This window comes from Billgrantia tianxiuensis (genome assembly GCF_009834345.1).
Lineage (GTDB): Bacteria > Pseudomonadota > Gammaproteobacteria > Pseudomonadales > Halomonadaceae > Halomonas > Halomonas tianxiuensis.
The window spans coordinates 1,353,890-1,584,575 of record NZ_CP035042.1 but is presented as its reverse complement, the minus strand read 5'-3'; the positions used below and the strand labels follow the sequence as shown (position 1 = coordinate 1,584,575).

The following is a 230,686-nucleotide window of genomic DNA, read 5'->3' as shown; positions in this document are numbered from 1 at the left end:
GCGCTGGAGGCGAGCCGCGAGCAACCCGGAGCGACACGGGTGGAGGTCCACGCACACCAGAGCGGCCCCCGCGAGGTCACCTTCAGCGTCAGCGACCAGGGCCCTGGTGTCACGGACGACGAAGCCCAGGCCATCTTCTCTCCTTTCCATTCCAGCCGCCCGGAGGGGCTGGGCATGGGGCTCGCCATCAGTCGCTCGCTGATGGAGGCCATGGGCGGCAGCCTGGAACTGGCCGACGGTTCCGGGGGCGCCATCTTTACCGGTACACTGCTGAGCGAAGCGAACCCCATCCATCGCAGCGTATCACCCCGGAGCCAGCCGTGACCGAGCCTACCCGCGCCCCCTGTATCGCCGTGGTCGACGACGACGAGGCGCTGCGCGACTCACTGGCCTGGCTGCTCGATTCCGTGGGGCTGACCACCCTCGCCTTCGCCGACGGCGAGGCATTTCTTGCCGCTGCGCCCGAGAGTTTCGATGCCGTACTGCTGGACGTACGCATGCCGGGGCTCTCCGGCCTGCAGGTACAGCAGCGGCTAAACGAGCGCGGCGACACCGCACCGGTGATCTTCATGACCGGTCACGGCGACGTGCCCATGGCCGTCGCCGCGCTCAAGTCCGGTGCCTTCGACTTCATCGAGAAGCCATTCAATCACCAGCAGCTGATCGATGCCGTACAGCAGGCGCTCGCCGAGCACCAGCGGCTGCGCTCGCTGCGCCAGCGTCTCGATGCCCTGCAGCAGCGCTTCGATGCCCTGCGCCCCAAGGAGCGACAGATTCTCGTGCATGTGGCCGAGGGCATGACCAGCCGCGAGATCGCCGAGCATCTCGATGTCAGCGCCAAGACGGTGGAGGTCTACCGGCTGCGGGGCATGAAGGCGCTGGGCGCCGGTAACCTGGCCGAGCTGGTACGCATCTGCGTGGCACTGGGCCTGGTCGAGCCATTGCCGGAATGATGCAAGCCGCTCTCCGAGGAGAGCGGCCGCCAGCCCGCTTTCAAGGAAGCGACCCGATCTCAATCGATGATCTCGATAGAGACGATTTCGTAATCGGTCTCGCCGATCTGGCGCAGGACGAAGCTGACACGGTCTTCAGCATCGACAAGCTCGGCCAGTGCAGGGTCTGCCAGCGACATCTCCATGGTCATGGCCGGCCAACGAAGCTCAGCGATCGGCTCGTGAGCCAGTACTACACTACTGCCATCATCAGCCACCGACCGCACGATACCGACGCCCTCCGCCGTGCGCATTTCCTGTTGTGCATGGCCAGCCATGGCACCATGGCCCGCATGCTTGCCATGGCCATGATCGCTACTCGCCATTACAGGAGCTGTCACCATCAGGCCCATTACGACTGCCAGCTGAAGCACACTACTTTTCATATAAAAGGTTTCCTTCGGTTTTGGAGATACTGAGCTCAGCCTCTGATGAGACGGACTCGGGGAAGTTGCGCCGCTGCCATAACCAGTAGAGAACGGGAATGAGCAGCAGCGATACCAGGGGGGCAGAAATCATGCCGCCAACGACAGGAGTAGCAATGCGCTGCATCGCCTCGGAGCCGGGACCGGAATCCAGCAGCAGCGGACTAAGCCCCAGGACTACCGTGAGCGAGGTCATGGCCTTGGGCCGTACGCGCATGACGGCTCCCTCGATGATCGCTTCGCGGAGCTCACCACGAGTGCGGGGCTGGCGCTGTTCCACCGCTCCGCGAACGTACATCAGCATCACCACGGCGAACTCCGCCGCCAGGCCGATCAACAGGATGAAACCCGCCGCCACGGCCACCGAGACGTCGTAGGCCAGCCAATGGAGCAGCCACACGCCACCGACGGCGGCGAAAGGCAGCGATCCCATCAGCATGAAAGTCTCGGCGGCGTTACGGAAGCACAGGTAGAGCAGCAGGAAAATCAGCACGATGGTCACCGGCACCACCCACTGCAGGCGCTCCTTGGCCCGCTCCATGTATTCGTACTGGCCTGACCAGGTCACCGAATACCCGGCCGGCAACGTGACCTGTTCCATCACCCTTTGGCGCGCCTCGGCCACGTAGGTGCCGATATCGCGCCCGCGGATATCGACCACGACCCAGCCGTTGAGGCGTGCATTCTCGGTACGGATCATGGCCGGTCCGTCGACGATGTCGACCTGCGCCAGCGCCTGTAGTGGAAGGAAGGCACCGGTCGACGTGATGACCGGCAGATCCCGCAGGCTCTCCAGCGAGTCGCGCCAATCCTGGGGGTAGCGCAAATTGATGGGATAGCGCTCGAGACCCTCGACGGTTTCGCTGACGTTCATCCCCCGACTGCGGTTTGAATGATGGCCTGCAGGTCACTGACACTGACGCCATGACGCGCTGCGGCACGTCGGTCAATATCCACCTCGACGTAGCGCCCAGCTGCGGTGCGATCGGCATAAGCCGAGGCCGTGCCTGGAACATCATGGAGCACGCGCTCGATCTCACGGCCAATTCGCTCGATTTCTTCCAGGTCGGAGCCGGCCACCTTGATACCTACCGGCGAGCGAATTCCGGTCGAGAGCATGTCGATGCGCGTCTTGATCGGCGGTACCCAAACGTTCGCTACTCCCGGAAAGCTGACCGTCTCGTCCAGTTCGCGGATGATGTCATCCTTGGTCATCCCCTCGCGCCATTGGTCACGCGGTTTGAAACTGATGACGGTTTCCAGCATGCCTATCGGCGCCGGATCGGTAGCGGTATCGGCACGCCCCGCCTTGCCAAATACCCGCTCCACCTCCGGCACCGACATGATCAGACGATTGGTCTGCTGAACGAATTCACGCACCTTGCCAATGGAGACGCCGGGCTCCAGCGACGGCATGTACATCAGATCGCCTTCATCCAGTTGAGGCATGAATTCGCTGCCCAACTTGCCGGCCGGATAAATCACACTGGCAGCCAGCAGCACCGCGGCCACGACGGTCACCCAGGGGTAGCGAAGCAGGGCATCCAGACCGGGACGGTAAATGGCAATCAGCATGCGGCTAAGCGGGTGTGAAGCCTCGGGGCGTATGCGTCCGCGCACCAAGTAGCCCATCAAGACCGGCACCAGAGTGATGCCTAGCCCGGCCGCCGCCGCCATGGCATAGGTACCGGTGAAGGCAAGGGGCTGGAACATGCGTCCTTCCTGCCCCTGAAGCGTGAACAGCGGCAGGAAGCTGACCACGATGATCAATAACGCAAAGAAGATCGGCCGGCCCGTCTCCTTGGCCGCCTCCGCCACGGTATGCCAGCGGTCCTCACCCGGTGGCGCCTTCTCCAGCCGCTTGTGCAGGTTCTCCACCATGACGATGGCGGCATCCACCATGGCGCCAATCGTCACGGCAATACCACCCAGCGACATGATATTGGCGTTGATACCCTTGGCCTGCATGATCATCAGCGCCGCCAGAATACCGATCGGCAGTGCGATGATGGCCACCAGGGCGGAGCGGAAGTGAAGCAGGAAGACGACACATACCAGCGCGATGATGAGGAATTCCTGCAACAGCTTGGCCGTCAGGTTGTCCACCGACTCCTGGATCAGTACCGAACGATCGTAGGTCTCCAGGATCTCGACGCCTTCCGGCAGGCTCGGGCGCAATTCGTCGAGGCGCGCTTTGACACGCTCGATGGTGGCCAGTGCATTCTCACCATGGCGCATGACCACCAAGGCACCCACGACTTCACCTTCGCCATTCAGCTCGGCGATACCACGCCGAGCTGCGGGGCCGATACGGATGTCGGCTACATCTTCGAGCAGCACTGGCGTGCCGTCATTGCCCAGGCCAACGGGCACCAGACGGAGTTCCTCAATGCCGGTCAGATATCCCCGCGAGCGCACCATGTATTCCGCCTCGCTCATCTCGATCACGGAACCGCCCGCTTCACGGTTCGCCCCCGAGATGGCGGAGCGAATCCCCGCCAGGGTCAGGCCGTAGGCTCGCGCCCGATTGGGATCCAGCACCACCTGGTACTGTTTGATCATGCCTCCCAGCGTGGCGACCTCGGAGACACCTGCTACCGACTGCAACTCGTACTTGAGGAACCAATCCTGCAGCGAACGCAGGTCAGCCAGGTCGAGTTCACCACTGCGATCTACCAAGGCGTACTGGTAGACCCAACCGACGCCGGTGGCATCGGGCCCCAAGGCAGGCTGCGCCCCTTCCGGCATGCTGGGTGCCACCTGGCTCAGGTACTCCAGCACTCGAGAGCGCGCCCAGTAGGGATCGGTACCGTCTTCAAACAGCACGTAGACGTAGGAGTCGCCAAACATGGAGAAACCGCGTACGTCCCTCGCCTTGGGCACGGCCAGCATGGCCGTCGATAAAGGGTAAGTGACCTGATCCTCGATGACCTGGGGAGCCTGGCCGGGATAGCTGGTCTTGATGATCACCTGTACGTCGGACAGATCGGGGATCGCATCCAGAGGCATCTGCCGTCCGGAGAAGATCCCCCAGGCGACAAAGATAGCCGTCATGAGAAGCACCAACAGACGATTATGCAATGACCACGCGATGATCCTTTCGATCATGGATCGACTCCTCAGTGGTCGTGAGCCATCGGCTCAATAGCGGTGATTTCGTAGACGAACTCTTCCCGCTCACGCATGCGGAAGCGCATCGCCATATCGTCGTGCAGCCCATCGAGCCCGAGGTCATCGGCTACGGCAAAGTCCATCATCATCGCTGGCCAGCCCAGCAGCGGAATCGGTTCATGATCGACATTCAGCACGCGGGCGTCGTAATCGATGCCAAGCAGGCGTCCCTCGGCCCAAACTTCGTCACCGATCTCTTGCTCTGCTTCTCGCATGCGGTTGAGTTCCGCACTGGCGGACGCCTCGGAGTCGAGCAGAAAGTGGCCGGAGAGAACGACACGTTCTCCTTCCTTGAGGCCTTCGATGATCTCCAGATCGCCGTTGGCACGACGCCCTACCTGTACTTCGCGTGCCTGGAAGCGCCCTTCACCCAGCGCCAGGATGACGCGATCCTGCCGGCCGGTGCGGATCACTGCCTCGGCCGGAAGGTACAGCACGCCCTGAAGCGGGCGGGTGGTCAACTGGACATCGGCGTACATGCCCGGCTTGAGCCGCTCACCGAGATTGTCGAAGGCAAGGCGTACCTGAACGGTTCGAGTCGGGCTGTTCAGGCTCGGATAGATATAATCGATCTTGCCCTCAAGACGCTCGCCGGGACGAAAAGGCAACTTCACGTGAGCGGCGTCGCCTCTCGCCACGGCATCCACCTGATGCTCGAACAGGTCGGCAATCACCCATACCTGCGAGAGGTCCGCAATCGTCATGACCTCTGTGCCCGGCGTGACATACATCCCTTCACGCACGTTGAGCGACTCCACGACACCTCCCTGCCCAGCCCTGACCGAGATCAGTCGGCGCGGCTGTCCGGCCCGCTCGATCTCCGCAATCTCGGCGGCACTGACCCCCAGCGCCCTGAGGCGCTCACGGGCTGGAGCAGCACTGCCACCGCGACGCACAACGTGCAGCAACTCTTCCTGGGCGTTGACCAGTTCCGGCGAGTAGAGGCGGAACAGCAGTTGCCCCTCCTCAACTCGCTCTCCGGTTGTCCTCACGCTGAGATCCTCGATCCACCCCTGGGTACGCAGATGGATGTGGCTAAGTCTCGATTCGTCGTAGTCGACAAAGCCGACCGTTTCGACCAGGCGTACCAGATCGCCGCGAGCCACGGAACCGATACGCACATTGATGTTCTGCTGCACGATGGGACTGATGCTCACCGTACCGGGCAACGCATCGCCGCCACCCACATAGATCGGAATGAAATCCATGCCCATCTCGTCCTTGCGCGGCTCAGGAGAGGTTACGGAGGGGTTATGCGGATGCCGGTAGTAAAGAATCTCTCTCTCCCCATTGGCCGTGCCCCCCGCCACGGCAACATGCCCATGCGAGTCCGGCCAAAAGGTCACGGCAGCGACTCCCGCTGCCGCGCCCATACCAAGCAGGACGATAACCGCCAATGTCTTCATGCGTTTTCTCCCAACACATAGAGCAGATCCACCTGCTCGAGGCGACGCTGTGTGCCGATGCGCACTGCCTCGATGCGCGTTTCCAACTCAGTGAGGCGAGCGCGTACGAGCGAATTGAAATCCGTCGTGCGGTTGCGATACCCATGTTCGGCGGCTTCGGCGTTCTCACGGGCCTGCGGAAGAAGATGCTCCGCATAACGACGCTCACGTTCGTTCAGTTGCTGCCATCTGGCTTGGGTCTCCCCCAGTTGGCGCTGCAACTCGCGGGCCTGCTCATCCCAGGCATACTGGGCGGCTTCACGTCGATGCACGCTGGCCGATAGATCACGATCCTGGCGCTGACGTGTAAAGAGCGGGAGGTCGACCATGACCATCGCCGACATGCGGTCCGGCATGCCCATGCCCCGCTCTGTTGGTGTGCCGTAGGTCAGCTCGACCGTCCACTGCGGCTTGTAGCCTTGACGCGCCAGCTCGACGCCATGGTTGCCGGCATTGATAACGGCCTGTTCGGCACTCAGCAGTGGATGTGCCAGCAACGTCCCCGTCGGCTCGGCCAGCTCGGGCAGCTCGAGGGGCAAGGGGCGCAAGATGGCTTCCTGGCCAACCCAGCGAGCAAGCTGAGCCAGGGCTGCCGCTTCCTGCGCCTGGACGCTCAACACGCGGTCATGCAGTCGGCTCAGCTCCAGCTCGGCGCGCAACAGGTCCTGCTGGTCGGCAAAACCGGAGGCGAATTCGCGTTCGGTTATCTCACGCAAGTCCTCGAACAAGGGTTGGCTCTTCTCCAACACGTCGAGGATGGCGCGCTGTTCGAAGAGCATCAGATACGCACGACGCACGGCACGGACGGCAACCAATTCCGCATTGCTGCTACGCGCCGCTTCTGCCTGAGCCATGGCCGATTCCCGCTCACTGGCCAGTCGGCGGCTGTCCCCTCGTGGAAACGTCTGACGCACTCCAAGGCGAAGTTGGGTCATGGTGTCGTCTTCGAGGGAAAAACCATCCCGGGCCACGTCCATGACTTCCATGATCAGCGCCGGGTCGGGGAGTTGCCTGGCTGAGATGGCTGCCTCGCGGCGAGCCTCAGCCAACTCCTGATAGCGCAGCGTGGCAGGATCATCGCTACGGGCAAGTCGCTCCGCTTCACTGAGCGACAGTATCGGCCCCGACAACGCCGGGAGAGGTAACAAAAACGCTGTGCCCAGCATCACTGCGAGCACCATTGGTAATCGAATTCCCATGAGCTACCCCGCGCTCGCCAGAGCGCTGCTGCAAGAACAGCGCTCCACCATATTTTGAGCCAAGCGTTAATTAAATCACTTGGCATTATTTACAAACTGGCCGACTCACGCCGGCCAGCCATAAACTTCAAAACTCTGACATCAGATTATTGAAAGGCGACATGCAAGCTATAGCGATGAACGTCCCAACTATCCCCGCCGGGAGCTGAATTTCCTGACACTACTAAACGATACTTGCCAGCCTGCAAAGCTTCTCGAATTTCAAAGTCGCCACCGGAAGAGCTCACCTCTTTCACAGTGTTATCCTGAGCATCGATCAACTTGGCTTTCATCGGCAGTATGGAATGCGTTCCCGGAAAGTGGCTGCTTGCAATTCTGACCGTCGCAGGCTGGTCCAGATCTATCTGATAAGTATGAGGCTGCCCAGCGTTAATGATAGTGCTGGGTGTACTGCCCTTTTGGAGGATATTCCCATTCGTCCCGCTGCCGAAATTGGCAAAGGCTGGCACAGAGAACATGCTGACAACGGCAGCGGCAAGAGCAATCTTCTTAATCATGACACACCTCATTTTAACGGAGAATTTTTCTACACCACGTCCCAACCCTCAGGGCTATTGATACAAGCTGCGGGCGTGATAGAGTAACGACTCTGCCTACTCACCTCCCTTGTTGTTTATTCATGTAGGTATAGTACGTGGCAGTAGAGGACAGGAAACTGACTCGAAAATGACATTTTTGTCATTTTCGATCAGAGCAAGACGGAGGCTTTATGAAGATATTGATCGTTGAGGATGAGCCAAAAACCGGTGACTATCTGGCGCAAGGGCTGCGAGAAGCCGGTTTCGTTGTCGATCTGGTCCGCGATGGTCTGGATGGCTTGCACCTGGCTCAGAACGAAGGTTATGACCTACTGCTTCTCGACGTGATGCTGCCGGGTCTGGATGGCTGGAGCATTTTGCAGATGGTGCGCCGATCCGGACAGGACGTACCTGTGCTCTTTCTGACGGCACGAGACGACGTCGACGACCGGGTGCGCGGGCTTGAGCTTGGGGCCGACGACTATTTGGTCAAGCCGTTCGCCTTCTCTGAGCTACTGGCGCGGATCCGCTCGTTATTGCGCCGCGGAAAGGTACGTGAGCCGGAAGTGTTCCGCGCCGCCGATCTTGAGCTCGACCTCTTACGACGGCGAGTCACCCGGGCCGGCGAACGTATCGAGCTCACCGCCAAGGAGTTCGCACTCCTCGAGCTCTTGATTCGCCGACAGGGAGAGGTCTTGCCCCGCTCGCTGATCGCCTCTCAGGTGTGGGACATGAACTTCGACAGCGATACCAATGTCATCGACGTTGCCGTCAGGCGGCTGCGCGCCAAGATTGACGGCCCCTACTCCGACAAGCTGATCCGAACCGTCCGAGGCATGGGTTACGTACTGGAGTCAGGGAATAGCCAATGACCTTTTACCCCCATTCCTTGACTGCACGCCTGGCCACACTCTTTTCATTGCTGGTAGCAGGCCTGCTGCTGCTGCTTGGGCTCTCGCTCGAGCATCTGATTCGGGGCCACTTCGATGACATCGATCAGATGGAATTGACAGCAAAACTGAGCATGATTGAAAACCTGCTTGCCCGAGCCGACAGCCCCACCGCACTGGATACACTGCCCAGGTACCTCGATGACGTGCTAACGAGTCATGCCAACCTTTCCGTGTCCATTCGCGATGAAGCGGGACGGATACTCTACGCCCACCAACCGGAATTTCTCGCACCGATAAAAAATGGGGACGTTAGCTCACCTAGCGCCCGCTGGAGCGTGGCGAGCTATGAATTCATTGGCCGTGAGGTTCAGCAACACCTTCCCCTACCCGCACCTGCTCCCGTACAAGTCCTGCTGGGGCTGGATATCACGCACCACGCGCACTTTCTCGAGGACATCCGTCGATACCTCTGGACAGGCATTGCGATGGCCGCCCTGCTGACGGCGCTACTCGGCTGGTTGGTCGCGCGTCAAGGCCTGGCCCCCCTCAAGCGAATTACCGAAACAGCCAGGCGGTTATCAGCCGAACGCTTGGGGGAAAGGTTGGATCTACAAGCCACTCCGCCGGAAATGCTCGAGCTGGCCAACGCGTTCAATGGAATGCTGAACAGGCTCGAGGCTGACTTCCAACGCCTAAGTGACTTCTCCGCGGATATTGCTCATGAGTTGCGCACTCCAGTGTCAAACCTGCTCACCGAGACCCAGGTGGCCCTGTCTCGGCCACGCAACTCAGAGGAATATCAAGACACCCTTCATTCCAACCTGGAAGAACTGGAGCGCTTGGCCCGGATGATCGCCGATATGCTGTTCCTGGCCAAGGCAGACCATGGGCTTCTGCCCAATCCAGCCGAGTCGGTTCATTTAGAGCAGGAAGTAGCCGCCCTGCTGGAGTTCTACGACGCTCTTGCCGAAGAGAAACAGGTCACGATGCAGGCCACCGGTTCAGCCACCGTCATCGGCGACCACCTGATGTTACGCCGGGCTGTCGCCAACCTTCTTTCCAATGCTCTTCGCCACACCCCAGCCGGTGGCAACATCGTAGTCGAGATCGAGCCGCATGCCGATGAGGCACGCCTCTCGGTACGCAACACAGGTGACCCCATCCCTCCCGACCAACTCGCGCGCCTGTTCGAGCGCTTCCATCGCGTCGACAACGTTCGCAGCCACCATGGAGAGGGTGCTGGGCTCGGCCTCGCCATCACCCGCTCAATCCTCAAGGCTCACGGTGGTGAGATCGTGGTTTCCTCCAGCAACGGCGTGACCACCTTCAGCCTCACTCTGCCACGTTCCAACACTCAGGTTCAGCCCGGTTGAACCTGAGTCCAAATGACGAGGGCAGTCATTAATCGGTACCGCACTGGCGATCTGCACTAACATCGAATTCAGGAACGGGTCTTGCCTCAGCTTCCTCTGAGTTGCTGGCAGGTCCGTTTTCCCTTATGTCTTCTATTAGCCATTCCATCTCCAATATCTCACGCCGTTGTGCTTCACTGATCTCAACTGCCAAGTTGCACACCCGAAAATCCGTTATTTCAGCACGTTCTGATCGTAAGATAGCCATGGAGTGATGAGGGATCATTGCGCTCATAAACGAGTTATCCTGAACGGTAGCCTGGCTCCGATCAAGGAAAACAGCCACTGCGAGGAAAATTGTGCTGATCGCAATGATGGCTATGTTCATTTTTACATCTCGATACATATTGAGCATCCAGCCCAACATGACCAAAGCCATGGTCCCGCCCATAGACAGCGCCATGAAAAACCGACTTTCGCTCCATCGCACATGACTCCATTCCCATGCACTTACGAACATCATGCCATACATGACCACCATCGCCGTGAGGATCATCGCCCCAAAGCGCAAGTACATGGAGTGCATATGAGAGTTATCTGAGTGCTTGTCTCCTTGTTTCATAACGTGACTCCTTTCCGTCACCAAAAGCTGGCGTTTCGTCCTATCTGAATCACACCTTGGTTCGTGAAGGCTCACGTAAGGCTAGGCAAAGTCGAAGGGGATAACAAGCGTCATCGGGAGAGGAATGGTGGGCGTCCAAGCATGTCATCCAGCAAGAGAGCGCGGGTTAGCAACGACAGCCGCTCCTCTGCCCAGCAGGCGCCCTGCGTCCATCCCCCAATGAAAAGCAAATCTCTTGATGTCGATCAAGCAGGATGCGATACCAGTGGGCTATGGTAAGTAGCAAGACGGCTGATGGCCGGGCTACTTGCGCTGGTGCTCAGTGGGGCTCTAGCCCAGGCTTCTGGCATCGAGGCTAGGGGGCCCAGGCATCGTGAAGTAGAAGAACTCGCTTCAAGCTCTATAACGGCTGGAGCATAACATGAAAGTGCCACCTCGCCGACATGATCATGATGAACTCTTGATTAAGCATGATGCTTGGGTCGTTATAGGAAACTTGCTCGAGGTCGGGTATGGCCACACAAAAGTATAGTGAGTGATTGCCATGAACATTCAGACATTTCGTGATGTGATCGAGTGGACGCGTGCACTGCATGAACACCTTGCCCGGTGCCTGAAGCACTGCTCAACGCAGCAGGAAGAACAGCGAGCCAAGTGGCTGCTGGCGTATCTAGCGGATCACGAGGCGGCCCTGCAAGAGGTCGTGGCAGGTTTCGAGAAGCAAACCGATCCCAAGGCATTGAATACTTGGCTATACGATTATATTTCCTATGCCCCTATCAAGCCTCACCTATCGTGTAGCGCGCCCTATGCGGAAATGAGCTTCGACGAGATCTGTCAGGAAATTTTCGACCTTCACAATCAGGTCATCGATTTCTATCGCTACCTTGAGGGGCGCACCGAGATTCCCGAGACGCGCGAGTTGATCGATAAGTTGCTGCAGTTGGAGCAGCATGAGGCGATGCGCCTTTTTCACCAGACCAACCGCTCCAGAGATCTCTAAAAGGTGCCCATGAACTTGTCATTCCGGCAACGGCTACGGACTGGCCGTGGGAGCGTTCTCCAGCCGACACCTCACCCGAGATGAAGGAGGATGAGGTGTAGAAACAATGAGAGCGGCAATGCGACACTCGCTGTGGACGATCGTGGCGGTCATGCTGCTCGCCGTTGGCGGCTATCTAGGCTTCCTGGCGCTGCGACCGGCGGAACTCCCGCCCGGCCTGCTCTACGGCAGCGGCCGTATCGAAGCCACCGAGATTCGCCTGGCCGCCGAGATCCCCGGGCGTGTGGTGGCAAACCATCTGACCGAGGGCCGACCCGTCGGCGAGGGGGCTGAGCTGCTGCGCCTGGACGATCGCCTCCTTCGTCTGCAACAGGCCGAACTCGAGGCGCGCCGGGTCGCCGGTGAACAAGCGGTGGTGCGGTTCGAGCGCCTGCTCGACACGGCGCGCCATCATCTCGGCAATGCCGAGACCGAGCTGGAACGCGCGCGAACCCTGCGTCGCACCGGCGCGATTCCCGCGCAGCAACTGGAGCGCAGCGAGGATCGCCGGCGCGAGGCGGCCGGCGAGGTCGAGGTGCTGGCGGCACAGCTTGCGGAGGCGGCCGCCAACCTGCAGGCGCTCGAGCAGCAGCAGGCGCAGCTCGCGTTCCAGCTCGACAAGACCGTGCTGACCAGTCCCATCGACGCCACCGTGCTGGTCAAGGCAGTAGAGGTTGGTGAGGTAGTGGCGCCCGGACAGCCGCTCGGCATCCTGGTCGATCTGGACCGGCCCCGACTGAAGCTCTACGTCGCCGAACAGGCGCTGGGGCAGATCCGCCTCGGTGCCCCGGCCCGGGTACGAGTCAACGCCTTCCCGGACCGCTACTTCGAGGCCGAGGTCAGCGCGGTCGACGACCGCGCCCAGTTCACCCCCCGCGATGTCCATCTTCCCGACGAGCGGGCGCGCACCGTCTTCGGGTGACCCTGCGGCTCGCCAACCCCGACGGCACTCTCAAGCCGGGCATGCCGGCCGATGCCTGGATCCGCTGGCAGGACGAGGCGCCGTGGCCCGACACCCTGGTCGTGCCACCATGACCGCGGCGATCCGCACCACCGGGCTGGGGCGGCGCTTCGCCGGCCGGCAGGTGCTCACGGGGGTCGAGCTGGAGGTCCGGCAGGGCGAAATCTTCGGGCTGCTGGGCCCGGACGGCGCCGGCAAGACCACCCTCATGCAACTGCTGGCGGCGATCCTGGATCCCAGCGAGGGGCAAGCGGAGGTGCTTGGCTTTGACACGGTGCGCCAGGCGGCCGAGGTGAATGCCCGGGTCGGCTACATGTCGCAGGGGTTCACGCTCTATGACCGGCTCAGCGTCCTCGAGAACCTGCAGTTCGCCGCCCGTATCCGCGACGTCGCCCCGGAGGGTTTCCTCCGTCGCAGCCGGGAGCTGCTCGCCATGGCCGGGCTGCAGGACGTTCTCGACCGGCCGGCCGGCAAGCTCTCCGGCGGCATGCGCAAGAAGCTGTCGCTGTGCGCCAACCTGATCCATGCCCCGCCCCTGCTGCTGCTCGACGAGCTCAGCCTCGGCGTCGACCCGGTATCGCGCCGCGATCTGTGGCGACTGCTGCGGCGTTACCGGGAGGACGGCAGTACCGTCGTCGTGAGTACCCCTACATGGACGAAGCGGAATACTGTGATCGACTCGCCTTCCTCGACCAGGGCCGGGTGCTGGCGGTGGACAGCCCGGCGCAGTTGCGTGCCCGGGTCCAGGGGCGGATCTACGACGTGCGGACCGCCATGGCCGCCGCCGTGCAGGCCATCCTGCGCGACGTCCCCGAGGTGCTGAATCTGCAATGGTTGGCGGATAGGTTGCGCATCCAGCTGCATGCCGGTGCCGACCTGCCACCGGCCACCCTGGCGCGGCTGCGCGGGCTCGCCACCCTGGCTTCCGCCGCGCCGGGGCTGGAAGAGGCCTTCATCGCACTGAGCACGGCACAGGCGCCGGCAGCGCCGCCGCCGGTGACACCGGCCGTCACGGAGACGCAGGGTGGCGAGGTGCAAGCGGAGCAACTCAGCGTGCGGTTCGGCGACTTCACCGCCGTCGACCGGGTCTCGGTCAGTGTGTCGCCGGGCGAGGTGATCGGCTGGCTGGGCCCCAACGGTGCCGGCAAGACCACCCTGATCCGGGTCTTCTGCGGTCTGCTGATGCCCAGCGACGGCGAGGCCTTCGTCGCCGGCCTCTCGGTGACCGCCCAGGCACAGGCCCTGCGCGGCCGCATCGGCTACATGTCGCAGCGCTTCTCGCTCTACCCGGATCTCACGGTGGCCGAGAACCTGCGCTTCTTCGCCGGGGCCTACGGCCTTGGCGGCATGCGCCGACGCCAGGCGATCGAATGGGCCAGCGGCATGACGGCCCTGACCGGGATGGAGACGCGCCGCGTCAGCGAGCTGTCGGCGGCGGTACGCCAGCGCCTGGCGCTGGCCTGCAGCATCCTGCACGGCCCGGCGGTGCTGTTTCTGGACGAGCCCACCTCCGGCGTCGATCCGCTCAACCGCCAGCGCTTCTGGCAGCTGATCCAGACCCTGGCCAGCGGCGGCATGACGGTGTTCGTTACCACCCACTATCTGGAAGAGGCGAGCTATTGCCACCGCCTGGGGCTGATGCACCAGGGGCGCCTGGTCGCCCTTGGCACCCTCGAGCAACTGCGCCAGGCGCTGCGGCTGCCCGCCGATGCCGGCATGGAAGCGGTCTTCCTCGGCCATCTTGAGCGCACGCAGCGGGAGCTGGCCTCATGAACCCGAAGCGCATCGCCGCCGTGGCGACCAAGGAGGCGAAAGAGGTGCTGCGCGACCCGATCACCGTCGGCGTCGCGCTGATCATGCCGCTGGTCATGCTGCTGCTGTTCGGCTATGCGATCACGCTCGATGTCGACGACATCCCGATGGGGTTGCTGGATCAGGACCGTACGCCCACCAGCCGCCAGCTCAGCGAGGCGTTCACGGCGAGCGAGACCTTCCGGTTGGAGCGCGAACTGAGTGACCCGCAGGCGATGGAGCGCGCCTTGCAGCGCGGCGAGATCCGCTTGGCGCTGATCATCCCGCCCGGTTTCGAACGCGCCCTCGCCCGCCACGAGCCGAGCCCGGTCCAACTGCTGGTGGACGGCACCTATTCCGCCACGGCGACGCTGGTCGGCGGTCATGCGCTGGCCATCGCCAGCGGCTTTGGCCATGCAGCGCCATCGTCGGCCCTGCACCTGGAAACCCGCGTCCGGTACAACCCCTCGCTCAGCAGCGTGCACACCGTGGTGCCCGGCCTCTATGCGGTGATCCTGATGGCCTTCCCGCCTCTGCTCACCGCGCTCGCCCTGGTGCGGGAGAAGGAGACCGGCACCATCGCGCAGATCTACGCCTCGCCGCTCTCCTCCGTCGAGTTTCTCGCCGGCAAGCTGATGCCCTACGCGATCATCGCCTTCGTGCAGATGGCGATGGTGATCGGCGTCGGCTTTCTCTGGTTCGGCGTGCCGTTCCGGGGCAGCGTCGCGTTCCTGTTGGCGATATCGCTGCTGTACGTGCTCTGTACCCTGGGGATCGGCCTGCTGGTGTCGGCCGTGACCCGTACCCAACTGGTCGCCCTGCTGGCCGTGCTGATCGTGACCCTGATGCCCTCCATCCTGTTCTCGGGCATGCTGTTTCCGATCTTCACCATGCCCTATGTGGTGCAGCTCTACACCCTGGCCTTTCCGGGTCGCTATTTCGTCGACATCTCCCGTGGCGTGGTGCTCAAGGGCGTCGGACTCGAGGTCCTGTGGCCGAGCATCGCCATCGTCGCCGTCTACACCCTGCTGGTCTTCGCCCTGGCGGCCTGGCGGCTGAAGAAGAAGGTGGCCTGATGCGACTGCGCAGCCTGTTGCACAAGGAGCTGATCCAGTTCTTCCGCGATCCCGTGGTGCTGTTCCTGATCTTCTGGCTCTACACCATCGAAGTGGTGATCTGCGCCTACGCCCTGGGCATGGAGATGCGCGACCTGCCGCTGGCGGTGGTCGATGCCGACGAGAGCCCGGCCAGCCGCCACCTGGTCGATGACTTCGTCGCAGGAGGCAACTTCCGCCTGGCGGCGCACCTGCGCGATGTTGCGGCGGCCGAACCGTACCTGGAACGGGGCGAAGCACAGGCGGTACTGGTCATCCCCGTCGATTTCGAGCGCGAACTCTACCGCGGCGGTGGTCAGGCACTGCAGTTCCTGGTCGATGGCGGCAACGCCAATACGGCAGCCGTCGCCCGGGGCTATGCGCTGCAGACGGTGGAGGCCTTCCGGATGCGCCAGGGGATACTCGACGAGCGACCGCTCGCGACGGTAACCGCGCAGTTGCGCACCTGGTACAACCCGAACCAGACCAACGTCAACTTCACGGTGCTGGCGATGATCGCCCTGGCGGGGTTGATGATCGGTGTCGTGCATCCCGCCGCCTCCATCGTTCGCGAGAAGGAGGTCGGTACCATCGAGCAGCTCATGGTCACCCCCATTCGCCGTGGCGAACTGTTCATCGCCAAGACCATGCCCACCCTGTTGATCGGCCTGGTTGCCGTACTCCCCAGCCTGGCGCTGGTCGGCTGGTTCGGCGTGCCGGTCAGAGGCAGCCTGCCGCTGTTCTTCGCCCTGACCGCGCTGTTTCTGCTCAGCGCCATCGGCCTCGGTGTCCTGGTGGCGGCGGTTTCGCGAACCCTGCAGCAGGCCCTGCTGCTTGGCTTCTTCGGCCTCTTCCCGCTGATGTTCCTGTCCGGCACCATGGTGCCGGTGGAGAGCATGCCGAACCTGCTCCAGCAGCTGTCGCTGGCCAGCCCCTTGCGCCACTATCTGGAGATCACCCTGGGCATCTTCCTCAAGGGTGTGGGCATGGAGATCCTGTGGCCGCATGCACTCGCTCTCGTGGCAATAGGCATGCCATTGTACCTGGGTGCCTGGCTGATTTTTCGGCGCCTGTCATGAGGCCCCCACCAGTCACTTCAAGCGCTGCAAGCCCTGCGACGCAGCGGCAACAAACCGAGGTCAGGGTGAACATCATGCACGATCACCGCGTAACGCCTGGTCTGAATCCGCAATGGGTGATCGCACTTGTCCTCATCGTAGCCTCGCTGTACTGGCTGCGGGTTCTCGCCGTACCGTTGGCATTCTCGCTGTTGCTGATGGCGCTGGTGTGGCCCATCTACCAACACAGAGCGTTCAAGAGAAGGGTCCTGCACGGATTGTCGCTTGTCGCTTCCGTTTTGTTCGTGCTGATTGCCGTCGCCGCCATTCTCTCCCTCATCGGCTACGGGATCCGCCTCGTGGCGGACGGCCTTTCGCTCTACGGTGCTCAAATGCAGGAGACTTACCGCTCCATCGGCTTATGGTTCGCAGCGAGAGACATTTCCCTTGAGCCCACCATGGCGGAGCAACTCAGTCCCAGCGGGCTACTTCATCTCGTCCATGAGACCGCCGCCCGCATCAACGCCATTATCGGTTTCCTGGCGCTGACCCTGATCTTTCTGATCATGGGGCTGTTGGAAGCCGGCACCTTCCAGCGGCGACTCCCCCATGCGCTGGGAGCTGATGCCGCCGAGCGGCTATTGACGGCATTTGAGGAGCTCGGGTGGAAATTCCGTCGCTATATGCTCATCAGGTCGGCCGTGAGCGTCCTCACAGGCATACTCACATGGCTGTTTGCGCTGTCAGTCGGCCTGGATCTCGCCGTTGTCTGGGGCTTGCTGGCCTTCTCGCTAAACTACATTCCTTTCGTCGGCTCTATCCTGGCCGTGTTCCCTCCGACGATCTTTGCCGTCGTTCAGTTCGCGTCATGGCAAACACCGGTAGTGGTGCTTGCCGGCATGGCCCTCATCCAGTTTTCGATAGGTAACTTTCTCGACCCCAGGCTCGAGGGGCGGGCCTTGGCCATATCGCCCTTCGCCGTCATCTTCTCCATCTTCTTCTGGAGCATCGTCTGGGGCATTCCTGGCGCCTTCATTGGCGTCCCCCTGACGATCGCCCTGATCACTATCTGTGGCCACTTCCACGAAACCTGCTGGATAAAACGACTTCTATCTCCGCCACCCATGCCTGAAGGCATTAAGCACGAGAAGTAGTGCGCAAAGTGCTATCAGAGCCGACTCTGCCTTGCTATTTTTTCTTCCCACTGCCGGGCGGGGATTGATGGCAGCTCCAGGGTTCATGATTAGCATTATCTTTCACATTCTGATCGACAAACCGGTAATGCTCTTCCTTGAAACGCGTCCACCAGTCATGGCTGATCTCGACAGCATGTTTCATTAGAATATCCTCTACGCAATCGAGGCAAACTCTCGATGCGTCATAGGCCAGATCCAGCCTCCACTTTTTCTCGTCAAAAGTTACGCTGTCCAGCCCATAGAGCTGATCAATGTCGGCGACAGCTGCTCGGATCGACACCTCATCGTTAGGTTCCAGCTTCAGGTGACGAGTCACCAAGTTTATTTCGGACACACCAAGGCGATGTTCTTTATTACTCATGACAAATTCACCTCTTCTACTTAGTTTTATTCTCACTCAGACTTGATCGGTCTGTCGTGATGGATAGTGTGCAAATCACCCTCCTCGGAAATGGGTAGTGAGTTTGGAAGATAGCCGGGGGATAAACCTTGGAGTTCGCTCCATATAAGCTCGATATACCTCACCAAATTCCATCAGGGCCATGTGTTCTTCACGACGAGCGAGGCGCACATAGACCACGACCAGAACCGGGAACATCATGAGGGTCAACAGCGTGGGCCATTGCAACAGGAACCCGAACATGATCAGGACAAGGGCGGCATACTGAGGGTGACGACAGCGCGCATACCAGCCGGTCATGGCGACTTCGCCGCTCTGTTGCGCTCGATAGAGAACACGCCAGGCCGATGCCAGCATGAAGAAGCCCACGACGATTATGACGTTGCTGGCAATATGCAGGACATTGAAATGAGGGTCGCCCTCCACTCCCAGCAAGGTCTGCAGCAGATGACCGCTGTCGTGGGAGAAGGGGTCGAGATCCGGATAGCGGCTGACCAGCCAGCCGGCGAGGAAGTAAATGGTCAAGGGAAAGCCATACATCTCCACGAACAGCGCTACCACGAAGGCCGAGAAGGCGCCCAGGCTTCGCCAGTCCGCCTTGCTGCGGGGCTTGATGAAACTGAAGGCAAAGAATATAAAGACCGCCGAGTTCAGGATGACCAGCATCCATAGCCCATAGGCGCTTTCTCCGGCGTTCATGTCTTGTCCCCTCCCTTGCCATGCCGGCCATGTCCACCATGCATGAACAGATGCATCAGCGGGCAGGCCAGCAGGATGAGAAACGGCAGAAACTGCACGAAGTGAACTCTGTGCTCGGCCCACAGCAGGTACACCACGAAGGCGAGAAAGAGTCCCAGCGGCAGCCAGAAGCGCATGGGCTGCAGGCCACCGGGATCGGATAGGGGCTTGTCGTGATCCATGGTTCACCTCGCATGCTGGAGTGCGGCCATCTCAAGGGCCGAACTCGCGGATGGTGCGTAATCCTTGAGACGTCGTGGCGGACGGCCGATCTCAGATACGCATCCGAGCCGTGGCGAGATAAATGGGGCTAGGCGAGTGCGGCGAGGGGTCTGACAGCATCAGATTCCCACCCACTACGACAGGCAAGAGGAACAGGGAGAGCAAGCCGGGGAACAAGCTCGCGGCGGTCAGGTTGCGCGGGTCATCTGCCGGCACCTTGCCGAGACTGGCCGTGATGCCGGGGGAGTGATCATCGCAGTTCTCCGGATGCTGGGACGATGACTCATCGGCCGCGGCAAGCATTGCTTGGCTCACCGGCTCGCCCACTTCCGCCTGGGACGAACAGGCGTAGGCCGACCCTACCGACCCGGTCAGCAGCCAGAGCAGCAGGATGCCCGGCCATCGGGTAAACAGCGATCTGCGCAGTCCGTACAGGCTCATCGGGATGTGCCTTCCATTCCAGGGTCCGGAATAAGCCGACAGGGCATGCCGACGAACTCAGTATGACAATGGAAGGCGCCAACTTCGTTGATGCAGATCAAGTATCGGTTTGTTCTGGCTAGTCCATGCCACCCTGGTAAAGCCGGTGCAACAGCGCACGACTGCTGCACCAGTCGTCTCAGAACAACACACGAATACCGGCCACGAAACCAGTGTCTTCAGTAGGCTCGCCATGGGCACGTGCCATATCGGCGGTATTGCCGTAGCTCTTTTCCCAGTAAGCCCCGACATAGGGAGCAAATTTACGAGTGATTTCGTAGCGAAGCCGCAAGCCTGTATTCAACGAGCTCAGGCCACTTCCCATGTGAAACTCCTCGACGTCACTAGCTGAAGCCACCAACTCCGCACGCGGTTGAAGATAGAGACGCTGCGTCAGGCGCATATCGTGTTCGGCTTCCAACTGAACCCAGGCGTCACCATCTTCGCTGATACGCAGGGCCAGGTCGGTTTCAATGTAGAAGGGCGCCAGCCCCTGCAGAGCAATCGCCGCATAGGTACGCTCGGGATGGTCATTGTTGCCGAACCCTCCCTGGTAACCGATGCCCCCTTGTAGCTCCCAGAAATCCGAGATTAGCCGACTGTAGAGCAGGTCTAGATGTTCGATTTCGGCGCCCGCCCCATCCCCTTGGGCATTCTCGCCTTCGGTCTTGAGGTAAATACGATTGATGTCACCGCCATACCAGGCTTGGAAATCCCAGGCGAAACTTTGCTCCTCCCCTTGTCGGGCCATGCGTACTCCAATCGATCGAAGCCCGCTGCCCAGATATGGTGTTCTGCCATCGGCGAGGGCCAGTCATTCGGAGCGTCGTAGCCATCCTCGGCATGGGCCGCTGCCATCGCCAGCACGGTGAAAGCGGCGCAGGTAGCCATCGGTACGATTCTGGTTTTCATGCGAACTCCTTACGAAACCCTGACGACACGGAACATGCCGGCGTCCATGTGATAGAGCAGGTGGCAATGGAACGCCCAGCTACCCTCGGCATCGGCAGTAATCAGTGCAGAGACCCGCTCACCCGGCTTGACGTTGATGGTGTGCTTGCGTGGAATGAGTTCCCCCGCCCCGTTCTCCAACTCCATCCACATGCCGTGAAGGTGAATGGGGTGCTCCATCATGGTGTCGTTGATCAGGATCAGGCGCAGGCGCTCGTCCTTGCGGAAGTGGATGGGGCCGGTGACCTCGCTGAACTTCTTGCCGTCGAACGACCACATGTAACGCTCCATGTTGCCGGTCAGGTGGATTTCCATCTCACGTTCCGGCTCGCGGCGGTCCGGCCAGGGGCGAAACGCCTTGAGGTCGCGATAGACCAGGATGCGCCGCTCGTCAGGATCGATGCCGATTCCCGCCTGGTCATACTGCGAGCCGGGCTGGGCGGTTCCCGCCGGCAACAGGTCACCTTCCGAGGCACCAGGCGATGTGTCGTGCTGCATGCCGGAATGGTCCATGCCCGCCATGTTGGAGTGGTCCATGCCCGCCATGTTGGAATGGTCCATGCCCGCCATGTTGGAATGGTCCATGTCCGCCATGTTGGAATGGTCCATGCCCGCCATGTTGGAATGGTCCATGCCCGCCATGTTGGAGTGGTCCATGCCCGCCATGTTGGAGTGGTCCATGCCCGCCATGTTGGAGTGGTCCATGCCCGCCATGTTGGAGTGGTCCATGCCCGCCATGTTGGAGTGGTCCATGCCCGCCATGTTGGAGTGGTCCATGCCCGCCATGTTGGAGTGGTCCATGCCCGCCATGTTGGAGTGGTCCATGCCACCATGTGCGCCCATCGCCTCCATGCCCCGGTCGGCGATCCTGCGCCGCTCGGGAACCGCGGCTTCCATTCCCAGGCGCGGTGCCAGGGTCGCACGGGCGAAGCCACTGCGGTCCATGGATTCGGCGAATACCGTATATGCCGTATCCGCCTCGGGAGTGACGATGACGTCATAGGTCTCGGCAACGGCGATGCGGAATTCGTCGACCGGTACGGGCTGTACGGGCTGGCCGTCGGCCGCAACCACCGTCATCTTCAATCCCGGAATGCGCACGTCGAAGTAGGTCATCGCCGAGCCGTTGATGAATCTCAGGCGCAGCCGCTCGCCTGGCTTGAACAGCGCCGTCCAGTTCTGCTCCGGCGCCTGGCCGTTCACCAGGTAGGTGTAGGTGCTGCCGGTAACGTCGGCGATGTCGCGCGAACTCATGCGCATGCGTGCCCACATCGCACGCGTGCGGGCCGTTTCCCTGAAGCCATTCTCGCGCATGTCGGCCAGGAAGTCGGTGATGGTGCGTTCCTGGAGGTTGTAATAGCCCTCGGCGGTCTTCAGGTTGCGAAAGACCGTGGCCGGATCTTCGTAGGTCCAGTCGGTCAGCAGCACCACATGCTCGCGATCGAAACGGAACGGCTCGCGCTCGGCGGCATCGATGATGATCGGTCCCGCGTGACCCAACTGCTCCTGCAGGCCGGAGTGGCTGTGATACCAGTAGGTACCGTTCTGCACCACGGGGAAGCGATAGGTGAAGGTTTCCCCCGGACCGATGCCGGCGAAGCTGATACCCGGCGCACCATCGACCTCGGGCGGCAGAATCAAGCCGTGCCAGTGAATCGAGGTCGGTTCGTCCATCAGGTTGGTGACCCGCAAGGTGGCATCCTGCCCTTCCCGCAGTCGAATCAGTGGCCCGGGGCTCGTTCCGTTGATGGTGATGGGGCGCGTACTGCGGCCATTGATCGCCAGCGTTTCCCGGCGAATGGCCAGGGCGATGTCGTTGCCTTCCACCGCCCCCTGCGGGTAGGCATTACTTTGTCCCCAGGGGTCGGCCCAGGCCGGCGCAAGCCCCAGGGCCGCCGCTCCAAAACCGAAAGCGGCCCCGCCCTTGAGCAGTTGTCGGCGGGAAAGGGAAATACCGGTGGTGTTCTTGGTCGTCATGCATGGCTCCTGTCAGGGGAACTCCAGGCGCCATGATGCGGTGGATTGCTGAAAGCACGCTGAATGGTCAGCCCACCTCATTCAGCGGCAGCATGATCTCGACCCGTAGCCCTCCCTCGGGAGAAGGCTCGAAACTCACCTGGCCAGCATAGCGTTCGACGATCTGACGCAGGATGGACAGGCCCAGCCCGTGGCCAGGCTTGCCTTCGTCAAGTCGCGTGCCACGCCGCCCCAGGCGGCCCAAGTCACCCGACGCGACGCCGGAACCGTCATCCTCGACCAGAATTGACAGAGAGGTATCTCGCCGCACTCGGCAACGAATCTCATAAGTCGCCCACTTGCCGGCATTATCCAGCAGGATACCCAGCATCTCGGCAAAATCCTGTCGCTCTACATTGACACTGACGGGTACCGAGGCGTCGATACCGAGCCGGAAATTCCTACCGGGATAGAGGTTCGAGAACATCTCGATGAGTTGCTCGGCTTCATGCCGGATGTTTGCACGCTGCCCTGCATTGGGACCGGCAATACGGGAACGTTTCAGCTCGGTGTCCAACTGAGCATGCATGTCCTCCAGGCGGCGCTGCATCTTCTCCCTGCGCCCCGGGTCGATGGGGCGTGAGCCGCGCAACACCTGAATGACCGCCGTCAGCGGCGTCTTGAGCGCATGGGACAGGTTGGCCAGGGATTCACGCGAACGCTGAAGCCGTCGCGCGTGTTCATCCATGAGGCGATTGAGCTGCGCCACCAGGCCATCGAGTTCGGAAGGCGTGTCGAGTTGCAGCCGTTCACGCGTACCCGAGCGCAGTTCGTCGAGCTGTCTGCGTAGCCGGGAGAGTGGGTACAGCGCACGGTTGACCGCCATCATGTTGAGACCGATGAGCAGGATCAGCAGCAGGCCGGCAATGCCACCCACCCACCAGTGGAGCGCTTCCAGCCCATCCTCTACCTGGCCGAAGTCCTCGCCGATGAGCAGTACGCCCGAGCGACCGTCGAATTCGAAGCGTGTGCGATATACCAGCAGGTGACGTTCGCCAGAGGAAACGATATCCAACGCTTCATCCTCGCCCTCCAGGTAAGGCGCCAACGTTTCGAGCCAGCTTGGATGCGACGTGGTGATCTCACCGTCCAGCTCCAGCACATAGAGGTGATGGAAGACCTGCAAGGCAGGACTCTCCGCCTGCCATAATTGCGTCGAGAGTTGCCCCTGGCGGAACTGGAGCAGCGTATGCTCCGCCTCCTGGCGCAATCGCTCACCAAGAAAGCTTCGTGCCAGATCGTGCAACAGGATGCCATGCAACAGCCAGGTCACGCCTACCACGATGAGCGCTACTCCCCCAAGCCAGACCAGCAGGCGGAAGCGCAGGCTGCGACGCTCAATGCGACGCAAGGAAATAGCCCTGTCCGCGCCGGGTCTGAATGGCGTTCTTGCCCAGGCGACGTCGTAGCTTGGCGATATACACCTCCACCAGGTTCGGGGCGGGAGCGTCCTGTTCCAGGGAGTAGAGTTGGTCGAGCAGCTGTGCCTTGGACAAGACGCGGTCGGGATGATGCATCAGGTAGCGCAGCAGCCGAAATTCCGTGGCCGTCAGCGGCTGCCAATGACACCCGTCAGTGCTGACCTGGCGTCTCTCCTCGTCGAGCTGTATGCCATTGACGCTGAGCATGGCATTCAAATGACCTGTTTGCCGCCTCAAGAGAGCATGCAGGCGCGCCAGCAGTTCTGCTTCATGAAACGGCTTGGTCAGGTAATCGTCGGCTCCTCGGCGCAGGCCAGCGACCTTGTCTTCCCAGGTATCCCGCGCAGTAAGAGCCAGTATTGGCAAGCGACGCTCCTGGCCACGCCAGCGCGCGATCAAGTCGAGCCCTGAACCGTCCGGCAGCCCCAGGTCGAGAATCGCCAAGGCATAGTCCTCGGTCGCCATCAGGGACTCGGCCGCGTACACCGTGGCAGCCGAGTCGACACGATAGCCGTTGTCTTCCAGAGTTTCCGACAAGCTCTCTGCCAGCAGGTCATCGTCCTCGAGAAGTAACAGCTTCATCGTGTTTACCCCTGAAAGTCGATGTTTCCCATCATCCCAGCTTCGTAGTGACCGGGAATGTTGCAGGCATATTCAAGTTGACTTACCCCCTCGGGCGCCGTCCAAACGAGTGTCGCGGTCTCGCCAGGGGCAATGGTCACGGCAGGCATATGCCCGCCATGCTCGCCCTCGGCCATGTCATGGCCACCATGGCTACCATGGCCGCCATGACCACCGTGCCCCCCCATCTCCTGCATCATGCGGCGGTGTTCTTCCTGCGCCGCGCGGTCACCAATGACGAACTCGTGTTCCAGCACGCCGCTGTTGTGGATTTCGAACTTTACCGTCTCACCAGGTGCGACGGCCAAGGCCTCGGGACCGAACATCATCTCGCCCGCTTGAACCTGGATGACGCGATCCACCTTCACCTCGTCAGGCTGTTGCGTACCACCCGCTTGGTGTCCGGGAGCTGCCAGGGAGCCAGCAGACCAGAGGGTGAACAGGGCTGCCAAAATCGACTTGTGCATGGTTGTGTCTCGATTCGCCTAAGGGAAGCACGAGAATAAGGCATCACCCTGAATGCAAGCTGAAACGGCAACGTGGCTAGACGGACAACTCCTCCCAGAGCAGGCTTTCCTCTTCGCCAGCGTCCTCCTCGGGTTCCGGCTCGGGTTCCGGGGCCGGCGTCAGCGCAACGACATCGCCGCTGGGGTTCTCGAGCAACTCACGCAACAGTTCGTAGTTCAGTGGCGTGGCGGGCGCATCGCCATTGCGCTCGAGCATCGCCAGGGTCTCCATCAATGCGGCCATGCCGGCCTCCTGCTCCTCCAGCGCCTGGTAGACTTGCACGTAGGGCGTATCGCCATCCCAGCCGGCCTTGATCGGCTGGTTGATGAGATGAACCTGCATGCCGACCGGCACGCGGTCGAAGATCGACTCGATGTCTTCCGGGTACATGCGAATGCAGCCGCGGCTGGCGCGCATGCCGATGCCATCGGGCAGATTGGTGCCATGGATGAGGTAGCCGGGAATGTCGAGCAGGATGGCATGCCGCCCAAGCGGGTTGTCCGGCCCCGGCGGTACCACGGCGGGCGCCGTCTCACCACGCGCGGCGGCCTCCTCGCGCACCGAGCGCGGCGGGTACCAAGCCGGGTCCTTGAGCCGCATGGTGGTCTTGGTCTTGCCCAGCGGTGTATCGAAGCCCTCCCGCCCGATGCCGATCGGGTAGGTCTCCACCCGCGGTATCTCGCCTTCGCCTGCCGGCGGGTAATAGTACAGCCTGAGCTCGGCGACGTTGATGACGATGCCCTCGCGCTCCACCGGCGGCAGGATGAAACGGCCGGGAATGACGACCTCGGTGCCCTCACCCGGCAACCAGACGCTGACATCGGGATTGGCCCGGCGGATCTCCTCATAGCCCACGTTATGTTCGCGAGCGATGTCGAGCAGGGTCTCCTCGTCGCGCGCCTTGACGATATAATCCTCGCCAATGACATCGCCCTGTTCGGGCAGCGGATAGTGCCCCTTGGGCCACTCATTGGCAGCCTCGTCGCTCTCCCCGGCTTGCGCCTCTTCTTCGGCCCAGGCCGTACCAGCCGACAGAACGGTGACCAGCATGCCGACGATCAGCGGTAGCCATGTCAGGCGCTGCAACGGCCAACAGTATTCACGTACCGTGCCGTGATGCTTCATAGCGATTGCCTCTAGTCTTCCCATCTTTAGGGGGCTAATGAACGAAGCCACCATACTAACGATCCTCCAGAGATTCGACAGCAGCAGAACTCTGGTTTCACTCCTTGGCGACATTACAGCACCGGGGCAAACAGGTAGGCGCCTCGTGCAGCGACCCGATGCCACAGCGGGTTATCGTAAATTTCTTCTCGTGTCATCCGGCGCGACCGGGCGAAGTCCCGCTCGAACATCGCCTCGACATCGCCAGCGAAGTCCGGATCCATCACCAGCGCCGTGACCTCGAAGTTGAGACGGAAGGAGCGGTTATCGAGGTTCACCGTGCCCACCGCGGCCCCCACGTCGTCGACCAGGAATGCCTTGCCATGCAGAAAACCCTCCTGATAGCGGTGAATCTCGACCCCCGCATCGAGCAACGGGCCGAGAAACGCGTAAGCGGCATAGAAGGTCAGGAGATTGTCCGGTCGCTCAGGGATCAGAATCCTTACATCCACACCATTCAAGGCCGCCAGCTTGAGCATCGACTGCACGCCCTCATCGGGAACGAAGTAGGGGCTCGAGATCCAGATACGCTCGCGCGCCGCATGGATTGCCTGCTGGACCATCAGGCTTGCCGTTTCGAAACGATCGGCAGGACCCGAAGGCAGGATGAGCGCAGGTACGCCATTGGCGGAAGGCACCGACGGCTCCCAGGGAAGCTCGGGAACCTCCTCGGTGGCCCAGTGCCAGTCCTCGAGGAAGACCAGTTGCAAGGCCAGCGCGGCAGGCCCCTCGAGCTTGAGGTGCGTATCCCGCCAGGGGCCGAGGCTCTCGTGTCCCTCCAGGTATTCGTCGCCGACGTTGAAGCCCCCGATCCACGCCTGCGCGCCATCGACCACCATGATCTTGCGGTGATTGCGGAAGTTGAGCTGGAAGCGGTTGCCTGGCCCGCGCGTGGAGTGGAACCGGTGAACGTTCACCCCGGCGTCACGCAGCTCCTGCAGGTAGGTGCTCGGCAGCTTGTAGCTGCCAATCTCGTCATACAGGAAATAGACGTCGACGCCCTCGTTGGCCTTCGCGATGAGCCGCTGCTGGAACGCTTGGCCGAGATCGTCATCGCGCACGATATAGAACTGCACCAGCAGGTAGCGCTCGGCGGCATCGATTCCCGCGAACAGGCTGGCGAAGGTCTCCTCACCATCCACCAGCAGTGTGGCCGCGTTCCCACCCAGATAGGGCAGCTTGGCAAGCTGCTCCACACCTGCCAGTTGGCGATCGTCGTTGGTCCACTCCACCCGATGGGCACGCAGCTCGTCGAGCTTCGACGACAAGGCTCGGGTCAACTCGGTATCTTCATCGCGCCGCGAAAGCACATAGCCTTCGAACTTGTTGCGTCCGAAGACCCAGTAAGCCGGGACCGCCACGTAGGGAATCGTGTTGAGCGAGACGATCCAGGCAACCGCCGCCTGAGACGTCCGGCTCGACATCAACGCCTCTACCGATGACACCAACCCCAGGACATGCGCCAGGGTCACGAAGATAGCCAGCTTGCCCCAAGCACGCTGGCGGCCCTTGGCGGGTTTGCGCGCAAACCACGCTAGCATCAGCCCACTCCCTGAGCAGGAGCCGCTGCGGCAGGCACATCCCGGGCCTGGCGGCGCGACCACAGAATGAGGGCAGCCCCGGCGGCGATCATCGGCAGCGTCAACAGCATGCCCATGGTCACCCAACCGAAGGCGATGAAACCGATATGCGCATCGGGTAGACGCACGAACTCCACCGCGAAGCGGAAGACACCGTAGAGCAGCAGGAACAGTCCCGAGACGAAGCCTCGCCGCTGCGGCCGGCTCGCGACCCACCACAGCACGACGAACAGCACCACGCCCTCGAGAGCGAACTCATAGAGCGCCGAGGGATGGCGCGGCTCCGGCCCCATGTGCGGAAACGGCATGGCCCAGGGCAGGTCGCTGACGCGCCCCGGCAGTTCGTGGTTGATGAAGTTGCCTATACGCCCGGCCCCCAGGCCGATAGGCACCATGGGGGCGATGAAGTCGGTCAGTTGAAAGAAGCCGAGTTTCTTCTTGCGGGCAAACAGCAATGCTGCCAACAGTACCCCCCAGCCCGCCGTGGAAGCTCATGCCCCCTTCCCAGACACTGAACAGCCACAGCGGGTTGGCCAGGAACCGCTCCATGCCATAAAACAGCACGTAACCCAGGCGGCCACCAGCCACCACGCCGATAGCGGCATAGAACAGCAGGTCGCCAATGTCGTCATGGCTCAGGCCCAGGCGGTGCGCCCAACGACGCCCCAGCCACCAGGCAGCGACGAAGCCCACCACGTACATCAGGCCATACCAGTGGACTTGCAGAGGTCCGATGGAGATGGCCACCGGGTCGATTTGTGGATACTCGATCATGGCGCTTTCCTTGATTTGGCAGCGTTGCCCATGGCAATGACGGCCTTACAGCGCCGACCAGTGCTGGCCGGCATCTTCACTCAGCCACAGATACCCCTGGTCATCTGCCGCGATCAATCGGTCGGGATCACTGGGGTCCACCGCGAGATGCATCAGGTAGTTCTCGCCCCAGTTCTCGTTGACCAACGTCCACTCCCGCGCGGCTTCTTCGGCACGTAGCAGCCCAACGCCAAGCATGAAGGCATAGAGCTCTCCTCCGCTGCTCAGGACAACGCTCACCGGATCGCGTTGAGGATGTACGAGACGCCAGCGCAGGCCACCATCAGGGCTCATGAGCAGGCCATTTTGTGTGGCGGCGTAGAGATGCTCCGGCTCACGGCTGGAAGCCGCCAACGCAATCAGGCCAGGAGGCGCATCGGCCTGTACCTGCCATGCGTGGCCTCCATCGCGGCTCACCTGCAGCTTGCCGGCATAGGCACCGTAAAGCACGTCCGGATTCGCTTCGCTGATGGTCATCTGATGGAAATCCACCGGTCCATCGGCACCAGGGGAACGTTGCTCCCAGCGCTCTCCGCCATCCGCGGAGACCATGACACCCAGATTGCCGCCACGTGCGGGATGACCGCTGGCGAAGAGCAGCCCGGCCTCTTCGGGATGCGGGGAGAAGCCCATGAAATCATGGCTCTCGCTGGAGATCTGGCGTACTCGACGATTGCTGTCGACCACATGCAGGCCATGATGAGTCGCCACTAGCAGCCGGTCGCTATCGGCCCGATCGAAAGCCAACCCGTGGATATGTGTCTTCTGACGCAGTTCGTCCAAGGAAATATCCGCGGTCTCATTGGAGCAGCCGACCAACAACGCCAGCGGCACCAGCAGAGCAAGGATGAGGCACTTCTTGTACATCACAGTTCCCTCCCTTCGAAGGAGTAGCCCCGGTGCCACGTCACTGCCAAGCACCGGCCATATCAGACTCAACGGACCCGGATCGCCGCCATCATGCCCATCTCCTCATGCTCGATGATGTGGCAGTGGAACAGCCAATCCCCGGGGGAATGGAACGCCAGGCGGATCCTGATCCGCTCATCGGGCGCCAAGTTGACGGTATCCTTCCAGGCGAGCCAGGCTGCCGACTGCCACTCGTCATTGCCCTGGCGCCTGGCCACCACTTGGAAATGCGTGCCGTGGACATGAAAGGGATGGTCCATGTGGGAGTCGTTGAATATTTCCCACTCCTCCACTTCGCCGACCCTGCCTTCGAACATCACCTCGCCCATGGCGAAGCTGCGACCATTGATCAAGAAGTCCACCGGCGGGCGACCGTTGCCGGCCGCCATGCCCTTCCCGCTTTCACCATGGCCGCCACCATGATCCATCGCACCGCCAGCAGTGCCGCCGTGGCCACCACGCTCCATCGCACCACCGGCATCATGCTCCATACCGGGCATCACTTCCGTCAGGACGACCGTGCGACGCACGGCGGGCTCGCCAAGGGGTTCGATGCGAGCCAGCCGCACCGGCAGGGTCACGGCGGGAACCACGTCTGCCTCACGGGTCTGGATCGTCAGCAGCGGGGCCACCGCGTCCAGATGGGAAGGTCGAGCGCCCATCCAGCCTCGCTCGTAGGGATGGCTGGCCAATATGAAGCGCTCGCCCCCCTGCTCACTGATACGCACCAGCAGGTCGGCGCGCTCACCCGGTGTCAGCAGCAGTTCCTCCAGCGGCCGGGGCTGCTCGAGCAGCCCACCATCGGTACCGATCAAGGAGAGCTCGTGCCCTTCCAGACGCAAGCGCAGGTAGCGACCGGCACAGGCATTGACCAGCCGCAGCCTCAGGGTGGTGCCCGGCGCCACCTCCAGGCGCGGCCGTCGCTGGCCGTTGACCAGCAGCAATTCGCCCTCGCGGCCGTTCATCCAATCCTCGTCGGTATGAGGCATCACCTCGCCGGCATCGCTCAGGCGCAGGTCGTTGACCACCAACAGGTGCTCTTCCACTTCGGCTGGCACCACCTCCTGCCGCGGCCGCACCAGCAGCACGCCGGCCAAGCCGTGCGCGATCTGCCCGGCCAGCACCCCGTGAGGATGAGGATGGAACCAGTTCAGGGCCGCGCTGCCGTCGGCGAAGGTGTGCCGATAACGACGCGACTCGCCCGGCGCCACGGCATCGCCGGGTCCACCATCGTGCGTATTGGCCACGGCCACGCCATGCCAGTGCAGGGTGGTCTCCTGCTCCAGCTCGTTGACCAGGGTGACATCGAACTCGTCGCCTTCGGAGACCTCGATCAGCGGCGCCACCTTGCGGTTGTAGAGCCACAGGCGGGCTTGATGATCATCGCCGAGGGCGACCGCGTGCGGTGCCGGGGTGAGCACGCTGCGAAACAGGCCCGGCTGATCGGCAAGATTGGTGATTCGCGGCAGCAGCTGCAGGGGTTGTCCCTCGGGCAGGGTCGTGGCGTCCAGCAGGGAAGCGGGGGCATGGTCGGCATGCCGACCGGCAATGGCATAGGCCAGTAGCCCGGAAGCGGAGAGCGCCACCCCACCCAAGGCGGAATAGCGAAGAAAATCGCGGCGTTGCATAACGGATTCCTCGAGGAATGACTGTCCGACGCCACTCGCATAGCCGAGCGGCGACAAATCTGAGCAGCAGCATTCAGGCGCGAGGAGGGCGTTCCGGGCGATCAGGGGGGCTTGGGAAGGCATCTCATCGGTGCCCCAGCGAGGCTCCAGCGCATGCGGGGCTACGGAGAGAAGCGCCAAGGAGGTACCAAAACAGGCGGGACAAGGGGCGCTACAAGCTAGCTTCTCGGCAGACTGCGCTTGAACCTGATCCATATCGGGCGGAGAGGCGTGGTCGAGTACCGAGTAGGCCTCCACCAGACAGCCCTCGTTGCCGTGCTTCCAGTCGCTCATGGCCACCTGCGGCAACGCCAGCGCGATACCGAACAGAAGACAAAGCAGCCAGGAGAGTGAGCGAGGGAGCATCAGCGATCGAAGCCGTCCAGAAAGCCCAAGTGAGCCTAGTCTTCCATGGCCTTCGAAAAGCCGCAAGCGACATCGCGTCCTCCTCATCGAAAAAATCGACAAATCAAAAATCTATGAGCTAGACATAGCTTGAGAAGAGAGATTTTTGGTTGATACAGGTCAAACGATGGCACAGCGGGATCGACTATTCTGAACTTGCCTGTCACGTCGGAGCGATATGCCATGCAACAGTGGGCAATCCTGACCTCAGTTCGATCGTTCACCCCTTTTGGGTGGCGTAGAGGCTGGCTCGCTGTTTCCCTGGTATTGGCGCTGACCATGGCGCTAACCCTACCGGCCCTTGCGCATCCATCCCCACCCTCCAGCCACCCTGTCGCCATCGAAAGCGGGACCGAAAACTTCCGGCTTCCTCCCCCCCATTGCGAACACGGTCATGGCTGGGAGCGTGCCAACGAGGCATTGCTGCGGGCGGATCGCCCGGACGTCGATACCGGCACGCCTCACGATTTCGCTGTAGGACCACAACCCCCGCGTGTCGAAACCACTATCGGCCAACCCAGCCGTCAGCCGCTCCTGGCGTCGCTGCCGCTCTATTTATTGACCCAGCGCCTGCGTCCCTGACACACCCATCCGACGCCATTCCCTCGTTTCAGCAACAAAAGTGCCTGGCTTGCCGCGCCTGGCGCGGCCAAGCGCCATTCCCCAAGTCGGGCGACCGCACCTGACCCTTGGCCGGTACCACTGGCCATAACGACGAAGGGCCATGCGCCCCAGAGGATACGATCATGAAGACAAATATCGCTTACGCCTTGGGCTTCGCCCTGGCGATGGGTGTCGCCAGTCATGCACTGGCTCAGGGTGAAATGGAAATGCTCTCGGGCACGACAAATGGCGGCATGGGCTCCGGCATGATGAGCGGTGGCATGGGCCCCAGCATGATGAGCGGTGGCATGGGCCCCGGCATGATGAGCGGTGGCATGGGGCCCGGCATGATGAGCGGTGGCATGGGCTCCGGCATGATGGGCGGTGGCATGGGGCCCGGCATGATGGGCGGCGGCATGGGGCCCGGCATGATGGGCGGCGGCATGGGGCCCGGCATGATGGGCGGCGACATGATGCCTTGCCCGATGATGGGCGGCGAGAAAACCACGATGCCTATGCTGGATGCCGAGCAACGCAGTGAGATGCGCGAGCTGATGCAGGAGTACCGCCCCGCGCAGTTCGAACGCATGGGGCAGTTGATGAACCTGCGCGACGACCTGATGGCTGCCATGCATGCCGAGCGTCCCGATCCCGAAGAGGTCCAGGCCATTCATGCCCAGATGGCGGAACTCCACGGTGAAATGATGGCGGAGATGGTGCGCATGCGTAACGCCATGCATGACCTGCTCACCGATGAGCAGCGCGAGCAATGGCAGCAGCAGGCCGCACCGGAAGCCGTCGAACCGGATGACCACGCGGCCCACCACTGATCGTCGATAAAGCAGCCTGGAATCGGGCGGTCGCCCACGGCCGTCCGAGGAACGCAGCGCGAGGGAGCATGCGATGACTACGACGACGAAACGGATCACCCTGACAGTGCCCGGCATGGGCAGCGACCACTGTGCCGGCATCGTACGCACGACGCTCCAGCGCCTCGGCGGCGTGGCGGAGATTCAAACCAACATCGCCAGCCACCGGGTCAGCATCGGTGTCGAGCAGGGCGGCCCCGATGCCGACGTATTGAAGCAGGCAGTAGAGGGCGCCGGCTACGACGTCGCCTCGGTCAGCAGCGATACCGAAGCGGATGGCGAGGCCGATGCCGCCATCGAGGAAGGCTACCTGCGCCAGGCGCGCAAGCGGTTGTGGATCGCCGGCGTACCCACCACGCTGATCATGATCCTGATGATGCCGCACATGTTCTGGCAACCGATTCCCGGTTACCTGGCCATCGTCGCCCTGCTCGCCTTCCCGGTGGTGTTTCTGCATGGTGGTGCGGCCACCCATCGGTCGAGCTGGCGCTCGCTGAAGAACGGCACCTTCAACATGGACGTGCTGATCTCCATGGGTAGCCTGCCCCCCTACCTGATCGGCCTGATCGGCTTCGTCTACCCGATGACCTCGTTCATCGAGATGGCCGCCACCATCATGACGTTTCATCTGCTGGGTCGCTATCTCGAGGCACTGGCCAAGGGCCGCGCCTCCCAGGCCATTCGCCGCCTGCTGACCCTCGGCGCCAAGACGGCCCGGGTCGAGCGCGATGGAGAAGAGGTGGAGGTGCCGGTGAAGGAACTCGAGCCGGGCGACATCATGATCGTGCGCCCCGGCGACAAGATCCCCACCGACGGCGAAGTGGTCGATGGCGAGAGTCATCTCGACGAATCCATCGCCACCGGGGAATCGATACCGGTCTACAAGGGCCCCGGCGACAGCGTCATCGGTGCCACCATCAACAAGGAGGGGCGGCTGCGTGTCAAGGCCACGCGGGTCGGCGGCGATACCTTCCTGTCCCAGGTAGTACGCCTGATCGATCAGGCCCAGGGCTCGCGGGTGCCGATCCAGGAGTTCGCCGATCGCATGACCGGGCGCTTCGTGCCGGCGGTGCTATTGATCTCGCTGGCCAGCCTGGTGGCCTGGCTGCTGTTTCCCGACGCCTTGCGCCCGATCCTCGACTGGGGCGCGAACTTCCTGCCTTGGGTCAACCCGCAGGCCAGTACACCGGTGCTAGCACTGATCGCGGCCATTGCCGTGCTGGTTATCGCCTGCCCCTGTGCACTCGGGCTCGCCACGCCAACCGCCTTGATGGTCGGCTCCGGCATCGGCGCCGAGCGCGGCATCCTGATCCGCTCCGGCGAGGCGATCCAGACCTTCAAGGACATCAAGGTCATGGTGCTCGACAAGACCGGCACCATCACCCGCGGCGAGCCGAAGCTGACCGAGGTGGTCGCCGCCGAGGGCATCAATGAGAACGAGCTGCTCACGCTGGCCGCCAGCGTCGAGAACGCCTCGGAGCACCCCATCGCCCGGGCCATCGTCGATGGTGCCTCGGAGCGCGGCGTGAAGCCCGGCGAGGTGAGCGAGTTTCGCTCCACCGGTGCCCGGGGCGTTTCCGGCAAGGTCGATGAGAGGCACGTACTGATCGGCAATCGCATGCTGCTCGAGGAAGCAGGCACCCAGGGGCTGGAGGCGCTGGATGAGACCCTACGGGTCCTCGAAGGCAAGGGGCGAACCGCCGTCATCGTCGCCGCCGATGGCCAGGCCATGGGCATCGTGGCGGTGGCTGACACCCTCAAGGAGGAGTCGATCGAAGCCATTCGCGGCATGCACGCGCTCGGCCTGCACGTGGTGATGATCACCGGCGACAATGAACGCGCTGCACGCGCCGTAGCCGAGGAGGTCGGAATCGACGAGGTCCAGGCCGGCGTGCTGCCGGAAGGCAAGGTCGATGCCATTCGCAAGCTGCAGGAGAGGCATGGCAACCACGTGGCCATGGTGGGCGATGGTATCAATGACGCGGCGGCCCTCAAGCAGGCCAATGTCGGCATCGCCATCGGCGCCGGTGCCGATGTCGCCATCGAGGCTGCCGACGTCACCCTGGTGCGCGGCGAACTCACCGGCGTGGTGGAGGCCATGCACCTCTCCCGCGCCACCTTCGGCAAGATCGTACAGAACCTGCTGTGGGCCAGCGGCTACAACGTGGCCGCGATTCCCATGGCCGCCGCAGGCCTGCTCCACCCCATGATCGGCGTCATCGCCATGACTGCCAGCTCGCTGTCGGTCATCGGCAATTCGCTGCTGCTCAAGCGCCGCTATGCTCGCCTACAACCGCGAGGAGAAGACTCATGAATGCCCTTCCCGACCCCCGGCCGCAGGAATCCCACGAGGACCATGGCTCGACCGATGAAACCCGCGGCTCGTCTGCAGGTGGCTGGCATGCCTGGATGATGCCGCTCTGCCTGATCCTGATGGGCGGCGCCTTCGTCCTGGTCATGTGGCGCGGGCAAACCGCCGGCAGCGCCTGGCTGCTGCTGCCCATGCTGCTGTGCCTGAGCCTGCATTTACTGATGCACCGCCACGGCCATCATCACCGCGACGAGTGACGTCCCCTTGACCACACAGGAGTTATCGCCATGATGACCGACTGTCTGGCCCTGATGGGCCACATGAGCTGGCTGGGCTGGCTGGTGCCCCTGGCCGTACTAGCCCTGCTGGGCCTCGGCATCGCCGCCCTGCTCAAGTATCTCTTCACCTCGACCAAGCCCTCTACCGGAGCACGCCCATGAACCGACGCACCTCTTCCCTGCTGCTTACCGCCAGCCTGCTGCTGGGCACCGCCAGTGCCGTTCATGCCGCCCTGCCCGATGAAGCCACCCTGTACAAGAACCCGCAGTGCGGCTGCTGCGATGAATACGCCCGCCAGCTCGAGGAACTGGGCGTGACGGTGCATATCGTCGACGACGTGGAGGTTGGCAAGATCAAGCAGCAGGTCGGCCTGCCCTATGGCCTGGGCTCCTGCCACACCACGCTGATGGGAGGTTATGCCATCGAGGGTCACGTCCCCTTCGAGGCCGTACAGCGGCTGTTCGAGGAACGGCCCAGGATCGGTGGCATCGGCCTGGCCGGCATGCCCATCGGCACCCCCGGGATGCCGGGCCGAAGCGTGGCGACTGGGATGTCTACCAGTTCACCGACCAGGAGCCCATGCCGTTCATGACGCTGTGATTGGTGATGCCCCAACCCCAGGCGGCAATGGGAAGGAGGGTCATCATGAAGGACTCTCCGCCTTGCCCCCCGGATCAACAGCGTCATCGGGCTCGACCAGCAAGCGGTAACCTACGCCGGCTTCGGTCTGTAACAGGTAGGGCGATTGAGTGTCGTCTCCCAGCTTCTGCCTGAGCCGGCTGACGACGATACGCAGGTAGTGAGTATCCTCGACATGAGTCGGTCCCCAGATTTCACGCAGCAACTGGGTCTGGGTCACGACCCGGCCGGCATGTCGGCACAGGCGCTCAAGCACGGCGTACTCCTTGGGGGTGAGATGCACTTCGTCATGCTCCAGTACCACACGCCTCGTTGTCAGATCGATCTCGAGCCCGGCACGCCGAAAATGCAACAGCTCCCGGGCCAGGTCTGCTGCACTCTGGCGCCGCAATAACGAGCGAATTCGTGCCAGCAGCTCCTGGATACCGAAGGGCTTGGTGACGTAATCGTTAGCGCCCGAATCCAATGCACGCACCTTCTCTGTCTCCTGCTCACGGACCGAGACCACGATCACCGGTACCTGACTCAACGCGCGCACCTCGTCAAGCACATGCTGACCATCCATGTCCGGCAGCCCCAGGTCCAGCAACACCAGGTCGGGCATCTGGGAGGCGACGAGTTCGATCCCTTCCCTGCCACTGGCGGCTTCGCTCACGGCAAACCCCTGCGACAGCAGACTGATACGCAGGAAACGACGAATCTGGGGTTCATCATCGACGATCAGCACCCGCACCCGCCTCCGCTCAGTCACTCTCTCGCTCCTCCGGCCTCGCCAAGGGTAGGCGCATGACGATGGTGGTGCCCTGTCCACCGGGACCGGGCTCCGCTTCGACGCTGCCGCCATGGGCACCGAGCATGCCGCGACAGATGGCCAGACCCAGGCCGCTTCCATGACGCCCACGATCTCCTTCGCCACCGGTGAAGAACATGTCGAACACAGCCTCGCGCTGTCCCGGCGGGATGCCCGGCCCCTCGTCGGTGACACGAATCTCCAAACGTTCACTGGCCGCGTCGAGGTTGGCTTGAATCCCCACCCGGCCAGAAGGGGGAGAAAATCGCACGGCATTGTCGAGCACGTTCACCAGCGCCTGCTCGATCAATGCCGGATGAACGTAGAGCAGCGGCAGCCCCTCGGCGCCCTCGCGCTCTACGTACACCGCCTCCAGCGAGACGCCCAGTCGCTTCAGGGCTGCCGTGATCAAGTCGTCGAGCGAGACCCAGTCACGCTCGATCTTGAGGTCTCCATGGCCAAGCCGGGTCATGTCGAGCAGATTCTGGATATAACGGTTGAGCCGTTCGCTCTCGGCCAATATCCCGTCGAGGAGTTCATGCCGGTCAGCCGGGCTGAGCTGCGGCTCGAGGTCCCTCAGGGAGCTGGCCGAACCGATGATCGAGGCGAGCGGCGTACGCAGGTCGTGCGACACCGACGACAGCAGCGCCGAGCGCAACCGCTCGTTCTCTTCCGACAACCGCACCGCGCCTAGCTCTGTTACCAACCGCGTACGCTCCAACGCCATGGCGAGCTGACGGGTCAGGGTGGTAACCAGCGTCTCCTGGTCGGGGTCGAGCGGCCGCTCGCGCACGGCGAGTTCCAGCCCGACGATACCCAGCATGCGCTCCTGCTCGACCAGCGGAATGAAACGCCAGCGCAGCGACGTCTGGGTCGAAGTGTCGGCACCGCTAGGCTTGCGATGCTGCCAGCTCCATGTCGCGGCGGCCTCTTCCGTGACATCAAGTCTGGCATTCGCCGGTATTGCACTGCGCACCGTCAAGCCGCCGCCCTCACCTTCCTCATCGAGAAAGACGACCGGCACACCTAACCAGCGCTCCAGGGTGGCGAGGCCGACATCACGCACCTGTTCCCGATCGGTAGCCACCGAGAGCGCACGAGAGAAGGTCAGCAACCGATGGGTTTGCTCGCGGCTGCCGCGTAGCGCCACCAGGCGTTGCCGACCGCTGCCGGCCAGTTGCCCCACGACCACGGCCACCAGCAAAAAGAAAATGACGGTCAGCAGTTGCTCGCGCTCGACCATCGCTAGGGAGAAGCGTGGTCGGGTGAAGAAGAAGTTGAAGGCAATGAAGCCCAGTGCAGCGGTAATCATGGCGGCACGAGTCCCTGCCAGGGTGGCGCTGATCAGAACCGCAGCGAGGAATACTAATGACAAGTTGGCCAGTTCCAGCCAGAACTCGAGCCCCCAGGCCACGCCAAGGGCTACGCCAAAACACACCGCTACGACCCCGGCTTCACGCCAGTTCAACGGATGACGCTGCCGGACCGGACGGAATCGAGATCGCTGCCGCGCCTCGGCGACCACTATCAGGTCATAGGCTCCGCCACAGCGCAGCAGCTGTTCCGCCAGCGGGCGACGCCAGAAGCGCCAACCCGAAGGGCGTGTGCGCCCCACCATCAGGGTAGCGATCCTCTGCTCCGTGGCGTATTCGTGAAGTTCACGTGCTCTACCAGCGCCCTGGAGGACACGTACCTCACCGCCCAGCCGCCCCGCTAGCGCCAAGACCTGATCGAGCGCCAGTCGCCGCCTGGGCCCGTCACGGCCATTGTCGACATGCACCGCGCGCCAACGCAGCCCCTCGCGCTGGGCATGGCGATGAGCCGCCCGCACCAGGGCAGTATCTTCCTCGCTACGTCCCCCAAGGCGACCAGCAACTGCGGTCGCGAGGAGAAAGAGACGTCGGGGCCGACCTGCAGCGGTATCGACGGGCCTTTCATCGACACGTCTCCCCATCATTTGCGCCAGAACATCGGCGTCAGCAGCACCAGCACGGTCAGAATCTCGAGTCGCCCCAACAGCATGCCCACACACAGCAGCCACTTGGCGGCATCAGGCAGCGGAGCGAAGTTGCCGGCGGGCCCTATGATGTCGCCAAGCCCTGGGCCCACGTTGGCCACTGCCGTGGCAGCCCCCGAGAGCGCCGTGGTGAAGTCCAGCCCCATCAACGCGAGCCCCAGCGCCAGCCCGGCAATGGTCAGGAAGAAGAAGAACGAGAATGCCACCACGCCCCGGGTAATGTCGTCGGTGAGCGGCTGGCCGTTGTAGCGCGAAGCGAAGACGCCATGCGAGTGAACCAGAAAGCGCAGCTGATTGCGCAACAGAATGGTGGCTACCTGGAAGCGGAAGATCTTCATGCCGCCACTGGTGGAGCCGCTGCAACCACCGACGAAGGTCAGGTAAAAGAACGCCACGTAGGCCAACGGCCCCCACAGGCTGTAGTCATCGGACGCATAGCCGGTAGTGGTCACCACGGAAATGACGTTGAAGGTGACATGAGTCAGCGCCTGGAACGGTGCGGTGCCGTGCCAGATCCGCCACAGCGTCAGCCCCAGGATCACCAGCGCCAGCAGGAACAATAGGCCCTGCACCTGCTGATCTCGCCATAACGCCATGCGTGAGCCGCGCAGCATCCGGATATAGAGCACGAACGGTAGCGCCCCAAGCAGCATGAATAGTGACCCCATCCACAGCAGATGAGGCTGCTCGGCGTAGGCGCCGAAGGAAGCATCGGAGTTGGCGAAACCGCCGGTCGCCAGCGAGGTCATGGCATGTACTACCGCATCCAGCGGTGTCATTCCGCCCAGCCAATAGGCCAGCATGGCAACCAGGGTGAAGCCACAGTAGATGCCGAGCGTCGCCTTGGCGATACCGCCCGTGCGAGGCATGACCTTGTCGGACCAGTCGGACGATTCAGTGTGGAACAGCCGCATCCCCCGACCTTGAGGAAGGGCAGAATGGCGATGCCCATGACGATGATGCCGATTCCACCCAGCCATTGCATGATGCCCCGCCACAGCTTCAGTCCGTCGGAAAGCGTATCGATACCCGCCAGTACGGTGGAGCCGGTGGTGGTAATGGCCGAGACCGATTCGAACACGGCATTGGTAAAGGACAACTGGGGGGCACCCAGCACCAGCGGCAGGCTGGCAAAACCGCTGACGGTGACCCAACTCAAGGTAGTCAGCACGAACATCTGCCAAGGCTTGAGTTCGATATTGGTGCGCAGCGTGGATAGCCAGACCAGCCCGACGGCCGCCAGGACGATGAGCATCGACAGGCCGAAGGCATGTGCGTCGGGATCCCGTTCGACGACCAGGACGAGCCAGGGGATAGCCATGAAAATGGCGAGCACCATCCACAGGACGGAGATCACCCTCAACACCGGCGTCCAGTTGCGCCAGTGGTATTTGAGACGCAAGCCTAATCCATTCGCACCCTGCGCGGCGATACGCATTGACCGATCCATTACCCATCTATCGAACGTCACGGTATGAAACCACAGCCCAGCCTAAAAAAGCCGTAAAAATCCTAGTGCATCCCGGTCTGCTGCAGCAGCTCCACGCATTGGCTTACATACGCTATGGTCAATTTCCTACAAGAGAGAAGGGGAAATGATGACATTCTTCCTGCAGGAAAGGGTCTACCTTGAACCTACTCACGCCGGTTCTTGCACAGCAGTCGTGAGTCCCTTGCTTATGCCCGCCGCCAGGCGGGCTTCTTTTTTTCTGCCAGTCCGTCAACTCACCAGGAGTTCATCTCCCACTCCAATGGTCTGCGCCGCCCCCTCGAGCAGCGTGGCATTCTGTCCGAAATAGGCGCCTGGACGCAGCGGCTGTGTCTTCATCTGGATCAGTGTCTGTAGCGGTTCGCCGGGAACGTCGATGGCACCGCTGGACTGATCGATGGTGATGATCTTGCAACGCTGGCACGGTTTGCGCAGACCGAAGCGGTAGTGCCCTTCCCGCGCCGCTACCTCGCTCCAGCCATCCTCGGCGAAGGCCAGGCTTCCCTCGATGACGACATTGGGCCGGAAGCGGTTCATGGGCAGCGGTACGAGTCCCTTCTGCTGCAGTTCGCGGTTGAGGGCTTCCAACGAGGCGGTGGACGCAACCAGGAAGGGGAAGCCGTCAGCAAAGGCGGTATACGCCTCTTCTTCCTTGAGATAACGCGAATCCACGGGACGCCGATGTTCGTCATCGAAGCGCACCAGGCGTAGCGCGCTGCCGCGCAGGTCGCCGAGCACGGCGGTCAGCCAGCGGCTCGCCTCCTCCCCTTCATCCAGCGCCTGGCAGGTATCGTCCCACACATAGGCGGTCAGCCGGGGTTGGTCGCGACGTTCCAGCGCGATGACGAGAGGCTGCGCCTCGGGGTGCTCGAGCACCAGGGCGTCACGCTCGAGCCGGACCGTGACCCTGGCCATGCCCGGCATCTGCCGCTGGGTGATGAAGCGTCCGACCTGATCGACCACCATCCAGTGGCGGTCATACGCCAGGCCACGCACCCCCAGGGTCGCGCGCTCGAGCGTAATCCCACTCAGCGACTTGACCGGATAGATATTGAGTTCGGCTATTCTCACCAGTGCTTCCTCTGCATTTCGTCACAGTTTCGGACTCGCTTTTGCGAGTCAGGCTTCCTAGGATGAATCTTGCTCATTCAGCTCACCAAGGAGATGGCACCATGCTGAAACGTATCGCCTGCGTCGCTTCCTCTCTCACGCTGACCTTTGCCGCGGCTGCCCATGCCGACGACATCGAGGGTGAGATCGAAGCGGTTGACGGAGACAACCAGACTCTGACCGTACAGGGCATCACCTTTCATACCGATGACAGTACCGATTATGACGATGGTCTGAGCAGCTTCGACGACCTGGAGGTCGGCCAGCGGGTCGAGATCGACTTCGACTACGACGGCGAGCGCCACATGGCCACCGAGATCGAGCTGGACGACTGACCAGCTCTCATCTCGCTTCACCAGCGCTGACAAGCGGGCCGACATTGGCGACAATGGCGGCCCGCAATCGGTGACAGGACAGACGGCATGACCCAGGCATGGCAGCAATATCGTAGCGCACCGGCGCTTGGCACGCGCCTTGTCCGGTTCGATGACATTGCTCCTGGCGCAACCCTCAGCCTGACACTGCAAAGCGAGCAAGGCAGTTTTCCGCTGCTGCTGGTTCACCTGGACGATGCCCTGCTCGGCTATGTCAACGCCTGCCCTCACCAGTACCTGCCTCTCGACCAACGCGGCAAGCGGGTGCTCAGCCAGGATGGCGAACAACTTCGTTGCACCAACCATGACGCCACTTTCTCGGCCCGCAGCGGTGAGGGTACCGGCGGCCTGGGCCTCGGCTGCACGCTCGATCCGGTGCCGGTAAGCGTCGATAGCGAAGGCTGGATCGTCGTTGGCACGTCTCTTGAGCAGCACGATCGCTGATATTTCACATCAGCATTATTGATAAAAAACAGGCTATTCATAGCCTGACGACATGGTTTAGGCTTTTCATTCTCTCCACTTGCCTGCCAAGGACGTCGCATGTCGCCGGCCGATTCCCTACGCCTGATCCTGCTCTCGACGCTATGGGGCATGTCGTTCATCTTCATGCGCGTGGCGGTTCCCGAATTCGGCCCGGTACCGCTGATTCTGGTGCGCATGGGTATCGGCTCACTGCTGTTATTGCCGCTGCTGTTCAGCCTGCGATATCTCACGCTGGTGTGGGAGAACAAGGGCGGCCTGCTGCTGCTGGGGCTGGTCAACCACGTGTTGCCCTTTAGTCTGTTGGCGCTGGCCACGGTGCGGCTCGAGGCGGGCTTCACCTCGTTGATCAACGCCACCACGCCGATCTTCACCGCCCTGCTCGGGGCACTGTTCTTCACCACCCCGGTGCAGCGCCAGCAGTATCTGGGCCTGGCGCTGGCTTTCTTCGGGGTCTATGTGCTCTCGGCAAACCGGCTGGACTTCTCCTTGGGCGGCGACGGGTGGTTCATCCTGGCCGCCGTGGGCGCCACCTTCTGCTACGGCGTGGCGACCAACTACTCCAAGACCTACCTGTCGCACCTGCCGGTGCGGGTGCTGGCGGCGGGTAGCACCGCCATGTCGGCGCTGATCCTGCTGATCCCCGGCCTGTGGCTGTGGCCCAGCGAGCCGATCAGCGGCCTGGCCTGGGCCAATGGCCTGGGGTTGGCTATCTTCAGCACCACGCTGGCCTTCCTGCTCTACTTCGGCCTGATCTCGAGCGCCGGCGCCACTGCTACCTCGACGGTCACCTTCCTGGTGCCGGTCAGCGCCCTACTTTGGGGTTACCTGTTGCTGGGCGAACGGCTCAGCCTGCAGGTGCTGGTCGGCATGGCCATCACCCTGGCGGGCACCGCCATCGCCACCGGGATGATTCGTTGGCGACGGCACGAAACGGCCTGAGCCCCCACCCTATCAGCGCATTAGACGAACCAGCCGTGCCAGGCGAATGCCGCTTGCTATGCTCCGAAAGCGGGCCAGACGTGCCCGTTCGACGCGAGGATCTGATCCATGAAAGCGAGATGGGAGGGAACTCTCCTGGCGAGCATGCTGCTCGGCGGGAGCCTGGTCATGCCGGTTGAGGCCCCGGCCTACACGCCAGGCGAGACAGGCGACACAGCAGTGGAAACAACGGCATTGTTGGAAGCGATACGCACGGCCACCCGACGCTTCGAAAACGTCGAGGTCGCCTTGGCGGAGGGCTACGTGCCGGACCCTACGGGCCGGTGCGTGAGCGCGGCATCGGAAGGACTGCCCGGCGAACTGGGAGGCATGGGTATCCACTACCTGCGCCCCGACCTGCTCGGCCTCTCGGCGAGCGAACCTCGGGTCGACGGTACCGGCACCCATACCGATTTCCTTAACCCCGCCATCCTGCTCTACGAACCCCAGGAGGATGGAACGCTGAAGCTGGCGGGGGTCGAGAACCTGGTATTCCAGAAGGCCTGGCACGCCGCCGGTCACAGCGATCTCCCCACGTTCGCCGGACGCTCGTGGGATGCCATGGCCGACGACCCCGCCACGGCAATCGACGAAGCCCACGGCTTTGAACCGCACTACGACCAGCATGTCTGGTTCAGCGACGATGGCACGCAGCATCTCGAGCCGTTCAACCCCCGGGTGAGTTGCATCCATCATCACAGCTGAAGTAGACCTGCCCTGTGCAACACGGCGGCAGCGAGGCTAACTCGCTGCCGCCGTCATCACTCGCACCGCCTTCCGGCGAGCGATGATCGGGCGGGCGGAACGCGGCACGACGGCGAAGACCAGAATCGGCACCACCCACCCCAGGGACTCCCCGGCGAACAGTCTTGCGCAACGCCCCGCGGCCGGGCGTCACCTCCGCGCTCGGCTAGACTGGCCCTAGGAAGTGAAACGCGAGAATCTTGGCCATGCTCCCTGCTGCTCCTCAGCCATGCTCCGGTGGCGTGACCCTCATGCTGGCAGGCGACGTGATGCTGGGCCGCGGCATCGACCAGGTGTTGCCCCAGTCCTGCCGCCCCGAGCTTTACGAGCCTTGGGTGCGCGATGCACGCAGCTATGTGCGCCTGGCCGAACGCGTCAACGGCCCCATCCCGGCCCCCATCGACTTCTCCTACCCCTGGGGCGCCGCTCTTGCTGAGTTCGCCAGCGCCAGCCTGCGCCTGGTCAACCTCGAGACGGCCATCACCACCAGCGCGACGCCCTGGCCGGATAAGATCATTCACTACCGCATGCACCCTAAGAACGTGACTTGCCTGTCCGCGGCAGGCATCGACCTCTGCGTTCTGGCCAACAATCACGTGCTGGACTGGGGCCGGCCGGGGTTGGTCGATACCCTCGACACGCTGGATGCCGCGGGAATCGCCCATGCCGGTGCCGGCCTCGACGCTGAACGGGCAAACGAGCCCGCTGTCCTGCCTCTATTCGACGGCAGGAGCCTGCTGGTATGGGCGCTGGGGCTGGCTGACAGCGGCATCCCGTTAGCCTGGCAGGCCAGTGCGGGCCAGTCGGGGGTCAACCTGATCGACGATTCCAGCGAGATCACTGCAGGCGACATCGCCGCTCGCAAACGCCACGGTGATATTGTCATCGTCTCGATCCACTGGGGTGGCAACTGGGGGTATACGGTGCCGCAAGCGCATCGCCAGCTGGCACGACGCCTCATCGATGCGGGCGCTGACCTGATCCACGGACACTCTTCGCATCACCCCATCGGATTCGAGCGCTATCGTGATCGGCCGATACTCTACGGCTGCGGGGATCTGATTAACGACTACGAGGGCATCGGCGGTCATGAGGCCTATCGACCTGACATCACCATGCTGGTCGGGTGTCGCTGGGCTCCAGGCCGATCCGCTCCGGAGGCGCTGTGGCTGACGCCACTGCGGCGGCGACGCTTCACGCTCGAGTTCGCTTCACCCAAGGAGGCCGACTGGCTCGTCCGCAAGCTGTTGGACAACGCCCCGGGAGCGTGCCCTTCGCTCGAGCGTGACGCAGATGGACGCCTGCACTGGCGGTGACGCTGCGTCTGGCAGCGCCATGCCCAAACGAACGCACAGCGGCCGTGACGTAGCGCCACGGCCGCTGGGTAGCAGCGAGGGTTGATCGTTCAGAAGTTCGGTTTGCGCTTCTCGACGAAGGCGCTCATGCCCTCCCTCTGCTCCTCGCCGGCGAAGCAGAACGCGAACAGCGCGGTCTCCAGCGCCAGGGCGCTGTCGAGGTCCTGGTCCATGCCGTCATGCACGGCCTGCTTGGCGGCACGTACCGCCAGGGGGCCGTTGCCGGCCAGTTGCTGGGTCAGTTCCTCGGCGTAGGCCTCGAGTTCGGCCTGAGGCATCACACGGTTGACCAGGCCGATGCGCAGGGCCTCCTGGGCATCGATCTTGCGCCCGGTGGTGACCAGGTCGATCGCCATGGCCGGTCCTACTCGACGCGGCAGACGCTGGGTGCCGCCGAAACCGGGGATCACTCCAAGCAGCACTTCGGGCTGGCCGAAGATGGCGTTGTCGCTGGCTACGGCCCAGTCGCAGGCCAGCGCCAGTTCGCAGCCGCCGCCAAGACAAAACCCGTTGACCAGGGCGACCACCGGCACCGGGAGGGTCTCCAGTCGCTTGATGGTGCGCAGGGCCTGGCTGGCGAAGGCGCGCGCTTCTTCCGGGGTCTTCTCGCGCATCTCGGTGATGTCGGCGCCGGCCACGAAGGATTTCTCCCCGCCCCGGTGATCAGCACCGCGCGCAGGTCATTGCGCTGTTCGAGTTCGGTGAGTACCGCTTCCAGCTCGGTGAGCACCGCGCTGTTGAGGGCGTTCAGCGCCTTGGGGCGGTTGATGGTCAGGCGCACGACGCCGGCATTGTCGACCACCTCGATCAGCTTTTCGCTCATGTGGGGCTCCTTGCTTGTTGTCTGGACGATACCGACCAACCCTAGCGAACGCTTGGTTGGTCGGCAATCCTTTCTTGGTCGAGCGCAGTAGTGAATCGTCGCTTACTGGTAGATGTGGAAGCCGCGTCCTGACTTCCGCCCCAGATAGCCGGCCGCGACCATGCGTCGGAGCAGCGGGCAGGGGCGATACTTGGGATCGCCGAAGCCCTCCTGCAGCACCTCCATGATCGCCAGGCAAACGTCCAGGCCGATCAGGTCGGCAAGCTGTAGCGGGCCCATGGGGTGGGCGGCACCGAGTTTCATCGACTGATCGATGTCCTCGGCGCTGGCGGCGCCCTCTTGGAGCAGAAAGGCCGCTTCGTTGATCATCGGGATCAGCAGGCGGTTGACGGCGAATCCGGGTGAGTCGGCGATAGCTACCGGCGTCTTGCCGAGCTGCCGGGTCAGTTCCTCGATGCGGGCCACGGTGGCATCAGAGGTCTGTTCGGCGCGGATCACCTCGACCAGCTTGAGCACCGGCACCGGGTTGAAGAAGTGCATGCCCACGACGCGCTCCGGGCGTTCGCACACCGCGGCGAGCCGGGTCAGCGACAGCGAAGAGGTATTGGAGGCGAGTATCGCATCGTGGCTCAGGCGGCTCAGGTCGCGGAACAGCTTTTCCTTCAACGCCGGCTGCTCGGGAGCGGCCTCGACGATCACTTCACAGCCGCGCAGGGCCTCGAGCGAGGTGGTCAGCTCGAGACGCGCCATGGCCTCGCCCTTCTCCGCTTCGCCGAGCTTCTCCTTGGCGACGAGCTTGCCCAGCCCCTTGTCGATGGCGGCCTGGGCCCGGCCGAGCTGCTCGTCGGCCACGTCGTAGAGCTGCACGGGGAAACCGCCGGTGATCAGGACCTGGGCGATGCCCTGCCCCATGGTGCCGGCACCGACCACGCCGATGGTTCGTTGGCTCATCGTGTCTCTCCCTTCAGTGCTTGCGCGCTTCTTCGCGCAGGACGAATTTCTGGATCTTGCCGGTGGAGGTCTTGGGCAGCTCGGTGAAGATCACCGTCTTGGGCACCTTGAAGCGCGCCAGATGTTGGCGGCAGTGCTCGATGATGTCGGCTTCGGTCACCTCGCCGTAGCCCACCTTGAGCTTGACGAAGGCGCAGGGCGTTTCGCCCCACTTTTCGTCGGGCTTGGCCACCACCGCGGCCTCCTCCACCGCGGGATGCGAATAGATGGCATCCTCCACCTCGATGGTGGAGATGTTCTCGCCGCCGGAGATGATGATGTCCTTGGAACGATCCTTGATCTCGATGTAGCCGTCCGGATGCCATACGGCGAGGTCGCCGGTGTGATACCAGCCGCCCTCCAGCGCCTGCTCGGTAGCGGCCTCGTTCTTCAGATAGCCCTTCATCACGTTGTTGCCGCGCATCAGGATCTCGCCGATGGTCTCCCCATCCTTGGGTACCGGCTCCAGGGTGTTGGGGTCGGCCACGCAGAGTGCCTCGAGCATGTGGTAGCGCACGCCCTGGCGCGCCTTGATCCTGGCCCGCTGCTCCAGCGGCAGTTCGTCCCACGCCTCGCGCCAGGCGCACACGGTCACCGGACCGTAGACTTCGGTGAGACCGTAGACATGGGTCACCTCGATGCCGAGCGTCTCGACTCCGGCGATCACCGAGGCGGGTGGCGCGGCGCCGGCGGTGGTGACCTTCACCGGGTGGTCGAACTCGCGCTTGTGCTCCGCCGGCAGGTTGACCAGGCCGTTGAGCACGATCGGCGCGCCGCTGAAGTGGGTGACCTTTTCATCGGCGATCAGGTCCATGATCCGCTTGGGATCGACCTTGCGCAGGCACACGCTGGTCCCGGCATTGGCGGCGATGGTCCAGGGAAAGCACCAGCCGTTGCAGTGGAACATCGGCAGGGTCCAGAGATAGACCGGGTGATGCGGCATGGCCCACTCGAGGATGTTGCTCACCGCGTTGAGATAGGCGCCGCGATGGTGGTAGACCACCCCCTTGGGCTTGCCGGTGGTGCCCGAGGTGTAGTTGAGCGAGATCGCCTGCCACTCGTCCTCGGGGAGCTGGTAGGCGTAGTCCGGATCGCCCTCGGCCAGCAGGGCCTCGTATTCCAGCTCACCGATATGGCGCGACTCACCCTCGTACAGAGCGTCGTCCACGTCGATCACCAGCGGCTTGATGGCCAGCCGCGAGACGGCATCCTCGATTACCCCGGCGAATTCCGGGTCGACCAGCACCGCCTGGGCTTCGCCGTGCTCGAGCATGTAGGCAATGGCCTCGGCGTCGAGGCGAATGTTGAGCGTGTTGAGCACGCAGCCGGCCAGCGGCACGCCGAAGTGCGCCTCGAACATGGCCGGTACGTTGGGCAGCATCACGGCCACCGTCTCGCCGGGCTTGATGCCGCGCTTCTCGAGCGCCGACGCGAGCCGGCGACAACGCGCCCAGGTCTCGCTCCAGCTACGGCGAATGTCGCCATGCACCACTGCCGGGTAGTCGGGATAGACGGACGCGCTACGCTCGATGAAGGTCAGCGGGGATAGCGGGACGAAGTTGGCCGGCGTCTTGGGCAGGTCCTGTTCGAAGATGCTGTCGTTCATGGTAGGCTCCGGGTGTAGTGTCGTTATTGTGCAGTACTGGACGCGAGAGCACCGATCGGCGAGTCGATCGATCGGTGCCCGCTGCCTCAGGAGGCGGTGACCGGGAAGTCGATCAAGCTCTGCATGCCGGCCTCGATTACGCTACGGTTGGCACGGCCGAGCGGCAGCCACTGGCGCAGGGCAAAGTCGGCGGCGGCCAGCTTGGCCCGATAGAACGGGTCGCTGCTGCCCCCTGCCAGGGCATGACTGGCCTTGAGCGCCGCGCGCCCCATCTGCCAGGCGCACAGTACGTGGCCGGCCAGCGCCAGGAACGGCGTGGCGTAGGCTTGAATGGCCTCCGGGCCGCTATCCGGTTCGCGGCTCGCCTCGAGCACCAAGGCCATGGCGGCACGCAGGTCGGCGGCACCGGCGGCCAGGCTTTCGCCCAATGCGGCAAGCTCGCCGCTGTCACGCAGCTCACCGGCAGTAACCTCGACCTCCTCGATCAGCCCGCTCAGCGCCGCACCGCCATCGCGGGAGAGCTTGCGCCCGGCCAGGTCGAGGGCCTGGATGCCATTGGTGCCCTCGTAGATCGGGGCGATACGGGCGTCGCGCAGCAGTTGGGCGGCGCCGGTCTCTTCGATATAGCCCATGCCGCCATGCACCTGCACGCCCAGCGAAGCGATTTCCACAGCCTGGTCGGTGGAGAACGCCTTGACCACCGGGATCAGCACGTCGACCCGCGCCTGGGCGGCCTCGCGCTCGGCGGCGTCGGCCGCATGGCGCGCCACGTCGAGCTGGGCGGCGCAGGTGAGCGCCAGTGCCCGCAGGGCATCGGTGCGGGCACGCATGGAGAGCAGCATCCGGCGTACGTCGAGGTGTTCGCTGATGGTGGCTTCGGTACCGCGCGCCTTGCCCTGAACGCGATCCAGTGCGTAGGCGAAGGCGTGCTGGCAGGCACGCTCGGCCACGCCGATGCCCTGCACGCCGACCTTGTGGCGCGCCTCGTTCATCATGGTGAACATATGATTGAGGCCGCGCCCCTCCTCGCCTATCAGGTAGCCGATGGCGCCGTCGTTTTCGCCGAAGCTCAGGGTACAGGTGGGCGAGCCGTGGATGCCCAGCTTGTGCTCGATGGAAGCGCAGGTGACGTCGTTGCGCTCGCCAGCGAACCGTCGTCGTTGACCAGGAATTTCGGCACCAGGAACAGCGAGATGCCCTTGTTGCCCTCGGGGCGTCGGGCTTGCGCGCCAGCACCAGGTGGATGATGTTCTCGCTGGCGTCGTGCTCGCCCCAAGTGATGAAGATTTTCTGCCCGAACAGGCGGTAATGATCGTCTTCAGGCACGGCGCGAGTACGCACCTTGGAAAGGTCGGAGCCGGCCTGGGGCTCGGTGAGGTTCATGGTGCCGGTCCAGCTGCCCTCGACCAGCCTGGGCAGATAGGTTGCCTTGAGGGCCTCGCTGCCGTGGTGGGCCAGTGCCTCGATGGCACCGGCGGTGAGCATCGGGCACAGCCCCAGCGCCATGTTGGCGCCATGCAGCATCTCCTGCACGCTGCTCGCCACCACCTCGGGAAGCCCCTGGCCACCCAGTGCCTGGGACACGCCGATGCCGTTCCAGCCGCCTTCCACATAGGCTCGGTAGGCCTCGGCGAAACCATCCGGCAGGGTCACGCCGCCATCTTCATGGCGCACGCAGCCCTGGCGGTCGCCGCTGGCGTTGAGCGGTGCCCACACCTCGCCGGCCAGCTTGGCGGCTTCCTCCAGCACCGCCTCGACCAGGTCGGGGCTGGCCTCGTCGAAGCCAGGTAGCTCGAGCGAGCGATACTCGAGCAGTTCCTCGAGCACGAAGCGAAGGTCACGAACGGAGCGGCAAAGGGAGACATGGCACTACCTCAGGAAAATGATAACAGCGATAGTAGATTCACTACTTTTCGTTAACCATTATCCCTAGGTCGCACCCCTACGGCTATGCCCTGTCGTCTTCCTTCCATAGCAAAACGCCCGGGGCCATCGTGGCACCGGGCGCTTCCGGGTATCGCTCGCGGAGTCAGCGGCGGGTATCGCCGTCCAGCGGCGCCTCCGTTCGCTCGTCTTCGTCCTCCTGAGGGAGATCGTCTTCGTCGTGATAGAAAACGATACGCGGCTCGTCCGGCGGCGGCGGGCCGACCACGGGCTCGGCCACCTCCACTTCGGGCACGAGGTTGGAGAGATCCTCCACGTGCTCGTGCTCGATGGCACCCTGCACCAGTTCCTCGGTCACGGCCAGTTCGGCGCCCACCGAAGACATTGGTGTCGTAGGAGCAAAGGGCGCCACCGGCACCGGTGCTGGACGCACGTTACGCCGCCAGGCAAAGAAGCCAACCAGGAACAACCCCAGCCCGCCAAAGGCCCAGAACAGCCCGGCGTCGCCAATCCAGGCCATGGCCGGCGAGATCAACGGAGGGCTCACCGTCGAGCCGATGGCATTGATCAGCAGCAGGCCCTGACTCATGCGCACCAGGGCACCGGCCGGAGCGCGGTCGGCGGCATGGCTGACCGCCACCGGATAAAGGGCAAAGACACCGCCCCCCAGCAGGAACAGCAGCGCGGCCAGCACCCAGGGGTTGAGTGGCAGCAGCAGCATGCCGGCGGAGATCAGGGTGCAGAAGGCCCCGATCATGATCAGCACGATCTGGCGATCGTGGCGGTCGGACCAGCGCCCGATGGGATACTGCAGCAGCATGGCGCCGAGCACGACCACTGCCATCATCTGACCGACCTGCGCCACCGTAAGACCGATGCGCTGGAGATAGAGCGGCAGCAGCGTATAGACGGCGGCGACTGCCAGACCGGAGCCGAAACTGCCCATCACCCCGGTGGGCGTGAGCGTGATCAGGCGCATTGGCGACAGCGGCTCGGCATGATCGATGAGCGGCGACACACGGGGGATCATCGCCATCGGCAACACCGACAGCGACGCCAACATGCCGATCACCATGAACGGCGCGGCCTCGCCCATGGCATCGGTGACACCGAGCAACAATTGACCGATCACCCCAGCCGCATACAGCGAGATCATGTAGAGCGCGAGCAGCCTGCCGCGTACCTTCTGGTCACCGGAGGTGAGCAGCCAGCTCTCGATGACCAGATAGACCCCCACGGTGGCCCAGCCACCGATCAGGCGCAGGCCGAACCAGGCCCAGGGATCGAAGATCAGCGCCTGCAGCAACACCGTGACCGCGACCAGCGAAGCGAAGCTGCCATAGGCACGGATGTGGCCGATACGCAGCAACAGCCGGTCGTTGAACATCGCCCCCAGTGCCAGGCCGATGAAGTACGCCGAGGAGACCCAGCCAATGACCACCGGCGATTCGCCGGCCGCATCCAGCCGCAGGGTAATCAGCGTGGCCAGGAAGCCGTTGCCGATCCCCAGGATGAAGAGCCCCAGCAGGGGAGCCAGGGCCATGGCCAGCAGTTGCCGCGACATGAGCGTGCCTCTCGACAGCAAATGGAAATAAGGAAAGATGACAGAAAACGTCGTGGAACGCTGCCCACAGACCTTGCACGGCATTGAAGAATAGCCAACGCTCGATCGGGGCGGCGCGAATCATACGACCATCACGCACCAAGTCAATCGCTTTGTTGGAACCAGCAAAGACAACCCGAGTATTATCTCGACGATCGGCTACAACTCGACAAATTCTTCTTTCGAACACCCAGCCCGGCTAGCGATAGGTGACCCCGGCAGCCGCAACGCTGATCCGGGTGCCCCCATGGCCACGTACGATTGCCTCGATGTCGGCCAATGTGCCGATCATCGCCTCGTTGCCGGTACGCCTGGCAAAACCACAAGCAGCTTCGACTTTGGGCCCCATCGAACCGGCAGCGAACTCAATCGCCTCCAAGGCGTCCGGATGTGCATTGGCGATGGCCTTGCGGTTCGGATCGCTCCAATTGACGTATGCCGCGTCGACATCGGTGGCGATGACCAGCAGGTCGGCTTGCAGTTGCTCAGCCAGCAGCGCAGAGCAAAGATCCTTGTCGATCACCGCCTCGACTCCGTGCAGCTTGCGGTTCTCATCGTAGACGGCAGGAATGCCTCCCCCGCCAGCGCAGATGACGATAGTGCCCTTCTCCAGCAGCCACCTTATCGGCCTGAGTTCAAAGATCCGCTTGGGACGTGGGCTCGGCACGACCCGACGGAACCTATCGCCATCCGGCGCGATACTCCACCCTTTTTCCCTAGCCAAGCGTTCGGCTTCGTCCGCCGAGTAGACAGGGCCAATCGGCTTGCTGGGATGCTGAAAGGCAGGATCGTCGGGCTCGACCTCCACTTGCGTCAGCAGGGTGGCGAAAGGTACCTCGGCGGGCAGGCGGTTCCCGAGTTCCTGCTCGATCAGGTAGCCGATCATGCCTTCCGTTTCCGCACCCAACACATCCAGTGGATAGGGAGTGACAGCGGTATAAGCCGCTCCTTGCAATGCCAACAGTCCTACCTGTGGCCCGTTCCCATGGGCGATGACCAGCTCATTGCCCGAGGCCACCTTGGCGATCTGCTCGCAGGCGACACCGATATTGGCGCGCTGGGCATCAGCAGTCATGGGTTCGCCTCGGCGCAGCAGCGCATTGCCCCCAAGGGCAATCACGATACGCATGCCATTGTCCTCCTTGACCTTCGGTTAGTAGTCGATCGGATCACGCACAATAGGGCAGGTCATGCAATGACCGCCGCCGCGCCCACGGCCCAGTTCGCTCGCGTCGATGGTGATCACCTCCACCCCGGCCTTGCGCAGCAGGGTATTGGTGTAGGTATTGCGGTCATAGCCGATCACTACACCGGGTTCGATCGCCACGACGTTGTTGCCGTCGTCCCACTGCTCACGCTCCGACTCGAACCAGTCGCCCCCGGTCTCGACGACACGCAGCGCCTTCAGGCCAAGCGCTTCGGCAACGACGTCCAGGAACGGCAAGGTTTCGCGGCGCAGGTCGATGCCGCCGGGCTTGCTCTCGTCGGGGCGCAAGCTGAATGCCACGATTCCCTGCACGACATCAGGAAATACCGTGGCCAGGTCGCGATCGCAGAAGCTGAATACGGTATCCAGATGCATGGCGGCACGGGATCTTGGCAGCCCGGCGACGATGATTCGCTCCGCGGCCTCGGCTTCGAAGAGAGACTGGGCCAGTTGACCGATGGCTTGTCGCGACGTGCGCTCGCCCATGCCGATCAGGACGATGCCCTTGCCAAGCGGCATCACGTCGCCACCCTCCAGCGTGGCCAGCCCATGATAGCGCTCAGGGTCGCCATACCAGGTTCGGAACTCCGCGTCGGTAAAGGAGGGATGGAAGCGATAGATGGCCGTGGTCAGCAGCGTTTCCTGCCGTCTGGCCTCCCAGTACATAGGGTTCAGCGTGACCCCGCCATAGATCCAGCAAGTCGTATCGCGGGTAAAGACGGTATTTGGTAGAGGCGGTAGGAGGAAGCTCGAGTGCCCCAGGTAATCACGAAACATCTTCAACACTTCCGCCCCTTCCATCTCGGGAAGATCGGCACCCGAGATGCCACCGATGAGATAGGTCGCCAGCTGCCTTGATTCCATTTCATCCAGCCACGCGCGAACTTCGTCCGCGAGCCCGACCCCGACGAGATCGGGTGTAATCTTGCGATCCAGCACCCACTTCCTTGCGTCAGCGCTTTTCAAAATGTCGGTCAGCAGGTTGTGCATCTCCAGCACTTCCACCCCACGCTCACGCATCTTGGTCACGAAATCGAAGTGGTCGCGCTTGGCCTGGCTGACCCACAGCACGTCGTCGAACAATAGCTCGTGGCAATTGCCCGGCGTCAGGCGCTGGTGGGCGAGCCCCGGCGAACAGACCAACACCCTGCGCAATTTGCCGACTTCCGAATGAACGCCTAGCTGGATCGGCATGGGACGTCTCCTTTCGCATGTCTCGCCAACGATTCCGTTAGCGGCTAACTGCCTCGTTACGCCTCGAACTGGCAGGCGGCCGTGCGCGCCTGATTCGATACCTTGCAGTGACTCACCCCAGCATTGCCGCGAGGCTCAGACAGCCGAGGATGACCAGAGTAAGAATCACCAGCAGCGGCCACATGAAGCGCAGCCAGCGTTCATAGGGCACACGCCCTATCGCCAACGCTCCCATGACCACGGCAAAGGTCGGATTGATCAGATTGACCAGGCCATTCGCGGATTGGTAGGCCGTCACGACCAGGTCTCGCCCTACTCCCGCAAAGTCGGCCATCGGCGCCAGCACCGGCATGCTCATTACGGCCAGCCCCGAGGAGGAGGGAACGAAGAACGACATCATGATTTGAAGCCAGTACATGACGTTGATGAAGGCAACGCTGGAGAGGCCGCTCACCCGCTCCTCGGACCAATGCAGAATGGTATCGGTGATGAGACCAGCATCCATGATGACCACGATACCGCGCGCCAGACCGATGATCAGCGCCACGCCCAGTAGCTCCTTGGCACCGCCAACGAAGGATTCCACGAAACGCGCCTCTCCCAGGCGGGCCGTCACGCCGATGACCAGACTGGACGCCAGGAACAGCGCCGTCATCTCGCCCATCCACCAGCCGGCCATCAGCACTCCCCACACCATGATCAGGAAAGTGGCGGCAAACAGGGCGAGCACCAGCTTGCGAGTACGAGTGAAAGGAAGTTCTTCCGCGCTCCGCTGGCTCAGGAAATATTCTCGGTCCGCTTCGCGCTGGTCGCCGACGATGGAAACCTCGGGGTTTCGTTTGACCTTGGCCGCGTAGCGCATCACATAGAGTACGGTGACGACGAAGCACAGCACCAGGATCACAAGCCTGAGGGTCAGGCCGTCGGTGAAGGGTATGCCGGCAGCATCGGAGGCGATGACAGTGGCGAAGGCGTTGACCGTCGAGCCCAGCACCCCGACTCCCGCACCCAACAGTATGATCGCCACTGCCGTCACCGAGTCGTATCCCGCGGCAATGATGATGGGGATCAACAGCATGTAGAAGGCCAGTGTCTCCTCGGCCATTCCATACGTCGTGCCGCCCAGAGCGAAGAGCCCCATTAGCAGCGGAATCATCCACTTTTCGTGGCCTGCCATGCGCCTCATGGCACGCCCGATGCCGGCATCGATGGCACCGGTGGCCGTGACTACGCCAATGAAGCCCCCAATGATCAGAACGAACAGGGCAACGTCGATCGCGTTGGCCTCGTAGCTGCCGGGGTCGTACAGGCCCGCCACGGGCGCCATCAGCACGTCCCAGGCATTCTGTGGGTTGGCCTCGACCTGCTGGTAGCTGCCCACCACGGTGACCTCACGCCCCAGCGACTCGTCGTATGCCCTCTCGTACTGACCTGCCGGCACGACCCAGGTCAGCACCGCCGCCAGGATCGTCAAGCCGAACAGAATGGTAAAGGCAGTCGGAAAACGAAATCGCTTCTCGCTCTTGCTGGCTACCACCTCCGCGTTACCCATGTTCCCTCCCCTGGCATCGCCATGCTGCGTGGGACACGTCCGCCAATCGCAGGAAGGCATCGACGCGCTTGCCTGCCCCTCTGACTCTAGGTCAGTCGCGGCAAGGGAAAATTGATGGACATCAAGAACGTCAGCGAACAGAACGTTTCTGGAACAGCGCAACATCCGCGGCGGGAAACTCGACGCTCATGCCAAGCCGCTTGGCCAGCCACTCGAAGCTCGCTTCGCTGAAGAAACACACATGGGTCGGATCGAGTATGTAGTGCCAGCGGGCGAAGGCCTCCTCGCTGGTCACACGCTTGGTCATCAGGCCCAGCCAACCCCCTTCGGGCAGCAGAGCCGCAAGGCGCTCGAGCTCACGTCCCGGTGCGAACAAATGCTCCACTACTTCGGTGGCGGTAATGAAATCGTAGCGGCGCTCGAGAACGGCGGGGTCCGGCGCGTAGAAAGGATCGTAGATGGCCATGGGGTGGCCCGCCTCCTCGAACATCAGCGACAGCGTCGGCCCAGGACCGGCACCGAAGTCGAGCCCGCGAGCACCCGGTGCCAGCCGACGTTCGAGCGGATCGAACAGGCGTGACAGGAAACGGCGATAACCAGGGTCGTCGGGGAGGTTCTCGTGCTGGTCGTAGACCGCTTTCTCTTGCTCGGGCGACAGGCGCTGCTCCGGCGGTACGAACGCCAGCCGGCAGTTCTCGCAACGGTAGTAGTCGCGTCTCGCATCGCGATGAAAATGGCGCGAACGAGTGCAAGCGCATAGCGGGCAGGTCGGCATCGGCGTATCCTTTTGGGCCTGACGAAACAAAGTGGTGAAACACAACATTACGAGGAGGCCGGCAATGCTGTCAGGTCTGGACCACCTGGTCATCACCGTGACCGACATTTCACGCGCCGTGGATTTCTATTCACGAGTGCTCGGCCTCGAGGTGCGCTATCGGGATCGTGAGCGCGTCGACCTGATACTCGGCGATGTCGCCTTGCGCCTGCACTGGACGGCGACCGACATCGAACCGCGCGCCGCCACCCCCACGCCGGGCAGTCTCGACCTGTGTCTGCGCAGCCTGCTGCCATTGGACGAGGTGCAGCGCCATCTGGAAGCGCTGGATATCGAAGTCGAACTCGGCCCGGTCCCGCGACAGGGGCCAACGGTCCTATCGAATCGATCTACCTGCGCGACCCCGATGGCAACCTGCTGGAGATCAGCCGCCCGCTCAAGGAGGTACTCGAATAGCCGCCTCCCTGGCAATGTCGCCCACGGCCGGTATCATTGACGCAAACCATGACCGACTGGATGACTCATGAACGATAGTCCCGAAAGCCGTAACGTCATCGATTCGGGTAGCACGCCCGACACCACTCTGCCTATCGTCGTCTACGCCCTGTTCCTGGCAGGCATCGTCACTGGCGGCCTGACCATGCTGGTCGGTGTGGTGATCGCCTATGTCTATCGCGGCCAGAATCCGCACTGGTTCGATGAGCACTACCGTTATCAGATCCGCACCTTCTGGCTCGCGGTGCTCTACTTCTCCATTTCCGGCCTGCTGATGCTGATACTGATCGGCTTCGTGACCTGGCTGGTGGTAATCGTCTGGCTGGTGGTGCGCTGCGTCAAGGGCATCAAGCGCCTGCAGGAGCACCGCGAGCCCGAGAATGTTGACGCCTGGCTGATCTGAGCCCATGAGCGAGTCGCAGCCTACCTCCACCACCCTACAGGGTCGCGCCATCGCCGCGCTGTGGCGCACCCTGGCCGGCCGTCGCCCCGCTACGCTCTGGCGTCTGGCCCGCATCGCCGGTCCCATGGTGCACCGCTTGAGTCGTCGCGAGCGCGAGGTCACCGAGATCAATCTGGCCGAGGTCTACCCCGAGCAGGCTGCCGTGGGGCGTCGCCAGCTGGCCCGTGAAAGCCTGACCCACTCCACCGCCACCATGCTCGAGCTGGGCTTTGCCTGGATGGCCGCGCCGCAGCGGGTCGAGGATTCGATTCTCGAGATCCATGGTCGCGAGTTGCTCGACGAAGCCAGGGCCGAAGGGCGCGGCGTCATCGTCTTGGCCCCACACTTCGGCAACTGGGAGGTGCTCAACTTCTGGCTCTCGAGCCACTTCCCCTTCACCGCCATGTACGAGCCCCCCAAGATCGCCGAACTCGACCCGGTGATCCGTCAGGGGCGCGAGCGCATGGGCGCAAGCCTGGTGCCGACCAACCCGCGCGGCGTCGCGGCCCTGCTCAAGGCACTCAAGCGCAGCGAGGCCGTTGGCATCCTGCCGGACCAGGAACCCGACTGGGGTAGCGGTGTATTCGCCCCCTTCTATCATCGCCTGGCCTACACCGCGACCCTGCTGCCCAAGCTGGTGGCGCGCACCGATGCCCGGGTTGTCACCGGCGTGGCCCGGCGCATCCCCGGGCGCGGCTTCGCCATCCACTTCCTCGCCGCCGACGAGCGCGTCTATGCCACCGACGAGGAGCAGTCGGCCACCGGCGTCAACGCCTGCGTGGAAGACGCCATCGCCCTGGACCCGGCCCAGTACCAGTGGGAGTACAAGCGCTACCGCAAGGTCATCGAGGAGCAACAGGGCGTACCGAACCACCGGGAGTTTCGGCTCTACTAAACGCCGCCGCCGTTCATGCGCAGGGGGTGAATGCCTCAAGGACGAGTACGCCATCCATGATCCTGCCCAGGCCGCTCAAGGCGCTGACTTGGCTCGTGCTGTTTCTGGCACTGCTCTACGCGCTCTATCTCGCCACCGCCAATGCCCTGCTCGCCAGCGCCTGGGGCCGCGATCAGCTCGAGCGTTCGCCGCGTCTCTCGCTCGAGTGGGAGCGTGCCTGGACGCTCTTTCCCGGCCACCTCGAGGTCACCCAACTGCACCTGACCGGCCGCACCGCCGAGCGGCGCTTCACGCTGGCGGCCGAACGCGCCAGCCTGCGTTTCGCTCTCACTCCCCTGCTCGACCATGAAGTCAGCATCCATACCTTGGAAGCCGAGGGCATCCGCCAGGCCGGCCTCGACGCCTACCGCTTGCAGGGCAGCGGCACCCTGGAGCTGGCCGGCGTTCATTGGCGCGCCGGCGAGATCGGCGCCGAGCGCGCCTCGCTGCAGTTGGACGAGGGCACGGTGTTGCATGACGACACCGCACTGGTGGAATGCGTAACGCTTGACGCCGACCTGCGCCTGGCACCGCTGAGGCTGGCCGAGCACCCCGGCGGCGAGGCGACACGCTTCGTCTCCGGCACCCTCACGCTGGCCGGACGCAGCGACGCCTATGACGTCTTCAACCCCTACCTTGCGGCGCTGGGCTGGCTCGAGATCGACGGGCGCGGCGATCTCACCGGCGACATCGCCATCGAGCGCGGCGAGGTCCAACCGGGTAGCCGTCTGCGCCTGGATTCCCCTCGCCTGAGCGTGCAGCTCGATGAGCGCCACTGGCTGGAAGCGGGGGCGCTCTACCGCATCGACGGCTCCGGTGCCGTCGAGGTCGAGGTGGCACAGAGCGCGCGCCTGGCCCTCGAACTCGATGACATCCAGATGGTCGAGGCGACACCGGAACCCTCTCCTGCTGCCTCGGCTCGCCCCCTGCTCGGCGGCGAAGGGTTCCGGCTGGCGCTGGAGACCCCTGAGCTGCGCCTGCATGCCCCGCCGGACGAACTGCTGCGCGCCGAACTGAACTGGCGCAACGCCGAGGCATACGACATCGCCGCCTTCCAGCGTTATCTGCCACCCCCGTACCGTTGACGCTGGAAGGGGGCACGGCCAGGTTGCAAGGCGGACTCAGCTACGACGCCGAGCACCTCACCGGCGGCTTCGATCTCGCCGGAGAGGCCATCTCGGTGCGCCTCGGGGAGCAGCCGCTGACCGGCCGGCTGGGCCTGCAGCTGCCCATCGCCGAACTCGACGTCGAAGGTGGCGCGGTGGACGTTTCCGGTACCCGCTTCGACCTGGAAGCCGCCGCCCCTGGCGAGGCGCAGCCGCTCACCACATCGCTTGCGCTGCCCGTCGCCCGCTTTCACTCGCCGTTGGCCTGGCGCGAATTGGATGATGACGCCCTGCTCGATGGCGAAACCCCATGGCAAGCGGAACTGGAACTACGCGGCCATGTCGCCAATCTCGGCGTGCTCGACCCCTTCCTCACCGACCTGTTCAATGGGCGCGGTCTTGCCCTGCAGGGCGGCGGCCGACTCGATGGCACGCTCCAGGTGCGCGATGGCCAGCCGCTGCCGGGCAGCCGGCTCGACGTCCACTCCGAAGCGCTGGGAGCCCGCTTTCTCGGCTTTCACGCCCGCGGCGACGGCCGCGCGCATCTCGTGCTCAGGCCCGGCGAGCCCGACCCCGAGGCAAGCATGGAGCTCGTCTTCGGTGAAGTGGACCTCACCCGCCTCAGCGATGGTCACCGACTGTTCCAGGCCGAGCACCTCGCGCTTGCCGCCACCGCTCGGGCGAGCCCACAGGCCACACCCCCCGCCACCGCAGAGATCGAATGGCGCGGCGCGCGCATCCCCGACGTCAGCGTGCTCGATGCCTATCTGCCGCCAACGGCACTGCTACGGCTGCACGGCGGCCGGGCCGCCAGCGATGGGGAGCTCGTGATCGCCGGGGAGCGTGCCCAGGGGCGGGCTACCCTGACGGGGGATGCCATTCGTGGCCGCCTGCTGCAGGAAGCGTTCGACGGCGAGTTGGACGTGAGCCTCGTGCTGCGCGACCTTCACCCCGCCCGCCAGCACCTCGATCTCTCCGGCAGCCGCCTGACCCTGAACGCCGCGACGAACGGCGGCGAGCCCCTGCGTACCCAGTTGGCGGTTCGCCAGGCGAGGCTCCAGGGCGGCTTCGACTGGCCCGCCAGCGAAGCGCCACGCCGGCCGCTATCCGGCACGCTGCGGCTGGACGGCCTGCTCGACCGGCTCGGCTTTCTCAACGCCTTTCTGCCCGACGAGCACGGCCTGGCCATTCAGGGCGGCGGGCGCCTGAGCGCCGACCTGCACTTCGCCGACGGCGAAGCCATGCCCGGCAGCCAGCTGCGCGTTCACTCCGAGCGGCTCGGCGCCCGCTTCCTGCACTACGAGGCCTTCGGCGACGGCTCGCTGATCGTGACGGTCAACGACCCCGGCGCCGAGTTCAGCCTGTCGCTGCCCCGCTTCGGCCTGCGCCGTCAGGCGGGCGAAGGCGCACTGATCGAGGGCCGGCTGCTGAACATTCACAGCCGGGCACGCCATTTCGATCTGCCCGAAGGGCTGCGCGAACTAAGTACGCGCATCGATCTTCCCCACCTGGCGGCAGCGGATCTCGCCGCGCTCAACGCCTACCTGCCCCAGGGCGGCGCCATCGAGCTGCTGGGCGGCCAGGCACGTCTCGCCACCCATCTGCAGCTCGAAGGCATGCGCGCCAGCGGCCGGCTGACGCTACATGCACCGGATGCCCGGCTCGCCCTGCACGAGCAGACCCTCGAGGGCGCTCTGCACCTGGAGACCCGGCTTGCCGACGGCGACCTGGAGAGTCTCGACTTCGACGTCTCCGGCTCGCGGCTCAGTCTCGACGGCGTGCGCCTGGCGGACGCCGGCGGCAGCCTCAGCCACGGCTGGTGGGCGCGGCTCGAGCTGCCCGAGGGGCGCATGCGCTGGGAGCGGCCGCTGGAACTCGACGCCCAACTGGAACTGGCCATGCGCGACAGCGGCCTGCTGGTCAATCTGCTCGTCGATGCCGCCCGCGAGCAACGCTGGTTGCGCGAACGCCTCACCCTCGGCGAGGTACGCGGAGAGGCACGGGTCATGCTGAACGACGACACCGTACGGCTGGAGAACCTCGCCGTGCAGGCCGGCACACGCCTGGAACTGCTCGCCAATCTAGCCCTGCGCGACTCGCAGCTGGCCGGCCGCGCCTTTGCCCGCTACGGGCCCCTGCGGCTGGGCATCGAGCTGGATGGCGAACGCCGCCGCTGGCAGCTACGCAATGCCCGATCGTGGTACGCCAGCGGCCAACCCGCCAGCGAGCTGACATTGCCCGATAGCGGGACCTGGTTCGAACGGCTGGAGGTGCAGGCCGAATGAGCCAAGTGGCCCGTATGGCTGGAAACCGGCCGCCGACCTGCTAGACTGGCCACAACGCTTGACGGGGTGCCGGTGGAACCGGCTGAGATCGCCATACGACATGTCTGCTTCAGACGCGTCGTCACGGCGGGGCCCGTTGAACCTGATCCGGCTCGTACCGGCGTAGGAATCAAGCGGTGGCCAGGGCGCCAGTCCCCCCTTCTCAGCCCTGACCCACTCTTCTCCCCTTCGCCCCGCTCCGGATCCGTTCACACCCGGAGGCAAGATGGGCTATCGCTTCACCGACCTGACCCGCGCCTGCCACGACGAATGGCGCGCCTACATCGAGCACGACTTCGTCCGCGGCCTGGGCACCGGCACCCTCCCGAAGACGCCTTTCGCCACTATCTGCAGCAGGACTACCTGTTTCTGATCCACTTCGCCCGAGCCTACGCGCTGGCCGCCTACAAGAGCCGCACCCTGGCCGATCTGCGCCAGGCCCACGAGGGGCTCAAGGCCATCGTCGACGTGGAACTGGGCCTGCACGTGGGTTACTGCCGCGAGTGGGGCATCACTGAGTCGCAACTGGCCGCGCTACCCGAGGCGCGGGCCACCATGGCCTATACCCGCTACGTGCTGGATACCGGTAACCGTGGCGACCTGCTAGATCTGCATGTGGCACTTGCCCCTTGCCTAGTGGGCTACGGCGAGATCGCCAACTGGCTGAACGCCCAAGACTCCACCGTACGCGGCGACGCCAATCCCTATGAGGCCTGGATCGCCATGTACGAGAGCGAGGAGTTCCAGGCCGCCATGCGCGCCGAGCTCGAATGGCTCGACACCCGACTGGCCGATGTCACCCCGGCACGCTTCGACGAGCTCGTCGAGGTTTTCCGCGACGCCACACGGCTCGAGATCGATTTCTGGCAGATGGGGCTCGACCGCAGCCTCTGACTCACCGACAACAATGCACCAAGGATCCCTACCATGAGCAAGACCGCCCACTTCCTCGCCGAGACCGCCAAGGTCGACGAGGCCGCCATCCAGCCGCTGCCCGGCTCGCGCAAGGTCTACGTCGAGGGCTCGCGGCCCGACATCCGCGTGCCCTTCCGCGAGATCTCGCTGTCGCCGACCAAGACCTCCGGCATGGGCCCGGATGAGCAGAACCCGCCGCTGCTGGTCTACGACACTTCCGGCCCCTACACCGACCCGGCGGCCGAAATCGACCTGCGCCGCGGCCTGCCCGAGCTGCGCCGCGCCTGGATCGACGAGCGCGGCGACACCGAGTTCCTCGACGGCCCCACCAGCGAGTACGGCAAGCGCCGCGCCAACGACCCGACCCTGGCCCAGTTGCGCTTCGACCTGACCCGCACGCCGCGCCGCGCCAAGCCCGGGAAGAACGTCACCCAACTGCACTACGCCCGCCAGGGCATCATTACGCCGGAGATGGAGTTCATCGCCATCCGCGAGAACCAGCGCCGCCAGGCCTTGGGCACCGCCGAGGTGGAGCGCATCCTCGGCCATCAGCATGCGGGCCAGGGTTTCGGCGCCAGGCTACCCGAAGAGATCACGCCGGAGTTTGTGCGCGCCGAGGTAGCCGCCGGCCGGGCCATCATCCCTTGCAACATCAACCACCCCGAGTCCGAGCCGATGATCATCGGCCGCAACTTTCTGGTGAAGATCAACGGCAACCTGGGCAACTCGGCGGTGACCTCCTCCATCGAGGAGGAAGTCGACAAGATGACCTGGGGCATCCGCTGGGGGGCGGACACCATCATGGACCTCTCCACCGGCCAGAACATCCACGAGACCCGCGAGTGGATCATCCGCAACTCGCCGGTGCCGATCGGCACGGTGCCGATCTACCAGGCCCTGGAGAAGGTCAACGGCGTGGCCGAGAATCTTACCTGGGAGGTGTTCCGCGACACCCTGATCGAGCAGGCCGAGCAGGGCGTGGACTACTTCACCATCCACGCCGGGGTGCTGCTGCGCTACGTGCCGCTGACCGCCAAGCGCGTCACCGGCATCGTCTCCCGTGGTGGCTCGATCATGGCCAAGTGGTGCCTGTTCCACCACCAGGAGAGCTTCCTCTACACCCACTTCGAGGAGATCTGCCAGATCTGCAAGCAGTACGACGTGGCCTTCTCGCTGGGCGACGGCCTGCGTCCCGGCTCGGTGGCCGACGCCAACGACGAGGCGCAGATGGCCGAGCTCAAGACCCTCGGCGAGCTGACCCGCATCGCCTGGAAGCACGACGTGCAGGTGATGATCGAAGGCCCCGGCCACGTGCCCATGCACCTGGTCAAGGAGAACATGGACAAGCAGCTGGAGTACTGCGACGAGGCGCCCTTCTATACCCTCGGCCCGCTGGTCACCGACATCGCCCCGGGCTATGACCACATCACCTCCGGCATCGGCGCGGCGATGATCGGCTGGTTCGGCTGCGCTATGCTGTGCTACGTCACCCCCAAGGAGCATCTCGGCCTGCCCAACAAGGATGACGTCAAGACCGGCATCATCACCTACAAGATCGCCGCTCATGCGGCAGACCTGGCCAAGGGCCATCCGGCCGCCCAGCGCCGCGACAACGCCCTGTCCAAAGCGCGCTTCGAGTTCCGCTGGGAGGACCAGTTCAACCTCGGCCTGGACCCGGACACTGCCCGCGAGTACCACGACGAGACCCTGCCCAAGGACTCCGCCAAGGTGGCCCACTTCTGCTCCATGTGCGGCCCCAAGTTCTGCTCCATGAAGATCACCCAGGAAGTGCGCGACTACGCCGCCGAGCACGGCCTCACCGGCGACGCCGATGCGGTGATGAAGGGCATGGAGGAGCAGGCGGAGAAGTTCCGCCAGCAGGGCGCGGAACTCTACAAGGAGGTGTGATTGTCCTTCGCCTGACACACGCCGGCCCAAGTGGCCGGCGTGTTTTTTTGCCGTCGCAGGCGACAGCACGGAGCGCTCGGATGTAGCCTGTAGGGAGATGGAGACCAGGGGAGCGAGTCCATGCCACATCTGCACGTCGCGCTGGTAACAGAGCGCCCCGAGGCAAGCCTGATCCCGATACTGCAATTGCGTCCACAGCGAATCGTATTGATACCATGCCACTCATCGCCACAGGCGACCGAACGGCTGGTGATCCTGTTGCGCCATGAGCTGCCCAGGGATACCAGGATCGAGGCATATCCCAGCCTTCCCTCGGACGAGCCGCGACGTTGCGCCGAATACGCCGATGCCTTGGCCGATACCCTCTACCGCCAGCAGTTCGATACTCCTTCCCTCACAGTCACCCTGGACGTAGGCGGATGCCGTACGCTCATTGCCCTGCTGTTCCAGCAGGCACTGCAACGCTGCGCCGCCGATCTGCTGTATGCCGACGTCAAGGCCGGGGCTATCTACCGCCTGTCACATGACGATCCCGGCTCGGCTCCCGAGGTCATGGCCATCGAACCGGTACTCGACATCGATCGTTACCTGCAGGCCAATGGCCGCAAGCGCGTCAGGGCGCTGTCCGACAGCATGGAGTGGCGTTCGTCTTGCATGCAGCGTAGATCCCTGACGCGCCACTTGGCCCAGCACGCCGACCGGCTCGCCTCCCTGCTCGGCGAGCTGCACGATATGGTGCATGGTGATGGCGGCGTGCTGGAGAACCCTGACCCGCATGCGTCTCCCCGGCTACGGACCGGCGCTGAACACCAGCGACTCCATGTCGCCCCCCGTTTTCCCGCCACCGATGCCTTGACGGCGCTGAGCGAGGCCGGTCTGCTCGAATGGGACAACCAGGCCCCCTGCAGCCTCTCCATTACCTCGCTGGAAGGCGCTCATTACCTGGGCGGCGGCTGGCTGACGGAATATGCCTGGCTCAGCGCTCAGGAAGCCCGGCTCTCTCAAGTGTGTAGTGGTGCCCATCTCCTCGATCTGAACGTCGATCGCAACGACAGGCCGGTAGTGCCCAGTTGCCTGGCGGTGGAGCGCAATCAACTGCTGTTCATCGAATGCCTGATCGCCCGCCCCGGGGCGGAGGACTGCCTGGAACAGGGCCTGAAACGCCTGCATGGGATGCTCAATCACTCAGCGGGACTCAACGCCACTCGGGTTCTGCTTGCCTGTGGGGAGTTCGACAAAGCCAGCCAGCGGCTTACCGAACTGCAGCGCATACAAGGTATGCATGTGGCAGTGGTGGAGGGTGAGGAGCTCAAGCACCTTCCCGCCCTGCTGGCGAACTGGAAGGATAACGGCAGCTGGCCTGAGGCCGTGCCGATGCCCCTCAACCCTCGCTGATCACTTGATACATGCGCTGCTGGGCACTTTGGCTGGAAATACTCTCGTCATCGAAGAACTCGGCCAGGATTCCTATCCAGGCAGCCACTTGATGCGATGGCATCGCCCGCGAGTGCACCTCGGTTCGATATTTTTCCTTGATCAGCTCCTGCAACCCCCGCTGCCCACAGCTATCGAGTTCGCCAGGGTCGACATCGAGTCGCGTCGGCAGGGCTCCCTTGAGACGACTGAATGCAATCTGGTTGTCGGGCTCGAAGACCATACGGGCGAACTCCTGTTGCGCCTGGGTTTCGCCCTCCCGAGCCGTCAGAGGAAAGGCAAACGCATCGAGCACCATGAAGTAGGCGATCGAGGTCCCCGGGGTGAAGGTGCAACCGAAATCCCGATCGGCGCGATAACCCAACAACGTGAGCTCGCCCTTGACCCAATCGCCCATGAACTGCATGCCGGCTTCACCGCGTCCAATCGCTGCGGCAGCATCGGCCCAGGATTTTCCTTCGCGCGCTGCCGGCGGAGGAGCATAGCGAGAGATACGGCGCAACAGATCGAGGGCATCCAGCATTTCCTCGTCGAGCACAGCCTCCGCCTCGCCATTGAAGACCCTCTCGTAACCGTCAGATCCCATGGCGTAATACATGATGCCGTGGAAAAGCAGTGCGATTTCCCAAGGCTCTGCCCCGATGGCGATAGGCTGGTAGCCCGCCGCTTCGATACGCTCGGCAGCCGTGAGGATTTCCTCCCAGCTCTCGGGCACCTCGAGACCCACCTCATCGAAGATCGCCTGACTGGTCCAAAGCCAGTTCTCGACATGAATATTGGAAGGGGCGAAATACACTTTTCCCTCGTGGCTGATCCGCTCGAGCACGAAGTTGGGCAGTCGCTCGTGCCAGCCCTGCTCCCGGGCGACCGGCTCGATATCCTGAACGACGCCGAAATCGCGCAACTCCCTGGAGCTGGCAGCAACATTCCACTGCATGACGGCCGGCGGATAACCGTGGGCAATGCGATCGCTGACGACTCTCTTCAGGGCCGCCTCGTTCTCGGCAGCCAGGTCCACCCAGCGGTTACCCGCTCCAATCCAAGCCTGCCGGTAGACATCGAGCGCCGCCGCTTCGCTCCTGGACGTCCAGTAATGCACGATATCGACAGTGTGGCCAGCAGCGGGATCGTCACCGTGAACGTCGGCAAACGTCACGGCTGCAGCCAGACATAGACCTTTCAATAGCCGCTTCATGGAGTTTCCTTCTTGTTCTAGGCTCTGCCGAAAACCGTCTGCGTTACATAGTGTTCGGGCAATCACGTTTTCAACGCGATCCGGAAGCTACCGTCTGGTTATCCACCGCTGCTGCGGCACGCTTCTCTTCCTGTTTTCCGATTCCAGCCTGCACCGGGCGACTTGAGCCAATGCTCCCTGACGTCATTGCCCGACATCGGTTTGGCGAACAAGTATCCTTGTCCTATTTCACACCCCATCTCCAGCAGGTATTCCCGCTGGGCTTCGGTTTCAATCCCCTCGGCAACGCAGCGCTTGCCCAGATTGCGCGACAGATCGAGCATGGCCCGTATGATCTGTTCCGAGCGGTCGTCCAAGCCGATATCGGCAATGAAGCCGCGATCGATCTTCAACTCATCGAAGGGGAAGTCACGCAAGTGAAGGAGCGAGGCGAAGCCGGTTCCGAAATCGTCCAGGGCAATGGAGACACCGTGCTCGCGGAAACGGGTCATCGTTGCACGCATGAGATCGGCATAGCGGTTGAGAAAGACGTCCTCCGTCACTTCGACAGAAATGTCGCACCAGTCGAGCCCATGCTCATGGATGGCCGAAGCCAACATGTCAAAGCCGTTGTCGTTGATGAGCAATGCCTCTGGGAGGTTGATGGCCACGGGCCCAGGCAAGAGCCCTGCTTTTTTCCAGGCCTGGAGATCGCGGCAAACTCCCCTTGCTACCGCACGGGTCATTTCGCCAATGAGCCGGGATCCTCCATCAACGGCAAAAAAGCGCCTGGGGCAAGCAACCCGAGAGAGGGATGCTGCCAACGAACCAGCGCCTCGAAGCCCAAATGGCGACCTGTATCCAGACAAACCTTGGGTTGGTAATGAACGACGAACTCGTCGCGATCGGCAGCGCAGGCAAGCGCTGCGGACAGCTCGCTTTGCTCCAATTGTGAAGCGAGGGCATCCTTGTCGAAGATGACGGCTCTGTTTCTTTCCGACTTGGCCGCATAAAGCGCCAAGTCCGCCACACGGATCAGGCCGGTTTCATCCGTGGCGTGATAGGGCACCATGGCACCGCCCACGCTGGCCGATATCCGCAACGTATTGCCTTCGAATACAAACTCCCTCGCGATCATGCTGGCTACGCGCTCGGCAATGGCGTTGAGCTTCGTTTCGTCATCCAGCCCCGGCAGGAGGATGGCAAACTCATCGCCTCCTATGCGGGCAATGACATCATCGCGTCGAAAGACGCTTCGGAACGCACGCGACACATGGAGAAGCGTGGCATCACCAGCCGGGTGACCAAAGCTATCGTTGATTGCCTTGAAGTGATCAAGATCGACCAGAAGCAGGGAAAATCCCTTGCCATCTGTGTTGAAGCCTCGAAACAGGGTACGCAGTGCCGAATTGAAGAACGAGCGATTCCTCAGCGCCGTGAGCGAGTCCGTCTGGGCGAGGTGGGTGAGCTCATGTTCGTAGCTCATCTTCCGGCGGTGTTCGCTTCGTAACCTCCGTAATAGTGGGTAAAACAGGAAGGTACTCGCCAGGATCAGCACCGCTGCGAGCATCAGCAGAAAGGCCGTGCTGATTGACTTGGCATTACCGATACTGGAGACGCTGCGATCATGAGCATGTTGAATGAGGTCGTTGAAATGGCGCATCAACTGGCCATCGGTCGTAGTGGCAAAGTCGATGGGGCCCCAGAAAGCGTATCGTCGCCTGCGATCTTCGTGGCTGGAATCGATGATTCTCTCGGCACGGGAAAGAAATTCCTCGAGCCGCCAATGAAGCTCGAGAAAGATGTCTTTTCTATCCTCTCCTCGAGAATTGATGCGTTCGAGAAGGTTCTTGTCGAGCTTCTTCTGGTCACGTTCCAGCAGCGTCATGGTGGAACGAATATCACCAATAGCTTCGCGAACTTCCTCCAGCATTGGGCTGATGATGTATTCCGGGATGCTAGGGTCCGCCGATGCTCGCATGACGGCCCTGGTCTGGTTGGCGAGCTGCTGGAAGCGAATGAACTGATGACCGGAAAGGAAGCTGATCTCCTGCTGTATCGCATGCCGTTCGAGTGCCACCCTGACCGTCAAGTACGTTGCGCCGATGAGCAACGTCATGATAATGGCGGCACCGATATAGTATCGGCCAATGGAGCGTATATAATTTTCTATCGAGGAACCTGATCCTGCTTCAGGTGTCGTACTTTCAGGCATAATTAACCATTCTTTAGAGTGGAATTTCTATTTTTTATCCCCACTTCGTCCTGAGGCAGGGCGATTCCATTTTCCAACTCTGGTCTTCTATGGCCTGTCCCGTGCCTGAAGTTCCTCCGACTACCTGCGGGCTATGTCATATCGCCTGACCCAGCCTCAGCCCGCTTCAGGCAATAATCGCAATTCTCATACCTATATACCAGCAGAGGCTTCGTTTATTGGATACCGTATAGCGACAAGCAAATACTCATTAAACTTTACCATCGAGCAGGAAAACCCAGGATATGGTTGCCCTATCGCCATGAAAGAATTTGCCCCCGGCCAAGGCCTGGGGGCAACGATTCTTTGGTCTAGCAAGTGAAGTCACTCAGAAACGATAGCGCACGCCAACGCTGGCAGCATCGAAGGTATAATCCGACTTATCCAGATAACGCATATAATCGGCACCGATCGCCAGGTTAGGCGCCACGTCGAATTCGGCACCGCCACCGTAGGAGAAGCCGCTTTCACGATCAATGTCGAAATCCACCTCGGTGAAGCCCGCCAGGCCATACAGGCGGAACTCCTGCGAAACCGGCAGAATCCCCTTGGCGTAGGCACCGACGAGGTACTCCAGATCGACCGCCCCATCGGAACCACCGGTGCCAAGGTGAGCCTCGGCGGCGAGATAGTCGTTGAACTTCATCCCGCCGTTGAGACGCAGCCCCACGGAATCGGCCGAAGGGCCCCGGTCGGGATCGAGCTCCCAGAACATGGCGTCGGCACCGACATAGGCCTGGGGTACATGGGCATCTGATACTGCTGGGCCTGGGCCGAGGAAGCGAAGGCGGTGGCCATCAACACAGCAGCGGGTACGGCTAGCAGTTTCATATCGCACCTCCATTAAGAAACAGTGTTTCCATACATCGCTAACAAGTCTGGTACAGAGTCCGAATGTCTGCAAGACGAATCTACGTTCGGCACAGGCTCAACGTGGCGATAGGCTCAGCACGACGATGCCGCCCAGCACGATCGCGCCACCGATCAGTTGCGTCCCCGAAAGCATCTGCCCCAGTACGAGATAGCCCAGCAACAACGAGGCCACTGGCTCGACATTCATCACCGGCGCATTGCGCGCCATCTCCAGCCGCGGCACGCTGATGAACAGCACTGAGAAAGCCACGCTATAGAGCAGCGCCAGCGCTGCCAGCGCCCCCCACCCCGTACCGCTAGCCGGCAGCGCCATGCCGCCCGGCACCAGGTGCAGAGCCCCGGCAACGACCATCACTACCAGAACGGTGAGCATGGTCAACAGGCTGCGCAGGGTACTGCCCACCTCGCCCAGGTGGTGCTCGGTGATCCACAGGGCGCCGGAGAAAGCCGCCGCCGCTCCCAGCCCGAAAGCCACGCCGGGCAGCCAGTCAGGCCCGAGGGACTCGGGCGAAGCCAGCCAGGCGGGTACGTCTAGCACCACCACCAGCCCGACCAGGATCGCCGCCATGATCAGCGCGGCGCGCAGCGTCGGGCGCGGACCTCCCAGCGCCCAGGTCAATAGCGCCAGTTGGATGGGAAAGGTATTCATCAACAGCAGCGCGACCACCACCGGAATGCGCGCCACCGCCGAATAGAGGCAAAGGCTCTGGATCGCGACCATCAGTCCTGCCAACAGCTGCCAGCGGCCCGCGCCGGCCGGAAAGGCGAAGCGCTTGCGCTGCAGCAGAAACAGCACTGCCAGCACGCTGAGAGCCACGGCGGAGCGCACCAGCACGGCGAGCAGCAGCCCGGTGCCCTCGTCGAACGCCAGGCGGGCCGCGACATGATTACCGGCGAACAGGGTGGCAACGGAGGCCAACAGCAATACGGCGAAGTGGCGCGGCAGCAGCGATGCACTACCAAGCACCGCAGTGTCAGTCGTCATGGCGATATCCAGCGGAGTAAAAGACCATCAGCATGCCAGCATTTTCGATAGACGGCTAATAAAGTGCGCGCTTGACCTGGGGCAGGTCCGATGGCGATAACGGGATGATAGACTAAAGTCTTACGTCTATCCTGCCACTACACTCTCATCCATGCGGAGCCCCGATGAACGCCCCGGTACTGGTCATCAACTGTGGTTCGTCGTCTATCAAATATGCCCTGGTGCCATCCGCACCGGACCAGCCACGCCTGGCCGGGCTGGCGGAACGCCTGGGTAGCGGCGGTGATGCCCGGCTCAAGGGCATCGACAGTCGTGGCGAATCCTTTTCCCAGGCCCTCGGCGAGGCCGATCACACCCGGGCGCTGGAAGCCATTCTCGACCGCTTGGAGAGACACCGGCCGGTCGCGGTAGGACACCGCATCGTGCACGGTGGTGAACGTTTCACCCGCGCCGCATTGATCGATGATGACGTAGTCGCCGCCATCGAGCAGACCTCGGCATTGGCGCCGCTGCACAACCCGGCCAACCTGGAGGGGGTAGCCGCCACCCGCCGGCTGTTCCCCGATCTGCCCCAGGTAGCGGTGTTCGATACCGCCTTTCACCAGACGCTGCCAGCGCGAGCCTATCGCTATGCCTTGCCCGAGGCGCTCTATCGCGACCACGCCATCCGCCGCTATGGCTTTCATGGCACCAGCCACGCCTACGTCAGCCGGCGTGCCGATGCGTTGAGTGGCCTCGAGGGGGGTGGCTGGCTCACCGCTCATCTGGGTAACGGTTGCTCCACCTGTGCGGTATGGCAGGGCCGAAGTCTCGATACCAGCATGGGGCTCACCCCGCTGGAAGGCGTGGCAATGGGCACCCGTAGCGGCGATGTCGACCCCGGGCTGCATGCGCACTTGTCGCGCCAGCTCGGCTGGTCGCTCGAGCGCATCGACGAGGTACTCAATCGCAACAGCGGCCTGCTGGGGCTCTCGGGATTGACCAACGACATGCGCGAACTGGAAGCGGCCGAGTCACAGGGGCATCCGGGTGCAGCCCTTACCCTCGAGGTGTTCTGTTACCGCATCGCCAAATCACTGGCAGCACTCAGTTGCGCCCTGCCGCGCCTCGACGGCCTGGTATTCACCGGCGGGATCGGCGAAAACTCCGCGCCGGTTCGCGAGCGGGTGATTGCCCTGCTGCCCCACTTCGGCCTGCAGCTGAATCGCACCGTCAACAGCGAGACGGTCAGGGGGCGTGAAGGACGCATCGACGCCGGAGGACGCCAGCTGTGGGTCATTCCCACCGACGAAGAGGGCCAGATCGCCAACGAAACCCGTCAACGCCTGCAAGAGATCTCCGCATGACGCCACGCGACATACGTTCCCACTCTCAGGTGCTGCTGATGGTACCGACCGCTGTCGGTGTCGGCCTGACCTCGGCCAGCCTGGGCCTGATGCAGGCACTCGATACCATCGGCCTCAAGACCGGCTTTCTCAAGCCGTTCCGCCAGGACGAGCTCAACGGCCCTGGCCCCGACCGCTCCACCGCCCTGGTCAGCAGTACCCTCGGACTGCGCCCGCCAGCTCCCATCGCCCAGGGCGACTTGGAGCGCCTGTTGCGCCAGGACCGCCTCGACGTGCTCATGGAGCAGGTCATCGAACTCTATGACCAGGCGGTGGGCGACGACCCCGCCAGCATGCCCGACCTGATCGTGGTGGAGGGGGTGGTTCCCACCGCGCATGGCACCTATGCGACCCAGCTCAATGCCCAGCTGGCCCACGCCCTCAACGCGCGTATCGTCCTGGTCGGCAGCGGCGATGCCGCCGCTCCCGGTGCCTTGGCCGAACAGCTCGACATGCACGCACAAGCCTTCGGTGGAGTGGGTTCCACACGGACCCTGGGCTGCATCCTGATGCGCATGCAGAATCTGCCCGGCGCCGAGGAACCGGCCCTGGCCCCTGGCACCAGCAGCGTGCTGCTCGATGACGATTTCCTTGCCGAGTTCCGCCGTCACTCGCCGGCGCTGGCCACCGACCGCTTCCACCTGATCGGCGTGGTGCCCTACAACCCGGCCCTGACCGCACCGCGCGTGCTCGATGTGGCCCGGGCGCTCGATGCGCGCTTTCTCAACGAGGGCGACGCCGCCAACCGCCGGGTACTCTCTACCAGCCTATGTGCCCGCAGCGCCGCCAATGCCCTGCACGTATTCCGCCCGGGGAGCCTGATCGTCACCTCGGGTGACCGCGACGACATCGTGCTGGCCTCGGCGCTGGCCACCATGAACGGCGTACCCATGGCCGGCGTGCTGCTGACCAACGGCTTCATGCCCAACGACAACATGATCGAGATGTGCCGCCCGGCGCTGAAGACCGGCATGCCGGTGCTGGCAGTCGATACCGACAGCTTCACCACGGCCAAGAACCTGGGCCGGATGAGCAACGACATCCCCATGGACGACCTGGAGCGCGCCGAGCAGGTAACGCGTTTCGTCGCCGGCCACCTGGACCTGCAGTGGCTCAAGGACCACCTGAGCCGTGGCTTTGCACGGCGGCTGTCGCCTTCGGCTTTTCGTCATCAGCTGGTCAAGCTGGCCCAGCGCGCCAACCGGCGCATCATCCTGCCGGAAGGCAATGAGCCGCGTACCGTGGAGGCCGCCGCCATCTGCCAGCGTCGCGGCATCGCCAACTGCGTGCTGCTGGCCCGCCGCGAGGAGGTCGAGGAGGTCGCCCGCAACCGTGGGATCGAGCTGCCGGAAGGGCTCGAGATCCTCGATCCCGAGCAGATTCGCAGCCGTTACGTCGCACCGATGGTGGAGCGTCGCCGCGGCAAGGTGAACGAGCTGACGGCAGAGGACCAGTTGCAGGACAACGTGGTGCTCGGCACCATGATGCTACAGCTCGACGAGGTCGACGGGCTGGTGTCCGGCGCCATTCATACCACCGCCAACACCGTGCGTCCCGCCTTCCAGTTGATCAAGACCGCGCCCGGCTATCGACAAGTGTCGTCGATCTTTTTCATGCTGCTGCCGGAGCAGGTCGTGGTCTACGGCGACTGCGCGGTCAATCCCGACCCCGACGCCGAGGCGCTGGCCGAGATCGCCATCCAGAGCGCCCGCTCCGCCCAGGCCTTCGGCATCGAACCGAGGGTAGCCATGATCAGCTATTCGACGGGGGAGTCCGGCAGCGGCGCCGACGTCGACAAGGTGCGCCAGGCCACACGCCTGGCCCGCGAACTGGCACCCGACCTACTGATCGACGGCCCGCTGCAGTACGACGCCGCCGCCATCGAGAGCGTGGGCCGCCAGAAGGCGCCGGACTCCCCCGTGGCGGGCCGTGCCACGGTGTTCGTGTTCCCCGACCTCAACACCGGCAACACCACCTACAAGGCGGTGCAGCGCAGCGCCCGGGTGGTCAGCGTGGGACCGATGCTGCAAGGCCTCAACAAGCCGGTCAACGACCTCTCGCGCGGCGCGCTCGTCGACGATATCGTCTATACCATCGCCTTGACCGCGATCCAGGCGGCCCAGCGCGGCTAGGCGCCTGTCCTGTCGGCCGCGCCCAGGCGCGCGGGCCGGTAGGGCGCGGGATCGATGGCCGGCTCGCGCCCCAGCAGCAGATCGACTAGCAGCCGGGTTGCCGCCGGGGCCAGCACCAGTCCATTGCGATAGTGCCCGGCATTGACGAAGAGCCCAGCGATGCCCGGCACCTCGCCGATGAAGGGGATACCATCCGGGGCGCCCGGGCGCAGTCCGGCCCAGTGCTGCTCCACCTCGCAATCGGCCAGGGCCGGCAGCATGGCAACGGCGCTGTGCCACAACGATTCGCGAGCCTCCGCGGTGGTGCTCTTGTCGAAGTCGGTCTGCTCGAGGGTGGAGCCGACCAGCACCCGACCATCGCCACGCGGTATCAGATATCGACCGTCGCTCAGCACCACGCGCTCGAGCAGTTGACGCCCTCCTGTCATCGGCGGCGTGGCGAATAGCATCATCTGCCCTTTTACCGGCCGCACCGGTAACGCCACGTCGTGCTCGGCCAGCAGCACGCCGCTCCAGGCACCGCCGCAAAGGATGACCCGACCGGCCTCGATGCGCCCCTGCCCGGTCTCGACACCGCAGGCACGCCCCCGTTCGACGATCAGCCGCTGCACGGCGGCCTGCTCCATCAGAAGAACGTTGGGCAGCGCCTCGAGGCGTGCGCGCAGCGCCCGGCACAGTCGCGGATTGCGCACGCTGCCCAGGGTCGGCATCCACAGGCCTTCGTCTATCCCTTCGCACAGCCAAGGCTCCTTGGCATAGATGAAGGAAGCCTCCACCTTCTCCAGTGGCCAGCCCTGCCGCTGCGCCCAGGCGAAAGCCCGCTCGGCGTCGTCCACCCGCAGGTAGAGCAGTCCCTTCTGGCGGTACTCGATATCGATACCGGTGGCGTCGAGCAGCATCGCCGCCATCTCGGCATAGCGCTCTCCCGCGCTTCGGGCAAGCTGCGACACCGGCTCGCTGTAGCGCCAGGGGTAGAGCGGCGAGACGATACCGCCGCCGGCCCACGAGGCTTCCTGGCCGCAGTAGCCCCGCTCCACCAGGGTGACGCCATGGCCAGCCTCGGCCAGTTGACAGGCGGTCAGCATGCCGATGACGCCACCACCGATGATCAGGAAATCGTTCACGCAGGGACTCCGACTCTCACGTGCCCGAACACCATCGCTCTCGGACACCGACACGACTGCGCCCCGCGGTACGGGGCGCAGTGACAGACGAATGCGGCGAATGGCTCAGGAGTTGCCCCTCAACCTCTCGCTGCGCCGTCGCAGCAGCTCCATGGTAACCAAAAGCAGCGTCGAGATCAGGATCAGGATGGTGGCCATGGCGGCGATCGCCGGACTGATGTTCTCGCGGATACCGGAGAACATCTGGATCGGCAGCGTACGCTCGGTGGGGCTGGCAATGAACAGCGCCACCACCACTTCGTCGAAGGAGGTGGCGAAGGCGAACAACCCACCCGATACCACGCCGGGCACGATCTGCGGCAGCACCACGGTGAAGAACACCCGCACCGGGTCGGCGCCAAGGCTCGCTCCGGCGCGCATCTGGTTGAAGTCGAAGCCCTGCAGCGTGGCGTTGACGGTGATCACCACGAAGGGCACACCCAGTACCGTATGGGCCAGCACCAGGCCGGTATAGGAGTTGAGCAGCCCGACCTGGGCAAAGAAGAAATACATGCCCACCGCCACGATCACCAGCGGCACCACCATCGGCGAGATGAGCAGTGCCAGGATCGCTCCCTTGCCGGGGAAGTCGGCGCGGTTGAGGCCCACCGCGGCCAGGGTACCGAAGATCATCGCCAACAATGTGGCCAGCGGCGCCACGATCAGGCTGTTCTTCAGTGCCCCCATCCATGCCGCGGAGGTAAAGATCGCCTCGTACCAGCGCAGCGAGAAGCCCGGCAGCGGATAGGTGAGGAAGGAACCGCTACTGAACGACAGCGGAATGATCACCAGCACCGGCGCAATCAGAAACAGCAGCACCAGACCGCAGAACAGGCGAAACGTCCAGAACCACACTTTCTCCACCGGCGAAGCATAGGGAGGCAGCGACATGGCTCAGCTCCTGATCAGTTGCTTGCGGTTCACCAGGCGGTGGTAAACCAGATAGAGCAGCAGCGTGACCACCAGCAGCAGGCTACCCAGGGCCGCGGCCATGCCCCAGTTGTTGGTGGTGTTGGTGTAGTAGGCCACGTAGTAGCTGACCATCTGGTCGGCCGGGCCACCCACCAGCGCTGGCGTGATGTAATAGCCGAGCGCCATGATGAAGACCAGGATGGTGCCCGCCGCCACGCCGGAAATGGTCTGCGGCACGTAGACCTGCCAGAAGGCGGCGAAGGGGTGGGCGCCGAGCGATACCGCGGCACGCTGATAGCTCGGCGAGATCCCCTTCATCACGCTGTACAGCGGCAGCACCATGAACGGCAGCAGGATGTGCACCATGGCGAAGAAGACCCCGATTCGGTTGAACACCAGCTGCAGCGGCGATTCGATCAGCCCGGTGACGATCAGGCTCTGGTTCACCAGTCCATTGGACTGGAGCAGGATGATCCAGGCCGCGGTGCGCACCAGCAACGAGGTCCAGAACGGCAGCAGCACCAGGATCATGAGCAGGTTGCTGGTCTTGGCCGGCAGCGTGGCCAGCAGATAGGCCAGCGGGAATCCCAGCGCCAGGCAGATCAGCGTCACCCCGCCGGCAATGACCAGGGTGCGCTGGAATACCGCCATGTAGATACGCTCGCGCTCGGCGACACGCTGCAGCTCGCCCTCTGCGCCACGTTCGAGATCCAGCGAAGCCAGCAGGTAGCGATCGGTCGTGGTGGGCGCGGCGCGCTGGATACCAAGCCAGGTTTCGGTCTCGCCCCAGGCGGGGTCGATTTCGGTCAGGATCGTGCGCCAATCGGCATCCGCCTCGACCGCTCCGGCAGCCGGCAGGCCACGCAGGGTCGTCATCAGCAGGCTGCGATAGCTCGTATCCTCGTAGTTCAAGCGTCGCCCGATGCGCCCCAGCCCGCCGCCCTGGCGGGAGTCGCGCAGTTCAGCGGCGAAAGCCGCCAGGGTGGCGTTGTCCGGCAAGCCGGTACCGTCCCACTGCCTGAGCCCTTCTGCAGTGATCGGCATCACCGAATCCAGCTCGGTGTTGTCGACGCTACGCCACAGCATGCTGCCGATGGGCACGACGAACACCACCAACAGGAACAGCGCCAACGGCGCCACCAGGCCGATGGCCTTGAGCTTGCGCAAGCGCTCGGCACGACGTAGCTGCGCCTTGAGATTACCTCCGGGCCTCGCCGACGATAGGGTTGCCGTCAGGTTCGCGGACATCGCCTTCCCCATGAATCTCGCGTCGCGGCCCCGGCCTGCGCCGGGGCCGCCGACGAACTCAGCATGGCAGCGGCCAGGACCGCTGCCTCCCCTTCCTTAGCGCGCCGCCCAGGCGCTGAAGCGCTGCTCGAGTTCTTCGCCATGATCGACCCAGAAGCCGGTGTCGATGGCGAGTGCTCCAGTCATGTTCTCCTCGTGGGTCGGCATGCGCCGGGCCTGGGCATCGTCCAGTTGGTCGATGGCCGCCGGGTGCACGGGGCCGTAGGGGATCTCGCTGGAATAGACCGCCTGATTCTCGGGCTGACTGGCAAACTGGATGAAGTCGTAGGCTTCATCGACATGCTCGCTACCGGCCACGATGGCCCAGTAGTCGAGGTCGTAGATGCTCTCGTTCCAGACGATCTCGAGGTTGCTGCCCTCCTCTTGGGCGGCGGCGATACGGCCGTTGTAGGCAGAGGTCATCGCCACGTCACCGGAGACCAGCCACTGGGGCGGCTGGGCGCCCGCCTCCCACCACTGAATGTGGTCCTTGATCTCGTCGAGCTTGGCGAAGGCGCGATCGACACCCTCCGGCGTGCGTAGCACGTCATACACCTCGCTGGCGGCGACGCCGTCGGCCATCAGCGCGAATTCCAGGGTGTACTTGGCGCCGCGACGCAGCCCGCGTGTGCCCGGGAACTGCTCGACGTCCCAGAAGTCGGCCCAGGAGGTCGGCGCGCTACTCAGTGCATCGGCGTCATAGGCCAGCACCGTCGACCACACGAAGGTACCCACGCCGCACTCATCGAAGGCCGCATCGATCAGTTCGCCGCCCAGGCCGAGGCGCTGCCAGTCGATGGGCTCGAACAGGCCTTCGAAGCAGCCGCGCACCAGCTCGGGGGACTCCATTTCCACCACGTCCCAACTGACGTTGCCGGTTTCCACCATGGCGCGAATGCGCGACAGCTCGCCATTGTAGTCGCCCGGGGTCAGGCTGATACCGGTCTCTTCGGCAAAGGGGCCATAGTAGGCCTTCTCCATGGCTTGGCCCGAGGCGCCGCCGAACGAGATGACGGTCAACGCCTGGGCGTTGGCGGATACCGCCAGGCCGAGGGTGACCAGGCTGCCGAGGGCGATGCCACGGCTGATGCGGGACAGCGGGAAGCGGTTGTGCGTCATTTTTCTATCTCCCGGCCTGATGGGCCTTGTTATTGATGTGATATGACCGAAGCGTTGCGTCCCTGCGGGCTGGTACCCGAATTCAGGAGGCGTTGAGCGCGCGTACGTCCTCGTCGCGCCAGCCCAGCTCTACCATGTCTCCCGGCTGCATGCCGGTCTCGAAGTCATCCACGGGAACACGAGCCATGAACTCGTCGTTGCCAGCCAGCTCGCAGCGCACCCGTAGGTGATCTCCCAGATAGATGAATTCACGTACGCGAGCCTGAAGCCGGTTAGGCAGCTGCCGAGCGGAGCCGTTGAGCTTGACTCGCTCGGGACGAATCGACAGCCGGGTGGCATCGCCCACGGCCAGACCGGGCCCGATCAGCGCTCCGGTGATGAAGCCATCGCCGAAGCGGGCCCGGCACTGCTGTCCTTCCACCGACTCGATGCGTCCTGTCAGCGTGTTGTTCTCGCCGATGAACTGGGCGACGAAGGCATTGGCGGGGTGTTCGTAGAGGTTGCTGGGCGTATCGATCTGCTGGATGACACCGTCGTTGAACACCGCCACCCGGTCCGACATCGTTAAGGCTTCGCTCTGATCGTGAGTGACGAAGACCACGGTGAGCCCGAGCTGGTCGTGAATATGCTTGATCTCCAGCTGCATCTGCTCGCGCAGCTGCTTGTCCAGTGCCCCCAGCGGCTCGTCCATCAGCACCAACTGAGGCTCGAATACCAGTGAACGAGCCAGTGCCACCCGTTGCTGCTGCCCGCCGGAGAGCTGGGTCGGCCGGCGCTTGGCGAAGTCGCGCAGTTGGATCATGTCGAGGATGCGCGCCACCTTGCGATCGGCCTCGGCGGCCGGCATCTTGCGCGTCTTGAGCGGGTAGCGGATGTTCTCTTCTACCGTCATGTGCGGAAACAGCGCATAGTTCTGGAAGACCATGCCGAAGTTGCGCTTGTGGGGCGGTACGCTGTTGAGTCGCTGCTCGCGCAGGAAGATATCGCCGCTGGTAGGTACTTCGAAGCCCGCGAGCATCATCAGGCAGGTGGTCTTGCCGGACCCGGACGGGCCAAGCAGGGTGACGAACTCACCTTGGCGGATCGTCAGGTTGAGGTCCTTGACGACCAGATTTTCGCCATCGTAGGTCTTCTGTACCCCTTCGAAGGTAATCAAGGCTGGTGATGGGTGGTCGTTCGAATCGCTGGTATTGTTATGAGGCATTGTTTCACCCGGCGGCACGATGGATGTGCGATCAGCGCGTCAATAATTTATGACATTCGCTCAAAATTTCTCCATTTTCAAGCGAAAAATCGCCCCGCAGCACGTCAAGTATATTACACACTCCTCTTCTGCTGTAATTCAACGCAAGCGTGTCGTAGCCAACCGTTCACGCCCAGGCTAACGAGGTGGCGCACCGCCACGAAGCACCCCAACCTTTCACGCCGGCGCAGGCTGGCCTAGAGTGGAGGCATATTCAGCAAATACTGAAGGAGGAATGCCCATGGCGGTTCAAGAGCGACCCTCGGTCTTGGCAGGCCCCGAGCGACGAGCCCAGCTGACGCTGTTCGCCCGTAACTTCTTCAAGCATCCACGCATGCTGGGCTCGATCATCCCCAGCTCGTCCTTCCTGGTACGCCGCCTGCTGGAACCGGTCGACTGGGAGCGGGCACGGGTCGTCGTCGAGTACGGCCCCGGAGTCGGCACCATTACCCGAGAGATCCTCAGCCGCTTGCATCCCGACGCCACGCTCGTGGTGATCGAAACCAACGATGACTTCGTCGACTTCCTCAACCGTTCCCTGTCCGATCCGCGTCTCAAGGTGATCGCCGGCTCGGCCGAAACGATCCTGGCCGAGCTGGAGCGACTGGGCCTGCCCGCTGCCGATTACGTGGTGGCCGGTCTGCCCTTCAGCACCATGCCCGCAGAGATCCGCGAGCGCATCCTCAAGGGTAGCCATGAAGCCTTGGGGCCGGAGGGAGCGATGCTGATCTATCAGTTCTCGCCCAAGGTGTCGTCCGACCTGCGCCAGACCTTTACTCGAGTGGAGAGTACCTTCGAGCCGATCAACATTCCGCCAGCCAGAGTCTATTTCTGCCACAAGTGATCCCATTCGCACCGACATCGCGAGCTATCGATTCGCAGTGTCGGCCACCTCGGGTCGCACCAACCGCGGCATGGTGCGGCCCGGCGGCCTAAGTTTCCTGTATTCACCCCCTCCCCTGCACTGGCCCATGGCCGGGAAAGGTCATATCCTCATCGCTTCGAAGACACTAGCTCGAAGACACAGCTACGCACCGAAGGGAGAAACCTATGCCCGGCCTGTTGCCCGACGTCGACCCCGATGGCCTGCTCGAGTATTCGGTGGTCTATACCGACCGCTCGCTCAACCACATGTCCCAGCGCTTCCAGGGTGTGATGCGTGACGTCTCGGCGACTCTCAAGAGGGTCTACCGGGCGCGCAGTGCCGTGATCGTGCCCGGCAGCGGCACCTTCGGCATGGAAGCCGTGGCCCGCCAGTTCGCCACCAACCAACACTGCCTGGTCATCCGCAACGGCCAATTCAGCTATCGTTGGTCGCAAATCCTGGAAATGGGTGCCATTGCCGCCTCGACCACGGTGCTCAAGGCGCGCCGTCTGGACCCGCAGGATCCGCACTCCCCTTTCGCTCCGGCTCCCATCGAGGAAGTCGAGCGCACCATCCGCGAAGAACGGCCAGGGGTAGTATTCGCGCCCCATGTCGAGACCTCCGCCGGCCTGCTGTTGCCCGACGATTACCTGAAGCGGGTCGCGGCGGCAGTACATGACGTCGGCGGCCTGTTCGTGCTCGATTGCATCGCCTCGGGCACACTGTGGGTGGATATGGTCGAGCTGGGTATCGACGTCCTCGTCAGCGCGCCACAAAAAGGCTGGAGCGGACTCCCCTGCTGCGGCATGGTGATGCTCTCCGAAGCGGCCCGCAAGCGCATCGAGCAGACCGTCAGCACCAGCTTTGCCTGCGATTTGCGCAAATGGCTCTCGATCATGGAGACCTACGAGAACGGCGGTCATGCCTATCACGCCACCATGCCCACCGACGGCCTGGCCCGGCTGCGCGACATCATGCACGAGACCGCCGAGTACGGCTTCGAGCGTGTTTGCGAGGAGCAGTGGGCGCTGGGCCAGGGGGTGCGCGAGCTACTGGCCCGCTACGGCTACCGCAGCGTGGCGGCGCCCGGCTTCGAGGCTCCCGGCGTGGTGGTCTGCTATACCGAAGATCCCGGCATCGTGGCCAAGTTCGCCGCCGCCGGACTCCAGGTCGCCGGCGGCGTGCCGCTGATGTGCGATGAAGGTGCCGACTACCAGGCGTTCCGTATCGGCCTGTTCGGCCTCGACAAGTTGCATAACCGCGAACGCAGCCTGACCCATCTGGAAACCGCGCTAAAGCAGCTCGCCTGACCTTCCTTCCGGCAGGTGCGAGCAGAAACGAACAGGGCGGCCCGCTGGCCGCCCTGCTGCCTGCCACCACATCCATCAAAAATGGCCGACGCCGCGCGGCACCATACCCAGGTTGTTCTCCACGCTCTTGACCCCGGGTGTGTTCTCGGCAGCGACCTGAACCGCCATCTTCTCCTCCTGGCTCTCCACCAGCCCCCAGACCTGCACCGCGCCCTCGGTGACGATGACGTTGATGCGATCGACCCATACCCCGGTGTTCTCATCCACTTCCTTGAGAATCGCATCACGAATCTCACGGTCATCGGCCGTAACGGGCGTCTCCAGGTCCGGCGTGGTGGCCGAGAAGCCACGCAGCAGATTGGCACGACTGACGATCCCCACCAGCTTGTCGTCACGCACCACCGGCACCCGCTTGATGTGATGCTTTTCGAGCAGCTTGGCCACGCGGTGCAGCGGCTCGTCCTCAGTAATCGTGATGGGATTGCGGGTCATGATCTCGTGAGCCTTGCGCGCATGGGTCTTGATATACTCGCTGGCATTGTTGGCTCCGGCGAAGATCGACTTCAGCCACCATGACTTGCGGTGCTCGGCGCCGCTCTCGATCCGGCGCATCAGATCGCCTTCGCTGACGATGCCCAACACCTCGTTGCTCTCATCCACCACGGGCAGCGCACTGATATTGTTTTCGAGCAGGAGGCGTGCGATTTCGCGCACGTCGGTATCGGGCGATACGGTAATGACCTTGGTGGTCATGACGTCGACGGCTTTCATGGGCGGCATCTCCGTTGAGTGGCGATTGTGGTTACAGTCGACTTACTTGAAATTTAGTCCGCCTCGCCGGGCGTCACAATTTCCTTCATTGACAGTAGCGAACCGGACGCGCCGTCGACTTGACCTGGAACAACTCCATCGCCACAAAACGTCACGGGGCTGAAGACTCCGTCTGCTCCTCCGCCGCGCCAGCGAGCTTGCCACCTTCCTGATGCACCTTGACCACATCGACGATGCGTGACCGGCTCATGACGATCTTCCAGCGCTGCAGGATCGGCTCGGCGTTGGCCACCTCCTCACGTATCACCAGATTGAGCAGATGGCGCTTCTCGACCGACTCGCGGGAAACCTGCCCATCCTTGAGCCGATAGACATGATGGCTGCCCTTGTCCATGAGCCGGGTCAGCAGCGACAGGTCGATCGAAATGGTCTCGCGGGTCTTCTCGTAGCCACTGAGAAAACGTGTCGGCGACAGGCGTGAACTCGAACGGTAATGCAGCACCACCTCCTCGCGCTGGGCCACGTTGCGCTTGCGCACACGCTTGATCTCCTCATCGAGCTTGCCAAAGCGCTTGTAGTCGAACCACTCGAGCTGGCGCCCTACCAGCTTGTTGCTGGTCGCATCGACATACTGCCGGCGCCACTTGGGCCGCCCCTTGCGCAGCCAACGCCATAGCGTATTGCGCAGATCGTCCTTGAACACCTCGCGCATGGCATAAAGCACCGCCATGGCCAACACGAACAGCGCGGTGACGTTACCTACGGTGTCGCGGGCCTGGAGCAGCCCCCACGAGACGAAGATCATCACCACGCCGGTGGCCAGGCCCTTGACCGCCTTCTGCTCGGCGCCGCCCAACTCCTGGTTCTGCTGCTTCAGGGTCACGGGGTATTCGATGAGGCGCCTCAACAGGCGCATCTTGTTGGACATGCGCGTGGGATCGCGCACCACCCGGCTGGCGTTGTATTCGGCCTGCTCGCGGTGCGCGGCCTCGGCCTGGCCGATCTCCAGCAGGCGCTCACGGATGGTACGGTAGTCTCGACCACGCGGCAGGTGGGCGACCAGCGCCAGCAGGCGCTGCTCGGTGAACCACGAGAGATAGTTGTCGATGTTGGCGTAGTACTTGTGCAGGCTCTCCTCGCTCGGTTGATTGCGCCGCAAACGGCGCAGGATGCCCTGAGCCAGCTCGCTCAGTTCCTCGAGGCGCTCTTCCAGGCCAGCCGCCACGATCCGCCCCGGCAGCTCGCCGTCACTCTCCCCCGCGTTGCCTTCTTCGGCCTGCGGCTCGCTTCGTTCAGGCTCGGCATGACGCTCGGCCTGCTGCACGCGTCTTGCGGTGTCGAGCAAGGTCTGGGTCGCCCGCTCGAGTGCCACTACGTATTGGTAGGCATAAAGACTCAGACTCAGGCGGTACTGCTCGGAACTCAGCCTGCCGCGACTGGCCAGCCGGCTGAGCACCAGCGGCAGGTGGTGCTTGTCGCTGTAATAGGTCCGCTTGACGTGGATCGCACTGTAGTAGAAGGCATCCTCGGAGATGACATGCTCGTTGAGGCCGAGCTCACCCGGCACGAACAGGAACAGGTCCAGCCGATGCGAGGTCTCTTCCTGCAGCACGCGGGAGACTTTGAGATGAAAGCTATCCTTGCGTTCGACGGTAATCACGTCGTCGCAGCTCCTTGTACAGCCCGAGGCCATTGAAAGGCCGAATGGTTTTCATAGTACGGGCAATGCCGGCCCGCTTTCCATCTCGAACCAGCGGCACGAGGCACTCACCCAAGGCGGCAAGCTACCCCTCGTTCAGATGGCGCTAGCCCGTCTCGCGCCGGATCAGCTCCACCGGCATGGAGACGTGGCGCGGCGGCTTGCCGGCCAGCGCATCGCCCAGCAGCATCACGCTCATGGTGGCGATGGCGGCGATGTCCTGGCGCAGGGTGGTCAGGCGGGCCGCCAGCAACGGCAGGTCGTCGAAGCCGGTCACGGCCACCTGTTCGGGCACGGCGAGGCCATGGTCCTTCAGGGCCGCCAGGCAGCCCAGGGCGATCTCGTCGGTGGCGCACACCAGGGCGTCGAAGGGGGAGCGTCCCAGCTCGCCAGCTTGGGAGCGAAGAATCGATAGGCGGTCAGCGAAGCCGAGGTGACGTCATGAGGCAGGTTGAAGAGCTGCTCTGTCAGGCCAGCCTCGGACAGTGCCTGGCAATAGCCCGCCAGACGCGGGGGATAGCAGGGCTGCTCCAGCTCGCCGCCGACGAAGGCGATCCGCCGCCGTCCGCTCTCGATGAGGTAGCGGGTCACCTGGACAAAGCCGTGGCGATCGTCTGGCGCCACCGAGAATCCCTCGCCGGGCTCGCCGATGCGCACGTAGGGCACACCCGACTCGGCCAGCCGTTCGGCCCGCTGATCGCCGGGAAACTCGCCTAGCAGGATGGCGGCGCCGGCCCGTTCGGGCAGCGACGTCGTCTGGTCGTGAGAAAAAAAGATCGGCACCATGCCCTGTTCATGAAGGGCCAGGGTGAGATGCTGATAAAGCAGGATGTAATAAGGATGCAGCTCGACATCCTGGCGCCCCAGCGAGATGCCCACCACCGCCGCCTTGCCGCTGATCAACTGGCGGGCGGCGGCGCTGGGCCGGTACGCCATTTCCCGGCTGATCGCCAGGATACGCTCGCGCGACTCCTCGCTCAGTCCCGGCTTGCCGTTGAGGGCTCGGCTCACCGAAGCGATGGAAACCCCCGCCTGCCGCGCGATTTCCCGGATGGTCGCCGACCGCGACGAATCTCTGCTCATCTGCCCGCCCTGTGCTTGGTGCAGCGACCGCAATGTGCCGTCGCCTGCCCTTGAAGGCCGATGATTGTGTCAAAAATCCGCCAGCGGCGCGAGGCAGGTGCGCCTCGCCAGCCGCGCCGACCGAGCCGGTTCAGCCAAGCCTCCATCCAGGTTCTGAGCGATGGCGCGGCCGGTTTCCTCCTCTCTTGCAGTAGTGGGTGGCTCAGCCAGCCAGGGCCAAGCTGCGATCCTCGGCGTCGGAGACGAAGCAGGCATCCAGCACCCGCTGCAGAGCCGCTCCGCGGGCGAAGTCGGGCTGATCGTTATGCCCCTTGGCGATGCCGTCGATGAAGCGACGGTAGAGGCTGGGGGTTTCGGGGGCGACTACCTCGCGCCAGCAGGCCGGATGGACATCCTCACCCAAGCACACGTGCAGCCGATCCTTGGCCGCGTCCAGGTCGACCCGAAGGGCGCCACGGTCGCCGTGTACGCTCAGGCTCAGGGAGTTGTGATGACCGGTGGCCCAGCGCGTGGCATGGAGACTGCCCAGCGCCCCGCAGGCGAACTCGACGCGCATCAGGGCGGTATCGTTGGCGTCGAGCACATAGTCGCCGATGCGGCTGTCCGGAGCCTTGTCGTAGCACTTGAGCCGGCAGTTCACCGCCGTGATGTCGCCCACCGGGAAGCTGGCAAAGTCGAGGATATGAATCCCCACATCGCCCAGAACCCCCTTGCTGCCATGCCTTTCGGAGAGCCGCCACAGCCACTGGCTATCCTGGTCCCAGCGCCCCCAGGCGTGGCTGACCAGCCAGCTCTGGCGATAGCTGGCATCCACGTGGCGGATCCGCCCCAGGGCGCCCGAGGCGATCAATTCCCGGGCTTGATGGATGGCTGGCGCATTGCGATAGCTCAAGTTGACCATGTTGATCACCCCTGCCTCGCGAGCCGCCGCCGCCATCGCCTCGGCATCGGCGGCGCTGGTGGCCAGGGGCTTCTCGCAGAGAATGTGCTTGCCGGCGGCGATGGCCGCCAACGAAGTTGCCTTATGAGCGGCGTCCGGAGTGACGTTGCTCACCGCATCGATCTCCTCCCGGGCCAGCATTGTCTCGAGATCGGTATAGGCAGCGGAATGGCATGGCGTGCGGCGAAGGCCTGCGCCCGGCCGCCATCCACGTCGCATACGGCTACTAGCTCGACCCCCTCAAGGGCTTGGAACTGCGTGGCATGCTCGCCGGCCATGCTGCCGGCTCCGATGATCGCCAGACGAATCATTTGAATCCCTCCTCTCCGGGCTTGTGCAGCCCCTCGCCTTTTACTACCACCGGGTCGGGAGCCTGCTCGGGCGGTACGTTGGGGCAAGCGTCGATCCATCGCGAGCCCTCTGGGCGCGCCCACTTCACGGCGTTTTTGAGCACCCGACGCACCTTGGCGTCGTGATAGATCGGATAGGTCTCGTGCCCAGGGCGGAAGTAGAAGATCTTGCCGTTGCCACGCCTGTAAGTGAGCCCCGAGCGGAACACCTCGCCCCCTTCGAAGGCGCTGATGAAGATCACCTCGTCCGGGTTGGGTACGGCAAAGGGCTCGCCGTACATTTCGGTATGGGGTAGCTCGATGTAGTCACCTACGCCCTGCACGATGGGATGGCCCGGATTGACTACCCAAAGCCGCTCGCGCTCGCCCGCCTCGCGCCACTTCAGCGAGCAGGTGGTGCCCATCAGCCGCTTGAAGATCTTCGAGTAGTGGGCCGAATGCAGCACCAGCAGCCCCATGCCCTGCAGCACCCGGGCCTGGACCCGGTCGACGATGGCGTCGCTCACCTCGCCGTGGGCCGCATGCCCCCACCACAGCAGCACATCGGTATCCTCCAGCACCTCCTCGGTGAGGCCATGCTCCGGATCCTGCAGGGTGACCGAGCGCGCCTCGATCTCGAAATCCTCGTTGAGTCCGGCGGCGATGCAGGTGTGCATGCCGTCGGGGTAGAGCCGCGCTACCACCGCATTGGTACGCTCGTGGACGTTCTCGCCCCAGACCGTGGCCTTGATGGTCATCTTGCTCCTCCTGGTGAGCCTGACGTGGCAGGCATTGTCGGTATCGCGAATCGAAGCGTAACGGCAGCAATGTAAACGTTTACTCTGATAGAGTAAACGTTTACTCTTCGAGACCATGGTCTAATCCGAACAGCGTCAGGCGACCTTATTTTTGCAAGAGATGGATTGCGGGAGGCGCCGAGGAGTGGCGGGCTACAGATGGCAGGCCGCTATGTGATTGGCTTCGAAGCATCGGCGGCCTGCGCTACAGACCGCCATGGCCGAAAGAAGGCACGGCCTGCTCACGATGAGTCCGGCGAAGCACGCTGAGGGTTGGTCGCCCCTTCGGGATCGGCGATACCGGCTTCGCCAGGCGCACGCCCCTTGGCATCGCGCAGTGTCGTGGCTCCGCCATCGGTACCGGGCACCTCGTCTTTCATGGCATCGCCAGGCTGGCCCTCCATGCTCACGCTCAAGCGCGGCATGCCGAGATCGAGGCCCTGCGCTTCCATGCGTTGCTTGAGCAGCAGATTGAATGCACGCGCCACGTCCCATTGCATGACGGGTGCGGTGCGAAAGCGCATGCGCAGCACGGCGGCGCCCTCGTCGAACCGGTCGATGCCCTGCATCTCCAGCGGTGACCAGATGTGATGACGCATCATCGGGTCCTGGCGCAGCTCCTGGGCGGTTTCCTGCATCAGGGTGATGGCATCGTCGATTTTCATGGTATGCGGAATGCGGATGCGCATCAGCGCGATACCGAAGTGGCGTGACATATTGTGAATCGACTGGATGGCACTGAAGGTGATGATGTGCAGGATGCCGTCCAGGTCGCGCAGCCTCACGGTGCGCAGAGTCAGCCCCTCGACGGTGCCCATGTGGCCGTTGATCTGGACGAAGTCGTCCACGGCCAGTGAGTCCTCGACGATGATGAATATCCCCGTGATCAGGTCCTGTACCAGGGTCTGGGCGCCGAAGCCCACGGCCAGGCCGATGACGCCGGCACCGGCCAGCAGCGGCGTGACGTTGACCCCAGGTTGGCCAAACCGACGATGGCGGCGATGAGCACGATGGTGGCGAAAATCACGTTGCGGATCATCGGCGTGATGGTCTGGGCGCGAGCCTGGTTGACACGCCGGCCGCGTGAGCGGGCGGAAGAGACCAGCGCGCGCTGAATGGCGGTATCGGCAAATATCCAGGCCAGCCAGGCCAACAGCACCGTGAAGCCGAGCGCCAGTAACGCCTGGCCGATACGCACCCCGGCCACGCCCTCCCGGCCCAGGCCGAACAGTGAGCCGCCCCACACCTGCAGCGACAGCTCGGCGAATACGATCCAGGCCGTTACGTGCGAGAGGGCATAGCCGAAGCGTTCGAGACGGCGGCGGTACTCGCTGACCCGGCGCCGCCGGGTACGCCTCTCACTGTGACGCTGGATCAACCGCGTCACCACCAGTGTCAACACCAACAGCGCGGCCGAGATGATCGAACGTGCCAGGGCCGCCCCGACATCGCCCACGGTAATGAAGATGGCCAGCAGCGAACCCACCACCATCAGCAGCGCCGGCACGTGCCACAACCGACCGACGATGCGGGCCATCTCGATGGCGGTGCCGCCTTCGCGCCGCACCTTCCATGGGCGATTGCGGATCAAATGCTTGATCGGTCGCTTGAACTTGAAAATGAAGCGGATGCTGAGCAGTGCCGCCAGCATGTTGGCCAGGACCGAACCCAGCGCCGCCAGCTCTTCGCCTACCTGCCAGGAGAGCCGCGCTGCATTCAGCGCATCGCCCAGCGCGATCAGCGCGCCGATCAGGAACAGCATGCGCAATCCCTGCTGTTGGATCATCCGTACGGCCGGGAAGCGATGGCCACGAGTGAACACCGATACCACGCATTCGACGATGACCGACAGGATACGCCCGCATAGGGCCAGGTAGGCAATGACCAGCGCCAGGGTGCGTCCGGGGTTGGCCGGCAGCACCTGGGTCAAGCCCATGATGATGACGAACGACAGCGTCCAAGGCAGCATGCGGCGTAGGAAGTGCAGTGCCAGCAGCCAGCCACGAGGCTCGCGCGGCAGGTCGAGCGGTAGATCGCGGCGCGCGAAAAGTCTCCTGCCCAGCGCAATGAGAGCGACCAGAGCGGCCATCCAGATGCCCAACAGCAGGGCGCCGTCGAATGCCGAGCGTAGCAGCTGCGGCGTCCCGGTCTGCACCACCAGTGCGCTGAGATCGACCCAGCCCTGCTCCAGTTGACGCTGCCAGTCATCGAGGGGAGATTCTCCCGCCTCGGCCTGCTCGCCCAGCTCACTGAGCGTTTCGGCCAGCGCACCAAGCAACCCCTGACGCTGGAGCGTGCCGCCCTCTTCCATACTCTCGCCGTGGGCCTGCTGGATGTCGCGCAGCTCGTCGAGCAGGGCGCCGCGCCGTTCCTCATCCTCCAGCGTGGCAATCACTTCGTTCAAGGACTGCTGGAACGTTTCGGCGTCATGTGCCTCGCCCCGAGGCGACTCCTCCTGCCCCAATCCACCGAGTGGAAGCCCCTGGGCCTGCAGCGGTCCAGCCAGCAATAGCGTCAACGCGAGCAGCAGCCCGATGCGAATCGTCGTTCGCCAGAGCCCGCCATCGTCACGCGGGGAAAACACGTCTGGCATCGATCACTCCCTTGTTCGGTTTGCCGTGCACCTGGGCGAACGGCCTCGGATCGCTCCGACTGACCGCCGCTCTGTGCTAGGCTGGCGTTCAGACTCTCGAGTCGCACAGGATGCCTTCATGCTGCCGCAATCACCACCCGAGCCTCTGAATGTCCAGGGTAGGACTCGACGGGTTGGCGTCGAGATAGAATTCGCCGGACTTCCTCCTCAGCAAACCGGCGAGCTGGTACGCGACCTATTCGGTGGCGACCTGAAACTGATCAGCCCGCATCGCTTGCGGGTCGAGGCCACGCGCTGGGGCGACTTCGTCATCGAGCTCGATACCCAGTACGCCCACCCCGATACCAGGCTGTTGCAGGAGATGCCGCGACACGACACCGAATGGGAACGTCAGCGCCATCAGATGCGCCTGGATTTCCACAACAAGACTCGAGAGCTGATCGGCGACGTGGTCACCGGCCTGGTACCGACCGAGATCGTCTGCCCACCGGTGCCCTGGAACGAGCTGAGCGAACTCGACAAGCTGTTTGCCGCGCTCAACGCTCACGGCGCCAAGGGCACCGACGCCAGCCTGCTGTACGGCTTCGGCCTGCATCTCAATCCCGAGGCAGCCAGCCTGGAGCCCGATGCCATCCTGCGTCAGTTGCGCGCCTTTCTGCTGATGGCAGCCTGGTTGCGCAAGGAGATCGATGTCGATATCACCCGAGAGGTGTTGCCACACGCCAATCCCTTTCCCAAACACTATATCCTGCATGTGCTCGACCCCGACTACGCGCCGGACCTGGACACGCTGATCGCCGATTACATCAGCTTCAACCCACGCGCAATCGCGAACTCGATCTCTATCCACTGTTAGCCTACCTGCGCCCCGATTACCCCGACGAGCTGTTCCGCAACAACCTGATCAAGCCGCGGCCCACGTTCCACTATCGCCTGCCTAACGCCCAACTGTCCCAGCGCGGCTGGGGCGCGGTGGTGGAATGGAACCGCTGGGTCGCGGTGGAACGCCTGGCCGCAGATCGCAAGGAGCTGCTCGAACGCGCCGGTCGCTACGTCAACCTGCACACCCAATCGCTCATGGCTCGCATGGTCGGCAGGCTACGCAACTGGATCAAGGAGGTCCGCTCGCCCTCATGACGCGTCCCCTCATCGGCATCACCACATCGGATTACAAGAGTCGCATTGCCTGGTGGTTCGATTGGTTCGCCGTATGGCGCCACGGTGGCAGGCCGCTGCGGCTCTCCCCCTCCCGCCCTTTGCCCCAGGCGTTGGACGGTCTGATCATCGGCGGTGGCGACGACATCCAGGCCCATCTCTATGGCGGTGAAGTCCAGCTCGACGTGCGCCTCGATCCCCAGCGCGACGAACTCGAACTCGAGCTGATGGAGCGTTTCATCCCTCAAGGCAAGCCGGTACTAGGCATCTGTCGTGGCGCTCAGATGCTCAACGTTCACCTCGGCGGCACACTGGATCCGGATATCTACACCACTCACGAAGGCCTCAAGCGCCGGCGCACCGTACTGCCGCGCAAGACGGTGGATATCGTTGCCGACAGCCAGCTCCACCGCATCCTCAAGGTGAGCTGGTGCCGCATCAACAGCCTGCACCACCAGGCCGTGCAAGAGGCGGGGCGAGGCATCGAGATCGTCGCCCGTGATCGCGACGGGCTGGTCCAAGGTATCGAGTCACGCAACCATGAGTTCCTCATCGGCGTGCAGTGGCATCCCGAGTGGTTGGTCTTCAATCGTCCCCAGCAGCGGCTGGTTCGCGCTCTGGTCGAGGCAGCGCGCCGTACCATGCCCCCGGCCTAGTTGGTGCTGAAACCAGTGCGGCCACCCGGAGGTGGCCGCTGCGAACCGAGCGAAGCGCCTTCAGTTCTCCAGGCTGGCATCCAGGGTGATTTCGGCCTTGAACAGCTTGGAGACCGGACAGCCCTCCTTCGCCTTTTCGGCCGCGCCATGAAAGGCCTTATCGTCGGCACCGGGGCTGCGTACCCGGGTCGTGAGATGGATCTTGGTGATGCTGAAGCCACCGGCATCCTGCTCGAGAGTCACGGTGGCCTCGGTGGCAATGCGCTCGGGGTCAGGCCGGCCTCGCCCATGATCATCGACAGTGCCATGGAGTAGCAGCTGGCATGGGCGGCACCGATCAACTCTTCGGGATTGGAACCGGGTTCGCCTTCGAAGCGCTTGCCGAAGCTGTAGGGCACGTCCTTGAGCGCGCCACTTCCGGTCGAAACCTGACCCGTGCCCTCTTTGAGGCTACCCTCCCAGACAGCGCTACCGGTTTTCTTGATACTCATGTGGGTCGACTCCTTGCGATACGAGAACTGGCCAAAGGATTGGACGATGACGTCCATGGAACGTCACCACTTCCTCACCATAGCGCATCGACTTGTCTTCGCCATCTCTTTGGCGAATAATTTTGAAAATATTTTCCAAAATATACTGAGCCTACCATGACCGATCACCGCATCCCCCACGTGACCTTACCCGCCACTGCTCATGAATCGGCGTTAGAGTTGCCTGCCATTGGCCAGGGCACCTGGTACATGGGCGAGAACTTGTCACCCCGCCGTGATGAGGTGCGTGCCCTGCAGCACGGCCTCGAGCTGGGCCTGACGCTGATCGACACCGCCGAGATGTACGCCGACGGTGGCGCCGAGGAAGTGGTCGGCGAAGCGCTGGCCGGGCGCCGCGACCAGGCCTTCCTGGTCTCCAAGGTCTATCCGTGGAACGCGGGACGCGACAGTGCCATCGCCGCCTGCGAGCGCAGTCTGAAGCGGCTCGGCACCGATCACCTGGATCTCTACCTGCTCCACTGGCCAGGCAATATTCCGCTCAAGGAGACCCTCGAGGCCTTCGAGCGGCTGCGCGAGCAGGGCAAGATTCGCCGTTTCGGCGTCTCCAACTTCGACGCGGACGAACTCGAGACGTTGCACGCCCTGCCCGACGGCAACGCCTGCGCCGTCAACCAGGTGCTCTACCACCTGGGCTCACGCGGCATCGAATACGCCCTGCGTCCCTTGATGCAGCGCCTGGGCATGCCGCTGATGGCCTACTGTCCGCTGGCCCAGGCCGGCAAGCTGCGCCAGGACCTGTTCGGCCATCCGGTGGTGAGAGAAGTGGCCGATGGGCTCGGCATCACCCCCGCCCAGCTACTGCTGGCCTGGGCAATTCGCCCCGTGGCTGGCCGACGCAACGTCATCGCCATCCCCAAGGCGGTTCAGCCCCAACACATCGAGCAGAATGCCGGGGCACTGACGGTCGAGCTTGATGACGCCTCCTTGGCCCGGCTCGACGAAACCTTTCCGGCGCCTGACCACAAGGAGCCGCTCGACATCATCTAGGCTTATCGGTCATTGGCCGCGCAGCGCCGCCAGCTCGGCGTCCAACCGTTCACCGCCGAGCCGGTGCATGGTCTCGATGTTGCGCTCGGGAATCGCCTCGGGGTCGGGATAGTTCGCCAAGGCGCGCTCCAGGCCCGCTTCACGCAGCAGGTGCAGCATCGGCCAGGGCGAGCGATTGGTGAAGTTGCCCGGATCGTCCTCCGCAGCGCCTTCGAAGCAGTAGTCGGGATGAAAGCTGGCGAGCTGATAAGTCCCCTCGTAACCTTGCTCGACCAGCAGCGCCTCGGCCACGGCGAGGAAATCGAGATAGTCGTCAAAATCCTCGAGCCCCGGACGCAAGACTATCAGCGTGGTCTCGATCTCGGGTGTGAGGTCGAGCCGACGGCACTCCTCGATCATCGCCTCTAGGGCCGGCTCCCACTCGTTCGCCGCTACCTCGACGAAACGGATGGAATCGCTTACGAACTCCCGCCGTGCAAAGGGGCAAACGTTGTGGGCCACGACGAAGCCTTCCACCCAGGCACGGGTGGCGGCGCAGGCGGGCGTCAGGGGTTCAGACATTGGCAGGCTCAGGTAATGGCGGAAAGAGCCAGTATACCCGAGCCGATGCCGGGCGCGGCTTCAATCCGCCGGTCGTGGCATGGGCCCCCGCCGGGAGGCCAGCCGATCGGCCAGCCGGGTCGGCTCCGGCAGCTTGGTTCGGCCCAGGCATTTCACCACCCAGTCGAGCGAGGTCTCGAGGCTGATGCGATGCCCCAGCGAGACGAACAGCGGCTTGACGCCCACCCGCGTGCGCAACACCGCGCCGATCGTCTCGCCGCGATGGCGCAGCGGCGTCCACTCTCCGCGCGGCTCGGGCACTTCGTCGTGTACGCCACACAGCCGCGACTTGGCCACGCCGATGGTTGGCAGGTCGAGCCACAACCCCAGGTGAGAGGCCACGCCGAGACGCCGCGGATGGGCGATGCCCTGGCCGTCGACCATCACCAGTTCGGGGCGTGTCACAAGCTTGCCGAAGGCTTCCAGCGCCGCCGGAATCTCGCGGAAGGAGAGCAGCCCGGGAATGTAAGGCATGCGGGTCGGCTCACGGTGCACCACCTGCTCCACCACCTCGAAACCGGCGAGAGGATCGCCCGGCCATGCCACCACGACCACCGCCGCCCGGGTGATCTCGCCTTCCTGCTCGAAGCCGATGTCGACGCCAGCGATATGGCGCACCGGTCCCAGCCGGTCCTCGCGCTCGATGCGTCCGGCCATACGCTTCTGCAGCGCGATGGCCTCTTCGGGGCTCAGATTCCAGTCGTGAAGCGTCTCCGTGGGCATCCCCGGCCTCCTGTTTCGTCCTTGGGCTTCGCGTAGACTATCGCTTCAGGCCACAGCCGCAAGGGATACGATGAAATTCCTCCACACCGCCGACTGGCACCTGGGCCAGACCTTTCACGGCCAGGAGCGCCACGCCGAACACCGCCTCTTTCTCGACTGGCTGCTCGAGACCCTCGTCGAACGCGAGGCCGATGCCCTGCTCGTCGCCGGCGATGTCTTCGATGTGGTCAATCCCTCGCTGCAGGCCCAGGCGCTGCTCTACGACTTCATCGTCAGTGCCCACGAGCGCCTGCCAATGCTGGATATCGTGCTGATCGCCGGCAACCATGACAGCGGCAACCGCATCGAGCTGCCGGCGCCGCTGATGCGCCGCCTGCGCACCCATGCCCTGGGCCGGGTGAGATGGCTCGATGATGGTACGCTCGACGCCGAACGCCTGCTGGTACCGCTCACCGATGCCTCCGGCGAAACATGCGCCTGGTGCCTGGCACTGCCCTTCCTGCGCCCGCCGAGGTGACCGGTCATGTCCAGCCCGGCGATACGGAGGATGACGATCGCAGCGGCAGCGCTCGCAACGACTACGTCGCCGGGATCTCCCGTGTCCACGAGCAGCTGATCGCCGCCGCCCGCGAGCATCGTCAACGTGGCCAGGCACTGGTGGCCATGAGCCACGCCCACCTGCACGGCGCCGCCGTTTCCGAGGCCAGCGAACGCCCCATCGTGATCGGCGGTGAGGAGTCGATCTCCGCCGGCCTCTTTCCCCCCGATATCGCCTATGTGGCGCTGGGCCACCTGCATCGAGCCCAGCAGGTGGGCGAGGCGCGCATTCGCTACAGCGGCAGCCCCCTGCCGCTGGATTTCAGCGAAGTGGCCTACCCCCACCAGGTCGTGGAAGCGGTGCTGGAAGGCGAAAGCCTTGCCGCCACGGAAGCGATTCCCGTGCCGCGCCCGGTGGCCATGTATCGTGTTGGCCCCAATGAACTCGATGCCGTGCTGGCCGAACTCGAGGTGCTGCCCAACGATCCAACGCTGCGCGCGAGCGTTGGCCCTGGCTGGAAGTGCGTGTCGAACTCAGCGCCCCGGTACCCGACCTGCGCGCCCAGGTCGAGGCCGTGCTGGAAGGCAAGGCGGTGCGTCTGCTGCGCCTGGAACGCCGCCTGCCCCAGCACGAGGGCGGGCCGGCGTCGGAGCGAGTCGACCTGGAACAGCTGGGGCCGAGAAGGCTCTTTCAGCGCACCTGGGAAAAACAGTGGGGCGAGCCACCCGGCGACGATGTGCTGGCCGACTTCGACCGACTGCTGCAGGACGTGCTCGACGACGCAACGGACGACACCAGTGCAGAGGGACGCTCATGAAGATTCTCGCCCTGCGCCTGGCCAACCTGGCCTCCCTACCCGGCCCGCTGGAGCTCGACTTCACGGTACCGCCGCTCGACGCTGCCGGCCTGTTCGCCATCACCGGCCCCACCGGGGCCGGCAAGAGCACCCTGCTCGATGCCCTGTGCCTGGCGCTCTACGGCAATACGCCACGACTGCGCCAGGCCCCCGGCCGCGACGCCCCGCTGCCCGACGTCGAGGGCGAAACGGTGAGCACCGCCGACCCGCGTACCCTGCTGCGCCGGGGTACCGCCAGTGGTCATGCCGAGGTCGACTTCCTCGGCCGCGACGGGCGCCGCTACCGCGCCCGCTGGGCCGTACGCCGCGCCCGGGACAAGGCCAGCGGCCGCCTGCAGACCGCAGAACAGTCGCTGCGCGATCTTGACGACGATCGCCTGCTCACCGCCCAGAAGCGCGAGTTCGACCGCCTGCTGCCGGAGCGCCTGGGCCTCACCTTCGATCAGTTCACCCGCGCCGTGTTGCTGGCCCAGAGCGAGTTCGCCGCCTTCCTCAAGGCCGATGACAACGAGCGCAGCGACCTGCTGGAGCGACTGACCGGCACCGCCGAATACTCAAGGATCTCCGAAGCCGCCTACCGGCGTGCCATCACGGCCAAGCGACACGTCGAGGCCCTGCAGACCAAGCTCGCCGACGATCTTCCCGCCAAACCCGAAGCCCGAGCGGAGCTGGAGCGCAATGCCGACGCCGCCGAACGCGGGCTGGCCGACCTGCAGCAACAGGCCAAGCGCCTGGAGACCCACCAGCAGTGGCACGTCGCGGACGACCGGCTGCGCCAGGCTTACGCCGAGGGGCTTCGCCAGCAGCGTGACGCCGAAGCACACTGGCACACACTTGCCGGCGCTAGAGCCGACAGGGAATGCCGCCGCCTGCTGGCCCCCCAGCGCCACCGCCTGCTGCGTCAGGGCGCGCTGCCCAACGAGATTGCCACACTGGAAGGCGCCCATCGCCAGACCCTCCAGGCGCTCGAACGGGCCCGGGCCGCCCAGCACGCCGCCGAACAGGCCCGGGACAAGGCCACACAGCAGATGGACGCGGCCATCCAGGCCCGCCAGCAGGCCGAACCCACCCTGCGCCAGGCTCGGGAGCATGCCCAGGCGCTTGTCACCCTGGACAAGCAACTGGCCGATCTCGAATCGCAGCATCGCGATTACACCCAGCAGGCCGAACGACTGGCCGAGCAACGCAGGCAAGCCGAAACCAGGCAGCTCGAACACAAACGACAGCGCGACGAGTGGCAGGCCACCCTGCGCCAGCTGATGGACCGCCATGAACGGCTCGACGCGGCGCGCCAGGCGGTCCAGCAGGCCCATGACCTGGCCGCCCGCCGCAACCTGGCGCTGGGTGAGCTGGAAAGCCGCTGGCAGGAGGCCCGGCGCGCCGGGCAGGCCCAGCGTCAGCTCGGCGAACGCCTGGCCCTGGATGAAAAACGTCAGGCCGAGTTGACTACCCAGGGCAAGGCTGCCCGGGAACGGCTCGACGCGCAGGAACGCCACTACCGCACCCTGCACGACTTCATCGAGCGCAGCCGCGCTGCCCGCAGCGAGAGTGTCGCCCAGCTGCGCGCAGCGCTACGGGAAGACGAACCCTGCCCGGTGTGCGGTGGCCTCGACCATCCCTTCCGCCACCGGCCACCCGAAACCCCCGAGGCGGCCCAGCTAGCTGCCCAGCACGCCCAGGAAGAGCAGCAGCTGGCCGAGGCCCGGCAATCGTGGGAGCAGGCCCAGCGTGAACGCGACGATCTCGAAGGCGAGTACCGTGCCGTCATGGCCACGACGGCACGCTGTCGCCAGGAGCTGCAGCAGGCCGATAGTCGCCTGACCCAGGCACAGCAGGCCCTGGCCGAACATCCGCTACACGCCGAGCTGAATGCCATCGACGCCGCCGAGCGCGACGCCTGGTTGACGCACCAGCGTCGGCAGAGCGACGCCGAACGCGAGCACGGCGAACGCACGCTCTCGGCACTGACCCGTGCCGAGGCCGAGCTGGCCCCACTGGAGGAAGCTCTGCGCCAGGGCGAACTCGGCCTCGCCCAGCTCGAGGCCCGGCGGTCCGCGCTCGACGAGGCGCTGACCAAGCAGGCCGAACGGCTGCCTCCCCTGCGCCGGCAGCGCGACGAGTTGAAGAACCGACTCCAGAGCCTGCTCGGCGAGCATGCCTCGGCCGACGCCTGGCAGCAGCAACTGGAGGCTCGTCAGGAGAGCGCCCGCCGACAGCGGGACGAGGCCATCGAGGGTTGCCATGGTGCCGAACGCGAGCAGGCACGGCTGACGCAACAGGCGAGTCATGAAGCTGAGCGAATCGAGCAGCTCATCCAGGAAGGCGCCACGCTGGAGCGGGAACTGAGCGAGTGGCGCCAGGCCCAACCGCTACTTGACGATGCCACGCTGGAGCGACTGCTGGCACAGCCCGAGGCGGAAGCCGCGCGTGAGGAGCGTGAACTGGCCGAGGCCGACGAGGCCCGCCAGCGCGCCGCGGCAAGCCTTGGCGAGCGCCGCCAGGTCCTGCTCGAGCATCGCCGCGGGCAGGCGCTGGCCAATGACGACAGCGGCGAGGCGTTGCTGGGTGAAGACGTCGAAGCGGAGATCGACAGTCGTCGGGAGGCACTCGTCGCCGAACGGCAGGCCTTGGCGCCGAAGCTGGAGCAAGCCCAGCAAACACGCGACGAGGCCGTTCACGCCCTGCGCGACGACGACCGCCGCCGCGCGCGCCAGCAGGAGGGCCAGGCCGAGCTGGAAGCCGCCCGTGTCGAACAGGTGCGCTGGGGACGCATCAGCGAGCTGATCGGCTCCGCCGACGGCAAGACCTTCCGCCGTATCGCCCAGGCCTACAACCTGGAGCAACTGCTGGAGCACGCCAATCTTCACCTGGCCAACCTCAGCCGCCGCTACCGGCTGGTGCGCGGCGGCAGCGAACTCGGCCTGCTGGTGGAGGACCGCGACATGGGCGACGAGCGTCGCTCGGTTCACTCGCTCTCGGGCGGCGAGACCTTCCTCGTCTCACTGGCCCTGGCGCTGGGACTCGCCTCCATGGCCTCGGGCGAACTCACCATCGAGTCGCTGTTCATCGACGAAGGCTTCGGCAGCCTCGACCCGCAGTCGCTGGCACTGGCCATGGAAGCGCTGGACGGCCTGCAGGCACTCGGCCGCCGCGTCGGCGTGATCTCCCACGTGCAGGAGATGCACGAACGCATTCCGGTGCAGATCCAGGTGGAGCCGCTGGGCAACGGAACCAGCCGGGCAAGGTTGGTGAGTGTCTAGGCTCGATCCGCTGGCCAAGGTTCGAGAGACCGTACGAACTAAAAGCGTGTCGTATAGCCTGCCTGTCGACACGCTTCGCGGGGTTGATGCACCGCCAGGGCACGCGGCGAGACTTGACGCCACGACCATTCGAAGCCGAAAGCAGAAAGACTGATCATGCCGGTACCGCAGTGCACTAGCACGTCAATGACATGACCGCGCTTGACGAACCCTTGCGGTCCCCGATCGAGCCGTCGCCAGTCGATGGGCTCACCAGTAAAACCGGCGTAGGGTGGTTCATAACCGCCCCGCGTCTCGTCGAAGCTACGTATGTCGGCAACCACGCCTGTCAGAAGAGAGAGCAGCATAAACGCTCCGAACAGAGCCATTGCCTTGAGCATCACGGCCTTCATGCCATTCTCTCTCCACTCAATATGCTGCCGTCCGATAGCAGAGTATCGGCCACGCTGCGTCGCGGGCTTGGCCAGCCGTCGGTTTTTGCAATACCAACACGGAACGCAAAGGTTGGACGGCGGTGCTCACCCGGAAGCAGCGCTTCCAGATCCCTGCGGGCCGCAGGATCCCCGCCCAACTCGGCCTCGCGATCGACTCGCTCGACCGGCTGGTTGAGCGGTTGCATGGCCAACCCCTGCGTCGTGGCCCAAAGATGCATGCGCTGCCAGGTACGCCCCGCTGCCAGTGTCTGCTCGATGTCGTAAAGATCATCGACGAGGATCAGGCCCAAGGCCGGTGCCGTGGGAACCTGCACCTTTTCAGTCGCATTGAGCCAATAGCGATGGTTCGTCTCCGCATCGGGACGCGGCAGCATCTTGGCCAGCGCCGTCATGGCCGGGGAGAGCCCGGCGGCATCCAACGTCGGCCCATCGCGATATTCGTCGATATCTCGCCGGGAGTGACGAAACCAGCGCTCGCTGTCGGCCACCATGACATCATCCTCGATGATGGCGCGAGTGGCCCGTACCACTAAAGCCCCGAAACGCTCACGCTCCTCTCGTTCCTCGAACAGCCGGACGCCAATCCGCTCGTCTTCCACTTGTGCCAGTAACCCGCTGCGCTGTGCCGCTTCGAGTTGCACGTTGCGGTATGGCCCGCGCTGTGTGTGTCGTCTCTCAATGGCCTCATGGAGAGTGCTCGGCGCGACCTGCGCCGGATCGAGCTTCAACTCGGCCACCAGCGCCATGCCGTCGCTTGGCTGCACCAGCTTCAGCTCACCGGGGACCACGGTAAGCGATACCGAGTAGCCGTTTGGCCCTGCGGCTTGCATCATGTTTTCCAGCACACAGCCCAGCCCCAGGTACATTTCGCGGCGGTAGGGATCGAAGCTGCCCAGGTGTCGGCTTCGATCCGCATATAGGGCGATGCGATCCTCAGTCACGCGAAACGCCCAAGGCTGGGTGTTATGGGGGTTAGCTGCCAGTATGCCGGCCTTGACCAGCGCCAGAGGCGTCCCATCGGATTCTCGCCAATCATGCCATGGTGTGTAGGCATCTCCTCTCGCCCGTTGAAATACCCCCTGTTCGGTCGAGCGCCAGACACTGCCGCCAGCCAGCACCAGGGTAATGGCCCCGCCCCGCCCAGAAATTGTCTTCTGTTCATCATCAATCACTCCTCGCCCGCCGGCTTCAGCCGGTGCGGCATGCTCTGCGAATGGCATCGCCTACCTCGGCCCATCCCGCTTCAGTGTCCAACGCAATGCCGCCATACACCGTTCCACGTCGTGCCCGGATCAGGAGATACTGGAAGCCGGCCACCAACAGGCTTGCCATTGCCAGCAGCGGCCGGTCCTCTGTACCAGCATCGGCGAAGAGATCCTCCAGAATTTCGCGGCTCCACGCTTCCCGCCGTTCGGCCAGCATGGCGGTCAGTGGGCTTTGCTGGACGGCTTCCCAGGCCAGCACCTCTATGGTTTGCGGTCTCTGCCGAAGTGCATCGAGCAGTCCCAGAAGCACCGCCTCGATGCGCTCCTCCTTCGGTAGCGCCCGGATGGCTTCTTCCTCCTGGCCCAACACCTCCTCGCGACTGGGCCAGAACGCCTGGCTCCTGCCGTATGCTTCCATCAACTCGGGCAGGCCGCCGAAATAACGATAAATCAATACCTTGTCGACACCCGCTATCCGCGCCACGGCATTGACTCCAAGCCCCTGGAAGCCCTCCTCGGAAAGCGCCATGCCGACCGCCTCGATCAGCCGCTGTCTGGTCTGCTCTTTGTCCCGCCCCATCGTGTCTCCTGTTTCAATCTGCCTTTATTCCGTGTAGCGCCATGACATAAGTCACCACCTAGTGACTTTTATATGTCACCACTCGGTGACACGTCAAGTAAATTGTCTCGAAAACACTGTCTCCGCGTCATGGGGGTCATAATCGATGAGCTAGTAATGAAACGCCGCTGTTAGGTCGTCGAGTCGAGAAGCCTCCAGCGTACCCTCACGTACAGGAGATGCACGAACGCATCCCCGGTGCAGATCCGGTGGAGCCGCTGGGCAACGGCACCAGCCGGGCCAGGTTGGTCAGCCTTGACGTCTCGTCGCCCTCACGGCCCATTGCGCTGGTCCATCCCGTGCGCCATCTTCTACAGGTCAGCATTCCAAACATGAGAGTCTCCCATGAAGTACCTCTGTCTCGCCTATGAGGAAGAGCGAATATTCAGCGAAATGACGGAAGCCCAGTGGCATGAGCTACTACAGGAAACCCTGGATTACGTGGCCGACCTGCAGAAACGAGGCAAGCTGGTCCTGACCAACGCCTTGCAGAGCGCCACCAAGGCTCACACCCTGAGAATTCGTGATGACGAACTCATCATGACCGATGGGCCCTTTGCCGAGACCAAGGAACAGCTAGGCGGCTTCTTCCTGATCGAGGTCGCGTCAGAAGACGAAGCATTGGAGATTGCTGCCGGCTGGCCGTCAGCGCGACTTGGCACCATCGAGGTGAGGCCGGTCGAGGAGGAATTGAGACCCGAATGCCGCTACTGAGCGGGTTATCCAGAGAACGTGTCGAAAAAAAGATTTTTTAAACATGCCCGGGAGACATGTTTATTACCTCGGCATATCGGCATGACGTGTCGAAAAAACGCGTTTCGTAAACGAATAAGAACGCCCCGTTGCCGGGGCGCCTCTGTCACATCACAGCGCTTTCCAGGCTTACGCCAGGTCGAATCGGTCCGCGTTCATCACCTTGTTCCAGGCGGCGACGAAGTCCTGAACGAACTTCTCCTTGGCGTCGTCCTGGGCGTAGATCTCGCTGATGGCGCGCAGCTGCGAATTGGAGCCGAACACCAGATCGACACGGGTGCCGGTCCACTTCACTTCCCCACTCTTGCGGTCGCGGCCCTCGAACACGTCGGCCTCCGCCGAGGCCGGCCGCCATTGGGTGCCCATATCGACCAGGTTGACGAAGAAGTCGTTGGTCAGCGTCCCGGGGCGGTCGGTGAACACACCGTGCCGCGAGTTGCCGTAGTTGGCCTCGAGCACACGCAGCCCGCCCACCAGCACGGTCATTTCCGGCGCGCTGAGCCCCAACAGCTGCGCCTTGTCGATCAGCATCTCCTCGTCGGAGACGGTGAAGCGAGCGCGGCGGTAGTTGCGGAAACCGTCGGCCTCGGGGCGCAGCCACTCGAACGACTCGATGTCGGTCTGCTCGGCGCTGGCGTCGGTACGGCCCGGCGAGAACGGCACCTCGATGGCGTGACCGGCGTCCCTGGCCGCCTTCTCGATGGCAGCGGCACCGCCCAGCACGATCAGGTCGGCCAGCGACACTCGCTTGCTGCCGGCCTGGAGCGCATTGAAGTCGCTCTGAATGCTCTCCAGGGTCTTCAGCACCTTGGCCAACTGCTCGGGCTGGTTGGCTTCCCAATCCTTCTGCGGCGCCAGGCGAATACGCGCGCCGTTGGCCCCGCCGCGCATGTCGGAGCCACGGAAGGTGGATGCCGACGACCAGGCGGTGTAGACCAGCTCGGCGACGCTCAGGCCCGAGCCGAGGATCTTGCTCTTGAGGCTGGCGATGTCCCGGGCATCGATCAGCTCATGGTCCACGGCCGGCACCGGGTCCTGCCAGATCAGCTCTTCGGCCGGCACTTCCGGGCCGAGGTAGCGCGCCTTCGGGCCCATGTCGCGGTGGGTCAGCTTGAACCAGGCACGGGCGAAGGCGTCGGCGAATTCGTCCGGATTGTTGTGGAAGTGCTCGGAGATCCTGCGGTACTCCGGGTCCTCGCGCATGGCCATGTCGGCAGTGGACATCATGATACCTACACGCTTCGAGGCATCTTCGGCATCCGGCGCGTGGTCCTTGTCGGCAAGCCCCTTCGGCACCCACTGCTTGGCGCCCGCCGGGCTGGTGGTCAGCTCCCATTCATAGCCGAACAGCACGTCGAAGTAGCTCATGTCCCACTTCGTCGGCGTTGGGGTCCAGGCGCCTTCCAGGCCGCTGGTGATGGTGTCGCGGCCCTTGCCGCTCTTGTAGCGGCTCTGCCAGCCGAAGCCCATCTCCTCCATGGGCGCAGCCTCCGGCTCGGGGCCCACGTTGACCGGATCGCCCGCACCGTGAGCCTTACCGAAAGTGTGGCCGCCGGCGGTCAGGGCCACCGTCTCGTAGTCGTTCATTGCCATGCGGCCGAAGGTTTCGCGAATGTCCCTGGCCGATGCCAGCGGATCCGGGTTGCCGTCCGGCCCTTCCGGGTTGACGTAGATGAGGCCCATCTGCACCGCGGCCAGCGGGTTCTCCAGCTCGCGTTCGCCGGAATAGCGGCTCTTGGCGTGGTCGCTGGTGGCCAGCCACTCGTCCTCGGCGCCCCAGTAGATGTCCTCTTCCGGCTGGTAGACGTCCTCGCGCCCACCGGCGAAGCCGAAGGTCTTGAAGCCCATGGATTCCAGCGCGACGTTGCCCGCCAGGATGTACAGGTCGGCCCAGGAGAGCTTGTTGCCGTACTTGCGCTTGATCGGCCACAGCAAACGCCGCGCCTTGTCCAGGTTACCGTTGTCCGGCCAGCTGTTGAGCGGCGCGAAGCGCTGGGTGCCGGTACCGGCGCCGCCACGGCCATCGCCCACGCGGTAGCTGCCGGCACTGTGCCAGGCCATGCGGATGAACAGCGGACCGTAGTGGCCGTAGTCGGCCGGCCACCACTCTTGGGAGTCGGTCATCAGCGCTTTGAGGTCTTGCTTAACGGCGGGAAGATCGAGGGACTTGAACGCCTCGGCGTAGTCGAACGCCTCGCCCAGCGGGTTGGACTTCGGCGCATGCTGGTGAAGAATGTTCAGATTGAGCTGGTTGGGCCACCAGTCCTGATTGGAGTTGCCGGTATCGCCCTTCTTGGTGCGCGCCCCGTGCATGACGGGACACTTGCCTGCGCTGCTGTCGACTTTCTGATCCATGACGCTCTCCCTTTGTTGCCGTGTTGTCGTGCAATGTGGCTGTATCGTGAGAATAGGTATATCAGCGGAACCGAAAGAGAGAGACTTGATTTTCCACACCGCAGCAATAGCAAATTTCAATAACACCACCAAACTCGATTGAGCCAGACTTTCGCCATGCCAAGCCGGAGACGACCATCCGTTGCGAGCTGCAGGCGTGTTAGGCTTCAGGCAATGCCCCGAAGGAGAGAATCATGACTGCCGCCGAGATGCTCGAACGCCTGGTAGGCTTTGCCACCGTGTCGCGCGATTCCAACCTCGACCTGATCGCCTACGTCGAGGGCTACCTCGACGAGCACGGGATCGAGCATTGGCGTGTGGAGAGCGACGACGGCAAGAAGGCCAACCTGCTGGCGCGCATCGGGCCGGAGGTGGGTGGCGGCGTGGTGCTCTCGGGGCATACCGACGTGGTGCCGGTCGACGGTCAACCCTGGTCCACCGACCCGTTCACCCTGGTCGACAAGGGCGACGGCAAGCTCTACGGACGCGGCACCTGCGACATGAAGGGCTTCATCGCCTGCGCCCTGGCCGAACTGCCCGAGTGGCTGAAGCGCGGCCTGGACAAGCCGATCTACCTGGCGCTCTCCTACGACGAGGAAGTCGGCTGCATCGGCGCGCCGCGCATGATCGAGCGGCTGATGGCCGACCATCCCCGCCCCGCGGCGGTGATCGTCGGCGAGCCGACCCTGATGCAGCCAGTGGTGGCCCACAAGGGTGCCACCAACCTACGCACCACCGTGACCGGCCGCGCCTCGCACTCCAGCCAGATCGACCAGGGCGTGTCGGCGATCCACGTCGCCGCACGGCTGGTGACCAGGATCGAGGACGTGATGAGCGAGCTGCGCGCCGAGGGGCGTGTCGACGAGGCCTTCAACGTCGCCCATTCCAGCCTGCACGTGGGCAAGATCGCCGGCGGTACCGCGATCAACATCATGGCCCGCGAGTGCACCTTCGAATGGGAGATCCGCCACCTGCCCGGCGACCGCGTCGAGGAACTGCTCGGCAGGGTGAACGACTACGCCGCTGAGCTCGAGGCCGAGATGCAGCGCCGCGCCCCCGAGACGAGCATCGTCACCGAGGCGCTCAACCTCACGGTACCGGCGCTGGCCGACGACAACAATGCCCAAGTGCTCGACCTGTGCCGTGAGCTGCTCGGCGAACAGCCCAGCGGCGCGGTGGCCTACGCCACCGAGGCCGGGCAGTTCCAGCGCGTGGGGCTGCCCACCGTGATCTGCGGCCCCGGCAGCATTCGCCAGGCCCACCAGCCCGACGAATACATCGAGCTCGAGCAGCTCGCCGCCGGGACCCGCTTCATGCAGGCGCTGGGGCGGCGGCTGGCGGGTGGCTAGCCACCGAAGCCGGGCTCGGCAAGCCCTTTCACGCCAGTCCGCATCTGCAGCAGGCTGCCGGCCAGCGGCCAGCGCGCCTTGCCCTCGGCGTCGAGGTGCTGGGTCGCGGTAGTGATGTAAAGCGTGCGCAGATCGGGCCCGCCGAAGGCCACCATGGTCGGGTGCGGGCACGGCACCGGGTGCTCCGCCACCAGTTCACCTTCGGGCGAGAAGCGCACGATGCGCCCGCCGTCGTAGAGCGCGCTCCAGTAGCAACCCTCGCTGTCCACCGCTGCGCCGTCGGGCACGCCGGGCAGGCCCAGCCTTTCCAGGTCGACCCAGGTCTGCCCCTCCCCCAGGGTGCCGCTGTCGAGGTCGAAGGGGTAGCGCAGGATGCGCCGGCTCAGCGAGTCGGTATGGTAGAGCCAGCGCCGGTCGGGGCTGAAGGCCAGGCCGTTGGAAATACCGATGCCCGTCAGCCGCGGCGTCAGCTCACCCTTGTCGAGACAGTAGAGTGCCGCGCTGGGGCTCGTTTCATCGGCATCGATGGTGCCCACCCACAGGCGCCCGGCGGCGTCGCAGCGGCCGTCGTTGAAGCGGTTGCCCTGCCCCGCCGCCTGTCGCGCATTTTGCCACTCTGGATTGTCGGCCAGCCGCTCGGGTTTGCCGCCCGCAGGCAGGCGCAGGATGCCCGAGGCGGTAGCGGCCACCAGCCCCGCCTCGTCGAGCGCCACGCAGCCCACCTTCTCGCCCAGCTCGGTGCGCGTCGGCGCCCCACCCTCCTGCGGACGCCAGGCATAGAGATGGCCGTTGTTGATATCGGCCCAGTAGAGGGTTTGGCGCTCCACCGACCACACCGGGCTCTCGCCCAGGCTCATGTCGAGCGCCACCGCCACTTCGATCACACCGTCCTGCATCACTCGTCTCCGTTCGCCCGGTGAATTCCTTTTGCTCAATGGTTGTCCCGCGGTGGGCTCTGGCGTGCCACGTCACGATACTCAGTGGCCCCCGCCAGCGTCATGCCGCGGTCAAGCGGCTCCACCAAGGTGCGCTGGATCTCCTGCCACGGTGTCTGGTGACCGGGATAGCGATAGCCCCCCTGGCGCTGCAGACGTTCGCGGCGCGCCTCGATCTCGGCGTCCTCGACCAGCAGGCGCACCTCGCCGCGGTTTAGGTCGACGCGCAGGCGGTCGCCGTCCTCGAGCAGCGCCAGGCCGCCGCCAGTGGCCGCCTCGGGCGCGGCATTCAGGATCGAGGGCGAGCCGGAGGTGCCCGACTGGCGACCGTCGCCCAGGCACGGCAGCGATTCGATGCCGCGCTTGATCAGCGCCTCGGGGGGCTGCATGTTGACCACCTCGGCGCCACCGGGATGGCCCACCGGACCCGCCCCGCGCATCACCAGGATGGTGTGCTCGTCGATGTCGAGGGCCGGGTCGTCGATGCGCGCGTGGTAGTCCTCCGAACCGTCGAACACCACCACCTTGCCCTCGAAGGCGTTGGGGTCGTCGGGGTTGGAGAGGAATCGCGCGCGAAAGTCGGCGGAGATCACGCTGGTCTTCATCAGCGCCGAGTCGAACAGGTTGCCCTTGAGATTGAGGAAGCCGGCCTGCTCGACCAGCGGGTTGTCGTAGCGGCGGATGACCTCTGGGTCCTGGGTCTCGTGCCCGGCGCAGTTGTCGGCCAGCGTTCGGCCGTTGACGGTGAGTGCTTCACCGTGGAGCTTGCCGGCACCGAGCAGTTCGCTGACTACCGCCGGCACGCCGCCGGCGCGATGGAACTCCTCGGAGAGATAGGCCCCGGCAGGCATCACGTTGGCCAGCAGCGGGATGGCATGGCCCAGCGCCTGCCAGTCGTCGTTGGTCAGCTCGATGCCCGAGTGTCGGGCGATGGCGTTGATATGGATCGGCGCGTTGGATGAGCCGCCCAGCGCCGAGCACACCACGATGGCGTTCTCGAACGCCTCGCGGGTGAGAATGTCGCTGGGGCGCAGGTCCTCCCACACCATGTCGACGATGCGCGCACCGGTGTCGTAGGCCACCATGGCGCGCTCCTTGTAGGGCGCGGGGATCATCGCCGAGCCGGGCAGGCTCATGCCCAGCGCCTCGGCCATGGAGTTCATGGTCGAGGCGGTGCCCATGGTGTTGCAGTGGCCCACCGAGGGGGCCGAATCGGTGGCCCGGGCGAGGAACTCGGCATAGTCGATGTCGCCGGCCGCCAGCCGCTTGCGCAGCTCCCAGATGATGGTGCCAGAGCCGACCCGATCCGGCCCGCGCCAGCCGTTGAGCATCGGTCCGCCGGAGAGCACGATGGCGGGAATGTTGACCGTGGCCGCGGCCATCAGGCTCGCCGGGGTCGTCTTGTCGCAGCCGGTGGTGAGCACCACGCCATCGAGCGGATAGCCGTGCAGCACCTCGACCAGGCCCAGGTAGGCCAGGTTGCGGTCGAGCGCGGCGGTGGGCCGCCGCGCGTTCTCGTGGATCGGGTGCAGCGGGAACTCGAACGGTACCCCACCGGCGGCACGAATGCCGTCCTTGACCCTCTTCACCAGCTCGATGTGGTGCCGATTGCACGGCGTCAGGTCGGAGCCCGACTGGCAGATGCCGATGATCGGCTTGCCACTGGCGAGCTCCTCCAGGGTGATGCCGTAGTTCATGTAGCGCTCAATGCACAGCGCCGTAGTGCCCGGGTGCTCGGGGTTGTCGAACCACCAGCGCGAGCGCAACTGGTCGGGCGTGATCTTGCGTTGGGTCATGGTCTTCCCCTGAGTCATATTCACCTATAGTTTCCGCGTCCGAGCCAGCCATGGAAACCTTACGGGATCCCCACGCACCGCATGCTCATCACCAATCCTTCAGAAAGTCACCCAGGCACCGCCCGACTGCGAAGACTCCAGCGCCCGGGTAATGAACTGCAAGCCATCGACACCATCGCCTACTCCCGGCGTGCCCAGGGCCAAGGCGTCTGCCGAACGGCCGGCCTGGCGGGCCCGGATCTGCTCGGCAAAATCACCATACAGCTGGGCGAAGGCCTCGAGGTACCCCTCCGGATGCCCCGGCGGTATGCGCGCCGCGGCCAGCGCTGCCTCACCCAGGCCAGGGCCGTTGCGCGTCAGGATGCGCGAAGGCTCGCCCAGGGGGAAATGCAGCAGTCGATTGGGCTCCTCCTGACTCCACTCGAGGCCGCCACGGCTACCGTAGACCCGCAGCCGCAGGCCGTTCTCGTTGCCCGGCGATACTTGGCTCGACCACAGCATGCCCCGCGCACCGCCCTTGAAGCGCAGCATCATGTGCACGTTGTCGTCCAGGACGCGTCCCTTGACGAAGGTGTGCAAGTCCGCCGCCAGCGATTCCAGCTCGAGCCCAGTGACGAAGCGCGCCAGGTGATAGGCATGGGTGCCGATGTCGCCCAGGCAGCCGGCAGGTCCGCTGCGCTGCGGATCGGTGCGCCACTCGGCCTGCTTCACGCCGCTCTCCTCCAGGCGGGTGGAGAGCCAATCCTGGGGATATTCGACCTGCACCACCCTGAGTTCGCCCAGCTCACCGGCAGCGACCATGTCGCGGGCCTGACGCACCAAGGGGTAGCCGGAGTAGTTGTGGGTCAGACCGAAGAACAGCCCGCTACGCTCGACCAGAGCGGCCAGCGCCTGGGCATCCTCCAGGTTGGTGGTCATCGGCTTGTCGCAGATCACATGAATACCGGCCTCGAGAAAGGTGCGCGCCACGTCGAAGTGAAGGTGGTTGGGGTAACGATGGCGACCACGTCGATACCGTCCTCGCGCCGACGCTCGGCCTCGGCCATGGTGCGGTAGTCGGGATAGGCACGCTCCTCGGCCACATGCAGCTCGGCGGCAGCCGCACGGCTGCGCTCGGGATCGGAGGCGAAAGCGCCGGCGACCAGCTCATAGTGGTCGTCGAGCCTGGCGGCAATACGGTGCACGCCACCGATGAAGGCCCCCTGACCGCCGCCGACCATGCCCAGACGCAGCCGGCGTGGAGTGTCGTGATGTTGGCTCATGTCGTTTTTCCCTCAGTCGAGGCCCAGCAGGCGACGGTTGGCCGCCTCGTCGGCACCGCCATCGGCGAAGTCGTCGAAGGCCCGCTCGGTGACTTCGATGATATGGTCGCGAATGAAGGCCGCGCCCTCCCGCGCGCCAGCTTCAGGATGCTTGAGACAGCACTCCCACTCGAGCACCGCCCAGCCGTGATAGTCGTTGGCCGCCATCCACGAGAAGATGTGTTTGAAGTCCACCTGGCCGTCGCCCAGCGAGCGAAAACGGCCGGCGCGCTCGACCCAGCTCTGGTAGCCAGAGTAGACACCCTGCCTGGGGCTGGGGGTGAATTCGGCATCTTTCACATGGAACATCTGGATGTGCTCGCGGTAGACATCCAGGAACCCGCGGTAATCGAGCTGCTGCAGAACGAAGTGGCTGGGGTCATAGAGAATATGACAGCGCGGATGATGGCCCACCCGCTCCAGGAACATCTCGAAGGTGATGCCGTCATGCAGATCCTCACCGGGATGGATCTCGTAACAGAGGTTCACCCCGACTTCGTCGAATGCATCGAGGATGGGCCGCCAACGCCTGGCCAGCTCGTCGAAGGCGGTATCGATCAGGCCAGCCGGACGCTGTGGCCACGGGTAGACATAGGGCCAGGCCAGGGCGCCGGAAAAGGTGCCGTGATCGGTCAGCCCCAGGTTGCGTGAAGCGCGTGCGGCAAGATGCAGCTGATCCACCGCCCACGCCTGGCGCGCCCGGGGATTTCCTCTGACCTCTGGCACGGCAAAACCGTCGAACATCTCGTCATAGGCCGGGTGCACGGCAACCAGTTGGCCCTGAAGGTGGGTGGAGAGTTCGGTCAGTGCCAGGCCGTGCTCGGCCAAGGTGCCCTTGATCTCGTCGCAATAAGTCTGGCTCTCGGCGGCACGCCTCAGATCGATCAGACGCGCATCCCAACTGGGAATCTGCACGCCTTCGTAGCCCAGTCCCGCTGCCCAGGCGGCGATGCTTTCCAGGCTGTTGAAGGGGGCGTCGTCGCCGGCGAACTGGGCAAGGAAGATCGCCGGCCCTTTGATGGTTTGCATAAGCGGCTCTCCAATGGTTGTCGACGAAAGATCGAGCGAGCGTCGAGCGCCCGCCCGAAGCGTTCAGAACGGTGAATCGGGGAAGTAGTACTGTTCGGCATTCTCCTGGGTGATCAGTGGAGAGCCGAGAATGTATTCGCCAACCACCGGGCCGTTGGAGACGAAGTGCTGCACGGTGAGATCCATGGCGGTGGCGATCATTGCCGGAGGATAGAGCACGTCGACCGGCACGAGCCGATCCCCTTCCATGACTCGCCTGATGATGTCCTTCATGCCGGCGCCGCCGACGATGAAGAGTTCGTCCTCGCGCCCAGCCTGACGTACCGCTTCGATTACCCCGATGGCGATATCGTCGTCCTGAGCCCATACCGCATCGATGCGATCGAAACGCGCCAGGAAATCCTGCATCACCTCGAAGCCGTCGTCACGGTTCCAGTTGGCGTGCTGCATGTCGAGGATGTTGATCTCGGAGCCCTCGATGGCCTCCTGGAAGCCCTGCACGCGCTCGTCGTCGATCACCGTGGGGATCCCGCGCAGCACCACGATGTCGCCCTGACCATCGAGTTGCTCACGAATGTACTCACCGGAGACACGCCCCAGCTCGTGGTTGTTACCGGCGACGTAGAGATCCTCGATGCCCTCCTGCTCGAGGCCGCGGTCGACCACGGTGACGAACACGCCGGCATCCTTGACCCGCCGCACCGGGTCGGTCAGCGGGCCGGATTCGAAGGGCAGCACCACCAGCGCATCGATGTTGCGTTGTGAGACCAGATCCTCGAGATCGTTGGCCTGTCCACCCGGATCGCTCGCCGTGGTGATGGTGATGGAAATCTCGGGATAGAGTGACTCGAGGCGCTCTTTCGCCTGTTGAGCATGGAAGTTGACCCCGCCGGTCCAGCCATGGGTGGCGGCAGGAATGGAGACGCCGATCGTGACCTCCTGAGCGGCGGCGAAAGTGGGCAGTCCCAACGCTGCAGCGGCAGCGAAGGCTGCTAGGGTCCTCTTGGTTGGCATGCTGATGCTCCTTAGCGGTTTATGCTTGTTATCGTGCTGCTATAAGAGCGCCTCATGGCGCCGACTTCCTCCACGATGCGCGCTGCAGGTACACCGCGACGATGATGATGATTCCCTGCACCGTACCGTTGAGATAGTTGGAGATGGCATCGGTCAGATTGAGAATGTTGCCGATCATGGTCAGCATGATCGCCCCCACTACCGTGCCCCAGATGCGGCCGTGCCCACCCTTGAGCACGGTGCCGCCGATGATCACCGCAGCGATCGCCTCGAGTTCCCACAGCACCCCGGTAGCGCCCGAGGCAGAGCCCAGCCGCGGCACGTAGATGATGGTAGCCAGCGCCACGCATACGCCCTGCAGCATGTAGGTCATGGTCTTGATGCGATCGACATGAATGGCGCTGTACTCGGCCACCTTTTCGTTGGAACCAATGGCAAAGCAATAGCGACCGAAGCGGGTATGGTTGAGCAGGATGTAGCCGGCCACCGCCACCAGCAGAAACACCAGCACCGGAATCGGGATACCCATCAGATGACCGTAGTAGACCGGCCGGTAGATGTCGCGCACTCCCCAGTCCAGCGACAGGGTCCCGCCATCGGCAAGGTAGGTCACCAGCGAGCGATAGATGCCCATGGTGCCGAGAGTGACGATGAAGGCCTCGATCTTGCCCTTGGTGGTCACCATGCCGTTGATGAAACCGGCGCACAGACCCAGCAGCAACGCGGCACCGATGCCCAGCAGGATCGTGGTCAATCCCGGGCCGAACTGCTCGACCAGGCTGTTCATGAGGATGATCATCACCCCGGCGATGAAGGCCGCCATCGAGCCCACCGACAAATCCAGCCCACCGGCAGTGATCACGAAGGTGGCGCCGATGGCGATGATGCCGATGAAGGCGCTGCGAGTGAGCATGTTGGAGAGGTTATCCAGCCCCAGGAAGGCGGGGTTGATCAACACGCCCAACACCGCAAGGGCCAGCAAGGCGATGAAAGGGCCCCAGGTCTTGAGGTCGACGGAGACGCTGCTCCGCACGACTGGCTTGTTGTCAGGCACGACGCTGTTCATCGACTCCTACCCCCTTGATCCCGGATGCGTACTGCATGATTTCTTGTTCGTTGATCTGCTCGCCCTCGAGCACCCCGGTCAGCACCCCAGCGCACATCACCGCGACCCGATGCGAGAGGCCGATGAGTTCGGTCATCTCCGAGGAGATCAGGATGACCGAGCAGCCGGCGTCGGTGAGTTCACGCACGAAGTGGTAAATCTGGTGCTTGGTGCCCACATCGATGCCGCGGGTCGGCTCATTGATGATCACGATCTCGGGGTCGATGGACATGACCTTGGCCAACAGCAGCTTTTGCTGATTGCCGCCGGAGAGTTCGGCAGCGGTAGACGCCTGAGTCCGCAGGCGGATGTCGAAGCGCTCGACGGCAGCTTGAAATGCCTGTTCTTCACGCCGCCGGTCGATCAGCGGCCGACAATAGGCGCGCAGATTGAGCAGAGTGAAGTTAGGGCGCAGCCCCATGTTGAGTACCAGGCCCTTGCCCTTGCGGTCTTCGGTGAGATAGGCGATGCGCTGGCGCACTGCATCGCGCAGGTGGCGCAGCGCCACCGGTTGGCCGTTGCGCAGCACCTCGCCACCGCTGCGGGTACGCAGCCCCAACACCGCTTCGATAAGCGCCGTGCGGCCGGCGCCGACCACCCCGCCGAAGCCCAGCACTTCACCGCGGCGCAGGGTAAAGCTCGCTCCATGCACGGCGCCGGGAATCACGATGTCGCGCGCTTCCAGCACCACCTCCGCGTCGCTGGCCAGCTTGGTGCGCTCGGGATACATGTCGCTGATCTCGCGACCCACCATTAGCCGCGCCAACTCCTCCTTACTACGCCCGGCCATGGGTGCACTGTCGATCAGCCGACCGTCGCGCAGCACCGTGACTCGATCGGCGATCCGCTCGATCTCGCGTAGCTTGTGTGAAATATAGAGGATTGCCACGCCGCGATGGCGCAGCCGCTCGATCAGCGAAAACAACACCTCGACTTCATGCTCGGTGAGAGTCGCCGTGGGTTCGTCCATGATCAGTACCCGCACGTCGCGGGTAATCGCCTTGGCGATCTCGACCATCTGCTGATCGGACGTGCTGAGGTCCTTGACCCTGGTACGCGGGTCGACCCGGGTCTCGAGTTCGGCCAGTGCCTCACGGCAGCGCTCGCGCATGGCCCGGCGGTCGAGGAAGGGGCCGCGGCGCAGCTCACGCCCCAGAAAGATGTTCTCCTCCACGCTCAGTTGCTCGGCCAGTGCCAGCTCCTGGTGAATCATCACGATCCCTTCCGCCTCTGCCTCACCGCTTCCGCTGAAATGCTTGAGCTGACCGTCGACTCGCACCTCACCCGCACTGGGCGACAGGTAGCCAGCGAGTATCTTCACCAGGGTGGACTTACCGGCGCCGTTCTCACCCAGCAAGGCATGCACCTCGCCGGGGCAAAGCGTCAGGCCAACACCGAACAGCACCTGATTGCCGCCAAACGAGCGTTCGATGCCACTTGCTTCAAGCACGGGCGTGCGTTCTTGGCTCATCAGCCCCACCCTCCGTCGACGGGTATTGCAGCACCGGTCAGTTGGGTACTGTCGTCGGCAGCCAGAAAGAGTACCGTAGGGGCCACATGCTCAGGCTTCAGGCGCAGCTTCAGGCACTGATGGGCCTGGATCGACGCCTCCTCCTCCGGGCCTATCCACTTCTGCAGTTGACGCTCGGTCAGGATCGAGCCGGGCACCAGGGTGTTGACGCGAATGTTGTAGCGCCCCAGGTCGCGGGCCAGGCTGCGGGTCAGCCCATGCACGGCAGCCTTGGCCGTGACGTAGGTCGACAATTCGGGAATGGCCATCTGCACGCTAATCGAGCCGAAATTGACGATCGAACCGCCGCCGGCCTCGATCATCTGGTGAGCCGCTGCCTGCGCGGCGAAGAACATCGGCCGCAAGTTGAGCGACATGCGCTCGTCCCAGTAGGCGACGTCGACCTCCTGCCAGGTATGGCGATCGTCGTTGGCGGCGTTGTTGACCAGGGTGTGGATCGGTCCCAGCTCACGCCCCACCTCGGCGATCACACCTTGCAGGGCCTCGACATCGCGAATGTCGCAGCGCCAGTAGCGCGGCGCCCACCCCGTCTCCGCATTGAGCTGTTCCACCAGCGCCTGGCTGGAGGCGTCATCGATGTCGACGAAGGCGACTCGGGCCCCCTGCAGATGAAAAGCCCGGGTCAGTGCGGCCCCGATGCCGCTGCCACCGCCGGTGATGAAGACCACCCGCTGGTCGAGGCTGGGGTAGCGCGCCACGTCGCTGTTCATGCTTTATCTCCCACTTAGTTTTTTTTATTTACTAACCAGATTGATCACCCTGCTAGAAATCAGCAATGAGACGTTAGTCGATAATGCCTGTTTATCCTTCTAAAACACTGCATTTATCGTTGAGCACCCAGCATTTCAGTCCTATTAAAGCAGGACTGATGCCAATCAATTCGTTCAGGCTGGCAACCAACCCAGGACGCACGTGCCAAGGCAACGCCTACTCCGATATCGCCCACCCGGGAGAGTCGGCGATATCGGCCTGATTGGTACTTCTCGTGCGTTCGCTACACGGTAGCGTCACTCATAAGCCATCTCCTCGAGCTCCTTGCCCCGGGTCTCCCTGACCAGGCGCAGCACGAAGAACACCGATACCACCGCGCACAGGGCGTAGAAACCGTAAGCGCCCGCCAGGCCGATCGTGGCCAGCATGATGGGGAAGGTCATGGTGATACCGAAGTTGGCCAGCCACTGGAACAGTCCGGCGATGGCAAGGCCCGAGCCACGCATCTGGTTGGGGAACATCTCGCCGAGCATGACCCACATCACCGGGCCCCAGGAGACATTGAAGAAGAACACATAGGCATTGGCCGCCAGCAGGGCGAACACGCCCATGTCGTCGCCGAGTCGCAGGCTGCCGCCGACCAGGGTGGCCGTGGAGAAGGCGTAGGCCATGCAGGCCAGGGTCAGGGCCATGCCTACCGAACCCGCCCACAGCAGCGGCTTGCGTCCGATCTTGTCGATCAAGGCGATGGCGAGCAGGCAGGCGCCGATGCTGACCGCCCCCGAGATTACGTTGATCAGCAGCGCATCGCCCTCGGAGAAACCCACCGACTGCCACAGCACGGCGCCGTAGTAGAACACCACGTTGATGCCCACCAACTGCTGGAACACGGCCAGCCCGATGCCCACCCAGACGATGCCGTGCACCTTGCCGGTGGTACGGTCGAGCACGTCGCGCAGGCGCGGCTTGTGATCCCGGGCCAGGGTGGCGTCGATCTCCGCCAGCTTGGCGCTCACCTCGCCTTCTGGCATCACCAGCTCCAGCACGCGGCGTGCCTCACCCTGCCGGCCGCTGCTGATCAAGTAGCGCGGGCTCTCGGGAATGAACAGCAGCGCCAACAAGAATACCGCCGCCGGCAGCAGCTCGATCCAGAACATCCAGCGCCAGGTGGCGAAGCCCAGCCACAGTTCGGCCATCGCCGAGCCCGACACGTGCGCCAGCACATAGTTGCTGAGAAAGGCCACGAACAATCCCGAGATGATTGCCACCTGCTGAATGGTGGCAAGCCGCCCGCGATAAGCGGCAGGCGCCACCTCGCTGATGTAGGCCGGGGTCATCACGCTGGCGGCACCCACCGCCATGCCGCCCAGCACACGATAGATCACGAACTCCAGGGAGCCTCCGGCAACACCCGAGCCCCAGGCGCTGACGAGGAAGAAGACCGCGGCCACGATCAGCAACGTGCGGCGACCGAAGCGGTCCGCCAGGCGCCCGGCGAAGAAGGCGCCCACCGCACAGCCGAGCAGCATCGAAGCGACGTTGAAGCCGGTCCCCACACTATCGGAACCGAACGCGGCCTGAAGGCCATCGACCGTGCCGTTGATGACGCCACTGTCGAAGCCGAACAGGAAGCCGCCGATGGCGGCAATACAGCAAATCATGAAGATATAGGCCGAGCGGCTCATTACCTTGCGTTCCTGCATGACACGTACTCCGGGAAAAGGGCGCCCGGACGGGCGCCAAGGGGAAGAAACCCCGCGATGAAGGGTGCCTGAGTGCGCTCTACCACCACACGTCCATCTGCAAGCCGAAGGTCACACCATCGCTATCATCGACATTGATGGCGTCACCCGCCGCGCCCGCATCGATGGAACGGCTGGTGCGATCCGCCTGGAAGGCGTCTCCGTTCCAATCCGCATAGGTGACGAAGGCACGAATGACCGGTCGGGCGAAGCCGCCCACGCCCGCCGACCACTGCTGGGCCAGGGTGGCCTTGGTCAGGCGACGGCTGGGGTCGCCGTTCTCGGGATCGACATAGTCATGGCCGAGCTCCAGCGCCGTGCTCAGGTGGTTCGTCCAGTAGTAGGTCGGACGCACGCCGAGCGACATCCAGGTAGCCCCGGAGTCGTCGTCGAAGCGCTTCTCTTCATAGATGGCCGCATAGAGGAGATCGAACCTGTCGGGCGCGAGCCACACGTTGCCGTGATTGATCACGCGCCACATCTCGCCGCCGGGCACGTCCGGAGTGACCCCGGCATTCATGCGCCCCTGGCCGGTGCCGGCGTTGATGATGCCGTCGGTGGCGTACTGCAGCGCCAGCTTGTTGGTGCCACCGAACCAGTTGTCCTGTTGGTGCTGCAGGGTCACCATGTGGCCCCGCTTGGCCTCGCTGCCCTGGTAGTAAGCCTCCTGGGCTTCGCTGAGCTGGGCACGACCGTAGTTGTAGCCCAACACCAGGGAACCGCCGGGATTGACGGGGATGTCCGACCAGCGAATGTCCAGGGTGTCGTTGGAGATGCGGTTGTCGGCATCGGGATATTCGGTATCGTCGGTGCCCGTGGCGCGCATCCACGCCAAATGCAGCTTGCCGGTCCCCACGTCGATGTTCTCGATACCGCCGCCAGGGCCGGTGGAGTCCCAGTAGAAGAAATCGTTGATGTGCACGTCGTGGCGGCGGTAGAAGCGTTTGCCCGCCCACAGGCTGGCGCCGGGCAGCGTATCGACCACGTTGTTGCCCTGGACGTACAGCTGGCGCAGGGAGACCTCGGTGTCCTCGGAATCGTTCACCTGGTTCGAGAAGTAGCCCACCATGCTGTTGAAGTAGAACGACCTGTCGCCCTCTTCGAACAGCGTGGCGCCCAGCCCCAGCTCGGCATAGGTTTCGCACTCGTTGCCCAGGCGGTACTTGGCCCCCGCTCCATTGGCCCGAAAGCAGGCCTGGTCGCCGCCGCTTGCCGTATTGCCGATACCGGATCGCGCATAGCCGGTAAAATCGATTCCCGAGGTAAAGTCCTCCTGCGCCTGGACGCTACCCAAGGCGAGACAGCCAAGCCCGATCAGACCCAGGCGGGACAGGGGATGCATGACGTGACGAGGCGCTTTCATTGTTTTGTGCACTGTTTTGCTCCTGTAAATGGTGGCATTGTTATTGGTAAAAACTTTGAACTAAGTGATCGAGGCGTTAACGTTACAGCTCCTCCATAGCGATGGGTGGATTCAGGAACCGACGAGACAGCGAATGCGGCAGCGCATCGTACAGCGCTCCCCTTCCCCAGAGTCACCAGGCCCGTCCCTTCGGAGGTAAGGCCCTGGGAGGGAGAGTCGGTGAAACGGTGGGCATCGACGTCGTGGGACACCGGCTCGAAGCAGAAGAAATCCGCCTGCGCACCGGGCGAGAAAACCAGATAGCGCGAGGTATCGGCACGCACCTCGAGCGTCACGCCGCGCTCGGGCCAACTCAGCTCGGCCCGACCGTTCCAGCCGGTGAAGAGGTTGTCGATCCTGTCGCTCGGCAGCCTCTTGCCCCGCGAGAAGTTCCAGCTCTCGGTTGCCTCGAGCCGACGCCACCCGGTGGGCAATTGGTCGGCGTCGACCTCCCACACCCCCTCGGCGGTAGCCTCGAGACGCACGTCGGCGCTGCGCGGGAACCAGGGATGCAGGCCCAGGCCATAGGGAACCGGCGGCTCTCCCAGATGGGTCACGGCGAGGGCCACCTCGAGCGTGTCGTCCGCCAGGCGATAGGTCAGCTCCGCCCGGTAGTCGAACGGTGGCTGGTGCGAGGAGCGCAGGCCGAGTTTCAGCAGCGTGTCGCTCTGCTCTTCCACCTGCCAGGCCTGTTGCCAACCGTCACCGTGGATCGGCAGGGGTTCGCCGGGAAGATTGGCCTCAAGCGGATAGTGGCGACCCTGCCAGGTGAAGCCGCCCCCGCCGATACGGTTGGACCACGGCACCAGCGGATACAGGGCAAGTCGGTTGGGGTCGCGCTCGGTGTCGTCGCCCGGGCGCATCAGCGGCTCGGGGCCGTGCTCGGTGAGCCTGTCGAAGCGCACCACGGAGCCACCGACCAGCGGGTTGACCACCAGCCGCAGCCTGCCGTTGTCGAGTGTGATCGTCATGGCGTTTCGCTCCCCCCGGTTCAGGCGATGGTGGCCCGAAACCTGGCCAAGGCTTCGTCCGGCAATCGCCGCCCATCGAGGCCGAAGGCGTGCAGCAGCTCATGGCGCGGCGTCAGGTAGAGCACGTCACCGCTGCGCACCTCGGCGTCGCCGGGTAGGCGCACGGTGAGCGGGCCGGTGACATCGCTGTCGACATAGGCGAAGGCATCGGCACCAAGCATCTCGACCACCCTCACCCGGGTGCGCCACTCGCCTGCCTCATGGCTCACCTCGAGGTGCTCCGGGCGAATGCCGAGCGTGGTGGCGCCATAGGCCTTGGCCACCTCGCCCTCGATCAGGTTCATCTTCGGCGAGCCGATGAAGCCGGCCACGAACAGCGTCTCGGGCCGCTGGTAGAGCGTCATCGGCGTACCGACCTGCTCGATCTGGCCGGCGTTCATCACCACGATGCAGTCGGCCAGGGTCATCGCCTCGACCTGGTCGTGGGTGACGTAGATCATGGTGGCGTCGAGCCGCTGGTGCAGCTCGGCCAGTTCCACGCGCATGCGGTTGCGCAGCGCCGCATCGAGGTTGGAGAGCGGTTCGTCGAACAGGAACACGCCGGGGTTGCGCACGATGGCGCGACCGATGGCCACGCGCTGGCGCTGCCCGCCGGAGAGCTCGGCCGGCTTGCGCTCGAGCAGTTCCTCCAGGTTGAGCAGGCGCGCCGCCTCGGCCACCTTGGCGCGGCGCTCCTCGGCGGGAACCTTGGCCAGGCGCATGCCGAAGTCGATGTTGCGCGCCACCGTCATGTGCGGATAGAGCGCATAGGACTGGAACACCATGGCGATGTTGCGCTCGCTGGGCTCGGCGGTGGTGACGTCGCGCCCGCCGATGGAGATGGCGCCCCGCGTCACCGTCTCGAGGCCGGCGATCATGCGCAGCAAGGTCGACTTGCCGCAGCCGGAAGGGCCCACCAGCACGGTGAAGGAGCCATCCTCGATGCGCAGGTTGAGGTTGGGGATGACCGTGGTCTTGCCACGGAAGGTCTTCTCGATGTCGACCAGGGTTACGTCAGCCATAGCATGTCTCGTCTTGGCGCCTGTTATGTTTGGTTGTGGGCGTAATCGGGTTCAGCGGGCATTGCGGCGATAGCGGAACGCGGCGAAGTCCGCCGGCGTGGCGCGCCCGCTGATGTCATGAGCCGCCATGCCCAGGAAGTTGCCGGTGAAGTAGCCGTGGGCGCGACCGCTGCCTTCGTCCGAGAGCAGCCCGGCGTCCAGCACCGGACCGACCGGCTGCCACCCGGTGCTGCCCTGAGCGAAGCGGAACTGCAACTCGCGTTCGCGGATATCGAGGCCGAGACGCACCGACAGGCCAGGCTCGAGCGCCACGCCGGCCTCGGCGATGTCGAGCTGCCCGCTGGGCCACTCGTCGTGGCAGCTCATCACGCTGAGCATCTTGTCGCCCTCATCGTTCAGGCTCACCGCGAGATAGTGGAACTTGAAGCGGTTGTAGTAGGCGATCAGACCGGCGAACTGCTGGATGTCGTCGGGCTCGAATTCGAGTTCGGTCTCGGCGCCACAGTGCCAGCTGTCCTGGCGCCTTGCCACCAGCGCCTGCTCGAACCAGGAGCCCACCGACTCGCGACCGAAAAGGCGCAGGTAGCCGGGCCGCGCGTCGAGCGAGAACAGCCGCTCGGGCTCGGGGCTGCGCAGCCACTGGAAGTCCGCCGGCAGCGCGCCGGGTGCGAAGGTGTAGCGCTCCTCCTCGGCCGGGGCCTGCTGCGTCACACCGTTCTTGACACTAGAAATGGCAATCTCCAGTGCCGGCGCATTGCCGCCATGGGCCAGGCGCAGCCAGCCATCCTCACCCCACTCGACACGCTGGATCGCCGTCTCGCGTCCCAGCGGCGAGCGGCGCGTGCCGGGCAGCGGCCGTCCGCACAGGTGCACCATGAAAGTCCCGCCTTCCGGCGTATCGACTAGATCGGCGTGGCCGGCGCGCTGCAGCGGGTTGTCCGGATCCTGGCGTGTGGTCAGCACCGGGTTGTCCGGGTGTACCTCATAGGGGCCGGCGATCTCGCGCGAGCGCGCCATGGTCACGGCGTGGTCGTAGCCGGTACCGCCCTCGGCCACCAACAGGTGGTACCAGCCGTCGCGGCGATAGAGGTGCGGCCCCTCGGTGAGCTTCATCTCGGTGCCGGCGAAGATGTTGCGGATCGGGCCGACCAGTTGCCTGCGCTCGACGTCGTACTCCTGCAGCAGGATGCCACCGAAACGGTCACCGCCCTCGCGCTGGCGATAGTCCCACTTGAGGTTGACCAGCCACTTGCGGCCGTCGTCATCGTGGAACAGCGAGGGGTCGAAGCCGCTGGAGTTGAGATACACCGGATCGCTCCAGGGTCCCTCGATGGCGGGCGCGGTGACCAGGTAGTTGTGGCCGTCCTTGAAGTTGCCCTCGTAGCGCTTCATGTCGGTGTAGATCAGCCAGAACAAGCCGTCGGCATGGTCAGGCAAGGTGCCCAGATGCCGCAGGAGTCGGGATTGCCGCGCATGTCGAGCTGGGCGGCCCGGGCCAGCGGCCGGCTCACCAGCCGCCAGTTGGCCAGGTCCCGCGAGTGGTGGATCTGCACCCCCGGGTACCACTCGAAGGTGGAGGTGGCGATGTAGTAGTCCTCACCGACCCGGCAGATCGAGGGATCGGGGTTGAAGCCGGGGAGAATCGGGTTGCGGATGGTATCGGTCATCGGTGTCATCCCTTGACGGAGCCGCCGGTCAGTCCGGCCACGATGTATTTCTGCGCGGCGAGGAAGAAGATCACCGCCGGCGTGATGGTCAGCGTCACGAACGCCAGGATCATGTTCCACTGGGTCAGGTACTCGCCCTGGAACTGCATCATGCCCAGCGGCCAGGTGTAGATGGAGCGGTCGTTGAGCACCACCAGCGGCAGCAGGAAGTTGTTCCAGCTCTGCACGAAGACGAACACCCCCACGGTGGCCAGGATCGGCGTCGACAGCGGCAAGGTGAACGACCAGAAGAAGCGCAGGTAACTGCAGCCATCGACGTAGGCGGCCTCGAACAGCTCCTTGGGCAGCTGATCGAAGAACGCCTTGAACAGCAGGATCGCCAGCGACAGACCGAAGGCGGTCTGCGGCAGGATCACCGCCCAGTAGGTATCCAGCAGACCCAGGTCGCGCACCTTGATGAACAGCGGCAGGATCGCCGCAGCGAAGGGGAACATCAGCCCCAGCAGCAGGTAGGAGTGGATCATCCTCGAGCCGAAGAAGCGGATCTGCGAGAACACGTAGGCCGCCGCCGCGCCCACTACCAGGGTCAGCAGCACCGTCATCGACGAGATGAAGAACGAGTTGCCCATGTAGCGCCAGAAATTGCCGTCGAGGAAGATCGCAACGTAGTTCTGCGGATTCCAGGCGTCGGGCAGCCACAGCGGATTGGTGCGCAGCTCGGCGTTGCTCTTGAAGCCGCCGAAGAAGGACGCCAGCAGCGGGCCGATGACCAGGCTGGCCACCAGGATCAACACGATCACGCGCAGGGTGTTGCGGAAGGTCGCGCTGCTCATGTCCGCTCCTCCTTCGCCGTGGCGCGCTGGTAGAACAGCGCGATGCCGATGGCGAGCACGAACAGCACCACGGCGGCGGCGCTACCGAAGCCGATGTTGAGCCGCGACAGGCCGAAGGTGTAGAGGTAGGTGACGATGGTATGGGTCGAGTTGGACGGCCCGCCGTTGGTCATCGGGATGATGATGTCGAAGATCTGCAGCGAACCGATGATGGCGAAGAAGCCGCTCACCACGATGGCGTGCTTGATCAGCGGGATCTGCACGAACAGCGCCACCTGACGCGGCTTGGCACCCTCGAGCTTGGCCGCTTCGATCAGGTCCTTGGGCACGCTCTGCAGCGCGGCGATGTAGATCATCATGTGGAAGCCGAAGTACTTCCATACGATCACCGTCATGATCGCCGGGAAAGCCCACTGGCGATCGGCCAGCACGTAGACCGACTCCTGTCCCAGGGCCTGGAACATGAAGGCGGTGATGCCATAGTCGCCGTCGAAGACGAAACTCCAGATCAGCCCGGCGGCCACCTCAGCTAGAATGTAGGGCAGGAAGAACACCAGCCGGAACAGGGTGTTGGTCGGGGTCTTGCGATACACCAGCAGCGCCAGGCCCAGCGCCAGCGGCATCTGCAGCAGCAGCGAGACGAGAATCAGCTTGGCGGTGTTCCACAGCGCAGTATGGAACACCGAGTGGTCGAGCAGCCGCTCGTAGTTCTGGGTGCCGACGAAGTTGGTCGGCGTGCCGTAGCCGTTCCAGGAGAAGGCACTGTAGTAGGCTGCATCGGCCAGCGGCAGGATGACGAACAGCGAGAACAGGATCAGCGCCGGGGGCAGCAGGATCAGCACGGCGGTGAACTTGCCGTTGGCCAGCCCCTGCCGCAGGCGATCGGTGTTGCTTCTCCTGTGCACGGCAGGTCGGGTCAGGGTACTCATGGCGGATTCCCTTCGGAGAACGGGGCCCGGCGCGGCGTGAGCGCGGCACCGGGCATGCTCAGGGTTCGTGGATGCGTCCGACGAACGGCTCAGCGGAACATCCAGGCCTCTTCGACCTGGGCAGCCGCCTCCTCGGGCGTGATCTCGCCCTGCGCCAGGTCGCCGCTGATGTCGTTTACCGTGGCACCGACGGAAGTGCCCAGCGCCTGGTCGAGGAACACCTGATGGAAGTTGGATTCGCTGAGGATCTGCGCCACCTTGCGCGCATAGGGCGTATCGAGTTCCTCCTCGGAGCCGTGGGCTACCGGCACGAAGATGCCGAGCCGCGCCGCCTCGCGCTGGTTCTCCTCGTTGAGCAGGAAGCGCAGGAAGTCCACCGCCTCGTCGGAAGCGTCGCGGGTCACGGCGAAGCCGTTCATGCCGCCGAAGCTGTCATCGTTGCCGGCGCCATCGTCCACCCGGGGAAAGCGAATGAACTCGAGGTCCTCGTCGGGCACGCCCTCGCCCGTCATCGAGCGCTCCTTGGAGGGGATGTAGTCCCAGTCACCCATCAGGTGCAGGGCCGCCTCGCCATCGCCGAACATGGCGCTGGCGCGCTCGTAGGAAGTCGCCATGAAGCCCGACTGGAAGGGATTGAGTTCGACGAACGCCTGCAATAGCTCGCCGGCACGCACGAAGGGCTCGCCCTCGAAGCCGCCGTTCTCGCCCTGCTTGGCCGCCTCGATGCCCTCACCGCCGGCCAGCCGCGTGGCCAGGTAGCCCCAGTAGAAGTGCATCGGCCAGCCATCCTGACCGCCCACCACAGCAGGAGTGATGCCGCTTTCGCGCAGGGTGGTCACCGCCTGCTGCAGATCTTCCCAGGTCTCGATGGCGTCGATATCGACGCCGGCCTGCTCGGTCAGTGCGGTATTGGCCCAAAAGCCCACCACGGTGGCATAGAGCGGCGCGCCGTAGACACGATCGTCCAGGGTGAAGGCGCGCACGGCCGACTCGGGGTAGAGATCCTGCCAACCATCCTGCATCTCCTCGGTGAGGTCGCGCACGAAGCCCGCCTCGACCTGGTCGCGCAGCCCCTCGCCGCCCCAGCTGTAGAAGATGTCGGGGCGCTGGTTGGATTGCAGCAGGGTGGGCAGACGCGTCTTGTAGGCCTCGTTGGCGATGTACTCGAAGACCACATTGACGCCTGGATTCTGCGCCTCGTACTCGGCGACGACATCGGCATAGTACTGCTTCTCGACGTCACTGATCTCGACCCGCAGTACCCGCACGGTGGTATCGGCTGCCGCGACGAACGCCGCAAGTCCGGAAGAGACGGCAAGCGCCGCGGCCAGCCAGCGCTTTCCGCGCGCCGGCTGAGACGCGCGTTGTTTTGACATGTGCATGGCGAGCTCCTTGTTGTGTTGTAAGCGCATGAATGCACCTCGTTGTTGCGAATCTTGTTGTAAACGTGGTTATGAACGTTGCTGCCAACGTTTGTCGTTGGCGAACCTTTGCAGCTCAGCCCCAACCACCGTCCACGGCGAGTTCCTGGCCGGTGATTGCCGCGCTCTCGGCGCTGGCCAGGAACAGTGCGACCGGGGCGATGTGCCGAGGCTCGAGTCGCAGCTTCAGGCACTGATGGGCCTGGATCGACGCCTCCTCCTCCGGGCCTATCCACTTCTGCAGTTGACGCTCGGTCAGGATCGAGCCGGGCACCAGGGTGTTGACGCGAATGTTGTAGCGCCCCAGGTCGCGGGCCAGGCTGCGGGTCAGCCCATGCACGGCAGCCTTGGCCGTGACGTAGGTCGACAATTCGGGAATGGCCATCTGCACGCTAATCGAGCCGAAATTGACGATCGAACCGCCGCCGGCCTCGATCATCTGGTGAGCCGCTGCCTGCGCGGCGAAGAACATCGGCCGCAAGTTGAGCGACATGCGCTCGTCCCAGTAGGCGACGTCGACCTCCTGCCAGGTATGGCGATCGTCGTTGGCGGCGTTGTTGACCAGGGTGTGGATCGGTCCCAGCTCACGCCCCACCTCGGCGATCACACCTTGCAGGGCCTCGACATCGCGAATGTCGCAGCGCCAGTAATGCGGTGCCCGACCGGTTTCCGCCTTGAGCTGTTCCACCAGCGCCTGGCTGGAGGCGTCATCGATGTCAACGAAAGCGACTCGAGCCCCCTGTCGATGAAAGGATCGGGTCAGCTCGGCGCCGATGCCGCTACCGCCGCCAGTAATGAAGACCACCCGCTGCTCGAGGCTGGGGTAACGCGCCGCGTCGTTGTTCATGCTTTCTCCACTTAGTTTTATCTCTTTACTAAGCGGCAGAATGAACATCACCTTGCAAAGCGACAATGAGACGTTGGTCTAAATCCCTTTTATTCACCGGGAAAGAACAGTTACGTCTCATTTTTGGGCATGCCTCGGCCGATAGAAGCGTAGATGATGAATCGGAATTCGTTTAATCTTGAAACCAACCGACGACATCCGCACCGTGAACGTCTTGGTGAAAACCTCGCGCGCCTCCCCATCGAATGGCATCATCGGTGCGCGACGAAACACGTTCGGCTTTCACTTTCCGCGGCGCCCCGATGTGCCAATTGCAGGGCTCATTCACATGTCAACCAGCTACCAGCACAAAGCGGGCGACCTACACTTCCTCAAACGGCTCAATCGCAGCGCCATCCTCGAACTGGTACGTCGTACTCCCGGACTCACCCGGGCCGACATCGCCACCCTGGCCCAACTCACCAAGGCCACCGTCGGCGCCGGCGTACAGTCGCTGCTGCATCAAGGCTGGCTGCGCGAGGGCGAGCTGCAGAAGAGTAGCGGCGGCCGACCGGGGCGCGCCCTGCACCTCAATGACGACAACCATGTCCTGTTCGGTGCCGAAGTGGGCGTGCACGGCCTGCGCTTGGTGGCCTGTACCCTCTCCGGCCAGGTACTCGAGTCGCACCACGAGCACCTCGTTCCCACCACGCCGGAGGTCACCGCCGAGCTGCTCGCGGAACTGCTGCGCGGACTGATGCACACTGCTTCGGTGAAGGGTCGCCACTGCCTGGGGCTGGGGGTCGCACTGCCAGGTCCCATCGCACCGGGCAAATCCGTACTACGCCTGGCGCCCAACCTGGGTTGGCGCGACATTCGCTTTCTCGACCTGCTGCGCCCTCACCTGCCGCACCTGGAAGGCACCTGGCTGATGGACAACGAAGCCAAGTCGGCCGCCTTCGGTGAACTCTACTTCCGCACCGGCAATATCCCCGAATCGCTGATGTACGTCAGCGCCGGCACCGGTATCGGCAGCGGTATGGTCGAGGGCAGCCACTTGCCCCTGGTGGCCCGCGGCGTTCAGGGTCTGGCCGGTGAGATCGGCCACACCGTGCTGCAACCCGGCGGTCTCTACTGCCATTGTGGCAACCGCGGTTGTGCCGAAACCCTGGTCAGCGGCTGGTCGATTCGGGCCGCGCTGGGCATCGCCGAAGAGCAGGACCTCATCGAAACCCTGCTGCCCCGCCTCAATGATCCCGACGTGCAGGTCACGCTTCGCCGGGCCGGCGAAGCGCTGGGCATTCTGCTGCTCAACCTTCACCATACCCAGAACCCCTCGGAAATCGTACTGGGCGGCTCGCTGACCCGGCTCGGTGAAGCGTTGCTGTCTCCCGCCCTCGACTACTTCAAGGCCAACCAGAACAGGTTGTTGGGAACGACCCAGCAGGTCCCCCTGCGGGTGATCGAGGACTCCACCTTCATCGCCGCCCGCGGCGCCGCGGCCCAGGTTCTGGCCAGCATCATTCACGGTCCGAGCGACCTGATCTAGTGCCAGGCTCTGGCTCTCCCCTTCTTGCTCCGGCGGCCAGGATCATCCAAGGTTAACTTCGTGTCCTGTCGGCCTTGTCCGGCCAGGACACTGCGACCAAAGTCCAACCCAACATATAAGTTAAGAGATTGAACTTAGTCGGAGCCTCACGCAGGATACTCCCGGGCGTCTGGAAATGCGCCCGTCGGTCCGAGTCATTCATCGACAACAACCGTAGGAGCCCACCATGTCCCTGGAAGGCAAGATGCTGATCGGCCGCGAGGCCGTCAGCGGCAGTTCCACGCCCATCCACGCCGTCAACCCCGCCACCGGCGAGCAGCTCGCGCCTACCTATGCCGGCGGCACCCAGGCCGAGGTCGAGCGCGCCTGTGCGCTGGCCGAGGCGGCGTTCGGCACCTACCGCGAGACGACGCTGGAGCAGCGTGCGGCGTTTCTCGAAACCGTGGCCAGCGAGATCGAGGCCATCGGCGACGAACTGATCGAGCGCGCCATCGCCGAGACCGGCTTGCCCCGGGCGCGCCTCGAAGGCGAGCGCGGCCGCACCTGCGGCCAGCTGCGCCTGTTCGCCTCGGTGGTGCGCGCCGGCGAATGGCTTGACCTGCGCCTCGATCCGGCGCTGCCCGAGCGCCAGCCGATGCCCCGCGCCGACCTGCGCCAGCGCCACATTCCGCTCGGCCCCGTCGCCGTGTTCGGCGCCTCGAACTTCCCGCTGGCCTTCTCCGTGGCCGGCGGCGATACCGCCTCGGCGCTGGCCGCCGGCTGCCCGGTGATCGTCAAGGGTCACTCCGCCCACCCTGGCACCTCCGAGCTGGTCGGTCGTGCCGTGCAGCGCGCCGTCGAGAAACGCGACCTGCCGGAAGGCGTGTTCTCGCTGCTGTTCGGTTCGGGTAACGAGATCGGCCAGGCCCTGGTCGCCGACCCGCGCATTCAAGCCGTCGGCTTCACCGGCTCCCGCGGTGGCGGCACGGCCTTGATGAAAACCGCCCAGGCCCGCCCCCAACCGATCCCGGTCTACGCCGAGATGAGCTCGATCAACCCGGTGTTCCTGCTGCCCGAGGCGCTGCGCGCTCGCGGGGCGACGCTCGCCGAGGGCTTCGTCGCCTCGCTCAACATGGGCGCCGGCCAGTTCTGCACCAACCCGGGCCTGGTCATCGCGGTGAAGGGCCCTGAGCTCGACGCCTTCGTCGAGGCGGCGGGCGATGCCGTGACAGGCAGCGCCGCCCAGACCATGCTCACCCCGGGCATCCACGCGGCCTACGAGCAGGGCGTGGGCCGGCTCTCCTCTAACAGCAAGGTACGCGAAGCGGCGCGTGGCCAGGTCGGTGAATCGGCTCACTCCTGCCAGGCGGGACTGTTCGTCACCACGGCGGCTGACTTCCTCGCTGATCCCGAGCTTCAGGAGGAGGTGTTCGGCGCCACCTCGCTGGTGATCGAGTGCGCGGATCAGAACGAGATGCGCCAAGTTGCCTCGCAGCTCGAAGGCCAGCTCACCGCCACGCTGCAGATGGACGACGGTGACCTGGACGCGGCAAAAGCCCTGCTGCCGATCCTCGAGCGCAAGGCGGGGCGGATCCTCGCCAACGGCTGGCCCACCGGGGTCGAGGTATGCCACGCCATGGTCCACGGCGGCCCGTTCCCGGCCACCTCCGACTCACTCACCACCTCGGTGGGCAGCGCGGCGATCTTCCGCTTCCTGCGTCCGGTGTGCTACCAGGCACTGCCGCAGGGCCTGCTGCCCGAGGTACTGCGTGACGGCAATCCTTGGGGTGTGTCACGGTTGGTTGATGGCAAACGCGAGGCTTGAGACGTGAACGACAACAAGACGACCGCTTATCTTCCCCAGGACGTGGAGCAGGCTCTGCTGGTGGGGCGCGTATGGCGCGATGAGGGCCCGGCTCTGGTGGTGGTGCGCCAGGGGGAGGTGATCGACATTTCCGCCCAGTGCGACTGCATGGCCGACCTGCTCGACCGCGACGATGCCGCCGACTTCGCGCGGCGTGCCGAAGGCGAATCGCTGGGCCCGGTGGCACCCCTGCTGCAGAACTCACTGGCCGAACCGCAAGTCACCCCTTACCTGCTTGCCCCCTGCGACGTGCAGGCGATCAAGGCTTGCGGCGTGACCTTCGCCGTGAGCCTGCTGGAGCGGGTGATCGAGGAGCAGGCCGGCGGCGATGCGGCAAAGGCCAGCCAGCTGCGCAGTGAGCTCAACGAGATGATCGGCCAGGACCTGTCGCGCATCGCACCGGGCTCCGACGAGGCCATGGCACTCAAGGCAGCGCTGCAGGTGCGCGGCGCCTGGTCCCAGTACATGGAGGTGGGCCTCGGCCCCGACGCCGAGGTGTTCACCAAGGCGCAGCCGTTCTCGTCGGTGGGATTCGGTGCCCGCGTCGGCCTGCATCCGGCCTCAGAGTGGAACAATCCCGAGCCGGAAATCGTGCTGGCGGTGGATGCCAAGGGAAAAGCCAAGGGCGCCACGCTGGGCAACGACGTCAACCTGCGCGATATCGAGGGCCGCAGCGCCCTGCTGCTGGGCAAGGCCAAGGACAACAATGCCTCCTGCGCCATCGGTCCGTTCATCCGCCTGTTCGACGAACGCTTCACGCTGGACAGCGTGCGCCAGGCCCACGTGACGCTGCGCATCGAGGGCGAGGACGACGGCTTCCTGCTCGAAGGCGAGAGTGACATGCGCGAGATCAGCCGCGATCCGCTGGACCTGGTGCGCCAGACCGTCGGCGCCCACCACCAGTACCCGGACGGCTTCATGCTGTTCCTTGGCACCATGTTCTCGCCGATCCAGGATCGCGATGGCGAGGGCCAGGGCTTCACCCACCATATCGGCGACAGCGTGACCATCGCCACGCCGGCGCTGGGTGCGCTGGTCAACCGCGTCGACCGTTCCGACAAGCTGCCGCCCTGGACCTTCGGCATACGCCAGTGGCGAGCCCATCGCCGTTAGGCTTCGTACGAAAAGTGCCTGCGCAACGGCAAGGCGGCACTCCCGCCCTGTCGTTGCGACCTAGGCCGCATTGTCTATATGTTGAACATATGGCACTTTTCGTGGCAAATCATTGATATGAGCTGCCATGACCGCCAAGCCACCCAAGCGCAACGCCAAGCCTGCCCGCCCCAGCGTGGTGGAGTACCTCGCCGAAGCCATCTTTTCCGGACGCTACCAGCCCGGCGACTTCGTGCCCAAGGAGATCGACCTCTGCGAGCAGTTCGCCATCAACCGCTCGGCGGTGAGGAGTGACCTGCGCCAGTTGGTCGATGTCGGCATCATTGCGCGAATCTCGGGCCATGGCTCCAAGGTGCGCGACTACGAGGAGTGGAACATTCTCGATCCTTCGGTGACCGATTGGATGACCCGCTATGCCTCGCCCAACCCGCGCATCCAGCGTGAGATTCTGGCCTTCCGCCTGGACGTCGAGCCCTACGTGGCAATGACGGCCGCGCGGCGCGCCAAGGCCCTCGACCTGGTGGCCATCGAGGAGGCGCTGGAGGGCATGAGCCGTCACCTGCATGCCGAGAGTGCCGAAGAGAAGCAACGCTACAGCGATTATGATGTCGCCTTCCATGTGGCCATCTTCAAGGCCAGCCACAACATCGTCTGGGCGCAGCTCTCGCATATCCTGCGCCCATCGATCCATCTGCTGGTGGAAATCTCCAACGACAGTACCGTCGACCCCGAGGCCAGCTTCGAGCGTCATCGTCGGGTGATGGAGGCGATTCGCGCCCGCCAGCCTCGCGAGGCCTTCCTGGCAGCCCGCGAGGTACTGCAGGGCACCGCCGACGCGCTGGGCATCGAGCCCGGCGACGGTACATTGGGCAGCTGGCTGGAATTGAGCCAAATGACGGACTAACTAGGCGACGAACATGGGCGAGGCCACTCCCCGCACCCCGAGGGCCACGCGGAACAAGCTGCCCGCCAGCGCCTCCTGATCGCGGCCATCGGCAGCGGTGGTGATGAAGAGCTGGTCCAGCTCGAGCCCGCCGAAGGCGCAGGAGGTTACCCGCGAGGCGGGCAGGATCAGGGTCTCGTCCAGGGTGCCGTCGGGCAGGAAGCGGCTGACCCGCCCGCCGCCCCAGTGGGCGACCCACAGGCCGCCCTCGGCGTCGCAGGTCATGCCGTCCGGGTAGCCCTGGGTACCGTGGAAACGCAGATGCTCGCGCCTGCCGGCCAGTGTCCCATCGTCGGCAAGATCGAAGGCATAGACGATGCCGGCCGCCGTATCGCTGTGGTAGAGCGTCCTGCCGTCGGGGCTGACGGCGGGCCCGTTGGCCACACCATAGCCGCGGTCGACCCGGCGCAGGCCCGCGCCATCGAGGCAGTAGAGAGAGCCACGTCCGGGCTCGTCGTTCTTGCTCTCGCCCTCCTTCATCGAACCGAACCAGAGCCGACCTTGAGCGTCCACCGCCGCGTCGTTGAAGCGATTGCCCGCCGGCTCGTCGGGGGTGGCCCAGTCGCCGACAATGTGCGGCCCATTCTCGTCGAGGCGCAGGTGCACCAGCCGCGAGGCGAGCCCGGCGATGAAGCCGTCGCCGTCGGCACGCGGCACCAGCCAGCAGCACGCTTCCTCGAGCGGCCAGCCGCGGGTCGTGCCGCCGGCGATGTCGTGCACAAAGAGGCTGCACCGGATGATATCGACGAACAGCAGTTGGCCGGCTTCGCCCCGCTCGGGACACCACAGCGGGCCTTCGCCCAGCTGCGCCCTGCCCCGCCATACGCATTGCACCACCGCCCCTTCGACCATGCTTCGCGCTCCTGCCAACCGACTCAATGGGAATGCCTTGGCACTTCGGCCCCGCGCGAGCCGCGCAGGAAGTCGAAGTCGCAGCCCTCGTCGGCCTGCAGCACCCGCTCGATATAGAGCTGGCGATAGCCGCCGTCGCTGGCGATCCGGCGCGACTCGGCGGTAGGGTCGCGCTGGGCCAGACGCGCCTCGAGTTCGGCATCGTCGACCTCCAGGTGCAGCGTGCCGGCATCGCAGTCGAGCTCGATCCAGTCACCGTTGCGCACCGCGGCGAGCGGCCCGCCGGCGGCCGACTCGGGAGCCACGTGCAGCACCACGGTGCCGTAGGCGGTGCCGCTCATGCGCGCATCGGAGATGCGCACCATGTCGGTCACACCCTGTTCGAGCAGCTTCACCGGCAGGCCCATGTTGCCGACCTCGGCCATGCCGTGATAGCCGCGTGGCCCGCAGTTCTTCATTACCAGCACGCTGCTGGCATCGACCTCCAGCTCGGGGTCGTTGATGCGCGCCTTGTAGTCGTCGAAATCCTCGAACACCACCGCCCGGCCGCGATGGGTCATCAGCTCGGGGCTCGCCGCCGAGGGCTTGAGCACCGCCCCGCGCGGGGCGAGGTTGCCGCGCAGCACGCACATGCCGCCATCCTCGCGAAGGGGATTGTCCAGCGGGCGGATGACCTCGTCGTTGTAGAGCGGGGCGTCCTTGACGTTGTCCCACAATGTCCGGCCATTGACCGTCAGCGCATTCTTGTGCGGCAGACGCTCGGCCTCGCCCAGCCGGCGCAGCACCGCGGGCAGGCCGCCGGCGTAATAGAACTCCTCCATCAGGAAGCGCCCCGAGGGCTGCAGGTCGACGATGGTTGGCGTGCCGCGGCCGACTCGGCTCCAGTCGTCGAGGTCGAGCTCGACGCCGATGCGCCCGGCGATCGCCTTGAGATGGATCACGGCATTGGTCGAGCCACCGATGGCGGCGTTGGTACGAATGGCGTTTTCGAAGGCCTCCCGCGTCAGTACCTTGGAGAGGCGCAGGTCCTCCCAGACCATCTCGACGATGCGATTGCCGGAGAGATGCGCCAGCACGTAGCGCCGGGAATCCACCGCGGGGATTGCCGCGTTGTGCGGCAGCGAGGTGCCCAGCGATTCCGCCATGCAGGCCATGGTCGAGGCCGTGCCCATGGTGTTGCAGGTGCCCGCCGAACGCGACATGCCGGCCTCGGCGGCCATGAACTCATGAATCGAGATCTTGCCCGCCTTGACCTGCTCGGAGAGCTGCCAGACCACGGTGCCCGAACCGATATCGCGGCCCTCGTGCTTGCCGTTGAGCATCGGCCCACCGCTGACCACGATAGTGGGGATGTCGCAGCTCGCCGCCCCCATCAGCAGCGCCGGCGTGGTCTTGTCGCAGCCCACCAGCAGCACCACCGCGTCCAGCGGGTTGCCGCGGATCGACTCCTCCACGTCCATGCTCGCCAGGTTGCGGGTGAACATGGCCGTGGGCCGCAACAGCGACTCGCCGTTGGAGAACACAGGGAACTCAACCGGGTAGCCGCCCGCTTCGAGCACCCCCTTCTTGACGTGTTCGGCCAGCTTGCGGAAGTGCGCATTGCAGGGCGTGAGCTCCGACCAGGTATTGCAGATGCCGATGATCGGCTTGCCCTGGAACTCGTGGTCCGGAATGCCCTGGTTCTTCATCCAGCTGCGGTACATGAAGCCGTTCTTGTCGGCGGTGCCGAACCACTGGGCGCTGCGCAAGGGACGCTTGCGGTCGGTCATACGAGGTCTCCTGAAGCCGAAGGATCACGCACGCTGACGTCGGGTCTGCTTCCAGCGGTCGAACATCACCGCCAGCAGCAGGATCGCGCCGCGTACCAGGTACTGATAGAAAGTGGGCACGTTGAGCAGGCCCATGGCGTTCTGCACGCAACCCATGATCAGCACGCCCACCAACACGCCGGTGATGGTGGCCACGCCGCCGGAAAGCGCCACGCCGCCCAGCACGCAGGCCGAGATCACCGCCAACTCCAGGCCCATCGAGGTATTGGGATCGCCGAGCCCCATGCGCGAGGCGAGCAACACGCCGGCGATGCCCGCCACCACACCCTGCAGGCCGAAGACGATGACCTTGAGCCGGCGCACATTAACCCCGGCCAGCGCTGCCGCCTCGGCGTTGCCGCCGGTGGCCAGCACGTTGCGCCCGAAGGCGGTCATGTTGAGCAGCACACCGAAGATCACGAAGCAGGCGATCATGGTCCACACCGGCAGGGTCAGACCGAGGAAGGAGGCGCTGCCGAGATCGAAGAACTCGGGCACGGTGATCATCACCGCGTCGCCGCCGGAGGTGATGTAGGCCAGGCCGCGCACGAACTCCATGGCGGCGAGGGTAGCGATCAACGAGTTGATGCCGAACTTCGCCACCACGAAGCCGTTGAAGGCCCCCACCGCCCCCCGGCGAGCACGCCGCCGAGCACGCCGATCACCACGCTGCCGGAGGTCGAGGTGACCACGGCAGCGACGACGCCGGCAAAGGCGACGATGGACGCCACCGAGAGATCGACTTCGCCCAGTGCCAGCACCATCATCATGGTGGTGGCGATGGTGCCGATCAGGGTGATGGAGAGCAGCAGGCCCACCATGTTGCGCCCGGTGAGAAAGCCCGGGATGAACACGGCCAGCGCCACGAACAGAATCACGAAGATGGCGATCAGGCCGGAGGTGTCGAGCAGGGTGCGCAGGGGCTTGGGCAGCCCCCGGCGCGGCGGAGCGGCAGCCACGCTACCGCCCCGCCCGGCAAATTTGTGGGTTGTCATGGCGTCTCTCTCTGTCGTTGATGTTGTCGGGCGAGTCGTCAGGCGGGCAGGGCCAGCCCCAGCAGGCGTTCCTGGGTGGCCTCGTGGCGCGGCACGACCTCGACCAGGGCGCCGTCGCGCATGACGCCGATGCGGTCGCAGATGGAACTCACTTCGGCCAGGTCGCTGGAGATCACGATGACGCTCTTGCCCTGCTCGGCCAGGTCGTAGAGCAGGGAGTAGATGTCGCGACGCGCGCCCACGTCGATGCCGCGGGTCGGCTCGTCGACCACGAACAGGTCGATCTTCTCGGCCAGCCAGCGCGCCAGGATCACCTTCTGCTGGTTACCGCCGGAGAGCGTGCCGATGGGCGTGCGCGGTCCCGGCGTCTTGATGCTAAGCCGCCTGATGTACTCCTCGGCGTTGGTGCGCTCGCGTCGCGGATCACGTAGCAGCCCCCAGCGCTTGAAGAAGCGCCTGCAGCTGATATTGAGGTTGTCGGCTACGCTGGCCACCGGAAAGATGCCCTGGGACTTTCGGTCCTCGGGGCACATGGCGATGCCCTGGCGAATGGCTTCGCCGGTGCTCGCGAAGCGACGCGCCACCCCCTGGAAGCGCACCTCGCCCGCCCGGGCAGTCTCGGCGCCGCACACCAGCCGCATCAGTTCGCTACGCCCGGCACCGACCAGGCCGAACAGGCCGAACACCTCGCCGCGCTTCACTTCGAAGCTCACCGGCGCTTTCAGCCCCCGGCCCTCGATGGCATCGATCTCCAGCACCACCTCGCCCTGCTGGCGCTCGCGATAGCCGTAGACATCCTCGATGTCGCGGCCGACCATCTCGCTGACCAGGGTGTCGTGATCGAGCGAATCGAGGCTGTCGTGGGTACGGATGTGCTTGCCGTCGCGGAACACGGTGACCGCATCGCACATGTCGAACACCTCGTCCATGCGATGAGTCACGTAGAGCACCACGCGCCCCTCGTCGCGCAGCCGGGCAATGATGCGTTCGAGCTGGCGCGTCTCCTGCACCGACAGGCTGCTGGTTGGCTCGTCGAAGGCAATGACGCGAGCATCGCGCAGCAGCGCACGGCCGATCTCGATCATCTGCTGCTGGCCGATGGAGAGCTCACGCACCTTGGTCGAGGGGTGGATATCGCCTTCGCCGAGTTCCTCGAGGATGCGCATTGCCCGTACACGCAGCCGCCGTCGGTCGATGAAACCGAGGCTGGCCGGCAGTTGGCCGAGCAGCAGGTTCTCGGCCACCGACATGTTGGGCGCCAGCGTCAGCTCCTGATAGATGATGGCAATGCCTTGGCCGAGCGCCTCGCGGGCATTGGCGAATACATGCCTCTTGCCGTCGAGCCACAGCGCCCCCTCGCTGGCACGGTTGACGCCGCTGAGCACCTTGAGCAACGTCGACTTGCCGGCGCCGTTCTCGCCCATCAGGGCATGCACCTGTCCGGCATGAACCCCGAAGCTGACCTTGTCCAGCGCGCGCACGCCGGGGAAGACAACGCTGATGCCATCGAAGCGGAGATAGGGTTCCGTCATGTCGCTCTCCCGGTCACCGTGATCCGTCATGCTCAAAGCCCGAGTTCGGCGCGTACGTCCTGCCAGTTGTCACGCGTCATCAGGGTACCGGTGGTCTCGGTATTGGCCGGAGGCTCCTCGCCTTCGGTGATCCAGCGATAAAGGCTCTCCGCCGTCTGGCGCCCGTGCTGGGTGGAGCTCACCGCCACGGTGCCGTGGAAGCCGGTCGGATTGCTGCGCGAGAACTCGGCGAAGGCCGCCCCGGAACCGTTGATGCCAACGCCGATCACATTGTCGGCACCGAGGCCGTACTGCTCGGTGGCACGCACACCGCCTAGCACGCTCTCTTCGTTGAGGGCGTAGATGATCCAGTGCTCGAAGTCGTCACGCTGGGAGAGCACCGGCGAAGCGGCCGAGAAGGCGCTGTTGGTATCGGTGTTCTGCTGGGGCGCATCGAAGACGTTCTCCTCCGGGAAGCCCCACTCGAGCAGCACGTCGGTGGCCCCGTCGGTGCGCTCCCGGGCGGTGGGTAATTCGTTGTTGGTGATGCGCAGCGCGGCCACCTGCTGCGGATCCCAGCCGCGCGCCTCGATCTCGGCGGCCAGCGCCTCACCGACTTGCCGGCCGATCTTGTAGCCGGACATCCCCAGGTGCGGCACGCCTTCGAGCGGTTCGCCGCTGCCGTCGACGAATTGATCGTCGACCGTGATCACCTTCATGCCGTACTGGTTGGCGCGATTCATGACCGCCGAACCCAAACGTACGTCGGGCGGACAGATCACGAAACCCTGGGCACCCTGGGAGTAGAGGTTGTCGATGGCGCTGAGCACCTCCTGGCCATCCTCGCCGCCCAGCCGGACGACGCGGAAGCCCAGCTCCTCGCCCACCTCTGTCGCGGCCCGCTGCTCGTTGATGAACCAGGCCTGCTCGGGCTTCTTTACGATGAAGCCGATACGGACGTCGTCCTGCGCCTGGGCACCGCCCAGCGCTGCCAGCGTCAAGGCGCCACCCAGCGCCAAACGGGAAAGTGCGGTTGTGATTGGCATGTGTCGTCTCCTGCTGCGGAGGGTTGTTGTTGTCGCAGCGACGCAGTCGTCGCGGATACCGTCGCTACAGTAGACAGCCCTGACATAACCAACCAATATGCAGAGATCAATAAATCAATATCAAAAGCGTTATTGATAGACGAAGCGGAGAGGCGCCATGCGCACTCTGGACAACGACTGGTTCCTGCAGGCACGACTAAAGTTGCGCCATCTCCAGCTCTTTCTTGCCCTCGACGAGCAGCGCAACCTGCATCGTGCCGCGGCACAGCTGGGCATCAGCCAGCCGGCCGCCTCGAAGCTGCTGGGGGATGTCGAGGCCCAACTGGGCGTCAAGCTGTTTGATCGTCACCCGCGCGGGCTCGATCCGAACTGGTACGGAGAGGTCATGGTCCGGCATGCCCAGGCCATGCTCTCGGAACTCCACAACACCGGCGAGGAACTCAATGCCCTGTTCGAGGGCAATGCCGGCAAGGTGGCCATCGGCACGGTGATGGCGCCAGCGGTGACGCTGCTGGCCAGCGCCATCGAGCGGGTGCATCGAACTCACCCCAGGCTCAAGGTCAGCGTCGAGGTCGACGTCAGCAAGCGACTGGTGCCGCGGCTGCTGGAAGGGGAACTCGATTTCGCCATCACGCGGATACCGGCCGGCTTCTCTTCCGAGCCGTTCGTGTTCGAGGAGATCGGCGAGGAGGAGATCTGCTTCGTGTGTCGCGAAGGCCACCCGCTCTCGGGGGCCGATCCGCTGACGCTGGAGGCCATGGCCGCCTATCCGTGGGCGCTCCAGCCCCAGGGAGCGCTGATGCGCCAGCGGGTCGACGCACTGTTTCTCCACTATGCCGTCGAGCCGCCCGCACAGGTCGTCGACACCACCGACATCCTGGTGGCGCTGGCCCTGATCGACCGCTCGGACACGATCACGGCCACCACGCGCCAGGTGGCCGATCTACTGTGCGCCCCGGCGCGCTTTCGCATCCTGCCGTTCCATCAACGGCTCAGCGTGCAGCCGTTCGGCCTGGTGAGCCTGCGACGCCGTCGCCCCTCCCCGGGGGCGGCAACGCTGATGACCATGTTGCGTGAACTGGTCGCCCACCAGCGCCAGCAGGGACTCCTCTAGGAAAGCACCGCGCAGAAGGCGGCGCTTCTCACTCACTCGATAAAGGGTTCCGTCGGCTCCCGCCAGGCGGCGAGGCAGGCATCCGCCACGTGCCGAAGCGGGGCCAGGTCCACGTCGCTGCGTCGCTGCCGGATCAGTTCGGCGAAGCGGGCGTAGAGGCCCGGATACTCGCGCTCCTCGGCGTCGAGCAGGCACTGGCCGTCGAGCTCCAGCCGGCAACCGCCCCGCAGCAGGCTGAGCCGCCCTGCCTCGGTCTCGACGTGAATGCTCCAGATCGGTGGGCTCGGCTGGCGGAAATCGAAGTCGGCCACGATCGGCGTGCCCTCGGTATCGGTGAAGGTCAGCGCCGCGGCGATGGGCGCCTGGCAGTTGCTCGGCACCCACAACCGCGCATCACGCAGGAAGAAGGCGCGAGGCAGGATCTCGGTGGCGATCGACAGCGCGTTGATGCCGGGGTCGAACACCCCCATGCCGGTGGGCTCCCAGATCCACGCCTGCCCCGGATGCCACACTCGCACGTCCTCCCGCCAGTCGATCTCGACCCGCGTGATCGCCTTGTTTCTCAGCCACTCGCGGGCCTCCGCCACGGCCGGGGCAAAACGCGAATGCCAGGCGGCGAACAGGGTGCAACCCTGCCGCTCGGCCAGTTCGACCAGATCCTCCACCTCGCTCAGGGTCGCGCCGGGCGGCTTTTCCAGCAGCACGCTCCTGCCCTGTTCCAGCGCGATGCGCGCCTGCGAGTAGCGCAGGTGCGTCGGCGTGCAGATGGCAACCGCTTCCAGTTCGGGGTGAGCCTCGAGCATTTCGCCCAAGGCGGCGTAGCCTGGTACCGGAGCGTGGCGTGCGTGAGGATCCGCGGTCGCCACCAGCTCGTAATCCCGGCTTCCGGCCAGCGCCGGCAGGTGCTGGTCGCTGACGATCTTACCGACGCCCACCAGGCCTATGTTGATAACGGACATGATGTTTCCTTCCTTATCGAGTTCCAGTCGCTGCGGTCAACGTGGTCGGGTTTATACGAAAGTACAAATTGAACATGAGAACATATATGTTGAACATACCCTACTTTCATTCATCCAGCTGTCGTGGCTGGCATCTGGCCGTGAGGGGAACCAGTCAGAAGCACTGGCCAGAGGAATCAACCATCAGGAGAACCATGCCATGCGCCTGATTCAATGCCAGCACCAGGGTCAAATCCATGCGGCCCGGGTCGAAAACGACCGAGAGGTGCGTCTGCTCGACAGCGACACCTATACGCTGGCCCGCCGCGCCATCGTCGCGAGACAGTCGCTGGCGGAAGCCGTCGAGGCAGCGCTCACCGAAACCCGCCTCGACTACTCGCAGTTGATCGAGGAAAAACGCCTGCTGCCGCCGCTGACTCACCCGGACCCCGCCCACTGCCTGGTGACCGGCACCGGCCTCACCCACCTGGGCAGTGCCGATACGCGCTCGGCCATGCATGCCAAGACCCAAGTCGCCGAAGCCGAGCTCACCGACTCCATGCGCATGTTCAAGCTGGGAGTCGAGGGCGGCAAGCCACAAGCGGGCAGCGTCGGCGCCCAGCCGGAGTGGTTCTACAAGGGCGACGGCAACTGTGTCGTCGCGCCCGAGACGGAGATTCCCGTACCGTACTTTGCCGAGGATGCCGGCGAGGAGCCGGAGCTGGCCGGACTCTATGTGATCGGCGACGACGGCCAGCCTTGGCGGGTGGGCCATGCCCTCGGCAACGAGTTCTCCGACCACGTGACCGAGCGCTTCAACTACCTGTGGCTGGCCCACTCCAAGCTGCGCGCCTGCAGTTTCGGCCCCGAGCTGCTGGTCGGCGAGCTGCCAGCCCACCTGGAAGGCACCAGCCGCATCGTGCGCAACAACGAGACCGTGTGGGAGAAGCCCTTCCTCACCGGCGAGGCCAACATGGCCCATAGCCTGGCCAATCTGGAGCATCACCACTTCAAGTATCCGGGCTTCCGTCGCTCCGGCGACGTGCACGTGCACTTCTTCGGCACCGCCACCCTGAGCTTCGCTGACGGCATCCAGACCCGTGACGGCGACCGCTTCGAGATCAGCCTCCCCGAGTTCGGCCGCCCCCTGCGCAACCCTCTGCGCTTCGAGGCGAACGGCCCCGCCACCGAAGTGAGATCGCTCTGAGAGTCTCAAGGAGTTCGTCATGCTTCTGAGGGTGAGCGATATGCTGGTCGTCCGTGAGGCGGCTAGAAACAGGTGGCCAGGCTGTCCTGGACCTCCAGTGCCTCGTCTACCAGCAGTAGCTGGCGCCATTTGTCGAAGGTGAGGCAGGGGTGGGAGGTGCCGAAGGCGATCACGTCGCCGACGGCGATGCCGGCATCCTGTGGAATATCCAAGAAGACGTGCTGATCCATGATATGCGTCGTGCGCCAGGCCGAGACGTCGATCGGCGTCGAGCCCGCCGCTGGGTGCGAGACCAGCGGATAGAGCCACAACGGCAACGGCAGGTCCGGCTCGTGACCAATATCGCGCTTGCCCATGGCGATAATGGCCAGTCCCGGCTCAGGCAGCGACTGCACATGGGCGAAGACCTCCAGCGCCGGCTGCAACTCGCCCTGGAGCTGCGGATGGCGCGCCTTCACGTCATCCATGGCACCGGCATAGAGCTTGTGATCGTGCACCACGTAGCAGCCCGGTCGCAGCACCGGCGTGTAGTGCTCGCGCAATTCCGCCTTGTCGAAGGCCTCGGCGATCAGGTCGAACCACTTGGAGCCGGACGCGGTGACGATCGGCGCCTCGCTCTTGAGTACTCCACTGGCGTGTAGCATCCGGACGGTCTCGACCAACCGCTCGCCGTAGGCGCGTACCGCGGCGATCTCGTCGCCGCCGGCGATCATCCCCTCGTAGCCTTCGATGCCCACCAGCCGCAGGGCCGGCTGCTCGGCGATCGCCGCCACCAGCGCCTCGACCTGGGCGGCGTCGCGGCAGCCGCAGCGTCCACCGGATACCCCCAGCTCGATCAGCACCGCTAGCTTGAGGCCCCGCTCGGCGAAGAAACGCCCCAGCTGGCGCACGTTCTCGACCCCGTCCACCACGCAGTAGAACTCGGCACCGGCCGCAATCAGCTCCGCCACCATGGCCATATTGGCCTGCCCCACCAGTTGGTTGGCCATCAGCAAGCGCCGCACGCCATGCGCGAAGGCCGCTCGACACTGGGGTGCCGTGGCCAGGGTGATCCCCCATGCCCCAGCCTCGAGCTGACGCCGGAACAGGGCCGGGGTCATGGTGGTCTTGCCGTGGGGCGCCAGGCGAGCGCCATGCGCCTCGGCGAAGCGCTGCATCCACGCCAGGTTGTGCGCCAGCGGGGCCTCATGGATCACGGCGGCCGGTAGACTGACCCCGCTCAACAGGTCAGGCCTCAGCTCGACGGTGCCCTTGTCGATGCGTCCGTCAGCACCTGCGTTAGCCGCTGTCTTCATGTCACTGCCCTCTTCATGTCTCAGCCCTCTTCATGTCGTTGCCCTCGACTTCCTGCATGGCTGCCTCCTCTCGGCTTTCATTGCTCTCACTTTTTGCCTGATAGTTATTTTCACGACAACTTGACGCTTGGTTAGAAACTAACATAACTTTCAAGCGAGGCAAGACACAGGAGCCCTTCGGTGAGCCAAGAGATCGACATCCTCTCCCGCATTACGGCGGACGTTGCCAGCCTGCGCGACGCTGAAAAAAAAGTCGCCGAGCTGATCTTCGCCGATATCGACTTCGTCACCGAGGCCAGCATCAGCGAGATCGCCGCCCGGGCCGGCGTGAGCGATGCCAGCGTGACACGCTTCGCCCGCGCCGTGGGTTGCCACAACGTGCGCGACCTCAAGACCCGTTTGACACGGTCACTGGCTGCGGGCCGGCGCTTCATCCAGGAGTCAGCCCCGGAGGATGGCCCCGCCGCGGTCTACGAGATCGCCACTCAGACCCTGGCGGTTAACCGCGACCTGATGGCCCAGGCCGACGTGACAGGTGCCGTGGATCGGCTCGACATCGCCCGTCAGATCCTCGTCTTCGGTGCCGGCGGCGGCTCCAGCATGCTGGCGCAGGAAATGCAGTTCCGCCTGGTACGCCTTGGCTATGCAATCTGCGCCTACCCCCAGGCCCTGCTGCCGCGCATGGTGGCCTCGACCCTCGACCCCGCTGACGTGGTGGTGGTGCTCTCGGTGACCGGCTACACGCCGGAGATGGTGGAGTCGGCACGCATCGCCCGCCAGTACGGTGCCCAGGTCGTGGCAATCACCGCGCCGGGTTCGCCCCTGGCGGAGAACGCCGACGTGATACTGCCGGTGGCGGCTCGCGAGACCGACTTCATCTATCACCCTTCGGCATCGCGTTACGCCATGCTCGCCGCCATCGACGTGCTGGCCCTGGAGCTCGCCCTGCGCCACCGCGAACGCTCCCGCGACAAGCTGCGCCGCCTGAAACTGACCCTGGACGCCCATCGCGGCGGCGACAACCGCCAGCCGCTGGGAGACTGACATGCGCTACGACCTGCTGATCCGCAACGCCTGGATCGTCGACGGCACCGGTGCCGCCCCTTTCCGAGCCGACGTAGCCGTGCACGGCGACCGCATTGCCGCTCTGGGCGATCTGGCCAGCGCCCATGCCGACGATGAGATCGACGCCGAAGGTCTTTATTTGGCCCCGGGCTTCATCGACGTGCACACCCACGACGACACCAACGTGATTCGCACCCCCGAGATGCTGCCCAAGCTCTCCCAGGGCGTTACCACGGTGGTGGTGGGCAATTGCGGCATCAGCGCAAGCCCGGTGATTCTCGCGGGCGAGGTGCCCGACCCCATGAACCTGCTGGGCCAGGCCGAGGATTTCCGCTATCCAAGCTTCACCGCCTATGCCGAAGCAGTGGAAGAGGCGACCCCCAGCGTCAACGTCGCCGCCCTGGTCGGCCATACCAGCCTGCGCAGCCAGGTGATGGACGATTTCGCCCGTCCCGCCAGCGACGCCGAGATCGCCGGGATGGAGCGCCTGCTGCGCCAGGCGCTCGGCGAAGGCGCCCTGGGGTTGAGTTCGGGCCTCGCCTATCGCAACGCCTTCCATGCCCCTACGGCAGAGATGGAACCGCTGGTGGCCGCGGTGGGACAGGCCGGTGGAATCTATACCACCCATTTGCGCGACGAGTTCGCCGGGCTGCTCGGTGCCATGGACGAAGCCTTCGCTACCGCACGTCACGGCCGGGTGCCGCTGGTGATCTCCCACCTGAAATGCGCCGGCGCCGGCAACTGGGGCGGCGCCCCGCATGCCCTGGCAAAGCTCGAGCGGGCGGCCCGGCACCAGTGCGCCCACTGCGACTGCTACCCCTACACGGCCGGCTCCTCGACTCTCGATCTCGGCCAGGTCACCGACGAGATAGAGATCGTCATTACCTGGTCCGAACCGCATCCCGAGCAGGCCCGCCGCTCGCTGGCGGACATCGCCGCCGACTGGGACGTGTCGCTGCTGGACGCGGCGCAGCGTCTGCAGCCGGCCGGGGCGGTCTACCACAACATGAGCGAGGACGACATGCGCCGGGTGCTGGCCCATCCGCTGTCGATGGTCGGCTCCGACGGCCTGCCCAACGACCCGCACCCGCACCCGCGGCTATGGGGCGCCTTCCCCCGCGTGCTGGCGCACTACAGCCGCGACCTGGGCCTGATGCCCCTGGCCGAGGCGGTGCGCAAGATGACCGGCCTGTCGGCCGCCAACTTCGGCCTCGGCGATCGTGGCGTGATCCGTGAGGGGGCCTTTGCCGACCTGACGCTGTTCGATCTCGCCACTCTCGCCGATACCGCCAACTACGAGACCCCCATCGCCCCGGCACGAGGCATCGAGATGGTCATGGTCAACGGCGTCATCGGCTATCGCCAGGGCGCGGCCACCGGCGATCGCGCCGGGCGCATGCTGCGCCGTACGAATCGCATTACCGATACGCGCTCCCCTCACCCCCACTCTATGGAGGAATCTTCATGAGCATTACCCGTTACGGCGTCGAAGGCGGCGTCGGTACCGGCGGCCAGAAGCTGCCGTTCGCCCGCGCCGTGGAAGCCGGCGGCTGGCTCTACGTCTCCGGCCAGACGCCGATGCGAGACGGCGAGGTGGTCGAAGGCGGCATCGTCGAGCAGACCCGGCTCGCCTTCGACAACTGCCTGACGATCATGCGCGAAGCCGGCTACGGCGTGGAGGACGTAGTGCACGTGACGGCGGTGCTCACCGACGCGCGCTACTTCTCGTCGTTCAACAAGGTGTTTCGCGACGTGTTCGGTGATAACCCGCCGGCGCGCATCTGCAGCGTCCAGGACCTGGTCGTGGACTGCAAGGTGGAGGTGGACGTCAAGTGCTACCGGCGTGACCGGATGTAAGAGAGATGGTGCCGCGCCCCGGCAAGGGCGCGGCACCGGATCGCCGGCGGGGCCTCACAAGACAAGACCGGCCCGCCTTCGATCGTGACATTGCTTACCCCGGCCGCGGCAACGGCCGGGCAAACAACGACAAGAGGCTACCATGAACAGTCAGATATTCCTTACCACCTTTCTGGTGTACGTCGTCGCCATGATCGGTTTCGGCTGGTGGATCTCCCGCCACAAGCGCGGCAGCGGCGACGACTTCCTGCTCGGCGGTCGCAGCGTGCCGCTGTTCCTCACCATCGGCACCACCGTGGCTACCATGGTCGGCACCGGCTCGAGCATGGGGGCGGTGGGTTTCGGCTACGCCAACGGCTGGGCCGGGGCGCTGTACGGCATCGGGGGCGCTACTGGCGTGCTGCTGTTGGCGCTGCTGTTCGCCCCAGTGCGCCAGCTACGCTTCATGACCATGAGCGAGGAACTCGCCTACTACGTGGGCGCCAACCGCCTGGTACGCAACCTGGTGGCATTGCTCATCTATATCGCCTGCATCGGCTGGCTGGGCGCCCACATCCTCGGCGGCGGGCTCTACCTCTCCTGGATGGCGGGCATCGATCTCAACACCGCGCGCGTCCTGGTGGCGCTGGGCTTCGGCATCTACTGCGTGATCGGCGGCTACTTCGCCGTGGTATGGACCGATACCGTGCAGGCGGTCATCCTTTTCGCCGGTTTCCTGCTGATGGCCGTACTCGCCCTGGTCGAGGTCGGCGGCTTCTCGGGGCTGACCGCTGGGATGGATGCCGGTGCGGCCAGCTTCCTCGGCATCGGGGCGATCGGTGGCCTGCCGGCGCTGTCGCTCGCGGCGGTCATCGCCGTCGGCGTACTCGCCACCCCCTCGTTCCGCCAGCGCATCTACTCCGGCGAGTCGGTCTCCTCGGTGCGCCGCTCCTTCGTGATCACCGGTGTGCTCTACCTGGGCTTCTCGATCATTCCGGCGATCATCGGCATGGCCACCCACGCCCTCAACCCCGGCCTCGACAACAGCAACTACGCGTTCCCCTTCCTCGCCACCGAAGTGCTGCCCCTGGGGCTCGGCCTGCTGCTACTGGTGGCCGGGCTCTCGGCGACCATGTCCAGCGCCAGCTCGGACGCCATTGCCGGGGTCTCGACGCTGATGCGTGACATCTACGTGCTGGCCACGGGCCGGGCGCCCTCCGCCCGTAACGTGGTGCGCTTCTCGCGCATCGCCTTGGTCGCCACCATTGGCCTGGCGCTGGCGTTCGCCCTGACCTCAGACAACGTGATCACCTACATCACACGCATGATCGCCACCATCATGGCCGGGCTCTTCGTCTGCGCCCTGCTGGGCCGCTTCTGGCCACGCTACAACTGGCAGGGCGCGGTGGCCACTCTCGCCAGCGCCTCGGCCACGTCACTGACAATCATCGCCAACGCCGACTGGAGCGCCTATTGGGGCAATCCCAGCATACCGGCGGTGTCGGTGGCACTGGTCGTCGGGGTAGCGGTCAGCCTGCTCACGCCGGCTTCCCGAGTGACCTCCGAGCAGGCCCTGGCAGTGCTCAACGAAGAGCGTCGGCGCATGGAGCAGGTTCCCGATGCGGCGCTGTCGGCAGGCCAGGTCGCCGCTCCCGGCCAGTAAAACGCTCCTCCATATGACAAGGCCCACCGGCTGCTGCTCGGTGGGCCTTGTCGTTTCACCCGGTAGGCTTCAGCTCGTCAACCGCCTTACCGCCAGCTCCACGCCGCGCAGCTCGGCGAGCCCCTTCATGCGTCCGTAGAGCGGATAGCCGGGACGTGTGTCGCGGCGCTGGTCGTCAAGAATATGGTGTCCATGATCCGGCCGCAGCGGCAGGCGCGGCCCACCTTCTCGCTCGCGGCGCCGCTCCTCCTCCACCAGGGCGGCGATCACTGCCACCATGTCGACGTCGCCGCCAAGGTGATGCGCCTCGTGGAAGGTGCGCGGATCGGCGGCCTCGCGCCGGGTCGAGCGCAGGTGGGCGAAGTAGATGCGTGGACCGAAGCGGCGCGCCATGGCGGCCAGGTCGATGTCCTCGCGCACCCCATAGGAGCCGGTGCACAGCGTCAGGCCGTTGGCCTCGCTCGGCGCCGCATCGAGCAGCCACTGGGCATCCTCAGGCGTGGACACCACCCGCGGCAGGCCGAACAGCGGACGCGGCGGGTCGTCCGGATGAATGGCGAGCCGTATGCCGGCTTCCTCGGCGACCGGCACGATGGCACGCAGGAAATGGCCGAGATTTTCACGCAGGCGCTCGGCATCAATGCCGTCGTATTCGGCCAGCACCTCGCGGAACCGCGCCAGGGTGTAGTGTTCCTCGGCCCCGGGCAGGCCGGCAATGACATTGTTGACCAGCCGCTGGCGCGACACCTCGTCCAGCCCCTCCAGGTAGCGCCTGGCCTCAGCTTGTTCGGCCTCACTGTATTCCGCCTTGGCGCCTCGCCGCCCAAGCAGGAAGAGGTCGAAGGCAGCCAGCGCGGCCTGGTCGAAGCGCAGCGCCAGGCCGCCGTCCGGCAGGCGCCAGGCGAGATCGGTGCGGGTCCAGTCGAGCACCGGCATGAAGTTGTAGCAGACGGTGTCGATGCCGCAGTCGCCCAAGTGGCGCAGGGTCTCCTGGTAGGCCGCGATGTAGCGTTCGCGCTCGGGCGTGCCCTGCTTGATCGCCTCGTGCACCGGCACGCTCTCGACCACCGACCACGAGAGCCCCGCGGCCTCGATCGTCGCCTTGCGCTCGGCAATGGCTTCCACCGGCCAGGCCGTGCCGTTGGGTATCTCGTGAAGCGCCGTGACGATGCCGGTGGCACCGGTCTGGCGAATCTCGTCGAGGGTGATCGGATCGCTGGGGCCGAACCAGCGCCAGGTATGTTCCATGAAAGTCCTCGCGATATCAGGTGGGAACGTCGAGCCGCGCAAGCGCGGCGTCGAGGCCATGCGTCGTCAGGCAGCGGTAGGCCGACACCACCTCCGCCGCGAAGCCGGCGTGCTTGGCCAACGCCGGGGGTACCACGGCATCGAGTTCGAGGAAGGCCAGCACCAGACTCTGATGATCCTCGCCATGAGCTTCGTGCAGCAAGGCGAACGTGTCCGCCAGGGGATCGTCAATGGCATGGACATTGCCATGCAGGTCGCGTCCGGCGGTGTAGCGAATCCACGCCGCAAAACCTAGTGCGATGCACGGTACCTCGCCTCCCGCTTCGAGCCGCGCCAGGGCGCCATGCAGCCAGCGCTGGGGCAGCTTCTGCGAGCCATCCATGGCGATCTGCTGCAGGCGATGGCGCAGGCTGTCGTTGGCGAAGCGATAGAGCAGCTGTTCGGCATAGCCTTCGAGATCGGTACCGGCTGGCATCGCCAGGGTCGGCGCCGCCTCACGCAGCATGTAGCGATGCAGCAGCGCCACCAGGTCGTCGCGACTCACCGCATCGAAGACGGTCTCGATATCGTCCAGCGCGCCCAGGTAAGCCAGCAGCGAATGGCTGCCGTTGAGCATACGCAGCTTCATGGTCTCGAACGGCGCCACGTCGGCGACCATCTCCACCCCCTCGGCCTCCCAGGCCGGTCGGCCGAGGGGGAAATCGTCCTCCACCACCCATTGCGAGAACGCCTCGCCCACCACGGCGTTGGGATCGTCGACGCCCAGCTCGGCCAGGCGGGCGAAGTCGGCCTTGGTCATGGCCGGCACGATGCGATCGACCATGCTGCACGGGAACGCCACCTCGCGCTCGATCCAGGCGGCAAGCTCGCCGTCGCGACAGGCGGCAAGCTGCACCACCGCCGCCCGGGTGCGCTGGCCGTTGTTCGGCATGTTGTCGCAGCACAATACAGTGAACGGCGGGACTCCCGCACTGCGCCGCCGGGCCAGGGCCTCCACCAGAATGCCCGGTGCGCTGCGCGGTGCCTGCGGGTAGGCGATGTCATGGGCGATCAGCGGATCGTCACGCAGCAGGCTGACCTCGGCGGGGCTCAGGAAGTAGCCTTTCTCGGTCACCGTCAGGGTGACGATACGCGTCTCGGGCGAAGCCACGCGCGTGAGCAGCGCCTCGAGATCGCGCCCCCACTGGCCCGAAGGGTCCCGGCCAGTGAACAGGGCCTCCTCGATCACCCCGATCTCGCGCAGGGTGACATGGTCGCGGTCGGCGTATTCGGCGACATGGTAGTGATAGTCGGCGTCGCGCAGGGCATCCACCAGCGCCACGCCGCCGCGCAGGTTGGCGCTGCTCACGCCCCAGGTGCCGTCGCCGCTGCGCTGCCGATAGCGCTCCAGGTAGACGGCCTGGTGGGCGCGGTGGAAAGCGCCCAATCCCAGGTGGACGATGCCGATGCGGCCGGTCGGTTCGGCGGCGGGTAGGCGAGTCACGTCGTTCATCTTGCCCCCATCAGCAGGTCGGGAAGCCACAGCGAGATGGCCGGCACGTAGGCCACCAATAGCAGTACCACGAGGTTACAGGCCAGGAACGGCAGGATGGCACGGGCCACGGTGAGCATCTGCAGCTTGCCGATGCCCGAGACCACGAACAGGCACACCCCCACAGGCGGCGTGGTCAGGCCGATCATCAGGTTGAGCACCGCCATCACCGCGAAGTGCACCGGGTCCATGCCCACCCCGGTGGCCACACCGAGCAGCGCCGGGAATAGGATGATCAGCGCGGCGATGGTCTCCATGAAGGCGCCGACGAACAGCAGGATCAGGTTGAGGATCAGGATCACAATGATCGGATTGTCGCTGACCGCCATGATCAGGGCGGCGATCGTCTGGGGAATCTGCTGGCTGGTGAGGATCCAGCCGAACAGGTTGGCCAGGCCCACCAGCAGCAGCAACGCCGATGAGGTCAGTACGGTGTCGGTGAGAATCGCCGGCAGCTTGCGCCAGGTCAGCCCCTTGTAGACGTACATGCCCACCACCAGCGCATAGAGGCTGGCGACGATGGAGGCCTCAGTGGGCGTGAAGAAGCCGCCGATGATGCCGTAGAGAATGATTGCGGTCATCAGCAGCGCCCAGAACGCCGTGCGCCCCTCGCGCAGCAGCTCGCGCAGAGTGGCGCGGCGCTCCTTGGGATAGCCGCGCTTCACCGCCAGCAGGTAGACGGTAATCATCATCGCCACGCCCAGCAATAGGCCGGGCACGGCCCCGGCCAGGAACATGCGCCCTACCGAAACGCCCGCCAGCGAACCGACGATGATCATCGGCACGCTGGGCGGGATGATCGGGCCAATGGTCGACGAGGCAGCGGTGACGGCGGCGGCGAACGGCTTGTCGTAACCGGAGCGCGCCATGCCGGGGATCATTACCGAGCCGATGCTGGCGGCATCGGCCACCGCGGTTCCCGAAATGCCGCCGAAGATCATGGAGCCGCCCACGTTGGCCAGGCCCAGGCCACCGCGGATATGACCGACCACGGCGTTGGAGAAGCGCACGATATGCTCGGTGATGTTACCCACGTTCATCAGGTTACCGGCCAGCACGAAGCCGGGAATGCAAAGCAGCACGAAGGTATCGATACCCGAATACATGCGCTGCGGCACGATGGTCAGCGAGATGCCTTCCAGCAGCAGGTAGGCGAGCGACGAGATGCCCAAGGCAAAGGCGATGGGTAGGCCCAGCACCAGCAGCAGCAGGAACACGCCGAACAGCACCATCACTTCCATGATGCCTCCTCGCGGTCGCCGTCGACGGGCGGACGCCATGCCGCAGCAAGGCCTTCGACGAGGCCGACGGCGCTGTAGAACAGCACCAGGCCGAACAACAGCACGGTGGAGAAAAAGATATAGAGCATGGGCACCCTCAGGGTGGGCGAGGTCTGCCAGGCGCCGTTCTGGGCGAACTGCCAGGCGGCGGGCAGCGCCATCAGGGCGAAGCCGCCGACCAGCAGGCAGATCAGCGCCTGGTAGGCGGCGCGCGTACGCAGCCCGAGCCGGTGATGAAAGAGCTCGACGTTGACGTGCCGATGCCGGCGTATCGCCACCCCGGCCGCCAGCGCCACCATGTAGATGAACAGATAGCGCGACAGCTCCTCGGTCCAGGACAGGGTGAATGGCAGGAACAGCCGCCCCGAGATCTGCAACAGCACGGTCACGGCGATCCCGACCAGGGCCAGGTTGGCGAGCAGTACGAACAGCCTGTCCACCCAGCCAATCACGCGGCCCAGCGGACCCTGTAGCCTGGGCACCGCGGATAGCGCGTCGAGACTGGCCATCACCTGCTCGCCATCGGGCACGTCTTCGCTACGCTGTGGGGAAATATCCATAAGCGTTTCTCGCTAGGGTCCGCCGGACCCATGAGGAATGGGCGGGCACGGGCCCGCCCGGTCTGTTCACAGGTTCTGGATGGCGTCGAACAACGCACGCTGCTCGTCGTCGAGGGCTGCTTCCACCGCCGGCCGCGCCTTCTCGGCGAAGGCCTCGGTATCGACCTCGACGAACTCCATGCCGCGCTCCTGCAGGGCCTGCTCCAGGCGCTGCTGGTCCTCCTCGAACAGCTCGGCCTGGTAGACCTGCATTTCCTGGGCCGCCTCGCGCACGATCTGCTGCAGCTCCTCGGGCATGCTCTCGAGCCGATTGCGGCCGATCACCACGTAGATCCAGCTACGCACGTGGCCGGTCAGGTTCACGTAGTCCTGCACCTCGTTGAAGCTCGCGCTCTCGATCAGGCTGAGCGGGTTCTCCTGAGCCTGGATGGTGTTCTGCTGCAGGGCGGTGAACACCTCGCTGAAGGCCATCGGCGTGGGCCTCGCGCCCAGCGCCTCCCAGGTATCGACGAACAGCGGCACGTTGGGCACGCGCAAGCGAAGGCCGTCGAGGTCGTCGGGGTGACGAATCGGCCGGTTGGAGGTCAGTTCGCGTGGACCGCGCTCGAACCAGGCCAGCGGCACCAGGTTGGCACGCTCGGTGATCTGCGCTTCGATCTGCTCGCCGATCTCGCTTTCCACCGCCTGACGCAGGTGCTCCGAGTCGCGGAAGGCGTAGGGCACCGCCATCATTGCTGCCTTGGGCGCCCAGTTCTGCAGGCTCTCCCCGGTGATGGTCATGTCGGCGGTACCGAGCTGGATGCTGTTGATCACGTCCATCTCGTTGCCGAGCTGCTCGTTGGGATAGAGCTGCACCTCGATGCGGCCGTCGGAATTCTCCTCGACCAGTTCCTTGAAGCGCACGGCGGCCTGATGCCAGATATTCTGCTCATTGGCCAGGTGACCGAATTTCAGCGTGACGTCGGCAGCCAGAGCGGATTGGCCGCCGATGAGGGCCGCCCCGAGGACGGCGCCGGTGACGAGTCGTTTGAACATGGCGTAGCTCCTTCTTTGTACTGTCTGTTGTTACTGTTATGTGCATCGCGGCATGGCGATGCCGCTGTCGCGTCGGCTGGCTCAGGCGCCGGTGTCGGCACCGATGCCGATCAGCACCTTGCGAGCCCTTTCGGGATGGTGATCGAGCATGTCGATGGCACCGGGCATGTCGTCGAAGGCCAGGCGATGGCTGACCAGCGCCAGCGGATCGAGACGCCCCGCGGCCATGCGTTCGAGCACCTCCGGAAACTTGCGGTTGTTGAGCCGCGAGCCGACCAGGGTCAGCTCCTTCTTGATCACCTCCAGTTGCACCAGGTCGCTGGGGGTAGGGTTGAAGCCGAGCAGGCCGATGCGTCCCGCTGGCGAGGCGATGCGCAGCATCTGCGGCAGCAGCGCCGGCACGCAGGCGGCATCGGCGATCAGTGGAATGCCCTCGCCGCCGGTCAGCTCGCGCGCCGCGGCCTCGACATCCTCCTTGCCGTGCCAGGTGCGCGTGGCACCAAGTTCACGGGCCGTGGCCAGGCGCTCCTCGATCAGGTCGATGACGGTAATGTCCTCGATACCCAGGGCGCGAGCCATCTGCAGGATGGTCAGCCCGATTACCCCGGCGCCATAGATCAACAGGCGGTCGCCGCGCAGCGGCTGCATCCGCTCCAGCACGTTGGCCGCAATGGAATAGGGTTCCACCAGCGCGCCGGCTTCCAGCCCCAGGCCCTCGGGCAGCAAGTGGACGTTGGCCGCCGGCACGTTGACCCACTCCTCGAAGCCGCCGTCGCGGTGCACGCCGATCACCTGCAGCGCGCTGCACACGTTGGGGCGGCCGATGCGGCACGGGTAGCACCGCCCGCAGCTGACCACCGGGTCGATGCACACCCGGGCGCCGATGTCGACGTTCTCGACGCCCTCGCCCACCGCCTCGACCGTGCCAGCGAACTCATGCCCGGTAATGCGCGGAAAGCGCACGAAGGCGTTGTCGCCGTGGATGATGTGCATGTCGGAACCGCAGATTCCGGCGAAGGCCACCTTCACCAGCACCTCGCCGGAAGCGGCACGGGGCGCCTCGACTTCGGCGATGGCATAGTCCAGCGGTGCGTTGACCTGAAAGGCTTTCATCGGTGTGCTCTCCTCACCAGTGCCACAGGGTGCCGTCTTCCAGCCGGTTGACCGGCAGGCTGGCGCGCTTGTAGGGATATTGCTTGGCCAAGGTCTCGTCGATATCGACGCCGTGCCCCGGCGCTTCGCCGACCAGGAAGTGGCCATCCTCGAAGCGATAGTCGTGGGGGAAGACGGTGTCGGTCTCCGGCGTGTGGGGCATGTGCTCCTGGATGCCGAAGTTGGGCACCCAGGTGTCGAAGTGGATCGCCGCGCCCAGGCACACCGGCGACAGGTCGGTCGGCCCATGGAAACCGGTGCGCACGTGGTAGAGCCCGGCCAGGTCGGCAATCCGCCGCATATGGGTGATGCCGCCGCCGTGGGAGAGCGGTGTACGGATATAGTCGATCCACTGGTTCTCGATCAGCTCGCGGTAGTCGTGGATCGAGTTGAACACCTCCCCCACCGCCAGCGGTGTGGTGGTGTGCTGGCGAATCAGGCGGAAGCTCTCCTGGTTCTCGGCCGGCACGCAGTCCTCGAGCCAGAACAGGTGGTAGGGCTCCACCGCCTTGCCCAGGCGCGCCGCCTCGATGGGCGTGAGCCGATGATGCACGTCGTGCAGCACGTGCAGCTCTTCGCCGAAGCGCTCGCGCACCGCGGCGAACAGCTTGGGTACGTGGTTGAGGTACTTCTCGGTGCTCCACACGTGCTCGGCGGGCAGCTCGGCGTCCGCCGGCTCGTAGCGCTCGCCCTCGCGCTTGGCGACGCCGTAGATGGTGGGAATGCCGGGCACGCCGGCCTGCACCCGCACGGCGCGATAGCCGAGCCTTACGTGCTTCTCCACCTCGGCCAGGCAGCCTTCGATGTCGCGCCCGGTGCAGTGGGCGTAGGTCATCACCCGTTCGCGGCTCTTGCCGCCGAGCAGTTGGTAGAGCGGCATGCCCGCCGCCTTGGCCTTGATGTCCCACAGCGCCAGGTCTACCGCCGACACCGCCGCCATGGTCACCGGCCCCCGGCGCCAGTAGGCCCCGCGATAGAGGTAGTGCCAGATATCCTCGATGCGGCTGGCATCCCGCCCGATCAGGGCAGGAATCACATGCTCCTCGAGATAGGCCACCACCGCCATCTCGCGGCCGTTGAGGGTAGCGTCGCCGATGCCGTAGGTGCCCGACTCGGTGACGATCTTGAGGGTGACGAAGTTGCGCCCCGGCGAGGTGACGATCACATAGGCGTCGCTAATTTTCATGAGTGTTCCGTCGCTGTGATATGGAAAAGAGTTCCTATCGCTCGAAGAGATAGCGCTGCACGTTGTCGTAGCACACCGCCCGCACCAGCTCGCCGATACGGTCGAGATCGTCCGGCAGCTCGCCGCGCTGGATCTGCGCGCCGAGCATCTGGCAGAAGATGCGGCGGAAGTAATCGTGACGGGAGAACGACAGCAGGCTGCGCGAATCGGTGAGCATGCCGACGAAGTGGCGCAGCAGGCCGAAGTTCATCTGCGTGACGAGCTGGCGTTCGATGCCGTCGCGCTGGTCGTTGAACCACCAGGCGGCGCCGAACTGCAGCTTTCCGGGGATGCCGTCGCTGGCGAACGAGCCGACCAGGCTCGCCAGCATCTCGTTGTCGCGGGGGTTGAGGTTGTAGACCACGGTGCGAGGCAGCGCCCGCTCGCGGTCCAGCGCATCGAGAATCGCCGCCAGCGGGTCGGCGTAGGTCACGTCGCCTATCGCATCGAAACCGCTGTTGGCACCGATCTCGGCCAGGCCACGCTGGCTCAGGCTGCGCAGCGCGCCCAGGTGCAGCTGCATCACCCAGCCGCGGCGGGCGTACTCGCGCCCCAGCCACAGCAGCACCGCGGTGGTGAAGGAAGCGCTCTCGTCGCTGCCGAGCGCTCTGCCCTGGCGGCGACGCTCGATCAGCCGGTCGAGTTCGGCCGTGCTCGGCGGCGCGACGAACACCGGCTTCTCCAGGCTGTGGTCGGAGAGGCAGCAGCCATGGACGGCGAAGTGCTCGAGACGCTGGTACAGGGCCGCCAGCAGATCGTCGTAGCCGCGGATGGCCACCCCGCTAGCACGCTCCAGTTCGCCGAGATAGTCGACGAAGCCGGGTTCACCGATCTTGAGCACGGCATCGGCACGGAAGGTCGGCAGCATGGCGGGCGCCGCCCCGCTCTGGGCGTGGCGGCGATGCAGCTCCAGCGAATCGACCGGGTCGTCGGTGGTGCACACGGTGCGCACGGTGAAGCGCTTGAGAATGCCCTGTGCGCTCAGCTGCGGCGTGGCCAGCCGCTCGCGTGCGGTGATCCAGATCTCTTCGGCGGTGGCCGGCGAGAGCAGCGTGTTCTCGATGCCCAGCGGATGGCGCAGCTCCAGGTGGGTCCAGTGGTAGAGCGGGTTGCCAAGGCAGTGCGGCACCGTTTCGGCCCAGGCCTGGAAGCGCTCGCGGTCGCTCGCATCGCCAGTGATGCGGCGCTCGTCGATGCCGGCGATGCGCATCGCCCGCCACTTGTAGTGATCGCCCTTCAGCCACAGCTCGGTGAGGTTGTCGAACTGGACGTTGCCGGCGATTTCCTGCGGGCTCAGGTGCGAGTGGTAGTCGCAGATCGGCATGGCCGCGGCATGCTCGTGGTAGAGCCGGCGCGCCGGCTCGTTCTCGAGCAGGAAGTCAGGCCCCATGAAGGTGATCTTGTCGGAGAAGGCCATTGAACCCTCCATTTTTGTCGGTTCACTCAGCCCATCAGCAGGTTGGGCAGGAACAGCACGATATCGGGGAAGAAGATGATGCCCAGCACCACCACGAATACGGCCAGGGCGAAGGGCAGCAGCTCGCGGCTGTAATCGAAGAAGGAGCAGCGCAGGATGCCGCACACGGTGTACATCGAGATGCCCACCGGCGGGTCATGCCGCCGAAGGTCACCAGGGTCATCATCAGCAGGCCGAAGTGCACCGGATCGACGCCGGCCGCCTTGATTACCGGCACCAGGATCGGTGTGAGCAGCATCACCACCACGGTGGCCTCGAGCAGCATGCCGAGCAGCACCAGCAGGATGGCGAGTGTCAGCAGCAGCGTGGCCTGGCTGGAGAATACACCCAGGGTCAGCTCGGCGATGGTCTGCGGCACCCGCTCGAACGAGACCACGTAGCCGATGATTCCCGAGAACATGATGATCAGCATGATCATGCCGATGTCGCGCACGCTGGCATGCATCGCCGTGAGGATCTCGCGCAGCCCCATCTCACGATGGATCACGCAGCCCACCAGCAGCGCATAGGCCACGGCAAAGGCCCCCGCCTCGGTGGGGGTGAACAGGCCGTAACGGATGCCCACCAGCAGCCACACCGGGAACAACAGTGCCCAGATACTGCTGCGTGCGGCCCTGAGCACCTCGCGACCCGACGGCAGCCCCTCGCGTACCGGCGCGTAGCCGCGGCGCTTGGCCACGAAGAAGGTCGTCACCATCAGCGCTACCATCAGCAGAAAGCCCGGCACCACGCCGGCGATGAACAGCCGCCCGATGGAGACCTCGCCGAGATAGCCGTAGAGGATCAGGCCGATGCTCGGCGGAATGGTGGCGGTGATCAGCCCGCCGATGGCCAGTACCGCGCCGGAGAAGCCGGGGGTATAGCCCTGCTGGATCATGCCCTTCCCCAGCACCCGCGACTGCATGGCGGCATCGGCCACCGCCGAGCCCGACACGCCTCCCATCAGTGTGCTGAGCACGATACTGGCCTGGGCCAACCCGCCGCTCATCCAGCCGGCCAGCAGCGTGGAGAGCCGAATCAAGCGCGGGGTGATGCCGCTGGCGTTCATCAGGTGGCCGATGAAGATGAACAGCGGCACCGCCAGCAGCGGGAACGATTGGGTAGCAGAGACGATGCGCTGCGCTCCGATATTGGTCGGCAGGAAGGTCTCGGGCAGGAAGAAATAGGTGAAGCCGGCGATACCGATGGCGAAGGCCACGGGCATGCCGATGGCCATCAGCACCAGCCCCAGGCCCAGCAGGAGTGCGGCCGTCATAGCGTCTCCTCCACCATCTCGTCATCCGGCACCAGGCTCAGCACGATCCCCTTGGCCGCCACGCGACGCAGCAGGGAGACGATCATCAGGCTGGCCCCCACCGGCAGCGCCAGGGTGATATAGCCGTAGCTCAACCCGGCCACACCCATCGGACGCTGCCAGTTGGAGAGCGCCAGGGGAAAGCCATAACGCACGAGCAGGGCCAGAAAGCCCAGCATCAGCACCAGGCACAGCCCCGTGACCAGGCGCTGCAAGGGCAGCGGCAGGCGTACCGCCAGGGCGTCGATGCGCACCTGCCCGCCGCAGCGCAGGGTGATGTCGGCACCCAGCACGGCGGTCCAGATGAACAGCAACTGGGCCAGTTCGGCACCCCCGGCGAAGGGCTGGCCGATGGCGCGCGCCGTCGAGCTTACCAGCAGGGTCAGGGACGTCGCGCCCAGCAGCGCGACGGCGAGCCAGGCTTCGAGTCGGTCGTACCAGTACCACATGTCGAAGATCCTCGGAGCCGGAACACGGCCGGCCGATTCCATGGAACAACGTGCGAGTCGACCGGCCCTTGCCGCCGCAGCGACAAGGGCCGTCAGGCTCACTCTCCCGCGGTCAATTGGTCACGGTACTGGTCGTAGCCAAGCTCCTCGTAGACGCCGCCGACGCGTTCGCGGAACAGCTCGACATCCACCTCGGTGAAGGTCACGCCCTCCGCCTCCATACGCTCGCGCACGGCATCCTGGGCATCGACGGTGGCCCGGCTGGCGGCCTCCCCCGCCTTGTGTAGCTCCTCGTCGAGGATGGTGCGCAGCTCTTCCGGCAGCGACTGGTACCACTGCTCGGACGTGGCAAGACCGGTCATCAGATGGATATGGCCGGTGAGGGCGATGTGGGTGATCACCTCATGCAGGTTCTGACCCTCGGCGGCGGTGAGCTGCGCCTCGGCGCCGTCGATCGCCCCCAGTTGCAGCGCGGAGTAGACCTCCGACCAGGGCAGTGGCGTGGGTGTGGCGCCCATCGATTCGATGGTGCGCAGCCAAACCGGCGAATTGATGGTACGCACTCGCACCCCACGCAGGTCGTCGGGTGTCTCGACCAGTTTCTGGGTCAGCATGTGGCGCGAGCCCTGGAACCAGTTGTAGTTGAGCAAGCGCAGGCCGCTGCTGTCGGCCAGGCTCTCGACCCAATCCCGGTAGAGCTCGGACGAGGTGATGCGCTCATAGTCGGCGTGGTCCTCGACCAGGTAGGGCGCGCTGAGAATGCCCAGCTCCGGCTGGTACTCCGAGAGCCGCCCGGCATCGATCAGCACCGCGACATTGGCGCCGCTGCGAATCTGTTCGACCACGTCCTCGTCGGAGCCCAGTTGGCTGTTGGGGAAGACACGCACGGTAAGCTCGCCATCGGAGCGCTCCGCGATGGTCTGGCTGGCTTCCTCCATGGCCTGGACGATGGGGTCCTGGGAGCTGAGCGCCGAGGAAAGATTCAACTGATAGGCCGCATGGGCCAGGTTGGCGCTGGCGGTCAGAGCGACAGCCGCGGCGATGACGGTGGTTTTCATGTGAGCCTCCTGACGTGTGTTGTGGTTGTTGCGTCGAGTGGTTTGGCGTCTTGCTCAGTACTTGCTGGCTATGGATTTACGGTGACGGCTCCTTGGGGAGCCCCGTCGAACATCTCTGGGAAGCGACGCATGAGTTCCGGCAGCGAGTGCAGAATCTCGCGCTGGTGGATGCTCATGGCCTTGGCAGCCGCCTCGGGATCGCGACGGGCAATGGCCTCGACGATCATCGAGTGCTGGTCGATCAGCTTGCCGATCGGTGTGCTGTCGGGGACGCTCAGGTAGCGCACCCGGTCGAGCTGCGCCTTGACTTCCTCGGTCACGCGCCAGGCCGCGGTGTGCCCCACCCCCAGCGACAGCGCCCGGTGGAAGGCTTCATCGAGCTGGAAGAAACGGTCGTAGTCGTTGGGCTCGATACAGCGCCGCTGGCGCTCGAGCAGTTCATACAGCTCATCCAGGGTCTGGGCGGCAATGCCAAGGGAAGCTGCCTCCTTGGCCACCGCCACTTCGATTGCCTCGCGCACGAAGCGAGCCTCGAGCACGGCCTGCTGCGAGATCCTCACCACGTAGGTGCCACGCTGCGGGCGCACCTCGACCAGCCCCGCCTCCGAGAGCCGGATGAAGGCCTCGCGGACCGGCTGCCTGCTCACCGAGAAGGCGTCGGCCAGCTCCTTCTCTGAGAGCGCCTGGCCAGGCGCCAGCACCATTCGGATGATCGACTGGCGCAGCACCCGGTAGAGCCGCTCGCGTACCGAACCTTCGTCACCAGTTTCCTGCCACATGGCCTGGAGGGGGGTTGTCATGGGCACCGTCTCCGTTTCTTGTTGATCTCGCCGACTCTGACCAGACTAGTATGGTAGTATGGCAATTGGCAAGCAGAGATAAAAAAACCCAGGCCGGATGCCCGGCCTGGGTTTTGTTCGTCACGTTCGCCGCTAGTGGCGAACGCTGCGCTTAGGCGCTGGTGCGGCGACGCACCGGCGCATCGCCGTCTTCGCGACGACGGCGCGGGGCACGCTCGGGAGCACCGCTGTCTTCGCTGATCTCCAGCGCACGGCCGGCGACGCGGGCGCGGGCCATCTTGGCCAGGATGCTGGGCGGCAGCGAGCTTGGCAGCTCCACCACCGAGAAGGCGTTGCGGATGTCGATGCGACCGATCCGCGAACCTTCGATGCCACCCTCGTTCGCCAGGGCGCCGACCAGCTGGCCCGGCTTGACGCCATCCTTGTGACCGACGGCGACACGATAGCGGGTCATGCCCTCGCTCGGGCCACGGTCGCGGCGCGGCGGCTTGCCGTCGCGCGGGGCGCGGTCGCCACGGTCGGCACGCTCCTTGCGCGGCGCCTGCAGGCGACCGATGGGCGCCTCATCGGCACGCGCCAGGGCGGCAAAGGCACAGGCCAGCTCGATCGGGTCGTAGCCCTCGCCTACCAGGCGCTCGACCAGTGCACGCTGCTCGTCGGCGCCGGCGGTCAGCGCGGCGATGACGCGCTGGTGGAACACCTCGTCGCGGTGAGCGCGGATGGCGGCCTCGTCGGGCAGCGCCATCTCGGTCATGCGCTGACCAGTGGCCTGCTCCAGCCAGCCGATCTTGCGGCCTTCGCGGAAGCCGGCGAAGGTGATCGCCACGCCTTCGCGACCGGCACGGCCGGTACGCCCGATACGGTGGGTATAGGCCTCGCTGTCCTGGGGCAGGTCGTAGTTGATCACGTGAGTGATACGCGGCACGTCGAGGCCGCGAGCGGCCACATCGGTGGCGATCAGCACGTCGATCTTGCCGCGCTTGAGGCGCTGGATGGTGCGCTCGCGCAGGCTCTGGTCCAGGTCGCCGGAGAGGCTGGCCACGTTCACGCCGCGAGCGGAGAGCTGCTCCATCAACGTGGTACAGGCAGCACGAGTACGCACGAAGACGATCGCGGCGTCCACCGGCTCGACCTCGAGAATGCGCGCCAGCGCTTCCAGCTTGGCGCCGCCGTCGACCCGCACCAGGCGCTGCTCGATGCTCTCGGCAGTGGTGGTGCGCGACTCGATGGCGACCTTGACCGGATCGACCAGGTAGCGGTTGACGATGCGCTCGATCTCGGCCGGCAGGGTGGCGGAGAAGAACACGCGCTGGGCGTCCTGCGGGTATCGGCGACCACGCGCTTGACGTCATCGATAAAGCCCATGCGCAGCATCTCGTCGGCTTCGTCCAGCACCAGGGCGGAGAGGCCGTCGAGCTTGAGGCTTCCACGGTCGAGGTGATCGATCACCCGACCCGGCGTGCCCACCACCACCTGGGCGCCACGCTTGAGCGCACCCAGCTGTTCACGATATTCCTGGCCACCGCACAGGGTGGCCACTTCCAGGCCCTGCAGATTCTGGCCGTACTTGGTAAAGGAGACGGCCACCTGCTGGGCCAGCTCGCGGGTCGGCGCCAGCACCAGCACCTGGGGCTCACGCCGGGTCATCTCGAGACGCGACAGCAACGGCAGGGCAAAGGCCGCGGTCTTGCCTGTACCGGTCTGGGCCTGGCCCAGCATGTCACGCCCTTCCAGCAGCGCCGGAATGGTCTGTGCCTGAATCGGTGAAGGAGTTTCGTAACCCAGTGTTTCTACAGCGGCAAGAACGGCAGGCAGCAGAGCAAGATCGCCGAAGCTCGGCGAGGCGACAGAAGTCGAGGTCATCAATCACACCTTGGTAGGCCGGCACTCGCCGGCAATCACATTGAGGCATCCCCGACACAGCCATGCGGCATGGTCGGTGGCCCTGTCATCCGACCGATTTGGCCCGAACAGAGCGATCACGTTTTACGTGGGACGCCGGTCGCACCTGGCATCCGGCTCGTCTCCTTGGACACGAACCGCTGTGGCGACCTTTTTGCGCCGATGTCGCCCGGTTGGCGACATCCTGTAGCGCTCCATCTTCACATCTCGGACGTTGCAGCAGATCGCTGTCGGTCTCGGTGATTGCCTCTCGTACGCGTGGCATACGGAGCGAATCGTCATGATGGCGGGGTCAGCACATGCGAGGAGCGCGCATGCTAACATCGACACTGGTTCCATGACCAGTACTTTCAACGCTACGATCACACAAACCTGCCATCACCTTCGAGGAGCCTTGCCGAATGCCCACGCTCTGGGTCGATGCCGACGCCTGCCCCAAGGTCGCGCGAGACATCATCGTCCGCGCCGCCGAGCGCACCACCACCCCGGCCTGGTTCGTCGCCAACCACACGATCCCCCTGCCACCCTCGAAATGGGTCAAGTCGCTGTCGGTGAGCCATGGCTTCGACGCCGCCGACAACGAGATCGTGGCACGCCTCGAGAAAGGCGATCTGCTGATCAGCTCCGACCTGCCGCTGGCGCTGGAGGCCATCGACAAGGGCGCAGCGGTGATGACCACCCGCGGCGAGATCCTCGACAAGAACAACATTCGCGCGCGGGTGCAGATGAGGGATTTCATGGAGACGTTGCGCTCCAGCGGCGAGCACACCGGCGGGCCCAAGGGCTACAGCGACGGTGACCGGCGCGAGTTCGCCAACGCGTTGGACAGGTGGCTGGCGCATCAGAAGAAAGAGGGAAGAAGTAAGAGGTAAGACAGGATAGCTGTGCTTCTTTCCTTCCAGGCGCGAAGCGCCGATCTTCCTTCTTCGAGCGGCGTAGCCGCGTCTTCCCGCTTCAGCCCTTCTGGCGAATCCCCTGCCCCGGCAATCGCTCGCGGTCGTGCGGGCGTTCGAAATCGAGCAGCGGTCCCTTGGGCACGATGCGCGTCGGGTTGATGGTGTCGTGGCTGTAATAGTAGTGGCGCTTGATGTGGTCCAGGCTCACCGTCCCGGCCACACCCGGCCACTGGTACAGCTCACGCAGGTAGTTGGAGAGGTTGGGATAGTCCTCGATGCGCCGGAAGTTGCACTTGAAGTGGCCGTAATAGACGGCGTCGAAGCGCACCAGGGTGGTGAACAGGCGGATGTCGGCCTCGGTGAGCCACTCCCCGGCCAAGTAGCGGTGCTCGGCCAGGCGCGCCTCGATGCGGTCGAGCGCCTCGAACAAGGCCGTCACGTGCTTCTCGTAGACGCCCTGCTCGGTGGCGAAGCCCGACTTGTAGACACCGTTGTTGATGTGTTCGTAGACGTCCTCGTTGATCGCGTCGATGGTCTCGCGCAGATCCGCGGGGTAGAAGTCGAGCCGGTTGCCGGCGAGCTCATCGAAGGCATCGTTGAAGATGCGCACCAACTCGGCGGACTCGTTGTTGACGATACGCCCTTCCTGCTTGTCCCACAGTACCGGTACCGTCACCCGGCCGGTGTAGTGCGGGTCGGTCAGGGTGTAGAGTTCACGATGGTACTCGACGCCGTTGACCGGATCGCCGCTCGAGCCCTCGCCTTCGTGGTAGGTCCAGCCCTGGTCGAGCATCAGCGGGCTTACGTGGGAGACGCCGATCAGATCGTCCAACCCCTTGAGCTTGCGCATGATCAGAGTGCGATGCGCCCAGGGACAGGCCAGCGACACGTAGAGATGGAAGCGCCCCGCCTCAGCCGCTACGGCCCGCTGGCCCTGGGGGCCCGGGCTGCCGTCGCGGGTGACCCAGTCGCGCAGCTTGGCAGACTCGCGCACGAACTCGCCACCATGCTTCTTGGTGTCGTACCACTGGTCGTGCCACTTGCCTTCGATCAGCAGACCCATCATGTCCTCCGGGTTCGGAAATATCTGACTAAGGAAGCTCTGAACAAATCGACGAGCGAGATGAAGCGCAAGGCGCACGGAGCACAGGAACCGGAGCATATGGGGTATATGTGAGGATTCCGAGCACCGCGCAACGCAGCGATTCGCTCGCGCAGGCATTTGTGCAGTGTTTCCGTAGCAGGTTAAACCGATTTGCTTGATGCTCAAGCGCAGTTTTTCCGCCCCTCACATCGAAAAAAACGAAAGGTCACGCCTCGCTCGGGCATTCGCTCGCCACGGCTTCCTTGAGCGCCCGGGCCATGGCATGGGTCGCGGGTCCCGCCCGGTCGCGATCGCGGAAGATCAGCTGCATCGGCACCTCGCGGATCCCACCGGCCGCCAGCGGCAGCGGGCGCAGCACGCCGCTTTCCAAGTCGGCATGGATGCGCGTCTCGGGCAGCCAGGCGAACCCCAGGCAACGCCGCACCATGTCGATGGAGGTCTCGAGATGGCTGACCGTCCAGCGTTGCTCCGCCTTGAGCCAGCCGGCATCCATCGACTGACGCAGCGCCGAGTCGCGCACCACCATTTGGCGGTGACGCTGCAGGTCGCGCAGGTCGAGTTCACGCTCCAGCGCGTGCAGTTCATGGTCGCGATGGGCCACCGCAATGAAGCGGATCGTTACCAGCGGCTCGCCGAGAAAGCCCTGCGCCGCCAGTCCCGAGATGGCCAGGTCGGCGCGGCCGTCATAGAGCATCTCGATGCCACCGTTGAGCACCGTCTCGTGGAGCTGCACACGCACGTAGGGGTAAGCGGCGGAGAAGCGGCTCAGCGCCACCGCCAAGGCATCGGTGGGAAAGATCTGATCGATCGACAACACCACTTCGGCCTCGAGCCCCTCGGCCAGGCGGCCGGCAACGTCCTCCAGTGCCTCGGCGCTCTCGATCAGTTGGCGTGCCCGGCGCAGCAGCATCTCGCCGGCCTCGGTCAGCCGCACCTGGCGCCCTACCGGTGCCAGCACCCGCACGCCAAGCTGTTCCTCCAGCTTGTGCACGGCGTGATTGAGCGTGGAAGGACTCTTGTGGATCGCCTCGGCGGCGCGGGCGAAGCCACCATGGTCGACGACCGCCGCGAGCATCTGCCACTGAGCCAGGGTGACACGAGACATGTTCGACTTCCTCGAATGAAAGATGCAAAACGTTGCGCTTAATTTTCGAAAAAAGCGGACTAAAATGCCAGATATATCCACCATTTCAGAACTACCGGAGACCGCAGACCATGGTCGCCAGTCCCAGCTTCCGCCGCATCGAACGCCTGATCCAAAGCCAACCCAGCCAGGATGGCGACGGCGTGCACATCCAGCGAATCCATCGCTTCGATGGCGAGATCGACCCTTTTCTCATGCTCGACGAGCTCGGCTCCGACCGACCCGACGACTATATCGGTGGCTTTCCGCCGCATCCGCACCGTGGCATCCAGACGCTGACCTACATCATCCATGGCGGCATCACCCATGAGGACCACTTGGGTCACAGCAGCACCATTCAGGCCGGCGACGCCCAGTGGATGCATACCGGCCGTGGCATCGTGCATTCCGAAATGCCGCTGACCGACAGCCAGGGCCTGCACGGCTTTCAGCTATGGCTCAACCTGCCGGCACGGGAAAAGATGAGCGAGCCACGCTATCGCGACGTGCGCAGCGGCGAAATGCCGCGTCTGAAGGCGGAGAAAGCGGAATTGATCGCCCTCGGTGGAATTTGGTCGTCCGTGGCGGGCGACAGCATTTCGGGCCCGCTGGAGAGCCTGGCGGGAGATGGCGCCGTGGCCCATGCGCAAATCGAGGCCGGCGGCGAGCTGACCCTCGCGGCCGGTAGCGAGACGCTGGCTGTCTATGTCTTCGAGGGTACGTTGCAGGTCGACGATGCCGACATCACGGCCGGTCAACTGGCCCGGCTGGGTTCGGGAGACACGCTGCGCCTCGCCAGCCGCAAAGGTGCTCAGTGTCTGCTGCTCGCGGGCACGCCCCATCGCGAGCCGATAGCCCACTACGGCCCCTTCGTGATGAATCACATGGGCGAGATCGAACAAGCGCTGCGCGATTATCGCAACGGCACCTTTACTGGTTGATCACTTACCGGCTGATCGCTCCCACCACAGATCGTTACCAAAAAGGGGTTGTCTAATTCCCTTTTTTCACGTTCAATGCATCATTGTTGAACAGTGTTCGACAATATAGCGACGGCCCAGAACCTAGGTAGAGAAGTTCTGGGCCCGTCTTGCTGTATGCACGTACAGTCTAGGCAGGCCATATATCATGGGTTAAGGTTCCCGTGCCTTTTTATGTTCTTGTCATCTTTTTTTATGGCCGATACAAATGTTGCGAATCCTTCATTCGCTGCCTCGCACGCATAAGTTGCTACTGCTACCCGTCGCCACGATGGTGACCGTGCTGGGCGCGCAAAAGATCGTTACCCTCGTCGAGAATACCCAGCGTCAGGGGCAAGTTCCCCAAACCGTACTCTTCCCCCTGTCGCCCGAGGCCCAACCCGGCCTCCCCGCTCTCAACAGCGAACGCTACTCCGTCGCCGATGCCATCGAGATCGCCACCCAGGCCATCGACTCCACCCGCGACTACATCCCTCTCTCTCAGCTCAAGCCCAGCGAAATCGTCGACCTCTCCGGCGTGAGCGTGGCCCAGGCCGAGCGAACGACCGAGCCTCCGGCCGCTACCGCTGCCGAGCTCGATGCCGCTACCGGGATGGACGACAGCGGCATCGAACTGGCAACGGAACTGGATTCCGGGGCACTGCACATGGCTCTGGTGATCGGCACCCTGGCCAGCGGCATGCTCGAAGAGACTTATACCGACGACGAAGCGCTGGCCGCCGACGCGACGTCCTACGAGGATTTCCCGGACGAAGAGCTGGCGCTGTTCGAAGACGGCCCGATCCACTTCGATCACGAGATTGCCGCCGCCGAGCCCTACGTACCGGAATGGCGCACCTATACCGTGCAGCAGGGCGATACCTTCGCCGTGCTGGCCCAGAACGAACTCGGCCTGGGCTACAGCGAGGCCATGCGCCTGCTCGACAGCATGCCCGACAAGCGTCTACTGACCCATTGGCGGGTCGGCAATACCTTCGAGTATCAGCTCGACGAGCAGGAACGTCTGCTGGCCCTGCGCATCATGAAGAATGCCCGCGAGGGCTTCATGCTCGAGCGCGACGAGGACAGTTTCGACGTCGCCACCATCGAGCGTGCCGGCGAAGCCACCCAGCGGCTGTTCGCCGGTAGCGTAAGCGGCAGCTTCGCTCGCTCCGCCCAGGCGACCGGCCTCTCCAGCACCGAGGTTGCCCAGGTCTCGCGCCTGCTGGAGAAAAAGCTCGATTTCCGCCGCGACACCCGTCGCGGCGATGAGTTTCAGGTGCTGATCGAGTCCGACATCATCGACGGGGCGAGCTTCGACTCCCGCGTGTTGGCCATCCAGTACCAGGGCGCCCGCATGGACCTCACCCTGGTACGCAACAGTGCCGACAACAACTTCTACACGCCGGACGGCCAGAGCCTCGATCCCGCCTTCAGCCGCTATCCGTTCGAGGGCAGCTATCGCATGAGCTCCGGCTTCAATCCGCGCCGTACGCATCCGGTGACCGGCCGCGTCAGCCCGCACCGCGGCACCGACTGGGCCATGCCCATTGGTACGCCGGTCGTCGCCCCGGCCGACGGTCGCGTCGAGAAAGTCGGCAACCACCCGGTGGCGGGGCGCTATATCGTGGTACGCCATGACAACGGCTACCGCACACGCTACCTGCACCTTTCACGTGCAATGGTCAATCGCGGCGATCGCGTCTCGATGGGCGAGCGTATCGCGCTGTCGGGCAACACCGGCCGCAGCACCGGCCCTCACCTCCACTACGAGGTGATCGTCAACAACAACGCCGTCGATGCCATGAAGGTAGAGTTGCCGGAGAGCCAGAGCCTCGAGGGCGAGCGGCTGGTCGCCTTCCAGCGCGAAGCGGAGCCGCTGCTTGCCGCACTGCGCTCCGGCCAGACCGGCCCGGTGGTGGCCCAGACCTCAGCCGACGCCGAAAGCGACGACGACTGAGCCAGCTCGGACCTTACCGCTGCACGCATACGACGCCCTGCTCTCGAGCAGGGCGTCGTTTCTTGAACGGAGCCTACCCACTCAGCCCATGCGTCGTTTCACCCCAGCCCCTCCGCCAGCTAACGGCAATCGCCTGGCCGCCTTCTTCGGTGTCTTTCGCTACAGCCGCCGGGCACTCCTGCTGGTGTGGCAAACCTCGCGCGCCCTCACCTTGGGGCTTGCGCTGTGCACCTTGGTCGCCGGCGTGCTGCCGGCGGTGGCCGCCTGGATCGGCCAGTTGATCGTCGACGCGGTGGTCGCGGCCATGGCCCATCACCGCGACACCGGGGCCGCGCTAACGCTTGAATCCGCCTGGCAGGTGCTGCGCTACGTACTGGCGGAAGCCGGCGTGATTGCCGCCATCGCCCTGGCCCAGAGGGGCCTCTCGGCCCAGCAGTCGCTGCTGCGCGCGCTGTTGGGGCAGAAGGTCAACGTCATGATCCTCGAGAAGGCCGGCACCCTCACGCTTGCCCAGTTCGAGGACTCCGAATTCTACGACAAGCTCACCCGCGCCCGGCGCGAGGCGTCGATACGCCCATTGGGCCTGGTCAACAAGACCTTCTCGCTGCTGCAGAACGCCATCTCGCTGGTCAGCTTCGGCGTGCTGTTGGTGCAGTTCTCACCCTGGGCGATCCTGATCCTGGTGATCGGCGCCCTGCCGGTGTTCGTCTCCGAGGCCAAGTTCTCCGGCGATGCCTTCCGCCTGTTCCGCTGGCGCTCACCCCAGACCCGCATGCAGATGTACCTGGAAACCGTGCTGGCCCGGGAAGACAGCATCAAGGAGGTCAAGCTGTTCGGCCTGGAGCCGCTGCTGCTCGAGCGCTACCGCAGAATCTTCGACACCCTCTACGGCGAGGATCGTCGCCTGACCATCCGCCGGGAGACTTGGGGCTTCCTGCTCGGTCTGCTGGGCACGCTGGCGTTTTATGGCGCCTACGCCTGGGTGGTAGTGGAAACCGTATCGGGCAGCCTGACCCTGGGCGAGATGACCATGTACCTGATGGTGTTCAAGCAGGGCCAGTCAGCGCTGTCGGCCAGCCTCACCTCGATCAGCGGCATGTACGAGGACAACCTCTACCTGTCGAACCTCTACGAGTATCTGGAGCAGCCGGTAGCACCGCAGAGCGGCACCTTGACCATAGGTGCCAGGCCGGGAGACGGCATTCGCTTCGAGAACGTCGGCTTCACCTACCCCGGCGCCGAGCAGCCTGCCCTTTGCGACATTTCCCTGCATGTGGCGCCAGGGCAGAGCCTGGCACTGGTAGGCGCCAATGGCTCCGGCAAGACCACGCTGATCAAACTGCTCACCCGTCTCTACGAACCCAGCAATGGCCGCATCCTGCTCGACGGCAGCGACCTGCGCGAATGGGACCTGGCCACCCTGCGCCGGCGCATCGGCGTGATCTTCCAGGACTTCGTGCGCTACCAGCTCAAGGTAGGGGAAAACCTCGGTGCCGGCGACGTCGAGGCCTTCGGCGACGAGGCACGCTGGCACGAAGCGGCCGAGCGCGGCCTGGCCGACGAGTTCATCCGCGCCATGCCCGGCGGCTACCACACCCAGTTGGGTCGCTGGTTCAAGGGCGGCCAGGAGCTCTCCGGCGGCCAGTGGCAGAAGATCGCCCTGGCCCGGGCCTACATGCGCGAGAGCGCCGACATCCTGGTGCTGGACGAACCCACCGCGGCCATGGACGCCGCCGCCGAAGCGGCCGTTTATGCCGACTTCCGCGAGCACCGCCGCGACAAGATGACCATCCTCATCTCGCACCGCTTCTCCACGGTGCGCGCCGCCGACCAGATCCTCGTGATCGACGGCGGCGAGGTCATCGAGCGCGGCGACCACGACAGCCTGATGGCCCAGAACGGCCGCTATGCGAGATTGTTTCGGCTGCAGGCCGAGGGCTATCGCTAGGTCCTGAAAACGACCTCGTGAGCAGTTTTTTCGCGCAGGCGCCATTCATCCGTTGACGCTTGTTGAGCGATTGTCTATAAGAAAAGAGTCGTATCGTCGATGCGGCACAATCCCAACCAATCCCTCAATCGAGACGCGTTCCTCATGCGGCTACTTCCAGGCAACAAGGCAAATTGGCAACATCGCGTATGCATTAACGCGATGCGTACCTGTTTGCTGCTGCCGTGGGCCGGCCGTCGAAACGACGACACTTGAAGGACGCTGGCCGCGGCACTTGTCGCGGCCAAGCCTGGATAGCACTTTTCCCACCCGTCGCGCACAAGTTCCCGGCCTCCACTCAAGGAGACCGAGATCATGGCAGCACTACACACTACCCGTCGCCTGCTTAGCGCCGTACGTAACTTCTACGCCAATCGCCAGCGCGATACCCTGCTGCGCGACTGCGATCCACGCATGCTCAAGGACATCGGCCTGCGCTGGGAACGCGGCAAGCTGGTGCCGATCAACCCGGAACGCTTCGCCCCCAAGAATGAAACCGTGGCGCCTTCCAGCACCGCCCCCGGTGTGAGCGAAAGTCTCGGCGAAGTCTGTCCGCGCTGCGGGGCGCGCCTGGCTTAGCCACGGCCCCGGTCACAGGAAGTGGCCGGGGCCTTCCCCGCCCGTTGGCTCACAGCACCAGCGGGCGATCCAATTCCCTCAGCAGGGCATCGTCACGCTCGTAAATGTCGGGGCGGAACGAGAACTCGCCGTCATCATCCGGGTTTACCGTCCAGTAGTGGATGATGACCGGCATCCTGTTGGCGAGCGAGACGTTGCGCGTTTCACCGCTAGCGATGCGCGCCTCGATGTCATGCTCGCTGTTGGTGTCCTCGAACAGCAAGCGAGCCAATTCACGAATGTTCTCGACACGGATGCAACCGGAGCTGAAAGCCCGCTGTTCACGGGAGAAAAGTCCCTGGGCCGGAGTGTCGTGGAGATAGACCATGTGGTCGTTGGGAAAACGGATGGCGAGCTGTCCCAAGGCATTCTGCGGTCCGGGAGCCTGCCGCAGTACGATGTTGCCGGGATTGTCCCAATCGACCCGCCAGGGGTCGAGGGGCTGTCCGGAAGGGCTCAGTACCTGAATTCGCTCCCGCCACAGGTAGCCAAGGTCGCGGCGCACCGCGGGTAGCACGTCCTGGCGCAGAATGGTGGGCGGAATCGTCCAGGTGGGATTGACGGTCATGTGGGTGATTTCGGAGCGCAACGAGGGTGTACGCCGATAGGGTCGACCTACCACGATACGTGAGCGCCAGACTTCGCCATCGGGCCGGAAATAGCTGAGCCGGTAGCCGGCGATGTCGACCAGCACGAAGGCATCCGGCAGCCCGTGCAACAGCCAGCGGGCGCGCTCCATGTTGAGGCGGATCTGATCGATGCGCCGCTCAACCGGGACGTTGAGTGCCTCCCGGGTCTGACGCCCGACAATACCATCCGGCTCCAGCAAGTGCCGGCGCTGAAAGCGCTTTACCGCAGCCTCGAGTCCGGCATCGTAGCGACGCGCATCGGGTGCCTCGATTTCGGCGTCAGGAAAGGCATTGGTATTGACGGCCATCAGCTCGAGCTCACCCATCACGGACAAGCGCTCGCGCAGCAGTGCAACATCGTCGTCGACATCGCCCGGACGCAGCGACTGCTCACGCGCCGGCAAGCGCGGCCAGCCGCCGAGCCGCTCGATATGGCGATAGCGTGCCAGCCCCGAACGCAGCCGCTCGTAAGGAACGAAGTCCGGCCTCACCTCATCGAACAGCGCTTCGAATCGCTGTCGATCCACTGCGCGGGACACCGTGCCGAGCGAGAAGTCGGGTTCCGCTACAGGCACCTCCCAATCGGTTTCGAGCGCCTCGGGATCCACCTTGCCCCGCTGCAGGTGGGTCAGCGCCGTGAGCAGCATCCGAGTGGCGAATAGATCGTATTGCGCCTGCGCCGCCGCATTGGCGCCATCCTCCTGGATCGCACGGTACCGGGATCTCAGCTCATCCGGGCGATAGTCCTGTGGATGGAGGCCATCGCTTTCGAGGCCATGCAATGCCGAGGTGAATGCCGCCACGGTGTCGGCCTCCTGCCATGCCGGACGGTAGTCGCGCTGGGCATAGAAGTCCTGCAGGCGTGGCGCCTCCGAGGCCACCTGACGCGCCAATGCCTGTGCCACACCAGACTCCCCCTCGGGCCTTGCCTCGCCCTGCTGCTCCGACCAGGCCATGGGCGCCAGGCCGAGCAGCATTATCAGCATTCCCATCCGTGCAATACAGCGCATCTTTCGCTCCTGCTCCGTTGATAGCCGGTCTGGCCTTCCTGGCCTCTCTCTTCATAATAGTGCCTGGCACATGGCTGCAAGCCAGCCGGGTCCGTTCATCTCGTTTACGCTTACCTGCCGCGCGCGGCGCCCGCCGCCTGCGGTACTTACGTCATAGGCATGTCATGCGCTTTCTACCGTTCCTGCGACTTTCGCTACCGAGCCTGGCCGCTTCACTGCTGGCTACCCTGCCCACCACCCTTCCCGCCACCGCTCAGGCCGGCGATTTCCTGGCCCAGGCCAAGCTCTTTCCCGCAGCTACCCACCCGCTGAGCCAGACCCTGACGCGCCTCGCCCCGGTGCCGACCCGCAGGTCCTGCAGTTGGCCGCCAACGCGCTGGCCTGTGCCGAGCCCGGAGCCGAGCGGCTGGCCGTCATCGACTATTCACTCCCCTCCACCGAGCCACGCCTGTGGGTCTTTGACCTGGCACAGGAGCGGCTGCTGTTCGAGGAACTGGTTTCCCACGGCCGTGGCTCGGGCGATGCCGAGGCCACGATCTTCTCCAACACCCCCGAGAGCTACCAGTCGAGCCTGGGATTGTTCCGCACCATGAACAGCTATTACGGGCGCAACGGATACTCGCTGCGCCTGGAAGGGCTGGAAGCGGGTGTCAACGACCTGGCCTACCAGCGTGCCATCGTCATCCATGGCGCCGACTACGTCAGCGAAGCCTTCATCCGCCAGACCGGCCGGCTGGGCCGCAGCCACGGCTGCCCCGCGGTACGCCAGGAAGTGACCTATCCACTGATCGACAGCATCAAGGAAGATCACTACCTGTTCGTCTATTACCCCGATCCCGAGTGGCTGGAGACCTCCGCCTTTCTCAGCTGCGATCGCGAGCCAGCCCAGTGGGCCATGAACTGAGTTCACTTCGGTTCGCTCCCGGTTCCTGGACCTCGTTCCATGCCCCCTGCAGCACCAGCAGGGGGCATTTTTCTGCGGCACTGCACCATTCTTGCCATACCCTCGAACTCACCCGACACGGTCACGCCCCCTCAATTTAGCCACAACACAATGTTTTAAAAGAAGAAGCAAAAGACGTGGCAAACAGATTGCTTGATATGGATCAACTGCTGGGTAGGCGTGGACCAGGCTTCCTGAGGAAGTACGAGTGCGTCAGACCTGACCTTCAACGGAGAAGGGCGAACACCTGTATCGACAATCCGTACGAGGTCATTCCATGGAAATTCTCAACAAGGCGAACCGCATTCGTCTCTTGAGCCTGCGCACACCGCAGATGCGTGCCTTCCACTTCTCCTGGTTCGCCTTCCACATCTGTTTCTTCGGCTGGTTCGGCATTGCCCGCTGATGGCGGTGGTCCGCGAGGACCTGGCCCTGACCCAGACCCAGATCGGCAATACCATCATCGCCTCGGTGGCCATCACCGTAATCGTGCGGCTGCTGATCGGCGTACTGTGCGACCGACTCGGGCCGCGCAAGACCTATACCGGGCTGCTGCTGCTCGGCTCGATCCCGGTGATGAGCATCGGTTTCGCCAACAGCTTCGAGACCTTCCTGCTGGCGCGCCTGGCGATCGGTGCCATCGGCGCCTCCTTTGTCATCACCCAGTACCACACCACCATGATGTTCGCCCCCAACGTGGTGGGCACGGCCAACGCCACCAGTGCCGGCTGGGGCAACCTGGGCGGCGGCACCACCCAGATCGTGATGCCGCTGATCTTCTCCGGCCTGCTGATGCTCGGCGTCAGCGAGACGCTGGGCTGGCGGCTGGCCATGGTGGTGCCGGGCGTGGTGATGTTCGTCACCGGTATCGGTTACTGGCTATTCACCCAGGACGCGCCGAACGGCAACTTCAGCGAACTGCGCGCCAAGGGCGAATTGCCCGAAGCCAGCGGCGACAACGGGGCGGCCAAGAGCTTCCTCGCCGCAGCCAAGGACATCCGCGTATGGGCGCTGTTCGTGGTCTATGCGATCTGCTTCGGCGTCGAGCTGACCATCAACAACATTGCCGCCATCTACTTCTTCGACAACTTCGACCTGACGCTGGCGACCGCCGGCATGATTGCCGGCCTGTTCGGGCTGATGAACGTCTTCGCCCGCACCCTGGGCGGCGTGTTCTCCGACCTCTTCGCCCGCAACGGTGGACTCAAGGGCCGCGTGCGCTGGTTGTTCATTGCGCTGATCTGCGAGGGTATCGCCCTGGTCGCCTTCTCGCAGATGCACGTGCTCTCGTATGCCATCGGCATCATGCTGGTGTTCAGCCTGTTCGTGCAGATGGCCGAGGGAGCCACCTACGGCGTGGTGCCGTTCATCAACAAGAAGGCCCTGGGTGCGGTGGCCGGTATCGTCGGCGCCGGCGGCAACGTGGGTGCGGTGGCCGCCGCCTTCCTGTTCCGCAGCGAAGCGATCACCTACCAGCAGGGGCTGTTCTACCTCGGCCTGGTCGTGCTGGTGCTGGCCTCCTGTGCGCTGCTGGTGCGCTTCAGCGACGAGGTGGAGGCCGTCGAGGCACAGGCTTATCGCGATGCCGTGGGAGAGGATACCGGCGCCGGCGCACTCTCTCTGCGCTGAACGCATGCCGCCCGGCAGCCTGGCTGCCGGGCCCTGTCCCGTTCTGATGCCGCCCTCGCAGGCGGCGTTCCTCGTGTATGAGAGGATTGACCATGACGCCTGCCGAGCGCCTGCTTCTGACCGCCAAACGCTGCGAGATCGACGATCTCGAACACCTCACTGCGGCCTGCGATATCGTCGGTGACGTGAGCCGCTTCGTCCATGCCCTGCAGAAGGAACGTGGTGCCTCGAACGTCTACCTGGCGTCGCAGGGACAGCGCTTCGCCGAGCGGCGCCGCGAGCGCATCGCAGAGAGCCAGGCGACCGAACAGGCCCTGCGCGTGCGCCTCGATGCCCTGGGCGACAGTGCCGGGCGCCCTGCCACCACGGCCCGTCTGCTCAGGCGCATCGCCCATGTCTGGCATGCCCTCGACGGTCAGGCGGGTTTGCGCGACGCCATCGGAGCCCTTGAGACCAGCCCCGACGGCGCGACACAGGCCTACAATCAGCTGATCAGCGCCCTGCTCTCGGTGGTATTCGAAGTCGCCGATACCGCCGGCGATCCTGAGATCACCCTGGCACTGGTGGCCATCTTTCACCTCATGCAGGGCAAGGAGCTGGCCGGCCAGGAGCGCGCCTGCGGCGCCTCCGGTTTCACTTCGGGCAACTTCGACGACGCTCACCGGCAACTGCTGCTGCATCTGATCGATGCCCAGCAGCGCTGCTTCGATACCTGCCTCGAGTTCACCACGGCGGCGGGACGCGAGTGCTGGCAGCTCGAAATGCCCGGCCGCACCCTGGCCGGCATCCAGCAGTTGCGCGAACTGGCCTGTGGCGATACGCCCCTGCAACAGAGCGCCAGCACCCTGGGCGAGACCTGGTATGAGCTGACCACACGCCGCATCGACGCCATTCAGCGAGTGGAAGCCTTCCTGATCGGCGAGCTGTCGAATCTGTGTCTGACCAAGACCCTCGACGCGCGCCGCAGCCTGACACGTCACGACGAACTGAGCCGTGAGTTGAACAATGCCACGCCGGCCGTCTGCCAGCAGCTGGTAGAACTGTTCGACGGCAGCGGCAGCCATGAGCTGGGCGAAGTGACCGCCCGGGTCGTGGGTTCCTCGCTGAACCGTTCACTGGTGGAACTGATGTGCGCCCAGGCGAGCCGCCTGCAGGCTCTGAGCGATGAACTGGAGAGCACCCGCCGAGCGCTGCGTGAGCGCAAGCTGATCGAGCGCGCCAAGGGATTGATCATGGCCCACCAGCAGATGAGCGAAGAGCAGGCCTACGCTTTCCTGCGCAAGATGGCCATGGACCAGAGCAAGAGCATGGCCGAGATCGCCCAGACCGTACTGGGGCTGGCCGACATTCTGAAGCCTTCCGCAGAGGAGCCTTCCATAGAGAAACTTTCCATAGAGAAACTTTCCACAGAGGAGCTTCCCGCAGAGGAACGGCATGCGGATCGCACAACCAACTGAGTGGGCGCTTTATGGTGCACCGCACAAGCGCTGCGCACCTTCTCGGCGCCCGGCGATCACCGAAACGATTTGATCGACATCATTCAATATACAGTAACTATTTGTTTTAATTGAAATAACAATACGAATTTAACGCCATGGCATCCAAGCTGCAAAGCCTGATCGTCCGCTGAGTCAATGACGGTTCAGCGCTTTCAAGCAGCCCTCGGACCAGACAACGGCGTCTGCCCAGGTTCCCGTGACGATGTCATGCGAATCGGGGCAGGCGCCGTTTTTTGTCGCCGGATCCTTCCTCCTGGGAGCCATACAATGAACAAGACCAACAAGGGACACTCGCTCGATCGGCGCCGTTTTCTCAAGCAAAGTGCAACCGTCCTCGGGGGCTCGGCCGTGCTCGGCAGCCTGCCCGCCAGCTGGGCCCTGGCCAGCGGACGGCCGGAAACCACCTCGGCCAAGCTAGGCTTCATCGCCCTGACCGATGCCGCCCCGCTGTTCGTCGCACTGGAGAAGGGCTTCTTCGCCGCTCACGGCATGACCGACGTGGAGGTGCTCAAGCAATCCTCCTGGGGCACCACCCGCGACAACCTGGTACTGGGTTCGCAGCGCAACGGCATCGACGGCGGCCACATCCTCACGCCCATGCCCTACCTGATCGCCAGCGGTGCCATGACGCCCAACAACGTGCCGGTGCCGATGCATATCCTGGCGCGCCTCAATCTCGGAGGACAGTGCATCTCCGTGGCCCAGGAGTATCTCGACCTCGAGGTCGGTGTCGATGCCGGCGAGTTCCGTCAGGCGCTTGCCGACAAGCGCGCTGCCGGTAACGAGGTGCGCGCCGCCATGACCTTCCCCGGCGGCACCCACGACCTGTGGATCCGCTACTGGATGGCGGCGGCGGGCATCGATCCCAACGGCGACATCTCCACCATCGTGGTGCCCCCTGCCCAGATGGTGGCCAACATGCGCGTGGGCAGCATGGACACCTTCTGCGTATGCGAGCCTTGGAACGAGCAGCTCATCCACCAGGGCATCGGCTATACCGCCCTGACCACCAGCGAGCTGTGGCACAACCATCCGGAGAAAGCCTTTGCAATGCGCGCCGACTACGTCGAGGCCAATCCCAACGCCACCCGGGCGCTGCTGATGGCCATCATGGAGGCGCAGATGTTCTGCGAGGAACCGCAGAACAAGGAGGAAGTGGCGCGTATTTGCTCTCGGCGGCGCTGGATCAACGCCCCCTACGAGGACATCGTCGAGCGCATGAAGGGCAACTTCGACTACGGCACCGGCCGCATCGTCGAAGACAGCCCGCACCAGATGCGCTACTGGAGCGACTTCGCCTCCTATCCCTTCCAGAGTCACGATTTGTGGTTCCTGACCGAGAACCAGCGCTGGGGCTACCTGCCGGCCGACTTCGACAGCCAGACGCTGATCCGCCAGGTCAACCGCGAGGAGCTATGGCGCGAGGCCGCCGCGGCCCTCGGCGTGGACGGCGCCGACATCCCCGACGCCTCCTCACGCGGTATCGAGACCTTCTTCGACGGGACGACCTTCGACCCCGAGAATCCCCAGGCCTATCTCGACAGCCTGGCGATCAAGCGCCTCGCCTGAGGCAAGGAGAACGAGCATGAAAAGCATGCAGAGTCACGAGCGCGAGCCACGGGTCGCGAGTACCGCCTGGTCCGGCCACGTCCAGCGGGCGGGCCAGCTGTTCAGCCAGCGAGTCCTGCCGCCGGTGGTGATCATCGGCCTGCTGCTGGCCCTGTGGGAGATCCTCTGCTCAACCCCGGGAGCCAGCCTGCCGGCTCCATCGCAGATGCTGCGCGACACCTGGGACTTGATCGCCAATCCCTTCTACGACTACGGCGGCAACGACGTAGGCATGGCCTGGCAGATACTCGCCAGCCTCGAGCGGGTGGCCTACGGCTACTCCCTGGCCGTGGCGGCCGGCATTGGCCTCGGCGTACTGGTGGGCCAGTCTACCTGGGCCATGCGCGGCCTCGATCCGGTATTCCAGGTGCTGCGCACCGTGCCGCCGCTGGCCTGGTTGCCGATCTCGCTGGCCGGCTTCCAGGACAGCAATCCCTCGGCGATCTTCGTCATCTTCATCACCGCGATCTGGCCAATCATCATCAACACCTCGGTGGGCATCCGCAACATTCCCGAGGACTACCGCAACGTGGCCCGGGTGCTGCGTCTCAACGGCATGGAGTATTTCACCCGCATCATGCTGCCTGCCGCCGCTCCCTACATCTTCTCGGGCTGCGCATCGGTGTCGGCCTCTCCTGGCTGGCCATCGTCGCCGCCGAGATGCTGATCGGCGGCGTGGGCATCGGTTTCTTCATCTGGGACGCCTGGAACGCCTCGATGATCAGCGACATCGTGCTGGCGCTGATCTACGTCGGCATCGTCGGCTTCGCCCTCGACCGCCTGGTCGCCTTCATCGGCAACCGCGTCACCCGCGGCACCGCCCAAGGCTGAGGAACAGGAACATGAGCAACCACTATCTAAGCATCGAGAACGTCGACATGACGTTCACCGCCAAGGGCGTGGAGAGTCAGGTTCTCAAGGGCATCGACCTCGCCGTGGAACGCGGCGAGTACATCTCCATCATCGGCCACTCCGGCTGCGGCAAGTCGACCCTGCTCAACATCGTCGCCGGACTCATCGAGTCCACTTCCGGCGCGGTGATCCTCGACGGCAAGGAGGTCAACTCACCGGGGCCGGAACGCAGCGTGGTATTCCAGAACCACTCACTGCTGCCCTGGCTCACCGTCTACGAGAACGTGGCGCTGGCGGTGAACAAGACCTGCGCACGCACCAAGAGCAAGGCCGAGCGTCACGAGTGGATCATCAAGAACCTGGAGATGGTCGGCATGGGGCATGCGCTGGACAAGCGCCCGGCGGAGATCTCCGGCGGCATGAAGCAGCGCGTGGGCATTGCCCGGGCACTCGCCATGGAGCCCAAGGTGCTGCTGCTCGACGAACCCTTCGGCGCGCTCGATGCCCTGACCCGCGCCCACCTGCAGGAGGAGGTGATGCGCATCCAGGACGAGCTGGGCAACACCATGATCATGATCACCCACGACGTCGACGAGGCGGTGCTGCTCTCGGATCGCATCGTGATGATGACCAACGGCCCCTCGGCGCGCATCGGCGAGGTACTCGACATCGACCTGCCTCGCCCCCGCGACCGTATCGCCTTGGCCGATGACCCGCGCTACAACCACTACCGCCAGGAGGTACTGCGCTTCCTCTACGAGAAGCAACGCAAGGTGGAGAGCCTGGCCCAACGGCGCGGCGCCGGCGGCGAGCAGGAGAAAGCCAAGGAGAAACGCATGGCCAAGGCGTGAGCCTCGCACTCCCCTAGCGCAAAACGGGCCACCCAAGGGTGGCCCGTTTTGCGTGCCGGGGGTGTCTTACGCATTGTCGTTCTCGACCACCACACTCATGCCCAGCAGCAGGAAGGAGAGCGTCTTGCCGTGCCCGTCCAGATTGAGGGCACCGTTGACCCCGCCCTGCAGCACGTCATCGATCACCAGGTTCATGCCGGCAAGGCCCGGCATCAGGTAGCGGCGTACCCGGCTCGCCCCGCGATGGGCGAACAGCGCCAGCACACGCTCCTCGGTGACCTGCTCCACCAGCGTCTCATAGTGGCGCGGCTCGAAGGCGAACAGCGCCAGGTTGAGCCGGTCGCCCTTGTCGCCGGCACGGGCATGGGCCAGGCGATGCAGCGGTACGCTGTGACCCTTGGCTGGGCTTGCGGGCACGTTCACTTCAGCGTGCGGCATGGGCGACTCTCCTCTCGCTGGCCATCTTCGTCTCGACAAGAGTGGCATCGAACAGGGTGGCGAAGGCTTCCACATCGCTGCGCTTGACCAGGTAGGACGCCGTGCATACCCGCCGCTGGAACTGTCGGCGTACCCCGCCACCGCCGGCCGGACCGGCACAGTAGAGCGCCAGCAGCTCCTGGGTGGCACGCTCCACCCAGCGCCGCTCGGCGTGCTCGGCGGCCAGCCGCAGGCGGTAGTCGCCGCTGGCCGCGGTCGGCAATCTGCGTTGCAGGTCGCCGGCATCGCTGTCGAATACGCTGGCATGGCCGACGATGTCCAGCCGCGAGCGCAGCTCCGGCGGCGCGCGAAAGGTCAGCCGCTCGCGCAGCACCTCGGCAGCAAGCTGCGCCCGGGCCAGGGCGTTGGGTCCGGCGTAGGAGATCTCCGCCTCGCCCTGCCAGCCGCCCTCGTAGCAGACGGTGGTCTTGAGGCGCTGCGGTGCCGGCTTGCCGCGAATGCCGGTGACCGCCACCCGATCGGGACCGAGTTCCTCCACCCGCACGGCAGAAAGATCCACCACCACATCAGGGGTCAGGTAGTTGGCGGGATCGTGCACCTCGTAGAGCAGCTGCTCCTTGACCGTGCGCGCAGTGACCATGCCGCCGGTGCCGGCGGGCTTGGTCACCACCAGGGTGCCATCCTCTTCCACCTCGATGATGGGATAGCCCACCGTGGCCAGACCGGGAACGTCCTTGACGCCTGGATCGGCGAAGTACCCACCGGTGACCTGGGCACCGCACTCGCCCAGGTGACCGGCCATCATGCCGGCGGCCAGGCGGTCCCAGTCGTTCCAGGCCCAGCCGAAGTGATGCACCAGCGGGGCCAGGAACAGCGCCGGGTCGGCCACCCGGCCGCTGACCACTACCTCGGCGCCGAACTCCAGTGCCTCGACCAGGGGCCCAGCACCGAGATAGACGTTGGCCGAGATCAGCGCCTCCTCACCGGGCAGCTCACGGCTCTCCGCCTCCCAGCGCTGCAGGTCCAGTTCGCCGAGGCGGGCGCGGATGTCATCGCCATGCACCCGCCCGATCCTCGCCTCGCCCCGCTCGCTGCGGGCGGCCAGCTCGGCCACCACGCGGCAGGCGCCGTCCGGGTTGGCCGCGCCGAAGTTGCCGAGAATGGCAATGCCATGCCTCAGGCAGTCATCCAGCACAGGTGTGAGCAGCTCTTCCAACAATGGCTCGTAGCCCGCCGCCGGGTCGTCACGCATGGCACGGTGGGCCGCCGCCAGGGTGCGCTCGCCCAGGGTCTCGAAAATCAGCGCGGCGGGCTGGCCACGGCGAATCAGCTCTCTCACCACGGGAATGGCGGCATCGGTGCGGTCGCCGGAGAAACCGGCTCCGCTGCCCAGCAGGAAGGTCATGAATGGGTCTCCTTGGCCGGAATGCCGTGGCTATCCAGTGTCTGCTCGTGAGTGGCATCCACTGCCAGGCGCTGGCGACGACGAGCGAAAAGCACTACCAGCAGCAGCAGCGCACCGGCCGTGGTCAGCCAGCCGGGTATCAGCGCCAGCCCCACCACCAGCGCGAGCCCGGCCACGTCCATCAGCCGGTGGCCGCTCATCGCCACCCGCGACATCAGCGCAGCGAAGGCAACCACGAACACCACGCCCTGGGAGCTGGCCAGCAGGATGTCGAAAGCGCCGCCGAAGCCGGCCAGGGCCGGGTAGATCAGCAGCAGGAAGGGAATCACGTAGATCGCCGCCGCCAGGCGCACCGCCTCGCCCGCTGCCGGCAACCAGTTGGTACCGGCGATGCCCGCCGCGACGAATACCGCCACGCACACCGGCGGCGTGATCACCGAGAGGGTGGCGAAGTAGAACACGAACAGGTGGGCGATCAGCGGCTCGACACCAATGGTGGTGAGTGCCGGTGCCAGCACCGAGGCCACCAACACGTAGGCCGCCGTGGTGGGAATACCCATGCCCAGGATCAGGCACACGCCGCCGACGATGAAGGCCACCAGGAACAGCGACTGGCCGCCGACGTTGACGATCAGGCTGGCCAGGGTCACGCCAATGCCGGTCATGCCGATCATGGCTACCAGCATCTGCGCGCCAGCCAGCAGCACGCCGATGATCACCATGCCCTTGCCGGCATCGATCAGCCCCGAGAGTAGCTTGCCGGCGATCTCGCGCAGCGGCCGTCGCGCCAGCAAAGCGAACGGCACAAAGGTCAGCACCGTCATCAGGATGCCGTAGAAGGCCGCCATCTGAATCGAGCGCCCCGACAGCACGCCGTAGAAAAGCCCGCCCAGCGCCGCCAGGATTGGAATGATCCGCTCCGGGCGCAGCACCTCCGGCCAGCTCGGCAGCTCCTCGTCGGGCACCACCTGCAGGTTGCGCCGCCGCGCGACCAGGTGAATGGTCAGGAATACGCCGAGGTAGAACAGAATGGCGGGCAGCAGCGCGGCCAGCGCGATGCGCAGGTAACTCTCGCCGAGGATCTCGGCCATGATGAAGGCCGCCGCCCCCAGAATCGGCGGGGCGATCTGGCCGCCGGTGGAAGCCACCGCCTCTACCCCCGAGGCGAAGGGCGCCGGGTACTTGAGCCGCTTCATCATGGGGATGGTGAAGTTACCGGTGGTGGCCACGTTGGCCACGGCGCTGCCGCTGACCATGCCGAACAGCCCCGAGGCCACGGTGGCCACCTTGGCGGCGCCGCCCGGCGAACGCCCGCTGATGCGCAGCGCCAGATCCATGAAGGTCTGACCGCCGCCGGTGTGCAGCAGCAGGCAGCCGAACAGCACGAAGGCGGCGATAGTGGTGGCGGCCACGCCGACCAGCATGCCCCACACGCCGAGATCGCCGAGATAGAGCGTCTCGGTGATGTAGTAGAGGTCGAAGCCGCGATGCCCCAGCGGCCCGGGTATCGCCGCCCCGAGCCAGGCATAGGCCAGCCCCGCCAGCACCAGCAGCGGGAAGATCACGCCGATGGCGCGCCGCGACAGCTCCAGCACCGCCACCAGCAGTACGCCGGTGAACAGCATGTCCCGTGGCGTGGCCCAGGGCAGCTCGACGAGGATCCGCTCGTAGTTCATCACCACGTAGCCGCAGGCCAACACCGTGCCGGTGGCCAGTATAAGGTCACAGGCCAGCCCCAGGGGGCGCCAACGCTTGCCCGCGCCCAACGGGTAGAGCGTCAGTCCCAGCAGGATCACCAGCGCAAGAAAGATGCCTCGCTGGATCAGGCTCTCGAAGGGGCCGGTCGCCGAGGTGTAAAGAATCAGCCCGCCCAGCATGAGGGCCAGCAGCTTGGTTAGGTTCTCACGCATGGCAATCGTCTCCCTGGGCCGTTATTCGACAGGCCGCAGGGCGTCGGGGATCTCCAGGCCCTGCTCCTCAAAGTAACGTGCCGCGCCGGCATGCAGCGGCACGGTGCCCACCTCGAGGGTCATCTGCGCCAGGTCGGCGTCGCGTACCGCGGAGAAGGCGTTGGCCTGTGGCTCGGGTTCTCCATTACCGCCTTGACGATCCGGTAGGCGGTCTCCTCGTCGAGGTCCGGGTGGGCGTGCACGGCCACGCCGAAGGCCCAGGTGGTGTAGGCCGGAACGCCCTCCCCCGCGCCCTCGGGAATGTCGACCACGGCCAGGTCGGGCATCTCGCTGCGCAGGGTGTCGGCCTGCTCGTCGGAGAGCGACAGCACGTTGATCGGCGTGAAGGTGGCAATGTCCATGGTCGAACCATCGAGCTTGTTGCCCACTCCCGACTTGGCATAGCCCATGATGCGGCCATCCTTGATGGAATCGACCACATCGGTAGTCGAGCCGCGCACATAGTCCGGGGCAATGCCGAGCGTCTCGAGCACAGCCTCGGTGGTGCTCTCGGTGGCCGAACCGGTGATGCCCGGGTTGAAGCGCACGCCCTCCAGATCCGCGAGGGTCGAGACACCGGCATCCTGGCGCATCACCACGTTCTGCGGCGCCACGGTATAGACCCACAGCAGGCGGCTGTCGACCGGGCGGCCATCGAAGTCCTCCTGGCCGGCGTAAGCGTGATAGCCGGTGTTGGTGGTGACCAGGCCCATGTCGATCTGGTTGCGGCTCAGTCGGCGCAGGTTGTCGACGGTGGCGCCGGTTTCCGCCACCGAGGCGCTCACACCCTCGACCTGGCTGTTGATGATCTGGTTGACGGCGACGAAGTAACCGTAGTGGCTCGACGAACTGGAAGTCGAACCGATCAGCAGGCGCTCATCAGCCTGAACGGTGGCGGCAGCGGTAACGAGCGTGGCGCTGGCTGCCATGACAGTCAGCAGGGTCTTCATCTTTAGCATTGGCTTCATGAGTGGCTCCTTTGGGCCCGGCTTTGCGGGCTTGTTGTTGTCGTGCTGCGCATGGGGTTGCCCCAAATAGCAGCATGAAGAGAGCACTATGTTTTGACTATTGAATTGTTTTTAACTTGTGTTTTACTTTCTAAATGAATCCAAGCATCAAGCAGCTGCGTGCCTTCGTCGCCGTGGCCCAGTCGAGCAGCCTCGCCGAAGCCAGCGAGCGGATCCATCTCTCCCAGCCGGCGATCTCCATCGCCCTGCGCAAGCTCGAGGAGACGGTGGGGGGCGCCCTGTTCTCGCGCGCCACGCGCCAGCTCAGCCTGACCCCCGAGGGCGAGGCCTTCCTGCCGGTGGCGGTACGCCTGCTCCATGACTGGTCCGAGGCCTTCGAGGATCTCGGCGAGCGCTTTTCCAAACAGCGCGGCAAGGTCACCGTGGCCGCCCTTCCCACCCTGGCGGCGGGGCTGCTGCCGGGCATCATCGCCACCTTTCACGCCCGTTACCCACGCATCAACCTGAGCCTGCACGACGTGCTGGCCGAGCAGGTCAGCCAGCTGGTGCGCGAGGGGCGCGCCGACCTGGGCCTGTCGGTGGCCCCTCATGACACCGAGGAGCTGGCCTTCGAGCCGGTGCTAGTGGACCGCTACGTGGCGGTCTGCCCCAGCGGCCACCCGTTGCTCGAACAAGAGAGCGTGGCCTGGAAGCAGCTGGCCGGACACCCTTTCATCGGCATCAGCCGCCTCTCCAGTTCGCGCCAGGATATCGACCGCATCATGGCCGAGGTGGGCGCACCGCTTTCGATCCTGTGCGATGCCAGCCAGATCGCCACCGTAGGCCGCATGGTCGCCGCCGGGCTCGGCATCAGCGTGCTGCCACAGCTGAGCTTTCGCCAGATCGCCACCGACGGCATCGCATATCGGCCGTTGACGGCACCCGACGTGGAAAGACCGCTGGGTATCGTCATACGCCACCGTCACCCACTCTCGGCCTCGGCCTCGGCGCTGCGCGCGATGATTCAGGAGTCGACCCTGGATCCAGGCGGCTAGCGTTTTGCAAGCAGCTATCCTGTGGGAAAACGACACCTGTCCCGCAGGAGCTGCACGTGGCCGAGCCCAACAGCGTCATCGCCTTTTATGACGAGCGCGTCCTGTCCCACCAGCCGGATACCGACGCACCTTTCCTGCCCAACCGCATGGAGCGGCGCATCCGCCAGCTCCTTGCGTCGCTCAATGTCCCCTGGAAATATCCGGAACACGCCGGACGGCTGGGTGCCATTCTCAACCTCCTCGAACTCGAACCGGTCCCCGGCCTATGCTTCGAGAGCGGCAAGCCGGCGACCAGGGAGCAGTTAGGACGCGTCCACACCAGTTCCTATCTCAGCCATATCTTCGATCTACGCGGCAAGAACGCCTGGCTAGACGTGGACACGACGGCGGTATCCGCCGGCAGCGTCGACGCGGCGGAGGTCGCCGCCGGCACGACCATCGCAGCGGTAGAAGCCGTCATGCAGGGGCGAAGCAAAAGTGCCTTCGCCCTGGTGCGACCACCCGGCCATCACGCCGAGCCCGTCCGTGCCCGTGGCTTCTGCCTGTTCAACAACGTGGCGGTGGCCGCGGCCCATGCCAGGGCCGAGCTGGGCTGCGAACGCGTACTGATCGTCGACTGGGACGCCCATCACGCCAACGGCACCCAGGATATCTTCTGGGCCGACCCCAACGTGATGCTCTTCGATATCCACCGTGCCTCGCCCTTCTATCCTGGCACCGGTAACCTCGAGGATGTCGGCGTGGGCCTCGGTGAAGGCACCACTGTCAATGTGCCCATGCCGGCAGGCGCCGGCGACCAGGCCTACCTCAAGGCCTTCGAGGATATCCTGGTTCCCGCGGCGAACTGGTTCCAGCCGGACCTGATTCTGGTCTCAGCCGGCTTCGACCCCCATCCGTTCGACCTTGCGCTCAACGTTTCCTATGAGGGCTTTGCCGTCATGACTAGCATGCTACAGACGCTGGCCCACCAGCATTGCGGTGGACGGCTGGTCTTCGTACTGGAAGGCGGATATCACTTGCTCTCACTGTCTCGCGGCGTGAGAACGGTACTGGCCGTATTGGCTGGCGAAGCAGCCCCCTCGCCTGGGCTCATCGGCGTTGCCGAAGCCAAGGCAGCGGCCGCCTTCCACCGCCAGGCCTTCATCTCGGAGGATCCCGACTCGCCAACTTGATGGGCGCACACGGCGACGTTCGTATTCGGGCACCATGCGGCTGCGAACCTTCCCTGCGAAGGCTATCCTTCGCCATGAAGACCATTTCAATGCGCGACGGAGGGGAATTCATGAAAGACGGGATGAGTGCACGCGGCAGCTGCCTTTGCGGTGCGGTAAAAGTCGCCGTGGCAGTGAACAAGCAGAACGTCGGCGCCTGCCATTGCGACATGTGCCGCACCTGGGGCGGCGGACCGCTGCTGGCGCTGGAGTCGGTCAGCGATGTCGAGATCGAAGGCGAGGAGAACGTCACGGTCTATGCTTCATCGGATTGGGCCGAGCGCGGCTTCTGCCGGCGTTGCGGCACCCATCTCTTCTACCGCCTCAAGGCCGGCGACCATTACGCCATTCCCGTGGGCCTGGTCGATGGCGGCGAAGCATGGAACTTCGACAGCCAGATCTTCATCGATCAGAAACCCGAGTACTACCGCTTTGCCAACGAGACCCACAACATGACCGGCCAGGAAGTCTTCGATGCCTACCAGGGCAGTTGATCGTCGCTACACTCGGCAACGCACCCGGCTGCCGAATTGCACTACAGTGTTCCCACCGAAGAGATGAACAGGAGCTGCCCATGCCCATTTCCGTAGGCGACAAGATCCCCAACGTCACCATCAAGACCAACGGCCCCGACGGGCCCGAGAACATTTCCACCGGCGAACTCTTCGCTGGCAAGCGCGTCGTGCTGTTCGGCGTACCCGGCGCCTTCACTCCAGGCTGTTCCAACACCCATATGCCCGGCTTCGTCATCAAGGCCGACAAGGTGCTGGAAAAGGTCGACACCCTGGCCTGCATGGCGGTCAATGACGCCTTCGTGATGCGCGCCTGGCAGAAGGACCAGAACGCCGAGGCGATCCTGATGCTGGCCGACGGCAACGCCGAATTCACCCATGCCCTGGGCATGGAAAAGGACGCCAGTGGCGCCTGCATGGGCGTGCGCAGCCTGCGCTTCGCGCTGATCGCCGAGGATGGCGTGGTGACCTACGTGGGCATCGACACCGAGCGAGGCGTGGTCGATAAGAGCAGCGTGGATACCATACTGGCTCATCTACAGGGCTGAAACTTTCCCAGAGACTTTCTCTCAAGCTTCCTTCCTTCCCGCCGATACCATAATTGAGGCCGCTTTCGGCACAGTGCTTCACCGGGAAGGGAGGGAGCTGCATGGAAGACGTCTCGCAGAAAGTCGTACCCGCCAGGTTGCTGCTGGTCGACGACGAGCCTAACGTGCTCTCCGCCTTGTCACGGATGCTTCGTCACGAAGGGTACGAACTCCACACTGCCGGGGATGGCCAGGCAGCCCTGGCGATTCTCGAACGCGAGCCCATCGACCTGGTCCTTAGCGACGCCTTGATGCCGGGCATGGACGGGGTCGAACTGCTTTCCCGCGTGCAGCAGCAGTGGCCAGAGTGCCTGCGCCTGCTGCTGACAGGTCAGTGCGACCTGTCCGCCACCATACGCGCCATCAACGAAGGCCGTATCTACGGCTACCTGGCCAAGCCCTGGGACGACGAAAGGTTGTGTCTTACCCTGCGCCAGGCGCTCCAGCATCAGCAGGCCGAACGTGAGCAGAAACGTCTCGAAGCCCTGACGCAGGACCAGAACCGGGAACTCGCCGAACTCAACGCCACACTGGAACAACGCGTCGAGGCGCGCACCCAGGAGCTCCAGCAGACCGCCGACATGCTGGAGGTCGCCTACCGCGAACTGCGCGAGAGCTACGTGACAGCGACACGGGTCTTCTCGTCACTGATTAGCCAACGCCTGCCGACACGTTTCCAGACCAACGCCAAGGTCGGTATTCTGGTGCAGGCCTTCGCCGAGGAACTCGGTCTCGACGAAGCGCAACAGCACGACCTGCAGCTGGCCGCCGCTCTCTATAACCTGGGCAAGCTTGCATGGAATGACCGCCTGATCGTCACGCCGGCCGAGCAGCTATCGGTCCAGCAGCGAGAGAGTTACCGCCGCTACCCGGCCACCGGCGAAAGCCTGCTGATGGCTCTGGAGCATATGGAGGGAGCGGCCAAGCTGATTCGCCACCACCGCGAGCACTGGAACGGCAGCGGCTTCCCCGACCACCTGCAAGGCGAGGCCATTCCCTACGGTGCCCGCCTGCTGGGACTCGCCGTCGATTTCATCGAGCTGCAGCGCGGCATGATCCTGCCACGCCAGGTGCCTCGCCCCCAGGCGCTGGAGCTGCTACGCAAGTTCTCCGGCCGTATCTACGACCCGGTCCTGTGCCGCGCCTTCATTACGCTATGTCTCGACAAGGCACCAGATCTCGAGAACCATGGCCGGCCGGTGCTGGCATTGGAGACAAGCCAGCTCAAGCCCGGCATGATCCTGGCCCAGGACATTCACTCCATCAGCGGCATACTGCTGCTCCACGAGGGCAAGCAGTTCGACGCGCACCTGATCGACAAGCTGATGCGACTCGAGGAGGTGGAGGACAGGCGCTATACGCTGCTGGTCTATCGCGAGGAGGAGGCCGATGAATGACTCCCTGCAGGAGCAGTTGGATCAGTATCGGCGCAGAGTGGCACATCTCGAAGCCCGCCTGACCGGATTGCTCGACAGTATTACCGACGGCTTCATCACGGTAGACCGCCATTGGCACTGCAACTACATCAACCAGGCGGCCCAGCGGATCATCGGGCGACCCTGCGAGGAGCTGCTCGACCAAGCACTGTGGAAGATCTTCCCCCACTCCAAGGGCTCACTCTTCGAAACCGAGTTTCGCCGCGCCATCGACGACATGGTGTCGGTGGCCTTCGAGGCGCATTACGTCGCCCTCGACCTGTGGCTGGAGGTGCACGCCTACCCCTCCGAGGAGGGGCTGGCGATCTATTTCCAGGACATCGGCCGGCGCAAGCGAACCGAGGAGCGGCTGCGCATCCTCGAGCGCAGCATCGAGTCCAGCGTCAATGGGGTCGTCATTACCGACGCTCGCGCGCAGGACTGCCCCATCGTCTATGTCAACGCTGCCTTCGAGCGTATTACCGGGTATTCCCGTGACGAGGTGATGGGGCGCAACTGCCGCTTCCTGCAGGGGGAGCACCCCGAGCCGGCCATACGGCAACGCATTCGCAGCGAGCTGGAAGCTCAACGGGACATCCATGTCACCCTATGCAATTACCGCAGGAACGGCACGCCATTCTGGAACGACCTGCATATCTCGCCGGTATTCGACGAGCAGCAGGAAATCAGCCATTTCATCGGCATTCTCAACGACATCTCGGCCCAGCGTGAATACGAATCGCGGCTGGCCTACCATGCCGATCACGATGCCCTGACCGGCCTGGTCAACCGCTCGATGCTGGAGCGACGGCTGCACCAGAGCTGCATCCCACCGCAGGGTCCTCCCCGGCGTACCGCCCTGCTTTACATCGACCTGGACGATTTCCAATCGATCAACGACAGTCTCGGCCACGACCTGGGCGACCATGTTCTCGTCGAAGTGGCCGCCAGGCTGGTTCAGCAGGTGCGCCGCAGCGATACCGTGGCCCGCTTCGGCGGCGATGCCTTCGTCGTGCTGCTGCCCGAACCGGACGACGTGACGAGCATCGTCGAACGCCTGCTGGCGGTCATCGCCAGCCCCTACTGCTTCGAGGGCCGGGAACTGCACCTCACCGCCAGCATCGGCATCGCCACCTACGACGGCAACGGCCCGCCTGCTCAGCTGATCCAGCAGGCCGACCTCGCCATGTACCAGGCAAAGCGCCGGGGACACAATACCTATCACTGGTTCTCGCGTGATCTCAACACCCGGGTCAGTCAGCGTGTGGCGCTGCGCAACGCACTACAACGCGCTATCGACGAGCAGCAGTTCGAATTGCACTACCAGCCCCAGGTCCACGGTACCAGTGGCCGCATCGTCGGGTGCGAGGCGCTGCTGCGCTGGCACCATCCAGAGCGCGGCTTCATTCCCCCCTCCGAGTTCATCGGTCTCGCCGAGGACACCGGACAGATCGTCGCCATCAACGACTGGGTAGTACGCACCGCCTGTCGCGACAACCGCCGGCTCAACGACCTGGGGCTGGGCGAGTATCCCATGGCGGTCAACATCTCGCCGATGCAGTTCCACCGCAGCGGATTCGTCGAAGGCATCCTGGAAATGCTGGAAGATGCCGGGCTGCCCCAGCCCTGCTGGAACTGGAACTGACCGAGAACATCATGCTCGAGAGCACCGACAAGGCCATCGAGACCCTGCATACGCTGCGCCGCCACGGTATCGGCGTGGTGATCGACGATTTCGGCACCGGCTACTCCAGCTTGAGCTACCTGAAGCACTTGCCCATCGACAAGATCAAGATCGACCGCTCCTTCATCAGCGACGTGATCAGCGATCATCGCGATGCTGCCATCGTCCAGGGCATCATCACCATGGCCAGCCACCTGCAGCTCAAGGTCATCGCCGAAGGCGTCGAGACCCAGGCGCACTATGCCTATCTCAGCAAGCACATGTGCGACCTGTTCCAGGGCTTCTATTTCGCGCGCCCCATGCCTTTCGAGGAACTGCTGCCCTTCCTCAAGGATCACCATGAAGCAGCCCGCGATCTTCGCCCGGATGGACACGGCGTCACCTCGCCAGCGATCCTGCTGGTCGACGACGAGGCCAATATCCTGCACGCCCTGACCCGGACCCTGCGCCGCGACGGCTATCGCATCCTGACGGCCGATGGTGCGAGCCAAGCGTTCGAATTGCTGGCCACCCAGGAGGTCACACTGGTCATCAGCGACCAGCGCATGCCGGAGATGAATGGCACGGAATTCCTCAAACGCGTGAAAGTGCTCTATCCGCAAACCCTTCAGATCATCCTGTCGGGCTATACCGACCTCAAGACCGTTACCGAGGCAGTCAACGAAGGCGGGATCTACAAGTTCCTCACCAAGCCCTGGGACGACGAGGAGCTGCGGCTCATCGTGCAGCAGGCCGTCCGTGAGGCCGCACTTCAAGGCGCCAGGAGCCGACGGCAGGCACGCAACGATGACGACGACGAGGCCTGACCGTCACTTGCCCTGTCCTTGTCCCAGCACCTTTACCTCATCGCCCAGCACATCCTCCACGTAGAGCATCTGCACGGCCACCACCGCCACCACCGCCAGCGGCGCGGAGAGAATCACCCCCGCCACTCCGGCTACCGCGGCACCGGCCAGCTGCACGATGACGGTATAGGCGGGGGGCAGACGCACCATGCCCTTGGCGGCAAGAGGCATCACCAGGTTGGACTCCAGCGTCTCCACCACGAAATAGAGCACCACGGCATACAGCGCCAGCTGCGGCGACTCAAGCAGGGCAATCAGTATGGTGGGGATGGCACCGATGATCGGACCCAAGTAGGGAATGAAGGTGAACAATCCGGCGACCAGGCCCAGCGCACCGGCCATCGGCACCCCCAGGAAGGCCAGCCCTATCGCCACCGACACTCCCACGAAGACCATCGATACCAGCCGGCTCAGCAGCCATAGGCGCAACGCCCGGCCCTGCATGCACAACACCTGCTGCAGACGCTCGCGATGAGCGGGAGGACAAAGTACCACCACATTGCCGACGTACTTGGTGGGGCTGAGCACCAGGTAGAAGCCGATCAGAAGGATCAGGAAGAAACTGGCAATGGCGCCGAAAGTGGTGGAGAAGAAACCGGTGAAGTGATCGATGACCGGCTGGCCGAGGAGCTGAGCCGGCTCCTCCACCTCGGCCATTACCGCCTCGATGCCGGGCAGCTCGCGCAGGTTGGTCACTAGCTGCTGGAAGGCCTGGGGGAGTTCCGTGATCAACTGCGGCAACTGCTCCCCGAGGCGCGGGCCGATCAATGCCCCCAACCCAACCAGCAGCAGGCAGATCGTCAGCAGCGCCAGCGCAAGGGCCCACGGTCGCGTGAGCGGCAGGTAACGCTGGCACAGACGCACCACACCATCGATCGCCACGGCAAAGAGCACACCGGCGAACACCAGCAACAGCACGTCGAGCAGTTGAGCGGCGAAGTAGAGCAGAATCGCCACCAAGCTGGCGATTCCGACCACGATCAGAACGCGCCGGGAGAACCGGGAAACCGTTTCGACGCCACTCTCCTTGTTGGCCATGTCTGCTCCTTGTCGCTTGCGGCGGGATCCGCCCGCGCCATTCCGGGCGCCTGTGGCCTAGCCTAGCAGATGCTTCAGGCATGGCCCGGTTGCCAGGAACTTCGTCAGCTATGCTGCCTCTATGGAGCAACCCCAGGACCAGACGCGCACATCGAACGCAACCAGGGAGGTTCAGCGATGACTGCCGACAGCAAGCGCAAGCCACAGGGCTACGATCGCCTCAAGCAGCACCAGGGCAAAGGCTATTCGGGAATGAAAGTCGGTCGCTCGCACAAGTGGTATTACGACCAGGGCGAGTGGCGCGAGCGCAAGATCACCCCCGACGAATGGGAAATCTCCTACCAGACCACCAAGCGGCGGGCGGCTCGCGCTCCCGAGGAGTCAGGCGCCCCCATCGGTACGGAGTACAACTGGCTGATCGTATCCCACCAGCGCGTCGACAAGCTCGACGCCAACAGCTACACGACCTGCATGGAGGGCAAGAAATTCAAGGTGGCCCACAAGCGTGCCAGCAGCGCGGCCTGGAACGTCAGTGAGCGAACCCAGCGCAAGAAGGTGATCGAGTATCTCGAGCAGATGATCGAGGAACTCAAGGCAGCCGACGCCGCCGAGCCGCTCCCCTTCAGCGTGGGCGAGCACGAACACGTGTATGGGCTCAACCTGCGCACCAAGGCCGAGCTGCTCGACATGGCGAAGGAGTACGGACTCTCCGGTACTTCCAAGATGAAGCGGGAAGAGTTGCTGGAAGCCGTGAAGGAGCGGATCGCGCAGCAGGGAAATAGCCGTAGCGACAACGGCAGAGACAGAGACAGCGCTAACGACAGCGCCGAGTTCGACAAGCGACAGCCGGACGGCGATGCAACGGAGCTCGAAGCGAAAAGCAAGGACGAGCTATACCGGCTGGCCAGCGAGCGTAGTATCGGCGGCCGCTCGAGCATGAACAAGACACAGCTCGTGCATGCCCTCGCCGCTCGCCGCCAGCGCCCCGGCTCGGGCTCGCGGGCCTAGTTCATAGGACTAGTTCGTGGGATTAGCCGTGGTATTGCCTTGCGCGATCGCGGTTCGCGCCGGGCTGGTCGCCACCATGCGTACCACGCTGCCCACCACGATCAGGCAGGGCGAAGGCAGTGGCGAGGCGGCCAGCTTCTCCGGCATGTCGGCCAGGGTGCCCACCAGCGAGGCCTGCTCGGGCAGGCTGGCGTTGGCCACCAGCATGATCGGCCAGTCGTCGGGCAGCCCATTGCGGCGCAGCCCGGCACAGATGGCCTCGACCTTGGTCAGGCCCATGTAGAAGATCAGCGTCTCGTCCTGGCGCGCCAAGGTGGCCCAGTCGGGCTCGCCGTCCTTGCGGCACAGTTGGGCGGTAATGAAACGCAACTGCTGGGAATGGGCGCGGTCGGTCAGCGGGATACCCATGCCGGCGGCGGCGGCCGAAGCGGCGGTGATACCGGGCACGATCTCGGCCTCTATCCCGGCTTCGGCCAACGCGGCGAGTTCCTCGCCCATGCGCCCGAACACGCCGGGGTCGCCGCCCTTGAGCCGCACCACCGACTTGCCCTCCCGCGCCAGCTTCACCAGCAAAGCGCCGATCTCGGCCTGGGGCACGCTGTGGTGGCCACGCTCCTTGCCCACGTAGTAGCGCTCGTGGCCGGCGGGAATCAGCGCCAGCACATCGTCGCCCACCAGGCGGTCATAGACCACCGCCTCGGCCTGCTGCAGCAGGCGCGCGGCCTTGAGCGTGAGCAGCTCGACATCGCCGCTGCCCGCCCCCACCAGATAGACCCGGCCGGCGCGACACTCGCCGTCCAGGGTCAGGGTGGGCGCCTCGACGCGCGTGGAACGGCCGAACGGCGAACGCACGATATGACCCAGGCCGTGCAGCCGCGAGAACGCCGCCTGCCCCAACGCCCGGGGCCGCTGCGCCCAACGCCACAGCTCAGGCGACAGCAGTGATTTCAATTGGCTCAGCGCTCGCATGGGCCTTCTCCTCTTCGATCAACGATTTCAGCTCGGGAACGCAACTTCCGCACTGGGTGCCGCAGGCCAGCCTGGCGCCCAACGCCTCGACGCTGTCATCGCCTTCACGGATAGCCTCTAGGATAGCGCGTTGGCCCACCTGATGGCAGCTGCACACCACCGGCCCCTGATTGGCGGCGCCGTCGTCGCAGCCAGCCAGCAGCCGACGGCGATGCTGCGCCGAGAGCCCCACACCGGCTCTGGCCTCCTCGAAGCGAGCGTCGAGCCAGGCCAGGTTGGGCAGCTCTACCGGCGGTCCCGCCATCAGCCACCAGCGCAGGCGTCCCGCGGCATCCACTCCGGCGGCACGTAGCCTTCCGGTAGCCGGATCGGTGCACCACAGCGTCGGCGCCACCGGCAGCGTCGCCTCGAGCCAGGTCAGCCAGTCGCGCTGCGCCGCTTTTTTCGCAACCCCGCCGCAGGCGCTCTCGCCACCGGCCAACTGCCAGCGCTGGCAGCCGTGCAGCGGAATGCGCGCCCAGTAGCGGCTCTCGTCGCACCAGCTCGATTCCGCCACGCCCAGGTCGTCGGCCACCAGCAGGGTGGCCTCCCACTCCACCGCCAGCGGGGCCAGCGCCACCGCGCCGTGCTTCGATTCCGGCTGGCCGGAGACCGGATCGAGATGCGCTTCGAGCAGCGTCCCCATGCGCGCCGTGCCGCTGAAATAGCCGCTCCAGTGCATCGGTACGAACACCTCGCCGCGACGTTGTCCGCGCGACAGCCGCACCCGGCCGACATAGTCGCCACCCGCTCCCTCCAGGCGCGCCAGGCCATGCTCCGCCACGCCCCATTCGGCGGCATCTTCCGGGGTGAGTTCGATGAACGGCTCGGCGCGGTGATTCATCAGCCGCGGCGCACGGCCGGTGCGTGTCATGGTGTGCCACTGATCGCGCACGCGCCCGGTATTGAGCCGCAGCGGACGGGCCGCGTCCAATGCCTGGGCCGGCGGGCGCGGACGTACCGGCAGCAGCCGCGCGCGGCCGCCCGGCGTGGCGAAGCGGCCATCGGTAAACAGCCGCGCGGTGCCGTGGGGGGCCCCGGCGTTGACCGGCCACTGGATCGGCGCCAGGGCATCGTAGGCGTCGCGGTCGAGCCCGGCCAGGCCAGAGATATCGAACAGCCGGCGGCTCTCACCCGGGCCCTCACCGTTCTCGAAGCCCGAGAGCCGGGCGTGCTCGTCGAAGATCTCGCACGGATGGGTATAGGCGAACGCCTCGCCGAAGCCCAGCCGCTTGGCCACCTCGCAGACGATCCACCAGTCGTGCCGGGCCTCCCCAGGCGGAGGCAGGATGCCGCGCTGGCGCGAGATGCGCCGCTCGGAATTGGTCACGGTGCCGTTCTTCTCCGACCAGCTCGAGGCCGGCAGCACGATATCGGCATAGGGCAGCAGGTCGGCGTTGGCCATGCACTCGGAGACGATCACCAGCGGGCATTTCTCCAGCGCCGCACGCACCCGGTCGGCCCGCGGCAGGCTCACCGCCGGGTTGGTGGCCATGATCCACAGCGCCTGCACCTCGCCGCGCTCGATCGCCTCGAACAGTGCCACCGCCTTATGGCCGGGCGCCTCGGGCAGGCACGGCACCAGCCGCTCAGTGGCCCAGAAGCGCGTGACCCGGTCTCGCGCGCCGGGTGTGTCGTAGTCCATATGAGCGGCCAACTGGTTGGCCAGCCCGCCCACCTCGCGCCCGCCCATGGCGTTGGGCTGGCCGGTGATCGAGAAAGGTCCCGCCCCCGGCAGGCCGATCTTGCCGCCGGCCAGGTGGCAGTTGATGATGGCGTTGCCCTTGTCGGTGCCGCTGCTCGACTGGTTCACCCCCTGGGAGAACAGCGTGACCACATGCAGGTGGCTGGCGAACCAGTAGAAGAAGGTCTCCAGGCGCTCGGCATCGACATCGCAGTCGGCGGCGATGGCCTCCACAGCGGCATCCTGCTCCCGCGCCGCGGCAAGCGCCTCTTCGAAGCCCTGGGTATGCGCCTCCAGGTAGACCCGGTCGAGCTTGTTGCGCTTCGCCATCCACGCCAGCAGCCCGGTGAACAGGCGCGCATCGCTGCCCGGCTTGAGCCCCAGGTAAAGGTCGGCGATCTCGCAGGTATCGGTGACCCGTGGGTCGATCACCACCACCCGCAGCAGCGGGTTGCGCTGCTTGGCCACCTTCAGCCGCTGATAGAGCACCGGATGGTTCCAGGCCAGGTTGGAGCCCACCAGCACCACCAGCTCGGCCTCTTCGAGATCCTCATAGCTGCATGGCACAGCGTCGGCGCCGAAGGCACGCTTGTGGGCCGCCACCGCCGAGGCCATGCACAGCCGCGAGTTGGTATCCAGGTGCGGCGTACCGAGAAAGCCCTTGAATAGCTTATTGGCGACGTAATAGTCCTCGGTGAGCAGCTGCCCGGAGAGGTAGGCGGCCAGCGCCTGCGGCCCGTGGGCCGCCCGTACCGCCGCCAGCCGCTCGGCGACGGCCTCCAGCGCCGTATTCCAATCGGTCTCGACGCCGTCAACCCGCGGCCGGGTCAGGCGGCCATGATGGCCCAACGTCTCGTGCAGCGCCGAACCCTTCACGCATAACCGGCCGAAGTTGGCCGGATGCTCCGGGTCGCCCTGCACCTCGACGATCCGCTCGTTCTCGACGCTGGCCAGCACGCCACAGCCGACGCCGCAGTAGGGGCAGGTGGTTCGGGCCTCGCGCATGTCGATCTCCTGTCTGGTCTTGGCGAAACGACGACGCCCGCCAACGGCCGCCCCCGAAGGGTGGCGTTGGCGGGCGTCGTTGCCGCTTGGGGCACCGCATGGCGCCCTCTAGAGAGTATTGACCCGTAGCAAGCAGGAAGCGTGCCATCCACCGAAGAACGAGCGGGTATCAGGCAGATGCTCCTTCGTTCCTGACGCCCCTCCATGCTGCTTTGCACCATTTCCCCACGGCCGGTTCCGCCCTTGCACCAGACTGGTGCCAGTGAGCGAATCAGGCTCGCTCGCCACCAGCCAGTAGCACGCCAAATGCCCCACTGTCCGCGACGGAGTATCAGTTGGAACGTTTCTTGCATCGTGTTTCGCAAGAAGTACCACAGGAGCCGCTAGGCTCTTGCGCCAATGCAAAGGCGCGACACAGAGCGAGACCCTATGCCATCACCATCACCTCTGAACATTCTGTTGGTCGACGATGAGGTAGTGCGTGCCGCCATGGTCGAGGAAGCGCTGATGGCCGAGGGTCACCGGGTCATCTGCCGGCTGACGAGCCCGGCCAGCCTCAACGAGATGGTCGAGCGCCACCAGCCCGACGTGGTGATCATCGACATGGAGAGCCCCGACCGCGACACGCTGGAAAGCATGGCCCTGCTCAACCGCGAAAACCCTCGTCCGGTGGTGTTCTTCGCCGACCAACACGACTCCGACACGCTGCAGGCCGCGCTCAAGGCCGGCGTCAGCGCCTATGTGGTCGACGGCCTGGTGCCGGAGCGTGTGGAGGCCATCGTCGAGGTCGCCATCGCCCGCTTCGACGCCTTCCACAGCATGCGCCAGGAACTCGACAAGGCGCGCAACCAGCTCGCCGAGCGCAAGCGCATCGAACGCGCCAAGGGCCTGTTGATGAAGCACCAGAGCTGCGATGAGGAGCAGGCCTACCGCATGCTGCGCAAGCTCGCCATGGATCGCGGCCAGCGTATCGCCGAGGTCGCCGACAGCGTCATTGACATACTCGACCGCCTGAATCCGACCCTGGCATCGCCCCAGGGGCGACCCGACCAACGGGGATCCCGCTCATGAGCCACCCGCAACACCATGCCGCCAGCCCCGAACTCGAGCGTCTCACCCTCGGCTTCGTGCCGCTGCTCGACGCCGCTCTGTTGATCGTCGCCCGCGAGCAGGGCTGCTTTGCCGCCCAAGGCCTCGAGGTCAGTCTTTCGCGGGAGAACGCCTGGAGCACCCTGCGCGACAAGGTCGCTGCCGGCTTGCTCGACGGCGCCCAAATGCTCGCCCCCATGCCGCTGGCCATGAGCCTGGGGCTGGGCCGCGCCCCCTGCGAAACGCTTGCGCCGACGCTGCTCTCGCGCAACGGCAATACCATCACGCTCTCCACGTCGCTGTGTCAGGCCAGCGGCGCCGCGCTAGCAACAGACCCAGGCACCAGCGCCCTGGCACTGGGCGACTGGCTGCGCGGGCCGGGCAGCGGCAAACGCCCACGCTTGGCCATGGTCTACCCCTACTCCTGCCAGCACTACCAGCTGCGCGAATGGCTGACCCTGGGCGACATCGCCCCCGACCGCGACGTGGAACTGGTCGCCCTGCCACCGCCGCGCATGGTGGAAGCCCTGCGCAACGGCCAGATCGATGGCTTCTGCGCCGGCGAGCCCTGGGGCACCCTGGCCCGCCACTGCGGCGCGGGCCAACTGGTCGCCACTGGCGCCCAACTGTGGCAGGACCACCCCGAGAAAGTGCTCGGCGTGACCCGCTCCTGGGCGCAGCGCTACCCCGCTACCCTGGCCGCCCTGCTGCGGGCCCTGGCAACAGCCAGCGAGTGGCTGGCCGCCTCGCCGGATCACCGTCGCCAGGCACGGGAGTGGCTAGCCCTGCCGCCCTACCTCGACCGCTCGATTCGCCATCTCGAAACGCTCGACAACGACGCAGCCCCCATTCATCAGCATCTCTGCGGGGCGGACATGCTGCGCCCGACGCCACAGGCCGCACTGCACTTCGCCGCCCCCATCGTGAGCCAGCTCGAAGCGCAGGGCGGCCGCTTCGATCCCGCGCTACTGGCGGCATGCTACAGCCCTGTGCATTTCGATGCCGCAACGCACCATTGATGTGCATGGCCGGTGAAAGCTGAGTTTCCTCCGGCCAGCATCACGCCCCCAAGTCACTTTCCAACACACTGGCACACAAGGAAAAACTTCACGCACCAGGTACCTTGGCCAGAATCTTGATACCTGCAGGACAAAGCGGCGATCAAAGGCGATCGCCCACATGAATGCGACAACGACGTCTCTGTGCTCCCCGGTTCGATCCTCGAATCGACAGGGGAAGCGCCGAGGCGTCGTTGCGTTATAGGCCCGTCATTCTGACAAGCGCAGCGAGAGGAGGTGTTCGCATGCCACGGCGACATCCCGAGACATCCACCGTCGAGCATTTGGTCATCGTCGGCAACGGCATGGCCGGCCACCGGCTGGTCGAGGCACTCCTCGCCCGGACCGAGCGCCCCGCCAGGATCACGGTCATCGGGGCCGAGCAGGCGCCGGCCTACAACCGCATCCTGCTCTCGCCGCTGCTGGCCGGCGAAATGCAGCGCGAGGCCCTCACCCTGCGCAGCGCCGAATGGTATGCCGAGCAGGGCATCGAACTCATCCTCGGCGAGCGGGTGGAGAAGATCGACTGCGACGCACGCACACTCAGCACCGATGCTGATCGCCGGCTCGACTACGACCGCCTGGTGCTGGCTACCGGTTCGAACCCAGCCCGCCCGCCGGTGCCGGGACTCGAGCTTCCCGGCGTACACGTGTTCCGCGACCTGCACGACGCCGACGCCCTGGCACGCGCCGCCGAAAGCGGCCGCAACGCCGTGGTGATCGGCGGCGGCCTGCTCGGCCTGGAAGCCGCGGAAGGGCTGCGCAAGCGCGGCATGCAGGTGAGCCTGCTGCAGCGCGACGACCGCCTGATGAATCGCCAGCTCGACCTTACCGCCGCCCGCCTGCTGGAGAATGAGCTACGCGGTCGCGGGCTCGACATCCATACCGACGCCCAGCTCGAACGGCTGGAAGCCGACGCCGAGGGCCAGGTGTGCGCCGCCCTGCTCGCCGACGGCACGCGGCTCGCCGCCGACTGCGTGGTGGTGGCCATCGGCATCGTGCCCAATGCCGAACTAGGGCGCGTGGCCGGACTGGAGGTCAATCGCGGCGTGATCGTCGACGAGTGGCTGACCACCAGCGACCCGGCGATCCACGCTCTGGGCGAGTGCTGCGAGCACCGCGGCAACCTCTACGGCCTGGTCGAGCCGATCTGGCGCCAGGTCGAGGTGCTGGCCGAGCGGCTCTGTCTCGACCATGACCACGCCGATGACGAAGACGCACAGGGCTACGTCGAGAAACCGACCGCCACCAAGCTCAAGGTCAGCGGCATCTCGCTCTACGCCTTCGGCCCCACCGAAGCCGAACCCGATCACGAGGTACTCAGCTACCGCGATCCCCAGCAGGGCGACTACCGCCGCCTGCTGCTGAGAGGCGGCCGCCTGGAGGGCGCCGTGCTCTACGGCGACACCGCCTCCGGCCCCTGGTACTTCGAGCAGGCCCTGGCCGGTCGCGACCTCACCGCCTGCCGCGCCGCGCTGCTGCTCGGCGCCGCCGACGCCCAGGCCCTGCTCGACGACGCATCGAACGAATCACCGCACAGCCCCGCCAAGGAGGCCGCATGAACACGCCCGTCAAACCGCAACTGATCGTCATCGGCAACGGCATGGTCGGCCACCACCTGGTCGAGCAGCTGGTCGAACAGGGCGCCACCGAGCGTTACGCCGTCACCGTGTTTGGCGAGGAGCGTCACCTGGCCTACGACCGCGTGCACCTCTCCGAGTACTTCAGCGGCCGTGACGCCGCCTCGCTGGCGCTCTCCACCGCCGACTACTATGCCGAGCACGGCATCGAACTGCGCCTGCATGAAGCGGTCACCGAGATCGACCGCGACAAGAGCGAAGTGGTCACGCCCCAGGGCCGCTACCCCTACGACCGCCTGGTGCTGGCCACCGGCTCCTACCCCTTCGTGCCGCCGATTCCCGGCAACGACCGCGAGGGCTGCCTGGTCTACCGCACCCTGGAGGACCTCGACGCCATTCGTGCCGCTGCCGAAACCGCCACCACCGGCGTGGTGGTGGGCGGCGGCCTGCTCGGCCTGGAAGCCGCCAACGCCCTGCGTGGGCTCAACCTCGACACCGCCGTGGTGGAATTCGCCCCGCGGCTGATGCCAATGCAGGTCGATGCCGAAGGCGGCGAGCTGCTGCGCGAGAAGATCGAAGCGCTGGGCGTACAGGTGCTTACCGGCCGCGCGACGCAGGAGATCGTCGACGGCGAGGCCAGTCGCCACCGCATGGTGTTCCAGGACGAGAAAGTGCTGGAGACCGACCTCATCGTCTTCTCCGCCGGCATTCGCCCCCGCGACGAACTGGCCCGCGACAGTGGCCTGGAGATCGGCGAGCGCGGCGGCGTGGTGATCGACGACAATTGCCTGACCAGCGACCCGGCCATCCTCGCCATCGGCGAAGTGGCGCTGTGGAACAACAGCATCTTCGGCCTGGTCGCCCCCGGCTACCAGATGGCCAAGGTCGCCGCCGCCACCCTGCTCGAGGGAAATGAAGCCTTCAAGGGCGCCGACATGAGCACCAAGCTCAAGCTGATGGGGGTCGACGTGGGCTCCATCGGCGATGCCCACGGCGACCGTACACCCGGAGCACGCCAGTTCCGTTTCCTCGACCCGCTCAAGCAGCAGTACCGCAAGCTGGTGGTCTCCAGCGACGGCAAGCGCCTGGTCGGCGCCATGCTGGTGGGCGACAACAGCTACTACGACACTCTGCTGCAGTACTATGCCAACCGCATCGAGCTGCCCGAGGACCCGGCCTCCCTGATCCTGCCGGCCGGCAGCGAAGCCGCCCCCGCGCTGGGGCCGGACGCCCTGCCGGCCACCGCCACCATCTGCTCGTGCCACAACGTCACCAAGGCCGACGTGTGCAGCGCCATCGACGGCGGCGCGGTGGACCTGGGCGCGGTGAAAGGCGCCACCAAGGCCAGCACCGGCTGCGGCGGCTGTGCCGCCCTGCTCAAGACCCTGGTCGATCACGAACTCGAGAGCCGCGGCGTGGAGGTCGACAAGTCGATCTGCGAGCACTTCGCCCATACCCGCCAGGAGCTCTACGACATCGTACGGGTGGAGGGCATCAAGACTTTCAGCGAGCTGATGGAGAAGCACGGCAACCCCAAGACCCACAAACTCGGCTGCGACATCTGCAAGCCGGCGGTGGCCTCGATCCTGGCCTCCTGCTTCAACGAGCCGATCACCGACGCGGCCCACATCCCGCTGCAGGACACCAACGACACCTTCATGGCCAACATGCAGAAGAACGGCACCTACTCGGTGGTGCCGCGCATCGCCGGCGGGGAGATCACCCCCGACAAGCTGGTGGTGCTGGGCCAGGTGGCGCAGAAGTACGAACTCTACACCAAGATTACCGGCGGCCAGCGCATCGACCTGTTCGGCGCCCGCCTGGAGGACCTGCCGGCGATCTGGGGTGAGCTGATCGAAGCTGGCTTCGAGACCGGCCACGCCTACGGCAAATCGACCCGCACGGTGAAGTCCTGCGTGGGCAGCACCTGGTGCCGCTACGGCGTGCAGGACAGCGTAGGCATGGCGATCCAGATCGAGAACCGCTACAAAGGCCTGCGCGCCCCGCACAAGCTCAAGTTCGCCGTTTCCGGCTGCACCCGCGAATGCGCCGAGGCCCAGAGCAAGGACGTCGGCGTGATCGCCACCGAGAACGGCTGGAACCTGTATGTATGCGGCAACGGCGGCATGCGCCCACGCCACGCCGAACTGTTCGCCACCGACCTCAGCGACGAGGAGCTGTTCCGCTACATCGACCGCTTCCTGATGTTCTACATCCGCACCGCCGACCGCCTGCAGCGCACCTCGGTGTGGCGCGAGAACCTGGAAGGCGGCCTGGACTACCTCAAGGAAGTGATCCTCGAAGACAGCCTCGGCATCGGCGAGGAGCTGGAGCGGCAGATGCAGGCCGTGGTCGACACCTACGAGTGCGAATGGGCCAATGCCATCAGCGACCCGGAGAAGCTCAAGCGCTTCCGCAGCTTCGTCAACGACGCGCGCCCGGATCCGGACATCATCTATACCACCGAGCGCGGGCAATTAAGGCCTGCGTGATGGAAATGGTGGCGCCCAAGCGCGCCGCCCGCTTCATCTCGCTCGGCAGTGACCAGATAAAAAGTGGAGAAGACCTGAATGAGTTCAGCAATTGCGGCGAAGACCATGACCCAAACCTGGCAAATCCTCTGCACCCGCGCCGACCTGGTGCCCTACTCCGGCGTCGCCGCCTGGGTGGAAACGCCGGAAGGCCCCGCCCAGGTGGCCCTCTTTTATCTTCCCGGCCACGCGCAGGAACTCTACGCCATCGACCACCACGACCCCTTCTCCAACGCCAACGTCATCGCCCGCGGCATCGTCGGCGACCTCAAGGGCCAGCCCGTCGTCGCCTCGCCGATCTACAAGCAGCACTTCCGCCTGGAAGACGGCCAATGCCTGGAAGACGAGAGCATCACACTGCGAACCTGGAAGGTGAGCTTCAAGGGCGACGAGGTGTGGATCGAGGCGTGAGGTTTCCGCCATTGGAAAAGAAAAAGCCGCCGACGCTGGGGAAAAGCGTCGGCGGCTTAGAAGTACATAAGAAAAATACGCTGCAGGAAGCAGCTTCAGCTCCGGTCCGACGCATTGGCGACTGGAGGCCATAGACCCCGGTGGAGTCACCAGCATTGGCTAGCTGCCTATGGCGACTCCAGCAGAGCCTTAATTTTATTCTCCATTCTGCCCATGGTTAGTTCTGGCTAGCCGCCCGCTAATAGAGTCGTGACTTCCTGAAGTCCGCTAAACAGCCACTATTTGAGTCATCCACCCTATTGGTAAAAGTGGCCATGGAATCGCGAAACCAATCGTCACCCTCACGTTTGAATTGCGAAATTTCTACACTACAGAAGCGGTTTTGTACGTCAAAGACAACCTCATAGTCCTCCCCCTCATCGAAGGCGAAAGAGAACGGTACTGCACATCTATAAGTAGTGGCACTACCATAGAACATTCCATTCACAGGCTCGTTGGCTTTTACATGCACTTCCTTCGCAGAATTTACATGATAATCCCACAAAGGCAGTCCAAGCTTATGGGGCGAGCTATTCAGAAGCGGGCCAGCTCTCAATCGCATCCATTCCGTTTCACCATCACTGCAATTAGAATCACTGTATGCTCGCAATACAGTTACGTCATCTGTATTAGCAACAAAGCGTGCACGAGCAAGCGGCCCTTCAGTTGGTTCTTCGTACTTTAATGTGGCACAACCTGCAATAAAAATTAAAACCGTTAACAGTATAATGCTTCTCATCTTTACCTACTTAGCAGAGTCAATTTTTTAGATGATATATAATTTCTTATCTTCGCATAAGACAAGTTGCATAATGCTCGTGCGCCATCCCGCCATCATTGCAAGCTCCGAGGTACGTGCCTTCCTAGAGCCCCTAGCGGTAGAACGCCATGTGGCAGCCGCCACGCAGAACCAGGCGCTGAAGCTGGGTTAAGGGGTATTGAGTCATTCGGGCACGCTACCGCCAGGGAATGCCGCTCACCAGCCCCCTCACTAGCGGTCAGAAGCCGCCGATTGTCTTCAGCGAGAATCCGGTCTGAAACTCATCATTGCAAAAGGAACCATCGGCATAGACGACCGAATCTTGAGAAAAAAGTCATCGAACATTGGGACCTTGGCCACGAACAGTAACTCTACGCACGGACCACCACGGCTCCTCCTCCAACGCCAACGTCATGAAAGCGTAGCGCTTCGCACCTGGAAGGTGAGCTTCAAGGGCGACGAGGTGTGGATCGAGGCGTGAGGTTGCGGCCTTAGAAAAGAAAAAGCCGCCGACGCTAGGGAAGCGTCGACGGCTTTGGGTAATCTCAACCGCGAAAGGCTGCCTCGATCTCAGCGATGTCGATTTTCCTCATCGTCATCATGGCATCGAACGCCCGCTTGGCGGCGGCGCGGTCGGGGCTGGTAAATGCCTTCGTCAGCGCAACCGGGGTAATCTGCCAAGAGATGCCCCACTTGTCCTTGCACCACCCGCATTGGCTCTCCTCGCCGCCATTGCCGACGATGGCGTTCCAGTAGCGATCCGTCTCCTCCTGATCTTCGGTCGCCACCTGAAACGAGAACGCCTCGCTGTGCTTGAACATTGGCCCGCCGTTCAGCCCCAGGCACGCCACGCCCAGCACGGTGAACTCGACCGTCAACACGCTCCCCTCCTTGCCCGATGGGTAATCCCCAGGCGCGTGGTGCACCGCATCGAGCGAGGAATCGGGGAAGGTCTCGGCATAAAATTTCGCGGCTTCCTCAGCGGCGTCATCGTACCAAAGGCAGATCGTGTTCTTCGCCATGTGCTTCATGATCGGCTCCTTTCTGTGGGTGATTGCTGTGAGTGGCAATCTAATGTCGAACGGAGCTGACCGAAATCGACAGCGATAAAGATGCCTAACGCCAGAGCGCACCGGCGCACTTTAGTGTGTCTGGGTGATGAAACTTGTTAACCTGCTAAACTTCATTGATAAACTCCCATGCGGCAACGTTTGCTTCTGTGATGCCGAGCCCCTCTGGTTTTTTCGAATTTATCGGGAAAGTCTCTTTAGGCGCGATCACTACTTCAACATCAGCTTTATCAACCTTAACTTAAAATCACCAACACACCACCATTCTCGTTCGCGATATAGGTCTTTTGAGGATCGCCATTGAAACAAGTAAAAAGCTAGCTAAGAACCGCCAATTTCCTTCCCTTGCAGCTCCCAAAAAACCGGACTGCATTCAAAAAAGTCGCTGACCATTTTTGAAGCTCGAGGCTGAGGATCAGTTTTTTACAGCCGACAAACTCTGCTTCGGAACGTACAGAAAAGGAGCGAAGCTATACAAACATCGACCAAAGATTCAGATCTTCGTCGTCACTTGATGCTGCCCATGATTTCTCCTATCGTTGCGTATGGATTAACCGTTAAGGACATGAGCACTATAATGCGGGCAAAATAAAAACTTTTTTATAGCCTTGATTTATTTGAAGCCTAACATTGGAATTCAACGGACCCGAAAGTGGCTTCTACGAGGGCATTTACAGTCTACGGATTTTCCATTAGACCCCACGTATCCGGAAAATTGAAGTCTATGAAATCGTTCGTCTTAAATCTTTTTACTAGGTAAGAGCGAATAGAAGCCTTCAACGGCGCTAGCTTCTCAAACGCACGCTGCAGAGTTAATATGCAATTGTCCGTGGCGTTAATCGCATGGAAGTAGGTCTGGTCTCCCAGAGCATTTCGCATTGTCTCACTCGTAGCCAAACTCCCGTTCTGTATGCCAGATGCCGCTAAGGCTGGCTGAAGATACTCAAGGTGAAACGATGACCTCAAATTCCACTGGTTTAGTGCCTCGATGTAGTTCTCCTGTGCAATGTAAAAGTCGTATAGAAGATTTCGCCCCTCTGCCTCTTGGAGGAGGAACTCGAGTTCAAGCAACTCAAGAATATTTTTTCTTGTATCGTAGGGTGGAGTTGCAGGAATAGATATGAATCGCCCAGGGTTATTAATCTCATCGAAGACGTTATCTCTCTGTATCAGCACGATAGTATTAATCTGCTGAAGCAGTGAAAACATTAAACGGTGCGCAGCCATGAGTGCCGCGTTGTGTTCCTTCAATTGCTGAAACCTACGCTGAAGTAAATATGCAAGCATGGCGCCGACAAGAGCACCAATAAGGGTAGAAAATCCGTTTGCTAATGAGTCTGGCGTAAACGGAGATAGTAGTGCTGCAAAGTCGGCCGCAGGCGCACTAACTGAAGGTACTTGCGTGAAGGTTGTAGCCTGTGTGTCTTCTAAAGCAGTGGTGACCGTGAACAATGACATAGTTTGTCCTATAGCTAAAGACTTATATTTAACGTAGGTTGTGTCCTAATGCAAAGTTTTTGCCGCCTTTGGAGCCGCGCATTAAGGGAAATTTTTAGCAACTACGACTTGCTATGAAAGTATGGCCAGCTAGCTCATCCCGTTTTCCAGATTGGAAAGTAGCCTCATCGACACACCTCCGTGAATTCTAAAATTATTGCAAAGCTAAAAATATTAATCCTTAAAAGCTTTAACGATTCCGAACGATCTGACGCCAAGCTCGATCAGTACCCAAGAAAGAAAGTGAAACATCAATTCCATGTGCTAATTAAGAATTCAACAATTTACTTTTTCGCCCTTTCCAAAAAAGGCCTCCCATCAATAAGGACTGGGCAATAAGTATCGAAAAATTAAGGGCTGTTATAGCAAAGCTCTCTAACGTAAAAAAACTAAATGGGCCCGGCACCATATAATAGGTAACAACCTCGGCTGTTGCAATTGACAAAATTGAGCAAGAGAACACTATTGCTGTAGACTTGACTTTATTCATCGAAAAAAAACCTGCACGACCAACAAGCCATATTTGCAACAAAAAGAACACAGAGAATAACGATAGAAAAAGAACTATTCCCCATCCAGCAATACTTACAAGAATTGGCGGGCCCGACACATCAAAACTTCCTCCTTCTAACTCACGCTTCTTTATCTCACGAAGATTAGCAATACGGGCACTAAAATTGAGTTCAATTTCTGGACTAGACTCTATGCCAGCATTTAACTCATCGTCTGCATATGTCAAATAAGCTGTAACGATAATAGCGTCTTTGGGATTTATTAAAGTAGGTTCAGTCTTATAAACCGTATCTGATACTCGCGCCCAATCTAGTTCAACATTTCCTATTCCAACACTTGTGGTTTCAACAGACAAAAACTTCCATCTTTCATCGACACTAACACTTATCCCTTTATAAAAGTCTGAAGGCAGTATCGGGCTCTTTCCAGAATTTATTAAAAGACTACTAACAGAATAGAGATTCCTTAGCTCCTCCTCCCCATAATTCAAAGAAAATGCAAACCCGCTTTCTAACTTATTAAGCCTTGAAAGTACATCCGATGTGCCAAAATTGGAATATTCTAAACTTTTCTCTGGCACAGGCCCTTTCATCCAAAGACTATAAGTGGCGAACACAGGTGCAAAAATTGCGCATATTGTCAAAATATGCGGAAATAAATTAATGAAGCGCAAGGATCCCCCTATCAAATCATTGAGTTATTTAATATTATTTCTACAGCGAAGAGGACGCGCTGCCCTACCTTTTCGCCTTTTTGAGTAGTCTCGGAAGCATGATATTACATGCCTACAAGAATTGTTATACGTTTTAAGCTCAAACACATTTATCAATTTTTATTCCGCTTCATCAGCCTCCATTGCCAAGCTTTTTATAGCCTCATTTGATAGATAGTTGTAGAGCCAAGGCAGCTTTGTCAGGATAAATCTCAACCTTACCATTAAGCCAGGACCATTTTTACCTAAAATTTTTGGCGCAAACTAATCCCCTTATCAAAAAATGTTTATTTAATCAACTAGTGAGACATGGATATAGGCTATAAGAGCTATGGATGTGTATTCATTTAGATTTAGGTGTTGGCGCAGCTCCCGGTACATGCCATTTATTACTACCGCGTTCGCCAGCCTTCGGCAGGTCGTTTCTGCCGCATTTCCAACCTTGCCCGGGCCGAAGAAAAGCTTCAAATCCCACGCTTCGTATGGATTCGCACAACAAAGCCACCGAAGCTGATGGACCGGGTGAAGGCCACCATGCGGGTGAAGCGCTACAGCCCGCGTACCGAGAAAACCTACTGCTACTGGATTCGTTACTTCATTCGCTTGCATGGCGTGCGTCATCCTGCCAGCTTGTGAGGCTCCTGGTATATGCTGGGCAAGGTCTTTGCGGCGTGCGCAGTCCTCTGGGATAAGAGGATGCCAGACGTTCAGGCACGCTACCGCCAGGAGATGCTGTTAATCAGCCCCCTTCCATGGCGAGCCAAGGTCGCCTACATGCCTTCACCGGATGACATTGGAATCCGATTTGAGCCATTTATTTACTTTGGCTTGCTATATGAGTCATCGGCTTGCGTAGCCGAATCTTGAGCAACAACTGCACGATGCAGTTACCCGGCCCTACGCCACATCCTGCACCTCCCGGCACTTGGGATAGGCGGAGCATCCCCAGAACCGGTTGCCGGCGTTTGTGCCGCGTTTCGCGGTGCGCAGTACCATGGCTGCCGCACTTCGGGCAGGTTCGGTCGGAGCTGGATTCGAAGCGGGCCTTGAGCTGTTTGACGTGCCGGCGGTGCGTTTCACGGCTAGGTGCCAATCGGCCGGTTTCGATTCTTTCCAAGGCTTCCTGAACCTGAAAATCGTTCAACACAGGCTCGCGGAACGACTTGATGTAGCGTACGTAGCCTCCACCGATGGTGACGTTGTCTGGCATCTTGGTCTTGAAGACGGCACTACCCGAGAAGACCACCACTGAATGGATGGCTTCCAACGGCACGTCTAGCAGGGCTTCCAGCGCCTTCACGTGCTTGAAGTTCTGGCGCAGCGGGTTCTGGAACTTGAAGGTCTTGCGGTAGAGCTTCTGGGTCCACTGCGCCTGTTTCTCGCTGCCGAAGATCCAGCCCGTCATGTGCTTGGTTTCGATGACGAAGATACCGTAGCGGGAAACCAGTACGTGGTCGATCTGTGTGGTGCCGTCGAGCGTGGCAAGCGTGACGTTGTGGATTCCCCGATACTCATCCGCCGGCAGCCGCACCCAGGCGATCAGCTTGACGAAGGCCTCGCCGAACAGGCCCTTGAACCAGCGGGACTTGAGGATGCCGAGCGCCAGCGCGACGAGGAGAATCCACCACAGCGGGCGCACGGCTTCAAAAAAGATCGAGGTGTAGTCCAAGGCGCATCTCGCTCTGCTCCGGCGCAGGGCCGCTGTTTCAGTCTATTTAGCCCACGCTAACGCCATCCTGCGTGTAAATCTACGTAACGAGCCTGAAATTTGACCTTGGTCGTGTCGGTGAGGCAGAACGCTTACAGCATGTAAGAAATGGCTTACGCAATACGGCTAAGCCAGCCCTTGCTCAGTTGCCAGAGAACGAAGCCGTCGAGGCACGGAAGCCAGGTGCGTCATCTCGTCGGGGTCAAGGGGTAGTTCAGGACATCAGGGAGGCAATAGCTGCGCCTCGATGGCCGCCTTGTCGATGACGGACCATACCTGCACGATCTTTCTGTCACGGAACTCATAGAAGACATTCTCGGCAAAAGAGACTCTTCTTCCATCAACATCCAGACCAAGAAACCTCTCCTTGGGCGTGCAGTCGAAGCGAAGTCGGCTGGCTATGTAGGGCGGGTCGGAAACTAGCAGTTCGATGTTGAAAGACAGATCGGGAATCTCGGAGAAATCTCTCTCTAGCATGCTTCGGTAGCCTGATAGCCCGAGATGCTCTCCGTTATGCGTGACGTTTTCATGCACGAAGCGCCCCAACGTTGACCAGTCCTGCCTGTTCAGACAGGCGATATAGTCTCGATAGACGTTCGATAGCTCGGACTTGTTCATCTACGCCTCTTGGTCAGGATCTATTGGAGGGCTGCGTCAGCGCCCTTTCTGGCAACGATGAATACCGTCGCCTTGCCAGGCTGCCACTCCCGCTCGATGGAAAACCCCGCGCCGATCAGTTTATCGATCAGCGTCTGCTTGTCGAAGCGATTCACATAGGGAGCGAGCCCCAGCAGCTGCATGGGTGGAATCGCCATACGAAACAGAACGTTGATGTCGCCGATCAACACGGTACTGGAAATGAACACACCACCGGGCTTGAGCAAGCAATGCACCCTGGCTAGTGTCGCGTCCAGGTCTTCAAGCAGGTGCAGAATGTTGAGGCCCAGGACGGCATCGAAGCTCGCCTCTTCCAGCTTTACCTCTTCCAGAGTGCCTTGCCGGAAGGTGATGTTCTCGACCCCGGCATCTCGCGCCTTGCGCTCGGCGATCTCCAGCATCTTGTCGGAGATATCGATAGCCACAATCTCCCTGACATGGGGCGCATGAATGATCGCCGTGCTCCCCGTACCGCAGCCGAACTCCAGCACGGTCGAATCCGGGTGAAAGTACTCCTGGGTGATGGCGAGCTTCTTTTCGTACGCGCTCACGTTGCGAATGGGGCTCTTGGCGTAGCGCGCGGCACTTCTGTTCCAGAACGCTCTGGCGTTTTTCATCGATTCCACTCTTAGTCAGCGAACCCGGTAAAAGGAGAGCATTGGGCCATCACGAGACGACTTGCCCGGCATGATGCGCGGGGAAACACTCGCGACGGACCGGCTCGGGAAGCCCCAGGGCGCGCGCCGCTGGTAGAAGCGTTCCATCGACGAAGCTGTCGAAGTCTTCTGCAGAGCGCCACACATCCACGATGCGCCAGCCACCGGAAACAGCACCACAAGCATGGAAGAGAATGCCCACCGGCGCTCCTTTGGAGGCCAGACTGGCTCCGAGCGACTCATAGGAGGACGCGGTTACCCCGGGGAACTCGATGGTCGTTACGACTGGCATGGGTATGGCTCCGCCAAGTGAATCCATGTGAGTGAAACACGCTTTTGTTACGTGCAGTATTTTTCAGGTATCGCGCAGAAGGCCCGACCGAAGGGTGGTTAACGCAGCTCCTTCATGCGCTCGGATCGGCCGAGCTGCGAAACCCGCCACATCACCAGTGCCCGGCCCAGAAACACGCCGCTGAATAGTCCGTAGAGCAGGCTGACGGTGGCGGTGAACATGACCGTATCGGCGACCGGAAGCTGTCGTGCCCGGATCACTTCCACCGTGTACTTGGAGAAGAAGATGGCCAGCATGATAACTAGCGGCTGCCAGCTACCCGGCAGGTGGAAGGTTTGGTGTTCGGGAGAGAAGCATACTCCCCTGGGGATGGCGAGCTTGATATGAAGCGCCACGGAGAGGGTGACGCCGAGTGCCCAGAGCGCCAAGCCGACAGGGTCGGCGCCGAATGCGGAGACGACGCCGTATAACGCCAGGGCGAGGAAGACGGCCGGCAGGATGGTGATATTGCGTCGGCTGGCGGTGCGGTCCCTGCTCTGCTGATAGCCCATCACAAGCAGCACGATGAAGAGCAGGAAAACCCAACGCGGCGTATTTCTTATTATCTCGATCAGCATGGCCGATTCCCTGGCATCGATTTCGCCTCAGCATAGCGAAGCGAGTCCAGCCCCTCCAGTCAGTGCTTACTAACCTGCTGTGGCTTGCGGTAGCGCCGCTTGGCTCAGGCCCGAAACACGACGGATGATCTGAGCGTCATGACCGCAGCCCAAAACAGTAGCAAGCCAATATTACCAAGCCGTACTGCTCGCTTCAGATCTCAGTTTGGCGGCAATAAACGGATAGTCGCCCCATCGGCGGGGCCAGTATTTTCTTATTGTCATTCATATACAGCCGAGGGCGTTATGAAAACCAGCCAAGAAGAATCGCTTTCTACTAGGCAGATGCTCGAAAGAATGTTCCAGGTGGAGATGGCTTTTATGCAATCGGAGTCAAAAGACATTCGCCTATTAGCAGATGCTTTTCACCCCGATGTTGTCGTCCACGAGCCGACATCACTCCCGTACTCAGGCGACTGGCTAGGCTTGGAAGGTATCGCCGGGTTGATGCAGCAAATGAACAAAGCATTCAGCAAGGTGGCAGTGGAGGATTTGAGCCATGCCGGCTCTCCAGCCAAGCTGTACGTGTCGTGCACCTTGCATCTGACAGCCCGAGCAACTGGGAGAACAGTCACACAGCCATTTTCACAAATATTGAGGTTTGAGAACGGCTTACTGGTTGAAGGTACGCCCTTCTATTTCGATACAGCGGAAATCGACGCCATTCTGAATCACCCTACCTGAGGGTGGAGGTTTGGCGCTCTGCGCGGAGGCCACGGCGTGGCCCCACGCAGCGCCGCTGTGCCCTTCCAAGGCCTCGCAAAAAAATGCTCAAGATTGGGATGGGCAAGCCGATAAACTTTATACTAGGCTAAATGAAACCAAATGTTACCAAATGCACGATTAGTGTATCTGGGCGGCAACGACTCCGGCAGTGCCTAGTGGATGGAGAGGCGCTTTGGCGCCATGAAGCCCGCCGAGCACACGAGATCAAAGCCGAGTGCAAGCGCGCTGAAGTGAACTGGAGAATCCTGGCGCTGATGCGCCAGTGGAGGTGACGCCATGAACTGGACCAAATTTCCTGATGACTGGTGGTGTAACGAGTTCGGCGACCAGATCCACCGCTACGAGATCCTGGACGACGAGGACCGATGCCAGGTCGAGTACCACCTCCGCCAGGCAGGCGAGCGTCTGCCCTGGAGTGGCAAAACCCACACGCTGGCCGAAGCCCAGCGTCAGCTGGAGCACAACCGGGCGTTGATGATCTGAAGAGCAGCGTTCATCTGGCTTACGGCACCCTGTAGCACAGCTCCGCAAAGCCCGTGCCCACCTGGCGGACGGAGACCAGCTCCAGCGGCGGGTTAGTGATGCGGCGTGGAAACAGCGGCTTGCCGCTGCCCAGGGTGACTGAGCCCACCTGTACGAGAATTTCGTCCAGCAAGCCGGCGTCATGGAATTGGCCGGCCAGATCGCCACCGCCCACGATCCAGAGATTCTTCCCACCTGCCGCTCTCACCATCTCGGCATGAACGGGCGCGACGCTGCCCTGCACGAAGCGAATATCCCCACCCTCGATGCTCGGCAGCTTTCGGCTCGAGAAGACCCAGGTGGGCTGCGTATAGGGCCATGCCAAGCCGGTTTCCTCGGCGACTTTTTGCGAATGGCGCAACATCCACTCATAGGTGGTGGAGCCCATGGCCAGCGCCCCGACCTCTGCAAAGAAGGCGGAGTAGCTCGTATCGTTGATGTCCCCCAGCGGGAAGAGCCAATCCAGGGAATCGACTTCGGTGGCGATGAAGCCGTCGAGGCTCGTGGCGGTGTAGTACTGAGTCTTCATTCCGGACGCTCCAGGGCGGATTGAAACGAACCGAGTGAGCCAAGCTCGCACGGCAAGCCCCCAGTCAGTGCTTACTTACCTCCGGCACGTTTGAATACGGCCCCCACTCACTCTTGATCCGGATAAATTCCGGCAGCGGGGCGGCACGAGGTAGGGACGTCGAACCTGGCGTATAAGTGGTAAGAGTAGCCCCGCATCGCCGGAAGCGGGGCTGTCCGGCACAGGAGGAATCAGGTGCGGCGCAGCGTACCCATGCAGCGGCTGGACGGGCTTGTCGATCCACGGCAAGGGCTGGGCGCGGCCGAAGCCCAGGCGCGGAGCGCTCGCTACGGCCTCAATGTCATCATCCCAGGAGTACGCAGCGGCTGGCGCACCACCCTGGCGGATACGCTGCGTGACCCGATGCTGTGGTTCCTGCTGGCTACGGGCGCACTGTTCATGCTCATCGGCAGCTACACCGAGGCGCTGATCATGCTGCTGGCTCTCGTGCCGCTGTTCGGCATGGACGCCTACCTGCACCGGCGCACTCAGGCGTCGGTGGAAGGGCTCAGCGGTCGGCTCGCGACCACGGCCAGGGTGCTGCGCGACGGTTCGCAGCGGACCGTGCCGGCCGAGACGCTGGTGCCAGGCGACTTGGTTCTGGTGCGTTCCGGTGAATTCTTTCCGGCCGATGGCCTGATCGTCGCGGGTGAAGAGCTGCAAGTGGATGAATCCACGCTCACGGGTGAGGCCTGGCCGGTACGCAAGCAGGTGGTGGAGCAGGGGTTGTTTTCCCACATCCGTGAGACGGCGGTCGAGGATGTGTATTGGGGTATGGCCGGCACCCGTCAGCTGACGGGACACGCCTGGCTGCGCGTCACCCTGACGGGCGCCGAAACCCTCTATGGCGAAGTGGTACGCTCGGCGGTTGCGGGCCCCCACGCCCAGACCCCGTTGCAACGCTCGGTGGCACACCTGGTCAAGGTGCTGATCGTTGCGGCCATCGTCTTCTGCCTGGCGCTGGCGTGGCTGCGCTATCACCAGGGGCACGGCCTCGTGGACGCCCTGCTCAGCGCGCTGACCCTGGCCATCGCCGCTCTGCCTGAAGAGTTTCCCGTGGTGCTCACCTTCTTTCTCGGCGTGGGCGTCTATCGCCTCGCCCGGCGACGCGCCCTGGTTCGGCGCAGCCTGGTGGTGGAGAGCATCGGCCGCGTGAGCTGTGTCTGCTCGGACAAGACGGGCACTCTCACCGAAGGACGGCTGAGGCTGACGCACCTGCTCCCGATGTCGAATATCAGCGAGCAACGCTTGCAAACGCTGGCGGCAGCCGCTTCCCAGGCCGACAGCGGCGACCCGCTGGACGAGGCAGTGCTGTCGAACTGCCCGCCGCCAGTGGAGCAGCACATACTGGCTCGTTTCCCGTTCACCGAGGACCGGCGCAAGGCGACCATGGTGAGCGAGCAGGAGGATGGCCTGCTGGTCGCGGTCAAGGGTGCGCCGGAAGTGGTGCTGGGTCTCTGCGAGCTGCCGGAGGCCGAACGGCGCGACTGGCTGGCGGCGGTGGAAGCCTATAGCAATGACGGCCACAAGGTGATCGGCTGCGCTTACCGCACGCTCACCAGCGAGGCCTGGACGGGGGCGAACCAGATCGGGGGCTGAACTTCGCCGGGCTGCTGGCCTTCGAGGACCCGGTGCGCCAGGGGGTTCCGGAGGCCATTGCGGCCTGCCGGGCGGCAGGCATCCGCGTCATCATGGTCACCGGAGATCATCCCGGTACGGCTATCGCCATCGCGCGTGAGCTGGGGCTTGGCGGTGAGCAACCGCAGCTGATCACGGGAGACGAACTCGCGGCACAAATAGCGCGCGGCGAGCCCGTCGCCAGCGGGATCGACATCGTCGCGCGAACCCTGCCGGCACAGAAGCTGGCCCTGGTGCGCGCCCTACAGGCCGGCGGCGAAGTCGTTGCGGTGACCGGCGACGGGGTCAATGACGTACCCGCCCTGCAGGCCGCCGACATCGGCATCGCCATGGGGGAGCGCGGTACCCGCAGCGCCCGGGAAGTATCGGCCATCGTGCTGCTTGACGACGACTTCGGCAGCATCGTCGGGGCCATCGCCGAGGGGCGCCGCCTGTTCACCAATCTGCAGCTGAGCTTCCAGTACCTGCTGATGGTGCACATTCCGCTGGTGATCACTGCCGCTTTGATCCCGATGCTGGGCTATCCCCTGCTCTACCTGCCGATTCACATCGTATGGCTGGAACTGATCATTCACCCCACCGCGCTGCTGGTGTTTCAGAACCTGCCGTCGGCTCATGCCATGGGGCCACCCCCAGCGAAAGGAACTCAGCCGCGCTTCTTCGATCGGCGCGAGTGGTGGGTCATCCTGGCAGTGGGCGCAGTAGTGACCCTGGTGGTCACGAGTACGTACTTGAATAGCCTCGGAGCCGACTACGCCGTCGACCATGCCAGGACCGTGGCGCTGCTCTCGCTGATCTTCGCCGGGGCCGGTATCACAGCAGCGTTGAGCAGCCTGCACAACATCGCGGCATGGCTCATGGTGGTTATTCCCCTGCCCTGTCGGCCCTGCTCGTCCACACCCCCGGGCTGGGCACATTGCTGCATCTGCAACCGCTGCACCTGGAAGATTGGCTACTGGTATTGGGCGGCGGGCTGCTCGCCGCCCTGCTGGTACGCCTGGGCCTGTGGCGGCGAGAGCCGCGCGCTTGAAGCCGCGGCACTACTGCAATGCTTGCTTCAACGAAAGAAACGCCTCTTGGTCATCTCGGTGCATACCAGGTAAGCGGCGAGCAGCATGAGCATGAACGCCAGCAGACTCCCTTGCAGGGGCACGAACAGCCAGCGTGGCTCGGCATTGCGTGCCAAGCGAGCAAAGCTTTCCAGTTCGCCGAGATGGGTAACGACGAGCACCAGGCCCAACAACAGCACCAGCCCGACATACCAGGAACGCAGGTGCCGCTTCAGGAAAGCGATAACGGTACGCCGCAGGCTGGCGCTACCGTTCGTGAACAGTCGCCTGGTCATGGCGCCTGTCGATCCCGTGGATAGGCCGGAGTCCGTATGCAGGAAGACGGAAACGGGGCTGCTGCGAATCCATGATGCACGACCATCCGGCCTCCCAGGAACTGGCGATTCAAGTCTGAATCGCACAACCAAGCTCACCTGACGACTTAGATTCGTGTCCTGCACTCGACGAGGATGACGAGAAGCGCTACATCAATATGTATGTCCGCAAGGAGAAGGAAGCAAGCCAAATACGTGAACCAGAACAGGCACTGGGAGTGAGGCAGCGTCAATCATGCTACCCGACGAGGAGCTAGGCGAAGAAAAGGGCCACGCTTGTCATGAAGTGAGCCCGCAGACGACTCCCGAGGTCGAGATGCTCGACGCCTACTCGCGAGCCGTCATCGCCGTAGTGGACGCGGTGGGTCCCGCTGTGGTCAGCCTCTTCACTAGTGGTAACCCGAGCCATGGCGGTGTCGAGCAACAAGGCGCAGGCTCGGGCTTCATCCTTGCTCCGGATGGCTATCTGCTGACCAACAGCCACGTGGTCGGCAAAAGCAAACAACTGAGGACGGTTTTTACCAGCGGACAAAAAACCACAGCTGCAGTGGTGGGTCGAGACCCCGACACCGATTTGGCTGTTCTACGGGCCGAGGCCACCGCTCTCCCCTACGCCACGCTGGGAGACTCCAGCCAACTTCGTGTTGGGCAGTTGGTTATTGCCATGGGCAATCCGCTGGGTTTCGAGTCGACCGTTTCCACCGGTGTCATAAGCGCCCTCGGACGCGCCTTCCGGAGTCAGAATGGACGACTTATCGAAAACGTCATCCAGCACACCGCCCCCCTGAACCCCGGAAACTCTGGTGGTCCGCTGCTGGACTCGAGAGGGCGCGTGATCGGCATCAACACAGCCATCATTACCGCTGCCCAAGGGATCGGCTTCGCCATACCTGCTAACACGGCCAAGTGGGTGGTGTCTCACCTGATCAGGCACGGTCGGGTAAAGCGCAGTTACTTGGGCTTCCACGCCCGTGACCGAAAATTGGATCGGCGCTTAGCCCGATTGCACCGTTTGGAGCAAGACACAGCCGCCGAAATAATGATGGTGGATCCGCAAGGCCCGGCTAGCAAGGCCGGCCTCAAGGAGGGCGACCTCGTCGTCGCCATCGATGAAAACCCCCTGTTCAGCGTCGACGATCTGCAACGGTCGTTGGCGGAGCACAAGCCAGGAATAGCTGTCAGGCTGATGTTCATCCGCAGGCTTGAGCTACTCAATGTGATGATCGAGCCGGTTGAAGCGAACTGATACGACTCATGTAGGGCAGTTGAAGCTCTCGCATCATGCAGCCTAAGTGCTTACAACAACCGTCTCACCCGGGAGCCACGGTGGGATCCGCCGGCCGTTCATCGCTTCGCTTCGTCGCGAACGATACGTCCATCCACCAGTTCGATGACCCGGTCGCAACGCGCCGAAATTCTCGGGTCGTGACTGACGATCAGCACCGCGCAATCGTGTTCGGCATTGAAGCGACGAAACAGCTCGAACACTTCATCGGCACTGGCGGTATCGAGATTGCCGGTGGGTTCGTCCGCCAGCAGCAGCACCGGCTCGCTGACCAGGGCCCGAGCGATCGCTACCCGCTGCTGCTGGCCTCCCGAGAGTTCGTTGGGCCGCCGGGACGCAAAGGCAGCCAGTCCTACCGCGGCCAGCAATCCCCTGGCCCTGTCGATCATCGCCCCGGTCGGCCGACCTTGCCGAATCATCAGGGGCATCAGCACGTTGTCCAGCACGCTGAAGGCCTGGATCAGGTGATGGAACTGGAAGACCAGGCCGATCGTGCCGCCGCGCAGATCCGTGCGTTCCTGATCGTCCATGGCGCTGGTCGGTCGCTCGAGCACGAACAGCTCTCCCGCGGTCGGGGTATCGAGCAGGCCGATGAGGTTGAGCAGCGTACTCTTGCCCGAGCCGGAGGGCCCGGTGAGGCTGGCAAAGGTGCCGCGATCGAGGCGAAGGTCGATCGCATGCAGCACTTCGTTCTCCACCGGGGTGCCTATGTCATAGGCCTTGCACACGCCGGCCAGCCGCAGCACCTCGTTGCCCTGAACCTCGTGGTTCTCAATCTCATGGCTCTCAGACATGGCGGATGGCCACTGCGGGGTCGAGTCGGGCCGCGCGGCTGGCAGGCCAAGCGGCGGCAGCGAGGCCCGCCATACCGGCCAGCGCCATGGCCGCCGGAATGAGCCATGGATTGAAGCCGATCACGAACAGGCGGGGACCGAACACGTCGAAGGCCAGCACCAGCAGCGAGCCGAACAGCGCCCCCAATCCCCGCCGACCAGCCCCAACAGCGCACCCTGGATCAGAAACACGCGCAGGATTCGCCCCCGGCCGAGGCCCATTGCCCGCAGAATGCCGATTTCGCGGGTTCGCTGCACCACGCTGACCGCCAGCACGCTGGCGATGCCAAATGCCACCGAAAGGCTGACGAAGCTGCGAATCATGGTCGTGGAGAGGGTCTGGGAGCGCAGTGCATTGAGCAGCTGTGCATTCGTCTCCATCCAGCTCTCTGCGCGCTGCCCGGTCAGCGCTCCGAGGCGAAGCGCCAGCTGGTCGGCAGCGAACACCTCCGCGACGGTGAGTTCGAGCGCCGTCACGCCCCCGGGCAGGTCGAGGAGGCTGCGAGCCTCGTCCAGGTCGAGGTACATGAGCCGATTGTCGATCTCGCGTACCCCCAGCTCGAAGATCCCCGCCACGGTCATGACCACGGTGCCCTCCCCGGCGGTGTCAAGGCGTATCCGGCCACCGCTCTGAAGGCCCAGGTCATCGGCCAGCTCCCGGCCGATCAGGATCTCTCCGGGACGCAGCCGGAACACGCCTTCGACCATGTGATCGGCGATGGGCAGTATGGCCCGCAGCCGCTCCGCGTCGGCCCCGATGATCGATACCGAGCGATTGGCGCTGCCACGCACCGCCAGGGCCGGACCGCTGATCGTCGGCGATACCGCGATCACGCCCGGCCAGCGATCGAGCACGGGCACCAGCGCCTGCCAGTTGTCGATGGAGCGCAGGCGCTGCGGCCTGCGGTCCTCCAGCACCAGGACGATCGGCGCCGGCTCCTGCAGCGACAGCACGCGATTGAACTCTTCGGGAGGCAGCAGGCGAATGTGGGCCTGCGTGCCCAGGGTGCGCTCGATGATGTTGGCCTGCAGCCCGGTGATGAGGGCACTGATGAAGACCACCACGGCTGCCCCCACCATGATGCCGACCAGCATCAGGGCGCTCTGGGCGCGGCCATCACGCAACAGGCTCCAGGCGATGAACCCTTCGATCCACATGAGCGTCACCGAATGAAGGAAAAAGGCTCCCGGGACGGGGCGGGCGCCCCCTGCTCCGGGTGGTCGGTGATGCGGGGCCGGATACGCTGCCCCGGGCTGAGACCAGGGTCGGCCAGCACGATCTCTCTCGCCGTCAGCCCAGCAGTGATCTCGGTGTGGAGCAGCCCCCTCAGCCCCAGGGTCACGCTGCGAGGTGAAACACGGCCCGCCTCGACCCCGTACACTCGGGCAGAGGCGCCCTCGACCCGAATAGGGCATCGTTGGGCACGACCAGCGCCCGCTCACGGCGCGCAGTTTCCACATTGACCGAGACGGTCATGTCCTCGCGCAGGAACCAGGGTTCCTCCTCCATGACCAGCCTTACGTCCACGGTGCCGCGGGCGGCGTCGACGATCGGCGCGATCAGGCTGATCGTGGCGTCGAACGGCTGGTCGGGATAGGCGTCGGTGACGCAGCGGGCACGCTGCCCCACGGCGAGCTGGCCAAGGTGTCGCTCGTCGAATGGCACCCGCAGTTCACGCTGCCCGGTGCGAGCGATCTCCAGCAGTACCCTGCCGGGCTGCACCACATCCCCCGGCTCCACGTTACGGGTCAGTACCGTGCCGGTGACCGGGGAGTGGATGACGGCACGCTCCAGGGCGGCCTCGGCGGCGGCCAGCCGTGCCCGCAGCAGCGCTTCCTCCGCCCCGCCCGGCGCCAGCGCCTCTACGTCGAGGCGCGAACGCTCCAAGGCGGCCCGGGCCGCGGCTTCGCGCTCTTCGGCCTGCTCTACCGCCTGACGCGAGACCATGTTGCTCTCCACCAGGCGGCGCGCACGCTCATGTTCGCGCCGGGCCTGCTCGAAATGCGCCCTGGCGTCGGCAAGCCCGGCCTCGGCCTGGGGCCGCCGTGCGCTCTCCAACTGGCGGAGTGCCGCACGGGTCTCCTGCACGCGCTCGGCAAGTTCCGATGAATCGAGCACCACCAGGATGTCGCCGGGCTCGACCTGCTGCCCTTCGCGTACCAGGCGCTCGGTCACCCGACCCACGATCTCGCTGCCGATCTGTGCCCGCGACGAGGCCACCACCCGGCCGCTGGCCACCACCTGCTGGGTCAACGCGCTCTCCTTCACTTCATACGCCGTGGCAGCGACAGGCATCCGCCAGTAGACGAGCCCTGCGGCCATCATGGCAACCAGCGCAGCGAGGAGAACGATCCATCGGCTCATGGGCATCTCACGTACTGCCGCCATCCATCGCGCGAAGTCAGGAAGTGAGCACCGTTCCGGGCGGTTTCATGGCGGGGAATTCATCGGCAGTCAGTGTCTCGCACTACGGTAGCAATGCGATCCGTCTGGGACCTTGTCATCAGCATATGTCGAAAGGTCGACAGAAAAACATTGATACCCGGCAAGTTTGATGAATATCAATGGTCGGAGCATCAAAGCCTGCAATACTTGTGCTTGGCCAATTCAACACCGCAGCGGTTTCATCGGTAGCCATTCCGCCTCGAACCGGAGGCCATACCCATGTCGCAGGATGCTCGAAACTCGCCCGACCCCGATATCGCCCCCAGGCCCGCACCCTGTGTGGCACTCCCATCCACCGCGGAGCGCCCCAACCCGGGGTTCTACTCCACCCATGCGCTGGATCGAGCCTTCAAGGCCAACCTGGCCAGGCTGACCGCCGGCATCACCCCTGCCGGCCTGGCCAGCGTCTATTTCGAGTGGCTGGTTCACCTGATGCTCTCTCCTGGCAAGCAACTGGAGCTGGGCGAGAAGTACGCTCGCAAGCTGACGCGCTTCGGCCACTACATCAGTCGTCAGGCTCTCGAACCCAGCGCCTGCGCCTGTATCGAACCCCTGGAGCAGGACCGACGTTTCAGTGGCGAGGAGTGGCAGCGCTGGCCCTACAACCTGATCTACCAGTCCTTTCTCTTGACGCAGCAATGGTGGCACAACGCCACCAGCGACATCGACGGCCTCTCGCCCGACAGCGAACGGGTAGTGAACTTCATCACCCGTCAAATACTTGACCGCTACTCACCCTCCAACTCCCCGTGGCTGAACCCGGAGGTCGTCGCTGCCACCCTTGCGACCGGCGGGCAGAACCTGGTGGCCGGCTGGCAGCACTTCATCGAGGACTGGGAGCGGGCCGTGTCCGGCAAGCCGCCGTTCGGCGCCGAAGCTTTCCGTGTGGGAAAGAACCTGGCGATCACTCCCGGCAAGGTGGTCTACCGAAACCGACTCATCGAGCTGATCCAGTACACCCCGACGACGAAACAGGTCTACGCCGAGCCGGTGCTGATCGTGCCCGCCTGGATCATGAAGTACTACATTCTCGACCTCACTCCCGCCCAATCCCTGGTCAAGTACCTGGTGGACGAGGGTCATACCGTGTTCATGATCTCGTGGCGCAACCCGGGCTCGGAGGAACACAACCTGGGCATGGAGGACTACCGCCGGCTGGGGCCGATGGCGGCGCTGGACGCGGTCTCCGCCATCACGGGCGGCAGCAAGGTGCACGGCGTGGGTTACTGCCTGGGAGGCACGCTGCTCTCCATCGCCGCGGCCGCCATGGCGCGGGATGGCGACGACAGGCTGGCGTCGCTTACCACCCTGGCCACCCAGGTGGACTTCACCGAGGCCGGCGAACTGATGCTGTTCATCGGCGAAAGCCAGGTGGCCTACCTGGAAAACATGATGTGGGATCAGGGCTATCTCGACGGCTTTCAGATGGCCGGCGCGTTCCAGATCCTGCGCTCCAACGATCTGATCTGGTCGCGTATCGTACACGACTATCTGCTGGGCGGACGTCAGCCCATGAACGCCCTCATGGCCTGGAATGCGGACCTGACCCGCATGCCCTACCGCATGCACTCCGAGTATCTGCGCCAGCTGTTCCTCAACAACGACCTGGCCAACGGCCACTATCGGGTAGACGATCGGCCCGTCGTGATACAAGACATTCGCGCGCCGCTGTTCGTCGTCAGCACGACTGCCGATCATGTGGCTCCCTGGAAATCCGTCTACAAGATCCACTTGCTGGCAGATGCCGACGAGGTGACCTTCGTGCTGACCAGCGGCGGCCACAATGCCGGGATCGTCAGCGAGCCGGGGCACACCGGGCGCCGCTTCCGGATGGATACGCCACGGCATGGCAAGGCGTACCTGGACCCGGAAACCTGGCAGCAGATCACGCCCGAGCAGGACGGCTCCTGGTGGCCGGCCTGGCATCAGTGGCTGGCGGCCCACTCCAGCGAACAGCTGGCGCCGCCCGCCATGGGCAGCCAGCAGTACCCACCCCTGGCCGATGCTCCGGGAAACTACGTGCTGGCGCCATGAGCGGAGGACTTAGAAATGCTTGCTCATCACCACCACGCGGGGCTCATAGCCCAGCGCTTCATAAAAGCGTATGGCCTGTTCGTTCCGTGCCAGCACCTTTAACTCGACCTTGTAGGTGCCACATTGGGCAGCATAGCGTTCCGCTTGCTCCACGAGTAAGCGCCCCACTCCGAGATGGCGGCTCTCTGGCCGGACGAAGAGTTCCGCCATGAAGCTGAATGGGTCCGGCCTCTCATCCGGGTCATCGGGGGAAACGTAACCCCAAAGGCACACGTATCCGACCAATTCGCTGCCATCCTCGGCAACGAATACCGCACCGCTCGTGCTTTCTACCTTTGCCATCAGCTCTTGGAAATAGCCTTCGATGATCTCATCGCCGGGTGCAAGATCAGCATCGAACGGCCGCAGGGTCTCATGCAGGCAGAGAACCAGGCTTCGGAGTGCTTCGCAGTCTGCCTGGCAGTAAGGTCGAATCGTCACCATCAGTGTCGCCCCTCATGGCTCTCAAGGCTATTCATTGCACAGAGTAAAAACCAGAACAGGGCACGCAGTGAACGCCTCTTTTCGTTATATCAAGGTTTCGTACAGAAGCAGAGTTCGCCCTTCATGCTCGGTTTTTCCAAAGCATGAGTAACCCACTTTTTCGTACACATGCCTGGCACGATAGTTGGTTTCGAAAACGTCCAGCCAGATTCGCTTTCTTCCTAACTCACTGCGGCACAGTTCTCGAACGGCTTCCAAAGCACGCACACCGATGCCACGCCCCGGGTTTGGCACGACGATTCGGCGAAGCTCAACGCTCACACCATCCGGGTCTAGCGCCAGCATGACAAAGCCAGCCGGATTTTTTCCATGGCGAATTTTTCCATGGCGAATAGCCTTGTAGATCACGGCGGGCTTCATGAATTCCTGCTGATGCTTTTCCAGGCTATACGGAATGATGTAGTCCCGTGCTTCACCGGCTTCCATTGCGCCTATAATTTCCAGCTCTTCGAATGACACAGCCTCCAAAGCCAACGTTCCGTCTTGCATCGCACTTTTCCTCAGCATGCTACCTTCACCCTTGGATCGCACGGATATCTTCTATGTCCACTGGTCGTGACAACGCCAGCTTATATCGAACTAGATCCTCTTTGAGCATTAACGGAAGCTCTGCCGCGAGCAAGCTCACGGTTTCGTAGCGAGAGAAATCTATCTCAAGCGGAACCCATGCCTGGCTTGCCTTATCGAAGATGTTCGCTCCAGCGGCACTCCCTACCTCGATTTTGACGCCTGCATACTTGAACTGTACATAGGTCAGATCCCAACCTGCCTCCCGGTATCGGGTTGAAGAAAATATCCATGGTGGTTGCCACCGAACTTCTCCACCAAGGGAATCCACAGCTTCCCATAGCGCTCAAACTCTTCCAGCTTGAATGGATCGATGATGTATCTCAGATAGCACGTGACCATAGTTCCCCCACGTCAAAATTAACTATTCTTAATTATTCGGCAGCATACTTCTTCAGCCTACCACTTTTTATACTCACAAGCCCCAGTCAGCGCTCACTCACCTGTCGAGCCTTGCCAGATCGGCACTGCAGATCAATCCACGGCCACGTTGGATAATGCCAAGCGTCACGATCACGCTGCCAAGCAGTACCATGCCAAAGATTCCCAGCGCAGCGGTGTGACCGAAAACATCGACCAACACCCCTGTGGTAATGACGGGAATACTGAAACCAAGATAAGCCATCAGGAAGTAACCGGCACTTGCCCGAGACGGTTGTTCCGCAGCCAAGTCGAGCACACCGCTCAATCCCCCCAGATAGATGAAACCATAGCAGGCACTGCTTGCCGCGACAGTCCCAACCAGTACGGCGACCAAGTACCCCTGCAACGCGCCCCAGGCAATCAGGCCATATGCCAAGGGCAGGATGATCAGGCCCAGTTGAGTAGCTATTTGTGGCGCTAGTTTCCTTGCCCATGGTTGGAACAGCACGCCGCAACTGCAAACGCCGAACGTTGCAAAACCGGCCCAGCCCGATAGGCCATGCTGGGCCAACGTCGAGGGCAGAATCGCAATGACCAGCCCCACACTTGCCCATGCCAACAATATGGCGAGCCCATAACCAAAGGCGCCCGGTGGAAAAGCCGGCAAACGCAACATCTCGGCCCCGGTCTGCCTTGGTGAATCGTCTTTTAGCGTCAGCACCCACACCAGCGCCAAAGCAGCGGCACCCAGATAAAGCCAAAAGCTCGGCGGTGTCAGGCTCGGCACGTGAAGCACGAACAGAGCGGTGACGGCCGCACCGAGCCCGAACCCCAACGCTGTGCTGGCGGTAACCCAGTTGGCCGGAGCCCGGCTGTCCCCGCCGCCAAACAGCGAACGCATATAGGCGGGCGCCACTGTCGATGTCAGCGCCGTGCCAATGCCCATCATGAAGCGTGCGATACCCAGGGTAATCAAGCCTGGCATTGCGAGAGTCAACGCCGTGGCAGCCAGGCACAACACTAGCGCAGTGACGATCAACGGTTTGCGCCCTACCCGTTCGGCGAGCCCATTGAAGCCCAGCAACACCGGCAGAATACCGACCACATAGCAGGCAAACGCAACGGTCGTGGCGCCCACGCCGGCTCCGCTACGCGCTGCCAAGGCATCGTAAAGGGGCGCCTGCAGATTGACCGCTGACGTGATCGTGCAGAGGGCAAAAGCAAGGCGGGCAGGATGGGATCGGGACATGGAGAGAGACTCTTGCAGCAAGGGATCGATGCGAGCGGCTGTATGGCAGAAGCTGAACAATTGCATCTGCATGCTGCGCATGGAAAGGTACGGTCTCGTCAATTACCGATAAGCTGTTCCAGGCTTTTCTTGTACGGTTGTCGTGGGGCGTGCCGATGATGAAGTTGGAATTGGACAAGCATTCGAACCAGCCCCTGGTGGAACAGCTAGTCGAGAGCTTCAAAGGTTGGATCGAGAGTAACGGCGGAGGCGGCGGCAGTCGTTTGCCTTCGATACGACAGCTGGCTGCAGAACATGGAATAAGCCGTAACGTCGTGATCGAAGCCTACGAACGGCTGGTGGCATATGGATTGGTCCGCTCCCGGCCAGGCTCTGGATTCTATGTCGCAGCGACGGCCCCAACGGCCCTGGCCAAGGCGGCCCGGTCACCGGGCCAACTGGAGGATTTCACGAATGCCATGTGGAGCCTCTTCAAGGCTGACGAAAGTCACCTAAAGCTGGGCTGCGGCTGGCTGCCCAACCATTGGCGCGAGGGCGATGATCTGACCTACGCCATTCGCCAGGTGGCAAGGCAAAGCCGCTCAGGCATCTTCGATTACAGCACGCCGCTGGGCCCGCTGGATTTACGCGGGTTGATTCAGGAGCGCGTGCGTCTGCTGGGCATCCGTGCCGATGCCCATCAAATACTGATGACCGGTGGAGGCAGCCACTCGCTGGATCTTCTGGTGCGCTTGTTGCTTGAGCCTGGTGACGTGGTATTCGTCGAGTCCCCGGGCTATTACAACCTGCTCGGTCTGCTGCGCTTGCAACGCATCCAGGTCGTCGGCGTGCCGCGCTTGGCGGACGGGCCGGATATCGAGCATCTGGAAGCGCTTCTGGCACAGCACAAGCCGAAGCTGTTCTTCGTGAACAGCGTCTTTCAGAATCCTACGGGTTCCATCTTGGCGCCAGCCGTTGCCCATCGCCTACTGCAATTGGCCGAAGCCCATGATTTCCAAGTCGTGGAAGACGACATCTATGCCGATTTTCAGCATGAGTCCAGCATTCGCCTCGCGTCGCTCGATGACCTGAACCGGGTCATTTATCTGAGCAGCTTCTCCAAGAGCCTTTCATCTTCGCTGCGAGTTGGCTTTATCATCGCTAGGCAGCCTCTGCTGAAACCCCTGGTCGACATCAAGATGCTGACCAGTATTTCCGCTTCACATTTTGCAGAGCAAGTCGTTACCACCATGCTTCAAAACGGCAGCTACAGGAAGCTGACGGAGCGTCTCAGGACAAAGCTCTCGGAACAGATGGCCTCCACTCTCACACAGCTTAAAAAAGCCGGCTGGGTACTCTTCCTCGAGCCGGCAGGCGGTATGTTCGTTTGGGCACGCCATCCAGCGATCCACTCCTCGACTCAGCTCGTGCAGTACGCACAGCGGAGGGGGATTACGCTCTCGCCCGGCCATCTATTTCTACCAGAGGACGGCGACTCTCCCTGGGTGCGGCTCAACGTGGCCTACATGAACGATGCAAGAGCGCGGTCGTTCATTAGTGAGCCTATCGGGCCATGACTTCTCCTATCGAGCAAGTATCCCGCCAGTAAGTGCTCACTAACTCCTCATGCCAGTTTTCAGCGGCCATTCAGCCCCTTTCCCGCAAGAATATCGGGTGTGCACTTCTCGATCCGCGACACTCGCGTGCTGGATTGTTTGGCCCTGGAGAAGTGCAGGATGTAGCCTCTTTGCCGACCAGGCGTAAGCGCCTCGAAGGCGGCTTTTAACGCAGTACTTGCGTCAAGAGCCGCCTGGAGTTCTTCGGGTATGTCAGCTCATGCTTCTCGCTGAAGTC

The 230,686-nt window shown here is 63.9% G+C and carries 194 protein-coding genes, 18 pseudogenes and 1 riboswitch (2 of these 213 cut by a window edge); of the genes and pseudogenes, 86 read left to right on the top strand and 126 right to left on the bottom strand.

The features are described from left to right. Together EKK97_RS07420 and EKK97_RS07415 are read left to right on the top strand one after the other, a co-directional pair. Positions 1–324, top strand: partial view of a PAS domain S-box protein gene (locus EKK97_RS07420; protein WP_159550777.1) — the 3' portion only. The gene continues 1,257 nt to the left of window position 1, outside the view; the window shows 324 of its 1,581 coding nt (coding positions 1,258–1,581); its start codon lies off the left edge, out of view; the stop codon is at positions 322–324. Continuing rightward, positions 321–953, top strand: coding sequence for a response regulator transcription factor (locus EKK97_RS07415; RefSeq protein WP_159550775.1), 633 nt, complete (start codon positions 321–323; stop codon positions 951–953). The genes EKK97_RS07420 and EKK97_RS07415 overlap by 4 nt, the downstream gene beginning before the upstream one ends. Before the next feature lie 59 nt (positions 954–1,012). Here EKK97_RS07415 and EKK97_RS07410 read toward each other — a convergent pair whose 3' ends face one another. The 5 genes and pseudogenes from EKK97_RS07410 to EKK97_RS07390 all read right to left on the bottom strand — a co-directional run bounded on the left by EKK97_RS07410 (position 1,013) and on the right by EKK97_RS07390 (position 7,789). After that, on the bottom strand, positions 1,013–1,345 hold the full coding sequence (locus tag EKK97_RS07410) for a copper-binding protein (protein ID WP_159550773.1): 333 nt from the start codon (positions 1,343–1,345) through the stop codon (positions 1,013–1,015). Positions 1,346–1,499: 154 nt separating this feature from the next. After that, positions 1,500–4,471, bottom strand: a pseudogene (locus tag EKK97_RS07405) (efflux RND transporter permease subunit); the annotation flags it as partial. A 65-nt stretch (positions 4,472–4,536) separates the two neighbouring features. Continuing rightward, positions 4,537–5,994: an efflux RND transporter periplasmic adaptor subunit gene (locus EKK97_RS07400; RefSeq protein WP_159550771.1), complete on the bottom strand. Its 1,458-nt coding sequence runs from the start codon at positions 5,992–5,994 to the stop codon at positions 4,537–4,539. Continuing rightward, positions 5,991–7,232 carry a TolC family protein gene (locus EKK97_RS07395; protein ID WP_159550769.1) on the bottom strand — a complete coding sequence of 414 codons (1,242 nt, stop codon included), beginning with the start codon at positions 7,230–7,232 and terminating at the stop codon, positions 5,991–5,993. Before EKK97_RS07395 ends, EKK97_RS07400 begins: the two co-directional genes overlap by 4 nt. 146 nt (positions 7,233–7,378) lie before the next feature. Further along, entirely contained in the window at positions 7,379–7,789 is a 411-nt protein-coding gene (locus tag EKK97_RS07390; protein ID WP_159550767.1) for a hypothetical protein, read from the bottom strand. A 212-nt stretch (positions 7,790–8,001) separates the two neighbouring features. On the opposite strand from EKK97_RS07390, the gene EKK97_RS07385 reads away from it, so the two are divergent. Together EKK97_RS07385 and EKK97_RS07380 are read left to right on the top strand one after the other, a co-directional pair. After that, on the top strand, positions 8,002–8,682 hold the full coding sequence (locus tag EKK97_RS07385) for a heavy metal response regulator transcription factor (RefSeq protein WP_159550765.1): 681 nt from the start codon (positions 8,002–8,004) through the stop codon (positions 8,680–8,682). After that, entirely contained in the window at positions 8,679–10,076 is a 1,398-nt protein-coding gene (locus EKK97_RS07380; protein ID WP_159550763.1) for a heavy metal sensor histidine kinase, read from the top strand. Before EKK97_RS07385 ends, EKK97_RS07380 begins: the two co-directional genes overlap by 4 nt. A gap of 28 nt (positions 10,077–10,104) precedes the next feature. On the opposite strand, the gene EKK97_RS07375 is transcribed toward EKK97_RS07380, so the two are convergent. Then, the gene (locus EKK97_RS07375; RefSeq protein WP_234286452.1) at positions 10,105–10,677 is read right to left on the bottom strand and encodes a DUF305 domain-containing protein; all 573 of its coding nucleotides are present in this window, start codon (positions 10,675–10,677) and stop codon (positions 10,105–10,107) included. A gap of 544 nt (positions 10,678–11,221) precedes the next feature. Here EKK97_RS07375 and EKK97_RS07370 point away from each other — a divergent pair. The 8 genes from EKK97_RS07370 to EKK97_RS07340 all read left to right on the top strand — a co-directional run bounded on the left by EKK97_RS07370 (position 11,222) and on the right by EKK97_RS07340 (position 17,777). Continuing rightward, a complete protein-coding gene (locus tag EKK97_RS07370; RefSeq protein WP_159550761.1) occupies positions 11,222–11,680 on the top strand; it encodes an ATPase in 459 nt (152 codons plus the stop codon). 118 nt (positions 11,681–11,798) lie between these two features. Next, entirely contained in the window at positions 11,799–12,641 is an 843-nt protein-coding gene (locus EKK97_RS07365) for an HlyD family secretion protein (protein ID WP_159550759.1), read from the top strand. Beyond that, on the top strand, positions 12,638–12,754 hold the full coding sequence (locus tag EKK97_RS24420) for an efflux RND transporter periplasmic adaptor subunit (protein ID WP_236551400.1): 117 nt from the start codon (positions 12,638–12,640) through the stop codon (positions 12,752–12,754). Before EKK97_RS07365 ends, EKK97_RS24420 begins: the two co-directional genes overlap by 4 nt. Continuing rightward, positions 12,751–13,503, top strand: a complete 753-nt coding sequence (locus tag EKK97_RS24415) for an ABC transporter ATP-binding protein (RefSeq protein WP_159550757.1) — start codon at positions 12,751–12,753, stop codon at positions 13,501–13,503. Before EKK97_RS24420 ends, EKK97_RS24415 begins: the two co-directional genes overlap by 4 nt. After that, positions 13,455–14,453: an ABC transporter ATP-binding protein gene (locus EKK97_RS07355; RefSeq protein WP_236551445.1), complete on the top strand. Its 999-nt coding sequence runs from the start codon at positions 13,455–13,457 to the stop codon at positions 14,451–14,453. Before EKK97_RS24415 ends, EKK97_RS07355 begins: the two co-directional genes overlap by 49 nt. Beyond that, positions 14,450–15,547 (top strand): ABC transporter permease, encoded by a 1,098-nt coding sequence (locus EKK97_RS07350; protein ID WP_159550753.1) that lies wholly within the window; start codon positions 14,450–14,452, stop codon positions 15,545–15,547. The genes EKK97_RS07355 and EKK97_RS07350 overlap by 4 nt, the downstream gene beginning before the upstream one ends. Beyond that, positions 15,547–16,644, top strand: coding sequence for an ABC transporter permease (locus tag EKK97_RS07345; RefSeq protein ID WP_159550751.1), 1,098 nt, complete (start codon positions 15,547–15,549; stop codon positions 16,642–16,644). The genes EKK97_RS07350 and EKK97_RS07345 overlap by 1 nt, the downstream gene beginning before the upstream one ends. A gap of 74 nt (positions 16,645–16,718) precedes the next feature. Further along, positions 16,719–17,777 carry an AI-2E family transporter gene (locus EKK97_RS07340; protein ID WP_159550749.1) on the top strand — a complete coding sequence of 353 codons (1,059 nt, stop codon included), beginning with the start codon at positions 16,719–16,721 and terminating at the stop codon, positions 17,775–17,777. A gap of 34 nt (positions 17,778–17,811) precedes the next feature. Here EKK97_RS07340 and EKK97_RS07335 read toward each other — a convergent pair whose 3' ends face one another. The 14 genes and pseudogenes from EKK97_RS07335 to EKK97_RS07270 all read right to left on the bottom strand — a co-directional run bounded on the left by EKK97_RS07335 (position 17,812) and on the right by EKK97_RS07270 (position 31,269). Further along, a complete protein-coding gene (locus EKK97_RS07335) occupies positions 17,812–18,180 on the bottom strand; it encodes a cation transporter (RefSeq protein ID WP_159550747.1) in 369 nt (122 codons plus the stop codon). Positions 18,181–18,255: 75 nt separating this feature from the next. Then, complete coding sequence (locus EKK97_RS07330; RefSeq protein WP_159550745.1) at positions 18,256–18,918, bottom strand: methyltransferase family protein; 663 nt, start codon at positions 18,916–18,918, stop codon at positions 18,256–18,258. Beyond that, complete coding sequence (locus EKK97_RS07325) at positions 18,915–19,139, bottom strand: DUF2933 domain-containing protein (RefSeq protein ID WP_159550743.1); 225 nt, start codon at positions 19,137–19,139, stop codon at positions 18,915–18,917. The genes EKK97_RS07330 and EKK97_RS07325 overlap by 4 nt, the downstream gene beginning before the upstream one ends. 91 nt (positions 19,140–19,230) lie before the next feature. Beyond that, complete coding sequence (locus EKK97_RS07320) at positions 19,231–19,620, bottom strand: hypothetical protein (RefSeq protein WP_159550741.1); 390 nt, start codon at positions 19,618–19,620, stop codon at positions 19,231–19,233. A gap of 178 nt (positions 19,621–19,798) precedes the next feature. Further along, positions 19,799–20,410 (bottom strand): copper resistance protein B, encoded by a 612-nt coding sequence (locus tag EKK97_RS07315; protein ID WP_236551399.1) that lies wholly within the window; start codon positions 20,408–20,410, stop codon positions 19,799–19,801. A 170-nt stretch (positions 20,411–20,580) separates the two neighbouring features. Further along, the gene (locus EKK97_RS07310; RefSeq protein ID WP_159550739.1) at positions 20,581–22,587 is read right to left on the bottom strand and encodes a copper resistance system multicopper oxidase; all 2,007 of its coding nucleotides are present in this window, start codon (positions 22,585–22,587) and stop codon (positions 20,581–20,583) included. A gap of 67 nt (positions 22,588–22,654) precedes the next feature. Further along, a complete protein-coding gene (locus tag EKK97_RS07305) occupies positions 22,655–23,977 on the bottom strand; it encodes an ATP-binding protein (RefSeq protein ID WP_159550737.1) in 1,323 nt (440 codons plus the stop codon). Further along, entirely contained in the window at positions 23,964–24,629 is a 666-nt protein-coding gene (locus tag EKK97_RS07300; protein ID WP_159550735.1) for a response regulator transcription factor, read from the bottom strand. The genes EKK97_RS07305 and EKK97_RS07300 overlap by 14 nt, the downstream gene beginning before the upstream one ends. A 5-nt stretch (positions 24,630–24,634) precedes the next feature. Next, complete coding sequence (locus EKK97_RS07295) at positions 24,635–25,135, bottom strand: cupredoxin domain-containing protein (protein WP_159550733.1); 501 nt, start codon at positions 25,133–25,135, stop codon at positions 24,635–24,637. A 76-nt stretch (positions 25,136–25,211) separates the two neighbouring features. Continuing rightward, positions 25,212–26,300 carry a L,D-transpeptidase family protein gene (locus EKK97_RS07290; RefSeq protein WP_159550731.1) on the bottom strand — a complete coding sequence of 363 codons (1,089 nt, stop codon included), beginning with the start codon at positions 26,298–26,300 and terminating at the stop codon, positions 25,212–25,214. A 113-nt stretch (positions 26,301–26,413) separates the two neighbouring features. After that, the gene (gene cls, locus EKK97_RS07285; RefSeq protein WP_159550729.1) at positions 26,414–27,880 is read right to left on the bottom strand and encodes a cardiolipin synthase; all 1,467 of its coding nucleotides are present in this window, start codon (positions 27,878–27,880) and stop codon (positions 26,414–26,416) included. Continuing rightward, positions 27,880–28,693: pseudogene (gene lgt, locus EKK97_RS07280) on the bottom strand (prolipoprotein diacylglyceryl transferase). The gene cls and the pseudogene lgt overlap by 1 nt, the downstream one beginning before the upstream one ends. A 45-nt stretch (positions 28,694–28,738) precedes the next feature. Continuing rightward, positions 28,739–29,599, bottom strand: a complete 861-nt coding sequence (locus tag EKK97_RS07275) for a WD40/YVTN/BNR-like repeat-containing protein (protein WP_159550727.1) — start codon at positions 29,597–29,599, stop codon at positions 28,739–28,741. Between the two features lie 68 nt (positions 29,600–29,667). Continuing rightward, positions 29,668–31,269 carry a multicopper oxidase family protein gene (locus tag EKK97_RS07270; protein WP_159550725.1) on the bottom strand — a complete coding sequence of 534 codons (1,602 nt, stop codon included), beginning with the start codon at positions 31,267–31,269 and terminating at the stop codon, positions 29,668–29,670. Between the two features lie 1,190 nt (positions 31,270–32,459). On the opposite strand from EKK97_RS07270, the gene EKK97_RS07265 reads away from it, so the two are divergent. The 5 genes from EKK97_RS07265 to EKK97_RS07250 all read left to right on the top strand — a co-directional run bounded on the left by EKK97_RS07265 (position 32,460) and on the right by EKK97_RS07250 (position 36,367). Then, positions 32,460–33,146, top strand: coding sequence for a Spy/CpxP family protein refolding chaperone (locus EKK97_RS07265; RefSeq protein WP_234286459.1), 687 nt, complete (start codon positions 32,460–32,462; stop codon positions 33,144–33,146). A gap of 73 nt (positions 33,147–33,219) precedes the next feature. Next, the gene (locus EKK97_RS07260; protein ID WP_159550723.1) at positions 33,220–35,499 is read left to right on the top strand and encodes a heavy metal translocating P-type ATPase; all 2,280 of its coding nucleotides are present in this window, start codon (positions 33,220–33,222) and stop codon (positions 35,497–35,499) included. Next, positions 35,496–35,753, top strand: a complete 258-nt coding sequence (locus EKK97_RS07255) for a hypothetical protein (RefSeq protein WP_159550721.1) — start codon at positions 35,496–35,498, stop codon at positions 35,751–35,753. Before EKK97_RS07260 ends, EKK97_RS07255 begins: the two co-directional genes overlap by 4 nt. A 30-nt stretch (positions 35,754–35,783) precedes the next feature. Then, positions 35,784–35,936, top strand: coding sequence for a hypothetical protein (locus tag EKK97_RS23655; protein ID WP_201297029.1), 153 nt, complete (start codon positions 35,784–35,786; stop codon positions 35,934–35,936). Further along, positions 35,933–36,367: a DUF411 domain-containing protein gene (locus EKK97_RS07250; protein WP_236551398.1), complete on the top strand. Its 435-nt coding sequence runs from the start codon at positions 35,933–35,935 to the stop codon at positions 36,365–36,367. The genes EKK97_RS23655 and EKK97_RS07250 overlap by 4 nt, the downstream gene beginning before the upstream one ends. A 51-nt stretch (positions 36,368–36,418) precedes the next feature. Here the strand turns inward: EKK97_RS07250 and EKK97_RS07245 are convergent, their stop codons facing one another. The 4 genes and pseudogenes from EKK97_RS07245 to EKK97_RS07230 form a co-directional block, all read right to left on the bottom strand. Next, positions 36,419–37,165, bottom strand: coding sequence for a response regulator (locus tag EKK97_RS07245; RefSeq protein WP_234286461.1), 747 nt, complete (start codon positions 37,163–37,165; stop codon positions 36,419–36,421). Further along, positions 37,158–39,035 (bottom strand): ATP-binding protein, encoded by a 1,878-nt coding sequence (locus tag EKK97_RS24410; RefSeq protein ID WP_159550717.1) that lies wholly within the window; start codon positions 39,033–39,035, stop codon positions 37,158–37,160. The genes EKK97_RS07245 and EKK97_RS24410 overlap by 8 nt, the downstream gene beginning before the upstream one ends. 122 nt (positions 39,036–39,157) lie before the next feature. Continuing rightward, positions 39,158–40,659, bottom strand: a pseudogene (trkI, locus tag EKK97_RS07235) (Trk system potassium transporter TrkI). A 282-nt stretch (positions 40,660–40,941) separates the two neighbouring features. Next, positions 40,942–41,781 carry an MOSC domain-containing protein gene (locus EKK97_RS07230; protein ID WP_159550715.1) on the bottom strand — a complete coding sequence of 280 codons (840 nt, stop codon included), beginning with the start codon at positions 41,779–41,781 and terminating at the stop codon, positions 40,942–40,944. Between the two features lie 101 nt (positions 41,782–41,882). On the opposite strand from EKK97_RS07230, the gene EKK97_RS07225 reads away from it, so the two are divergent. From EKK97_RS07225 to EKK97_RS07205, 5 genes are all read left to right on the top strand, one after another. Beyond that, complete coding sequence (locus tag EKK97_RS07225; RefSeq protein ID WP_159550713.1) at positions 41,883–42,155, top strand: DUF5666 domain-containing protein; 273 nt, start codon at positions 41,883–41,885, stop codon at positions 42,153–42,155. An 87-nt stretch (positions 42,156–42,242) separates the two neighbouring features. Continuing rightward, on the top strand, positions 42,243–42,638 hold the full coding sequence (locus EKK97_RS07220; RefSeq protein ID WP_159550711.1) for a Rieske (2Fe-2S) protein: 396 nt from the start codon (positions 42,243–42,245) through the stop codon (positions 42,636–42,638). A 99-nt stretch (positions 42,639–42,737) separates the two neighbouring features. Then, a complete protein-coding gene (locus EKK97_RS07215) occupies positions 42,738–43,619 on the top strand; it encodes a DMT family transporter (RefSeq protein WP_159550709.1) in 882 nt (293 codons plus the stop codon). A 108-nt stretch (positions 43,620–43,727) separates the two neighbouring features. After that, complete coding sequence (locus EKK97_RS07210; protein ID WP_201297028.1) at positions 43,728–44,363, top strand: hypothetical protein; 636 nt, start codon at positions 43,728–43,730, stop codon at positions 44,361–44,363. A 290-nt stretch (positions 44,364–44,653) separates the two neighbouring features. Beyond that, positions 44,654–45,718 (top strand): CapA family protein, encoded by a 1,065-nt coding sequence (locus tag EKK97_RS07205; RefSeq protein WP_201297027.1) that lies wholly within the window; start codon positions 44,654–44,656, stop codon positions 45,716–45,718. A gap of 89 nt (positions 45,719–45,807) precedes the next feature. Here EKK97_RS07205 and EKK97_RS07200 read toward each other — a convergent pair. From EKK97_RS07200 to EKK97_RS07160, 9 genes and pseudogenes are all read right to left on the bottom strand, one after another. Next, positions 45,808–46,580: pseudogene (locus tag EKK97_RS07200) on the bottom strand (enoyl-CoA hydratase-related protein). A gap of 102 nt (positions 46,581–46,682) precedes the next feature. Next, on the bottom strand, positions 46,683–47,531 hold the full coding sequence (locus EKK97_RS07195) for a 3-hydroxybutyryl-CoA dehydrogenase (protein ID WP_159550705.1): 849 nt from the start codon (positions 47,529–47,531) through the stop codon (positions 46,683–46,685). A gap of 13 nt (positions 47,532–47,544) precedes the next feature. After that, positions 47,545–49,176 (bottom strand): acyl-CoA synthetase, encoded by a 1,632-nt coding sequence (locus EKK97_RS07190; protein ID WP_159550703.1) that lies wholly within the window; start codon positions 49,174–49,176, stop codon positions 47,545–47,547. Between the two features lie 86 nt (positions 49,177–49,262). Beyond that, a pseudogene (locus EKK97_RS07185) lies at positions 49,263–51,003 on the bottom strand (acyl-CoA dehydrogenase). Between the two features lie 202 nt (positions 51,004–51,205). Next, the gene (locus tag EKK97_RS07180) at positions 51,206–52,624 is read right to left on the bottom strand and encodes an MFS transporter (RefSeq protein WP_159550701.1); all 1,419 of its coding nucleotides are present in this window, start codon (positions 52,622–52,624) and stop codon (positions 51,206–51,208) included. Positions 52,625–52,862: 238 nt separating this feature from the next. Continuing rightward, positions 52,863–53,792, bottom strand: coding sequence for a carbamate kinase (gene arcC, locus EKK97_RS07175; protein ID WP_159550699.1), 930 nt, complete (start codon positions 53,790–53,792; stop codon positions 52,863–52,865). Between the two features lie 24 nt (positions 53,793–53,816). Further along, positions 53,817–55,064 carry an arginine deiminase gene (arcA, locus tag EKK97_RS07170; protein WP_159550697.1) on the bottom strand — a complete coding sequence of 416 codons (1,248 nt, stop codon included), beginning with the start codon at positions 55,062–55,064 and terminating at the stop codon, positions 53,817–53,819. 112 nt (positions 55,065–55,176) lie between these two features. Further along, complete coding sequence (locus EKK97_RS07165) at positions 55,177–56,616, bottom strand: YfcC family protein (protein ID WP_159550695.1); 1,440 nt, start codon at positions 56,614–56,616, stop codon at positions 55,177–55,179. A gap of 130 nt (positions 56,617–56,746) precedes the next feature. Beyond that, positions 56,747–57,391 (bottom strand): class I SAM-dependent methyltransferase, encoded by a 645-nt coding sequence (locus EKK97_RS07160; RefSeq protein ID WP_159550693.1) that lies wholly within the window; start codon positions 57,389–57,391, stop codon positions 56,747–56,749. Positions 57,392–57,455: 64 nt separating this feature from the next. Here EKK97_RS07160 and EKK97_RS07155 point away from each other — a divergent pair. The 8 genes and pseudogenes from EKK97_RS07155 to EKK97_RS07120 all read left to right on the top strand — a co-directional run bounded on the left by EKK97_RS07155 (position 57,456) and on the right by EKK97_RS07120 (position 66,910). After that, positions 57,456–57,847: pseudogene (locus tag EKK97_RS07155) on the top strand (VOC family protein). Positions 57,848–57,914: 67 nt separating this feature from the next. Further along, the gene (locus tag EKK97_RS07150) at positions 57,915–58,289 is read left to right on the top strand and encodes a DUF4870 family protein (protein ID WP_159550691.1); all 375 of its coding nucleotides are present in this window, start codon (positions 57,915–57,917) and stop codon (positions 58,287–58,289) included. Between the two features lie 4 nt (positions 58,290–58,293). Continuing rightward, positions 58,294–59,223, top strand: coding sequence for a lysophospholipid acyltransferase family protein (locus EKK97_RS07145; RefSeq protein ID WP_159550689.1), 930 nt, complete (start codon positions 58,294–58,296; stop codon positions 59,221–59,223). A gap of 56 nt (positions 59,224–59,279) precedes the next feature. Further along, a complete protein-coding gene (locus EKK97_RS07140) occupies positions 59,280–60,347 on the top strand; it encodes an AsmA family protein (RefSeq protein ID WP_159550687.1) in 1,068 nt (355 codons plus the stop codon). Positions 60,348–60,370: 23 nt separating this feature from the next. Further along, positions 60,371–62,653 carry a translocation/assembly module TamB domain-containing protein gene (locus EKK97_RS07135; RefSeq protein WP_159550685.1) on the top strand — a complete coding sequence of 761 codons (2,283 nt, stop codon included), beginning with the start codon at positions 60,371–60,373 and terminating at the stop codon, positions 62,651–62,653. Positions 62,654–62,705: 52 nt separating this feature from the next. Continuing rightward, positions 62,706–62,839: riboswitch (TPP riboswitch) on the top strand. Between the two features lie 79 nt (positions 62,840–62,918). Beyond that, positions 62,919–63,586 (top strand): annotated as a pseudogene (gene tenA, locus EKK97_RS07130) (thiaminase II). A 33-nt stretch (positions 63,587–63,619) separates the two neighbouring features. Further along, positions 63,620–65,515, top strand: a complete 1,896-nt coding sequence (gene thiC / locus EKK97_RS07125; protein WP_159550683.1) for a phosphomethylpyrimidine synthase ThiC — start codon at positions 63,620–63,622, stop codon at positions 65,513–65,515. Between the two features lie 120 nt (positions 65,516–65,635). Then, positions 65,636–66,910 carry a PDDEXK family nuclease gene (locus EKK97_RS07120; RefSeq protein WP_159550681.1) on the top strand — a complete coding sequence of 425 codons (1,275 nt, stop codon included), beginning with the start codon at positions 65,636–65,638 and terminating at the stop codon, positions 66,908–66,910. Here the strand turns inward: EKK97_RS07120 and EKK97_RS07115 are convergent. From EKK97_RS07115 to EKK97_RS07100, 4 genes and pseudogenes are all read right to left on the bottom strand, one after another. Next, positions 66,897–68,144 carry an ABC transporter substrate-binding protein gene (locus EKK97_RS07115; RefSeq protein WP_159550679.1) on the bottom strand — a complete coding sequence of 416 codons (1,248 nt, stop codon included), beginning with the start codon at positions 68,142–68,144 and terminating at the stop codon, positions 66,897–66,899. The genes EKK97_RS07120 and EKK97_RS07115 overlap by 14 nt on opposite strands. A 98-nt stretch (positions 68,145–68,242) precedes the next feature. Further along, a pseudogene (locus tag EKK97_RS24405) lies at positions 68,243–69,609 on the bottom strand (putative bifunctional diguanylate cyclase/phosphodiesterase). Positions 69,610–70,705: 1,096 nt separating this feature from the next. Further along, entirely contained in the window at positions 70,706–71,092 is a 387-nt protein-coding gene (locus tag EKK97_RS07105; protein WP_236551397.1) for an outer membrane beta-barrel protein, read from the bottom strand. Between the two features lie 213 nt (positions 71,093–71,305). Then, positions 71,306–72,235, bottom strand: coding sequence for an EamA family transporter (locus EKK97_RS07100; RefSeq protein ID WP_159550677.1), 930 nt, complete (start codon positions 72,233–72,235; stop codon positions 71,306–71,308). 164 nt (positions 72,236–72,399) lie between these two features. Between EKK97_RS07100 and EKK97_RS07095 the strand changes: the two genes are divergently transcribed. Continuing rightward, positions 72,400–73,581, top strand: coding sequence for an acetate/propionate family kinase (locus EKK97_RS07095; RefSeq protein ID WP_159550675.1), 1,182 nt, complete (start codon positions 72,400–72,402; stop codon positions 73,579–73,581). Continuing rightward, positions 73,578–75,752: a phosphate acetyltransferase gene (gene pta, locus EKK97_RS07090; protein WP_159550673.1), complete on the top strand. Its 2,175-nt coding sequence runs from the start codon at positions 73,578–73,580 to the stop codon at positions 75,750–75,752. The genes EKK97_RS07095 and pta overlap by 4 nt, the downstream gene beginning before the upstream one ends. Here pta and thiO read toward each other — a convergent pair. The 5 genes from thiO to EKK97_RS07065 all read right to left on the bottom strand — a co-directional run bounded on the left by thiO (position 75,749) and on the right by EKK97_RS07065 (position 81,437). Further along, the gene (thiO, locus tag EKK97_RS07085) at positions 75,749–76,876 is read right to left on the bottom strand and encodes a glycine oxidase ThiO (RefSeq protein ID WP_159550671.1); all 1,128 of its coding nucleotides are present in this window, start codon (positions 76,874–76,876) and stop codon (positions 75,749–75,751) included. The two genes, pta and thiO, sit on opposite strands and share 4 nt — an antisense overlap. Positions 76,877–76,981: 105 nt before the next feature. Further along, the gene (locus EKK97_RS07080) at positions 76,982–77,806 is read right to left on the bottom strand and encodes an ABC transporter permease (RefSeq protein ID WP_159550669.1); all 825 of its coding nucleotides are present in this window, start codon (positions 77,804–77,806) and stop codon (positions 76,982–76,984) included. A gap of 3 nt (positions 77,807–77,809) precedes the next feature. Continuing rightward, positions 77,810–79,075, bottom strand: coding sequence for an ABC transporter permease (locus EKK97_RS07075; protein ID WP_159550667.1), 1,266 nt, complete (start codon positions 79,073–79,075; stop codon positions 77,810–77,812). A 96-nt stretch (positions 79,076–79,171) separates the two neighbouring features. Beyond that, positions 79,172–80,233, bottom strand: a complete 1,062-nt coding sequence (locus EKK97_RS07070; RefSeq protein WP_159550665.1) for an ABC transporter substrate-binding protein — start codon at positions 80,231–80,233, stop codon at positions 79,172–79,174. 82 nt (positions 80,234–80,315) lie between these two features. After that, positions 80,316–81,437 (bottom strand): ABC transporter ATP-binding protein, encoded by a 1,122-nt coding sequence (locus EKK97_RS07065; protein WP_159550663.1) that lies wholly within the window; start codon positions 81,435–81,437, stop codon positions 80,316–80,318. Positions 81,438–81,717: 280 nt separating this feature from the next. Between EKK97_RS07065 and EKK97_RS07060 the strand changes: the two genes are divergently transcribed. Further along, the gene (locus EKK97_RS07060; protein ID WP_159550661.1) at positions 81,718–82,320 is read left to right on the top strand and encodes a class I SAM-dependent methyltransferase; all 603 of its coding nucleotides are present in this window, start codon (positions 81,718–81,720) and stop codon (positions 82,318–82,320) included. Positions 82,321–82,526: 206 nt separating this feature from the next. Continuing rightward, positions 82,527–83,651, top strand: coding sequence for an aminotransferase class V-fold PLP-dependent enzyme (locus EKK97_RS07055; RefSeq protein ID WP_159550659.1), 1,125 nt, complete (start codon positions 82,527–82,529; stop codon positions 83,649–83,651). A gap of 75 nt (positions 83,652–83,726) precedes the next feature. Here the strand turns inward: EKK97_RS07055 and EKK97_RS07050 are convergent, their stop codons facing one another. From EKK97_RS07050 to EKK97_RS07025, 8 genes and pseudogenes are all read right to left on the bottom strand, one after another. After that, complete coding sequence (locus EKK97_RS07050) at positions 83,727–84,422, bottom strand: CBS domain-containing protein (protein WP_159550657.1); 696 nt, start codon at positions 84,420–84,422, stop codon at positions 83,727–83,729. A 151-nt stretch (positions 84,423–84,573) separates the two neighbouring features. Beyond that, positions 84,574–86,082, bottom strand: coding sequence for a hypothetical protein (locus EKK97_RS07045; RefSeq protein ID WP_159550655.1), 1,509 nt, complete (start codon positions 86,080–86,082; stop codon positions 84,574–84,576). Between the two features lie 145 nt (positions 86,083–86,227). Then, positions 86,228–86,479 carry a substrate-binding domain-containing protein gene (locus EKK97_RS24400; protein WP_236551396.1) on the bottom strand — a complete coding sequence of 84 codons (252 nt, stop codon included), beginning with the start codon at positions 86,477–86,479 and terminating at the stop codon, positions 86,228–86,230. After that, on the bottom strand, positions 86,434–87,204 hold the full coding sequence (locus EKK97_RS07040) for a LacI family DNA-binding transcriptional regulator (protein ID WP_236551395.1): 771 nt from the start codon (positions 87,202–87,204) through the stop codon (positions 86,434–86,436). The genes EKK97_RS24400 and EKK97_RS07040 overlap by 46 nt, the downstream gene beginning before the upstream one ends. A 202-nt stretch (positions 87,205–87,406) precedes the next feature. Beyond that, the gene (locus tag EKK97_RS07035) at positions 87,407–88,258 is read right to left on the bottom strand and encodes a Gfo/Idh/MocA family protein (protein ID WP_236551394.1); all 852 of its coding nucleotides are present in this window, start codon (positions 88,256–88,258) and stop codon (positions 87,407–87,409) included. Beyond that, the gene (locus tag EKK97_RS24395) at positions 88,255–88,455 is read right to left on the bottom strand and encodes a Gfo/Idh/MocA family oxidoreductase (RefSeq protein ID WP_236551393.1); all 201 of its coding nucleotides are present in this window, start codon (positions 88,453–88,455) and stop codon (positions 88,255–88,257) included. The genes EKK97_RS07035 and EKK97_RS24395 overlap by 4 nt, the downstream gene beginning before the upstream one ends. Beyond that, entirely contained in the window at positions 88,452–89,231 is a 780-nt protein-coding gene (locus tag EKK97_RS07030) for a ThuA domain-containing protein (RefSeq protein WP_159550653.1), read from the bottom strand. Before EKK97_RS07030 ends, EKK97_RS24395 begins: the two co-directional genes overlap by 4 nt. 281 nt (positions 89,232–89,512) lie before the next feature. Further along, positions 89,513–91,863, bottom strand: a pseudogene (locus tag EKK97_RS07025) (mechanosensitive ion channel family protein). Between the two features lie 118 nt (positions 91,864–91,981). On the opposite strand from EKK97_RS07025, the pseudogene EKK97_RS07020 reads away from it, so the two are divergent. Together EKK97_RS07020 and EKK97_RS07015 are read left to right on the top strand one after the other, a co-directional pair. Continuing rightward, positions 91,982–93,000: pseudogene (locus tag EKK97_RS07020) on the top strand (amidoligase family protein). Further along, positions 92,997–93,674: a gamma-glutamyl-gamma-aminobutyrate hydrolase family protein gene (locus tag EKK97_RS07015; protein WP_159550651.1), complete on the top strand. Its 678-nt coding sequence runs from the start codon at positions 92,997–92,999 to the stop codon at positions 93,672–93,674. The pseudogene EKK97_RS07020 and the gene EKK97_RS07015 overlap by 4 nt, the downstream one beginning before the upstream one ends. A gap of 60 nt (positions 93,675–93,734) precedes the next feature. On the opposite strand, the pseudogene EKK97_RS07010 reads toward EKK97_RS07015, so the two are convergent. Continuing rightward, a pseudogene (locus EKK97_RS07010) lies at positions 93,735–94,165 on the bottom strand (OsmC family protein). Positions 94,166–94,321: 156 nt separating this feature from the next. Between EKK97_RS07010 and EKK97_RS07005 the strand changes: the two are divergent. Beyond that, a complete protein-coding gene (locus tag EKK97_RS07005) occupies positions 94,322–95,212 on the top strand; it encodes an aldo/keto reductase (protein ID WP_159550649.1) in 891 nt (296 codons plus the stop codon). A gap of 9 nt (positions 95,213–95,221) precedes the next feature. On the opposite strand, the gene EKK97_RS07000 is transcribed toward EKK97_RS07005, so the two are convergent. Continuing rightward, the gene (locus EKK97_RS07000; RefSeq protein ID WP_159550647.1) at positions 95,222–95,773 is read right to left on the bottom strand and encodes a DUF1415 domain-containing protein; all 552 of its coding nucleotides are present in this window, start codon (positions 95,771–95,773) and stop codon (positions 95,222–95,224) included. A 60-nt stretch (positions 95,774–95,833) separates the two neighbouring features. Then, positions 95,834–96,535 (bottom strand): deoxyribonuclease V, encoded by a 702-nt coding sequence (gene nfi / locus EKK97_RS06995; RefSeq protein WP_159550645.1) that lies wholly within the window; start codon positions 96,533–96,535, stop codon positions 95,834–95,836. A gap of 70 nt (positions 96,536–96,605) precedes the next feature. Between nfi and EKK97_RS24390 the strand changes: the two genes are divergently transcribed. The 3 genes from EKK97_RS24390 to EKK97_RS06985 all read left to right on the top strand — a co-directional run bounded on the left by EKK97_RS24390 (position 96,606) and on the right by EKK97_RS06985 (position 101,189). Continuing rightward, positions 96,606–97,052: a metallophosphoesterase family protein gene (locus EKK97_RS24390; RefSeq protein WP_236551392.1), complete on the top strand. Its 447-nt coding sequence runs from the start codon at positions 96,606–96,608 to the stop codon at positions 97,050–97,052. 541 nt (positions 97,053–97,593) lie between these two features. After that, positions 97,594–97,890 (top strand): exonuclease SbcCD subunit D C-terminal domain-containing protein, encoded by a 297-nt coding sequence (locus EKK97_RS24385; protein WP_236551391.1) that lies wholly within the window; start codon positions 97,594–97,596, stop codon positions 97,888–97,890. After that, a complete protein-coding gene (locus tag EKK97_RS06985; RefSeq protein ID WP_159550643.1) occupies positions 97,887–101,189 on the top strand; it encodes an AAA family ATPase in 3,303 nt (1,100 codons plus the stop codon). The genes EKK97_RS24385 and EKK97_RS06985 overlap by 4 nt, the downstream gene beginning before the upstream one ends. Before the next feature lie 38 nt (positions 101,190–101,227). On the opposite strand, the gene EKK97_RS06980 is transcribed toward EKK97_RS06985, so the two are convergent. The 3 genes from EKK97_RS06980 to EKK97_RS06970 are packed head-to-tail and all read right to left on the bottom strand — an operon-like array spanning position 101,228 to position 103,408. Continuing rightward, positions 101,228–101,581: a hypothetical protein gene (locus EKK97_RS06980; protein ID WP_159550641.1), complete on the bottom strand. Its 354-nt coding sequence runs from the start codon at positions 101,579–101,581 to the stop codon at positions 101,228–101,230. Continuing rightward, positions 101,578–102,795 carry an Acg family FMN-binding oxidoreductase gene (locus tag EKK97_RS06975; RefSeq protein ID WP_159550639.1) on the bottom strand — a complete coding sequence of 406 codons (1,218 nt, stop codon included), beginning with the start codon at positions 102,793–102,795 and terminating at the stop codon, positions 101,578–101,580. The genes EKK97_RS06980 and EKK97_RS06975 overlap by 4 nt, the downstream gene beginning before the upstream one ends. 16 nt (positions 102,796–102,811) lie before the next feature. Continuing rightward, a complete protein-coding gene (locus EKK97_RS06970) occupies positions 102,812–103,408 on the bottom strand; it encodes a TetR/AcrR family transcriptional regulator (protein ID WP_159550637.1) in 597 nt (198 codons plus the stop codon). Between the two features lie 384 nt (positions 103,409–103,792). Between EKK97_RS06970 and EKK97_RS06965 the strand changes: the two genes are divergently transcribed. Continuing rightward, positions 103,793–104,161, top strand: coding sequence for a YciI family protein (locus EKK97_RS06965; RefSeq protein WP_159550635.1), 369 nt, complete (start codon positions 103,793–103,795; stop codon positions 104,159–104,161). A gap of 168 nt (positions 104,162–104,329) precedes the next feature. On the opposite strand, the gene katG is transcribed toward EKK97_RS06965, so the two are convergent. Then, the gene (gene katG / locus EKK97_RS06960) at positions 104,330–106,555 is read right to left on the bottom strand and encodes a catalase/peroxidase HPI (protein ID WP_159550633.1); all 2,226 of its coding nucleotides are present in this window, start codon (positions 106,553–106,555) and stop codon (positions 104,330–104,332) included. A 233-nt stretch (positions 106,556–106,788) separates the two neighbouring features. On the opposite strand from katG, the gene argE reads away from it, so the two are divergent. Further along, on the top strand, positions 106,789–107,943 hold the full coding sequence (gene argE, locus EKK97_RS06955; protein WP_159550631.1) for an acetylornithine deacetylase: 1,155 nt from the start codon (positions 106,789–106,791) through the stop codon (positions 107,941–107,943). On the opposite strand, the gene EKK97_RS06950 is transcribed toward argE, so the two are convergent. The 19 genes and pseudogenes from EKK97_RS06950 to EKK97_RS06870 all read right to left on the bottom strand — a co-directional run bounded on the left by EKK97_RS06950 (position 107,940) and on the right by EKK97_RS06870 (position 128,238). Then, on the bottom strand, positions 107,940–108,839 hold the full coding sequence (locus EKK97_RS06950; RefSeq protein ID WP_159550629.1) for an SMP-30/gluconolactonase/LRE family protein: 900 nt from the start codon (positions 108,837–108,839) through the stop codon (positions 107,940–107,942). The genes argE and EKK97_RS06950 overlap by 4 nt on opposite strands. 35 nt (positions 108,840–108,874) lie before the next feature. Further along, positions 108,875–110,674, bottom strand: a complete 1,800-nt coding sequence (locus EKK97_RS06945) for an IlvD/Edd family dehydratase (protein ID WP_159550627.1) — start codon at positions 110,672–110,674, stop codon at positions 108,875–108,877. A 99-nt stretch (positions 110,675–110,773) separates the two neighbouring features. Beyond that, complete coding sequence (locus tag EKK97_RS25710) at positions 110,774–111,475, bottom strand: Gfo/Idh/MocA family protein (protein ID WP_340162970.1); 702 nt, start codon at positions 111,473–111,475, stop codon at positions 110,774–110,776. A gap of 111 nt (positions 111,476–111,586) precedes the next feature. Beyond that, positions 111,587–111,894 (bottom strand): annotated as a pseudogene (locus tag EKK97_RS25705) (Gfo/Idh/MocA family protein); the annotation flags it as partial. A gap of 54 nt (positions 111,895–111,948) precedes the next feature. Continuing rightward, entirely contained in the window at positions 111,949–113,004 is a 1,056-nt protein-coding gene (locus tag EKK97_RS06935; RefSeq protein WP_159550625.1) for a sugar phosphate isomerase/epimerase family protein, read from the bottom strand. 63 nt (positions 113,005–113,067) lie between these two features. After that, positions 113,068–114,018, bottom strand: a complete 951-nt coding sequence (locus EKK97_RS06930; protein WP_159550623.1) for an ABC transporter substrate-binding protein — start codon at positions 114,016–114,018, stop codon at positions 113,068–113,070. Between the two features lie 52 nt (positions 114,019–114,070). Beyond that, a complete protein-coding gene (locus EKK97_RS06925; protein WP_159550620.1) occupies positions 114,071–115,084 on the bottom strand; it encodes an ABC transporter permease in 1,014 nt (337 codons plus the stop codon). After that, positions 115,065–116,594: a sugar ABC transporter ATP-binding protein gene (locus EKK97_RS06920; protein WP_159550619.1), complete on the bottom strand. Its 1,530-nt coding sequence runs from the start codon at positions 116,592–116,594 to the stop codon at positions 115,065–115,067. Before EKK97_RS06920 ends, EKK97_RS06925 begins: the two co-directional genes overlap by 20 nt. Next, positions 116,594–117,364, bottom strand: coding sequence for an SDR family NAD(P)-dependent oxidoreductase (locus EKK97_RS06915; protein WP_159550617.1), 771 nt, complete (start codon positions 117,362–117,364; stop codon positions 116,594–116,596). Before EKK97_RS06915 ends, EKK97_RS06920 begins: the two co-directional genes overlap by 1 nt. Before the next feature lie 297 nt (positions 117,365–117,661). Next, on the bottom strand, positions 117,662–119,068 hold the full coding sequence (locus EKK97_RS06910; protein WP_159550615.1) for a sugar porter family MFS transporter: 1,407 nt from the start codon (positions 119,066–119,068) through the stop codon (positions 117,662–117,664). Positions 119,069–119,147: 79 nt separating this feature from the next. Then, positions 119,148–120,482, bottom strand: a complete 1,335-nt coding sequence (lamB, locus tag EKK97_RS06905) for a maltoporin (RefSeq protein ID WP_234286477.1) — start codon at positions 120,480–120,482, stop codon at positions 119,148–119,150. Further along, the gene (locus EKK97_RS06900; RefSeq protein WP_236551390.1) at positions 120,467–121,480 is read right to left on the bottom strand and encodes an aldose 1-epimerase; all 1,014 of its coding nucleotides are present in this window, start codon (positions 121,478–121,480) and stop codon (positions 120,467–120,469) included. The genes lamB and EKK97_RS06900 overlap by 16 nt, the downstream gene beginning before the upstream one ends. A gap of 20 nt (positions 121,481–121,500) precedes the next feature. Continuing rightward, positions 121,501–122,541, bottom strand: coding sequence for an ABC transporter ATP-binding protein (locus EKK97_RS06895; protein ID WP_159550613.1), 1,041 nt, complete (start codon positions 122,539–122,541; stop codon positions 121,501–121,503). Positions 122,542–122,592: 51 nt separating this feature from the next. After that, positions 122,593–123,252 (bottom strand): beta-xylosidase family glycoside hydrolase, encoded by a 660-nt coding sequence (locus EKK97_RS25345; protein WP_277987351.1) that lies wholly within the window; start codon positions 123,250–123,252, stop codon positions 122,593–122,595. 123 nt (positions 123,253–123,375) lie between these two features. Then, positions 123,376–124,208, bottom strand: a pseudogene (locus EKK97_RS25340) (glycoside hydrolase family 43 protein); the annotation flags it as partial. A gap of 5 nt (positions 124,209–124,213) precedes the next feature. Beyond that, entirely contained in the window at positions 124,214–125,041 is an 828-nt protein-coding gene (locus EKK97_RS06885; protein ID WP_159550611.1) for a carbohydrate ABC transporter permease, read from the bottom strand. Beyond that, positions 125,038–125,970, bottom strand: a complete 933-nt coding sequence (locus EKK97_RS06880; protein WP_159550609.1) for a carbohydrate ABC transporter permease — start codon at positions 125,968–125,970, stop codon at positions 125,038–125,040. Before EKK97_RS06880 ends, EKK97_RS06885 begins: the two co-directional genes overlap by 4 nt. 89 nt (positions 125,971–126,059) lie before the next feature. After that, on the bottom strand, positions 126,060–127,346 hold the full coding sequence (locus EKK97_RS06875; protein WP_234286480.1) for an ABC transporter substrate-binding protein: 1,287 nt from the start codon (positions 127,344–127,346) through the stop codon (positions 126,060–126,062). A gap of 121 nt (positions 127,347–127,467) precedes the next feature. After that, a complete protein-coding gene (locus EKK97_RS06870; RefSeq protein ID WP_159550605.1) occupies positions 127,468–128,238 on the bottom strand; it encodes an SDR family NAD(P)-dependent oxidoreductase in 771 nt (256 codons plus the stop codon). A gap of 328 nt (positions 128,239–128,566) precedes the next feature. Here EKK97_RS06870 and EKK97_RS06865 point away from each other — a divergent pair, with 328 nt between their 5' ends. The 4 genes from EKK97_RS06865 to EKK97_RS06850 all read left to right on the top strand — a co-directional run bounded on the left by EKK97_RS06865 (position 128,567) and on the right by EKK97_RS06850 (position 133,626). Next, a complete protein-coding gene (locus tag EKK97_RS06865) occupies positions 128,567–129,766 on the top strand; it encodes an ROK family protein (RefSeq protein ID WP_159550603.1) in 1,200 nt (399 codons plus the stop codon). Between the two features lie 226 nt (positions 129,767–129,992). After that, positions 129,993–131,570, top strand: coding sequence for an aldehyde dehydrogenase (NADP(+)) (locus EKK97_RS06860; RefSeq protein ID WP_159550601.1), 1,578 nt, complete (start codon positions 129,993–129,995; stop codon positions 131,568–131,570). Between the two features lie 3 nt (positions 131,571–131,573). Beyond that, a complete protein-coding gene (locus EKK97_RS06855; protein WP_159550599.1) occupies positions 131,574–132,722 on the top strand; it encodes a fumarylacetoacetate hydrolase family protein in 1,149 nt (382 codons plus the stop codon). A 127-nt stretch (positions 132,723–132,849) separates the two neighbouring features. Then, a complete protein-coding gene (locus EKK97_RS06850) occupies positions 132,850–133,626 on the top strand; it encodes a FadR/GntR family transcriptional regulator (protein WP_159550597.1) in 777 nt (258 codons plus the stop codon). Here EKK97_RS06850 and EKK97_RS06845 read toward each other — a convergent pair whose 3' ends face one another. The 5 genes and pseudogenes from EKK97_RS06845 to EKK97_RS06825 form a co-directional block, all read right to left on the bottom strand. Beyond that, positions 133,627–134,517, bottom strand: coding sequence for an SMP-30/gluconolactonase/LRE family protein (locus EKK97_RS06845; RefSeq protein WP_159550595.1), 891 nt, complete (start codon positions 134,515–134,517; stop codon positions 133,627–133,629). Between the two features lie 23 nt (positions 134,518–134,540). Further along, positions 134,541–136,286 carry an IlvD/Edd family dehydratase gene (locus EKK97_RS06840; RefSeq protein WP_159550593.1) on the bottom strand — a complete coding sequence of 582 codons (1,746 nt, stop codon included), beginning with the start codon at positions 136,284–136,286 and terminating at the stop codon, positions 134,541–134,543. 24 nt (positions 136,287–136,310) lie between these two features. Further along, a pseudogene (gene araH, locus EKK97_RS06835) lies at positions 136,311–137,320 on the bottom strand (L-arabinose ABC transporter permease AraH). Between the two features lie 38 nt (positions 137,321–137,358). Then, positions 137,359–138,852 (bottom strand): L-arabinose ABC transporter ATP-binding protein AraG, encoded by a 1,494-nt coding sequence (araG, locus tag EKK97_RS06830; RefSeq protein ID WP_159550591.1) that lies wholly within the window; start codon positions 138,850–138,852, stop codon positions 137,359–137,361. 32 nt (positions 138,853–138,884) lie between these two features. Beyond that, a complete protein-coding gene (locus EKK97_RS06825; RefSeq protein ID WP_159550589.1) occupies positions 138,885–139,877 on the bottom strand; it encodes an arabinose ABC transporter substrate-binding protein in 993 nt (330 codons plus the stop codon). A gap of 157 nt (positions 139,878–140,034) precedes the next feature. Between EKK97_RS06825 and EKK97_RS06820 the strand changes: the two genes are divergently transcribed. Beyond that, on the top strand, positions 140,035–140,991 hold the full coding sequence (locus EKK97_RS06820; RefSeq protein WP_159550587.1) for a LysR family transcriptional regulator: 957 nt from the start codon (positions 140,035–140,037) through the stop codon (positions 140,989–140,991). Between the two features lie 32 nt (positions 140,992–141,023). Here the strand turns inward: EKK97_RS06820 and EKK97_RS06815 are convergent, their stop codons facing one another. Then, a complete protein-coding gene (locus tag EKK97_RS06815; protein WP_159550585.1) occupies positions 141,024–141,950 on the bottom strand; it encodes a Gfo/Idh/MocA family protein in 927 nt (308 codons plus the stop codon). Between the two features lie 199 nt (positions 141,951–142,149). Here EKK97_RS06815 and araD1 point away from each other — a divergent pair, with 199 nt between their 5' ends. After that, positions 142,150–143,136, top strand: coding sequence for an AraD1 family protein (gene araD1, locus EKK97_RS06810; RefSeq protein WP_159550583.1), 987 nt, complete (start codon positions 142,150–142,152; stop codon positions 143,134–143,136). 62 nt (positions 143,137–143,198) lie between these two features. Here araD1 and EKK97_RS06805 read toward each other — a convergent pair whose 3' ends face one another. After that, a complete protein-coding gene (locus EKK97_RS06805) occupies positions 143,199–144,431 on the bottom strand; it encodes an amino acid deaminase (RefSeq protein ID WP_159550581.1) in 1,233 nt (410 codons plus the stop codon). 180 nt (positions 144,432–144,611) lie between these two features. Between EKK97_RS06805 and EKK97_RS06800 the strand changes: the two genes are divergently transcribed. From EKK97_RS06800 to EKK97_RS06785, 4 genes are all read left to right on the top strand, one after another. Then, the gene (locus EKK97_RS06800) at positions 144,612–145,475 is read left to right on the top strand and encodes a MurR/RpiR family transcriptional regulator (protein ID WP_159550579.1); all 864 of its coding nucleotides are present in this window, start codon (positions 144,612–144,614) and stop codon (positions 145,473–145,475) included. Position 145,476: 1 nt separating this feature from the next. Then, entirely contained in the window at positions 145,477–146,964 is a 1,488-nt protein-coding gene (locus tag EKK97_RS06795; protein ID WP_159550577.1) for an N-acyl-D-amino-acid deacylase family protein, read from the top strand. After that, positions 146,961–147,353, top strand: a complete 393-nt coding sequence (locus tag EKK97_RS06790) for a RidA family protein (protein WP_159550575.1) — start codon at positions 146,961–146,963, stop codon at positions 147,351–147,353. The genes EKK97_RS06795 and EKK97_RS06790 overlap by 4 nt, the downstream gene beginning before the upstream one ends. A gap of 142 nt (positions 147,354–147,495) precedes the next feature. Then, positions 147,496–148,995: a sodium:solute symporter family protein gene (locus EKK97_RS06785; protein WP_159550573.1), complete on the top strand. Its 1,500-nt coding sequence runs from the start codon at positions 147,496–147,498 to the stop codon at positions 148,993–148,995. A 69-nt stretch (positions 148,996–149,064) separates the two neighbouring features. Here the strand turns inward: EKK97_RS06785 and uxuA are convergent, their stop codons facing one another. The 14 genes and pseudogenes from uxuA to EKK97_RS25695 all read right to left on the bottom strand — a co-directional run bounded on the left by uxuA (position 149,065) and on the right by EKK97_RS25695 (position 163,967). Further along, complete coding sequence (gene uxuA, locus EKK97_RS06780; RefSeq protein WP_159550571.1) at positions 149,065–150,243, bottom strand: mannonate dehydratase; 1,179 nt, start codon at positions 150,241–150,243, stop codon at positions 149,065–149,067. Positions 150,244–150,259: 16 nt separating this feature from the next. After that, positions 150,260–151,735 (bottom strand): mannitol dehydrogenase family protein, encoded by a 1,476-nt coding sequence (locus tag EKK97_RS06775; protein WP_159550569.1) that lies wholly within the window; start codon positions 151,733–151,735, stop codon positions 150,260–150,262. Then, positions 151,732–153,015, bottom strand: coding sequence for a TRAP transporter large permease (locus EKK97_RS06770; RefSeq protein WP_159550567.1), 1,284 nt, complete (start codon positions 153,013–153,015; stop codon positions 151,732–151,734). Before EKK97_RS06770 ends, EKK97_RS06775 begins: the two co-directional genes overlap by 4 nt. Further along, positions 153,006–153,614 (bottom strand): TRAP transporter small permease, encoded by a 609-nt coding sequence (locus EKK97_RS06765; protein ID WP_159550565.1) that lies wholly within the window; start codon positions 153,612–153,614, stop codon positions 153,006–153,008. Before EKK97_RS06765 ends, EKK97_RS06770 begins: the two co-directional genes overlap by 10 nt. A gap of 66 nt (positions 153,615–153,680) precedes the next feature. Continuing rightward, positions 153,681–154,649, bottom strand: coding sequence for a TRAP transporter substrate-binding protein (locus EKK97_RS06760; protein ID WP_159550563.1), 969 nt, complete (start codon positions 154,647–154,649; stop codon positions 153,681–153,683). A gap of 81 nt (positions 154,650–154,730) precedes the next feature. Beyond that, positions 154,731–155,762 carry a Zn-dependent oxidoreductase gene (locus EKK97_RS06755; protein ID WP_159550561.1) on the bottom strand — a complete coding sequence of 344 codons (1,032 nt, stop codon included), beginning with the start codon at positions 155,760–155,762 and terminating at the stop codon, positions 154,731–154,733. Between the two features lie 13 nt (positions 155,763–155,775). Further along, entirely contained in the window at positions 155,776–156,987 is a 1,212-nt protein-coding gene (gene manD, locus EKK97_RS06750; RefSeq protein ID WP_159550559.1) for a D-mannonate dehydratase ManD, read from the bottom strand. A 34-nt stretch (positions 156,988–157,021) separates the two neighbouring features. Beyond that, positions 157,022–158,443 carry a glucuronate isomerase gene (gene uxaC / locus EKK97_RS06745; protein ID WP_159550557.1) on the bottom strand — a complete coding sequence of 474 codons (1,422 nt, stop codon included), beginning with the start codon at positions 158,441–158,443 and terminating at the stop codon, positions 157,022–157,024. A 26-nt stretch (positions 158,444–158,469) separates the two neighbouring features. Further along, positions 158,470–159,707: pseudogene (locus EKK97_RS06740) on the bottom strand (TRAP transporter large permease). 47 nt (positions 159,708–159,754) lie between these two features. After that, entirely contained in the window at positions 159,755–160,246 is a 492-nt protein-coding gene (locus tag EKK97_RS06735; RefSeq protein WP_159550555.1) for a TRAP transporter small permease, read from the bottom strand. A gap of 98 nt (positions 160,247–160,344) precedes the next feature. Continuing rightward, positions 160,345–161,304 carry a C4-dicarboxylate TRAP transporter substrate-binding protein gene (locus EKK97_RS06730; RefSeq protein WP_159550553.1) on the bottom strand — a complete coding sequence of 320 codons (960 nt, stop codon included), beginning with the start codon at positions 161,302–161,304 and terminating at the stop codon, positions 160,345–160,347. A gap of 68 nt (positions 161,305–161,372) precedes the next feature. Further along, on the bottom strand, positions 161,373–162,104 hold the full coding sequence (locus EKK97_RS06725) for a GntR family transcriptional regulator (RefSeq protein WP_159550551.1): 732 nt from the start codon (positions 162,102–162,104) through the stop codon (positions 161,373–161,375). Positions 162,105–162,255: 151 nt separating this feature from the next. Beyond that, positions 162,256–163,206, bottom strand: coding sequence for a helicase-related protein (locus EKK97_RS25700; RefSeq protein WP_340162969.1), 951 nt, complete (start codon positions 163,204–163,206; stop codon positions 162,256–162,258). Beyond that, positions 163,176–163,967, bottom strand: coding sequence for a DEAD/DEAH box helicase (locus EKK97_RS25695; protein WP_340162938.1), 792 nt, complete (start codon positions 163,965–163,967; stop codon positions 163,176–163,178). The genes EKK97_RS25700 and EKK97_RS25695 overlap by 31 nt, the downstream gene beginning before the upstream one ends. 440 nt (positions 163,968–164,407) lie before the next feature. On the opposite strand from EKK97_RS25695, the gene EKK97_RS06715 reads away from it, so the two are divergent. Beyond that, positions 164,408–164,878 (top strand): YaiI/YqxD family protein, encoded by a 471-nt coding sequence (locus EKK97_RS06715; RefSeq protein ID WP_159550549.1) that lies wholly within the window; start codon positions 164,408–164,410, stop codon positions 164,876–164,878. 82 nt (positions 164,879–164,960) lie between these two features. Here EKK97_RS06715 and EKK97_RS06710 read toward each other — a convergent pair whose 3' ends face one another. Together EKK97_RS06710 and EKK97_RS06705 are read right to left on the bottom strand one after the other, a co-directional pair. After that, on the bottom strand, positions 164,961–165,965 hold the full coding sequence (locus tag EKK97_RS06710; RefSeq protein ID WP_159550547.1) for a glutathione S-transferase family protein: 1,005 nt from the start codon (positions 165,963–165,965) through the stop codon (positions 164,961–164,963). Between the two features lie 247 nt (positions 165,966–166,212). Continuing rightward, a complete protein-coding gene (locus tag EKK97_RS06705; protein ID WP_159550545.1) occupies positions 166,213–167,112 on the bottom strand; it encodes a LysR family transcriptional regulator in 900 nt (299 codons plus the stop codon). Positions 167,113–167,222: 110 nt separating this feature from the next. On the opposite strand from EKK97_RS06705, the gene EKK97_RS06700 reads away from it, so the two are divergent. The 4 genes from EKK97_RS06700 to EKK97_RS06685 all read left to right on the top strand — a co-directional run bounded on the left by EKK97_RS06700 (position 167,223) and on the right by EKK97_RS06685 (position 172,615). Next, a complete protein-coding gene (locus EKK97_RS06700; RefSeq protein ID WP_159550532.1) occupies positions 167,223–168,071 on the top strand; it encodes a pirin family protein in 849 nt (282 codons plus the stop codon). A 247-nt stretch (positions 168,072–168,318) separates the two neighbouring features. Further along, on the top strand, positions 168,319–170,049 hold the full coding sequence (locus EKK97_RS06695) for a peptidoglycan DD-metalloendopeptidase family protein (protein ID WP_159550530.1): 1,731 nt from the start codon (positions 168,319–168,321) through the stop codon (positions 170,047–170,049). Positions 170,050–170,137: 88 nt separating this feature from the next. Next, complete coding sequence (locus tag EKK97_RS06690) at positions 170,138–171,997, top strand: ABC transporter ATP-binding protein (RefSeq protein ID WP_159550528.1); 1,860 nt, start codon at positions 170,138–170,140, stop codon at positions 171,995–171,997. Positions 171,998–172,351: 354 nt separating this feature from the next. Next, positions 172,352–172,615, top strand: coding sequence for a hypothetical protein (locus tag EKK97_RS06685; protein ID WP_159550526.1), 264 nt, complete (start codon positions 172,352–172,354; stop codon positions 172,613–172,615). 49 nt (positions 172,616–172,664) lie between these two features. On the opposite strand, the gene EKK97_RS06680 is transcribed toward EKK97_RS06685, so the two are convergent. Next, positions 172,665–174,293, bottom strand: coding sequence for a L,D-transpeptidase family protein (locus EKK97_RS06680; protein ID WP_234286484.1), 1,629 nt, complete (start codon positions 174,291–174,293; stop codon positions 172,665–172,667). A 164-nt stretch (positions 174,294–174,457) separates the two neighbouring features. Between EKK97_RS06680 and EKK97_RS06675 the strand changes: the two are divergent. From EKK97_RS06675 to EKK97_RS06650, 7 genes and pseudogenes are all read left to right on the top strand, one after another. Further along, a pseudogene (locus EKK97_RS06675) lies at positions 174,458–175,197 on the top strand (murein L,D-transpeptidase catalytic domain family protein). 316 nt (positions 175,198–175,513) lie between these two features. Beyond that, a pseudogene (locus tag EKK97_RS06670) lies at positions 175,514–176,865 on the top strand (NarK family nitrate/nitrite MFS transporter). Between the two features lie 92 nt (positions 176,866–176,957). Next, entirely contained in the window at positions 176,958–178,322 is a 1,365-nt protein-coding gene (locus EKK97_RS06665; protein ID WP_159550524.1) for a nitrate regulatory protein, read from the top strand. A gap of 309 nt (positions 178,323–178,631) precedes the next feature. After that, positions 178,632–179,933: a CmpA/NrtA family ABC transporter substrate-binding protein gene (locus tag EKK97_RS06660; protein WP_159550522.1), complete on the top strand. Its 1,302-nt coding sequence runs from the start codon at positions 178,632–178,634 to the stop codon at positions 179,931–179,933. 16 nt (positions 179,934–179,949) lie between these two features. Continuing rightward, on the top strand, positions 179,950–180,639 hold the full coding sequence (ntrB, locus tag EKK97_RS06655; RefSeq protein WP_236551389.1) for a nitrate ABC transporter permease: 690 nt from the start codon (positions 179,950–179,952) through the stop codon (positions 180,637–180,639). Continuing rightward, entirely contained in the window at positions 180,633–180,803 is a 171-nt protein-coding gene (locus tag EKK97_RS24380; protein ID WP_236551388.1) for an ABC transporter permease, read from the top strand. Before ntrB ends, EKK97_RS24380 begins: the two co-directional genes overlap by 7 nt. A gap of 11 nt (positions 180,804–180,814) precedes the next feature. Beyond that, positions 180,815–181,675 carry an ABC transporter ATP-binding protein gene (locus EKK97_RS06650; protein WP_159550520.1) on the top strand — a complete coding sequence of 287 codons (861 nt, stop codon included), beginning with the start codon at positions 180,815–180,817 and terminating at the stop codon, positions 181,673–181,675. Between the two features lie 66 nt (positions 181,676–181,741). Here the strand turns inward: EKK97_RS06650 and EKK97_RS06645 are convergent, their stop codons facing one another. From EKK97_RS06645 to EKK97_RS06630, 4 genes are all read right to left on the bottom strand, one after another. Beyond that, positions 181,742–182,113, bottom strand: coding sequence for an AtuA-related protein (locus tag EKK97_RS06645; protein ID WP_159550518.1), 372 nt, complete (start codon positions 182,111–182,113; stop codon positions 181,742–181,744). Beyond that, the gene (locus tag EKK97_RS06640) at positions 182,100–183,518 is read right to left on the bottom strand and encodes an acyclic terpene utilization AtuA family protein (protein ID WP_159550516.1); all 1,419 of its coding nucleotides are present in this window, start codon (positions 183,516–183,518) and stop codon (positions 182,100–182,102) included. Before EKK97_RS06640 ends, EKK97_RS06645 begins: the two co-directional genes overlap by 14 nt. Continuing rightward, complete coding sequence (locus EKK97_RS06635; protein WP_159550513.1) at positions 183,515–185,428, bottom strand: TRAP transporter permease; 1,914 nt, start codon at positions 185,426–185,428, stop codon at positions 183,515–183,517. The genes EKK97_RS06640 and EKK97_RS06635 overlap by 4 nt, the downstream gene beginning before the upstream one ends. 119 nt (positions 185,429–185,547) lie before the next feature. Beyond that, the gene (locus tag EKK97_RS06630; protein WP_236551387.1) at positions 185,548–186,435 is read right to left on the bottom strand and encodes a TAXI family TRAP transporter solute-binding subunit; all 888 of its coding nucleotides are present in this window, start codon (positions 186,433–186,435) and stop codon (positions 185,548–185,550) included. 134 nt (positions 186,436–186,569) lie between these two features. Between EKK97_RS06630 and EKK97_RS06625 the strand changes: the two genes are divergently transcribed. From EKK97_RS06625 to EKK97_RS24375, 7 genes and pseudogenes are all read left to right on the top strand, one after another. Beyond that, on the top strand, positions 186,570–187,469 hold the full coding sequence (locus EKK97_RS06625) for a LysR family transcriptional regulator (protein ID WP_159550510.1): 900 nt from the start codon (positions 186,570–186,572) through the stop codon (positions 187,467–187,469). 56 nt (positions 187,470–187,525) lie between these two features. Then, a complete protein-coding gene (locus EKK97_RS06620) occupies positions 187,526–188,641 on the top strand; it encodes a histone deacetylase family protein (RefSeq protein ID WP_234286489.1) in 1,116 nt (371 codons plus the stop codon). 110 nt (positions 188,642–188,751) lie between these two features. Further along, the gene (locus tag EKK97_RS06615; protein ID WP_159550507.1) at positions 188,752–189,174 is read left to right on the top strand and encodes a GFA family protein; all 423 of its coding nucleotides are present in this window, start codon (positions 188,752–188,754) and stop codon (positions 189,172–189,174) included. Between the two features lie 80 nt (positions 189,175–189,254). Further along, complete coding sequence (locus tag EKK97_RS06610; RefSeq protein WP_159550504.1) at positions 189,255–189,740, top strand: peroxiredoxin; 486 nt, start codon at positions 189,255–189,257, stop codon at positions 189,738–189,740. Between the two features lie 101 nt (positions 189,741–189,841). Continuing rightward, positions 189,842–191,176, top strand: coding sequence for a response regulator c-di-GMP phosphodiesterase, NosR family (gene nosR / locus EKK97_RS06605; RefSeq protein ID WP_159550501.1), 1,335 nt, complete (start codon positions 189,842–189,844; stop codon positions 191,174–191,176). Next, positions 191,169–193,117, top strand: a pseudogene (locus EKK97_RS06600) (putative bifunctional diguanylate cyclase/phosphodiesterase); the annotation flags it as partial. The gene nosR and the pseudogene EKK97_RS06600, both read left to right, overlap by 8 nt. A gap of 21 nt (positions 193,118–193,138) precedes the next feature. Beyond that, the gene (locus EKK97_RS24375; protein WP_422673560.1) at positions 193,139–193,684 is read left to right on the top strand and encodes a response regulator; all 546 of its coding nucleotides are present in this window, start codon (positions 193,139–193,141) and stop codon (positions 193,682–193,684) included. A 3-nt stretch (positions 193,685–193,687) separates the two neighbouring features. Here the strand turns inward: EKK97_RS24375 and EKK97_RS06595 are convergent, their stop codons facing one another. Continuing rightward, complete coding sequence (locus EKK97_RS06595; protein WP_159550498.1) at positions 193,688–194,761, bottom strand: AI-2E family transporter; 1,074 nt, start codon at positions 194,759–194,761, stop codon at positions 193,688–193,690. Positions 194,762–194,938: 177 nt separating this feature from the next. Here EKK97_RS06595 and EKK97_RS06590 point away from each other — a divergent pair, with 177 nt between their 5' ends. Further along, complete coding sequence (locus tag EKK97_RS06590; protein WP_159550495.1) at positions 194,939–195,769, top strand: Rho termination factor N-terminal domain-containing protein; 831 nt, start codon at positions 194,939–194,941, stop codon at positions 195,767–195,769. 9 nt (positions 195,770–195,778) lie between these two features. Here the strand turns inward: EKK97_RS06590 and cobA are convergent, their stop codons facing one another. Then, positions 195,779–196,738 (bottom strand): uroporphyrinogen-III C-methyltransferase, encoded by a 960-nt coding sequence (gene cobA, locus EKK97_RS06585; protein ID WP_159550492.1) that lies wholly within the window; start codon positions 196,736–196,738, stop codon positions 195,779–195,781. Beyond that, a complete protein-coding gene (locus EKK97_RS06580) occupies positions 196,698–199,466 on the bottom strand; it encodes a nitrate reductase (protein WP_159550489.1) in 2,769 nt (922 codons plus the stop codon). Before EKK97_RS06580 ends, cobA begins: the two co-directional genes overlap by 41 nt. Before the next feature lie 429 nt (positions 199,467–199,895). On the opposite strand from EKK97_RS06580, the gene EKK97_RS06575 reads away from it, so the two are divergent. From EKK97_RS06575 to EKK97_RS24370, 6 genes are all read left to right on the top strand, one after another. Further along, complete coding sequence (locus EKK97_RS06575; protein WP_089677939.1) at positions 199,896–200,537, top strand: ANTAR domain-containing response regulator; 642 nt, start codon at positions 199,896–199,898, stop codon at positions 200,535–200,537. After that, positions 200,534–201,574, top strand: a complete 1,041-nt coding sequence (locus EKK97_RS06570; protein WP_159550486.1) for a CmpA/NrtA family ABC transporter substrate-binding protein — start codon at positions 200,534–200,536, stop codon at positions 201,572–201,574. Before EKK97_RS06575 ends, EKK97_RS06570 begins: the two co-directional genes overlap by 4 nt. 284 nt (positions 201,575–201,858) lie before the next feature. Further along, positions 201,859–203,175 carry an NAD(P)/FAD-dependent oxidoreductase gene (locus tag EKK97_RS06565; RefSeq protein WP_159550483.1) on the top strand — a complete coding sequence of 439 codons (1,317 nt, stop codon included), beginning with the start codon at positions 201,859–201,861 and terminating at the stop codon, positions 203,173–203,175. Further along, positions 203,172–205,685 (top strand): nitrite reductase large subunit NirB, encoded by a 2,514-nt coding sequence (nirB, locus tag EKK97_RS06560; RefSeq protein WP_159550480.1) that lies wholly within the window; start codon positions 203,172–203,174, stop codon positions 205,683–205,685. The genes EKK97_RS06565 and nirB overlap by 4 nt, the downstream gene beginning before the upstream one ends. A gap of 78 nt (positions 205,686–205,763) precedes the next feature. Beyond that, positions 205,764–206,135, top strand: a complete 372-nt coding sequence (gene nirD / locus EKK97_RS06555; protein ID WP_159550477.1) for a nitrite reductase small subunit NirD — start codon at positions 205,764–205,766, stop codon at positions 206,133–206,135. Between the two features lie 809 nt (positions 206,136–206,944). Then, entirely contained in the window at positions 206,945–207,106 is a 162-nt protein-coding gene (locus EKK97_RS24370; protein WP_159550474.1) for a phage integrase N-terminal SAM-like domain-containing protein, read from the top strand. A 373-nt stretch (positions 207,107–207,479) separates the two neighbouring features. On the opposite strand, the gene EKK97_RS06545 is transcribed toward EKK97_RS24370, so the two are convergent. The 3 genes from EKK97_RS06545 to EKK97_RS06535 all read right to left on the bottom strand — a co-directional run bounded on the left by EKK97_RS06545 (position 207,480) and on the right by EKK97_RS06535 (position 210,687). Then, positions 207,480–207,965, bottom strand: coding sequence for a VOC family protein (locus EKK97_RS06545; protein WP_159550471.1), 486 nt, complete (start codon positions 207,963–207,965; stop codon positions 207,480–207,482). Positions 207,966–208,682: 717 nt separating this feature from the next. Beyond that, the gene (locus EKK97_RS06540) at positions 208,683–209,462 is read right to left on the bottom strand and encodes a hypothetical protein (protein ID WP_159550468.1); all 780 of its coding nucleotides are present in this window, start codon (positions 209,460–209,462) and stop codon (positions 208,683–208,685) included. Between the two features lie 307 nt (positions 209,463–209,769). Continuing rightward, entirely contained in the window at positions 209,770–210,687 is a 918-nt protein-coding gene (locus EKK97_RS06535; RefSeq protein ID WP_159550465.1) for a hypothetical protein, read from the bottom strand. A gap of 399 nt (positions 210,688–211,086) precedes the next feature. Here EKK97_RS06535 and EKK97_RS24365 point away from each other — a divergent pair, with 399 nt between their 5' ends. Beyond that, entirely contained in the window at positions 211,087–211,362 is a 276-nt protein-coding gene (locus tag EKK97_RS24365; protein ID WP_234286491.1) for a phage integrase N-terminal SAM-like domain-containing protein, read from the top strand. 178 nt (positions 211,363–211,540) lie between these two features. On the opposite strand, the gene EKK97_RS06525 is transcribed toward EKK97_RS24365, so the two are convergent. The 5 genes from EKK97_RS06525 to EKK97_RS06505 form a co-directional block, all read right to left on the bottom strand. Further along, entirely contained in the window at positions 211,541–212,395 is an 855-nt protein-coding gene (locus EKK97_RS06525) for a nuclease-related domain-containing protein (RefSeq protein ID WP_234286492.1), read from the bottom strand. 261 nt (positions 212,396–212,656) lie between these two features. Continuing rightward, positions 212,657–213,052, bottom strand: coding sequence for an ester cyclase (locus tag EKK97_RS06520; protein ID WP_159550462.1), 396 nt, complete (start codon positions 213,050–213,052; stop codon positions 212,657–212,659). Positions 213,053–213,072: 20 nt separating this feature from the next. Further along, the gene (locus tag EKK97_RS06515; RefSeq protein ID WP_159555712.1) at positions 213,073–213,708 is read right to left on the bottom strand and encodes a class I SAM-dependent methyltransferase; all 636 of its coding nucleotides are present in this window, start codon (positions 213,706–213,708) and stop codon (positions 213,073–213,075) included. A 49-nt stretch (positions 213,709–213,757) separates the two neighbouring features. Next, positions 213,758–214,039, bottom strand: a complete 282-nt coding sequence (locus tag EKK97_RS06510; protein ID WP_159550459.1) for a hypothetical protein — start codon at positions 214,037–214,039, stop codon at positions 213,758–213,760. Between the two features lie 98 nt (positions 214,040–214,137). Further along, positions 214,138–214,656 carry a DUF6622 family protein gene (locus EKK97_RS06505; RefSeq protein WP_159550456.1) on the bottom strand — a complete coding sequence of 173 codons (519 nt, stop codon included), beginning with the start codon at positions 214,654–214,656 and terminating at the stop codon, positions 214,138–214,140. Positions 214,657–214,941: 285 nt separating this feature from the next. On the opposite strand from EKK97_RS06505, the gene EKK97_RS06500 reads away from it, so the two are divergent. Both EKK97_RS06500 and EKK97_RS06495 read left to right on the top strand, forming a co-directional pair. Beyond that, positions 214,942–215,379, top strand: coding sequence for a nuclear transport factor 2 family protein (locus tag EKK97_RS06500; protein WP_159550453.1), 438 nt, complete (start codon positions 214,942–214,944; stop codon positions 215,377–215,379). A gap of 318 nt (positions 215,380–215,697) precedes the next feature. Beyond that, positions 215,698–215,904, top strand: a complete 207-nt coding sequence (locus tag EKK97_RS06495) for a hypothetical protein (RefSeq protein WP_159550450.1) — start codon at positions 215,698–215,700, stop codon at positions 215,902–215,904. A 19-nt stretch (positions 215,905–215,923) separates the two neighbouring features. On the opposite strand, the gene EKK97_RS06490 is transcribed toward EKK97_RS06495, so the two are convergent. Continuing rightward, positions 215,924–216,472, bottom strand: a complete 549-nt coding sequence (locus EKK97_RS06490; RefSeq protein ID WP_159550447.1) for a dihydrofolate reductase family protein — start codon at positions 216,470–216,472, stop codon at positions 215,924–215,926. Positions 216,473–216,706: 234 nt separating this feature from the next. Here EKK97_RS06490 and EKK97_RS06485 point away from each other — a divergent pair, with 234 nt between their 5' ends. Beyond that, positions 216,707–218,110 carry an HAD-IC family P-type ATPase gene (locus EKK97_RS06485; protein ID WP_159550444.1) on the top strand — a complete coding sequence of 468 codons (1,404 nt, stop codon included), beginning with the start codon at positions 216,707–216,709 and terminating at the stop codon, positions 218,108–218,110. Next, entirely contained in the window at positions 218,050–219,252 is a 1,203-nt protein-coding gene (locus EKK97_RS06480) for an HAD-IC family P-type ATPase (RefSeq protein ID WP_340162967.1), read from the top strand. The genes EKK97_RS06485 and EKK97_RS06480 overlap by 61 nt, the downstream gene beginning before the upstream one ends. Here EKK97_RS06480 and EKK97_RS06475 read toward each other — a convergent pair. Further along, positions 219,207–219,494, bottom strand: a complete 288-nt coding sequence (locus tag EKK97_RS06475; protein ID WP_159550438.1) for a hypothetical protein — start codon at positions 219,492–219,494, stop codon at positions 219,207–219,209. The two genes, EKK97_RS06480 and EKK97_RS06475, sit on opposite strands and share 46 nt — an antisense overlap. A 274-nt stretch (positions 219,495–219,768) precedes the next feature. Here EKK97_RS06475 and EKK97_RS06470 point away from each other — a divergent pair, with 274 nt between their 5' ends. Continuing rightward, entirely contained in the window at positions 219,769–220,779 is a 1,011-nt protein-coding gene (locus EKK97_RS06470; RefSeq protein WP_159550435.1) for a S1C family serine protease, read from the top strand. 98 nt (positions 220,780–220,877) lie between these two features. Here the strand turns inward: EKK97_RS06470 and EKK97_RS06465 are convergent, their stop codons facing one another. The 4 genes from EKK97_RS06465 to EKK97_RS06455 all read right to left on the bottom strand — a co-directional run bounded on the left by EKK97_RS06465 (position 220,878) and on the right by EKK97_RS06455 (position 224,016). Further along, on the bottom strand, positions 220,878–221,612 hold the full coding sequence (locus EKK97_RS06465) for an ABC transporter ATP-binding protein (protein ID WP_159550432.1): 735 nt from the start codon (positions 221,610–221,612) through the stop codon (positions 220,878–220,880). Then, positions 221,605–221,757 carry a hypothetical protein gene (locus EKK97_RS23630; RefSeq protein WP_201297024.1) on the bottom strand — a complete coding sequence of 51 codons (153 nt, stop codon included), beginning with the start codon at positions 221,755–221,757 and terminating at the stop codon, positions 221,605–221,607. The genes EKK97_RS06465 and EKK97_RS23630 overlap by 8 nt, the downstream gene beginning before the upstream one ends. After that, a complete protein-coding gene (locus EKK97_RS06460) occupies positions 221,733–222,809 on the bottom strand; it encodes an ABC transporter permease (RefSeq protein ID WP_201297023.1) in 1,077 nt (358 codons plus the stop codon). The genes EKK97_RS23630 and EKK97_RS06460 overlap by 25 nt, the downstream gene beginning before the upstream one ends. Positions 222,810–222,990: 181 nt before the next feature. Next, positions 222,991–224,016: an efflux RND transporter periplasmic adaptor subunit gene (locus EKK97_RS06455; RefSeq protein WP_201297022.1), complete on the bottom strand. Its 1,026-nt coding sequence runs from the start codon at positions 224,014–224,016 to the stop codon at positions 222,991–222,993. 300 nt (positions 224,017–224,316) lie between these two features. Between EKK97_RS06455 and EKK97_RS06450 the strand changes: the two genes are divergently transcribed. Continuing rightward, positions 224,317–226,131, top strand: a complete 1,815-nt coding sequence (locus EKK97_RS06450; protein WP_234286496.1) for a PHA/PHB synthase family protein — start codon at positions 224,317–224,319, stop codon at positions 226,129–226,131. A 9-nt stretch (positions 226,132–226,140) separates the two neighbouring features. On the opposite strand, the gene EKK97_RS06445 is transcribed toward EKK97_RS06450, so the two are convergent. The 3 genes from EKK97_RS06445 to EKK97_RS06430 all read right to left on the bottom strand — a co-directional run bounded on the left by EKK97_RS06445 (position 226,141) and on the right by EKK97_RS06430 (position 228,853). Then, positions 226,141–226,614, bottom strand: coding sequence for a GNAT family N-acetyltransferase (locus EKK97_RS06445; RefSeq protein ID WP_159550429.1), 474 nt, complete (start codon positions 226,612–226,614; stop codon positions 226,141–226,143). 84 nt (positions 226,615–226,698) lie between these two features. Beyond that, complete coding sequence (locus EKK97_RS06440) at positions 226,699–227,163, bottom strand: GNAT family N-acetyltransferase (protein ID WP_159550426.1); 465 nt, start codon at positions 227,161–227,163, stop codon at positions 226,699–226,701. A 517-nt stretch (positions 227,164–227,680) separates the two neighbouring features. Beyond that, entirely contained in the window at positions 227,681–228,853 is a 1,173-nt protein-coding gene (locus EKK97_RS06430) for an MFS transporter (RefSeq protein ID WP_159555710.1), read from the bottom strand. A gap of 158 nt (positions 228,854–229,011) precedes the next feature. Here EKK97_RS06430 and EKK97_RS06425 point away from each other — a divergent pair, with 158 nt between their 5' ends. Next, positions 229,012–230,409 (top strand): aminotransferase-like domain-containing protein, encoded by a 1,398-nt coding sequence (locus tag EKK97_RS06425; RefSeq protein ID WP_159555709.1) that lies wholly within the window; start codon positions 229,012–229,014, stop codon positions 230,407–230,409. Between the two features lie 59 nt (positions 230,410–230,468). Here EKK97_RS06425 and EKK97_RS24360 read toward each other — a convergent pair whose 3' ends face one another. After that, the gene (locus tag EKK97_RS24360; RefSeq protein ID WP_236551444.1) at positions 230,469–230,660 is read right to left on the bottom strand and encodes a YdeI/OmpD-associated family protein; all 192 of its coding nucleotides are present in this window, start codon (positions 230,658–230,660) and stop codon (positions 230,469–230,471) included. Then, positions 230,615–230,686 carry the final stretch of a DUF1801 domain-containing protein gene (locus tag EKK97_RS06420; protein WP_236551384.1) on the bottom strand. Its footprint extends 348 nt past the window's final position, so the window shows 72 of its 420 coding nt (coding positions 349–420); its start codon lies beyond the right edge, outside the window; its stop codon occupies positions 230,615–230,617. Before EKK97_RS06420 ends, EKK97_RS24360 begins: the two co-directional genes overlap by 46 nt.

What these genes read in the sequence shown, in the direction of transcription:
- EKK97_RS07190 (WP_159550703.1), bottom strand. Translation starts at nt 49,176, where the DNA reads ATGAACGACAGCATCTTCGAACAGGACCTGCCCAAGACGCCGGCCAAC.
- EKK97_RS06885 (WP_159550611.1), bottom strand. Translation starts at nt 125,041, where the DNA reads ATGAGCAGCGCGACCTTCCGCAACACCCTGCGCGTGATCGTGTTGATC.
- EKK97_RS07250 (WP_236551398.1), top strand. Translation starts at nt 35,933, where the DNA reads ATGAACCGACGCACCTCTTCCCTGCTGCTTACCGCCAGCCTGCTGCTG.
- EKK97_RS06985 (WP_159550643.1), top strand. Translation starts at nt 97,887, where the DNA reads ATGAAGATTCTCGCCCTGCGCCTGGCCAACCTGGCCTCCCTACCCGGC.
- EKK97_RS06735 (WP_159550555.1), bottom strand. Translation starts at nt 160,246, where the DNA reads ATGTGGTACTGGTACGACCGACTCGAAGCCTGGCTCGCCGTCGCGCTG.
- EKK97_RS07395 (WP_159550769.1), bottom strand. Translation starts at nt 7,232, where the DNA reads ATGGGAATTCGATTACCAATGGTGCTCGCAGTGATGCTGGGCACAGCG.
- cls (WP_159550729.1), bottom strand. Translation starts at nt 27,880, where the DNA reads ATGCTAGCGTGGTTTGCGCGCAAACCCGCCAAGGGCCGCCAGCGTGCT.
- EKK97_RS07315 (WP_236551399.1), bottom strand. Translation starts at nt 20,410, where the DNA reads ATGGCCCGACAAGGGGAGGAGCAAAGTTTCGCCTGGGATTTCCAAGCC.
- EKK97_RS06540 (WP_159550468.1), bottom strand. Translation starts at nt 209,462, where the DNA reads ATGTCATTGTTCACGGTCACCACTGCTTTAGAAGACACACAGGCTACA.
- EKK97_RS06875 (WP_234286480.1), bottom strand. Translation starts at nt 127,346, where the DNA reads ATGTCAAAACAACGCGCGTCTCAGCCGGCGCGCGGAAAGCGCTGGCTG.
- arcC (WP_159550699.1), bottom strand. Translation starts at nt 53,792, where the DNA reads ATGCGTATCGTGATTGCCCTTGGGGGCAATGCGCTGCTGCGCCGAGGC.
- EKK97_RS07255 (WP_159550721.1), top strand. Translation starts at nt 35,496, where the DNA reads ATGAATGCCCTTCCCGACCCCCGGCCGCAGGAATCCCACGAGGACCAT.
- EKK97_RS06925 (WP_159550620.1), bottom strand. Translation starts at nt 115,084, where the DNA reads ATGAACAGCGTCGTGCCTGACAACAAGCCAGTCGTGCGGAGCAGCGTC.
- EKK97_RS06945 (WP_159550627.1), bottom strand. Translation starts at nt 110,674, where the DNA reads ATGACCCAACGCAAGATCACGCCCGACCAGTTGCGCTCGCGCTGGTGG.
- EKK97_RS06445 (WP_159550429.1), bottom strand. Translation starts at nt 226,614, where the DNA reads ATGGTGACGATTCGACCTTACTGCCAGGCAGACTGCGAAGCACTCCGA.
- EKK97_RS06790 (WP_159550575.1), top strand. Translation starts at nt 146,961, where the DNA reads ATGAGCATTACCCGTTACGGCGTCGAAGGCGGCGTCGGTACCGGCGGC.
- EKK97_RS06730 (WP_159550553.1), bottom strand. Translation starts at nt 161,304, where the DNA reads ATGAAAACCACCGTCATCGCCGCGGCTGTCGCTCTGACCGCCAGCGCC.
- EKK97_RS07260 (WP_159550723.1), top strand. Translation starts at nt 33,220, where the DNA reads ATGACTACGACGACGAAACGGATCACCCTGACAGTGCCCGGCATGGGC.
- EKK97_RS06650 (WP_159550520.1), top strand. Translation starts at nt 180,815, where the DNA reads ATGAGCAACCACTATCTAAGCATCGAGAACGTCGACATGACGTTCACC.
- EKK97_RS06515 (WP_159555712.1), bottom strand. Translation starts at nt 213,708, where the DNA reads ATGAAAAACGCCAGAGCGTTCTGGAACAGAAGTGCCGCGCGCTACGCC.
- EKK97_RS06770 (WP_159550567.1), bottom strand. Translation starts at nt 153,015, where the DNA reads ATGGAAGTGATGGTGCTGTTCGGCGTGTTCCTGCTGCTGCTGGTGCTG.
- thiC (WP_159550683.1), top strand. Translation starts at nt 63,620, where the DNA reads ATGAGCAAGACCGCCCACTTCCTCGCCGAGACCGCCAAGGTCGACGAG.
- EKK97_RS06440 (WP_159550426.1), bottom strand. Translation starts at nt 227,163, where the DNA reads ATGCAAGACGGAACGTTGGCTTTGGAGGCTGTGTCATTCGAAGAGCTG.
- EKK97_RS06505 (WP_159550456.1), bottom strand. Translation starts at nt 214,656, where the DNA reads ATGCTGATCGAGATAATAAGAAATACGCCGCGTTGGGTTTTCCTGCTC.
- EKK97_RS06685 (WP_159550526.1), top strand. Translation starts at nt 172,352, where the DNA reads ATGGCAGCACTACACACTACCCGTCGCCTGCTTAGCGCCGTACGTAAC.
- EKK97_RS07080 (WP_159550669.1), bottom strand. Translation starts at nt 77,806, where the DNA reads ATGTCGCTGCCTCCCTATGCTTCGCCGGTGGAGAAAGTGTGGTTCTGG.
- EKK97_RS07265 (WP_234286459.1), top strand. Translation starts at nt 32,460, where the DNA reads ATGAAGACAAATATCGCTTACGCCTTGGGCTTCGCCCTGGCGATGGGT.
- araG (WP_159550591.1), bottom strand. Translation starts at nt 138,852, where the DNA reads ATGACGGAACCCTATCTCCGCTTCGATGGCATCAGCGTTGTCTTCCCC.
- EKK97_RS07195 (WP_159550705.1), bottom strand. Translation starts at nt 47,531, where the DNA reads ATGAGCCAACGAACCATCGGCGTGGTCGGTGCCGGCACCATGGGGCAG.
- EKK97_RS06625 (WP_159550510.1), top strand. Translation starts at nt 186,570, where the DNA reads ATGAATCCAAGCATCAAGCAGCTGCGTGCCTTCGTCGCCGTGGCCCAG.
- uxuA (WP_159550571.1), bottom strand. Translation starts at nt 150,243, where the DNA reads ATGGAACATACCTGGCGCTGGTTCGGCCCCAGCGATCCGATCACCCTC.
- EKK97_RS06645 (WP_159550518.1), bottom strand. Translation starts at nt 182,113, where the DNA reads ATGCCGCACGCTGAAGTGAACGTGCCCGCAAGCCCAGCCAAGGGTCAC.
- EKK97_RS06630 (WP_236551387.1), bottom strand. Translation starts at nt 186,435, where the DNA reads ATGAAGCCAATGCTAAAGATGAAGACCCTGCTGACTGTCATGGCAGCC.
- EKK97_RS25695 (WP_340162938.1), bottom strand. Translation starts at nt 163,967, where the DNA reads ATGACCTCGACTTCTGTCGCCTCGCCGAGCTTCGGCGATCTTGCTCTG.
- EKK97_RS07275 (WP_159550727.1), bottom strand. Translation starts at nt 29,599, where the DNA reads ATGTACAAGAAGTGCCTCATCCTTGCTCTGCTGGTGCCGCTGGCGTTG.
- EKK97_RS06715 (WP_159550549.1), top strand. Translation starts at nt 164,408, where the DNA reads ATGCCCACGCTCTGGGTCGATGCCGACGCCTGCCCCAAGGTCGCGCGA.
- EKK97_RS06815 (WP_159550585.1), bottom strand. Translation starts at nt 141,950, where the DNA reads ATGTCCGTTATCAACATAGGCCTGGTGGGCGTCGGTAAGATCGTCAGC.
- EKK97_RS07365 (WP_159550759.1), top strand. Translation starts at nt 11,799, where the DNA reads ATGCGACACTCGCTGTGGACGATCGTGGCGGTCATGCTGCTCGCCGTT.
- EKK97_RS24390 (WP_236551392.1), top strand. Translation starts at nt 96,606, where the DNA reads ATGAAATTCCTCCACACCGCCGACTGGCACCTGGGCCAGACCTTTCAC.
- EKK97_RS06860 (WP_159550601.1), top strand. Translation starts at nt 129,993, where the DNA reads ATGTCCCTGGAAGGCAAGATGCTGATCGGCCGCGAGGCCGTCAGCGGC.
- EKK97_RS07375 (WP_234286452.1), bottom strand. Translation starts at nt 10,677, where the DNA reads ATGAAACAAGGAGACAAGCACTCAGATAACTCTCATATGCACTCCATG.
- EKK97_RS24370 (WP_159550474.1), top strand. Translation starts at nt 206,945, where the DNA reads ATGATATATAATTTCTTATCTTCGCATAAGACAAGTTGCATAATGCTC.
- EKK97_RS06970 (WP_159550637.1), bottom strand. Translation starts at nt 103,408, where the DNA reads ATGGGGCGGGACAAAGAGCAGACCAGACAGCGGCTGATCGAGGCGGTC.
- EKK97_RS07005 (WP_159550649.1), top strand. Translation starts at nt 94,322, where the DNA reads ATGACCGATCACCGCATCCCCCACGTGACCTTACCCGCCACTGCTCAT.
- argE (WP_159550631.1), top strand. Translation starts at nt 106,789, where the DNA reads ATGACTGCCGCCGAGATGCTCGAACGCCTGGTAGGCTTTGCCACCGTG.
- EKK97_RS07095 (WP_159550675.1), top strand. Translation starts at nt 72,400, where the DNA reads ATGAACGCCCCGGTACTGGTCATCAACTGTGGTTCGTCGTCTATCAAA.
- EKK97_RS06450 (WP_234286496.1), top strand. Translation starts at nt 224,317, where the DNA reads ATGTCGCAGGATGCTCGAAACTCGCCCGACCCCGATATCGCCCCCAGG.
- EKK97_RS06760 (WP_159550563.1), bottom strand. Translation starts at nt 154,649, where the DNA reads ATGTTCAAACGACTCGTCACCGGCGCCGTCCTCGGGGCGGCCCTCATC.
- EKK97_RS06920 (WP_159550619.1), bottom strand. Translation starts at nt 116,594, where the DNA reads ATGAGCCAAGAACGCACGCCCGTGCTTGAAGCAAGTGGCATCGAACGC.
- EKK97_RS06495 (WP_159550450.1), top strand. Translation starts at nt 215,698, where the DNA reads ATGAACTGGACCAAATTTCCTGATGACTGGTGGTGTAACGAGTTCGGC.
- EKK97_RS07065 (WP_159550663.1), bottom strand. Translation starts at nt 81,437, where the DNA reads ATGCCTCATAACAATACCAGCGATTCGAACGACCACCCATCACCAGCC.
- EKK97_RS06705 (WP_159550545.1), bottom strand. Translation starts at nt 167,112, where the DNA reads ATGTCTCGTGTCACCCTGGCTCAGTGGCAGATGCTCGCGGCGGTCGTC.
- EKK97_RS07270 (WP_159550725.1), bottom strand. Translation starts at nt 31,269, where the DNA reads ATGCAACGCCGCGATTTTCTTCGCTATTCCGCCTTGGGTGGGGTGGCG.
- EKK97_RS06865 (WP_159550603.1), top strand. Translation starts at nt 128,567, where the DNA reads ATGTCAACCAGCTACCAGCACAAAGCGGGCGACCTACACTTCCTCAAA.
- EKK97_RS07210 (WP_201297028.1), top strand. Translation starts at nt 43,728, where the DNA reads ATGAAAGCGAGATGGGAGGGAACTCTCCTGGCGAGCATGCTGCTCGGC.
- EKK97_RS07070 (WP_159550665.1), bottom strand. Translation starts at nt 80,233, where the DNA reads ATGACGCACAACCGCTTCCCGCTGTCCCGCATCAGCCGTGGCATCGCC.
- EKK97_RS07205 (WP_201297027.1), top strand. Translation starts at nt 44,654, where the DNA reads ATGCTGGCAGGCGACGTGATGCTGGGCCGCGGCATCGACCAGGTGTTG.
- EKK97_RS07055 (WP_159550659.1), top strand. Translation starts at nt 82,527, where the DNA reads ATGCCCGGCCTGTTGCCCGACGTCGACCCCGATGGCCTGCTCGAGTAT.
- EKK97_RS06470 (WP_159550435.1), top strand. Translation starts at nt 219,769, where the DNA reads ATGCTACCCGACGAGGAGCTAGGCGAAGAAAAGGGCCACGCTTGTCAT.
- EKK97_RS06510 (WP_159550459.1), bottom strand. Translation starts at nt 214,039, where the DNA reads ATGCCAGTCGTAACGACCATCGAGTTCCCCGGGGTAACCGCGTCCTCC.
- EKK97_RS06775 (WP_159550569.1), bottom strand. Translation starts at nt 151,735, where the DNA reads ATGAACGACGTGACTCGCCTACCCGCCGCCGAACCGACCGGCCGCATC.
- EKK97_RS24395 (WP_236551393.1), bottom strand. Translation starts at nt 88,455, where the DNA reads ATGATTCGTCTGGCGATCATCGGAGCCGGCAGCATGGCCGGCGAGCAT.
- EKK97_RS24380 (WP_236551388.1), top strand. Translation starts at nt 180,633, where the DNA reads ATGCTGATCGGCGGCGTGGGCATCGGTTTCTTCATCTGGGACGCCTGG.
- EKK97_RS07380 (WP_159550763.1), top strand. Translation starts at nt 8,679, where the DNA reads ATGACCTTTTACCCCCATTCCTTGACTGCACGCCTGGCCACACTCTTT.
- EKK97_RS07030 (WP_159550653.1), bottom strand. Translation starts at nt 89,231, where the DNA reads ATGACCATCAAGGCCACGGTCTGGGGCGAGAACGTCCACGAGCGTACC.
- EKK97_RS06755 (WP_159550561.1), bottom strand. Translation starts at nt 155,762, where the DNA reads ATGAAAGCCTTTCAGGTCAACGCACCGCTGGACTATGCCATCGCCGAA.
- EKK97_RS06640 (WP_159550516.1), bottom strand. Translation starts at nt 183,518, where the DNA reads ATGACCTTCCTGCTGGGCAGCGGAGCCGGTTTCTCCGGCGACCGCACC.
- arcA (WP_159550697.1), bottom strand. Translation starts at nt 55,064, where the DNA reads ATGCCGATCCAGCTAGGCGTTCATTCGGAAGTCGGCAAATTGCGCAGG.
- EKK97_RS06785 (WP_159550573.1), top strand. Translation starts at nt 147,496, where the DNA reads ATGAACAGTCAGATATTCCTTACCACCTTTCTGGTGTACGTCGTCGCC.
- EKK97_RS06570 (WP_159550486.1), top strand. Translation starts at nt 200,534, where the DNA reads ATGAGCCACCCGCAACACCATGCCGCCAGCCCCGAACTCGAGCGTCTC.
- EKK97_RS07000 (WP_159550647.1), bottom strand. Translation starts at nt 95,773, where the DNA reads ATGTCTGAACCCCTGACGCCCGCCTGCGCCGCCACCCGTGCCTGGGTG.
- cobA (WP_159550492.1), bottom strand. Translation starts at nt 196,738, where the DNA reads ATGCGAGCGCTGAGCCAATTGAAATCACTGCTGTCGCCTGAGCTGTGG.
- EKK97_RS06660 (WP_159550522.1), top strand. Translation starts at nt 178,632, where the DNA reads ATGAACAAGACCAACAAGGGACACTCGCTCGATCGGCGCCGTTTTCTC.
- EKK97_RS06590 (WP_159550495.1), top strand. Translation starts at nt 194,939, where the DNA reads ATGACTGCCGACAGCAAGCGCAAGCCACAGGGCTACGATCGCCTCAAG.
- EKK97_RS07225 (WP_159550713.1), top strand. Translation starts at nt 41,883, where the DNA reads ATGCTGAAACGTATCGCCTGCGTCGCTTCCTCTCTCACGCTGACCTTT.
- EKK97_RS07180 (WP_159550701.1), bottom strand. Translation starts at nt 52,624, where the DNA reads ATGTCGCGGCAACTGCTGGCCATGGCCCTGGCTCCCCTGCTGGGGCTC.
- EKK97_RS06900 (WP_236551390.1), bottom strand. Translation starts at nt 121,480, where the DNA reads ATGACGATCACACTCGACAACGGCAGGCTGCGGCTGGTGGTCAACCCG.
- EKK97_RS06610 (WP_159550504.1), top strand. Translation starts at nt 189,255, where the DNA reads ATGCCCATTTCCGTAGGCGACAAGATCCCCAACGTCACCATCAAGACC.
- EKK97_RS06425 (WP_159555709.1), top strand. Translation starts at nt 229,012, where the DNA reads ATGAAGTTGGAATTGGACAAGCATTCGAACCAGCCCCTGGTGGAACAG.
- EKK97_RS07115 (WP_159550679.1), bottom strand. Translation starts at nt 68,144, where the DNA reads ATGAAGCGGCTATTGAAAGGTCTATGTCTGGCTGCAGCCGTGACGTTT.
- EKK97_RS07150 (WP_159550691.1), top strand. Translation starts at nt 57,915, where the DNA reads ATGAACGATAGTCCCGAAAGCCGTAACGTCATCGATTCGGGTAGCACG.
- uxaC (WP_159550557.1), bottom strand. Translation starts at nt 158,443, where the DNA reads ATGGCCTTCTCCGACAAGATCACCTTCATGGGGCCTGACTTCCTGCTC.
- EKK97_RS06820 (WP_159550587.1), top strand. Translation starts at nt 140,035, where the DNA reads ATGCGCACTCTGGACAACGACTGGTTCCTGCAGGCACGACTAAAGTTG.
- araD1 (WP_159550583.1), top strand. Translation starts at nt 142,150, where the DNA reads ATGCGCCTGATTCAATGCCAGCACCAGGGTCAAATCCATGCGGCCCGG.
- EKK97_RS07300 (WP_159550735.1), bottom strand. Translation starts at nt 24,629, where the DNA reads ATGAAGCTGTTACTTCTCGAGGACGATGACCTGCTGGCAGAGAGCTTG.
- EKK97_RS07100 (WP_159550677.1), bottom strand. Translation starts at nt 72,235, where the DNA reads ATGACGACTGACACTGCGGTGCTTGGTAGTGCATCGCTGCTGCCGCGC.
- EKK97_RS07140 (WP_159550687.1), top strand. Translation starts at nt 59,280, where the DNA reads ATGATCCTGCCCAGGCCGCTCAAGGCGCTGACTTGGCTCGTGCTGTTT.
- EKK97_RS06635 (WP_159550513.1), bottom strand. Translation starts at nt 185,428, where the DNA reads ATGCGTGAGAACCTAACCAAGCTGCTGGCCCTCATGCTGGGCGGGCTG.
- EKK97_RS06460 (WP_201297023.1), bottom strand. Translation starts at nt 222,809, where the DNA reads ATGTGGATCGAAGGGTTCATCGCCTGGAGCCTGTTGCGTGATGGCCGC.
- EKK97_RS07325 (WP_159550743.1), bottom strand. Translation starts at nt 19,139, where the DNA reads ATGGATCACGACAAGCCCCTATCCGATCCCGGTGGCCTGCAGCCCATG.
- EKK97_RS07295 (WP_159550733.1), bottom strand. Translation starts at nt 25,135, where the DNA reads ATGCACAAGTCGATTTTGGCAGCCCTGTTCACCCTCTGGTCTGCTGGC.
- EKK97_RS07310 (WP_159550739.1), bottom strand. Translation starts at nt 22,587, where the DNA reads ATGACGACCAAGAACACCACCGGTATTTCCCTTTCCCGCCGACAACTG.
- nosR (WP_159550501.1), top strand. Translation starts at nt 189,842, where the DNA reads ATGGAAGACGTCTCGCAGAAAGTCGTACCCGCCAGGTTGCTGCTGGTC.
- EKK97_RS06680 (WP_234286484.1), bottom strand. Translation starts at nt 174,293, where the DNA reads ATGCGCTGTATTGCACGGATGGGAATGCTGATAATGCTGCTCGGCCTG.
- EKK97_RS07340 (WP_159550749.1), top strand. Translation starts at nt 16,719, where the DNA reads ATGCACGATCACCGCGTAACGCCTGGTCTGAATCCGCAATGGGTGATC.
- EKK97_RS07390 (WP_159550767.1), bottom strand. Translation starts at nt 7,789, where the DNA reads ATGATTAAGAAGATTGCTCTTGCCGCTGCCGTTGTCAGCATGTTCTCT.
- EKK97_RS06615 (WP_159550507.1), top strand. Translation starts at nt 188,752, where the DNA reads ATGAAAGACGGGATGAGTGCACGCGGCAGCTGCCTTTGCGGTGCGGTA.
- EKK97_RS07385 (WP_159550765.1), top strand. Translation starts at nt 8,002, where the DNA reads ATGAAGATATTGATCGTTGAGGATGAGCCAAAAACCGGTGACTATCTG.
- EKK97_RS07160 (WP_159550693.1), bottom strand. Translation starts at nt 57,391, where the DNA reads ATGCCGACCTGCCCGCTATGCGCTTGCACTCGTTCGCGCCATTTTCAT.
- EKK97_RS06545 (WP_159550471.1), bottom strand. Translation starts at nt 207,965, where the DNA reads ATGAAGCACATGGCGAAGAACACGATCTGCCTTTGGTACGATGACGCC.
- EKK97_RS06465 (WP_159550432.1), bottom strand. Translation starts at nt 221,612, where the DNA reads ATGTCTGAGAGCCATGAGATTGAGAACCACGAGGTTCAGGGCAACGAG.
- EKK97_RS06840 (WP_159550593.1), bottom strand. Translation starts at nt 136,286, where the DNA reads ATGACCGACCGCAAGCGTCCCTTGCGCAGCGCCCAGTGGTTCGGCACC.
- katG (WP_159550633.1), bottom strand. Translation starts at nt 106,555, where the DNA reads ATGGATCAGAAAGTCGACAGCAGCGCAGGCAAGTGTCCCGTCATGCAC.
- EKK97_RS07165 (WP_159550695.1), bottom strand. Translation starts at nt 56,616, where the DNA reads ATGGGTAACGCGGAGGTGGTAGCCAGCAAGAGCGAGAAGCGATTTCGT.
- EKK97_RS07330 (WP_159550745.1), bottom strand. Translation starts at nt 18,918, where the DNA reads ATGAACGCCGGAGAAAGCGCCTATGGGCTATGGATGCTGGTCATCCTG.
- EKK97_RS06930 (WP_159550623.1), bottom strand. Translation starts at nt 114,018, where the DNA reads ATGCCAACCAAGAGGACCCTAGCAGCCTTCGCTGCCGCTGCAGCGTTG.
- EKK97_RS07050 (WP_159550657.1), bottom strand. Translation starts at nt 84,422, where the DNA reads ATGAAAGCCGTCGACGTCATGACCACCAAGGTCATTACCGTATCGCCC.
- EKK97_RS07015 (WP_159550651.1), top strand. Translation starts at nt 92,997, where the DNA reads ATGACGCGTCCCCTCATCGGCATCACCACATCGGATTACAAGAGTCGC.
- EKK97_RS06575 (WP_089677939.1), top strand. Translation starts at nt 199,896, where the DNA reads ATGCCATCACCATCACCTCTGAACATTCTGTTGGTCGACGATGAGGTA.
- EKK97_RS06950 (WP_159550629.1), bottom strand. Translation starts at nt 108,839, where the DNA reads ATGCAGGACGGTGTGATCGAAGTGGCGGTGGCGCTCGACATGAGCCTG.
- EKK97_RS07215 (WP_159550709.1), top strand. Translation starts at nt 42,738, where the DNA reads ATGTCGCCGGCCGATTCCCTACGCCTGATCCTGCTCTCGACGCTATGG.
- EKK97_RS06805 (WP_159550581.1), bottom strand. Translation starts at nt 144,431, where the DNA reads ATGAAGACAGCGGCTAACGCAGGTGCTGACGGACGCATCGACAAGGGC.
- nirD (WP_159550477.1), top strand. Translation starts at nt 205,764, where the DNA reads ATGAGTTCAGCAATTGCGGCGAAGACCATGACCCAAACCTGGCAAATC.
- nfi (WP_159550645.1), bottom strand. Translation starts at nt 96,535, where the DNA reads ATGCCCACGGAGACGCTTCACGACTGGAATCTGAGCCCCGAAGAGGCC.
- EKK97_RS06880 (WP_159550609.1), bottom strand. Translation starts at nt 125,970, where the DNA reads ATGAGTACCCTGACCCGACCTGCCGTGCACAGGAGAAGCAACACCGAT.
- EKK97_RS06700 (WP_159550532.1), top strand. Translation starts at nt 167,223, where the DNA reads ATGGTCGCCAGTCCCAGCTTCCGCCGCATCGAACGCCTGATCCAAAGC.
- EKK97_RS06665 (WP_159550524.1), top strand. Translation starts at nt 176,958, where the DNA reads ATGACGCCTGCCGAGCGCCTGCTTCTGACCGCCAAACGCTGCGAGATC.
- EKK97_RS06915 (WP_159550617.1), bottom strand. Translation starts at nt 117,364, where the DNA reads ATGAACAGCGACGTGGCGCGCTACCCCAGCCTCGACCAGCGGGTGGTC.
- EKK97_RS07145 (WP_159550689.1), top strand. Translation starts at nt 58,294, where the DNA reads ATGAGCGAGTCGCAGCCTACCTCCACCACCCTACAGGGTCGCGCCATC.
- EKK97_RS07335 (WP_159550747.1), bottom strand. Translation starts at nt 18,180, where the DNA reads ATGAGTAATAAAGAACATCGCCTTGGTGTGTCCGAAATAAACTTGGTG.
- EKK97_RS06870 (WP_159550605.1), bottom strand. Translation starts at nt 128,238, where the DNA reads ATGAACAACGACGCGGCGCGTTACCCCAGCCTCGAGCAGCGGGTGGTC.
- EKK97_RS07320 (WP_159550741.1), bottom strand. Translation starts at nt 19,620, where the DNA reads ATGAGCCTGTACGGACTGCGCAGATCGCTGTTTACCCGATGGCCGGGC.
- EKK97_RS07355 (WP_236551445.1), top strand. Translation starts at nt 13,455, where the DNA reads ATGGCCGCCGCCGTGCAGGCCATCCTGCGCGACGTCCCCGAGGTGCTG.
- EKK97_RS07370 (WP_159550761.1), top strand. Translation starts at nt 11,222, where the DNA reads ATGAACATTCAGACATTTCGTGATGTGATCGAGTGGACGCGTGCACTG.
- EKK97_RS07220 (WP_159550711.1), top strand. Translation starts at nt 42,243, where the DNA reads ATGACCCAGGCATGGCAGCAATATCGTAGCGCACCGGCGCTTGGCACG.
- EKK97_RS25710 (WP_340162970.1), bottom strand. Translation starts at nt 111,475, where the DNA reads ATGGTCGCTGCCGGTGAGCTGGGCGAACTCAGGGTGGTGCAGGTCGAA.
- EKK97_RS06710 (WP_159550547.1), bottom strand. Translation starts at nt 165,965, where the DNA reads ATGGGTCTGCTGATCGAAGGCAAGTGGCACGACCAGTGGTACGACACC.
- ntrB (WP_236551389.1), top strand. Translation starts at nt 179,950, where the DNA reads ATGAAAAGCATGCAGAGTCACGAGCGCGAGCCACGGGTCGCGAGTACC.
- EKK97_RS06690 (WP_159550528.1), top strand. Translation starts at nt 170,138, where the DNA reads ATGCGTCGTTTCACCCCAGCCCCTCCGCCAGCTAACGGCAATCGCCTG.
- EKK97_RS06490 (WP_159550447.1), bottom strand. Translation starts at nt 216,472, where the DNA reads ATGAAGACTCAGTACTACACCGCCACGAGCCTCGACGGCTTCATCGCC.
- EKK97_RS06455 (WP_201297022.1), bottom strand. Translation starts at nt 224,016, where the DNA reads ATGAGCCGATGGATCGTTCTCCTCGCTGCGCTGGTTGCCATGATGGCC.
- EKK97_RS07120 (WP_159550681.1), top strand. Translation starts at nt 65,636, where the DNA reads ATGCCACATCTGCACGTCGCGCTGGTAACAGAGCGCCCCGAGGCAAGC.
- EKK97_RS07075 (WP_159550667.1), bottom strand. Translation starts at nt 79,075, where the DNA reads ATGTCCGCGAACCTGACGGCAACCCTATCGTCGGCGAGGCCCGGAGGT.
- EKK97_RS07040 (WP_236551395.1), bottom strand. Translation starts at nt 87,204, where the DNA reads ATGAGCAGAGATTCGTCGCGGTCGGCGACCATCCGGGAAATCGCGCGG.
- EKK97_RS06565 (WP_159550483.1), top strand. Translation starts at nt 201,859, where the DNA reads ATGCCACGGCGACATCCCGAGACATCCACCGTCGAGCATTTGGTCATC.
- EKK97_RS07290 (WP_159550731.1), bottom strand. Translation starts at nt 26,300, where the DNA reads ATGAAGCATCACGGCACGGTACGTGAATACTGTTGGCCGTTGCAGCGC.
- EKK97_RS06595 (WP_159550498.1), bottom strand. Translation starts at nt 194,761, where the DNA reads ATGGCCAACAAGGAGAGTGGCGTCGAAACGGTTTCCCGGTTCTCCCGG.
- EKK97_RS06980 (WP_159550641.1), bottom strand. Translation starts at nt 101,581, where the DNA reads ATGAAGGCCGTGATGCTCAAGGCAATGGCTCTGTTCGGAGCGTTTATG.
- EKK97_RS23655 (WP_201297029.1), top strand. Translation starts at nt 35,784, where the DNA reads ATGATGACCGACTGTCTGGCCCTGATGGGCCACATGAGCTGGCTGGGC.
- EKK97_RS06825 (WP_159550589.1), bottom strand. Translation starts at nt 139,877, where the DNA reads ATGCCAATCACAACCGCACTTTCCCGTTTGGCGCTGGGTGGCGCCTTG.
- EKK97_RS06895 (WP_159550613.1), bottom strand. Translation starts at nt 122,541, where the DNA reads ATGGCTGACGTAACCCTGGTCGACATCGAGAAGACCTTCCGTGGCAAG.
- EKK97_RS06520 (WP_159550462.1), bottom strand. Translation starts at nt 213,052, where the DNA reads ATGAACAAGTCCGAGCTATCGAACGTCTATCGAGACTATATCGCCTGT.
- EKK97_RS07060 (WP_159550661.1), top strand. Translation starts at nt 81,718, where the DNA reads ATGGCGGTTCAAGAGCGACCCTCGGTCTTGGCAGGCCCCGAGCGACGA.
- EKK97_RS07400 (WP_159550771.1), bottom strand. Translation starts at nt 5,994, where the DNA reads ATGAAGACATTGGCGGTTATCGTCCTGCTTGGTATGGGCGCGGCAGCG.
- EKK97_RS06935 (WP_159550625.1), bottom strand. Translation starts at nt 113,004, where the DNA reads ATGCAAACCATCAAAGGGCCGGCGATCTTCCTTGCCCAGTTCGCCGGC.
- EKK97_RS06850 (WP_159550597.1), top strand. Translation starts at nt 132,850, where the DNA reads ATGACCGCCAAGCCACCCAAGCGCAACGCCAAGCCTGCCCGCCCCAGC.
- EKK97_RS07350 (WP_159550753.1), top strand. Translation starts at nt 14,450, where the DNA reads ATGAACCCGAAGCGCATCGCCGCCGTGGCGACCAAGGAGGCGAAAGAG.
- EKK97_RS07345 (WP_159550751.1), top strand. Translation starts at nt 15,547, where the DNA reads ATGCGACTGCGCAGCCTGTTGCACAAGGAGCTGATCCAGTTCTTCCGC.
- EKK97_RS06580 (WP_159550489.1), bottom strand. Translation starts at nt 199,466, where the DNA reads ATGCGCGAGGCCCGAACCACCTGCCCCTACTGCGGCGTCGGCTGTGGC.
- EKK97_RS06795 (WP_159550577.1), top strand. Translation starts at nt 145,477, where the DNA reads ATGCGCTACGACCTGCTGATCCGCAACGCCTGGATCGTCGACGGCACC.
- manD (WP_159550559.1), bottom strand. Translation starts at nt 156,987, where the DNA reads ATGAAAATTAGCGACGCCTATGTGATCGTCACCTCGCCGGGGCGCAAC.
- EKK97_RS06765 (WP_159550565.1), bottom strand. Translation starts at nt 153,614, where the DNA reads ATGGATATTTCCCCACAGCGTAGCGAAGACGTGCCCGATGGCGAGCAG.
- EKK97_RS07105 (WP_236551397.1), bottom strand. Translation starts at nt 71,092, where the DNA reads ATGTTCTGGGAGCTCGATCCCGACCGGGGCCCTTCGGCCGATTCCGTG.
- EKK97_RS06725 (WP_159550551.1), bottom strand. Translation starts at nt 162,104, where the DNA reads ATGACAACCCCCCTCCAGGCCATGTGGCAGGAAACTGGTGACGAAGGT.
- EKK97_RS06910 (WP_159550615.1), bottom strand. Translation starts at nt 119,068, where the DNA reads ATGCAGGAACGCAAGGTAATGAGCCGCTCGGCCTATATCTTCATGATT.
- EKK97_RS24375 (WP_422673560.1), top strand. Translation starts at nt 193,139, where the DNA reads ATGTGCGACCTGTTCCAGGGCTTCTATTTCGCGCGCCCCATGCCTTTC.
- EKK97_RS06475 (WP_159550438.1), bottom strand. Translation starts at nt 219,494, where the DNA reads ATGACCAGGCGACTGTTCACGAACGGTAGCGCCAGCCTGCGGCGTACC.
- EKK97_RS07410 (WP_159550773.1), bottom strand. Translation starts at nt 1,345, where the DNA reads ATGGGCCTGATGGTGACAGCTCCTGTAATGGCGAGTAGCGATCATGGC.
- EKK97_RS06500 (WP_159550453.1), top strand. Translation starts at nt 214,942, where the DNA reads ATGAAAACCAGCCAAGAAGAATCGCTTTCTACTAGGCAGATGCTCGAA.
- EKK97_RS06845 (WP_159550595.1), bottom strand. Translation starts at nt 134,517, where the DNA reads ATGGTCGAAGGGGCGGTGGTGCAATGCGTATGGCGGGGCAGGGCGCAG.
- EKK97_RS06430 (WP_159555710.1), bottom strand. Translation starts at nt 228,853, where the DNA reads ATGTCCCGATCCCATCCTGCCCGCCTTGCTTTTGCCCTCTGCACGATC.
- nirB (WP_159550480.1), top strand. Translation starts at nt 203,172, where the DNA reads ATGAACACGCCCGTCAAACCGCAACTGATCGTCATCGGCAACGGCATG.
- EKK97_RS06965 (WP_159550635.1), top strand. Translation starts at nt 103,793, where the DNA reads ATGAAGTACCTCTGTCTCGCCTATGAGGAAGAGCGAATATTCAGCGAA.
- EKK97_RS06695 (WP_159550530.1), top strand. Translation starts at nt 168,319, where the DNA reads ATGTTGCGAATCCTTCATTCGCTGCCTCGCACGCATAAGTTGCTACTG.
- pta (WP_159550673.1), top strand. Translation starts at nt 73,578, where the DNA reads ATGACGCCACGCGACATACGTTCCCACTCTCAGGTGCTGCTGATGGTA.
- EKK97_RS24415 (WP_159550757.1), top strand. Translation starts at nt 12,751, where the DNA reads ATGACCGCGGCGATCCGCACCACCGGGCTGGGGCGGCGCTTCGCCGGC.